Origin of the sequence: Corynebacterium occultum (genome assembly GCF_009734425.1) — a bacterium.
GTDB lineage: Bacteria > Actinomycetota > Actinomycetes > Mycobacteriales > Mycobacteriaceae > Corynebacterium > Corynebacterium occultum.
In genome coordinates this window covers 1369645-1600330 of the sequence record NZ_CP046455.1, presented here as the reverse complement: position 1 = coordinate 1600330, position 230686 = coordinate 1369645, and the positions used below count along the sequence as shown (strand labels likewise).

Sequence of the window (230686 nt, the reverse complement as noted above, 5' to 3'; positions counted from 1 at the left end):
TGAGGAACTGCTTCGCGACGCCCCGCCCGCCCGGCTGGGTACGCACACCCTCTCCGGCTGCACCGTCAACGGTGCCCCCTGTGCACCAGGCTGCTGTCAGGTTCAGCGGCCGAAGTCCGCCACCGCGTAGGAGACCCCGGCCATCCGGGCCTGCCGGATATGGCGCCACAGCCCCAATAGATGCGGATCCAGGGAATGCTCGGACATCCGCTCCTTCACGGTCTCGATGATGGCCGCCACCCGATCCGCCCGGGCGAAGAGTTTCGCCGCCCGCGGCGGGGTGGCACCCGGTAACCCCGGCATGTCATAAAAGTCCGCCAGAGTACCCACCGTCAACCGCGGATTATTCAGGGTGTTGCTGCGATAGCCGGCGGACTCGATCAGGTGTGCCGCCTGTGCGGTGGCCTGTGCCAGCAGCTGATCGGCTTCACCGGGGGAGAGATGGGCTGGGGCCGGCAGAAGGCCGGTCTCCCGGAACCATTCCCACCTCGTGCCGATTTCACTCTCCTGGGGTACCAGCACATGGTGGGTCAGTGGATCCTGCGTCCGGAGGATGATGGCACCCATCCCATTGGCGGCGGCTGCCCGGGCGGATGCCGAAGCAGCTGGCAGTCCCGGGGCTTCCCCCGGCCCGGACAACATCAGGCGCAGTACCGGTTCCTCATCGACCCCGAGTACCGGCTCGGTGGCCGTCCTGATGCCGGCCAGGAAGTCGGGGAAACCGCGGCCGTCGCTAAGGGACTGCTCACCGCCCAGGGATTTCAGGGCGGTGATGAGCTCATCGGTGGATTCCAGACCATATAGCCAGGCGGCGAGCCAGACGGCCGTGTTCTGGAGTGGGGAATAGACATTGGCGCGAATATCCATGGTGGGAGGAGTCTAGCCGATAAGGTGGATGACCATGAGCTCCAAGGATCCTTATTCCGGTGATATTCTCGCCGGCCATTCACGCAACGCCCGCCCCACCTACCCGAAGATCCCGGCGGAACCGGGACTGGTGGTGGAGGTGAAGGCCACCGGTTATGTGGGCGCGGTGGTCGGTTTCGAACGCACCTATGACGGTGATTTTCTCCGCCTGGAGGACCGGCGGGGTGCCCAGCATCTCTTCAAGATGCGGGAAGGTGCCTTCCTCCTCGAGGGTAAGACGGTGACCCTGACCCGTTATGTGCCCAAGCAGGAGCCGCAGCGCTCCAATTCTGGTTCCCGCCGGGTGGCCAATGTGCAGGCGAAGGTCGCCGCGCCTTCCCGGATCTGGGTGGAGGGCATCCATGATGCCGCGATCGTGGAGAAGGTCTGGGGCCATGACCTGCGGGTTGAAGGGGTGGTCGTGGAGTATCTGGAAGGTCTGGATAACCTGCCGGAACGCCTGGCCGAGTTCCAGCCCGGGGTGGGGCGTCGGGTTGGGGTGCTGGCCGACCACCTGGTGGCAGGCTCCAAGGAAACCCGGCTGGTGCAGGGGGTGGGGGAACATGTGCTGGTCACCGGTCACCCCTATATCGATATCTGGGCGGCGGTGAAGCCGGAGCGGCTGGGGATCCGGGCCTGGCCGGAGGTCCCGCGTGGAGAGGACTGGAAAACCGGTATCTGTCGTCGCCTGGGCTGGTCGGATCCCAAAGAGGGTTGGCACCGCGTCTATAACGCCGTGAACTCCTTCCGGGATCTGGATGCCACCCTGATCGGGGCAGTGGAGCGGCTGGTTGATTTTGTGACCACACCGGAGATTTCCAAGTCCGACCTCCTCTAGTCACATTCTGCGGTAGCGTGGCCCTGTGGGAGCAATAGTCTGGTTCATAGCGGCACTGGTGCTCGCTGGCCTGGAATTAATGGTCGGGGAGTTCACCCTTCTCATGCTCGGTGGCGGGGCGCTGGCAGCAGCCGGGGTGTCATTGCTCGGGGCTCCACTCTGGGGTGCCACCCTGACCTTCGCCCTGATGTCGATCGGCCTGATGTTCTTCCTGCGTCCGGCCCTGAAGCGGCATTTTCACAGCCCCCTGATGTTGGACACCTCCACCAGGGCCCTGGTGGGTAACCAGGCGGAGGTGTTGGAGCTGGTCGACGGTCATTCCGGACAGGTCCGCCTGGACGGTTCCATCTGGTCGGCCCGCAGCATGGATCCCTCCCATTCGTTCGCCGTGGGCGAGCGAGTCACTGTCATCAGCATCGACGGCGCGACTGCTGTCGTATGGAAGGAAGATTAAATGGTAGGCACAATCCTGCTACTGGTGGTGCTCATCTTTGTCGCCATCGTCGTCGTTAAATCCATTGCACTCATCCCGCAGGGTGAGGCCGCCGTCATTGAGCGCCTCGGCCGTTATACCCGCACCGTTTCCGGTGGCCTGACCTTCCTGGTCCCCTTCATCGACCGGGTCCGTACCAGAATCGACACCCGTGAGCGCGTGGTGTCCTTCCCCCCGCAGGCCGTGATCACCCAGGACAACCTGACGGTGGCCATCGATATTGTGGTCACCTACCAGATCAATGAGCCGGAAAAGGCCATCTATGGTGTGGACAACTACATCATCGGCGTGGAGCAGATCTCCGTGGCCACCCTGCGAGACGTGGTCGGTGGCATGACGTTGGAGGAGACCCTGACCTCGCGTGAGGTCATCAACCGTCGGCTGCGTGGCGAGCTGGATGCCGCCACCACCAAGTGGGGTCTGCGCATCAGTCGCGTGGAGCTCAAGGCCATTGACCCGCCGGCCTCCATCCAGCAGTCGATGGAAATGCAGATGAAGGCGGACCGTGAAAAGCGGGCGACCATCCTGACCGCCGAGGGCAGGCGGGAGTCCGACATCAAGACCGCCGAAGGCGAGAAGCAGGCCCGGATCCTGTCTGCCGAAGGCGAGAAGCACGCGACCATCCTCCGGGCGGAGGCGGAGCGGCATGCCACCATCCTCAAGGCTGAGGGTGAGCGGGCCGCAAAATACCTCCAGGCCCAGGGTGAAGCCCGCGCCATTCAAAAGGTCAATGCCGCAATCAAGGCCTCGGGCCTGACTCCGGAGGTGCTGGCCTTCCAATACCTGGATAAGCTCCCCAAGATGGCCGAGGGCCAGGCCTCCACCATGTGGATGATTCCCAGCCAGTTCGGTGACTCCCTGGAGCAGTTCGCCAAGGCCATGGCCAAGAAGGATGACGAAGGTGTCTTCCGTTATGAGGCCAGTGAGGTTTCCTCGGAAACCAAGGAATGGGCCGAGGCGGATGACCCGGCGGACTGGTTCAACACCAAGTCTGACCCGGCGATTGCCGCCGCCGTGGCTGCCGCCAATGCGGTGGCCCAGAAGCCGGTGGATCCGGAGCCTGGTGAGATGATCAACCCGCGCCGCAAGAACCGCCGCCGCGAGGAAGACCCGGAGGGCAGCACCCCCGCGTTGGGCGCCGCGCAGCAGCCGGAAACCGATTATGGCCAGAGTGATTTCGGCCAGGCCGGCCTCACTCCGGAAGCCGGGGCAGGCTCTCCTGCTGCTGGGACCCAGAACGGCCCCTATTCGAATCCGGCTCCGACTAATGAGTCTCCCCAGTCGGAATGGGGCGTCAACCCCGATCAACAGCCGCCACGGTTGTAGTACTCAAGACACGGGCAGATCCCCGTCTGCCCAGCCGCCAGATACTGGCGGGGGAGGCGGGGATCTGTGGTGTCCGGGGGGGACCTGGCTCAGGCGACGGCTGCGGCGGGACGGTTCGCCCAGTCAATCAGATGGACCGCCAACCGCCAGCCGGAGTTCTCCGCCTGCCAACCGGCGGCCTGCAGCCGCTGGGACATCGCCTGCTTGGAGATGCCCAGCTCCTCGGCGGCCTCATTCTGATTCAGTCCGCGGCGCATCAGCGAGGTGGCCTCCCGGCCCTCCAGGGAACGTTTGGACAGCACCTGGCCCAGCAGTTGGAAGGTGGCTGCGATGTCGAAAGCTGAGGTGTCACTGACCTGAGAGGAGTTGAGTACCTTGACCTTCACGGAACCGGCCCGCACGCTCCGGCCAACTGGCCCGAGTGCGGAGGAGGCAATCTTGCGGACCCGCTCCGGGGCGGATTCATCCCCGCTGTCAAGGCTGGGGTCGATACCCAGCCCCACGGCCCACTCTCCATCAGAGAGCAGGGCCATCACCACATCACAGGCGGGCTGGGCCGAATCAATGACGGCACAAATATCCTCCACACCGAGGACCTCGAATTTTCCGACCCCCTTCAGGGTGGACAAGGCTTCGGCGGAACGTTTGACCAGATCGGCCCGGCGGACCGCCTTGCCACGGTAACGGGCGTGCACTGCCAACACGGTACTGCCTCCTTAAACTTTAAGCGGTGTCGGCCTACTGCCCGGGGACGTGAGCGGGGAATGGGGACTCGACCTGGACAGAAATCCGCACACCGCGGAACCATTCGAATTCAGTCTACCCTTAAGGCTTGACGGGCAGGCGGGTATCCAACGCGAGTCCGATGATTCCCAGAATCGCCAAGGCAATGGTCAACCCCAGCAGGAGGGGATCTGCCTCCCCGGTGAAGGTATTACCTAGCAGCACCGTCAGGACCGTACCCGGCGCGGAACCGATCAGGGTGGCCAGGGCGAAGGGAAGCAACGGCACCGAGGTCAGGGCGGCGACATAGTTGAGGATGGAGAAGGGGACTCCCGCGATCATCCGTAATGAGGTGACGGCCAGCCAGCCGCGCTGGCGGAGGCGGGCATCGATCCCGACGACCGCCGGGTGGGTGAGCCGGGGGCGGATCCATTCGCCGAGTAGTCCGCGCACCACGCTCAGGGAGATGGCGGCGGAGAGGGTGGTGGCGCTCAGCGCCAGAATGATGCCCACCCAGGGGCCGAAGAGTACCCCGGCGGAGAGGGTGAGGATGGTGCGGGGTACGGGGAACTGGGTGATCAGGACATAACCGAACCAGAAGAGGATGGGGAACCAGTTGCCGGCCCCATCCGCCCACTCCCGCAGGGTGGTCAGGGGTGGAACATCGACGAGGAGGGTCAGCAGCAGGAAAACCACCAGGCCGGTGATCACCGCGATCCGGCGCAGCCAGGACCATTCCAGGAAGGCGGTGACGGCATCGCTGAAGAGGACGGCGAGAAATTGCCGGAGGCTTCTCAACCAGGTACTGATGCGGAGGGATTTCACGAGGATCCAGCTTAATCCGCCCGTTGTCCGGAACCCGAGTCGGGTTTATCCGGGGTGGATCTTTCCGACCCGCAGGGTGATCGGCCAGCGCACCTTGTGGATGCCTTCCCAGGCCTCCCGGAGGGGTTGCTGGCGGCGGCGTACCTCGGCATCCCCGAGGGCGGTGCGCATTGCGGTGGTGGCGGACCAGGTGTCGGTGTATGCCAGGAATTGCCCGGCGTCCCATTCCCGGGTGATCTCGAATGCCGGTTGCCTCAGTTCCGAAAAGGGAAAGTCGAGGTCGGCATAACCGTTTTCCACATGGGCTCTTTCGGCGGGCCAGTATGCCGCCAGTTCGGGACCGTAGAAGTGTTGGACAGCGGGGTTGGCGGGGCCGTCGATGCGCATTCTGCCGTAGCTGATTAACGCGATGAGGGCATCAGGGGCGCCGACCCGGCGAACCTCCCGGTAGAAGGGGGCCAGATCGAACCAGTGGGCGGCCTGGGCGACGGTGACCAGGCTGACGCTTCCGTCCTCTAGTCCACTGTCCTCGGCGGGGCGCACCCGGTAGATGATCCTGGGGTGGGGCATGGCCGCAGCGATCTGGGCGGCACTGGCGTCGGTGGCGATGACCCGGTCGAAGTGCTCCGCCAGGAGGAGGGAAAGCTGCCCGTTACCGCAGCCGACATCCAGGGCGTGGCGGGTGTCGGGGGAGAGCTCCACTAATTTCTCGAGGAGTTCACCGGGGTAGGTGGGACGGTGCTGGGCGTAGTCGGCGGCCACACCGGTGAAGTGGTCCCGGAACTTGGGGGAGGTGTTCATGATCTGAAGTATCCCAGGCCGGGCGGCCCCACAGTGGGTGAATCAACCCCCCGATTCATCCCCGGGGGAGCGGAAAGCAGAAAACTCCGGCTCCTGATCATCTTCACGATCAGGAACCGGAGTTTTAATTCTGTGCCCGGAGGGGGACTTGAACCCCCACGTCCGTTAATAGGACACTAGCACCTCAAGCTAGCGCGTCTGCCATTCCGCCACCCGGGCTGGGTGTTTGTGTTCTCAACCTCTCGGCTGGGCACATGGAATACTGTAGCCTTAAGCCGCATTTCTTTACAAATCGGCAGCTAGAGGATGGTTTCGGCAAGATTTAATGACATCTTTGTAAGCATTGCTAAGCCCAGACTTCCCACCACCCCGCGGGAGATCCACATTTCCCTTTCCCTGGCCCAGGACTGTGACTGGGGTAACTTTAAGAGCTATGGCCCCGCGTTTCAGGCGCATGCCCACCTGGTCCTGGTTCGTGCCCGAATCCCCACCCGACGACCGAGCGCTTCTCGACGCCACCCTGTCTGCCGGAACCTCACTGTCGCGACGTACCTGGGCCCTGCTCTGGGCCCACCCCATCGCCGCCGCCGGCATCCTGCTGAGCATGCTGGTGTCCAATCTGCTGGGCGCGATGATATCCCTCCTCATCGGACGCGGCACCGACGTGGCCTTCGGCGGGGAAGACCCGGGAGCGGTGATCTGGATCGGGGTGGTGATCATCGGCCTGCTTTTCTCCAGCTTCATCCTGGGGGCCACCGGGGACGCCCTGGGCGATCTGGGTGCGGCCCGAACCGTGCACACCCTGCGCCTGGAATTAAGCGCCAGGGTGCTGGCCGCTCCTGACCCCCGGATCGCGCCGGGCACCGTCCTCAACACCGTCGACCAGGACTCGATGCAGATCGGGGAACTCAAACAGGTGCTGGGTTTCCCGGTGATGATGATCGGTTTCCTGCTTGGCTCCACCATCGCGCTCCTCCCGATCTCCGGGATCATCGCGGTGCTCCTCCCGGTCGGTGGTCTGCTCACCGCCCTGGCAACCTGGATCAGTGCCAAACCCCTGACCCGGATCTCGGCCCGCCGCCGCGCCGCGGAAGCCACCTCCATCTCCGTCGCCACCGACCTGGCTCAGGGTTCCCGGGTGCTCAAGGGTCTCGGGGCGACCGAGCAGAGCGAGAAACGTTTCGCCCGGACCGCCGAGCAGGCCCTGATGCTGATGCTGGTGGAAGCCCGACTCCAGGCCTGGCTGACCTTTCTGCGCCAACTGGTGCCCACCCTGTGCACCATCGGCCTGCTCAGTTATGCCGGCCTGCTGGCTTTCACCCAGGTCATCACCCCGGGTGAGATGATCAGTGTCACCCTGCTGGTGCCACCTGCCCTGACGGTGATGGGCTACTCCTTCGGCATGTTCAGCGAAGTCTGGGCCCGGGGCGCGGCCTCCACCCAGAGGGTCAGTGGTCTCCTCACGGACCTTGACAGGGCAGCGCCAGAGCAGAACCGGAAGCCGCCGCCACATCCCGCGGAATTACCCACCGGCTTAAGCATCTGGCACCCACATGACGCCACCCAACAGCAGAACATGCTCGAGCAACTGACCCGCCTGGCCTCCCACCACCCTCCAGAACAGGTGCTGCTCGCACCACACCGAATCCACGTCTTCGAGGGCACCCTGGCAGACAACCTCAACCCCGAGGGGAACATCCCACCCCAGAAGCTGGTGGCCGCCCTGACTGCCGCAGCCTGCGGGGACATCCTCCGCCGCCTGGGTGGCCAGCTGCCCCAGACAGGCCAGCAGCTCCAGCTGCCCGACACCCCGATCGGGGAGGCCGGACTCAACCTCTCCGGGGGCCAACGTCAACGCGTGGCCCTGGCCCGGGTCCTGGCCCGCGACCCCGAGGTCCTCATCCTCGACGATCCCACCACCGGTCTGGATGCCGTCACCCTCGACCAGGTTGCCCGGGCCATCAGGCAGTTACGCGCCGGGAAGGTCACCATCGTGATCACCACCAACCCCACCTGGCGTTCCCTGGCTGATCAGGTGTTCCGCGGAGAGGTCGGGCGGTGAATTCCGCCGGGCGGCAGGCAGATGCCCTCCCGCCGACGACCCTGGCCATTTCCCTGCGGCACCTGGGCACCCTGCCCGCACGTCCGGGGCCCGGCTGGTACCTGTTGGCCACCCCGATCTTTCTGCTCACCCTGCTCTGCATGGTCGGCACCTCCACCCTGCTGGGCTTCTCGGTGGATCTGATCGACGGCGGGGGAGCGTTGCCCGTGCTCGGGGGTGGTGCTGCAGGTTTCGGTCTTCTGCTCGGGGTGGTGGCTGCTTTGTTGCTGCTGGAGACCATCGGTCGGGCATCAGGTGGCTACCTGATCATCTCCCGGGTCCGCCGGCTCTCGGTCGACCTGCGCAAAGATGCCCTCGCCGCGGCTCTGCGCGCCCCGGTGCCGGAGGTGATGGCCCTGGGTACCGGCAATCTGATCACGCGTATCACCCAGGACATCGACACTACCGTCCGCATCACCTCATTCATCGGGGTTCGCCTGGTGATCACCACCCTGATGTTTCCGGCGACCATTCTCTCCCTGGGACTGATCCACTGGTCCTACCTCCTGGTCTTCCTCAGCGTCACCCTCATCCTCATCCCCGGGGTCCGTACCGTCTTGCGGTACATTCCGCAGGCCAGCAATATCGTCTCCAGTGCTGAGGCCCGAAGAAATAACCTCCTGCTCGACACCATCCGCGGTGCGCAGACCCTCCGCATCCTGGGGCTTGACCGGTGGGCGCACACCCGCATGGCCAGTTCCTCCTGGGTGGCGGTCCAGGCCCGGGCAGACCGTGCCCCCATCTTCACCCGCATCCTCGGTCTGGGTTTCTTCGCCTATGGTCTGCTGCTGCTGTTGACCTTCCTGCTGGGCACCTGGCTTGTCCAACAGGAGCTCCTGAGCCCCGGGGCAGCCACCGCTGCGGTGGTGCTGATCGTGCGCATGGAGGTGCACCTTTTCAATGTGATGCTTTTCGCCGGGGAAATCCAGACCGCGATCACCGGGTTGGGGCGGGCGGTGTCCCTGGCCCGGATCGGAGGTGGGGTCACCCACCGGGAAGAGCCTGAAAATCTGGAAAAACCCCCAGAAGTCAAGATCAAGAACTTGTCTTATGCTTATCCGGGTGGTGCCGGGCTGATTCAGGAACTGAGCCTGGTGCTGGATCCGGGTAGCACCACCGCGCTGGTGGGCACCTCCGGAGCAGGAAAATCAACCCTGGCGGCATTGCTCGCCGGGTTGCTGCGGCCAGATGGTGGGAAGGTGTGGATCGGGGGTGTCGATACGCAGCAGGTCAGTGACAACTGGATCGCACGCCAGGTCACCCTGCTGAGTCAGGAGGTGCATCTTTTTGCCGGGCCCTTAAGGCAGGACCTGCAGATGGCGGCTCCCGGGGCCGGTGATGAACTGCTTATCGACGCCCTGACCAGGGTCGGCCTGCCGCCGGGTGGGGCGCACTTTTCCCGCTGGTTCCCCCAGGATCTGGACACCCCGGTCGGGGCCGGGGCGGAGGAACTCGCCCCGGAGGTGGCCCAACAGGTCGCCCTGGCCCGGATCCTGCTGCGTAACCCGCCGGTGCTGATCCTGGATGAGGCGACCAGTGAAGCCGGCAGTGACAGTTCCCGGTTATTGGAACAGGCCGCTGCAGTTGCGGCGCAGGGCCGAACCGCCCTGGTGGTGGCGCACCGTCTGGATCAGGCGGTCAGCGCTGACCGGGTCATCCTGATGGAGGAGGGTGAGCTTCTCGAAGACGGCACCCATGAGCAGCTGCTGGCCGCCGGGGGCCGCTATGCCGGGCTCTACCAGCGGTGGCGGCAGGGAGGTGGGGAGGTGGGGCAGGTGTGAAAAATCTGCGGAAGGCGGTGAGTTCAGGTACAAACAGGGTCATGAACACTTATGCTGATGACAGCCGTTTTCCCGGCCCCGATCCCTATGCCCCGCTGAAGGATCTGCCCTCCTTTCCGCTGAGCTCGACTGATCTGGCCGATGGTGCCCAACTGGCGGAGGCACAGACCGCCGCGCAGAGTATTTCCCCGCAGCTGGCCTGGTCTGATCTGCCCGAGGGAACCAAATCCCTCGCGGTGACCTGCTTCGATCCGGATGCCCCCACCGCTGCCGGTTTTTGGCACTGGGCGGCCTTCAATATCCCGGTGGACACCACCGAACTTCCCACCGGTGCCGGTTCCGCGGCGGATCTGGGCCTGGAGGGGGTCATCTCCCTGAAGAATGACTCCGGCCAGGCCACCTACTACGGGGCCAACCCCCCGGGCGGTCATGCCCCGCACCGTTACCTCTTCGCCGTGCATGCGGTGGATGTGGAGAAGCTGGACATTCCGGCCGATGCCACCCCGACGGTGTTGGGTTTCAACCTCTATTTCCACTCCCTCGGTCGGGCCATCCTCTGGGGCTGGTACGAGAACAGTTAAGCTGGGTCACATTATGGCTAAAAACTCATCGGCCCCTGAGGGCTTCCGCGTTCCGCTTCCACTCCGAGTCGGCGGGGCCTTCATGGCACTGGCGATGGTGCTGTTCATCTTCCTCTTCATTGAGTACCTCAGTGCCGGCTTCTTGGTGCCCTTCGCGGTGACCCCACGCTTTTTGGCCATCGTGGTGGCAGCCCTCATCCTCGGTGCCTTCGCCACGATGAGTCGTAACCAGGAGTCCAGCCGAACCCAGGTCATCGCCCTGGCGGTTGCCATGGTGCTGGTGATCGCCAGCCGTTTCCTGCCCACTGAGGCGCTGACCCACATCACCCAGCCCTGGTTGCTGGGCTATGGCATCCTGGCGCTGATCTGTGCACTGGTGATCCGTCGTTCGATGACCCCGAAGAAGTAGTGCGCCCCCCGGGCCGCACACAGATGAGTTGGGAAGGCCCCCTGGGGGGAGGAATATATTTTCCTCCCCCCAGGGGGCCTTCCCTCTTTGCTTTAGGTCACCGAACTTCTAGTTCTCTCGCCAGGGCTTGCCGCAGCCGATGGCCTCGGCGATATTTTCGTAACCGTGTCGCTTGAGCTGCTCGGCGATGCCGCGGTGGATGTCACGGATCCAGTCCGGGCCGCCGTAGATGAAGGGGGTGTAGCCCTGCAGCAGGGTGGCACCGGAGGCGATGCGTTCCCAGGCCTGCTCCGGGGTGACGATACCGCCGACGGAGATCAGCACCAGCTGGTCACCGACCCGGGCGTAGAGACGTTTGAGCACCTCCAGGGAACGTGCCGCCACCGGTGGGCCGGAGATACCGCCGGCACCCATGTCCGCGACCTCCCGGGCCGGGGTCTGCAGCCCCTCCCGGGAGATGGTGGTGTTGGTGGCGACAATGCCCGCCAGTTCCAGCTCGAGAGCCAGGTCGGCCACGGCGTCGACATCCTCATCGGAGAGATCCGGGGCGATCTTGACCAGCACCGGGGTGTCCCCGGTGGCTTCCTGCACCGCCGCCAGGATGGGGCGCAGGGATTCCACGGCCTGCAGGTCACGCAACCCCGGGGTGTTGGGGGAGGAGACGTTGACCACCAGGTAGTCAGCCAGGTGGCCGAGCAAGGAAGCGGAACGACGGTAGTCATCCACGGCTTCCTCCGCCGGAACCACCTTGGTTTTGCCGATGTTGATGCCGATGACATCCCGGGAACGCCGACGACGCAGATTGGCGGCCACCTCGGCCGCCCCCTCATTGTTGAATCCCATCCGGTTCAGGATCGCCTGGTCTGCCTTGAGGCGGAAGAGCCGCGGGGTGGGGTTACCCGGCTGCGGGGAGGCGGTGACGGTGCCCAGTTCGGCATAACCGAACCCCAGGGGTGCCCACACATCAGGGGAGTTGGCGTTCTTGTCGAAACCGGCGGCCAGACCCAGGGGGCGCGGGAAGGTCACCCCGAACACCTCCTGGGAGAGGGTGGGGTCCTTCACCGGCAGGACCTGGCCCATGGCCCGGTTGACCGGGCCCAGTGTCTGTGCGGCACCCAGGGTGGTGTTGATGTGACCGTGGATCCGCTCGGGGCGGATCTGGAACATCAGCTTCAGGGCGACGTGGTAGAGCTTCTTGCGGATGGGGGCCGCTGTGGTCATGGTTTCTCCCGGTCGAGGTGGATCAGGGGTGGTGGCGGGGTGATTCAGCTGAGCGGCTGCTCGATGACCTGGAGGCCATCCCCAGACTCGGAGGCGGCCAGCAGGGTGCCGTCCTGGAGAACCAGGATATTTTTCGCATCGGCCACGGAGTTCAGCTTGGCCTGCTCGGTGGGCACCCCCTCGGAAATATCATAGGCGCTCAGGGTGTTCTCGGCGGTGGAGGCGATCCAGGCCAGCTCGTTGGCTGGATCCCAGGCAAGGCCCCAGGGGCTTTCATCCACCGGGGCGGTCTGGTGCAGGCGGATGATATCGGTGGCGGAGTAGACCGCGATCTGGGGGGCGAGGTTATCGGAGACCAGGACCAGGCCATCCGGGCCGCCAGCCATCTGTCCCAGGCCGATCCCCACCCGCAGGGTCGCCCCCTGGCGGTCATTGGTCCAGTCCACATCCTGGATCAGGGTCTCGGGGTTCCAGGTGCGCACCACCGCGTCCGGTTGGCCTTTCACCGGCACCGAGATCAACTGGGTGTTGGCGCCTTCCACCGCGAAGGTCGTGGCTTCCTCCCCGGCGCGGTAGATCGTCAGGGAATCCTCCACGTCATTACCCACCAGCACCTCCCCGGTGGAGGTCTGGGTGGCCACCGTGGCCGGCGCCTGGAGTTCCAGCACCTCATCCAGGTTCGGGTTCAGGGCGTCGATCAGGTAGAGGGTGTTGCCGCAGGGCAGGGTGAAGGTGTCCCCGGCACCACTGACAGCCAGATCCCCGCAGGTGGAGTCGATGGCCAGCACCTCGGCTGCACCGGACTCCTGGGCGCTCAGCTCCCCGATGCTCAGGGTGTTCTCGGAGCGCAGGGCGATGATCTCGCCCGCCAGTTCCATGTCGGTGATCCCGGCGCGCTCGGCGGGAATGTCGATGATCCTCCCCGCCGGGTCAGTGGCGGCGGGGGAGACCACCGCCGCGGCATTTCCCATGTCCGGCCCCGGTTCCGGCACACTGCCGGTGGTGCAGCCACTTAAGACGACGGTGGCCGTTACGGCCAGGGAGCCCAGGATCAGTCCACGCTTTTTCACAACTGTTGAGCCTAGCAGCAGCCCTCAGGTGGAGACATCGTCGAGCGCTTTAGCGATCGCGCGGGGCAGCATCTTGTCTGCGGCGTCGAGAAGCTCCATGAGCTGGGTGGGGGTTCGCGCCCCGACCACCGCGCTGGACACTCCGGGGCGGTCCCGGACCCAGGCCAGGGCGGCCACCGAGGGGGAGATGCCCAACCCGGCGGCTGCGGTGCTCAAGGCCTCGACGATGGTGCGGGTGTGTTCCACCAGGTAGGCGTGCACCTCGGCATCCCGTTCCGAGTTGCCTGCCGGGGTGGGCAACCCATCCCGGTATTTACCGCTGAGCACCCCCTGGCCCAGGGGGGCAGCCGCGATGAGACCGACACCTAAGTGGCGGGCGGCGGGGATCAGCTCCTCCTCGATGTCTCGCACCAGCAGGGAGTATTCATTCTGGGTAGCCACGATCCGGCCTCGGGCGGCGGCCCCGGTGACCGCCAGCTGCCAACCGGCATAACCCCGGACCCCGGCGTAGCGGACCCGGCCACTGCGTACCGCGTAGTCGAGGGTGTCAGCCACCTCCGCCGGTGGGGTGCGGTCATCCCAGTGCCCCACACTCCACAGGTCGAGATGGTCAGTGCCCAGGGTACGCAGGGTGGTGTCCAGCTGGGAGAGCAGGCGACGGCGGGAACTGTCGACCCGGCTGCCGACCGGTGACCTGGGGTCCACTCCGCCGGCGGCGGAGATCACCAGCTCCTCCCGGGACACCCCACCCCGCAGTTGCTCGGCGAGGATCTCCTCCGCCTGACCCGGCCCGGAGACCGGGGAGCAGTCAATCAGGCTGCCACCCCGGTCGAGGAAGGTGCGGAGGATCTTCCCCGCCTCCCCGGGCTTCGTGCCGGCACCCCAGGTTGAGGTACCCAGGCCAATCTCTGAGACCCGTAGGCCGCTGACACCGAGCAATCTTTGTTCCACGACTCCAGACTAGTAGTACGGTTGTCCGCGTGAATGATCTGACAACGCTGGCGCAGTCCACCACGGACGCCGCCAGCGCCGGGGAAATGACCTGGCTCCAAACCATTGTCCTGTCCATCGTCCAAGGCCTCACCGAATTTCTGCCTGTCAGCTCCTCCGGGCATCTCCGGATAGTCTCGGAGCTCTTCTGGGGGGTTGATGCCGGGGCCTCCTTCACCGCAGTGGTCCAGCTCGGCACCGAATTAGCGGTGCTGGTGTTCTTCGCCAAGGACATCTGGCGGATCATGACGGCCTGGTTCCGGGGGCTGTTCAACAAGCAAGCCCGCAACTTCGACTACCGCATGGGTTGGATGGTCATCGTCGGCTCCATTCCGATCGGTGTCATCGGCCTGCTCTTCCAGGACATGATCCGGGACGGGTTGCGCAACCTGTGGATCACCGCCAGTGTGCTGGTGCTCTTCTCCTTCGTGTTCATCATCGCCGAGAAGGTGGGCAAGAAGGAACGCGACTTCGAGGACCTGACCATGAAGGATGCGCTGATCATGGGCTTCGCGCAGTGTCTGGCGCTGATCCCGGGTGTCTCCCGTTCCGGCGGCACCATCTCCGCCGGCCTGTTCACCGGCCTCAACCGCGAAGTCGCCACCCGCTTCAGCTTCCTGCTGGCCATCCCGGCGGTGCTGGCCTCGGGTCTTTATTCGCTTCCCGACGCCCTCTCCGGGGAGGCCGGCGGGCAGATGGCCTCCATCCCGATGCTGCTTGTGGGCATCCTGATCTGCTTCGTCCTGGGTTATGCCTGCATCGCCTGGCTGCTGAAGTTCGTCTCCAACCACTCCTTCGCCTGGTTCGCCGCCTACCGCATCCCGGTGGGCCTGCTGGTGATGTTGCTGCTGGCCACCGGGGTACTTTCCCCCATGTGATCGCCGTGGTGATCCCCACGTCGGGGTGAAACGTTAGAGTGTGTGTCATGCATTCTTGGCCCACCCCTAAGGTTCCCGACGTGGCTGGCTCGCCCGTCCCACTCCAACTCCATGACACCGCGGACCAAGAAGTCCGCCCGGTGAGCCCGGGGGAGACCGCTGGCATGTACGTCTGCGGCATCACCCCCTATGACTCCACCCACCTGGGTCATGCCGCCACCTACCTGACCTTCGACCTGATCTACCGTCAGCTCCTCGACAACGGTCACCAGGTGCACTACGTCCAGAACATCACCGATGTCGACGACCCCCTCTTCGAACGCGCCGAGCGCGACGGCGTGGACTGGCGGGACCTGGGAACCAGCCAGATCAACCTCTTCCGCTCCGATATGGAGACCCTCCGGGTGATCCCCCCGCGTGACTACATCGGCGCGATCGAATCCATCGACGAGGTCATCGACCTGGTCCAGCGACTGCTGGACTCCGGTGCCGCCTATGTCGTCGATGACGAGGCATACCCGGATGTCTACGCCTCCATCGAGGCCACCGAGAACTTCGGCTACGAATCCAACTATGACCGCGACACCATGGCGGAGCTCTTCGCCGAACGCGGCGGGGACCCGGAGCGGGCCGGCAAACGCCACCCTCTGGATGCCCTGCTCTGGCGCGCCCGGCGTGATGGGGAACCCAGCTGGGAATCCCCCTTCGGCCCCGGCCGCCCCGGCTGGCACATCGAATGCTCCGCCATCGCCACGAAGCGACTGGGCGCCAACTTCGACATCCAGGGCGGCGGCTCCGACCTGGTGTTCCCGCACCATGAGTTCTCCGCCGCCCATGCCGAAGCCGGCTACGGGGTGGAGCGCATGGCCGACCACTATGTCCACGCTGGCATGATCGCCCTCAACGGGGTGAAGATGTCGAAGTCCCTGGGCAACCTGGTGCTGGTCTCCCAACTGACTGCGGCGGGGCATGATCCTGCGGCCATCCGCCTGGGGGTCTTCGCCGCGCACTACCGCAGCGACCGGGACTGGTCGGATGAGGTTCTGGCAGCAGGGGAGCAGCGTCTGGCCACCTGGCGGGAAGCCGTCGCACATGCCACGGACGTGAAGGCCGCAGCTGAGGTCGTGCAACAGCTGCGCACCCACCTGGCCGATGACCTGGACACCCCCGGCGCGCTGGCCGCCCTTGATACCTGGGCTGCCGGAGTAGACACCGACACCCCGGCTGGTGAGGGACTGGCCCGGGCCGGGCAGTGCCTCAACGCCGCCGTTGACGCCCTGCTGGGCATCAGGTTGCACTAATCCCGGGGTGGGGGATCCGCTGTGGTGTAGAAAAAGTTTCCCCACCCAGTCCTGCAGGACCTGCCAAATCCGGTATGAATAGAGCCATGAGCATTCGCGCCACCTTCCAGCCGACGGTTGATGAGTTCATCGACAACCTCGATTCCTTCGCCACCGGTAATTACCTCAAGCCCGACGAGAAAGAGTTCTGGGAGGAGCCTTTCGACGCGGCCGTGCTCCCCGAGCTGCGGAACATCCTGGAGAAGTTCCTCGACGCACTGGACCTGCTGGCCGGGGAGGTGCCCCCAGAAACCCTGGTCAAGGTCGTGCAGACCACCATCGATGACCTCGACGCCTTCAACACCCGCAATGCTGACGCGGTGATCGAGCCTGAAGAAAAGGAAGAGCTGACCCAGCTGCTGCACCAGGCCTGCGCCGCGACCGGTGCTGATGAGGCGACACTGTCGGAACTGCCCGACATGGACTGATCCTCCCCGCACCCCACCCGCCCTGACCGGTCCGGAACCACTGAAGAGGTGGTTTCGGACCGGTTTTTCCGCACCACGGGGGTGGGCTATGTGAAGGGGACATGCGGGGTCTGGGTGGGGCCGCGGGCTAAAAGATAGGTATTTCCTTTAGGGGGGTGATAGGAATTTCTGATTTCCCAGGTGGGGAAGTGGAAATAGCATCACTTAAGTCACAACTGTGTAGTTCCTGTGATCCTGAATGCTCATTTCCTTTGTCGATTCCCCGCAGGAGGATCCTTGATGAAATCGACCCGAACAATAACCACCGCACTGCTTATGGTGCCGCTCTTCCTGAGCGCCTGCACCTCGGCGGAACCCGCCGCCAGTGATGACGGGGGGCGTGAGCAGGTCACTCTGACCCTTGCCTCCAGCTTCAACCGCTCCCACTCCAATAATGACGGACTGTGGCTGTTCGTGGAGAACCTGGAGGCAAACGCCCCCTGGATCACCGTCGACTACAAGGGTGGACCTGAGGTCATGGCCCCGAACCTGCTCATTGAGGGGGTGTCCGCCGGAGTCTTCGACATGGGCTCCATGCCGGGTGACTACTACGTGGATCAGATGCCGGCGATGAACATCCCGCGCTATACCCCTTATTCTCCGATGGAGGAGCGGGAGCGTGGCATCACCGACATCTACGACGAGATGCACCGCGATCAGCTCGGCATCACCTACCTGGGGCATTCCGTGGCCGGAATGGCCCAGGTGATCCTGGTGGACACCCCGCTGACCGAAGCCAACCTCCGCGGCAAATCCATCCGTACCTCCTCCGCCACTTCCGGCATCGTTGATGCGCTCGGGGGAGTGCCCGTGGACCTGCCCGGCGGTGAGGTCTACACCGCCCTGGAACGTGGCGTGGTCGACGGTGCCAGCTGGGCTGCGGTCGGCCCCTCGAGCCTCGGCCTGCAGGAGGTGGTCGGCCACCACCTGGCACCCCGCTTCTATGAGTCGGTGGCCAACCTCGTGATGAATGAACGGACCTGGGAAAACCTCGATGCGGAAACCCAGCAGGCGATCACCGACACCATCACCGCCACCGAACCCCAGATCTTCGAGCACTTCCTGAAGAAGTCGGTGGCCGAAACCCGGGAATGGGAGGAGGCCGGGGTAGGGGAAACCCTCCTCCCGGAAGAGGAGGCCGCCAAGATCTTCGAACTGGCCTACCGCGATGAATGGGAACTCCTGCCCTGGGAGGACATCCTCGCCACCACCCCGGACGCCGAAAAACTCAAAGCCGCCTATGAAGAAGGCCTCCAGGGTGATCTTTCGGAGGCGGTCCCTGGTGGCTCCACCATCGACCGCACCCTCGCCCTCATTGAAGAGCTCGAGCAGGAGGACAACTCATGACCCACCCAGAGGACTCCACCGGGGTCATTGACCTCGGCGATGAAGCCGACACCCCCCACGACATCAGCCAGCTGAAATCACCCATCTACCTTCCGCAGCGCATCCTCCAGGCCATCGGCGCCGCCATGCTGGTCTTCCTCGCCATCTTCATCACCATCGCCGTGCTGCTGCGCTACACCGGCAACGGCATCATCGGCGCCGTGGAGATCGCCGCCATGCTGATGGTGGTCACCACCGTCCTGGTTATCCCCGCTGCCACCGCAGCCGATGAGAACTTCCGGGTCGAGGTCGCCGACTTCTTCCTCAAGGAAAAGGGACTCCGCATCCTGGACATCCTCAGCCTGGTGGTACAGCTGCTGGTCGCCCTCTTCCTGGCCGCAGCCGCCATCGACCTGCTCCTCCACGACATCGCCACCCGCACCACCATGGGTGGCGAGTTGGAATGGCCACGCTGGTTGCTCTCCCTGCCGGTGGCCGCCGGATTCCTCGGCATCGTCTATTCGACGCTGATCGTCATCTTCAAGTTCCGATCCAACCGGGTCGAGCGACACATCTACCCGGAGGCCTGAGCCATGGAATGGTATACCTTTCTCCCGCTGTTCATCTGCGCCCTCGTGGTTGTGCTGCTGCTGCGCATCCCCGTCGCCTTCGGCATGCTCGGCATCGGCATCGTCTCCAGCTTCCTGATCTTCGAGAGTTTCTCCGCCGCCTCCAAACTCGTCGGCCTCAGCGTGATCAGCTCCGTCAACAGCTTCACCTTCTCCGCCATCCCACTGTTCATCCTCATGGGCGAAGTCCTTTTCCGCTCCCGCATCGCCCAAGATGCCCTCGCCGAAATCTCCATCCTGATGCGTGGCGTACCCGGGCGACTGCCCATGGTCTCCGTCGCCGGCGGCGGTGCCTTCGGCCTGCTCTCCGGCTCATCCCTGGCCAACACCGCACTCTTCAGCCGCACCCTGCTGCCGCAGATGCGCGACGCCGGTTACAACCGCGACCTCGCCGCGGGTTCCATCCTCGCCTCCGGTGGCCTGGCCATGGTGCTGCCACCCAGTGCACTGGGCATCCTCTGGGGCGGCATCGCACAGGTTCCGATCGGACCGCTGATGATGGCCGGCATCATCCCCGGCATCCTCATGGCACTGGGTTACGTCATCATCGTGCTCTGGCGCAGCCGCGGCGACCGGGATGTCAAGGTTCCCGGTACCAGCCGACGTTCCCCTGCCGAGGTCTGGCGCGGCTTCTTCAAAAACCTGCTGATCCCCGGCATCCTTGCCCTGATCATCCTGGGTCTGATCTTCTTCGGTGTGGCCACCCCCACCGAATCCGCCGCCCTCGGCGCCACCGCCAGCGTGATCATCGCCGCCATCATCGGCCGCCTCCGGCCCCGCGAACTCTGGGAAGCCGCCGTCGCCTCGGTCCGCACCACCACCACCATCTTCTTCCTCGTGATGGCCTCCACCCTTTACTCCCAGATCATGGCCTACATGGGAGCCACCCAGGGTCTGGTCGCCTGGCTGACCGAATCCGTCTCCAACGGCATCATCATGATGGCGATCATCATCATCTTGCTGGTCATCCTCAGTGCCTTCATCGACCAGGCCTCCATCATGATGATCACCGCACCCCTGCTGATGCCCATCGCCCTTCAATTCGGCTGGAACGGCATCTGGTTCTCCATCCTGGTCCTGGTGACCCTCCAGATCGGCAACATCTCCCCGCCGTTCGGCATGGGACTGTTCGTCATGAAGTCCACCGCCCCCTGGATCCCCATGTCCGCCCTCTACAAGGCCTCCATCCCCTGGATCATCTCCGACCTCATCGTCGTGGTCATCCTGGCCATCTTCCCCTGGCTGGTCATGGTCATCCCCAACCTCATGAGCTAGTTGATCCACCCCCATCCGGACCCCACACCTCCAGCGGTACTGTCGGGGTCCGGATATTTCCCAACCTGACACACTCACCTCCACCCCTCCTGGCACACTCACCCGACGAACCCCCACTGAGCTGCTAAAATATCCGCCATGCTCAAAGCGATCTTCTGGGACATGGACGGCACGATGGTGGACTCCGAACCACTGTGGGGGGTGGCAACCTACGAACTCAGCGAAGCCCTGGGCAGACGGCTGACCCCCGAACTGAGGGAATCCACCATCGGTGGCAGCTTTCCCAACACCCTCTCCATCTGCGCCCTCCACGCCGGTATATCCCTCAGCGAAGAGGACTACCCCCGCTACCGTCGCCGCATGTTCGACCGCATGGCTGAACTCTTCTCCGGCGACCTCACCCCCAACCCCGGGGTCAGGGAACTGCTCACCGAACTCAAGGCCCAGAACCTCCCCATGCTGGTGACCACCAACACCGAACGTGAACTCGCCGACAACTGCATCGACGCCGTCGGCCGGGACTTCTTCATCGGCTCCGTCACCGGCGACGAGGTCCCCGCCCCCAAACCCGCCCCCGACATGTACCTGGAGGCAGCGCGCCGGGTCGGGGCGAACCCCTCTGACTGCCTGGTCTTTGAGGACTCCTTTGCCGGCATGTCCGGTGCGATCGCTGCGGGTTGCCGGGTGATCGGGTTGCCGGAGGATCCGGATTCCCCGGTCCCGGAAGGGGTGGTTTTGCTGCGTTCCCTGCAGGGAAGCAACTCATTCCAGGGGGTCACGGCCGAGAAAGTCCACGAATGGTTCGACCGGATCCCGCAATAATTTCAGTGGCGTGGAATAATGCAACATGTGAAAAACTTCGACTCGCTCTTTGCTGAACTGACGGACCGCGCCACCAACCGACCGGAGGGCTCCGCCACAGTCGCCGCCCTGGACGCGGGTGTGCATAATATCGGCAAGAAGATCATCGAGGAGGCCGGTGAGGTGTGGATCGCCGCCGAGTACCAGAGCGATGAGGAGCTGGCTGAGGAGATGTCCCAGCTCATCTACTGGACCCAGGTCATGATGGTCTCCCGCGGACTGACCCCCGAAGACATCTACAAGAACCTCTAGGAGCACACCCCCGATGATCAAGATCGCTGTTCCCAACAAGGGTTCCCTCTCTGAAGCAGCCATGGAGATCCTCTCTGAGGCCGGTTATGCCGGTCGTGGGGACTCCAAGGAGCTCAATGTCTTCGACAAGAAGAATGATGTGGAGTTCTTCTTCCTGCGCCCCAAGGACATCGCCATCTATGTCGCCAGCGGTCAGCTGGACCTGGGCATCACCGGCCGTGACCTGGCGGCCGATTCCCGTGCTCAGGTTGATGAGGTGCTCACCCTCGGTTTCGGTGGCTCCACCTTCCGTTACGCCGCCCCCGCGGACCAGTCCTGGACCGTGGAGAAGCTGCAGGACAAGCGCATCGCCACCTCCTACCCGAACCTGGTCCGCGATGACCTGGCGGCCCGTGGGGTCACGGCCGAGGTCATCCGCCTTGATGGTGCGGTGGAGATCTCCATCCGCCTGGGTGTGGCTGATGCCATCGCCGATGTGGTCTCCACCGGCCGTACCCTGCGCAAGCAGGGGCTGACCCCCTTCGGCCCGGTGATCTGCGACTCTGAGGCTGTGGTCATCGGTCGGAAGGGCATTGAGCTCACCACGGAGGAGGCCCGTCTGCTGCGTCGCATCGAGGGTATCCTGCATGCGCAGAACTACCTCATGCTCGACTACAACATCCACCGCGAAAATCTGGAGGCTGCTGCGGCGATCACCCCGGGTCTGAAGGGTCCCACCGTCTCCCCGCTGGCCCTGGATGACTGGGTGGCTGTGCGTGCCATGGTCCCGAAGTCCAGCGCCAACAATGTCATGGATCAGATCGCCGACCTCGGTGGGCAGGCCATCCTGGCTTCGGAGCTACGCATCGCCCGGATCTGAGACACCCCCCTTTTCAAGAACCCACCTGTGAGGCCATGGCCTCACAGGTGGGTTCCGTCGTTCCCCGCCCACACCCCCGGAATCGGGGGGTGCGCGGCGTCGATAAGCTGGGTGTCGTGGGGGGTGACGCTGGGCCTGGGGATGCCGGAAAAGGGCAGGAAGTGCCCACCTGGTGCCTGAAGAGGAGGCCACGTGCTCAGGCAAGGTCCACCCCTTGCCCCCATTAAGGGTCTACCATGGGGCGGCAGCACGTGATATATCTAACAGTTTTCGAGGGAAAGGTTTCTTCATCATGACTCAGGGACAACAGCCGAAGAACGTCGACAGTGGAGCCCGCTCGGCTGCGAAGAAACCTGCCACCAAGCCTGAAGAAACCCCGGAAAACGGCGCAACCGACACCGGGAACCCTGAGACCGCTGCTGAGCACAAGATGCCGGAGAAGGATGCCTCCGCCGGCCAGAGTGCCGCGGACACCGTCGCCGCCAGCCGGAAGGACAATCAGAAGGCGGAGGCCCAGAGCGGGCAGGAACCGGCCCCGAAGCCGCGGCCGGGCTACCGCATGGAGGAGGATCTCCTGGGTTACAAGGAGGTTCCGGAGGATGCCTACTACGGCATCCACACCCTGCGGGCGATGGAGAACTTCCGGATCTCACGCACGACCATCAACGATGTCCCGGAGTTCATCCAGGGCATGGTGCAGGTCAAGAAGGCTGCGGCCATGGCCAACCGTCGCCTCCACACCCTGCCGAAGCTGAAGGCGGAGGCCATCGTCTGGGCGTGTGACCAGATCCTGGAACAGGGGCGATGCATGGACCAGTTCCCGATTGACGTGTTCCAGGGTGGGGCCGGCACCAGTCTGAACATGAACACCAATGAGGTGCTCGCGAACCTGGCGCTGGAGTACCTGGGGGAGGAGAAGGGCAGCTATGAGGTCCTCAACCCCAATGATGACGTCAACATGAGCCAGTCCACCAATGACGCCTACCCGACGGGTTTCCGGCTGGGTGTGTTCTCCGCCATGTCGAAGTTGATCATCCAGATGGATCTGCTGCAGTCCTCTTTCCAGGAGAAGGGCAAGGAATTCATCGACATCCTCAAGATGGGTCGCACCCAGCTTCAGGATGCGGTGCCGATGACCTTAGGGGATGAATTCGAAGCCTGGGCGCATAACCTGGCTGAGGAGCAGGCCACGCTGCGCCATGCCGCGGACCGTCTGCTGGAGGTCAACCTGGGTGCCACCGCCATCGGCACGGGTGTGAACACCCCGGCAGGGTACCGACACCAGGTCACCGCCTCCCTGTCGGAGGCCACCGGCCTGGACGTGAAGTCCTCCCGCGACCTGATCGAGGCGACCTCCGACACCGGTGCCTATGTGCTGGCGCACTCAGCGGTCAAACGCACCGCGATGAAGCTGTCCAAGATCTGTAATGACCTGCGACTGCTCTCCTCCGGGCCGCGGGCCGGGCTCAATGAGATCAACCTGCCGCCCCGTCAGGCCGGTTCCTCGATCATGCCGGCCAAGGTCAACCCGGTGATCCCGGAGGTGGTCAACCAGGTCTGCTTCAAAGTCTTCGGCAATGACATGACCGTCACCATGGCCGCGGAGGCCGGCCAGCTCCAGCTCAACGTCATGGAGCCGGTGATCGGGGAGTGCATCTTCCAGTCCATCCGGATGCTCGGCAACGCCGCTGACACGCTTCGCACCAAGTGTGTGGACGGCATCACCGCCAACCCGGAGGTCTGCCGTTCCTACGTGGACAACTCCATCGGCATCATCACCTACCTCAACCCCTTCATCGGCCACCACAATGGTGACCTGATCGGTAAGGAGGCGGCCGCCACGGGGCGGTCGGTGCGCGAGCTGGTCCTGGAGCGGGAACTGATGGATGAGGCCACCCTGGACCAGGTGCTGTCCAAGGAGAACCTGATGCACCCCACCTTCCGGGGCAAGCTCTACCTCGAGTTCTAGGGCCGGGCCTGGAACATTCCCGCACGGTGACTTCCCCCGGGTGCCCTGGGTGCGGGGGTCGGGGATGCCACCGGGCCTGATTTCGCCCTTCCTGAGGATCTTTGCTGACTAAGCTGAAAGTCATGACTGACAACAGCATTAATCTGGAACAGGATCCCAATAACCCCCTCTCCGATGTGGAGATCGCACAGGCCCACACCCTGGAGCCGATCGGGGACATCGCCAGCCGTGCCGGTGTTCCGGCGGCGGCTCTGATCCCCTACGGCAGCAACAAGGCCAAGGTGGATCTGAGCCAGCTGGACCGAGCTGAGCACGGCAAGTTGGTGCTGGTCACCGGCATCTCACCCACCCCGGCGGGGGAGGGCAAGTCCACCACCCTCATCGGTCTGGCGGATGCGCTGCGGGTGGCAGGAAAGAACGCCATCGCCGCAATCCGGGAACCCTCCCAGGGCCCGGTCATGGGCATCAAGGGTGGTGCCGCTGGTGGGGGTTACTCCCAGATCGTTCCCATGGAGGAGATCAACCTCCACTTCACCGGTGACTTCCACGCCATCACCTCCGCCACCAACACCCTGGCTGCGATCATCGACAACCACATTCAGCAGGGCAATGAGCTGGGCATCGACCCCCGCCGGGTGACCTGGCAGCGGTGCATGGATGTCAATGACCGGGCGCTGCGCGGTGTGGTCACCGGTCTGGGTGGACCCGCCCATGGGGTGCCCCGGGAAACCGGTTTCACCATCACCGCAGCCAGTGAGATCATGGCCATCCTCGGTCTGGCCACCGACCTGCCGGACCTCAAACGCCGGATCGGGGCCATCACCATCGGCCAGTCCCATGACCGCCAGCCCGTCACGGTTGATGATCTCGGGGTGGCAGGTGCCCTCAGTGCCCTGCTCAAGGAGGCCATCAACCCGAACCTGGTGCAGACCCTGGGGGGTACCCCCACCTTCGTGCACGGGGGGCCCTTCGCCAACATCGCCCACGGCTGCAACACCCTCCTGGCCACCCGCACCGCCCTGGAACTGGGTGATGTGGTGGTCACCGAAGCTGGTTTCGGTTCTGACCTGGGGGCGGAGAAATTCTTCGACATCAAGGCCCGGGCCGGTGGACTCAATGTCGACGGTGCCGTCATCGTCGCCACCATCCGCTCCCTGAAGTATAACGGTGGGGTGGCCCGGGAGAGTCTCAACGAAGAAAACCTTGAGGCGCTCGCCGCCGGTGTGGTCAACCTGGAACGCCACGTGGAAAATATCCGCAAGTTCAATGTGGAGCCGGTTGTCGCCCTCAACCTCTTCACCCTGGATTCCGAGGCGGAACGCGAGTGGATGACCACCTGGGCGAAGGACTTCGGGGTGGCCCTGGCAGAGGCTGAGGTGTGGGCCAAGGGTGGCCGGGGTGCCGCCAAGCTCGCGGAACTGGTGCTGGCGAACCTGGCGGCTGACTCCCGCCAGATCTACGACCCGGCGCAGGGTGTGGAGGCCTCCATCCGCACCATCGCCCGGGAGATCTACCGTGCTGATGACGTGGAGTTCTCCCCCCAGGCCGAGCGGGATCTGGCCACCATCCAGGAACACGGTTGGGATCAGCTGCCGGTCTGTATCTCCAAGACCCAGTACTCCTTCAGTGATGACCCCAAGGCGTTGGGCGCTGCGAGCGGACATACCCTGCACGTGCGGGAACTTCTGCCGCGCACCGGGGCCGGCTTCATCGTCGCCCTCACCGGTGATGTGATGACCATGCCGGGGCTGCCGAAGAAACCTTCCGCGCTCAACATCGACATCGACGAGCAGGCCCAGATCTCCGGCCTGTTCTGATACCTGCTTCTCAGGGCAACAGCCCAGCGGAACCTCGGTGGGGTTCCCGCTGGGCTGTTCTTCTGCCCGGGATCCGCCTCAGGGGCGTGGGGTTGTCCGCCGGAATCTGGCGGCAGCAGTGGCGAGCAGGATCAGCAGGGCTGCGGCTGCCGCCGACCAGGTCAGCACGGCCGCCTCGTACTGTCCCTCCGTCCGGGCCACGGCAATCCACCCCAGGCCCCAGGCGGTGGCCAGGGCAGGTGCCACACGCCCACCATCGAGTACCGCGATGAGGATACCCAGCACACCGGCCACGATGATGCCGACGACCCCGAGGGATACCTGCCGGAACAGGTCCACCTCCAGGGCGGCCAACCAGGCCCAGATGTTGGCGAAGGTGGCGACCAGTACCCAGCCGAAATACAGGCCGAAGGTGCCGTCAGTCAGGATCAGCTCCACCCAACCGGCGGTGCGGGGAGCCCCCAGGAGGTACATGATCTTGATGAGCACCGCCAACAGCAGGACAATCACCACCACCGAGGCAAAGAGCAGGCCGAGCTGAACCATCCAGATCCAGGCGGCGTTGAGCAGGACGGACAATAATGCCCAGGGTCTTAAACTGTGCTCCCGGGCGGAGCGACGGGCTGTGCCGGACAACTGCCAGAAGGCGTAGCCGGCCAACCCCAGGTAGATCACGCTCCAGATGCGGAAGGCCGGTCCGGCAGGTGCGAGCGGAGTGGAATCCGCGGACAGGGCACCACCGGCCGCCTGATTGATCGGGGTGCCGACGATCGCGCCGCTGCCGAGGAAGGCAGCCACGATCGCAACGGCGACACCGATGAGGACGATGAGCGGAAGGATCCAGCCTTGGCTGGGGGTGGATGTCTGGGTTGAGTTGTTCGCTGTGGGGTTTTTCATTCAGGGACACCTCCTGCACACCATGGTAGAGAGAATCCTCCTGACTGTGGGGCACCTCACGCTGCCTGGAGTCAGAGGAGGGGACGCAAGGATGATCACACCGCGGTGGTGCCCGAAGACTGTCAGGGCAGTCCCCAGCAGCCACTGTCCCCAACAGATCCGATTAAGTTGGAGCCATGAACCAGACACCAGCCCTCACCCGGATCCTGGCTGCACTCTCCACCCACCCACCCACACCCCCGGCACTCATGTGGTTCCGCGATGATCTGCGTCTCCGGGACAATGCGGCCCTTGCCGCAGCAGCAGAACAGGGGCCGGTGATCGCGGTATACATTCTCGAAACCCAGGAGAGGGAACATGTCCGCCCTCTGGGAAGAGCCACGAAATGGTGGCTCCACCACAGCCTGAGCCACCTCATCGACGACCTCGCAGCACACCAGATCCCCCTGGTCATCCTCCACGGCGACCCCCGCACCCTCATACCCGAACTGGTGGCACACACCGGGGCCGGCACCGTCACCTGGCACCGCCGCTACCATCACCCCCAACGCGAGGTCGACGCCGAGATCAAGGACACCCTGCGCTCCACCGGCATCACCGCGCAGAGCTTTCCCGGCCATCTGCTGGCGGAACCCTGGACCATTGAAACCGGACAGGGCGGGCCCTACAAGGTCTACACCCCCTTCGCCAAGAAACTCCGGACCAGTGTGCAGCACCCCGGGCCGGAACCGACGCAGCTTCACGGCCCCGGCGCGCACCCCGCACTGAGCACCACCGACCTGGCGGAGCTGGGCCTGCTACCCACCCACCCCTCACGCCAGGAACCAGACTGGGCGAAGGGCCTGCACCAGGCCTGGACCCCAGGGGAACACGGTGCCCAACGACGCCTGGACATCTTCCTGGAGACCCTGACCCGGCGCCCCGGAAAGAAGGGCTACGCCGAGGGTCGCGACTTTCCCGGCAGGGCCGTGACCAGCCGGCTCTCCCCACACCTGCGCTTCGGTGAAATCAGTGTCCACACCGTCTGGGAGGCCGTCACCAACCACACCGCCGAGACACCGGACACCACCGTCTTCCAGAATGAACTGATGTGGCGCGACTTCGCCTGGCACCGCCTCTACCACCGACCGGACCTGGCCACCGTTAACGTCCGCCCCGAATTCAACACCTTCCCCTGGGCCTGGGATCCCACCGAATTCGCCCACACCACAGCCGAGGGAAGAGATGGCCGACGCCACCCCGACATCCCACACCCTGGCCCATCCCCGCAGGAAGACACCACCATCCAGGATTTCCGCGCGGACCTCAGCGACTGGCGCAGCGGCACCACCGGCATCCCACTGGTCGACGCCGGCATGCGTGAACTCTGGGAAACCGGCCACATGCACAACCGGGTGCGCATGGTCGTCGCCTCCTTCCTCACCAAAAACCTCGGCATCCACTGGCGCCACGGTGAAGAATGGTTCTGGGACACCCTCGTCGATGCCGATCCCGCCAGCAACCCCTTCAACTGGCAATGGGCCGCCGGCTGCGGCGATGACGCCTCACCCTACTTCCGCATCTTCAACCCCCTGACCCAGGCCACCCGTTTCGACCCCCGGGCCACCTACATCAACACCTGGATCCCGGAACACGGCAGCCCCGACTACCCGGCACCCGTGGTCGACCTGAAAGAATCCCGGGCCATGGCGCTGGCCGCCTACCAGGACACCAGACATTAGAAAGACCTCAGCCTCCGAGCCCGGAGGGGGCGCGCCGGGGAGGTCAGGAGGATCCGCCGCTGGGGGAGTCAAGACCATCAATCTGCGTTGAATTCCCCGGATACCCAGCACAACCGTTCCGGGGTGTTTAGTCTTAGTCCATGTCTACCTCGTTGCCTGCCACCCTGGATTTCACCGCCCATCATCCGGCGCGGACTGTGCTGGTGACCGGAGCCTCCGGTTATGTCGGGGGCCGGCTGGTCACCGAGTTGCTCGCCGCCGGTTTCCAGGTTCGTGCCTCCTCGCGGAAAGCTGCGAGTCTGCGGCGTTTTGAGTGGAGTGATCAGGTGGAGCTGGTGCAGGCAGATCTTGGTGATGCCGAGGATGTCGCCCGGATCATGGCGGGGGTGGATGTGGTTTTCTACCTGGTGCATTCCATGGGGGATAAGGACCAGGACTTCGAGGAGGTCGAGGAGCGCACCGCCCGGACGGTGGCTGAGGTGGCTGATGCGGCGGGGGTGCGGCAGCTGGTCTATCTCTCCGGTCTTCATCCCAGGGACAAGAAGCTGGCGGAGTTGTCCAAGCACATGCGCTCCCGGGAACGGGTGGCCCAGATCCTCCTGGCCGCCAAGACTCCGACTCTGGTGTTCCGGGCGGCCACCCTCATCGGTTCCGGCTCGGCCTCCTTTGAGATCATCCGGCACCTGAGTGAGCGACTGCCCGTGATGGTGGCACCGCAGTGGATCAGTAATCGGATTGAGCCCCTGGCGATCCGGGATGCGCTCTATTACCTGGTGGCGGCGGCTGATCTGGGGGAGACGGTGAACCGGCAGTTCGATATCGGGTGCGGGCAGAGCTATGAGTTCGCTGACCTGCTCCGGATTTATGGTCGCCTGAACGGGTTGACCCGCCGGGTGTTCTCGTTGCCGTTGCCGCTGCCCATGGACAAGCTTTCGGGTGGGTGGATCGGTCTGGTCACCCCGGTGCCGGCTGGTCTGGCGGTGCCTCTGGCGCAGTCCATGGCTGAGGATGCGGTCACCGAGGAGCATGATATCGCCGAGATCATCCCGGATCCCCCGGGTGGTCTCATTGATTATCCCGCTGCGGTGGAGTTGGCGGCCAAGGCGGCTAAGGGGCGGGGAGTGCCCACCTCCTGGGACCGGAGCTGGACCAATGTCAGCGATGCGGCCGATAGTCTTCCCACTGACCCGGAATGGTCGGGGGATTCGGTGTATGAGGATGTGCGTTCGGGGGAGTCCGATCTGCCTGCGGTGAAGGTGTGGGAGGTGATCGAGGGGATCGGTGGGGTAAACGGCTGGTATTCCGCTCCTTCGCTGTGGCGCATCCGGGGGATCATGGACCGGCTTTTCGGTGGTCCCGGACTGGGTGGCAGGCGTGATCCCCGGCATCTGAGGGTCGGCGACCGGGTCGACTGGTGGCGGGTGGTGGAACTGGATCCGCCGCGCCGTCTGGTGCTGGCTGCGGAGATGAAGATCGACGGCCGGGCCTGGTTGATCATGGAGATTAAGGATCGCGGTGAGGGCTGCACCTACACCCAGCGGGCACTGTATGCACCCAACGGTGTGGTCGGCCGGCTCTACTGGTGGGCGGTGGCGCCTTTCCATTTCTTCATTTTTCCCATCATGTTGCGCAAGATTCTGAGTGCTGCAGAACGCAGGAACCCTTAAAACCCCCACCCTGCCACCCCTTGGTGTGAGCTGCGGGTTTTCCCGGGGCTTGAGTTCATCGGGAAAAACCCGGGGGGGGAGAGGTTTAAGATGTTGTACAGTATTGCTACACCAAGGTTAATATTTGAATTACGTTTAGTAATTCTCTGATTGAAAGGCTTCACCATGCGCCGTCTCCTCACCTCCCTGGGCACCATCGCTCTCGCCGCCACCCTCCTGACCCCGGTCGCCGGGGCCCAGGACCTCTTCGACGGTGGTCGCCTCGGTGGCGGTTCCTCCCAGCTCATCCCCAGCGGTTCCTCCACCGGCAGCCAGCTTGCCGAGATCGAGGAAGCGGTGGATCTGGAGCGTTATGCCGGCACGTGGTACCAGGTGGCCGCCCTTCCGCAGCCCTACACCCTGCAGTGCGCCCGTGACACCACCGCCGAGTACGCGGTGATCGACGAAGACACCATCTCGGTCCGCAACTCCTGCGGCACCCTCTTCGGCCAGGATTCCGTTATCGAGGGCACCGCCACCACCCGCTCCGACGCCTCCCTGCGCGTCAACTTCCCCGATGTTCCCTTCCAGGACCCGAATGGCCCGACCAACTACCGGGTGACCTACCTCGCGGAGGACTACTCCCTGGCAGTGGTCGGTGACCCCAACCGCACCTCCGGTTTCGTCCTCTCCCGGACCCCGGACCTGAGTCCCCAGCAGTGGTCCCAGGTTCGTGAGACCGTCGAGTCCCGCGGTTTCTGGTCCTGCTCCTTCCTCACCGTCCCGATGGCAGAGGGCCGCGGTGACATTGCCCCGCTGTGCACCCAATAAGAAGATCGCACCTGGACAACGTCTGACCCCCGCACACCCCAGACCTGAGGATGACTCCGGCGACAGGGGATGAGGGGACAGGCATGTCTCGTACTTCCTGAGTTTGGCCTTCCTGAGTTTGGCGCTGAGGTGGCCAACTCTGCAGTGAGCGCGGAAACAGTGCAGTAGTGTTGTCCCACCACCAGCCAACCCCGACCTTTTTAAATAGGACCCCCCGCCCATGTGGCCCTTGAGTTTAAGAGACACCGATGAATGAACCTCTCACCCCAGCTGAGCCCCGCCGCATCAGCGTGATCATCCCCTGCCTCAACGATGCGGAGCTGCTGGAGCGTTGCCTGCACAGCTTCCAGACACAGCTGCTCCCCGCCGATGAGATCATCGTGGTGGACAACGGTTCCACCGACAACTCCGCAGCCATCGCCCACCAGGCGGGGGCCCGGGTGGTCACCGAACCCCGCCGGGGCATCACCTGGGCCACCCAGACCGGTTTTGATGCCGCCACCGGGGACATCCTCCTACGGGTTGACGCTGACACCAGGGCTGAGGAGGACTTCATCCTCCGGCTGCACCACGCCTGGGAAGCCGCCGAAAAGTCACCCGGCCGCACCGTGGTCGGGGTGACCGGTTCCGCCCGGTTCGAAATCCCCGGGGCCCTCGGCACCATCGCCACCTCCCTCTACCTCGGTGCTTACCGCACCAGCGTGGGATCCGCCCTGGGACACCATCCCTTCTTCGGCACCAACTACTCCATCCGGGCACAGTGGTGGCACCAGATCCGGGACGCAGTGGACTTCAGTGACACCTATGTCCATGAAGACATGCACCTGTCCTTCGCGGTACGTGAGAATGAAACCGTCTGGTACCAGCCCGACCTGCTCCTGAGCATGGATGACCGTGCCCTGCACGGGTTCCGGCAGGTACTGGTCCGTTTCCACCGTGGTTTCTACACCATGCTGCGGAACTGGCGGACCCACCCCCCACATCTCCGGCTGGCCCAACGCGGTGTCCTCGGACCCCGACTGAAAGAGGTGCTCAAACCATGAGTGTTGATGTGGAGGCCCGGGTGACCGCCTCCCTGGCACTGCTGGAGGACTTCCTGAACCAGGGTCGGAAATCGGTGGCCAGTGACGCACGCCTGCTGAACATGGCCTATGAAGGTGTCGCGGTCTTCGCCCTGGGAGGCAAACATCTGCGCTCCCGACTGGTGCACATCTCCGCCGGTGAAGTCAGCGGACAGGGACTGTATGCGGCGACCGTTTTCGGAGCATGTGTGGACCTGCTCCACGGCGCCTTCCTGATCCAGGACGACATCATCGACCGGGATGACACCCGGCGCGGCAAACCCACGATCCATGCCGCGGTCCGTGATGAGTTCGGCGATGCCCACATGGGGATCTCCCTGGCGATCGTGGCCGGGGATCTGGGCATCAACGGGGCCCTGCAACTGCTGCTGAACTCCCACCTTGAAGACGCCCTCGTCCGCCACGGCATGCGCCTGCTCTCCGCCGCCGCACAGGAAACCATCACCGGTGAAATCCTCGACATCGCCCACCTGACGGAACCCAAACCGGATCTGGAGCAGGTACGCCTGAGCAACCATCTCAAAACCAGCGAATACAGCTTCGGGACCCCACTGAAACTCGGTGCCCTGGCAGCCGGCCGGGACCCCGCCCCCATGAAACCGATCGCCCACGCCCTGGGCTGCGCCTACCAGGCCGCCGATGACATCGCCGGCGCGATCGGGGACAGCGCCGTGACCGGAAAAACAACCGGGGGAGATGTGATCAACGGTCGCGCCACCCTGATGACCACCCGGATGGAGGGGCAATTCCCCACCGACCCAGCCCAGCTGGACGCCATCATCCAGGCCGTGATCAAGGAAGGCGACACCCACCTCGCCCAGGCCCGCCGCATCATCGACGACACCGACCTGGCCGAAGGGGTGCGGGAAGGACTCCACCACGTCACCGACACCATCGAAGGGATGCTGCGCACCCATGCCTGAACACCTGCCCCCACCGGGAGGATCCCTCACCGACTTCCTCACCCGCTACGACCACATGGCGATCAGGTCCGCCCATGAGGTCATCGCCTGCTATTCCACCAGTTTCTCCCTGGCCACCCGCCTGCTGGGCAAACAGGTGCGGGCCGATATCCGCAATCTCTACGCCATGGTGCGCATCGCCGATGAAATCGTCGACGGCACCGCCGCCGCCGCAGGTATGAACCCCACCGAGATCACCGACACCCTGGATCGGTACGAACAGGCCGTACTCGCATCCGTCGACACCCGTTTCCACGTCGACCCCGTCCTGCACGCCTACGCACTCAGCGCCCGACGCTGCGACTTCAACCCCGACCAGGTCCGCGCCTTCTTCGCCTCCATGCGCCGCGACCTGCACCAGTCCACCCATGACGCCCACAGCTTCGAGGACTACGTCTACGGCTCCGCCGAGGTCATCGGTCTGCTGTGCCTGTCCGCCTTCCTGGTTGACCACCCCGCCACCCCGACGGAACGAAACCGGATGGAAGCCGGCGCCCGCTCCCTGGGGGCAGCCTTCCAGAAAATCAACTTCCTCCGGGACCTCGCCGAGGACTCACAGACCCTGGGACGGGCCTATTTCCCCGGCCTGGAAACCCGGGAACTCAGCGACGAACACAAGAAGGAACTGATCCGGGATATCCGCCAGGACCTTTCCGACGCCCACACCGCCATTCCCCTGCTGCCGCTCTCCGCGCGCGCCGGGGTGCTGGCCGCCACCGAGTTGTTCACCGAGCTGACCAACCGACTTGATGTTCTCCCCGCGGCAGAGCTGGCCCGCCGGCGGGTGAGTGTGCCCCGCCGCACCAAGGCCGCGATCCTGGCGCGTGCCCTGACCGCCGCACCCCGTGCCCACCGTAGGAAAGAGAAGTAGAACATGAACAACCCCGCACCCCGCACGGCTGTGGTCATCGGAGCTGGTGTCGCCGGCCTGGCCACGGCAGCTCTGTTGGCACGTGATGGCGTGGCCGTCACCGTCGTGGAGCGCACCGAGACTGTCGGTGGCCGCGCCGGTGATCTGGTCCTGGACAACCACGATGGGTTCCGTTGGGACACCGGTCCTTCCTGGTATCTCATGCCGGATGCCTTCGACCACTTCTTCCGCCTGTTGGGCACCACCACCGAGGAGCAGATCGAGCTGGTGGATCTGACCCCGGCCTACCGTCTGTTCCCCGAGGGCGGGGCATCCCTGGACGTGCCCAGCGGTATCGAGGCCGCGGCCTCGTTCTTCGAGTCCCTGGAGCCCGGGGCGGGGCAGAAGCTGCGGGACTACCTCGACAGTGCGGGGGACACCTACCGGGTGGCCGTCGAACGTTTCCTCTACACGACTTTCTCCACCCCTGGCCCCCTGCTGCACCGCGATGTGCGCGAGCGCCTGGGCAAGCTCGCGAGGTTGCTCACCCAGCCGTTGGAGAGCTATGTCAACGAGCGTTTCTCCGACCATCGTCTCCGTCAGATCCTGACCTACCCGGCGGTGTTCCTGTCCTCCCGGCCGGAGAACACACCCTCGATGTATCACCTGATGAGCCACACCGACCTGGTGCAGGGGGTGCGTTATCCGGTGGGTGGTTTCGCCTCCGTGATCCGGGCGATCCACCGCCTGGCGCTCGAGCACGGGGTGAAGGTACAGCTGAACACCGAGGTCACCGCCATCACCACCACCGGTCAGGGCCGCAAGGTGAAGGCCACCGGGGTGCGGGTGCGTGATGCGGCGGGCAAGGTCGGCGAGCTCACGGCCGATATCGTCGTCTCCGGTGCGGACCTGCATCACACCGAGAACCATCTGCTGCCGGCCCCGCTGCGCACCTACCCGGAGAAGTACTTTGCCTCCCGGGACCCGGGTCTGGGCACGGTGCTGGTCATGGTGGGGGTGAAGGGTAAGCTGCCGCAGTTGGCCCACCACAACCTGCTGTTCAGCCGGGAGTGGTCCACCGACTTCTCCGTGGTCTTCGACGGGCCCAACGCCGAGCGCCCCCTGGACGCCTCCCGCTCGATCTACGTCTCCATGCCTTCAGCCACCGACCCTGGGGTGGCGCCGGCTGATCATGAGAACCTCTTCATTCTGGTGCCGGTCCCCGCCTCAGAGCAGATCGGCCACGGGGACACCTACCGCGACGGTGCCTCCGCCTCGGTGGCGGCCATTGCCGATGCCGCGATTGAGCAGCTCGCCCAGTGGGCTGGTGTGCCTGATCTGGCGGAGCGCATCGTGGTGCGCAAGACCATGGGCCCGGCGGATTTCGCGGAGCGTTTCAACGCCTGGCGGGGTGGGTCCATCGGGCCCGGTCACTCGCTGCGTCAGTCCGCCTTCCTGCGGGGAAAGAATGTCTCCGCCAAGGTCGACGGCCTCTACTACGCCGGTGCCACCACGGTGCCGGGGGTGGGTGTGCCGATGTGCCTGATTTCCGCGGAGAATGTGGTCAAGCGGCTGAAGGGGGACACCACACCCGGCCCGATGCCGGAGCCGATCCCCGGGGGAGGGGCAGTGTAGATGGAGACCCTCCTGCCCTTTGCCTACCTGACGATCCTCCTGGTCACCCTGGGCTGCATGGTGTTGTGTGACTGGCGGTGGAAGCTGGCGTTTTTCCTTGATGCCCGCCGCGCCACGATCCTCAGCATCGTGGTGGTGGTGGCCTTCCTGGTCTGGGATGGCCTCGGGATCGCCACCGGTTCCTTCTTCCGGGGTGGTTCGGACTACATGACCGGGATCATTCTTGCCCCGGAGATGCCGGTGGAGGAACCCCTCTTCCTCTTCTTCCTGACCTACCTGACCATCAACCTCACCTCCGGTGCGCGCCTGCTGCTGAATGCGGCCACACGGAAGGAGCAGAACGCATGACCTACCTGTTGATCAGCCTGCCTTTTCTCCTCATCAGTGTGGTGGTGTGGGTGGCCAGGCGTAAGAGTGCGCCCCGACAGGTGGCGGTGACCGCACTTGTCATGGCGGTGCTGCTGGTGCTCACGGCGATCTTCGACAACCTGATGATCTGGGGTGAGCTGGTCGGCTATGGCGACGCCCAACGACTTGGTCTGCAGATCGGCCTGGTTCCCATCGAAGACTTCTTCTACCCCGTCTTCGTCGCCCTGATTGTCCCGGCCCTGTGGCCGGGAAGGAAGAAGTCCGCCCGATGAGTGTCCTGAACATAGTCGGCGGAATCTTATCCGCCTCCCGCCCGGTCAGCTGGGTCAACACCGCCTTCCCCTACGGCCTGGCCTACCTGCTGGCCGGTGGGGGACTGGACTGGCTGTTCTGGGCCGGTGTGGTGTTCTTCCTGATCCCCTACAACATCGCCATGTACGGCATCAATGATGTCTTCGACTATGAGTCCGATATCCGCAACCCCCGCAAGGGCGGAATTGAGGGTGCGGTCCTGCCCCGGTCGATGCATGCCCCACTGCTGTGGGCCTCAGCATTGAGCACGATCCCCTTCCTCATCGCCCTCTATGCGGCCGGCACCTGGGTGTCTGCGATCTGGTTGAGTATCGCGATGTTGGCGGTGGTGGCCTATTCCGCGCCACCCATGCGGTTCAAGGAACGCCCCGTGCTGGATTCGCTGACCTCGTCAGCACATTTCACCACCCCGGCCCTGGTCGGTGCCACCATCCTGGGGACCTCCATCAGCGGCTACTTCTGGTTCGCGGTCCTGGCTTTCTTCCTCTGGGGGATGGCCAGCCACGCCCTGGGTGCGGTACAGGATGTCAAGGCGGACCGTGAGGGTGGTCTGAGCTCAATAGCCACCGCCTTCGGTGCCCGACTGACCACCCGCCTGGCGGCCGCAGCTTATCTGATTGCAGCCCTGCTGATCTTCGCGATGCCCGGCCCAGCCTGGATCGTCGGCATCGCCGGGCTGGGTTATGTCGCCAACACCCTCCGCTTCTGGAATATCAGCGATGAGACCTGTGAAGACGTCAACCAGGCATGGCGGGTATTCCTCTGGCTCAACTATCTGGTGGGTGCCGTGGTCACCATCACGATCGCCTGGGTGTTCCTGGGCTAGGTGCCGAGCTCCAAGAAATTTCATAACTTCAACAGGAAGATATATTAGTTATCAGGTTAATATATCCATTTTCTACAGATAAAGAAGTACTATTCCACCATGTCGGACACCAGTGATAAAAGAGATCGGGACTCGATCTCCCAACACCTGTATGACGTCAACTCCAGTGACCCGGACAGCAAGCTGGTGGACCGCTCCCACCTCACCCCGGAACACATCGCCCAGATCGGCCAGATCATGCAGTCCCTGTCCCGGCTCCGGGAAGCCGAACGCGCGGTAGCATCCGCCTCCGAAAAATACATGAAACTCAGCTCCCAGGACATGCGAGCCCTCCACTACCTGATCGTGGCAAATAACCGACAGGAACTGGTGACCCCAGGCATGCTCGCCACCCATCTGGACATCTCAGCCGCCTCAACCACCAAACTGCTCAACCGCCTGGAACGCGGGGACCACATCATCCGCAATGTGCACCCCCTGGACCGCCGCGCCTTCGCCATCGAGGTCACACCCGACACCAAGGCCTCAGCCACCGACACCGTGGGCCGCCTCCACTCACGACGCTTCCATGCCGCAGCCCGCCTCAGCCCCGAGGAAAGAAACGTGGTCATCACCTTCCTCGAAGACATGATCCGCGAAATATCCCTCGACAACGCCAACTGGGCAAAAGAACCAGAAGACGGGAACTAAACACCCCCCACACTTATCGACGGCCCGTGCCCAACCCCACCTGCCAGACCCCACCCAGCCAGACAGAAACCCCGGGCCGTCGACAAGCACCCCCCTGCGGCCAACCTACTTATCAGCAGTCGAACCCGGCCACCCCGGATACTCCGGCGGAGTGCCATCAAAAGCAGGACACAACTCCTGGAAAGAACACCAGTCACACAACTTCGAGGTCTTCGGCCGGAAATCACCACTCCTGCCATCCCCCTCAATTTTGGCCCAGAGCTCACCCAGATCCCGCTCGAAATACTCCAACTCCTCCCTCGAAGGAGCCAAAAACATCGAATCCATCACCTTCAGATACATCAACCGCAACTGCGCCGGAATAGTCTCAAACAACCGCCAGTACACCAGCGCATAAAACTTCATCTGAAAAGTCGCCGAATGACTATAACGCGGCAACGGCTTCTTACCCGTCTTATAATCCACCACCCGCACCTCACCAGTGGGAGCGATATCCACCCGGTCAATGAAACCACGCACCGGCACCCCATTCGGCAACACCGTATCCACATACATCTCCACCTTGTGGGCATCAAAACCCTGCGGATTCTCCATCTGAAAATAACCCCGCAACAAGGAACGACAATCCACCAGGAAATCATGGAGCTCCGCCTCCGGAACCAACTCCAACAACTCCCCATCCTTGGCACACATCTGCTCCCACAACGGCTTCAGACGCTTCACCGCACCGGGATACTCCCGCTCCGTCCGAGGCCTCTCATGCATCTCCTCCAACACCGCATGCACCAGATTGCCCTTCACCTGCGGCACCGTCTTCGGCTCCGGAAGACGATCAATCGAACGCAAACGATAAAGCAGCGGACACTGCTGGTAATCAGAAGCCCGGGAAGGCGACAACGCCAACGGCCTCGGCTTCCTCGGCTTAACAACCGGCTCAGGAGAAGGAACATCAGCAGCTTCAAAAAGATCACTCATAATGACCATGACCTTAACGCACGAAGCCGCCCACCCAAGAGACCGAACAGACAAAACTTCCCCCACCCCTCAAGGTTTACCCATAGCCCATCTATCCCACCCCCAGGGGAGCGCGCCGGGCCAGAGTCGGGATCGGAGGGGCTGGTTCACCTTGGCGGGATCCCCGCGGCCCGCTGAATCTGCTTAGGGTGGGTGTATGAATGAAACCCGTGATTTCCTCGACTTTCTGGCCGCCTCACCCAGCTCCCACCATGCGGCAGCGGAAGTTGCCTCCCGCCTGATCGTCGCTGGCTTTCAGACCCAGGACCCCACCAGCCCCTGGGATGCCACCCCGGGTGGGCATGTGATGGTCCGTGGTGGGGCAGTGATGGCCTGGTGGGTTCCGGAGGACGCCACCCCGGATTCTGGCTTCCGGATCCTCGGTTCCCACACCGACTCACCTGGTTTCACGCTCAAGCCCACCCCGGAATTCAATTCCGCCGGCTGGCAGCAGGCCGGCGTGGAGGTCTACGGCGGGCCGATCCTGGCCTCTTGGCTGGATCGTGAACTGAGCCTGGCTGGTCGCGTGGTGTTGGCGGACGGATCCCACCGCCTGGTGGATACCGGGCCGATCCTGAGGATCCCGCACCTGGCGGTCCACCTGGACCGCAGCACCGAACTCAAGCTCGACCGTCAGCAGCACATGCAACCGGTTTATGCGGTGGGTTCCCCGGAGCTTTCCCTGATGGATGCCATCGCCACCGCCGCCGGGGTGGCCGCCGATGACATCATGGCCCATAACCTGATCACCGTGGACACCCAGCCGGGTGCCGTTTTCGGGGTCGGGGGAGACTTCCTGGCTGCCGGTCGCCTGGACAACCTCAGTTCCGTCTATACCACCCTGCAGGCGCTGCTCCGGGCCATCCGCTCCGGGGACACTGGAAACGATGTGCTGGTTCTGGCCGCCTTCGACCATGAGGAGGTGGGTTCCGCCTCCACCACCGGTGCCGCCGGACCCATCCTGGAGGATGTGCTGGTGCGTACCGCCACCGCCCTGGGGGCAGGTCCGGAGGAGCTGCGCCAGATGTATGCCCGTTCCTCCTGTGTGTCGGCGGATGCCGCGCATTCGGTGCACCCCAACCATGTGGGTAAGCATGATCCGAACCACCACCCGCTGTTGGGTGGGGGCCCGGTGCTCAAGGTCAACGGCAATCAGCGCTACGCCTCCGATGCCGCCACCTCCGGCATGTGGCAGCTGGCCTGCCAGGCCGCCGGGGTGCCTTCCCAGACCTTTGTGGGCAATAATTCTGTGCCCTGTGGTTCGACCATCGGTCCGGTCACCGCCACCCGCCTCGGTATCGATACCGTCGATGTCGGTGTGCCACTGCTGTCCATGCATTCGGCCCGTGAATTAGCCGGGGTACAGGACCTGCTGTGGTTCTCGCAGGCTCTTGAGGCATACTTGATCAATCATTAACCGACCCTTTTCGAAAGGATCCCATGGCATACTCCGGCCCCTTCCAACCCGGTGACCGAGTCCAGTTGACCGACGCCAAGCGCCGACACTTCACCATCGTCTTGGAGGAGGGCGGGCAGTACCACACCCATAAGGGCGGGATCCTGCACGATGACATCATCGGCAAGGACGAAGGCACCGTGGTTCGCTCCTCCGGGGCGGGCGACTATCTCTGTTTCCGTCACCTGATGGTCGACCATGTGCTGTCCATGCCGCGTGGCGCCGCGGTGATCTACCCCAAGGACACCGCCCAGATCCTCATCGAAGGCGATATCTTCCCCGGCGCCCGCGTCCTGGAGGCCGGGGCTGGTTCCGGCGCCCTGTCCATGGCGCTGCTGCGCGCGGTGGGGGAGAAGGGCGAACTGATCTCCTATGAGATCCGCGAGGATCACCTGGAGTACGCCGAAGCCAATGTCGATGAGTTCTTCGGTGGCCGCCCCCCGAACTGGACCCCCCGACTGGGTGACCTCAAGGAGGTGACCAGCGAGGACACCGATGGGCCGGTGGACCGTATCATCCTCGACATGCTCGAGCCCTGGGAATGTCTGCCGGTGGTCCGTGATCTGCTGATTCCGGGTGGTGTTTTCATGACCTACGTGGCCACCGTGCCACAGCTGATGAAGGTCATGGAAGGTATTCGTGAGCTGCAGTGTTTCACCGAGCCCAAAGCCTGGGAATCACTGGTGCGGGAATGGAAGGTGGAGGGCCTGGCCACCCGCCCGGAGCACCGCATGAATGCCCACACCGCCTTCCTGATCTGGACCCGTCGTCTGGCCGATGGGGTTACCCCGCCCCGCCCGCAGCGGCGCGCACGCAAGTAGGGGCGCTAGATTGGGCTCATGAAGCCCACCGAGACATTTTCGCCTGAGCCCGCTGACCTTCAGCGGGAGCTGAAGACCCTGACCGCACGCAACGCCAAGCTGGCACAGCTGCTTACCGCCTCGAAGAAGAAGCTCCAGGAGCTCAATGCCCAGATTGATGCCCTGGCGGAGCCAGCCTCCACCTACGGTATCTTCCTGAAGAGCTCCGGTTTCGGCAATGATGCCGAGGTCTTCGCCAATGGCCGACAGATGCGGCTGAAGGTCTCCCCGAACATGGACCGTTCCCAACTGAGTCCCGGTTCCCTGGTCCGGTTGGGAGACGGCTCCCTGGTGGTGGAGGCCTGTGGTTATCCGGACACCGGAAATATCGCCACCCTGACTGAGCGGATCGGTACCCAGCGTGCTCTGGTTGCCGACCACAACGGGGAGGAACGCCTGGTGCACCTGGCAGCCCCCATCGCCGCGGTGGCCCGGGCAGGGGACACCCTGCTGGTTGAACCCCGGGCCGGCATGGCCCTGGAACGTGTCCCCAAAACCGAGATCTCCAGTCTCTCGCTGGAGGAGGTCCCGGACATCACCTACTCCGATATCGGCGGACTGGACAACCAGATCGAGCAGATCCACGATGCGGTGGAGCTGCCTTTCGCCCATCCGGAGCTCTATGCGGCCTATGAACTCTCCCCGCCGAAGGGTGTGCTTCTTTATGGCCCTCCCGGTTGCGGTAAGACCTTGATCGCCAAGGCGGTGGCCAACTCCCTGGCCACCCGTGTCGGTGATGGTTCCCCCTCCTGGTTCCTCAACGTCAAGGGCCCGGAGCTGCTGAATAAATTTGTCGGCGAAACCGAACGCCGCATCCGTCTGATCTTCGAACGTGCCCGGGAGCTGGCTTCCGCGGGCCGCCCGGTGATCATCTTCTTCGATGAGATGGAGTCCATCTTCCGCACCCGTGGCTCCGGGGTCAGCTCCGACATGGAGACCACCGTGGTGCCGCAGCTGTTAACCGAGATGGATGGTGTGGAGGGGCTGCGCAACGTCATCATCATCGGTGCCACCAACCGTGAGGAACTGATTGATCCGGCGCTGCTGCGCCCGGGTCGACTGGATGTGAAGATCCGGGTGGAACGCCCGGATCGGGCAGGCTCGAGGGATATCTTCACCCGTTATCTGACATCTTCGATCCCCCTGGCCACCCCCGCCGAGGAGCTCATCGACGCGGCCGTCGAGAAGCTTTTCACCCCCCGACCCTATGTGGAGCTGGACCTGGCGGACGGCACCCGGCAGGTGCTGCACTACTCGGACTTCGTCTCCGGTGCGATGATCGCAAATGTCGTGGACAGAGCGAAAAAGCTCGCCATCAAAGACCAGATCGCAGGGGTCTCCGATGCTGGTGTGAGCATCCGGCACATCGAGGAGGCCATCGAGATGGAGCAGTCCGAATCCGAGGATCTGCCCAACACCGCCAACCCGGATGAGTGGAGCCGCATCTCCGGACGACAGGGGCAGATGGTGATCGCAGCTCGCGTTCTTCGCTAAGGTGTGGCCCATGGCACGATTTATGGGCACTGAGACTGAGTACGGAATATCCACCCCCGAGGACCCCTACCTCAGTCAGATCATCACCTCCACTCACGCAGTGGTGGCCTTCGCGGCGGTCAACACCGGGGCACGCACCCGCTGGGACTTCGAGAATGAGGCACCCCTGAAGGACACCCGTGGTTTCGACCTGCGTCGCTACCGCACCGTCCCCGTCGTCGACCCCAACGCGATGGGGGTGGCCAATGTCGTCATCGACAATGGCGCACGCTTCTACGTCGACCACGCCCACCCAGAGTACGCCTCCCCGGAGTGCGACAACGCCTGGGACGCGATGATCTGGGACGCTGCCGGCGATGTGGTCATGAACCAGGCCGTCGCCGATGTCGCAGAGCTGACCCAGCAGGGGATCTCCATCCTGGACAAGCATGATCCCTGCCCGCCGCTGAAGATCTACAAGAACAACGTCGACGGCAAGGGTGCCTCCTACGGCTCCCATGAGAACTACCAGTACAGCCGCAAAACCGACTTCGAGGTCATGTCCCAGGGGCTGATCCCCTTCTTCGTCACTCGTCAGGTGATCATTGGGGCCGGCCGCATCGGACTGGGGGAGGCCGGTGACACCCCGGGTTTCCAGATCTCCCAACGCGCCGACTACTTCTACCAGGAGCTCTCCCTGGAGACCACCCTCAATCGTGGCATCATCAACACCCGCGATGAGCCGCACGCCAATGCCGTCCATTTCCGCCGCATGCACACCATCATCGGTGATGCGAACATGTCCCAGACCGCCAACTTCCTCAAGCTGGGCATGACCAAACTGGTCATGGACGCCATCGAGAAGGGCGTGGACTTCTCCGACCTGAAACTCTCGACTCCGGTGGAGGACCTGCGGACCATCTCCCGGGACCTCAGCCTGAACGTCAAGATCAAGCTTGTCGACGGCCGGGAACTCAGTGCTCTGGAGATCCTCGGCATCTACCGGGAGCGCGTCAGCGCCACCGATGAGGTCGACGAGAAGGTCATCGCCCTGTGGGGCGAGGTTCTGGACCTGCTCGCCGAGGACCCGCTGAAGACCGCCCACCTGCTGGACTGGACCGCCAAGTGGTCCCTGATCAAGTCCTACCTGGACCGCGGTGCGGACATCTCCGACCCCAAGCTGGCCCTGATCGACCTGCAGTACAGCGATATCGATCCGGCCAAGAGTCTCTACCACGCCCTGGTGCGCAAGGGCCGCATGAAGACCCTGGTCTCCCAGGAGGAGATCGACTTCGCCGCGAAGAATCCGCCGAAAAATTCCCGCGCCTACTTCCGTGGTCGGGTGGTCTCCCGCTTCGGTGAGTCCATCACCGCCGTCAGCTGGCAGACCATGGTGCTCAACCTCGGTGAAGCCTCAGCCAAGATCTCCCTCAGCGAGGTCGACGGCATGAACCGCGAGGTGGCCGGGGATCTGGTGGAAAACGCCGAAACCGTGGCGGAGCTGGTGGCAGGCCTCAGCGAACACGGTGTTCACGTGGAGGGGATCCGCACCCAGCACAATTTGCAGGGTGAGATCAACAAGCCTCACCTGCACTAGCTCTATCCTTGAGTTATACCCGGGGAGCTCCCTGAATCTTCGTGCCCCCCCCGGGAGGGGCAGCCTGTCCTGAAGGCCTGCTGCCCCCAAGCCCGGTCTCAACACCTAATAAACTGAAAATCCCTTGAAAGGACATGATTTCCCATGGCAGCAAATCCCCAGGCCCAGGTCAACAGCGGTGGCTCCGGCGAGGATGACAACGAAGACTTCAACCTCTCCGGCGGTCAGGCCCAGATCGACAACACCGGCACCGATGATCTCCTCGATGAAATCGACAGCCTGCTCGAGTCCAACGCCGAAGAGTTCGTCCGCTCTTACGTTCAGAAGGGTGGACAGTAGACCCCATGACCGCACCCGAGGTGTTCACCCGCCGCATCGTCGGTCTGGAAACCGAGTACGGCATCACCTGTACCTCCCAGGACGGCTCCCGTCGGCTGGGGCCGGAAGAGATCGCCCGCTACCTCTTCCGACCGGTGGTGGAGAAACATTCCAGCTCCAATATCTTCCTGCCGAACTCCTCGAGGCTCTACCTCGACGTCGGTGCCCACCCGGAGTACGCCACCGCGGAGTGCGATAACCTCCTGCAGCTGCTGGCTGCAGACCGGTCCGGGGACCGCATCTTCGATGACCTGGCCCAGAAAGCGGAGCGAGCCCTCGTCGACGAGGGGATCGGCGGCAGGGTCTATCTCTTCCGCAACAACGTCGACTCCGCCGGCAACTCCTATGGCTGCCATGAGAACTACCTGGTGGGCCGTTCCGTGGTCCTGAAGAAGCTGGGCACCCAGCTGTTGCCCTTCCTGATCACCCGCCAGCTGATCTGCGGTGCCGGTACCATCGCCCGTGCCGCCAGTGGTTACAAGGGTGGCTGGGTGGTTTCCCAGCGGGCTGATCACGTCTGGGAGGGGGTGTCCTCAGCAACCACCCGGGCCCGGCCGATGATCAACACCCGTGATGAACCCCACGCGGACTCCGAACGCTACCGCCGCATGCACGTCATTGTCGGTGACTCCAACATGTCCGAGGCCAGCACCGCCCTCAAGGTCGGTTCCATGTTGCTGGTGCTGGAGATGTTCGAGGCAGGTTTCGACCTGCCGGACATGCAGTTGCGCAATCCCAGCGCCCATGTCCGCGATATCGCCCGCGACCAGACCGGAAATACCCTGCTGGAGAAGGTCGACGGCTCCACCGTCACCGCCCTGGAGGTTCAGCAGACCTTCTGCGAGGCCGCTGAGTTCTGGCTCAAGGAACGCCCCGACACCGGTACCCCAAATGAGGTGCTGCAACAGGTCATTGACCTGTGGAAGCGGATGCTGCGGGCCATCCACACCCAGGACTTCTCCGAGGTCGACCAGGAAATTGACTGGGTGATCAAGCGCAAGCTGCTGCAGCGCTACCAGGACAAGCTGGGACTTTCCCTCGATGACCCCAAACTCGCCCAGATCGACCTGACCTACCATGACATCCGGCCCGGCCGGGGTCTCTTCCCGGTGCTGGAGGCCAAGGGCCTGGCCAAGCGATGGACCACCGAAGCTGCGGTCGAGGAGGCCAGGACCCTGGCCCCGCAGACCACCAGGGCCGCGCTGCGAGGAAAATTCCTCACCCGCGCCGATGAACTGGGTGCCCCCGTGGTGGTGGACTGGATGCGGTTGAAGATTGAGCAGCCGGAAGCTCGCTCGATTCAACTTGACGATCCCTTCAACACGGTCGATGATCGCGTGGACGAACTGATCGCCTACATGGAAGAAAACCAGGGTTCCTACCGGAAACACTGACTATTTGGAAGGTTGCAGCAGGTGACTGAGGAAGACCCGCAGATTGAGAGATTGACCAACCTCACCTTCGCGTTCCTCGACGCGGATCGGGCGGGTAGGGGCTTCCTCAGCAATGACTGGATCCGGGAACATGTCAAGGGCTATGCCCGGGGTGGCCGGGATGCCACGGCGAAGCTGCTGCGTCGTGACCTGGCGCTGTTGATCCGGGCCGGGGTACCCATTGAGACCATCGCCGCTGAGGAGGGCAACCGCTACCGCCTCCAGACGGATGATTACGCCCTGCCGGAGGTCAGCTTCACCTTGGAGGAGGCGACCATGCTCGGCCTAGCCGGGGAAATCGGCCAGCGTGGTGAGCTGGCCGCCTTCGCCCGTTCCGGCTGGACCAAGCTGGCCGCCTCCGGGGCCACCCGCACCCTGGAACAGATTCCGGCCTTCAACTCATTCAATGATCTTGCCCGGTTGAGTGCGGAGCAGCTCGATACCCTCCTGGTCGCCTGCCGGGAACATCACCGGATCAGTTTCAGCTACCGCGCCGACCGGGTCTCTGAACCGGTGCTGCGCACCATGGATCCCTGGGGGATCGTCAACCACCGCAACCGGCTCTATCTGGTCGGCCATGACCTGGACCGGGGGACCCACCGTAGTTTCCGGATCTTCCGGGCCACCGATATCAAGGAACTCGGTCCTGCCACCCACCGCCAGGAAGACCGCAACCTCCAGGAACTGGTGGAAGAGGGGCTACGCAACCAGAAGATCATGGTTGATGCACTGATTTCGGTGCCCGGGAAAGGTGCCCAGGTGCTCAAGGATCAGGGCGAGGAGGAAAGCCCCGGTAAGTGGCGTCTGGTGGATGTGGACCGGGACTGGCTGGTACGTACCGTCACAGGTTATGCCCCGGAGGTGGTGCTGCTGGAACCGGCGGAGGTCCGGGAAGATGTCAGGGCACTGCTGATCCAGGGGGGAGAAATTTAAATGAAGAAGAGTGAGAGACTGGCGGACCTGGTCCGCATGCTCAGCCTGCTGCCTTATTTCCAGGCGCACCCCCAGCGCAGCATCATGGAGGCTGCCCGGGATCTGGGCAGGAAGCCCGGGGAAATCAAGGATGACCTGAACCGGCTGTGGTGTTGTGGCCTGCCCGGACTTGGCCCCGGTGACCTGGTGGATCTGGATGCGGATTATCAGCAGGTCACCGTCCTCGACCACCAGGGGATGGACCGCCCCCTCAGGTTGACCCAGACCGAGGCGGGGGCGCTCCTGCTGACCCTGGAATCCCTGGAAAATGCCCCCGGTCTCTTCAACCGGGAAGCGGTGGTGTCCGCCGCCGCCAAGATCCGCCAGATCATGGGGGAGGAGACCGCCGCGGTCTTCGACTCCATCGGTCAGGAGCGGGAGGATGAATCCCAGGCGCTGAGTCAGGTGAGGGAGGCGATGCGCTCCGGAAAGCAGATCAGCTTCGACTATTATTCCGCCTCCCGGGATGTCACTGCCCGCCGGACTGTTTCCCCGGCCAGGCTCTTCACCCATGAGGAAGAGATCTACCTCAGTGCCTGGGATCCCACGGCTGAGGGGGAGGGCGCACACCGTCATTTCCGGGCGGATCGGATGCACAATGCCCGGATCGAGGCGGAAAAATCTGAGCCCAGGATCAAGCAGCTGGAGTTCGACGTGGAGGATCCCTTCAACTACCGGGCGGTGGAACTCAAGGCCGAACTGCTCATTCGCCCCGACGCCACCTGGCTCGCGGACTACTATCCCATCGAGCTGGGGGAGAGCACAGAATCGGGGATGGTGCGGGCCACCATGACCGTCCCCTCGGTGGAGTGGTTTCTGCGACTTGCCCTCGGGCAGTCCGATCGGATGACAGTCAGCGGCCCTGAGCAGCTGAGAGCTGCATTACTTCAACGCGCACAATCAGGGGTTGCAGCGTATGATCAACCGACAGACCACTACCCTGGGGTCTGATTCTGCTCATTAAAAACTGAAAGGTGACCATGCCTACTCCCGGAATTTGGGAAATCCTGATCATCGCGGTCGTCGTGATCCTGCTCTTCGGCGCGAAGAAGCTCCCGGATGCAGCCCGTTCCATCGGCCGCTCCATGCGCATCTTCAAGTCCGAGGTCAAGGAGATGAACAACGATACTGAGCAGCCCCAGCAGCAGGTGCAGCTTCCCCAGGCCCAGCCGGAGCAGGATTTCTGGGATCGCCCCGAAAACCAGCCGAATGCCCAGCCGAATTTCCAGCAGCCGCCGGTCCAGCAGCCGCAGCAGCCGAATCAGCAGAACCCCAACCCGCAGAACTAGTACGCACCGTCGTACATCTGTGATTGCACATGACTAATTCTGCCGCGCCCCATAACCCGGTGCCCGAGACCGTGCCCAAGAAGGCGAAGAGGCAGTTGTGGCCCCGGAAAACCAAGCCGGCACCCGATGGAACGATGTCCCTGGTGGATCATCTGCGGGAGCTGCGCCGTCGTCTCATCTACGCAGTGATCGCTCTGGTCATCGGTAGCATCATCGGTTTCATCTGGTACCAGCTGAGGATCACCACTCCCTGGTTCAGTATCTCTTCACTGGGTGATATTCTCCGCGGGCCCTACTGTTCACTGCCGGAGGAGAGCCGGGCTGACTTCTCCTTCGACGGGGAATGTCGACTGCTGGCAACCAGCCCCTTTGAGATGTTCCTGCTCCGGATGAAGGTGGGTGCCCTAGCGGGCATCGTCCTGTCCTCCCCGGTCTGGCTCTATCAGATCTGGGCCTTCATCACCCCGGGGCTGCACAAGACCGAGCGTCGTTCGACCTTCACCTTCGTCAGCCTCGCAGTCCTGCTCTTCGTCTCCGGTGCCGTGATGGCCTATTTCGTCGTCGACTACGGACTGGCTTTCCTGATGGGCATCGGTGATGAATTCCAGACCGCGGCGCTCACCGGTGAGAAGTACTTCAACTTCGTGCTGGCCCTGCTGCTGATCTTCGGTGTCAGCTTTGAGGTGCCCCTGATCATCGGCATGCTCAATGTGGTGGGCATCTTGACCTATGAGTCCATCAAGGACAAGCGTCGGGTCATCGTCATCGCGCTCTTCGTCTTCGCGGCACTGATGACCCCGGGTCAGGATCCTTTCTCCATGCTCATCCTGGCCTTCGCACTGAATGTCCTGGTGGAGCTTTCCCTGCAGTTCTGCCGGTGGAACGATAAGCGCCGTAACAGGCAGCGTCCGGACTGGCTCGACCAGGACGATGACTCCGCCTCCGCCCTGGACTACCGCCCGGAGCCGATCGCCCCGGCACCCACCAACACCCAGGTTCAGACCCACCCCGTCAACCCGACCTCTGCTCCGCAGCGACCGACCGGAAGTTTCGGTGGGGGAGGAAACTTCGATGATGTTCTCTAGGAACTAGATCGAGGGGACCCTGCCCCCGGTCTTCGAGCAAAGACGTAGAACCCCCTTCCCTGCGGTGATGTAGTCAATCACCGCAGGGAAGGGGGTTCTGTTGTGTTGGGAAACCATGACCGACCCCACACCAGTTCCGGCATAGCCGGTAGCGTGGAAGCTATGAACGATTCTCACTTCGACAGCTTTTCCGCTGCTCTGGGGTTCCCCCTCGATGACTTTCAGATCGAGGGCTGCCATGCCGTCGAGGCCGATCATGGGGTGCTGGTCTGCGCCCCCACGGGTGCCGGCAAGACCATCGTCGGTGAGTTCGCGGTCTCCCTCGCGCTTTCCCGGGGAACCAAGTGTTTCTACACCACCCCGATCAAGGCGCTGAGCAACCAGAAGTACCACGACCTGGTGACGGCCCATGGTGAGGATGTGGTGGGTCTGCTCACCGGTGATGTCTCCATCAATGCTTCCGCCGAGATCGTGGTGATGACCACCGAGGTGCTGCGCAACATGATCTATGCGCAATCCGGTGCTTTAGACCGCCTCAGCCATGTGGTGATGGATGAGATCCACTTCCTGGCTGACGCCTCCCGCGGTTCAGTCTGGGAGGAGGTCATCCTCAACCTGGATGAGTCCATCAACATCATCGGGCTTTCCGCCACGGTCTCGAACTCCGAGGAATTCGGCGAATGGCTCTCCACCGTCCGGGGTGACACCCAGGTGATTGTCTCGGAGCACCGCCCGGTCCCCCTGGACCAGTGGATGATGGTGGGCAAGAAGGTCTTCCCGCTCTTTGAACCGGGCAGCCATGAGGTCAACCGCGAACTGCAGCGCACCATTGAGCGCCTGGAGTCCGGGGATGCGGAGGAGGGGCGGGAGGACTACCGTTCCGGGCAGGGTTTCCGGGCCAGATCCCGCGGTGGCCGGGATGAGCGGCCCCCGTTGCGTTCGGGGCGTCCCCGCACCGGGGACCGCCACCGCGCGATGGGTCGACCCGAGGTGCTGCAGGTGCTCAAGGGTCGCAATATGCTGCCGGCGATCGTCTTTATTTTCTCCCGGGCGGGCTGTGACGGCGCCCTGTACCAGTGTCTGCGTTCCCAGCTGATCCTCACCGATCAGACGGAAGCCGATGAGATCGGGCGGATCATCGATGCCGGTGTGGAAGGCATCCCGGAGGAGGACCTGGAGGTGCTGAACTTCCGGCAGTGGAAGGCGGCGCTGCAGCGTGGTTTCGCCGCCCACCACGCGGGCATGCTCCCCGCCTTTCGTCATATCGTGGAGGAACTCTTCGTCAAGGGTCTGGTCCGCACGGTCTTCGCCACCGAGACCCTGGCCATGGGCATCAATATGCCGGCTCGTTCGGTGGTGCTGGAGAAGTTGGTCAAGTTCAATGGTGAGGCCCATGTGGAACTGAGTCCCGGCCAGTACACCCAGCTGACCGGCAGGGCCGGGCGTCGTGGCATTGACGTACTGGGTAATGCGGTGGTGCAGTGGGCACCCGCCATGGACCCCCGCTCGGTGGCTGGCCTGGCTTCGGCACGTACCTACCCCTTGATCTCCACCTTCCAGCCGGGTTACAACATGTCCATCAACCTGCTGGGAACCATCGGCTATGAACCTTCCTTCCGGCTGCTGGAGAAGTCCTTCGCCCAGTTCCAGGCGGATGGTTCAGTGGTGGATGAGGTCCGGGAGATCGAGCGTGCCGAGCACCGCGTGAAACAGCTGCGCGATCAGCTCGATGAGGCGGTCGCCGCGGTCAACCCGCCACGCCGGGATGATGAAGCGGATGTGGCGGAGCAGCTGGTGGATTATATCCGCCTGCGTCGCCAGCTCAGTGATGAGGAGAAACAGGCCCGCCGCTACGGCCTGGAGCAGCGCTCCCAGGAGACCCTGCATCTGCTGGGCAAGCTGCAGCTGGGCGAAGTCATCGCCATGCCGGGCCGCAAACGTCCCGTTCTCGCGGTCGTCGTCACGCCGGCCAGCCAGCAGCGGGATCCACGCCCCCTGGTGATCACCGAGACCGGTTGGTCGGGGCGGATCGACGTCTCTGATTTTGCGAACCCCCCGATGGTGCTGGGGCATATGCGCCTGCCGCGCAATGTCACCCATCATCCGCGGAAGAACAGCAAGTTCATCATCGATGCTTTCCGTCGCAATAACTATGGTCGGCCGAACAAGTTGAAGCTGGAGGCCCGCGTCAAGGACACCGCCGAGGTGGTGGAGCTGCGGAAGTCGATTCGCGAGCACCCCGTGCACCATTGGCCCGCCACCGACCGGGAGCAGCTGGCCCGCATTGCGGAGCGGCTGACACGTCGGGAACGGGATCTGGAAAGGCTGGAGGGCAAGGTCAGCAAGGCCACGGACACCCTCGGTCGGACCTTCGAACGCATCATCAACCTGCTCGCCGAGATGGACTATGTGGACAAATCCGGGGATGAGCCCCGGATCACGGAGGAGGGGGAGCGCCTGGCTCGGATCCACAATGGTTCCGACCTGCTGGTCGCCCAATGCCTCAAGCGCGGGATCTGGGATGAGCTGGATCCGGCAGAACTTTCCGGTGCGGTCAGCCTGTGCACCTTTGAAAACCGTAAGGAGGGCCGCGGTGAGCCGGAAGCCGCCACCGACCGGATGGCGGATGCCATGAATGCGACGGTACGGGTGTGGACCGAGCTCAGTGCTGATGAGCAGCGCCACCGCCTGCCCATCACCCGCTACCCGGAGGCCGGTTTCGCCCTCGCGGTGCACCAATGGGCGGCTGGCGCCCCGCTGGGTTATTGCCTGGCTGCAGCAGCGGAGTCAGGTGCTGAGCTGACCCCGGGTGATTTCGTGCGCTGGTGTCTCCAGGTTATTGACCTGCTGGAACAGGTGGCCAAAACCGGTTACACCAAGGACCTGCAGCGCACCGCCCGCCAGGCGATTGAGGCGATCCGTCGTGGTGTGGTGGCCATCGGCGCTTAAAAACCTGTGGACTCAGTGGCACCCCCTGGCGACCCGATCCAAGGTGCCGGGTAGTGGGGGTGCCCCCTTGGCGGCCCGCGTAACGAATTTCAAACGGGTGACAATAAGTCCCCATGAGAAGGTAATTTCTCAAGGAAATATCACGGCCCCCAGGGGCGCGGTAGAGAGTGCCCCTGCCTTGGTGCTGATATTCTCGAAAGAAACTAGCCCCGCTCTTCCCACGCCGCGCTCATGGCACGGTTAAGGTGAGAGCGGGAAAACCCCGGAAAATCTTAAGGAAAGAGGACCGATGAGCCTGCTTCGTCGCATCGCCGCGCCGGCCGCCGCCCTGACCCTGGCCGCCACCTGCATCAGTGGAGGTGTCATCGCCCCCATCGCTGGTGCTGCCGAGCTCACTCCGGCAGATGTGATCGGTGATGCCCAGCCGGCCACCCTGGAGGAGAAGAGCGGGACCGTCTCCGACACCGCCCCTTATTGGCGGCGCCTGGCGCGCAATGACGACAGTGACCGTCTCATCGAGCTGACCGCGACCTCCCCGGCCATGAATGGCCGTAAGGTGCCGCTGGCGGTTCTCAAGGCAGAGTCCGAGAACGCTCCGACCATCTACATGCTCAATGGTGCCGATGGCGGCGAGCAAGGTGGCGCGAACTGGATCCAGCAGACCGACATCATCGACTTCTACATGGACAAAGATGTCAACCTGGTTATCCCCATGGCCGGCATGTTCTCCTACTACACTGACTGGGAGTCTGAGAATGCCGACCTGGGTGGTGTCCAGAAGTGGGAGACCTTCCTGACCAAGGAGCTGCCCGGACCGCTGGAGGACTATCTCGGTGCCGATAACCGTCGTGCCATCGCCGGCATGTCGATGACCGCCACCACCTCACTGCTCTTCGCCCAGCACAACCCGGGCTTCTACGACGCCGCCGGTTCCTACTCCGGTTGTGCCGCCACCAACGACCTCGTCGGCTACGAGTCCATCAAGCTGACCCTGGACCGTGGCAAGGCCACCCCGGAGCAGATGTGGGGCCCCCGTGGCAATGGCACCTGGATCTACAATGATGCGCTGATCAACTCTGAGAAGCTGCGCGGCACCGAGCTCTACATCTCCAATGGTTCCGGCCTGGTCGGCTCCTGGGATCTGCCCTCCAGCCCGCGTCTGGAAGGTTTCTCCGAGATTGAGAAGCAGGCCGCCCTGCTGGTCACCGGCATTGAGGGCGGCGCCATTGAAGGTGCCACCAACTGGTGCACCCATAACCTGAAGACCAAGCTGGATGCCCAGGGCATCCCCGCTGACTGGAACCTGCGTTCCACCGGCACCCACTCCTGGGGCTACTGGCAGGATGACATCCACGAGTCCTGGGCCACCTTCGCCCGGGCCTTCGACATGGAGCCCTAGTTTCCTCCAGTAAAGCTCTGGGCCATCAGGGGTTTCTCTCACCTGCACAGCCGGAATGTCTGGTGGCTTCCCCTGATGAGCCCGCGCATCTTCGTCTGACATGGCAGGGGGTCTTCGTCTGACATGGCAGGGGGTCATCGTCTGAGGAGCCGCCCCGGGGGTCAATAAAACATCCGCAGTCACTCGAACGGCCAGTAACCCGTTCGAGTGACTGCGGATGTTTTATTGGATTACCTGCTCGGCGTGAGTCTTTCCGGGCCCCGGGCCCCAGGCAGCTCACAGCCCAGTCAGGCTGAAACGGCGGGACCATCAAGCACTTCAGGGAGGATCGAAAACTGTTCACGCCCTCTGATCCAGGGTGGCCTGCATGCTGGCGAGCAGGATCTGCAGAGCCATGGGGTAGGTATCCAGCCCTTCGAGCTGTGCGATCAGCCCGGCGGTGGCGGCGATGTTGGGATACTTCTCGGGGGATGCTCGGGCATATATGTTTTGCCAGCGGGCGATGTCTGCTTCCCGTTCCTTCTGGGGCATGAGTGTCTTGGCACCGTCCCAGGCGGCATAGGACAACATCTGGGTGATGAAACACTGGTAGTAGGTCACTGCCTGGAGATCAGAGAAACCGGCGGTGCGCAGGGTGGCGAGAATTGCTTCTACTCCCGCCATTTCAGCCGGCCGGCCCGAAATGCGGGTGGCAGCGATCTTGGCCGCCTGGGGGTGTTTCATGTACTCCTCATGAGCACTCAAACCCCAGCGTCGGAGGTCTGCCTTCCAGTCACCCGTGGGGTGCCAGTCTTTTGTCACCTGGGTGATCAGCTCATCGGTGATGGCCAGTTCCAGATCGTCCATGTTGAGGAAATAGCGGTAGAGGGCGGTGTGATCAGCCCCCAGCGCACGACCCAGACGACGGGTCGACAAGCCAGCTGGCCCATACTCCTCCAGCATGCGCATGGCTGTGATGACGATTTTCTTCTCGTCGAGTACAACCCCTGTTTTGGTGGGCTTATGTCGCCGCCGACGTTCCTCTGGTGTCATTCTCCCGGTCATCGGACCCTCCTTATGTCAACACCGTTGACTTGCTTGGTGTCGCTCAGGTTATATGAATCGCACCACATCGCACCACATCGGAAAAGTGATGAAGTGTGGTTCATGTTTGGTTCAGCTCGAGAAGGTGGCGCAATGGCGAAGACAGATCCGATCCTCGGTTCCCGTACCCGGAGTAACGAAGTGGGAGAGGAGCAGTTGTGGCAGTGGACCGCCACCGAGATGGCATCCGCGGTGGCCACCGGCGTAGTTTCCAGCCGGGAGATCGTCGAAAGTTGCCTGGAGCGCATCGATGAGGTCAACCCGCATCTCAACGCCCTGGTGGAGGTCCGCCCCGAGGAGGCACTGTCCCTGGCTGATGACGCGGACCGTCGTCGGGTAGCCGGTGAGCAGCTCGGACCGCTGCACGGGGTTCCGGTGTCGATCAAGATCAACTCGGATCAGGCCGGGTATGCCACCACCCAGGGCGTGGTCGCCTTCAAGGATGCGGTGGCAACGGAGGATAGTCCGCATGTGGCCAGCCTGCGTCGTGCCGGTGCTGTGCTGATGGGGCGCAGCAACTCCCCGGCGTTCGCCTACCGGTGGTTCACCAACAACGACCTGCACGGGCGAACGCTCAACCCGTGGGATGATTCCCGCACCCCGGGCGGTTCCAGTGGTGGTGCCAGCTCTGCGGTGGCGTCGGGCATGGTGCCCATCGCCGGTGGCAACGACATCGGCGGGTCGGTGCGCTACCCGGCCTATGCCTGTGGTGTGGTGGGACTGCGACCCACCGCCGGCCGGGTCGCCCAGACCTATCACCCCGATGATGTCGATGCCAGCCTGTCGGTGCAGACCATGCTCGTCCAGGGACCCCTGGCCCGGAGTGTGGCCGATGTGCGGCTGACGATGAGTGCACTTAATGATTTCAGCCCCCGAGACCCTGCCTTCGTCCCCGGTGCCCGGGTGGCTGCGAAGCCGCGACACCCCCTGCGGGTCGGGCTCGTGCGAGACCTCGGCGTGGCGGAATCCACCGACGCGGTCAATGCCGCGTTGGACCAGGCGGCCTACTGGCTGCAGGATCTTGGCTATATCGTCGAGGAGATCGAACTGCCGGTGCTCCGTGAGGCCTACAAGCTGTGGTATCTGCTGGCCATGGAGGAATTCCGTCTCGCCATGCCCCTGGTGGAAGAAGTTGGTGATGAGGGCATGCAGAAAGCAGCCGCCCACTACTATGCGGTTGCGGCGGAGTGGTGGGGGGATAAGCCTGACCTTGAGACCTTCATCAAGGGGTACTCCCGCCGGGGGACCTTGATCAGGGAACTGGCCATGATCCTCGAGACCTACCCGATCATCATCCTGCCGGTTTCTGCGGAGCAGGCCTTCGAGCAGGATGCGGACATCGAGAGCGTGGAGAGCATGCGCCGGTTGATGAACGCCCAGGCTTCTATGATGGCGATCCCGGTTCTGGGGTTCCCCGCCATGTCGGTGCCCACCGGCATTGTCGATGGTCTGCCCACCGGTGTGCAGCTGTTGGGTCGTCGGTTTGATGAGGACACCCTTCTGGATGCCGCGACCATCATCGAAGCCCGGGCTGGCACCTTCACTCCCATCAACCCTCAGTAAGGGGCACCGTTTAATTTTCCTGGCGGCCTCACGTTCCGGCACCATCAGCACCTGTCGGCAGGAGCGGGGAGTGCACTTCTGAACTCTCGATGCCGACCCCTTTCTGTGCTAGACGCAGAAAGGCTCACTTAGCGTGCGCTCTCAGCCGTGATGCGCCACGGGAGCGGGTCTGCGATTGAGGTAGGGGAGAACAGTCGCGCCATTCCCTGATGGGAACATATTTTGTCTACATTGTTTTTAGTTAGAAAGTATTTCAATGTCCACAGCACTATATTTTGATCAGCAGCGGGGCGTCCCGGTGTGGCAGGGACCGGCTGCCCAGGTCATCAGGAGGGAACCTGCCCGCACCCCCGGAACCGCGAAGACCCTGACACCGGAGGGGTGGGTTGCCCACGGCAGGTGTCGTGACAATGATCCTGATGCGTTGTTTGTCCGGGGTGCGCAGCAGCGCAGTGCTGCCAGTGTGTGCCGGCCCTGTCCGGTGCGCCAGCGGTGTCTGGCCACCGCCCTGGACAACCGGGAGGAGTTCGGGGTGTGGGGTGGATTAACCGAGCGGGAGCGCCGCGCCCTGCTGCGCACCCATACCGATATTGACAGCTGGGAAGATCACCTTGCTGCCGGTGGCAGTCTCAGCGGCATCTGACCCTGGCCGCCCCGATCCCTCGGCGGCACCACCATGGTGGTGGGGGGTGCGCGAGAAGAACCTTGTTGCTTAGAAATAAAGAAAAGAATACATGTACAAAACTGATCTCAATCCCGATCCGTTTGATTCCCCGGAGGGACAGGAACTTTTTCGTTGCATTAAAGTTCTTGCGCAGCAGAATTTTCCCCTGAGCTGGAAAGAAACGTCCTATATCACCCAGGCGACCGGTTTCATTCTCGAGAACGGATGGACCACCTTGGCGCAGGCCCACGCTATGTGTCCTGGGGGTGTGCAGCGCATCCTCAGTGAGAACGGCATCATCCGGTGAGGAGCCGACGGCCCCTCTGGCATTGCGGGGGCATCGGTTTCTTCGCTTATCGACGCCCCCCCTTGCTCCTCAGCTTTTCAGCTGCGCCACCGCCTGGCGGATGGCGGGCAGGTGTGGGGCCAGCTGGGATACGGTGGCTATCTTCAGGTTCCGGCCGAAGGGATCCAGGATCAGGGACTGTAGGCCGATGAGTTGGCCGTGGTTGATCACCGGGCCACCGGAGTCGCCGCGGATTGCTGCCGGGGTGTTGTAGAGCACCGCCCCGGAGCGGACGAAGGTTCCCAGGTCCCGGGACAGGGAGAGTGGTATCCGGGCGATCACCCGGCCCTGCTTTTGATTGGGGGTGGCGGGACTGCCGCCGAAGCCGGTGGTGGTGACCTGGCTCAGCCATTCCGCCCGGCGCTGGGACACTGCTGGTAGATCTTGCACCGGGCAGTCCTTGGCCAGTCGCACCACCGCGATATCGCTCCAGGGGATCTTGATGACTTCTTCCACCGTGGTGTGGAAGGCCCTGCCCCGCACTGCAACCCCCACGCGGTCCCGGTGGAAGTAATGTGCGCAGCTCAAGGCCAGATTGCTGCGTGTTTTCGGGGCGGCACCCAGGTGCGGGGCGATCAGCACTCCGGAGCAGTATCCTGCATTGCCGCCGATGCGGATGGCGGGAGGGGTGTTCATGTCTGCCCAGCCTAGCTCCGCGGCGTCGATAAGCACCCCGGGCCAGCGGGGGAGGGGCGGCGGCTCCTACACTTGGGGGCATGCCAGAATTATTTGAATCCAAGGTTTATGCCCGCCGGATCGCTGCCGCTGTCGAACAGGCTGCAGCAGCTGGTCTGGACGGGTTGATCATCGGCCCCGGGCCGGAGCTGGCCTATCTGAGCGGTTCCTGGATCAGCTCCCATGAGCGACTGACGGCGCTGGTGATCCCGGTTTCGGGTCGCCCACTCCTGGTGGCCCCGGAGGTTGATGCCGCTGATCTGGGTGCTTCCGCGGTGCCGGAACTCGACATCGACGTTCGGGGTTGGCGGGACGGGGAATCCGCCCATCAACTCGCTGTGGCAGCCCTGCAGGGTCAGGGCCCGGTGGCATTGGGAAGTTCACTGACCGCTGATCATGTCCTCGCCCTGCAGGAACTGCTGGGAGAGCGCCGGACTGTGCTGGCCACCGCCGCACTGAAGGAACTCTTCATGCGCAAGGATGCCGCAGAAATTGAGCAGCTGAGGGAGGCCAGCCACGCCATTGACCGGGTTCATGCCCAGGTGCCGGGACTGCTGCGACCCGGTCGTACCGAGGCTGAGGTGGCGGCTGATCTGGAGCAGCTGATCCTGGCTGAACATGAGGTGGTGGATTTCATCATCGTCGGTTCGGGTCCCAATGGTGCGAACCCCCACCATTCCTTCTCTGAGCGTGTGCTGGAGGCGGGGGATCCGGTGGTCCTCGACATCGGCGGCACCTATGGGGTGGGCTATCACTCCGACTCCACCCGCACCTATGTGACAGGGGGTGAGGTGGATGCGGCACCGGAGGAGTTCCGGAGGCTTTATGAGGTGCTCTTCCGTGCCCAGGAGGCGGCTGTCGCGGCGGTGCGCCCCGGGGTCACCGCCGAGTCCATCGATCTGGTGGCCCGGGACATCATCACCGAGGCCGGCTACGGGGAGTACTTCAGCCACCGCACCGGTCACGGGATCGGACTGTCCACCCATGAGGAGCCCTTCATCATGGCGGGAAATCAGCTGGTTCTGGAGGAGGGGATGGCTTTCTCGGTGGAGCCGGGGATCTATCTGTCCGGTAGGTTCGGTGCCCGGATCGAGGATATTGTGGCCGTGACCGCCGAGGGCCGCGAATGCTTGACACAGCAACAAAGGGTGCTAAAGTAGTTGACATGAACACCAAGGCACTCTTCGTCGGCCACGGCACCCCCATGAACGCCATCGAGGACAACCAGTACACCAACACCTGGAAGTCCCTGGGGGAGAAGATCTCAGACAGCGCCCCCCGCGCCATCCTTTCCGTCTCCGCCCACTGGTACACCCGGGGCACCGGCGTCACCGCCATGACCAACCCCAAGACCATCCACGACTTCTGGGGCTTCCCCCCGGAGCTCAACGCCGTCCACTACGACGCTCCCGGCGACCCCGAAATCGCCGAGCTGGTCAAGGACATCGCCAAACCCACCCTCGTCCAGGAGGACTACAACTGGGGCCTGGACCACGGCACCTGGTCCGTGCTCAAGCACATGTTCCCCGAGGCAAAAATCCCGGTGGTGCAGCTGAGCATCGACGGCACCAAGGGTTTCGCCGAACACGTCTTGCTGGGCAACCGACTGGCACGTCTGGCCGAGGAGCACAATGTGCTCATCGTCGGTTCCGGCAATGTCGTCCACAACCTCTCCATGGTGCAGTGGAAAGCCGGCAACACCGGCTTCGACTGGGCAGACCGTTTCGACGCCGCCGCCAAGGAAATCATGCTCGGCGACCCGGACCGCGCGGAGTCCCTGCTGCACCACGAAAACTTCCGCCAGGCAGTCCCCACCCCAGACCACTTCCTGCCCCTGGCCTATATCGCCGGCGCCACCGCAGCCCTGGAAAAGTCCGAAGTCTCCGTCTTCAATGATGAACGCACCATGGGCTCACTCTCCATGACCGGATACCAGGTGAACGCTTAACCCCCTGGGGTCCCTGCCGACCAAACCGGACTGAACTGCTCCACAGCACAGTTCAGGCCGGTTTTTCCTGTGCCGGAGGAGCAATGTGGCTGGAGAGACGCCGGAAAAGACACCCCCGCCCTTCAGATCGTCGACCTTAAAGCGTGTTCTCACCCGCTCCCCGCCAGATTCCCCTTCCGAACAAGCTCCCCACCCCGAGGACGGGTCACCCGGTACCAACCCAAAAAGAGCAGCACAATCAGGGCAACATCAACAACATCCCCGCCGTAGTACATCAACTGCGCCCCAACCTCCCCATCCCTGACCGCTATCCCGGCCGGCGGGTAGGCATAGAGCCATTTCGCCAGAATCTGATGAGCGGCGATGAAGAAGACCAACACCACCGAACGCGTCCGCATCGAAGCCCGATGTGGATCAGGATCCACCCCAACCAGGGAAGCCGTGAAGATATAACCCGCCAGAAAAATATGGAGATGGACCAGGACATAGATCAGCACCGAGGAATGCATCAGATGGAAAAGATCCGTGGTGTAGAGAAGCCAGAGCCCACCGGCATTGAGCAGTCCCACGATCACCGGATGGGTGAATACACGCACCCCGGGAGTGCGAAGAAAACCACTGACCCGACGCGCGGCAGACACCGGTAGAGCACGCAATACCAGTGAGACGGGCCCAGCCAACACAAGCAGGAGCGGGGCAACCATCCCCAGGAGCAGATGCCCGACCATGTGGAAGGTGAAACTGGAATGCGCAGCCTCAGCCACCGGCCCCACCAGAGCGAAACCAGCGCAGACAACCCCCGCATACCACAGCACAGTACGGCGAAACGGCCACGGACTACGCTCACGCGAGACATACAGTGCCAGGGCATAACCTGCCGAGGCGATAAACAGAAGGAAAAGGGCGAGTGACTCAAAAACCACCCACACCACCCAGCCCTGACCGTGGGGCACTGAAGACACATGCTCATGATGGGTACGCATTTCCCATCACCCCGAAGAAGTTTTGGCTGGGCGAGTGCGCCACAGAATAAAAAGTCCCACCAGCGCAATCAGGATGGCCGAACCAATCCACACCACGTCATAAAGCAGAAGATTATCCACCCCATAGCGAATCTGATGGATACGCAGCACCTTATGGTTAATGGTCCCATCCAAGAGCTGAAAGAACCCTATCCCGGCGATCACCGCCCCAACCCACCGCCACCAGGGAACTCCCCGACGCCGACGGATATCCGCCAACAGGAACAATCCCCAGACCGTGATGAACCAACTGAAGGCATGGAAGAAGCCATCCGTGGTCAATGCGACCGCATGGGTGGATAAATCATAGAAATGATGCCACTGCAGACCCAGATGAAAGATGAACAAGTCAATCATCGCGGCGGCGATCCCAGCACCGAAGAACAACCCGGACCACACTATCCGCCGATCAAGATAAACAACGGATTCCGCACCCTGGCCGACATTGGTTTCTGAGGTGGACATGGTTCTCCCCGTAGATGGAAGTAGTTACACGCCGCCCACACCCCTTTGTGAGATGCATCATGGCCCTCATGCCTCTTGAGAATAGCGCACACACCCCCACCAAGCGACGCTGCACCGGAAAGAATCAAGGAAGGCGAAAAATTCCAGAGCGGAAACCGGCTGCCTTCCCGGCCCGAAGAACGGAAAGACATCTGCCAACCCTCCCCGCGCCGGGATGATTCCGAGAAACCTTAGCCTGCGGCCCAAAGACCAGATAGAGTTCATCAACCCAGGGCACCCATTCACGGATCGGCAGACACAGCTCGCGCACCGAAGCGGAAATCCCTTTTCATGTCCCTCCTGCCTTCTCCTCACATTTCCTGGATGCTGGCACCAGCACGAAACCCGGCTGGGGAACCAGGTATCCTCATGATCCATGAACTCAGGATCGGTACTTCTGCTCGGCGGTAACAGCGACATCGGCGGGGAACTGGCTGCCCGACTCTGTGCCGGGAGGGAGGTCCACCTGGCAGCACGTCGCCCAGCCGAGCTGGAAGGGGTGGAGAAGCGCCTGCGTCAGGCGGGAGCCACCGCAGTACACCGCCACCATTTCGACGCCACTGAATTCACCTCCCACCGCAGCCTGGTGGAGGAAGTGCGCGCCCAGGGAGAGATCGCGGTAGCCATCGTGGCTTTCGGCATCCTCGGAGACCAGGAACATGCCGAAAAAGATGAACAGCACGCCCTGGAGATCACCACCGTGGACTACAGCGCCCAGATCACCATGCTCACCGTGCTGGCCGATGTGATGAAGACACAGACAGGACATTCAAGCCTGGTGGCCTTCTCCTCCATCGCCGGCTGGCGGGGGAGACGTGCCAACTATGTCTACGGTTCCACCAAGGCCGGCCTTGACACCTTCTGCCAGGGGCTGACTGACGCCCTGCACGGCACCCGGGTTTCGGTGGTGACCGCGCGCCCCGGTTTCGTCATTGGAGCAATGACCGAAGGAATGAAACCCGCCCCCATGTCGGTGACCCCGGAACAGGTGGCGGAAGCGGTGGCAGCGCAGGTCAGGAAGAAGCGCAGCGCCACCCTCTGGATTCCCGCCCGCTTACAACCGCTGGCCTGGATCATGAAGCTCGTACCCCGGCCGCTATGGCGTAACATGCCCAGGTAGAGGAGGATTGATGCGCGCACTAATTCTGGGGGGCACTGAAGTTGCCCACCACCTGGCCGCTGAGCTTGATGACCGCGGCTGGCGTATCACCACATCCATGCCTGAAGGTTCCACCTATCCACCCGGGATGGTGCGGATCGGTGGTTTCGGCGGCGCCGCAGGACTGGCAGCCTACCTGATCCAGAACCGGATCCAGATCATCATCGATACCTCACACCCCTTCAATGAGGAAGCCACCGAAGATGCGGCTGAAGCTTCCCGGGCCACCGGCATCCCCGTACTGGCAATCACCCAGGAGCCCTGGGAGAAGCAGCCGGAGGACCAGTGGACCGAAGTGACGGACACCCGGGAAGCAGCCTCTCATGCGGCCCGCAATTTCCGACATATCCTGCTGGATCTGGGAAAAGCCCCCACTCTTGACTTTGCTTCAGATTCACAAAATCTCTATGTGATCCGTGGCCCTCGCCCCGCGCGCACCCCACGCCGTTACCGAATGTTGAACGGCTCCCGTCCCACCACGGTCGAGGAAGAAAAGAAAATGCTACGAGATAACCAGATCGACGGCATCGTCATCCGCCATGTCGGAGACCAAGTCGGCAAACTCACCCTGGAGGCAGCCCGGGAACTGCGGATCCCGGTAGCGATGATCGCCCGACCCCGCCAACCAAGGGCCTGGGGGCGAGTTCATTCAGTGGAAGAAGCGATCTCCGTTTTAATCGCCCGCCGCCGCCCAGATCCGGATAACTAATCCAACTGGCAGAGGATGAATCCGATGAAGAATCTACCTGCCCGGATTTCCGCCTGGCTCTGCCTGGCAATGATCATGCTCGCCTGGACCTACACTTTCGGGCTCATTTCCCCCATGACGCTCTCCCTGACGCTCCGCTGCATCTTACTGTTCGCAAGCGCGACACTTTTCAGCGTCTTAATCTTCCGGGCCCCAGCTTGGCTGCTGGCAACCCTCATACTCCTCGGCGTTTTCGCTGTCGTGGCGGGCAGTTATTTCCTGATTGAAGAACCCGAGGGAATTCTCACCCCAGCGCTCATACCGCTCGGGGCAGGGATGATCCTGGCAGTGGGAACCATCCAGCTTTATCGCCGCGCCTCAAAAACCAGATAAACAGAAAAAAGCTCTAACCCTCAATAACCTCATATTCGCCCTCACCAGTTGCCTGGTAGAGGGTGTGAGGGCCCTTGGGTCGACCGCAATTGCGGGAGCAACCGACGAAATGGAGACGCGCCGGGATTCCGGAGGCGGCGGCCTGTGCCGCATCGCTACGTACCTCAGAGAGTGCATGGCGGCAGCCGGGGGCGGCGATGCAGGCGGAAACCCGTAGCCAGGGGGACTCGGCATTGAAGATCAGGCCCAGCGGAGCCAGCACGCGGAGTACCTGATCGGCGATTGATTCGCTGAGGCCGTGGATCAGCAACCCCTGCCACGGGGTTACCGTGGTGTCGGCCTCAATCACATCAAGCATCTGCGCCACTCTCGCTTCGAGTACCCCGAACTTGAGACCGGCGGCCAGGGTGACGCTGCCATCTGTTTCCGGGATCCAACCGACCAGCGGTTCCGGGGTCCAGCCAGAAGGTGGTTTCGGGGTCCAGCCGACCGGTGGTTCCGGGAGGCTTCCCGCCGTGGTGGGAAGCTGTCGCCCATCCACTTCACCGCAGGCATTCCGCAAGGCCACCAAGGCCTGTGCCAAGGGAAGTGACACTTCCGAGACCTCACCCTGGCGGATCAACCGGGCATTCTCGCGAGGCTGATCAAGTTGCAGTCCCAGATCAGGACGCTGGGAGAGAATGTCACCGCCACCATCATCAATGCCGAGCAGTATCCCAGCCAGGGCGGCGGTGGTGGCGATCTCTTCGACCTGTCCGATGACATTCTGCAGGCGGGCCAGGGGAGAGGCGATCAGGGAAGCACCAGAGCGGAAACCCGCTGCCTGGGCGGCAGTGTTGAAGGCCTCGGGGTTCCGGATCCCACGGACCCGGAGGTTGCCTCGGGTGGTGAGGTGTATCCGGCCGTCGCCAAGCTCAGCGAGTTCGGCAATACGTGCCCAGGTGCCGGGTGCCACCTGGCCCCCGGCCAGCCGGAGCCGTCCGACATGGCCATCAGCCGCCTGGTAGGTGAGGTCTGCGGGGGTATTCAAGGCATGTTCCTGCATGTGAGGACATGTTATCGGAAGGTCCTCAAGTTCCCGAAAATCACAGAGTCATGAAGGTTTCAAAGCTCTCCGCGAACAGGCTGCGGGAAGATTATCCGCTGGCCAGGGGCACCGGTAGGCTGGGGGTGTGCCATTACTGATAGCTCTTCCGTACTTCATCCTCGAGATTCTCACTTTCTGGGCCCTGGCCTCCTGGCTCGGTCTCGGCTGGGCGATCCTGGCGATCATTGTCGCTTTCTTCGGTGGTCTGTGGTTGGCTGCCGCTCAAATGCGCAGTATCAGCCAGGCTGCCGCCACCCAGAAGATCGATCCCGGCCAGGCTGCCGGCGACACCGGCCTGCTGGCTGCCGGCGCCGTTTTGGTGGCCCTGCCGGGTATCGCCACCACCCTGCTGGGCCTGTTGCTGATCATTCCGCCGACCCGGATGGTGATCCGTAAGATTCTGGCCCGTAAGCTCCGCACCTCCATCGAGAACTTAGGGGTGCGTAGTTTCGAGGCCACCAACATGTACCGTGAGCGCGCCAGCTACGGAAATTTCCGGGATCCGAATACCCAGGCATCCCAGGCGGGGCATCCCTCCCAGGGGCAGCCGAACCATGAGGTCATCGATGAGGCGGAGATCCAGGAATGGACCTCCAACCTTGATCCTGAGGACTTCCTGCGTGATGAGGGAGATTCGGGCAAGGGGAAGCCGGAGAAGTGATCAAGAATCTTCGGGTCCTGGGTGCGGCCGCCTCAGGACTGCTTGTTTTCGCAAGCTTTGAACCGCTGGGCTGGTGGATCTCCGGGATCCTCGGCCTGGCGTTGCTCTATCTGAGTCTCAGCCCCCACAGAGGCCATGAGATCACATTGCGCTGGGGCACCCTGATCGGGTTCATCCATGCCCTCACGCTCTATCTGCTGCTCTTGCCGTGGATCGGGGAGTTTGTGGGCAATATGCCCTATATCGCCCTGGCGGGGGTGCTCTCCCTCTACGCCCTGGCCACCGGCTGCGGCGGAGCAGCGATCGCCCGTTGGCGCTATGGTTTCCTCGCCTTCCCCTTTTTCTACGTCTCAGTCGAGTTCCTCCGCAGTTCCTGGCCCTTCGGTGGCTTCGCCTGGGTCCGCCTGGCCTGGGGCCAGATCAACGGCCCTCTGGCCAATCTGGCACATCTCGGGGGCCCGGCACTGGTCTCCCTGGCTGCGGCCCTGACCGGCACTAGCCTGGCTGCCCTGGTGATCTATCTTTCACAGAAGCAGCGGGCGCCCCTGGCCTGGATTCCGGGCACCGCCACCGCTGTGGTGATGCTGATGGCGGGCCTGTTGGCGGGCATCCCGGTCAATGATCCGCTCAAGACCACTGACACGGTCGAGGTTGCCGCGATCCAGGGCAATGTGCCGCGCATGGGTCTGGATTTCAACGCCCAGCGCCGTGCCGTCCTGGCGAATCACGTTCGGGAGACCCAGGCACTCGATGATGAGGTGGACCTGATTTTCTGGCCGGAGAACTCCTCCGACGTCAACCCCTTCAATGACCCGCAGGCCGGGGCGCTTATCGACGCCGCGGTCCAGTCCGCACAGGCACCCATTCTGGTGGGCACCATCACCCGCGATGATGTCGGTGACCGCAACACCATGGTTGTGTTCGACCCGGAAACCGGGGCGGGGGAGTACCACCACAAGATCTACCTGCAGCCCTTCGGGGAGTACATGCCCTACCGCGAATTCTTCCGGAATTTCTCCCCCTGGGTGGATGCCGCCGGAGATTTCAAGCCCGGTGAGGGCAGCGGGGTGGTGAACATGGACGGCATCACCGTCGGAATTGCCACCTGCTACGAGGTTGCTTTCGACGCGGCAGCCCGGGATGCCGTCCTCAATGGGGCGCAGATCCTGACCACGCCGACCAATAACGCCACCTTCGGTTTCACCGACATGACCTACCAGCAGTTGGCGATGAGCCGGATGCGGGCCATTGAGCTGGACCGCGCTGTGGTTGTCCCCGCCACTTCGGGGGTGTCCGCGATCGTCCATCCGGATGGTTCCATCAGCCAGCAAACCAGGATCTTCACCGCCGATACGCTGGTGGAGGAGCTGCCGTTGCGAAATTCCCTGACCCTTTCCGCACGTTATGGTTCGGCGGTTCAAATCTTCTTGGTTATTATCGGAGTCGTCTGTGTGATCGTGGCATTGTGGACCCAGCGAAAGTCCTCTTTCCAACCGGTCAGGTCTGCATCCCGGGGTTCCGGCCCCGGAAAGCAGAACACTGCCAGGACCAAGGCATCCGCCAAGGCTCGGAAGGGCAACGGCAAGTCCACCTCCAACAAGACCCCTGTCCGAACTGGGCGTAACCCGCGCCGCTGATAAGATGCAGCGCCTGCCCCAGAACAAGTACCGACTACAAGGAGCCCACCTGATGGATAAACCCAGCGACAGAACTCTGGTGATCATCCCCACCTACAACGAGCTGGAGAACCTGCCCCTGATCGTCGGTCGGGTACGCAAGGCCACCCCGCAGGTCGACATCCTCATCGTCGACGACAACAGCCCGGACGGCACCGGCAAGCGTGCCGATGAACTGGCTGCCGAGGATAAGCAGATCAATGTTCTGCACCGTAAGGGCAAGGAGGGGCTCTGCGCCGCCTATGTCGCAGGTTTCGAGTGGGGCCTGGAGCGTGCCTATGGTGTGCTCTGCGAGATGGATGCTGATGGTTCCCACGCCCCGGAGCAGCTGCACCTGCTGCTCGAGCAGATCGACCAGGGCGCGGATGTGGTCATCGGTTCCCGCTACGTCGAGGGTGGCCGTGTGGTCAACTGGCCGAAGGAACGCTTGGTGCTGTCCAAGGGCGGTAATGTCTACATCTCCATGGCACTGGGTGCCGGTCTGACCGACATGACTGCCGGTTACCGCGCCTACCGTCGCAACTTCCTCAAGGAGCTCGATTTCCGCGAGCTCTCCAAGGCCGGCTATATCTTCCAGGTCGACCTGGCCTGGCGTGCGGTCCGCAGCGGTTATGACGTCCGGGAGGTTCCGATCACCTTCACCGAGCGTGAGATCGGTGAATCCAAGCTGGACGGCAGCTTCGTGAAGGACTCCCTGATGGAGGTCACCCGCTGGGGACTGAAGCACCGCGGCAAGCAGGTCAAGGATCTGTCCGTGGAGATGGGCAAACTGGTCGGCTATGAGCTGAACAAGAAGCGCCGTAAGTACAACTTCTAACGGTTCCAGGTTTCCCCGGGGTGGCCGGAAAACACCTCCCCCGGGAAGGACTATGGCCCTCACCCCGTTTCGGGGTGAGGGCCATAGGTTTTCTTTGAGCTGATATGAGGAAACCTCAGGCGCTTTAGGCCTGCTGGTCCGCCTCTTCCTCGCGCTGCTGCTTCAGCAGGCGAGCGGCGTTACGACGGCGCTTACGAAGATGCTCGACACGCTCCTCAAGGAGGACATCAAGTTCCTCCAGGGAACGACGTTCACGCAGCATGTCCCAGTGGGTACGTGCAGGCTTAACGGGCTTAGCCTCAACACCCTCACCCTCCATCAGGGTGCCGAGCTGGCCGTTCTTACACATCCAGGTGCCGGGGATCTCAGCGTCCTCGGCAAAGGGAACCTCGTAGATCTCACCGGCATCGGTCCGGTACTTCACCATCTGGCGGGGAGCCAGATCGTGGTCACGGTCGGTTTCATAGCTCACAGCACCCATTCGGCTGCCGCGGAGAACGCGATCTGCCATTCCGAAATCAGTCCTTTCCCTGGTCAGTGCCACCAAGATAGATGGCTCTGTAGTCAACTAATCAGTATAACGGACAAGTCAGCTACTTTGTTCCCATGGGATGGACTAATGTTGATCAGGTGACTCCGAACCGCCCAACGCCGCCCGCAACCTGCGCCTGGTGTGGCAAGGATATCCATAATCATCCCCGGGGGAGACCCCGGAAGTACTGCCGACAATCCTGTAAACAGCGGGCCTATGAGCAGCGCAATAAGGTTTCGGGTACCGGAATTCCAGCTGAAGCGGTTATTATTCAGCCAGAGCGCCTCGCAGTCCTTAAGGATTCCCTCTTCGAACTGAGGTGCGCCGCAGAGGACATCGCCACCGCTGCGGAAGAAGGTGCTGAGTCCGCTGAGATCCGGGAATTATGCCGTGAACTTGTCGGATTGGCGCGAACAATTGAGAAGTTAAGGTAGAAATGCTCAAACGTCAGAAGACCATTGTCTCTATCGTCGTGGTGCTCGTTTTGCTCCTCAGTGTGGTCGTCGTGGGACCGGTGATCTACGGGCTCATCATGGGGCCGGGTGTGAAGACTGAGGGGCTCAACACCTCGTCTGCGGAACCTGCCACTGTGGAGGTGAATGGCGATTGGGAGGTCGTCCGGGGCGACCAGAATAACCTGACCTCCGTGGGCTACACTTTCGCCGAGATCCTGCCGGTCGAGCATCGCATCACCTCAGGCTCCACCCAGGCAGTCGAGGGCACGGTCAATATCAGCAATGACACCCTGAATGCCGGTGAGATCACCGTGGACATGCGTGAGCTGAGCAGTGACAATGAGCGTCGCGACATCAATGTGCGGATGAGTATTTTCCACACCGATGATTACCCGACCTCGACCTTCACCATCACCGAGCCGGTTGATCTTTCAACCGTCCCTGATGACGGCACCCCCGGCCAGGTCGAACTGGTCGGCGACCTGGAGATCCACGGCGCCACCAATGAAGTCAGCGGTACCTTCGATGTGCTCCGTGATGAGGACAAGGTCGTCATCGCCGGGAATCTTCCCGTCAACCGTATTGACTTCGGTCTTGAATCGCCGGAGTTCGTTGCCGCAAAGATCGCCGAAGAGGGAGAACTGAACATTCGTATCTCCCTGGGTAAGGAACAGTAGATGCTGGCATCACGCATGATCCCGATGATCTGGTTCCGCCTGGCTGTTCTGATTGCCTTCGCCATCTTTGTTGGCTGGCAGGGAACCTGGTGGGTTCTCGGCATTGCGGTCGTACTGATGCTGATCACCATCTGGCAACTGGTCCGGGGATATCAGGAAAAGAATAGTTTAGAATCCTGATCCGATATTGATGAGCAGAGCAGCACCCCTGATTAACGTCACCGTTACGTTAGCTAGGGGTGTTGTTATTTATGTGTCCAGGTGGATAGGGGACTTGGATCTTGGGTAGTTTTGGGAAGCCCTCCTGGGCAGCCCCTGAACCAGGCGGTTGGTATGTTCGCTAAGTAGTGGGAGGAAATGCACATAAGCTCCCAAGCTTGATTTTTTGGATTGCCCGATCCAGCGTGGACTGGGTAAGGAAATGTTGGGGGGTTTGTATCTCAGTTATGCGAATTGCCCGGACCCAAGAAGTTCGGACGGATGAACATCAACCCTCGGGCAACATTATTAAAAACGTCACTGTGACGAAATATAATGAGGTTCAGGGGTTGGGGTTCAGACAGGGCCTCGGGACTTTTCTGGGGATTTTCCTCCCAGATAGCTGCCTCGGACCCCGTGCAGGGTTCATGAAGCCCTGGGGCCGCAACATTATCCTGGCCCCACATCGTGACACCATAAACCTGCATCCGAGGCCGACCTGGGGGCTTTACTTGGCGCGAGGAATCCCGCGGGACCGATCCCTGGAGGCTGGCACGCCCTGAGCATTGCTGGGGGCGATGATAAAGATGTGAAGACGGGTCAGCAGGAAAGGTTGGGGGCGCCGGAGTTGGACGGCCGGGCAGGCTTGAGGGTTCAGCGCTAAAGTCCTGGGGCGTCTGTGTGGGATGCTGGTGAACGCCGGCCGGGCCACAAAAGCTGGCCAGGTGGACATGATCCAGTTTTCAGCCAGATATCCCCAATTGTCCGATAATGTACATTATGTCATTTTAACGGGATGGGGTCATCCCCCTCTGGTGCTGCTGGTGTCCGTTGACATGAAAGTTGGCCAATGAAAATTGGACCAGAACGCGATCACACCTATCCAGAGGTACCAGGCCACCGCGACCACCTCCATGCGGACCACACCCACACAGCTTCGTCTGGCAGCTTTGTATTGTCGCCACTTCACAGAACGGCCGGGATGATTCTTGGACCACCACACCCAATCTCACCGCCTTCTCAAGTCAGATTCCACCGGTAGTATCAACCAACGTGGGATTTCTCCCGACCTATTGTCCTCTTCGTTCCGGCCGAGCTGCCCTACAGCCTGAATGATCCCGCGTACACCGACTTTTTGAAGAGGAACTTCCAGTTCGGTATGCAGCTGTATATGCAGATCTATGACATCGACCGCTACTCCCCTGCATCGAACCGTATCCCTTGCGCTGCTCGACGCGTTTACACCGCCCACCGCTTTGGAGACCGGAGTTCGCTGTGCCGATGAGGTGAGCACCGCATGAAATCCGTCCGGTTATTCGACTCTCTCGACGACACGACCTGGGAAAAGGCCCTCTGACGGTATCGCCGTATCTACGAGATCGTGGACGGAACTCCCCCCTCACCACTTACCTGGCCAGGCCACATTTCCTCTCCACTGCAGGGGAATTGGATGCGTCCGATTTTCTACGCCTACCTCTTGTTTCAGTCACTTCCGCGGGAGTACGATCAGCATATGGTCGCTGACGATCCGACACTGACGAACCCCGATCACTACCGCACGCTCTGGGAAAATGAATTCGTTCGCGTCCTTGAGTACGTCGACAAGCCGGGCGATCGAACCACTCCTCACGATCACCCGAACAGCGTGATGGTCACGCTGAGCTCCTTTTCACGCAAGCTCTCAGCGGGCGATCGCGTATTCGATACGAGGCTCGAGGCTGGGCAGGCGGTGTGGATACCCGCGCAACGTCACTCCGGCGAGAACACCGGTGATACACCGACCCACTCGATCCTCATTGAACTCAAGGGAGCAGCAGGCGGGCAGGCGGACGGAGCACTCGGCCCCGCGGCATAAAACCACTCGGAACACTCCGACCGGGCCCGGCCGTTCCGCACTGTGAGGTTGACTATCGTGAGAATAAGGGTGTTGTCGCAAACTCCGGGCCGGGGGCCATGAAGACTCAGTCTTTCTGACTCTGATGCTCGCTGCGTGCGGGCGTTATCAGGAGGTCTCGAAGACCCGGTTGATAACACTGGTATTGCGCACTCATCAGACGGTGAGAACCTGAGTCCCTCTCGACTGCTCACTCAACTTTGCACCAACACCCACATCATCTGCACCTCCTTATAACTTCCACCCACGGCGTAGAGGCTAAAAACCACCTCACGGAAGGCTGGCACCATGCGGACACTGATCTATGGCATGAACGTGACCCTGGACGGTTACATCGCCGCGGCCGGCGACGACATTAGCTGGAGCGCGCCCAGTGACGAGCTGTTCCAATGGTGGCTCGACCAGGAACGAGCGAGCAGCCTGACCTTATATGGACGCAAACTCTGGGAGACAATGAGTTCCTACTGGCCCACCGGTGATCAGCAGCCCGATGCCACCCCGGCGGAGATCGAGTTCGCCCGACACTGGCGGGACACACCGAAGGTGGTGTTCTCCTCGACGATCGACAAGGTCGACTGGAACACCCGCCTGGTCACCGGCGACGCGATCGCCGAGATCACCCGGCTCAAGGCTGACGGCGGCGGGCCGATGAGTATCGGCGGTGCCACGCTCGCCGCGGCGGCCATGCGGGCCGGGTTGATCGACGAGTATGTGCTGGCCACCCATCCGGTCCTGGTGGGTGGTGGCACACCGTTTTTCACCGCGCTAGATAGCTGGGTGAACCTGAACCTCGTGGAGACACGGACGTTTCCCGGTGGCGTGGTTCTGGCCAGGTACGAGACAAGGCATTGAGCGGGATTCTGCGTACGGTGGGAAAATAAGCCCACCGGGCAACTGCGCCACCTGTACCCCCAGGCGGCAGCACTCAGCTCGCTTGCTGCGCTGTAACCTTCAGCGGTTGCACCTCGGACTCTGAAGATGGGATTACCCGTGCTGTTCATGAGCGAGCGGCGTTGAGTCTGGCCGCGGTGGTCGACGAGCCGATCAAAGATCGGCCTATGTGTTCTGCCAATACACCAATCCTGCGGGAGGTGGAAACACGGGGCTTTGATGCATGGGAAACGAATACCGGAATTGGATTAATATTCGCGGATGGAACGGATTCACGGGTTGAATGGTTCCAGCCTAAGGATCTTAATGCTTGTCCTGAATCCGAGTACTTTCTCTGCCAGCTTGATCCTGATCAGAACATTATGGTCAGTGACATTCCTACAGACTTTGGAGGGGCCGACGATAACGTGATGGTCAAAACGCTCTCCTATCACTGACCTGTAGCTGATGGAGGGCCGCTGTGCAGGTGACACCGTCACATCCACCGCGGCCGCTACTTAGGCAACAGGCCTAGAGTTCCATGGCCTCGGAGCCGCCGCCGGTGCGATCGCCAGAGACACGCGACTTCACGATGCGGGCCAGTGCGGATATCTTCCCTCCCGGCAGACCCCAGAACTGAGCGGACTCAGAAGTAGCCTTGATCAGACCGATCGTAGGGTCGTCCTTGCCCTTAAACCAGCCCTCCACATCCTTGTTCCACAGCTCGTCAATCTTCGCGCGGTTTTCGATGAATTCGATGTCTGCGGCCACCGATAGCCAGGAGCCAGCTTCAGCCACGGATAGGTTCACCTCCGGGCTGGCCTTGAGCGCCTCAGCGTGCCCGCCTGTGAGTGAGACGAAGAACCATACGTCTGCGTCATCAGTGACCTGTTGCGGAACCATCGGGTGGGACACCAGCTTGCCGTCCGCACCTGCCGTGGTCATCATGACCCAGTTCGCATCGCGCAGTTTGCTTACGATATCTTCCTTGGTGATTTCCTCAGCCATGTCAATTTCCTCCTATGCCAGAGAAGCCGCAGCACGCTGCTGCGTCTGGTTGCGGCCCAGCATAGACATCATCAACGCGACTGGCCACGTCCGGATATCCTTCCGCCCTCGCAGTCCCGATCATCCCGTTCAAAATCCCCGGCCCACCGGACAGATGGGCAGCGATAAGCTTCGCCGTGCCCTGGAGCAGAGTCTGCACCACCGCCCGCTCCAGTACCTGACAGCTGAGCGGATTCTCTCCGCCAGCCGTCCGGACCAATCTCCCGCTGAAACGGGCAACCCACCTGTGTGGCAGGGAGATTTAATCACCCGGCCATGTTCAACGGGAGAAGCGAAGTCTGATTCGAGAGCTCTCTAGGAAAGCGACGTGTCGAACCTAAGCGCGGTAGTGCTCTATCTGGTGGGGATAGTAGGAGCTGAAGTCGATCTCTTCCACGTTCCCGCCGGCCAAGGAAGCTCGGAGCCGATCGAGATAGTACTCCCAACCCGGGCCCACCTCTGTTGCCGCCATCTCGAAGCCTCTCAGTGGCTGCCGGAAGGTCAACCTGGTTCCTTCTTTCTCGACACTCAGGTTGAGTTCGATCTGCCACTCACCCTCGGAATCCGAGATACTCACTGCAAGCAGGTGGGGCGCTTCGCATTGGTGGATGTGACACTCCCTTGGAGAGTCTGGGTCCTCAATCATGGTGAGCCAGACTTTTCCTGTTATAGGATCACCCGCCCAAGTGCCGTACCACTGCGCGAGGCGATCAGATTCGACCACATGAGCCCAAACCTCCTTGATGTTCTCCGTGAAGTCCCGAGAGATCAGCAACTCCGGCCCTTCTGCACCGGCGATGATAGTGCCGGTGGGTTCAACTGCACCCATGTGCACCTTCTTTCAACCCCATTGCATGGTTTAGGTCCATATCCCAGGATAGCCCTAAAATTGGTGATCCACATCACTTCAGGCGTGCCGACGGTGGCGTTGAGGTTTCCTTCCGCCACTTAATCTATGGCTGTTGAATCGGTCGAGAATAGAGCTCGATGCCTGAGTTTCGGTGAATGGACGGGCCGGTGCTGGGCCAATGGGAATGAGTGTTTCAAAATAAAGTTGCACAGTCGGGGCGGGATGGAGATCGTCGTGGAATGATCCCCGCGAGGGAAATGATGCCCCAAGAAGAGTCGCAAAGTTTGATTGCCTCATTCCCATACCATCAGAACCCACGGCATCAAATAGTCCACCCCACCGGACGCGACCCCGAGATTGCAGATCCGCCCCCCCGAATTCACTGCGCCCAGCAGCATCCAGCCAGGCGCAATGTCCATCAGCGCTACCAGGGCGGCCACTCGACGAGACTCCCCCACCTCACCCGGCGCGATTGTGGTGGTTTTCGGTGCGGGTGGGTGTGTTTATCTCATGGTGTGGGAATGGGTCTCGAAATTTTCGGGGGAACACTTTTCTTTTTTGTCTTATAATCTCACGTGGTGGAATATCTTATTATATGAGATTTTGCATCCCATCTAGTGAGAAGATATTCTTTTTGGGTAATGTTTATTGGCCATGAGAAAGGTGGTGTCTTATGTCGACGACAGTCGATCAGGCATCCTCAGTCAAACCGGAGCTGACGCCCAAGGAGCGACGCCGGGTGGCGTTCGCCTCCACCATCGGAACCACGATCGAGTTCTATGATTTCTATGCTTATGCCACTGCGGCGGTCGCGGTCTTCCCCTTCCTGTTCTTCCCGGAATCGGATAATCCCACCGTCGCGTTGCTGGCTTCTTTCGCCACCTTTGGTCTTGCTTTCGTGGCTCGTCCGCTCGGTTCTGTCATTTTCGGCCATTTCGGTGACCGTATCGGGCGTAAGGCCACCCTGGTTGGTGCGCTGTTGACCATGGGTATCGCCACTTTCATCATTGGTTTGCTGCCCACCTACAGTCAGATCGGTATTATTGCGCCGGCGTTGCTGGCGTTGATGCGTTTCTGTCAGGGGCTGGGCCTGGGTGGTGAGTGGTCTGGTGCCGCTCTGTTGGCTTCTGAGACCGCGGTGGAGGGTAAGCGGGCCAGGGCTGCCATGTGGCCGCAGTTTGGTGCTCCTTTCGGTTTTTTCCTCGCCAATGGTTTCTTCCTGATTCTGGTCACCTTCCTCGGGCACGATAATGGTGATGTGGAGGGTGCCTTCATGTCCTGGGGTTGGCGCCTGCCCTTCCTGGCTTCTGCGGTCATGGTGATCATCGGGTTGTATGTTCGGCTGCGCCTGGAGGAGACCCCGGTCTTTCGGCAGGCGGTGGATGCCGGTAAGAAGGTTGATTCCCCGCTCAAGGAGGTCTTCCGCACCGCGAAGGGGCCGATGCTGGCGGGTACCTTCATCATGGTCGGTTGCTACACCATCTTTTACCTGGTCACCACCTGGATCCTTTCCTATGGCATCGGTGATAAGGAGGCCGGTATCGGTCTGGGTATCCCCTACACCGACTTCCTGGTGATTCAGCTGGTTTCCATCTTCGCTTTCATCGTCGGCATCCCGATCGCCGGTCGTCTGGCAGATACCCGGGGGCGTAAGCCGACGTTGTTCTGGACGACCATCGCGATTATCGCCTTCGGCTTCAGCTTCAAGTTCTTCCTGGATCCGGCGACCGCCACCGAGGGTTCTGTCCTGGCCTTCTTGACCATCGGTATGTTCCTGATGGGTCTGATCTTCGGCCCCATGTCTTCGGTCCTGCCGGAGCTCTTCCCCACCAATGTTCGTTACACCGGTTCGGGGATCTCCTATAATGTCTCCTCCATCCTGGGTGCCGCCATCGCACCTTTCATCGCCACTGCCCTCAACGCGAAGTTCGGTGTGCAGTCGGTGGGCTTCTACCTGATCGTCGTGGCCTGCATTTCGCTGATCGCGATCGTGACCATGAAGGAGACGAGGGATCAGGACCTGAGCACCATCTAGTTCCAGCACCCCGTCCCGCCCCTCACCTGATCACCAGGTGGTGTGGGCGGGTTTTTTGTTGCCTCGGGGGAATTGGAACCTGGCGGAAAATGTGACCTGCGTCTATTCTGGCGGCCAGTCCCCCGGCAATTCAGCACGGACCCGGCCCGGAACGCCCCTCAGGAGGCAACCCATGGAACATGTCATCACCCTGCGGATAGATGGCCGGGAGCGGGAGGTGTATGTGGACACCCGCACCACGCTGCTGGATGCGCTACGTGAAAGATTGGGCAACACCTCGCCGAAGAAGGGGTGTGATCATGGGCAGTGTGGTTCCTGCACGGTGCTTCTTGACGGCCGTCGTCAGTTAAGCTGTCTCTGCCTCGCGGTGGCCCATGAGAGTTCGGAGGTCATCACCGCCGCGGGCCTTGTTGAGGGAGAGGATCTTCATCCCGTGCAGCAGGCTTTCATTGATCATGACGGGTTTCAGTGTGGTTATTGCACTCCCGGGCAGGTCTGTTCCACCATCGGGATGTTGCAGGAAGTCGCCGATGGTCATCCCAGTCATGTCACTGAGGACCTGGCGGCAACAGAGGTGCAGTTCAGTGATGCGGAGATCCGGGAGCGGATGAGCGGGAATCTCTGCCGGTGTGGTGCCTACCTGGGTATTCTTGCGGCGATCAGGGAGGTGGCTGGGCGATGAAGCCACTGCACTACCACTCCCCTTCCACCCTGGAGGAGGCCATCACGGCAGTCCAGGCCAACCCCCAGGCTTGTTTCCTGGGTGGGGGCACGAACGTGATTGACCATCTCAAACTCGGTGTCCGCACCCCGGAGCACCTGGTGGATGTTCGTCGGCTCCCCCTCAATGACATCGAGCACACCGGGCGGGGCTTAAGAATCGGGGCGAATGTCCGCAACAGTGACTTAGCCGCCCACCCTGTGGTGCGGGCAGGCTGGCCGGTGATCAGTCGTGCCCTGCTCTCGGGTGCCAGTGGCCAGATCCGGAACATGGCCACCACCGCAGGTAACCTTCTGCAGCGCACCCGCTGCCTGTACTTCCAGGACATCACAACCCCCTGTAATAAACGTGAACCCGGTAGTGGCTGTTCCGCGGTGGAGGGCTATGGCCACTACAACGCGATTCTGGGGGCCAGTGAGCAGTGTGTGGCCACCCACCCCTCTGATCTGGCCGTGGCACTGACCGCCCTGGACGCGGAGATACTGACCCTTGGCCCGGAGGGTGAACGCCGCATCCCCATCCAGGATCTGCACACCCTGCCCGGCGCGCACCCTGAGGTCGATCATGTGTTGGCTCCTGGTGAGTTGATCACCGCGGTGGAGGTGCCGGCCAGTGGGTTGGCGCGGTCTTCTACCTATGTCAAGACCCGGGATCGGGCGTCTTTTGCTTTTGCGTTGGTGTCTGTGGCTGCGGCGCTTCAGGTGAAGGATGGGGTGGTTGCTGAGGTGGCGATCGCCTGGGGTGGGGTGGCGCATAAGCCGTGGCGGGCGAGTGTGGTGGAGGATGCTCTGTTGGGGCGGGGTCTTGATGAGGCGATGGTGGGTGGGGCCGTCGATAAGCAGCTTGAGGTGGCGAGTTTTGGTGCGGAGACCGCGTATAAGCGTCCTTTGTTGCGGGGTGCGATGATGCATGCCCTGAATCAGCTGATCGCGGAGGAGCAGCGATGAATGCCACCCCGATTCGGGCGGTGTCGATGGGTACCGGCCTGGTGCGTGTCGACGGTCGTGAGAAGGTCACCGGTTTGGCGTCCTATGCCGTGGAGGTTGACCATGAGTTGGTGCAGTCGCCCCTGTATGCCTGGTTGGTGACCTCCACCATTGCCAGGGGTGAGGTGGTGAAGGTGGATGCGGTGGTTGCCTCGGCGCATCCTGGGGTGGTGATTGTGCTGGATCATGATAGTGCTCCGAGGTTGGTGGGTACCGGGGATCGTGAGTTGGGGGTGCTGCAGGATGCGCGGGTGGGTTTCCGGGGGCAGATTGTGGCGCTGGTGTTGGCTGAAAGCAGCGAGGCTGCCCGGGAGGGGGCGCGTCTGGTGAAGGTTTCCTACCGGGAGGATGAGGCTGTCTTGTCGATGGCGGAGGGGGTGAGTTATCTGCCGTCGAAGAAGGCGGTGGGATCCGAGCCGGAGCTGGTGCAGGGTGATGTGGAGTCGGCGTTGGCGGTGGCTGAGGTGGTGGTGGAGCAGACCTATTCCACCCCGAATGAGCAGAATGCTGCGATGGAACCTCATGCGGCGACGGCGGTCTGGCGAAACGGTGTTTTGCGGATGTGGGACTCCACCCAGGGGGTGCATCCCGTGGCGGAGACCCTTGCCCCTTTGTTGGGGTTGGAGAAGGAGCAGGTTCGGGTTCAGGCGCCCTATGTTGGTGGGGGTTTCGGTAGCAAGGGTCTGCCTCATGGCCCGGAGGTGGCGGTCGCCCTGGCTGCCAGATGGGCGGAGGGGCGGGCGGTGAAGCTTGCGGTGAGCAGGCAGCAGCTCTTTGCACTCGCCGGTTACCGGCCCCAGACCCACTCGCGTATCCGGTTGGGTGCGGACCGGGCGGGTCGGATTAGTGCTTTCTCCCATGAGGTGACCGTCCAGTCCTCGGTGGTGAAGGAATTCGTGGAGCATGCCGCAGTCCCGGGGAGGGTCATGTATGCCGGGAAGAACCGTCTCAGCAGTCACCGTGTGGTTCCGTTGGATGTGGCTGTGCCCTCCTGGATGCGGGCACCCGGGGAGATGCCCGGCATGTTCGCCATTGAGGTGGCCATGGATGAACTCGCCGAGGCCAGCGGGGTGGATCCGGTGGAGTTGCGTATCCGCAATGAGCCGGAGGTGGAGCCGCACAGTGCTAAACCCTTCAGTGGCCGCCGCCTGGTGGACTGTCTCCAGCGGGGTGCGGAGCGTTTTGGTTGGGCGCAGCGGCCACCGGCGCCTCGCTCCACCCTGGAGGGTGAGTGGTGGGTGGGTACCGGGGTGGCGGCGGCCACCTACCCGGCTAATTTCATGCCCGGCAACGCCGCCCGGATCCGGGTGCTGGCGGATGGCCGGCTGAGTGTGGCCATTGGTGCCGTCGACATCGGCACCGGATCTCGGACCGCGTTGCTGCAGATCGCAGCCGATGCTTTAGGGGTGCCGGTGTCCCGGGTGAAGCTGGAGATCGCTGACACCGACCTGCCGAAGGCCACGGTGGCAGGTGGTTCCGCCGGCACCGGGTCCTGGGGTACCGCCATCGTCCAGGCGGCACAGCAGTTCCGCGCCGAACACGGGGCACATCCTGCCCCCGGCGCGGAAACCACCGCTACCTCGAAGGCGTATCCGGAGAAGAAGAAGTTCGCCTTCCATTCCTTTGGTGCGGTGTTTGCTGAAACCAGGGTGCACCGTCTCACCGGTGAGGTGCGGGTGCCGCGGATGCTGGGGGTGTATTCGGTGGGCCGGGTGATCAATCCGCTCACGGCGCGTTCCCAGTTCCTGGGTGGGTTGATCATGGGCCAGTCGGCTGCCTTGTTGGAGGAGGCGGTCCGGGATTCCCGTCATGGGCATTTCATCACCCAGGATCTGGCTTCCTATCATGTTCCCACCCATGCCGATGTGGGGAATCTGCAGGTGGAGTGGCTTGATGATGTGGATGAGCGGGCCACCCCGATGGGTTCCCGGGGGATCGGTGAGATCGGGATTGTGGGTACCTCCGCGGCGATCATCAACGCCGCCTATCACGCCACCGGTATCCGGGTTCGGGATCTGCCGGCCACCCCGGCGAAGTTCCTCCGGCCATGAGCGCCACTCCCCTGGTGGGGGTGTTGTTGGCCGCAGGTTCCGGGAGCCGCCTGGGGCTGGGGCCCAAGGCACTGCTGCAGCTTGGCGACGCCCCCGAGCCCCAGGTGGTGCGCCTGGCCCGGGTCCTGCGGGAGGGTGGGTGTACGGAGGTGATTGTGGTGCTCGGAGCCGCGGCCGGGGAAGTACGTCGCGTATTGGGCCCTGGTGAGCATCAGGTGGTGGTCAACCAGGACTGGGCGGAAGGGATGGGTTCCTCCTTCGCCCTGGGCATGGGGAGAGCTGCCAGGATTCTGCCCGCAACGTCCGCAGGGATGGTGATGGTGGCCCTGGTGGATCAGCCTGACCTCAGTGCCGGGGTGGTCTCCTTCCTGCGGTCTCAGGCCACCTCCCACCGGGTCACCGCAGCCGCCTACCCCGATAAAACCGGTGGACTCCGGCGGGGGCATCCCATCATCTTCCCCCGTGACCTGGGGGTGCAGGCCGCTGCCCTGGCAGCCGGGGACAGCGCCGGGCGGGCCTGGTTGGGCACCCACCCGGAACTGGTTGACCTGGTCGATGTCAGCCACCTGGCTGATGGGCGGGACCTGGACACCCCCGAGGATCTGCGGGCCTGGCAGGAAAGGAGGGGAACCTTCCATGGCAGATGATGATGATTTCTGGGCGGAGATGACCCCTGCCCTGATGGCCGGCCAGAGTTTTGTGCTGGCCACGGTGGTGGCCACCTCCTCCAGCGCACCCCGACCACCCGGTGCCCACATGGCCGTCCTCGGGGATGGCCTGGTCATCGGCAGCCTATCCGGGGGATGTGTGGAAGCGGATGTGGTGGCCTGCGCGGAAGAGGTCGCCGCCACCGGGGAGTCCCTGCTCCGGGACTATGGCTACAGCGAGGACACCGCCTTCGGGGTCGGCCTGACCTGTGGTGGGTCCATCCGGGTACTGCTGGAACAGATCAGGGAAAATGAACTGGGGTTCTACCGGGACCTGGCGGCCTACGTGGGGGCAGGTATCCCGGTGGCCACCATCACCGCACTGGGTGGCCCGCAGCGTGGTCAGCGCGAACTACTGAGCCCCCACCCCGGGCAGGTTTTCGGGGAAACCCTCCAGCAACAGGCCAGAGACATGCTGGGGCGCCAACACTCCGCCCTGAGCGGAGCACACTTCATCCGCAGCTACAGCGGGCCCGAACACCTGGTCATCTTCGGGTCCAACGCCTTCGCCGCTGCACTGTGCCGCCTGGCCAAGATCACCGGCTACAGGGTCACCATCTGTGATGCCCGGGCAACATTCACCACCCCGGAACGTTTTCCCGATGCCGATGACATCGTGGTGCAACAACCCCATAAATACCTCGCCGAACTTGAGGTTAATCAACGCACCATACTCTGTGCCCTGACCCATGACCCGAAATTCGATGATCCGCTCCTGAGTGCGGCGCTGCAAACCCCGGCCCAGTTCATCGGCGCCATGGGATCACGCCACACCAGCCAACAGCGCTTCACCCGCCTGCGACACCTGGGTGTCAGCGAGGCGGACCTGGCCAGACTTCACGCACCCCTCGGCCTGGACCTAGGTGCCCACACCCCCACGGAAACCGCGGTGTCCATGCTCGCGGAGATCATCTCCGCGCGCCGGGGTGGGTCAAACCGGCCGCTGAACCAGACGAAGGGGCGTATTCATGATTCCGGATGAGCGGGAAACCCCCCGGTGGTGGTTACTTCTCCCCCGTGGCATGCGGCCAGCTCCACCCACTGATCTCCGGATCATCCTCCCCATGCTGGCGGGTGTATGCCCGGGCCCGCAATCGGTTATCCTCCATCTCCTGGCGCAGCGAGACCACCGCCCCCTGCAGGCCGGGAACCCGGTCGATGACCTCCATCACCAGGCTGAAACGATCCAGCTCATTGAGCATCACCATGTCGAAGGGGGTGGTGGTGGTCCCCTCCTCCCGGAAACCCCGGACATGGATATTGGCGTGGTTGCGACGCCGGTAGGTCAGCCGGTGGATCAGGCTGGGATAACCGTGATAGGCGAAGACCACCGGCCGATCCGGGGTGAAGATCGCATCAAACCCGGCGTCGGACAGACCGTGGGGATGCTCCTTCTCGGACTGCAATCGCATCAGGTCAACCACATTGACCACCCGAACCTTCAGTGTCGGCAGATGCTGACGCAACAGATCAGCCGCAGCCAGGGTCTCAAGCGTGGGGATGTCCCCCGCACAGGCCAGCACGACGTCGGGAAGCGTCGCCTCCTCCCCACGTTCGAGGGCGAGCCTTTCAGTTCCCGCCCAGTCCCAGATCCCGATGCCACGGGTCGCATGCCGCACCGCCTCCTCCATGGAGAGGTAGGACAGACCCGGTTGTTTACCCGCCACGATCAGGTTGATGTAGTCCCGGCTGCGCAGACAATGATCAGCCACCGAGAGCAGGGTATTGGCATCCGCCGGCAGGTACACCCGCACGATCTCCGCCTTCTTGTTCACCAGATGATCAATGAACCCCGGATCCTGGTGGGAGAAACCGTTGTGGTCCTGCCGCCAGACATGGGAGGTCAGCAGATAGTTCAGGGAGGCGACAGGGGCCCGCCAGGAAATTCCGCGGCTGACCTTGAGCCATTTCGCATGCTGGTTGACCATGGAATCGACAATGTAGATGAAGGCCTCATAAGAGGAGAAGAGCCCGTGCCGACCAGTCAGCAGATAACCCTCCAACCATCCCTGGCACAGATGCTCGGAAAGCACCTCCATGACCCGGCCCGTCGGTGCCAGATCCTCATCGGAGGAAAAGATCTCACCCTGCCACACCCGGTCGGTGTCCTCAAAAACCGCACTCAACCGGTTGCTGGCCGTCTCATCCGGGCCCATCAGCCGGAAATTATCCGGATTGGCCCTGATCACATCCCGCAGGTAGGAACCCAACACCCGGGTCGCCTCATGGGAGGTGGTGGCCGGGGAGCTGACCGGAACTGCGTAGTCCCGGAAATCAGGCAGGTCCAGCGGAATCAGGATGCTCCCACCGTTGGTGGCGGGGTGCGCGCTCATCCGCTGCTCCCCGACCGGTGCCAACGCCGCAATCTCAGGGTTGAGGGCACCGTGCTCATCAAAAAGTTCCCCGGGGCGGTAGGAGCGCAGCCACCGCTCCAGCTGAAGTAGATGCTCCGGGTTGTCGTGGACACCGGAAAGCGGGACCTGGTGGGAACGCCAGGTACCCTCCACCGCCACCCCATCCACCTCCCCGGGGCCGGTCCAGCCTTTGGGGGTGCGCAACACGATCATCGGCCACTTCCCCCGCCGGGTTTCCCCACCCTCCCGGGCAGCGTCCTGGATCCGCCTGATTTCAGCCACCACCTCATCCAGCACCCCGGCCAGGTCCTGGTGCACCTGCTCCGGATCATCCCCGCCGACGAAATAAGGGGTGTGCCCATAGCCCTCCATCAGGCTGCGCAGCTCATCTTCCGGTATCCGGGCCAGAATCGTGGGGTTGGCGATCTTATAGCCGTTGAGATGCAGGATCGGCAGGACCGCACCATCATGCACCGGGTCCAGGAATTTATTGGAGTGCCAGCTGGCGGCCAACGGACCACTCTCTGCCTCCCCGTCACCGATCACACAGGCCACCAGCAGATCAGGGTTGTCGAAGGCCGCACCATAGGCGTGCATCAGGGAATAACCCAGCTCACCGCCCTCATTGATCGACCCCGGGGTTTCCGGGGCCACATGGCTGGGGATCCCACCGGGGAAGGAGAACTGACGGAACAACCGCCGTAACCCCTCCTCATCCCGCCCGACCCGGGGATACACCTCGCTATAGGTGCCCTCCAGGTAGGTGTTCGCCACGATTCCCGGACCACCGTGACCCGGCCCGGTGACATAGATCGCCGACAGCTCCCCCTGCCTGATCACCCGATTCAGGTGTGCGTAGATGAGATTGAGACCCGGGGTGGTACCCCAGTGCCCCAGCAACCGCGGCTTGATGTCCTCTGGTTGCAGGGGCCGCCGGAGCAGGGGGTTGTCCAACAGGTAGATCTGGCCCACCGACAGATAATTGGCGGCACGCCACCAGGCATCAATGAGGGCAAGTTCCTCCGGGTCAAGCGGAGAGGTGGTCTTGGTCGGGAAGGTCATCAGGGGGTCGCTCTCTTTCGGTTGAGGTCCCTCAGGGGGGACGGTCACGATGGCCCCGGAAGATACCGGAAATCAGGTTTTCTCCTGCCAGGGCGCCGTCCCACCCGGGGTGATCTGCCCACCCAACTCCGCCGGAGCCAACGTCCCGGCGCGGGAAGCGGCAGCCACCTCACGGGCCTTGGGCACGCTGCGCCAGGTGTTCCACAGCAGTACACCGGTGACCTTGTCGTCCTCCAGGTACCAGATCACCGCAGCTGACTTTGCCTCATCCCAGACCTCGATCAGCTCGAAGTGGGTGGAGAGCCTGCCGAGGGCCTCATAGCCGTCCTCGAAAAGATCGGAGTAGAACAGCGGGGTGTAGTGGAAGTCTTCTTTCCCACCTGCCATGTTGCGTCCCGCGGTGCGCCCGGAACGTTCCGCCATGTCCATGTGCTCGATATGGCGTGGCCCGAAGATCGGGTCCTCGAAATGTGCGATGTCACCGGCGGCGAAGATATCTTCCGCACTGGTGCGCAACCGTGCGTCCACGGCCACCGCCCCGGCGCGCAGTTCCAGGCCGGCAGCTTCGGCAAGTCGGGTGTTGAGTACCGCCCCCAGGCCGAGGACCACCACATCCGCGGTGGCCTGTTGACCGGTTTTATCGTGGAGGGTGATCTGCTCACCGAGTTCCAGGGAGTCCAGTTGGAAGCCGGGGAAGAGTCTGATGCCGTGTGCTGCAAACACCTTCTCCAGGTGGGTGGTGATGGAGGGTGGGAACATGTTGTCCAGCAGTGTCTCATTCATGAAATAGGTGCTGACCTCAGCGCCGGTGGTGGATAACCCGGCGGCGATCTCGGAGCCGATATAACCTCCCCCGACCACGGCGATCTTCTTGCCGGGCCGCGCCAGTTCCCGTAGGCGGCGGTAGTCGGACACCCCGCGCAGGTAGATCAGGCGTTCATCCTCGAAGGCCCCGAAACGTCGGGCGGTGGAACCTGTCGCCAGCAGCAGCTGGCCGTAGCTCACGGTGTGCCCCTGGGTGGTGGTGACGGTGTGCGCGGCCGGATCAAGGGCTGTGACCTCCACCCCGGTGAAAAGTTCCGCACCGGTGTCAGCCACGGTGTGCAGGTCCTGGGAGGCGGGGTCCTCGTCCTCCCCGTGCCAGAGGTCCTTGGTCAGGGCCGGGCGGTAGACCGGACCGTCCCCATCGGCTGAGAGGATGCCGATGCTGGTCTCCGGATCAGCCTTGCGGATGGCCCGGGCTGCCTTGTCCGCGGCCACCCCACCCCCGATGATCAGATGGTGATAGCTGTCTCTGGGTGTCGACATGGCCACGGTCCCTTCACTGGATGACACTCCCGAATGGCTCTTTACCCCAGCTTAGGCCCTTCCTGTGAGACAGGCCATAGTGGAGGCTGTGGGCTGTCCATTCGCGCCGGGTAGGTTGGGTGGTGTCTACCCCGCGAGAAGAAGGAGACTCGGCCATGCAGGCTGATCTGACCCCCTACCGCCACTTCCCCGGCACCGCCCAAGCAGCCATGGAGTTCTACCGGGATCTTTTCGACGGTGATCTCCAGCTCACCCCGTTCAGCTCCGTCCACCCACCTGAGGAAGTAGGCGAGATGTCCGAGGAGGTCATGCACGCCGCCCTCACCGTGGACGGCCGCACCCTGCTCTTTGCCTCGGATATCCCGCCGGGCATGGAACCCATCAAGGGCGAGGACACCCCCTTATCCCTGACCGGTGGCGGGGACATCGAGGCGGAACTGCGCGGCTACTGGGAGAAACTCGCCGAAGGTGGGGAGGTGTCGATGCCTCTCCAGGAAGTTCCCTGGGGTGGGTTCTACGGCTCGCTCAAAGACCGCTTCGGCACTCATTGGCTGATCAATATCGGCGGCTGAGCCACCAAGGTCATCAGCGTTGGCCCCGACGATTCCTCGAGGTCAGGGTGAACTGCACCGCATCCAGATGGCCCAGCTCAAAGAGTGCCTCCCGCAGGGCGTACTGGAACTGCCACATGCGGCGGAAGACCACGTCGAAACCATCGGCCGCCGCCTCCCGCTGCTGACCCTGGAACAACAGACTCTGCAGCTCCAGGGTCTTCGCATAGTGGGAACCCACATGCGTCTGCCCGATGATCCGCAACCCAGAATGCCGGTCAAAGAGTTGATGTACCTCCGTCACCGTGGGATATGCCAGGCCCGGCCAGATATAGGCACGCAGCAGTCCCAGCGACTCCCGGATCGCCGGGGTCATGGAGTCCCTGGCCACCACCGTCTGCATCGCCACCCGGCCCCCGGGCACCAGTAGTCGATCCAGGGCCGCGGCGAACGCAGGGCGTTGCTTCGCACTGAGCCCCTCCAGGCGTTCCACACTGATGATCGCGTCATAACGACCCCGCCAGTCCTTTGGTCCCGGCACCGCGCCGGGGATCTCGGCGGCATGGACGAAATCATCTACTCCGGCCAGGGTGAGTCGTTCTCCCAGCGCCGCGAAATGATCGGGGTCCGCAGTCAGCGTATCGACGGTGGCGCGACGGTGCGCCGCCGCGATCGGTACCGCCCCACCCGCGCTGGGCACCTCCAGCAGGTGGGTGCCGGGGCCGACCTCCGCGGCGTCGAGAAGCATCTCCACCGCCCGTTCCTGTGCCCCACCGAGGTCTTCACGTTCCACCAGGGTGGGATCCGCCAGGGTGGTGACGTCCACGAAGTGGCTGCCTGGTTCCCGGTTGCGACCGGCTCCCGGGACATGGGAGATCACCGCGGTGCGTTCTGTGGTGGCCGGGGCGGAGAACACCGCCCCGAAGATCGACATCCCGTCCGCGGAGTTCAGACGCACCAGTTCGGGTGGTAACTCCCCGCCCTCATAGTCATCGAACTCCGGTTTCCGGGCTCGACGGCCAGCCTTGTAGTCGGCCCCTAAGAGCTTGACCAGGACCTCATGCAGCTCCCAGGCCCGCCACTCGCCGGCCAGGTAGCTTTCCGCCAGTCCCAGCCAGCCGGAATCTGCCAGGCGGGGAAAAAGTTCCTCATGGTCGACGATCAGATCCGGATCATGCCCCGGGTCCAGGCTCAGTTCCGCTTTTTCACAGAGCTTGGCGAAATCCGCCTCCGCTTTCCGCGCCCTGACCCGCATGAGGGGGCCGGCGGGGACCTGGACGACGCCGGGCCAGCGTTGCGCATCAATCCCCTGTAGATGGGATGAGTTCACTCCCGACACCGCCCTTCCCCACCGGATTACACACTGCGGGTGAAATTCTAACCCTTTTAGGCGCCAGAACTGATCAACCCGGCCGAATGGAATCATGATTTCCGGGGGGACTGAAGCAAAATGCCCATTCCCCAGCCTGATTTGGTTTGCCTACCCGTCTACTATTGAGTCCTAGCGCATTCAATTCCAATCACAGGAGATCAACTCACCCATGTCCGATGCTCCCATCCGTCCCGAGGGCGGCCGCCATCACGTAGTCATCATCGGTTCCGGGTTCGGCGGCCTCTTCGCCGCCAAAGACCTGAAGAACGCTGATGTCGACATCACGCTCATCGACCGCACCAACCACCACCTCTTCCAGCCGCTGCTGTACCAGGTGGCCACCGGCATTCTCTCCGCCGGTGAGATCGCCCCCTCCATTCGCCAGGTGCTCTCCGGCCAGGACAACCTGAACGTGGTCAAGGGTGAGGTCGTCGACATCAACATCGACACCAAGCGGGTCACCACCCAGCTCGATGACATCAGCCGCAACTACGAGTACGACTCCCTGATCATCGCCGCCGGCGCCAGCCAGTCCTACTTCGGCAATGACCACTTCGCCCAGCACGCCCCCGGAATGAAGAGCATCGACGATGCCCTGGGCCTGCGGGCACGTATCGTCGAGGCTTTCGAACGTGCCGAGATCACCGAGGACCCGGCGGAGCGGGAACGCCTGCTGACGTTCGTTGTCGTCGGCGCCGGCCCCACCGGTGTGGAGCTGGCCGGCCAGCTGGCTGAGATGGCCCACCGCACCCTCGCCGGGGAGTACACCAACTTCAATCCCTCCGCCGCCAAGATCATCCTGCTCGACGGTGCCCCGCAGGTGCTGCCGCCCTTCGGCAAGCGCCTGGGTCGCAATGCCCAGCGCCAGCTGGAGAAGCTGGGGGTGACCGTCAAGCTCAACGCACTGGTCACCAACGTCGATGAGAACGCCGTGACCTACAAGTCCACCCTGGATGACTCCGAGCACACCATCGAGGCCTTCTGCAAGATCTGGTCCGCCGGTGTCCAGGCATCCCCGCTGGGCAAGATGGTCGCCGACCAGGCCGGTGTCGAGGTTGACCGCGCCGGCCGCGTCCTGGTCAACAATGACCTCTCCCTGGGTGAGCACCGCAATATCTTCGTCCTCGGTGACATGATCGCCCTGAAGGGCCTGCCGGGTGTCGCCCAGACCGCCATCCAGGGTGGCGAATACGTCGCCGAGCTCATCGCCGAGGAGGTTGAGGGCCGCAGCATCGAGGAGCGCGAGGACTTCGACTACTTCGACAAGGGCTCCATGGCCACCGTCTCCCGCTTCTCCGCCGTGGTGAAGATGGGCAATGTCGAGGTCACCGGTTTCATCGGCTGGATCCTCTGGCTCGGTGTCCACGTGATGTTCCTGGTCGGTTTCCGTAACCGCCTGATCTCAGCCCTCAACTGGGGTCTCAACGCGCTCTCCCCGAAGCGCTACAACCTGGCCACCACCCGCGAGCAGCTGTTGGCCCGCACCGCACTGGCCCGGGTGGCAGAGGTCGACCAGATCGCCGCGGATGCCCCGATCGACATCGCCCGCCAGCTCAAGGCCAAGGTCGCCAAAAAGAAGTAGTCACCCCACTTCCACGGGTCTTGCAAAGCCGCGCCTCCCCCCCATCCCCGGGATGATCCGGAAAAGGGCAGGTGCGGTTTTTCTGTGCCCGTTTCGGGAAATATGATGGCCGCCCTTTCAGACCCCCCATCCCCCTGGGTCATCGGTACCGTCGGGTGCCGGAGAGCATCGACGGTTCCGCGGGATGGGGCCCGAGGGAGCACTCCGACCCGCCGAGCATCACCGCAGGTGGATCCCACCCACTGAGCTGCTGTTCCTCCAGCACGAGAGATGAGGCGCGTCGTGAGGTCGCCCGCTGGATTGAGACCTCCTACAACCGGCGGCGCCGACATTCCTCGATCGAACATCGACAAAACATGGCTGGTTTCTGGGTTGAAAAAGCTTGGGTTCAAACAGATCCCCATAATGAACCCCTTGATCTTGTCTATATTTTTTAGAGTCCGCAGACGGCTGCGTCAGCGTCCAGATAGAGGCCGTTGTTGTCACAGCATCATGCTGGTTTCAAGGCGTCCACCGAGCTGGGGACACCGGCGGTGGGGATCCCGAGGATAAGGATCCAGGTCAGAGCAATGGGAACGAAATAATGCTTCACAAATTTAGACAGGCCCGTGAGAGTCCAACCGATGCCGGTGACCAATGCGAAGGTGCCGAACAGAAGCAGTGCGGATTTCCCGCTCGCGGGGATCACCTGCTGCCACACCGCGATCAGGTAGGTGATCACTGCGGTAAATGCCCCGATCAGGGCAATTGCGGCCTGCTTCCGCCGGAAGGACCATGCCCCGAGCTGTAATAAAATGATCGCGGACACCATCCCTGTGATGGCGATGGGCAGTGCATAGAAGAAAACACCGGTTCCCATGGCGTCACCGGGAGCGTGCACCAGGATGTCGCGTACCGGCAGGTTGAGCGTTTCGGGAAGGAACTGCGAGAGGTAGTTCGCTCTCATGGTGTTCGCCGCAGAGGCCACGAAGGTTTCCGGGTTCTCCCCCGCGGGAACTGCCGCAGCAATCTCATTAGCGATGACCGCTTCCCGAGAGCTGCCTGCGGCGAGCGGTTGAACCTCGAACCCGCCTGCCTGCGCCTCATCAAGCTGGCTCTGAAGTCGCTCGGCCGCGAGTAAATCGCCTTCTATCCGGATGGCCATTCCCTGCGGTGCGGGGTTGGCAAGAGTCGCCACGAACAAGAGGGACATGGCGGTCGCGAGAAAAAATGGAAACCAGATCACTGAGATGACCTGACGCAGAGACAGGGTTGGGGTGGGATGCATCGAAGTCCTCAAGATTGAAAAAGGAAATATAACCTATCAATTCTCCCTATATTGAATGATCCCGCCAATTAAGGGGGGTAGGCGGTTTTCCCGGGAGACGGTGGCTGCGGGAGTGAAGATGAGCGGTGCTCCTGATGGTGTGAACAGGAGATAACAGGCCCATGGGGCATGCAGCAAGGCTGGTTGTCCTCATCGGGGTGCTTCGTGATCACTGGCTCAGTTCTATCCGGGAGCAGGGAAGAGTGATGATGAAGACCGGCCTGGCGCCGGCCCCCGGTGAGGTGGCGGTGAGTGCTCCACCGTGGTTGCGGTTTCGAGCGGAATCCCCGCGGTAGAACCGCTCGAAGACATGCCTGGGTTTCACAGTCGCCAGGACGTCCCTGGTATCGACGGCCTGGCGTGCCCAGGTCGACAAGATCAAGAACCGTTAGCATCCCCGCGGATCAACGATCCGGGACCTCACAGCCCCCTGCCGCAACCTGAATTAGGGCTCTGCTAGTTTGGGGGCAAGAGACACGGGGTGCCGGAAGAGGGCTGAGAGTAAACCCGTTGAACCTGCTCTAGGTCGTACTAGCGAAGGGATGTCCCCACGTGGCATATCCATATTTTCAGGCCGTGGAGCTGCTGCGGCAGCACACTCCCCTGGTCCAGTGCCTGACCAATTCCGTGGTCATGCAGTTCACCGCCAATGTCCTTCTCGCCGCCGGGGCCTCACCCGCGATGTGCGACACCCCGGAGGAATCGGCTGACTTCGCCGCGGTGGCCAATGGTGTGCTCATCAATGCCGGCACCCCCAGCTCCGAGCAGTACCGTGGCATGGCCGAAGCCATCCGGGGTGCGACTGCCGCCGGCACCCCCTGGGTGCTGGACCCGGTGGCGGTGGGTGGGTTGAAGATGCGCACCGACTTCGCCCGCGGGGTCGTCGATAAGCGACCCACCGCGATCCGCGGTAATGCCTCCGAGGTCACCGCCCTGGCCGGGCTGGGTGCCGGAGGGCGTGGGGTGGATGCCACCGATTCGGTGGACTCCGCCCTTGAGGCCGCCCGCCGGTTGGCTTCACGTACCGGCGGGGTGGTTGCGGTATCCGGGCCGGAGGATCTGATTGTCTCCCCTGATCGGGTGACCAGGCTGCATTCCGGGGACCCGATGCTGCAGCTGGTGATCGGCACCGGCTGTTCCCTGGGAGCATTGACCGCCGCTTACCTGGGGGCCTGCCGGGGCAGCGGTCTCTCGCTTCACGACGCCGTGCTCGCTGCCCACGCCCACATGGGTGTCGCCGGCCAAATCGCCGCCGACCGCAGCCAGGGCCCGGGTACTTTCGCGGTGGCTCTGATCGACGCCCTCCACGGGGTCGATGTCGAGGACATCCGGACACTCAGCACCATTCAGGAGGATCTGGGATGATCGACTACTCTCTCTACCTGGTCACCGACCCGCAGCTGGGTGGTGGCCCGGGCAAAGTCGCCGACATCGTCGAACGTGCCATTGCCGGTGGGGTCAGCGTGGTACAGCTGCGGGATAAGGAAGCTACTGCCGCTGAGTTCCTGGAGCGTGCCCTGGAACTGAAGGCCGTGACCGACGCCCAGGGGGTTCCGCTCTTTGTCAATGACCGCGTGGAGGTTGCCGTGGAACTGGGGCTGCATCTCCACATCGGGCAGGGTGACATGTCTTATCCCGAGGCCCGTCGACTGCTGCCGGAACCGCTGAAACTTGGGTTGACCATTGAAAACGGTCAGCAATTGGAGGAGTGCATCCGGCAGTGCCGGGAGCAGGGGGTACGACTGCCGGACGTGGTTGGTCTCGGCCCGGTACTTGATACCCCCACCAAGCCGAATGCCCCGGCTGCAGTCGGGGTGGAAGGTGTGGCTGAGCTGGCCCCGATCGCAGCCGCTCAGGGCATGGCATCGGTGGCCATCGGTGGCGTGGGAGCGCATAATGCCATCGAGCTGGCGGCCACCGCCACCGACGGGCTCTGTGTTGTCTCTGCCGTGATGGCCGTCGAAAACCCCCGTGCTGCGGCCGCAGAGCTGCGCGCCACCTGGGAAAAGCACCATCAGCGCCCCGCACCTTCCTGCCCGAGGGTGCTCTCCATCGCCGGCACCGACCCCTCCGGTGGGGCCGGCCTGCAGGCAGACCTGAAATCCTTCACCGCGGCTGGCGGTTACGGCATGGCGGTGGTCACCTCCCTGGTCGCCCAGAACACCCGCGGGGTGCGCAGCATCCACACCCCGCCCCTGGATTTTTTGGAAGAGCAACTGGCCGCTGTCTTCGAGGACGTTGAGGTTGACGCGATCAAGATCGGCATGCTGGGTTCCGCCGACATCACCGCGGTGGTCAGTCGCTGGCTGGAGGAACAGCCCCATGGGCCTGTGGTCCTGGACCCGGTGATGATCGCCACCAGCGGTGACCGCCTGCTGGATGCCGATGCTGAATCCGCGATCCGGGAATTGGCCGCCAAGGTGGACGTGGTCACCCCGAACTTGCCCGAGCTGGCCGTGCTCTGTGAGCAGCCCGAGGCCGAGGATCTGACCGCCGCAATTGAACAGGCCCAGGTCTTTGCCGCCGCGACTAATACGGTCGTAATAGTCAAGGGTGGCCACCTCAGGGGCCCGGCAGCCGATAATGCCGTGGTGCATCCCCATGGTTTTGTCCACCATGTGCCCAACCCCCGGGTGAACACCTCAAACACCCACGGCACGGGTTGTTCCCTCTCCGCCGCACTGGCGACCCGGATCGCTGCCGGTCAGAGTGTGGAGGATGCCCTGGAATGGTCCACCGCCTGGCTCAATGAGTCCCTGCGCGGGGCGGATGCCCTCCAGGTGGGTAAGGGAAATGGTCCCGTCGATCACTCCCATCTCTCCCGACGCCTGGCACGGGCCGGGGACCCCACCCCCTGGGCACACCTCCAGGCCGAGCCCTTGAATGGGGCGGATGCCAATCAGCTGTTACCCGCTACCGCGGTGGCACCCCTGCCCCGGATCGCACCTGCCGGCCCCTACACTCAGGCGCTCTGGGAGGGTTGTGCCGAGATCATCGCCGAGATCACCGCCTCTCCCTTCATCCGCGGCCTGGGTGACGGCACCCTCTCCCCCACCCAGTTCCTCACCTACCTGAGCCAGGATGCCCACTACCTGCGGGAATATTCCCGCTCCCTGGCGCTGTTGGGGGCCAAGGCACCTGATGCCGTTGACCAGGTGGCTTGGGCGGAAAGTGCCGCCGAATGCCTGGTGGCGGAAGCGGAACTGCACCGCACCCATCTGGGTACGGCAGGCCTGGCGGTAAAGACCATCGCCGCCCCCTCCCCCGCCACCGCCGCCTACACCGATTTCCTGCTGGCCCGGACCGCAGTCGATGACTATGTGGTCGGGGCTGCCGCGGTACTGCCCTGCTACTGGCTCTACGCCGAAGTCGGATTGATGCTGGCGGAGCAGAACCATCCCGACCATCCTTTCCATGACTGGTTGGCCACCTACGCCGGGGAGGACTTCCTGGCCGGGACCCGGGTGGCGATCCAGCGGGTGGAAAAGGCTCTGGAATCGGCTGCCCCGCAGCAGCGGGTGCGGGCCGCCCGGGCTTTCCTGAGCGCTTCGGTGCATGAGCGGGAGTTTTTCGATCAGGCCAGCCGCATGGGGCTCGCCCGAGGTATCTGACAAAGCGTGGCGGATCCTTAATCTCCCCGTTCCCAGGGGGCCCGCGAGCAGAAAAGCTGAACAGTTCAGCAACTGCTGTACTATTCAGCATATGCTGACCATCAATTCACGTCTTGAGGTGATGAACCGACTGGGCCGGGCTCTGGCTGATCCCACCCGGTCCCGAATTCTACTGACTCTCCTGGATGCCCCCGCCTACCCCGGTGACCTGGCCCGTGACCTGGAGTTGAGCAGGTCGAATGTGTCGAACCATCTGGCTTGTCTCCGGGACTGCGGGATCGTGACAGCCCACCTCGAGGGGCGCAAAACCCGCTACGAAATCTCCGACCCCCACCTGGCTCAGTCCCTGACCGCCCTGGTGGACATCACCCTCGCCATTGACGAGGACGCCCCCTGCCTGGATCCCCAATGTCCGGCCGAGGGCTGCGGCACCCATGAAAAGAACCACCCGTGACCGCCTCCTCCTGCGGTTGCGCCGTCCCCGAACCTGTGACGGCAGAACAGCCGACACCCTGGTGGCGTGACAGGGAGATGATGATGCCCGTCTTCTCCGGGGTGGCACTATTGGTCGGTCTAGCCAGCGAATGGTCCGGTGCGGAGACTTTTGCCCAGGTGCTGTTCTGGATCGGCCTGCTGGTGGGCGGATCCACATTTATCCCTGATGCCCTGCGTGGATTATTCACCTCCGGCCGCCTGGGGATCAGCCTGCTCATGACGATCAGTGCCGTCGGTGCGGTAATCCTGGGCTATATGGAGGAAGCCGCCGCCCTGGCATTCCTCTACTCGCTTGCCGAGGCCCTGGAGGACAAAGCCATGAACCGGGCCCGCAGCGGGCTACGTGCCCTGCTCAAGCTCGTCCCCCAGACCGCGAGAATTCAACACGATGACACCACCACAGAGATCCCGGTGACAGAACTCCAGGTCGGGGCTCTACTGGTGATCCGCCCCGGTGAGCGGGTGGCCACCGATGGCATCGTAAGGAAGGGGCGCAGCAGCCTGGACACTTCCGCAATCACGGGTGAATCCATTCCGGTGGAGGTCACCGGTGGCGATGAGGTCACTGCCGGCTCGATCAACACCTCCGGTGTGCTGCTCATCGAGACGACAGCCACCGGTACCGACAACTCCCTGACCACGATCGTGGAATTGGTTGAAAAAGCCCAGGCCAAGAAAGGGCAACGCGCGCGGCTGGCGGACCAGATCGCCCGCCCCCTGGTACCCGGAGTCCTCATCCTGGCCGTAGCCGTCGCACTGATCGGCTCCCTGCTCGGGGATCCGGAACTGTGGATCACCCGCGCTCTGGTCGTCCTGGTGGCGGCCTCCCCCTGCGCCCTGGCAATTTCCGTGCCGGTCACCGTGGTCTCGGGGATCGGAGCTGCCAGTAGATTCGGGGTGATCATCAAGTCTGGGGCGGCCTTCGAACGATTCGGGGATATCCGACATGTAGCGGTGGACAAAACCGGCACCCTGACCCGCAATCAGCCCACCGTGGTCCAGGTTCTCACCACCGAGGGGATCACCCGGCAGCAGGTGCTCAGCTATGCAGCCAGCCTGGAGCAGCACAGCACCCACCCACTGGCCGCGGCGATCACCACCGCCGCCCCGGAACCCCGCCCGGCAGAGAACCTGAAGGAAAGTGCTGGCCAGGGCATCACCGGACTGGTCGACGGTGTGCGCATCACCCTGGGCAGTCCCCGCTGGCTGGCGCCGGACATCCTCACCGATGAGGTGACTGCCCTGGAACGCGAGGGTGTCACGATGGTCATCGTCCACCGTGACCACCTTCCCATCGGGGCGGTCGGGGTTCGCGATGAGCTGCGTCCGGAGACCCCCGCAACAATCGCCGCCCTCGCTGACCGGGACATCGCCGTCACCATGCTGACCGGGGATAATATTCGGACCGCCTGGGCCATTGCGGTCCAGGCCGGCATCAGGGATGTTCGCGCCGGGCTTCGCCCGGAGGACAAGTCCGCTGCCGTCATGGAGCTCTCCCGCTCCTATCCCACCGCCATGATCGGTGACGGAATCAACGATGCCCCGGCACTTGCAGCCGCCGATATCGGCATCGCAATGGGGGCCGCCGGCTCGGATGCAGCCATCGAGTCCGCGGACATCGCCTTCACCGGCCATGATCTGCGGCTGATTCCCCAGGCCCTGGATCATGCCCGGCGGGGCCGGGCGATCATCAACCAGAACATCATCTTATCTCTGCTGATCATCATCGTCCTGCTGCCCCTGTCGATCACTGGTGTGCTCGGCCTGGCAACCGTGGTCCTGGTTCATGAGGTGGCCGAGGTGATCGTCATCCTCAATGGTCTTCGTGCTGCCAGGGTGAGAGCAGATACCCCGGTGGCCTGAATATCGAGGGGAAGCCGCCTCCTGTGTTAGTGTGCGCGCCGCGGCATGGTCGCTGCCGCCAACCCCAGGAAAGCGGCGACGAAGCCCAGACAGATCAGGGTTTTGGTGAGCACCTCTGCGGTGGCCCCCTCCCGGGAGGAGACCAGTGCCGCATCCACCGAATAGGACAGCGGCATGAGGTCGGAGATCCCCTGCAGGACCTGGTGCATTTCTTCCCGGGGCACCAGGAGTCCGCAGAGCAGCACCTGCGGGATGATCAACAGGGAGAGGGACTGCACGGCCTGGAATTCGGTGCGGGCGAAGGCGGAGCTGAGCAGGCCGAGTGCCACTCCGATCAATCCGGTAGCCACCGAGATCAGCAGGGTGATCCACCAGGGGGCTTCGCTGTCCACATCCAGGATGTGGCGGGAGAGGATGAACAGAGGGATGGCCTGTGCCACCACCATCAGGCCAAAGGCCAGGGCGTAGCCCAGGATCAGGTCGATGCGGTGGATCCGGGTGGTCCAGAGCCGCTCCAGGGTTCCTCCGGCTCTTTCGCGTTGCATCGTCACCGAGGTGATGGAGAACATCAGGGTCAGCGGGAAGACAGCGACCATGACGGTGGCGATCATGTGGAAGAGCTGCTCTCGGCCGGGGTCCCCGGAGTAGAGGTAGTAGAGCAACACCATCAGCCCCAGGGGCACCAGCAGGATCAGTGCCACGGAGCGTGGGTCTGCGCGTAACTGGGCCAGGACGCGGCGCATGGTGGCGATGGTCAATCCCGGATTCATGCTGGCTCTCCCTTCCTGCTGATGATCACCAGGAAGGCCTCATCGAAGTTTGAGGTCTCGGTCTCCTCCAGCAGCTGGGTGGGGCTGCCCCGCCAGATGATGTGGCCCTCCCGCAACAGCAGGAGATGATCACAGCGGGCCGCCTCATCCAGGACATGACTGCTCAAGATCAGGCTGGTGCCTTGACGACTGAGCTTGTGGAACTGTTCCCAGAGTGCAATCCGGGTCAGGGGGTCCAAGCCGACGGTGGGTTCATCCATCACCAGCAGTTTCGGTTCCCCGACCAGGGCACAACCCAAGGAGGCGCGGCTGCGCTGTCCCCCGGAGAGGTCTGCGACGCGGTGATCAGCCAGCTCGCCGATCTCGAGTTCGGCCATGATCTCAGCCGGGTCCCGGCCTGTTCCGGCGATCGCATGGAAGTACTCCAGGTTCCGGCGGATACTCAAGTCCGGGTAGACGGCCGCGGACTGGGTGACATAGCCGATGTGACCGCGGAGGATGGTTGCCCCGGCAGTGTGGCCGAGTACCTTCAGTTCTCCCTCGAAACGCTGCACCCCGACGATCGCCCTCATCAAGGTGGTTTTCCCACTTCCCGAGGGGCCGAGCAGGCCGGTGATCCGACCCGCCGGGATCTCGAAGTTGAGGTCGCGGAGAATGCGCTGGCGGTGGCGACCCCGCCCCAGAGAGATATGCAGACCCCGGGCCCGGAGCACCATGGTTTCTTCGCTCATGTCTCGAGCATGCTTCAGGAAGCTGGTCGGCACAACGGGGGCAACGATATTTGGGTGCCGGATCAGTCCCATCTGGCAGGCCAGTTCCTGGCGGGTGGATGAAACCTACCTCCGAATCAGGGGGAAGTGGGGTTGTCGAATCTGCCCACCTACTGTCGAGCATCGTCAGGTGAAATGCCTGAATAACCGGGCCTTGAAGGGGGTGGAAGCGGTGCACTCGTTATGGACGGCAGATGCCCCCGACGTTGCAACAGCATCTCAACGTTTAACTCTCCCGCAGGGAAAAGCCCAGCCTTTTCTCGGAGAAGAGCATGATCAATACGACACCGAGGGTGCCCGCCGCAGCGGTGAGCCACCAGGAGGTGTGCCAGCCCTGCGCCTGGGAGGCCAACCACGCCAACAGGATGGGGCCTAGGAAATTGCCGGTGTTCTGCATCTGCTGCATCAGCCCGACCACACCGGGCGGCGAACCCCCGGGCGGAGCCAGGTCCACGGCAATCCGAAACATGGAGGTCGGGATCAGGGCACCGACCATCGAAAAGACACAGACCAGAACAAACTGCGGGATGAAGGTGCCGGGCAGGACAGACCAGTCCACGGCGTAGACCCCAAAGGAGGTGATCCCCATGACCGCAAAGGCGGTGATGACCAGCGCGCGAACAGAAAATCCGCGCTGCAACAGGAACCCCGCCATGACCGCGCCCACGGCATTGACGCCGCCAGCGACCGACGAGAGGGCTCCACCCAGCACAAGGCCAACTCCGTACTCCTGGTAGACGGTGGGCAGAAACCCGATCACAGCGGTCCATTGGATGGTGTAGCAGGAAAACACTGCACCCGCGACCCAGGGCTTCCAGCTACGCACAGTCACCCAGACGCGGTGGAAGGCGGCTCCGACTCCGCCCTTCCGCCGGGGATCTGGGGCCGCGTACTTCAGCAACAGTGGAATTCCGACGGCGGTCACGGCAGCCATGATCCAGTACCACATGCGCCAATCAGTGACCTGCAGAAGCAGCGAGCTGCCCAGCACCGCAATGAAGGTCGCCATCCCCTGAAACCCTGCCCAGGCTCCCATCGCCCTGGTCAACCGGCCAGTCGGGGTGTCGCGACGGATCAACGCCGGGGCCATCACGGTGACTGCGAGGTACCCGATGCCTTCCAGGATGCGGGCGGACATCATCACCTCTGAGGTGGTCGCCAAAGCACTGATCACGGTGCCCCCTACCAGCAGAGCCAGGCCGAGGACCATGGTTCGGCGCAGCCCCACGCGCTCCCCCAGGATGGACGCCGGAATTCCGCCCAGCATCCCCGCCAGCTGCACCAGCCCCAGGAGGAGGCCGGCCTGGACCAGGTTGATGGTGAGATCGGCCTGGACCTCGGTGAGTGCACTGGGCAGTTTCCATACGTGCATCGCTGCGATGACGCCACAGATCACCACGACGATCCAGGTCGCGTTCCCCGTATGTTGACGAGCGGGGATGGACGGCTGTGAAACCGTGGTCATGCCGTGAATCTCCTAGCCTGGGAAGTTGCTCTAGGTAGGTGACCCTAGTCCAGTTCCACTGGCTTCATCGGCGTTTTCCCCAAGATCGGATTAGCGGTACCCCTCCGGGATCATTCACCGGTCAAGGTCTTTCAACCGGATCTCCGGCAGAGGGTGTACCGCCAGCAGCTCCTCCAGAGTCCTCTTCTGTTGCTCGGCTAGTTCCGGGTCCCCGATCAGAAGACCTTCACGCCCAGGTGTGATCTCCTTTTCGAAGGCCAGGATCCCCAGGGACTCCGGGTCCGCCGTCTCATCGAAGAGTGGGGTGTAGCCCAGATGGCGGTACATCTGCTGGGCCTCGGGTTGACGGGCCCCGGTGGTCAGATAGATGCGGCGGTAGCCCCGGGCTCCGATCTCCGCCTCCAGGGCACTGACCAGTGTGCGGGCCAGGCCCTGACGGCGGTGGTCAGGGGAGGTCCACATCCTCTTGATCTCTGCGGTCTCTTCATCGAGGTACATGAAGCCACCCCCGGCGATGGTCTCCCCTGCTTGACGGATCAGGAGGAAATCCCCGTGGGGAGGAGTGAAGAGCAGCGGTGGATAAAGGGCCATCTCCTCGGCGACGTTGAAGGCGGAGTCATCCGGGTAGCGCCGGGAGTATTCGCTGATCAATGCCTCGATCATGGGTGTGGTCTCGGGGGCGTCGAGACGCGCGTGGATCAGTGTGGGGGAAGACATGAATTCAGACGCGGGAGAAGAAGGCCACCAGGAACTGGGAACCCTCCCGGAAGGGTTTGAGGTCCCAGGACTCAAAGACGTTCTCCAGTTCCATGCCCACCGTTCGGGCGGTGGCGATGAAGTCATCGAAACCCCAGCCGCGGCCCGCACCGAAACCGATGACCACGCGGCCTTCCTCCCCCAGGGCACGCTGGATATTGGCCAGCGCCGATTCCCGGTCCTCTTCGGCGAGGAAACCCATCACATTTCCGGCGGAGACGATCATGTCGAAGTTGCCCTCCGGCAGTTCATCCCGGCCCAGGTCCCCAACCTCCCACCGGGCTTCGGGATAATCGTTCCGGGCGTGTCTGATCAGGATCGGGTCCAGGTCGGTGCCGATGACGGTGTGTCCCTGGCGTGCCAGGTAACCCCCGAGGCGGCCGGTGCCGCAGCCGGCGTCGAGGATGCGTGCCCCCCGGTCGACCATGGCGTCGATAAGCCGGGCCTCGCCGTTGATGTCCATGCCTTCGGCTGCCATCCGCTTCCAGCGGGCGGCGTAGTTCTCCGAGTGTGAGGGGTCGGTCGCGACAATTTCTCTCCAGGTAGCCATGGCTTCGAGTATAGGTTCAGCTCAGCCCCGCCCGGTTCGGGCTCGGGGTCTAAGATGGCTGGATGGTCAGCGGCACTCTTTCCGGGGTCCCGTCAATTTTTTCCAGGTAGTTCCCACCCTCCCCTCATCAAGTCAGAAGGAGCGCGATCATATGCCCTACGGAAGTGAGCGTTTCCTCGCCGGAAATAATGGCCGGGGGCGTCCTGGTAACTCAGCTGGCCATCCCTCTCGGGGGCGGCTGCGGGTGCCGGTGGAAAGGGTCATCGAGCAGTGCCGGGTCTATCTGGACGGGGTGCAGCGTAAGGGACAGTACAGCTACTCCTCCGCACTGCGTGAGGTGGAGCAGCATGAGGGCCGGGGTTTTGTCTGGCTCAGTCTCAATGAGCCCAGTGAGGAGCACATGCTCAAGATCGCTGAGGTCTTCGACATTGATGAGTTGATCGTCGAGGATGCGGTGACCGCCCACCAGCGCCCCAAGCTGGAACGTTATGAACGGCAACTGTTCATGGTGATCCGTTCGGTGCAGTACTCCGACCGGAATAAGGTCGCTGACCGCCGCGAGATCATCGACACCGCAGAAGTTCAGCTGTTGATGGGACAGAATTTCATCATCACCATCCGTCATGACACCGAGCTTCCGGATCCCCAACCCAAGATCGAGGAAGACCCGGACATCAGGGGGGAGGGTCCGGCGGCGATCGCTTGGGCCACCGCTGACCACCTGGTCGATGAATATGTGCGCATCGCCGCGCTGCTCGAGATGGAGGTCGACCGTCTGGAGGAGGAGGTCTTCACCCCGGGCTCCAAATTCGACATCGAGCAGATCTACACCCTCAAAAGGGAGATCCTGGAGATGCGGCATGCCGTGGATCCGCTGATCCCGGCTCTGCGCGCCCTGATCCAGGACAATAAGGACCTGGTGCGCAAGGAGGCACGATCCTATTTCCGAGATGTGCTCGACCACGCCATCATCGCAGCCGATCAGGTCGACTCCTATGATGAGCGACTTTCCGCCCTGATCAACGCCGGTGTGGCGATGGTGTCGCTCCGGCAGAACCGGGACATGCGCACCATTTCAGCGGTGGTTGGCATGGCGGCGGTGCCCACTCTGATCGCCGGTATCTACGGCATGAACTTCGACTACATGCCGGAGCTGCACTACCGCTACGCGTACTTCATCACCCTGGCCTTCATCGTGTTGGCGGTGCTGGTGATGTGGTGGTGGTTCCGCCGCAACGACTGGCTTTAAGTCCCTCGCTCACCCCGTGTCATCTACCGCCTCATCCTGGCATTAGCGGCGCAGCACCATGGTCCGCAACGTGGTCCGGGCCACCAGCGTGTCTTCATGATGCATGTTGATCTGCAGAAGCTGGGTGTTGCGCCCCAGCTGGATGGGTTCAGCTACGGCGGTGATCACCCCACTGCGCACCGAGGAGATCAGGTCGGTGTTGTTGTTGACCCCCACCACCGGGTTTCCTCCGGCGTGAACCAGGCCCGCCAGGGAGCCGAGGGATTCCGCCAGGGCGGCGTACATCCCGCCGTGGACCAGGCCGACCGGCTGCAGGAGATGCCCACCGACCCGGAGTTCCGCTGCCACACCTTCTGGGCCAACCCGGGTGTAGTGGATTCCCAGTGCTGCGTCCGCCCCCGAACGGTGCCCATTGAGCTTCGTCAGTTCTTCGCTGTCCAGATCTCTTGTGGCCGCCAACGCCGCTAATTCCAGCAATTTCATGGGTTCCAGCCTAGCCCCGGAATCCCCCACCATAATTGGTGCTATCTTTTTGGGTGCTTTTGCCGCGTTCCGATCAGGATATGAGTTATTGTTATGCCCATGAGCACTGAGACTTCCCTCGCCCAGATCGGCGTCGTCGGACTTGCCGTCATGGGTTCCAACCTGGCCCGTAACTTCGCCCGCAATGGCAACACCGTCGCCGTCTACAACCGCAGCACCGATAAAACGGACAAGCTGATCAGCGACTACGCCACCGACGGCAATTTCATTCCCTCGAAGACCATCGAGGACTTCGTCGCCTCTCTGGAGAAGCCCCGCCGCGCGATCATCATGGTCCAGGCAGGTCACGCCACCGACGCGGTGATCAACCAGCTCGCGGAGGTCATGGAGGAAGGTGACATCATCATCGACGGCGGCAACGCCCTCTACACCGACACCGTCCGCCGTGAGAGGGAGATCGCCGCCCGCGGTCTGCACTTCGTCGGTGCCGGTATCTCCGGTGGTGAGGAAGGTGCCCTCAACGGCCCCTCCATCATGCCGGGTGGCCCCAAGGAGTCCTGGGATGCCCTGGGCCCGCTGCTCGAATCCATCGCCGCCGTCGTCGACGGCACCCCCTGTGTCACCCACATCGGCCCGGACGGCGCCGGCCACTTCGTCAAGATGGTCCACAACGGCATCGAGTACGCCGACATGCAGGTCATCGGCGAGGCCTACCAGCTGCTGCGCTTCGGTGCGGACATGAGCCCGGCCGAGATCGCGGATGTCTTCGCCGAATGGAACAAGGGCGATCTGGACTCCTACCTCATCGAGATCACCGCCGAGGTGCTGCGCCAGGTGGATGCCGAGACCGGCAAGCCGCTGGTCGACGTCATCCTGGACGCCGCCGGGCAGAAGGGCACCGGCCGCTGGACCGTCAAGGAGGCCCTGGATCTGGGCGTGCCCACCACCGCCATAGGCGAGGCGGTCTTCGCCCGTGCACTCTCCTCCTCCCTCGGCCAGCGCGCCGCCGCCCAGGGCAACCTGCCGACCGGTTCGCTGAAGACCTTCGGGGAGCTCGGCCTGGACAAGGCAGAGTTCATCGAGGATGTCCGCCGTGCCCTCTACGCCTCCAAGCTGGTCGCCTACTCCCAGGGCTTCGACGAGATCAAGGCCGGCTCCGATGAGCACCAGTGGGATGTGGATCCCCGCGACCTGGCCACCATCTGGCGGGGTGGCTGCATCATCCGCGCGAAGTTCCTCAACCGCATCGTCGAGGCCTACGACAACAACGCCGAGCTGCCCTCCCTGCTGCTGGACCCCTACTTCAAGGGTGAGCTCGAAGGCCTGATCGACCCATGGCGCAAGGTTGTCATCTACGCCACCCAGCTGGGCCTTCCGGCACCGGTGTTCACTTCCTCACTGTCCTACTACGATTCCCTGCGCGCCGAGCGCCTCCCGGCCGCCATCATCCAGGGGCAGCGTGACTTCTTCGGTGCCCACACCTATCAGCGCATCGACAAGGAAGGCACCTTCCACACCCTGTGGTCCGGTGACCGCTCCGAGATCGAGTCCTAAACCTCCCCGGCTTCTCGACGCCCCCTCTGCCCACGTGGGCAGAGGGGGCGTTCAGCTGTCTTCGTCTTCGGCGATGGTGCGTCCCGCCCAGATGTGCTCGGCCATGCGGATTCCCTCGGACCAGGCGACGGGCCCGATCTCGGCCGGGTCGAGACGGGTGCCCTCGGCGAGAAAATACAACCGGCCGAGGTCAGCCGGCGTCTGCGGGCCGTGGCCGAAGAGGTCGAGATGGGCAGTCACCGTGTGGCCTCCCTCCGCCACCTTCAACGAGATGCCGTCGGAGGTGTAGGTGCAGCCGAAGTCCCTGGCGCGGTTCCTCAGGTACCCACCCGATTCATAATGCCCGGACCGGTAGGTGTCCAGTGCCCGCTGCCGTTCCTGCGGATCCCCAGGTTTCTCGGTCGTGTGGCGGTAGAGCTGATCCAATCCCTGATGCACACCCAGTTCGACGGCGAACTCCCGCCAGTCCGCCAGATCGGACATCAGCGCGGGGTGCGGGAGTGTTATCGTGGCTGCCCCCGTCCGCGGGATTATCACGCTCTCCCCCTCCAGATCGACCAGATGCAGCCCCGACTCGTCGGCGCCGCGGAGCAACCCGCCCACTGTGCCGTCGGTGACCACCAGGTCCTGCAGTGTCCGACGCCAGGCATCGTCACGCCACACCCCGCAGACCACCGTCACGGGCACCGACCGGCCGGTGAGAAACCAGTTCTCCACGGTCCCCCGGCAGGTCGCTTCGTGCTGGATGAAAAAGTTACGCAGGGCCTCAAGTTGCTCGAAAGCTTCGTGTTTCTTCACCTTCGCCGGTACTGACTTGAGCACCCGTCCCTTTACGTTGCGGGCGATGATCTGGTTGCCGTCCAGACGCAGGTGATAGTCGCCGGCCTCACGCCAGGTGGTTCCTGTCTGTTCCACAGCGGTGGTCATGACGGGAGTGGTCCCCTTATCTCTGAGAATTGTGGTGTGTTGTGCTCATCACCGGCGAAATCAGGTCCGGTTGATGCTGCGCCGTAGCGTCGCCTGGCTGACGCTGAGCTGATGAACCGCCGACAGCAGCGGGGCGAGGATCTCGGGCAGGCCGTGGGGGTGACCGTCACCTAATTGACTGGCCGCCAGGTCACGGTCATGGTCTCGGGTCGCTGTCCCCTCGATGAGGTGGCTGCTGTCCAGCAGTGCCTGCGCCTGCGCAGCGGTGTAGGCACGTGCCTGCGCCCCGGAGAGCCCGGAGGTCGGTGCGCGGATCACCTCCGTCAATACCACCGCCGGTTCCAGATCCATCATCACCGCCACCTCCTCGGGGAAATAGTCGACCACGTGCCGGCCACCCACCCGGGCGGTCTCACGGATGAGGCGGACCACTCTCCGAATGTCATCGGGGTCGTTGAATGTTTTCGGGATGGTGATCCGCTGCCGGAAGAGATTCTTCAGGGCCTGGTAGTCCGGGTCGGTGCCGGGCGGGCCGCTGAAGAAGGACACCGGAAGGTAATCGACCATCCGCGCACCAAGCTCTGGATCCTGGGCCAGGAAACGCAACGGCCGACGGGAATCCCTGGTCCGGGCCCATTCCTCCCAGCCGATTTTGAACGTCCGGGGGGACCAGGGTGTTGGATCTTTGAGCTGGACACCGAACTCCAGGAGGGCGTCAAGCACGTTCAGGGAGAAAGTGGCCAAGTTGAGCTGCAGCTCAGCGCCCCTGAGGCGCTCCCCGGCCGCCACAATCTCCTGGAGGAGCAGGCCCTGGCCCCGAGGCCCCTGCTGGAGACCGACGAGGAAGTTGAGTAACCACGCAGCCCATCTCTGAGGGTCCTCCCGCACCCGGTCCAGTGCCCCGGCGTCGGCAAGCAGCGCCAGACTGTAATCTGCAGGCACTGCCTGGAGTGGTGTGGCCAGCAGAATGTCCTGGGTGGCCGGTCTCGTACGGCAGTGGCGCACCAGAGAGGGTCTCAGTTCCTCCAGCGTCCCACGCGGCGTGTGGTGGAATCCGTGGGTACCCAGCACCGCTTCGAAGACGCGGTCATCTGCCTCCGGGGCACTCAGACCCGCCATCTTTCCTGCTCTGCGCAGGTCTTTGAGCAGGTTAAGGTAGGGTTCGGCACCCCCGCGGCACCGCTCAGCGTTGATGCCCACCACATGATCGAAAGCATCGGCGGGATCCGCGTAACGGTCCATGGCGGACTTGGCCTCCGCGGTTAATTCCTTGTTTCCGACCACTCCCATCGCCCCGAACTCCTCGAAGGCGGCGCGGTGGCGTTCGGCGTCGATTTCCAGGCCATGGGTTTTCTCGGCTTCTCTGGCTTTGCCGAAAAGCTGCTTGGCATAGCTGTCCACCTCCTCGCGGGCGAAGATGCGTGCCCCTTCCTCCAGGAAGGAGGGCAGAAAATGCGGGACCGACTCCGCCAACTCAATGGCCAGCTCATCGAACCGGTCCTTGACCTGTTTCTTCTTTTTTCCGGCACGGCGGCGGGCCCACTCCAGCTCTTCAACCAGGCTCAGGGCACGAGCCGCGTTGTCCGGGTCGGTCATGATGACCCAGGCGGGGAAACCGATTGCCCGGGAGGTGGTGATCCCCACCGGTGTCCGGTCGCGGGGCAGAACACCCAATTCCGTCAGCATGAGGTTTTCCGCCTCGACAAGTGTTTCCGGCACCAGGCGGACGATGGTACGCCCTGCAGCGTCGTATTCGACGGCGTGCAGGGTCTGGGTCTTCGGAGGACGTTCGTCGTCCAGGGTGGTGATCATGTGGGCGTGTTCCTCTCCTCTTGTGCTGGTCGGACACTGGCGTAAGTCTGTTCCGCTGACGATAACCCACCCTGACTTCAGCGGCAGGTCTTCAACGACGGCGACGCGGGTATGGGGTGGTGTCCAGCTCCTCATAGCCCGGCGCGTCGTCATCATTGATGCGGTGCCAGACGTCGGTGAAGACCTGCCGGTGGGTGGACAGCAATGGATTGAAGGGGAGAACCGGTCGTGCCTTGGCGTCCTGCCAGAGCAGGTACAGCGGGGCCTTCCACGCCTCCATGGCTTTGGTGCCTGAGGCGGCGGGGAGCCATCCGCCGGGGAGGAAACGGGTGCGGCCGGCTCCCGGCCGTGTGGCCTCCAGCAGCAGTCCTCGGTCCACCAGTGGTGTGGCGGCGGTGTCGATGTCTTTCTTGCGCCACCTGTTCCAGGTGCGGATATTGCGGTCCGTGGGTTCGGCCAGTGCCAGGATCTGGAGGTAGTAGGCGGCCGCGTCCTCAGGCAGCTCGTGTTGCTTGGCGACGGCCCGGACAGTATCCGGGGCACTGTTTCGGGGGTCCCAGGGGCAGCCGGTGCTGGGCTGTTCCTGCTGCAGGTCCTCGATGAGTCCGTCGAGGTGTCCTTCCAGCAGCACGCGGATACCTTGCTTGTTGGGCTCGGTTGCGCCGGTGAGTCGGGGATCTGTGTACGGGGCTCCGAGCTCTGCGTCCGAGAGGTGGTGGTGGGCGTCGGGTCGGTGTTCCACCTGGTTTTTCAGCCACCGCAGTTTGGTGGCCAGGAAGATGCGTTCCGTGGTCCCCCAGGTTTTCAGTTGGGTGATCTGCAGCAGGGTCGACAGATAGAATGCCAGGGTTTCCCAGCGCCAGGTGTCAGGCAGGGTGGACTGTTCCACCGGGGTGAGGACGTCGATGATCAGGTGTGGTGAGTCGTTCCATCTGGTTTTGAGGCAGGCGTGGTCCTCGGCGGTCATTCTCAGGGTGGGCGTACCGAATTCCTGGCGCCACCAGGTGATGAGCGCATCGGCGTCGATGGCGCCGTGGAGGAAGGTCACCGGATCACCGGCGGGCACCGCGGCGGAGACGATGTCTTCCCAGTGGCCACGTAGTTCGGTCACCTGTTCGTGGACCGCCTTGGCCTGGGTGGTGGTGAAACCACAGAGTTCGCGGGTGGTCTTGTCCAGCGGTTCATGGGCGTGATAGCCGGGGGTGCGGCTCAACAGGTACAGCAGGGTCTCCGGCAGTAGTCCGGTGTGTTCCGCCACTTTCGCCACGGCTGCCATGTCCACCTCCTCGACTGCGGTGTCTATCGGGTCAGCCATGGTATCGAGGGCGTCGAGTACTTTCCTGAGCTCCGGCCCGGATAAGGGGGTCCGTCGTGGATGTCTCAGCTCCACTCCCTCCAGCTGTGCGCGGTTGTCCCGGAGGAGGACGGGATAATTCTGGATATTGCCGGCGGACCAGTATCCGTGCCAGCCGAAGGTGAGCGCTCCGTCGACCACCGCTGATGTGGGTGCAGTGGATGCCCGATTGTACCGGCGGGGGTCGATGAGGAAGGCGGTCCGCCATTCACCACAGAGTAGGCCGATGTCGATCAGGCGACGGATGAGGTCCGTGAGCTCGTGGAGCGCGGTGGTGTCCCAGAACCGGCGGGTCAGGGGGCCGAAGGTCCGGGCGACCAGGAGCGTTTCATCTCCGACGATCCGGATCCAGCCGTTGACGTCGAGCCCGTGCGGGCCGTCGCTGAGCGAGTCCGGGTTCTGCAGGAGCTGGATAATTCCGGCGATTCCCTCTGCCACCTGCTGATTAACCTGATCGGTGGTCTCGACATCGGCATGGGGGTTGATCATCTGGGCGAGGGCAGCGGAGAGAGCATATTCCGGGCCAGCCGGAGCCTCGGGGGCGGTGTCCAGTCCTGCGGTCATGCGCAGCTCCGCGTACTCATCGGCGAGCGTGGCCACGGCACGGGCCAGTACGAGGATCGCGTCAATGAGCTCGGGTTCCCTGGTGTCCAGGTGGTCGGTCAGCAGCTGTGCGGCGGTGTCATCGTCTGCGTTGACGGCATCCAGCAGCACCGCTGCTTGCTCCCGGCTGTAGGAACGCATCCGGAGGCTGGCGGACTCATCCCGGGGTCTCGTTTGGTGCAGGCCGGCCACCGGGAGGTGTTCAACCATGCGCATCGGGGTGGCATTGCGGCCGGTGAGGTCGAGATCCCGGCCGGTCGCGGAGTCAATGAGCCGGTGGTGATCACGCAGCCAGAAGCCACCGCCGGGGCGGCGCACTACCGCCAGACACTCCCGGGCACCGAAGGTGCCGAAGGGGGTGGTGATCTTCTGCTCCCCGTCACGGGTGAGGTGGATCTGGGCGTGCATGCCGTTGACCATGCCCAGGGGGCTGTTCTCGGTGCCGGGTTGGCAGGGCACGAAAGTGGAGTGCTCGCTTTTCACCTGGGTCCGCGGATCACCCTCCGGGATATCCAGCCCCAGCGTGTGCCACCCCAGTTCCTTGATCAGTTGAGCAGAGATATTGCCCCGGTCTGCGAACAGTTCCGTGTCCCCCACGGCCAGGTGGCCTTGCGCGGTCAGACGACCGCCTGGGACAGGCAGGGAGTAGCTGACGTTGCCGTGGCCGCCACCCCAGTCCTGGACCTGGGAGGTTTCCCCCTGGGGCAACCAGTGGGCGAAGTAGCCCCCGGTCTGACCACGGAAATAGATCACCGCGGCCTCGCCGACCTGGCGGATCCCGAAGACCCAGTCGACTCCTCCTGGTATTTCACCGGCGAGCACCACCCGGTCACCGTCGATGATCTCCACATGCTCACCCGCCAGGACGGCCACCGCCGGGTAGGACTCAAACAGTCGGTAGGTTCCGGTCTCGGCCTTCGCACACAACCGCCTGATCGATTCCTCCAGGGCGGGCCAGGCAAGCTCCGCCAGCACTCCACCCCGCACACTTCGCTGCAGCAGCTCTGGGGCATCAAAGCTTAAGATCGGGCGGAGCAGATCCGGCACCTGCCGGGCTAACTCGGGCTGGGCCAGGGCGCGGGCGGTGAAGAGAAACTCCCGCAGCCCAGCCACGCTCTGCGCTTCCCCGTCCCGCTGGGTCAGATACTCTTCGAGCTGGGCCGCGACGATCCGGCGGGCCCCCGAAGCTGCGAGCAGGGTCCCCGCGTGTTCTTTGATGAGGTCAACACTTAGTGTCTGCCTCGCCTGCTCCGCCAGGAGGGGGTTTGCGGCCACGTGCTCCAGCGGACGCGCAGGAGCACCCTCGGGCCGGTCCAACCACCTTCTCCAGTTGAAGAGGTCCCGCCAGCTTCCACCGGCAGCCGCGGTCACGGTTACACCCGCTTCAGTCAGGGCATCAATCACATCCGGGTTCAGGTAGCCCAGGTAGATCTCGACCTGGCGGCCGGCGAGAGTGTCCTTGGCGGTGAGGATCTCCGGCACCAGCAACTGCTGTCGATCGGCCCGGGTGGGCGCCTTCGCGATCAGATCAAGCAACCAGTCACCCCAGGCCGCGGGGTTCAACCGGAGTTCCGGGAGCGCACCGCAGTCCTCGAGCAGGGAAAGGTAATCATCGGTGTTCAGCTCTGTCGGCGCCGCCGACAGGAGGAGACGCCGCGCCCCGGGCCGTTCACCTGCGTAGCGCACCAGGGATCCACGTAGCGTCTTGAACACCACCGCCGACACATGAAGGAAACCTGGGGAGTCCAACACCGCGTCGAAGAACCTGTCGTCAGCTTCTGCGGCGCTGAGTCCGACCGCGGCACCGACGGTCCGTAGATCCTTGAGCAGCCCGTTATAGGGCTCCTCACCCGCCCGGAGCCGGATGGCGTTGATCTCCAGCAGATAGGTGAAAGCCTCAACCCGGTCATGGAAACGGGAGGACACGGCTTTGGCCTCAGCACGCAGCTCCTTGATTCCGACGATGCCGAGGGAGGTGAACTCCTCGAACATGGCGCGGTGGCGGTCGATGTCCACCGGCAGGTTATGGGAGCGTTCCGTCTCCCGCGCCTTGTTGAACATCTGCCTGGCGAAGGTGGGGTTGTCCACCGCTGCGAAAATCCGGGCGGCCTCCTCCAGCAGCGTGGGCACAAAGTGCGGGGCAGCGGAACTCAGGTCGGCGGCCAACTGGTCGAAACGGTCCTTGACCTTCTTCTTCTCGCTGCCAGCCCGCCGACGGGCCCACTCCAGATCGCTGACCAGGTTCAGGGCGTGCCGGGCGTTGGCCGGGTCCGAAATGATTGGCCAAGCAGGGAAACCGATCGCCCGCTGCGCGGTGACCCCGACAGTGGTGCGATAGGCAGGTTCCGCCCCGATCGTGGCCAGGCTGAGATCCTCAGCCGCCACGAGGGGCTCCGGCACCAGCCGGACGATCCTTCTCCCCCCGAGGAGATAACCGGCGGCGGTCAGCGGCTGGGAACGCTCCCCTGGCTGCATGCTCAGGGGTTCAATGCCGCCGAGTTCAAGGACGCGTGTCACTGGTTCTCCTCCTGGACGGTGCGACCGGCCCAGACAAAGTCGGCCATGCGGATACCCTCGGACCAGGCGATGGGACCGATATCCGCCGGATCAAGGTGGGCGCCGTCCACGGTGAAGGACAGTGCCCCCAGCTCAGCGGGTTCCTCCGGAAGATAGGCAGTGACCGCAAGTTCCACACTGACGCTGCGCCCGGCTTCCTCCACCCGGAGACTGACACCGGTGAAGGAAGCGGCAAATCCGGCACCCCGGGCCCGCCCGATGAGGTGCCCGGCGCGCTCATAGGATCCCTTGCGGTAGGTGTTCAGTGCATCTTTTCTTGCTTGCTCATCGGCGGGTTTGGCCACGGTATGGCGGAAGAGTTGGTCCAGGTTCTGGTGGATCCCGAGTTGGACGGCGAATTCCCGCCAGTCCACCAGGTCATCCAGGGTCACCGGGTGTGGGATGTTGATGGTCGCTTCATCGGTGCGGATGATCTGGATGCTTTCCCCATCGAGGTCGATCAGGTGCAGGGCGTGGTCGTCGGCATCCCGCAGTAAACCGGTGATGGTGCCGTCGGTGATGACCAGGTCGGTGAGCACCGTCCGCCAGGTTTCATCGGGCCATACGGCGGTGAGCACGCTGACGGGCACGGGCAGGCCGGTGAGGAACCAGGTGCGGGTGGTGGTCCGGCAGGTGTCGGCATGCTGGGCGAGGAAGCTGCGTTGGGCGTCGAGTTGTTCGTAGGCCTGGTGTTTTTTCACCGTGGTTGGGACTGTGGTGAGCAGGGCGCCTTGGGCGTTGCGGGCGATGATGTCGGTGCCCTCCAGCCGGAGGAGGTGGTCACCGGCCTGGATCCAGGGGTCGTCGAGGCGGGTTGTCACCGAGGGGTCTTCCTTTTCTTCCGTGGTCTGTGTCCCGGGGCTGGGAGCACTTGTTCGAGGATAGTTCTCCGGCCGGGGTGGCGCCGGATGAATGCTGTGGTGTTGTCAGCTGGGGTGTTCCATTGCCGTGAGGTAGATACCCAGCGACAGGAGGGTGTCCAGTTGTTGAGGGGTGTGGCCGAGGTTGTCCAGAAGGGTGGCGCCGGTGGGTGCGGCTAGCTTCCATAGGGTTGTCACGTCGTGGGCCAGCTCTGCGGACCGTCTCTGAATCGAGGGTGCGCCCTGGGAAGCGGAGCGTTCCAACCAGGGCCACAACCGTTCTGCCACGGAGTTGTCGGGGATGCTCAGCGGTTGGTTTTCCCCCGCCGGACAATCCGGGTGGGGTTCAGGCCGTCGGGTGGGGGTGATCTGGTCCAGGCCGGGCAGGATCCGGCGGGTGGGATCAAGCTGGTGGCCCTGGGCCCACATCACCATCACGTGGTCGTTGCGCAGCATGAGGGTCAATGTCACGGTTCCGTGGGACAGAGCGGTGCGCAGCGCACCTGCCAGGCCCCTGACCCCGAGTTTGCGGGCGGCGGGTAGGAAGCTGAAGTGGTGCCCTCCGGTGGTCTCGACTCCTGCGCCGTGAACGGCGGCCAGGGTGGTGTCGATGAACCGCAGTTCGGTGGGCAGGTTCAACCTTCGAAGCATGTCCTGGGTGACGTCCTGGCCCTGGGCGGCACGGGTCTGGCGGCCACTGCCTAATCGGCCGTCTTCGGAGGAGGTGCCTCCGGTGATCAGGAGGGTTCGGTGGCTGAGGTCCGCGTGGCTGCAGCGGATGTCCCCCAACTTCACCGGGGAGTGCCATACCCGGCGGGCGTCGGCCACCTCACCGGGTGGGGTCCGGCTGATCTGGAAGAGCTCTCCCCTTCCGCTGAGCAGGGTGATGCTGACACCGGCGAAACCGGAGTCGCTGATGACGGGTTCGGCGAAGAGGGGGGTAAATGATCCTGCGCCGGGGCCGGATTCGGTGTCCAGTTCCCGGTAGACGCGCCGGGTGGTGCCCACCGCCTGGGGATCTTCTGGGGTGCGGGCCAGCAGGTGGCGGGTGAGCAGGACAGCATGGACCTGGCGGGCGAGGGCGCGACGGCCCACCGGTTGTCCGCGGCGCAGCGCCTGGGATGAGGTGGCCAGTGCCGTTAAGGCACGTTCCAGACGTGGCAGTCCGGAGGTGCGGGTGGCCTGTACCGCGGCCAGGAGGCGGGTGTGGCCGGCCACGCTTAATCCGCCCAGGCCATGGGCGGTGATTTCGGTGAGGACCGGTTCCACCCCGGTGAGGATGGCGGTGATGCGTTCGGTGGTTGCCGCTGAGGCTGGTCGGGGTTCGTCCTCGGTTGGCTCCGGGGTGCCATCGTGTGGTTGGGCCATGATGGGGTTGCTTTCCCCGGCGGCGGGTGCGGCGAGGCAGACCGCCGCGAGGTGCGCGCATTTCGGGGCGAGCAGGCAACCGCAGTTGGGGTGGCCGTCTGTTTCCACGGTGACGGTGGTGGTGCCGATCTCTATGGTGGTGGTCTCCCCCGGGGTGATCCGCCACTGTTGCGCCCCAGCGGCGAGCTGTTCCGCCCGACGCCGTAGGCGGGGTGCCGTTCCGGTCAGGATCGCTGAGGTGAGGGCCGGGTCGAGTGCGGGCAGGGTACTCATGTGAGCACCTCCCCCACCCAGCGGGCCAGCTGCATCGGGCTCAGGCTGGCCACCCGCATGCCGGCATCGGCGACGGCACGCGAGATCCCCACGTTGAAGGCTGCCTGCCCGGTGTCATTCAGGGCAGCACAGCCGATCAGGTGTACCCCGGAATCCGCCAACCTCCGGATCCCGGCGAGTAGTTCCCCGACGGATCCCCCTTCCTCGAAGTCGCTGATCACTATCAGTGCGGTGCGGGCCGGGACGGTTACCAGGGTGGCGGCGTAGGTCACGGCACCTGCGATATTGGTGCCCCCGCCGATGCGGATCTCCAGGAGCAGTTTCAGCGGGTCGGTGGCGTGCTCGGACAGGTCGACGATGCCGGAGTTGAAGGTGATGAAGCTGACCCGGAAGGTGGACACCCCGGCCAGGATCGCGGCGGTCAGGGCGGCGTAGACGGTGGAGGCCTCCATGGATCCGGAGACGTCGACGAGCACGATGATGTGCCAGGGTGACTCCCGTCGTTGGGCCGCATCGTAGACGGGGTGGACGGGTACGATCTGAGGTCGCCCGTCGTGCTCCACGACGTGCCGGAGGTTGCGGCGGATCGTCCCCGGTAGGTTCATCCGCCCGGTGCGCCGCAGGGTCGGCCTGCGGGCGGTGGCGCCGGTGAGCACGGGACGCAGCTGGCTTGCGAGCTGGTCGGACAGTTCCCGCACGATGCGTGCTACCAGGGGGCGCAGCTGCCGTAGGCGTGCTTCCGGCAGCCCGCCGACCAGGGAGAGGACGGTGGTCAGGGTCTCGATATTGGGATGTATGGATTCCGGGGTGAGAGTGGTGACCACGTCCGTGCGGCCACGTTCGGCGGCCTCACCGAAGATCTCCTGGAGGTGATCCTCACCGAATAATGCGGTGATCTCCTGCGACCATTCACGCACCCCCAGCTTGTCGTGGCTGCCATCGGCGCCCCGCACCCGGCCGTCGGCCTCTCCGGTGGGGTCGTTGCGCGCCTCGCCATAAAGCTCGTCGAGGGTTCTGGCCATCCGACGGCCGACGGTGCCGAGCCGCTCCGGTTCCGCACCCAGGATCAGGCGCCAGCGGGTGGCCGGGGTGAAGGAGATATCGGCCAACCCCAGCGCCACCAGCCTTTCGTGGGCGGCCTGGTCGCTGCGGGCATTGGCGGCCAGGGTCTCGGGAGGGACGGTCAACAGGGCGTCGATGTGCCCCAGTCGCCCGGCCAGCCGGTCAAGGAAGCGTTCGCGTTCCGCGGCGGGCACCTGGTCGAAAGCACCACGCAGGGGTGGCAGAGCGTCCACGAAGGAGGCATCACTGAGTGCCTCCACCCGTTCGATCACCCCGTCGAGGGCAGGATCATCGCACCAGGCACCCCGGGAGGCACACAGATATCCCACCAGTCGGCGCTGCAACCGACGGCGGGAATCAGACTCGGAATGCTGGTCGATCCAGCTGCCCAGGAAGACACCCGCCGCTTCAATGTCAACGGTCCCGCCCGCGGCGGAGACCGCATAAGCCGCCCCCTGCATCAACGGTGAACCAGAGGTACGTACCCGGCGCAGGGCCTGAACCAACCCGACGGGGTGTCGTTCCTGCAGGCCGGTGACCTGGCCCAGCAACCGGGCATGTGCGGGATCCTCGGAACCGGCCACCCCCTCGATCTCCCGGATGATGACAGCACCGAGCTCACCGGCCAGCCGATCACAGTCCGCCAGCACGGCGGCGTCGAACAACTGCGCGGCAGGCTCGCGTCCCCCGGCAATGCCGGTGAGTGCCTCGGTGGCCGATACCGCCGCCTCGAAGCTCAACCGGGTGAGCACCCCGGACTCGAACAGGCCCAGGGCATCACTGAGCACCCCAGCCGAAAATGTTGCCGCCGCCGAGGAGATCAGCTCCAGGACAACCTGCGGGTCAGGATCCTCGGCCTGCCGGGCCAACCGGGCAGAAAGCTCCGTGGCCACAGCCTGCGCCAGGGTCACGCCCCGGGGTGCGAGCAGGCCCAGGCCTGCGGCGGTACGCGACTCGAAACGGATAGTGACCGTGTAACTGCGGTTCTCCAGACCTCGGGTGCTGCCCCCGGTCCGCCCGATCTCATAGGCAACACCAACAGCCGCGAGCCGGGCCAGCAGAAGATGACGCTCAAGATTGCGGCCACGCTTGAACGGCTCGACGCGCACACTCACCGATTCATCACCCTCGGCGGCCGGCAACGCAAGCCGGGCCATCTCCTTCCGGACATGGGCCTCCAGGACGGGCACCGGGGCATCATCGGGAAGTTCACCAATGACATCCCCGACCAGCACCTGCTGCATCGCCAGAGCAACCATCCGCCCCCGCCCGAGAACGGAACCCTGGGCAAAAACCGAGGTGACCGCCTCAACAACCTCCCGCCGACCCGGTGCCGGAAGCCCCCGGAGACGCGCCAGATCCACCGCGAAACGACGCGCCTCGACGACCTCACCCGTCCCGATCGGCTCCCCACCGGAACGACAGGTCCGGGCCAGATCAGTGAGCACCTCAGTGACCAGCCTTTCGACATCCTCAGGTGTCCGCGCCAGAAGCACCCCCTGCTGCCACCGGGGATCCCGGATGCCCGAGGCATAACCGGAACGCGAATCCAGCTGATCGAAACTATAACGAACCAGAGAGGTCACCACCGCTTCCACCGGCACCGGGCTATCGACCTCGGAGACCACCTGAAGACCCCCACAGTGAAACGCACCGACAACAACCAGGGTGCGCCCCTTGATCCCGGCGAGTGCCCCCGACATATATTCCTCGCGAGCACGCGTCAAAACATCAATCCCGTACCCGGCGCGCCGGGCGGCAAGCCCCACCGACAGGCCGGCGCGGCGGACCTGGCGCCAGGTGGCGCCGATGCTGCGGGCCTCGATCTGACGGTCCCAGGATTCCTGGCTGAGAAATTCAGGGAAGGCCGCGACCCTGGAGTGTCCGGTTCCGGGAACGTCCTCGGCGGCAGGGATCCGGTGGCGGGACCCGACGGGAAGGTCGATGCAGTGCACCGGGATCCCGTTACGGCCCGCCCACCGGATGATCGCCAACTCCGGGGAGAAATCGGCGAAGGGATACAGTCCGGCGGCCGTGGCCCCCTCCCCGGCGGTGGTGGCGGCGGCGACCGCCACCGGCGCCCGGGTGTCGGCGTGCCACAGCCACGGCACCAGGTGGGCGAGGTCGGCGGGCAGTTCCACGGCGACCTGTCGGGGGCACAGTTCCTCGGCGGCGGCCACCACGGCGCGGGCACAGGCCGGCGAGTGGTGCCGGATGCCGAAGAGGATCTGCTCTCCGACCATGTCCAGTTCCTCGAGGGCGTCGATTAGCGGTGCCGGGCCGGGAACCTCAGAAGACATGGTCCCGGGCCTCCCACAACTGCCGCCAGGGCCCCTGTCCCCCGACCTCGGCGCGGCGTCGGATCACCGCATCCCAGTAGGCGCGCAGGCGGGTGGCGTCGGCCTCATCGTCCTTGCGCACCGCCCCGAGCAGGTGCCCGGCGATCTGCCCGACCCCGCCCTGCCCCGGGAAGTAGGCGCCGGACAGGGCAATGGATGAGGAGATGGCCACGGCCTCGGCGGTGGAGAGCACCGAACCGGGTTTCTCCACCGCCCAACCCTCCGTAGTCATCCCGACGCGCAGATCCCGGAAGATCGTGACCAACGCATCGACCACGGCGGTGTCGACCGCCGATGGCAGCTGTGCCCTGTCGAGCGCCTGCCGCGTCTTCGACTCGACGAGGTCCACCTCGGCCGCGTAGTCGGCGATGGGGTCAACCTGCTCGAAGTTGAAGCGGCGTTTGAGTGCCGCGGACATCTCGGTGACCCCCTTATCACGCAGGTTGGCGGTGGCGATGATGCTGAAACCCGGGCGGGCGGCCACGGAATGCTCCCCCAGCTCGGGAATGGCCAGGCGCCGTTCCGAGAGCACCGGCACCAGGGCATCCTGCACCTCCGGCAGGCAGCGGGTGACCTCCTCGATCCGGGCGATTCTGCCGCTATGCATGGCCTGCAACACCGGGGAGGGCACGAGCGCCTTCTCGGAAGGGCCCTCAGCCAGCAGGAGTGCATAGTTCCAGCCGTAGCGCAGCTGATCCTCGGTGGTACCGGCACTGCCCTGCACCGTCAGCTCCGAGGAACCACAGATGGCGGCCGCCAACAACTCAGAGAGCATGGACTTCGCCGTACCAGGCTCGCCGACAAGCATCAGGGCACGCGCCCCCGCCAAGGTGATCACACAGCGTTCCACCAGGCCACGATCCCCGATGAACTTCACCGGGATGTCCATCCGCGCCGGGAGCCCGGCAGGAGCATTCTCACACCTCAGGCCCTGGGCACCACAGATGAAGCTGACCACGGCGGCCGGGGTCAGCCGCCAGCCGGGTGGGCGTGGCCCCCGGTCGTAGGCTTCGAGGAAGGCGAGCTGTGGGGCGAAACGCTGCTCGGGAAGCTCGATCTGCGCGTTCAAGGGGGCCTGGGTCATGTGTTCCAACTTAATGGGAGGGTATCCGGCGCCGCGCGGCATCCGACACTGTTTCGGGGGGCTTTCACCCCTACCGGGCGGGGCGTAAGTTCGCAGATATCCAAGAGAACCGGCTTCTCCTGGCCAGCATCACCTATCGCAAGGGAACTGGGACCATGAAAGACGAAGATGATCAGACCGTGGGGAAAGCCGCGGTAACCGAGGCCGTACAGCAGCTGCGCACCCATCTCGAGGGAACGTTGATCGAGCCCGGCGATCCGGATTATGAGGAGGCCCGGGCGGTGTGGAACGGAATGATTGATCGCCGACCGCGGGCGATTGTCCGGGCCACCGCGCTCTCTGACATAGATGCCGTGCTGCAGACCGCCCGGGCCACCGGACTGCCCCTGGCGGTGCGCGGCGGCGGGCACAATATCGCCGGTCACAGCACCGTCGCGGCGGGTATCGTGCTTGACCTCGGTGCCCTCAACCAGGTGAGTGTCGACACCGCGAATGGGTTACTCACCGTCGGGCCTGGTGCGACCCTGGCGGATGTGGATCGGGTGAGCACGGAACACGGTCTGGTTGTCCCGCTCGGGGTGATCAGCCAGACCGGGGTGGCCGGGTTGACGCTCGGTGGTGGGGTGGGATAGTTGACCCGCACTGCCGGGTTGAGCCTGGACCAGTTACTTGCCGCTGACCTGGTCACCGCCTCCGGGGAACATCTCCACGCCAGTGCGGAGGAGAACGCTGAGCTGTTCTGGGGGATCCGGGGCTGTGGCGGAAACTTCGGGGTGATCACCTCCTTCACCTTCCGTAGCCTGCCCATTCCGGCGGGCCTGTTGGGGGCGAATTTCCTGTATCGGCCGGAGAACTGGCGTTCGGCGCTGGATGCTTTTGAGCAGTGGGGCCGGGAGCTGCCGGATGAGATCAACCCGATCATCTCGATCCTGGTGATGCCCCCGGAGATGGAGATGGGCGATGCCCCCTGGTTGATCATCGGATGCAACTGCTTCGGCGAGGATGAGCGTATCGGGAGAGAGCAGCTGGCCCGCCTGCGGGAGGCGGCCCCACCCGATGTGGAGGATCTCAGGGCTCTTCCCTGGACCGAGTGGCAGAGCGCGATGGATGACCTCTTCCCCACCGGCTCCCGGGGCTATTGGAAGAACGTCTCCTTCTCCCGCCTGGATGCGGAAGTCGTGGACGTGCTCCTCGACTTCGCCTCCGAGCTCACCTGGCAGGGAACCGGGATCGACATCCACCTGATGGGCGGCTACTTCGGCAGGGTGGATGAGGATGCCACCGCCTTCCCCAACCGCTCCGCCCGCTTCTGGTTGAATGTCTACGGCTTCTGGCATGATCCCGCCGAGGATGAGCGCCTGAGCGCCTATGCCCGCAAGGTCTACGCCGCGATGCAGCCCTTTGCTGAGCACGGGGAATACATCAACTTCCTCGGGGCGGAAACAGAGCATGACCTCGTGGCTGCCACCCGCCGGGCCTATGGGCCGGAGAAGTATCAGCGTCTGGTGGCGCTCAAGGACCGCTATGACCCGGAAAATCTCTTCCGCCTCAACCACAACATCGCACCCACGCCTGCCTGAACACCCCCCCTGTTAATGAGTGGAGCCCTTTAAGGTGAAGGCATGCCAGCGGACCGCAGCAACCCCGTTGCCTCCCGCCGGATCAGCTACCCGACCTGGAATCTTCTGGGTGTCTTTACTTATTCAGGGTTCGCTTTCACTGAGATCGCGCCGGTGTCGGGGGCTCACCCCAGGCATCCCCTGCCCCGGTTCCATCTCCTGGTGACGGTCCCGGCCTGGCTTCTGCTCACCCTGGCGGATGACATGATCTCCTTCTGGTTGCATGCCTCTGGTTGCTGATCATCCCCGCTCTGCTCAGTGGTGTCTGGGTTGATCGTCTCTTCGTCGCAGCCCGCCGGGAAGACTCCCGTACTGGATCAGCAAGCTAGTCGCAACCGTCCTGCACCCTCCCGAGCGTGGTATATCGACCTGAAGCGACTACACTTTCCCCAATGACAACATTCAAGGACCTCGGTCTGCCGCTCCCCATCGTGCGTGAGCTGCAGCGCGAGGGCATTACCGCGCCTTTTCCGATTCAGGCTGCCGCCATCCCCGACGCACTCGCCGGCCGCGACGTGCTCGGCCGTGGCCCCACCGGCTCCGGCAAGACCTTCACCTTCGGCCTGCCGATGCTCGCCAGCCTGTCCAACTCCGGTTCCTCCAAGCCCGGCCATCCCCGTGGCCTGGTGCTGGTGCCCACCCGCGAGCTGGCCGCCCAGATCCGGGAACGCCTCGATCCCGCCGCCGCTGCCATGGGACTGCGCACCCTCGACGTCGTCGGTGGTGTGGCAATTTCCCGCCACATCCGCTCCCTGGCTTCCCCGGTGGACCTGCTGGTGGCCACCCCGGGCCGCGCCCAGGACCTGCTCGACCAGGGCAAGCTCTTCTTCGACCGGGTGGAGATCACCGCCCTCGATGAGGCCGACCATATGGCTGACATGGGCTTTCTCCCCCAGGTCCGCCGACTGCTGGACAAGACCCCCAAGGGTGGCCAGCGACTGCTGTTTTCCGCCACCCTCGACGGCGATGTGCAGAAGATCATTGACCGCTACATGAATAACCCGGTCACCCACTCCACCGCCCCGGTCGAGGCCTCGGTCAACACCATGACCCACTACCGCCTGCTGGTCGGTGGCCGTGATGCACGCAATGACGTGGTCACCCAGATCGCCGCCCGCCAGGGCAAGACCATCATGTTCATGCGCACCAAGCACGGTGTAGACCGTCAGGTCAAGAAGCTGCGCCGGATGGGTGTCAACGCCGCCGGTCTGCACGGCGACAAGGGGCAGAACACCCGCGCCAACGCCCTGGCCGGTTTCGCCGATGGTTCCGTGCCGGTACTGGTGGCCACCGACATCGCCGCCCGCGGCATCGACGTCGATGATGTCTCCCTGGTTGTGCACGTCGATCCCCCGGCCGAGCACAAGGCCTACCTGCACCGTGCGGGCCGCACCGCCCGTGCCGGCACCTCCGGCACCGTGGTCACCCTGGTGATGGATGAGCAGATCAAGGAAGTTGATCAGCTGATGAAGAAGGCCGGGGTGTCTGCGAAGGAAATCAAGGTCACCGCGGAGGCTGATTCTTTGGCTAAGATTACCGGTGCGCGCCGTCCCTCGGGCAAGCCGATCGAGGAACCCAAGCAGCAGGCACGGCCGCAGGGCAACCGGCCCCGTTCCCGCGGCAACCAGAACCCCGCCGGGAATCGCAGCAACTCCCGACGTCCGAACGCCGGACGCCGACGCACACGGAAAGATGGTCCCACGGCCTAACCACGGTCGACGCTAATGGACATACTCATAAGCATCCTCTCACTGCTGGCCTTCGTGGCGCTCACGGCAAGCACCGGCCTCTTCGTGGCGATTGAATTCGCCCTGACCGGTATGGAACGCTCCACCGTGGAGAACCACCTCAAGGAAAAGGGCGATAGGAGCGCCCGCGCAGTGCAGAGGGACTATAAGAACCTCTCCTTCGTGTTGTCGGGTGCCCAACTGGGCATCACGGTAACCACCCTGGCCACCGGCTTCCTCGCCGAGCCCATCCTGGCCCAGTACTTCACCCCGCTCCTGAAGCTGATCGGACTCTCCGAATCCAGCACCAGCGCAGTCGCCCTGGTCCTGGCCCTGATCGTGGCGACCTTCCTGTCCATGGTCTTCGGTGAGCTGGTGCCCAAGAACCTGGCGATCACCAAGCCCATGGAAACCGCCCGCGTGGTGGTGCACCCCGTGCACTGGTTCAACATCGCCTTCAAGTGGTTCATCAAATCGATGAATGTCTCCGCCAACTTCCTGGTGCGCAAGCTGGGCATTGAACCCGCCGATGAACTCGCTTCGGCCCGTTCCGCCCAGGAACTGGGCGCCCTGGTCCGAAACTCCGCCGAAAGCGGTGGACTGGACGCCACCACCGCCCAGGTGCTGGACCGTTCTCTGCGCTTCGGTGACTCCATCGCGGAGGAGTTCATGACCCCCCGATCCACCATCGCCTCCCTCGACAGAGGTGACACCGTCCAGGATCTGATCGAGCTGGCACAGGAAACCGGACACTCCAAGTTCCCGGTGGTCAAGGGAGATCTTGATGACACCATCGGCATGGTCCACATCAAGGACGCCTTCTCCGTCCCCCGCGAACAGCGCCGGACCACCACCGTGAGTTCCCTCGCACGTCGCGTGACGACGGTCCCCGCCAGCCTGGACGGCGATGCGGTACTCAACGCGGTCCGCACCTCCGGCGCCCAGATGGTGCTCGTCGCCGATGAGTACGGCGGCACCTCCGGACTGGTCACCATCGAAGATGTCGTCGAGGAGATCCTCGGTGACGTCTATGACGAACATGATGATGCCGAAGCCGAACGCGACTTCCAGAAATTCGGCATCAGCTGGGAGGTATCCGGACTGGTGCGCATCGACGAGCTGTCCCACAAGGTCGGTTACGCCGCCCCGGACGGCCCCTATGAAACCCTCGGTGGTCTGATCATGGCAAGCCTGGGGGCCATCCCCAGCGTCGGCACCCAGGTGCTGTTGCCTGTCACGGACACCCCCAGGCGCGATGAATTCGAATCCGGCCTGAGCGGCCGTTGGCTGGCCCGGGTCACCGTCATGGAGGAGCGTCGCGTGGACCGCGCGATCCTCACCCCCATCAGCCATGAGGAAGCGGAGGCACTCTAAGTGAACATCTTCACCACCACCCTCATGATCGTCGGACTGCTGGGGCTCAACGCCTTCTTCGTGGCCGCCGAATTCGCCCTGATCTCCTCCCGCCGGGACCGCATCTCCTCCCTGATCGACCAGGGAAAACCCGGCGCCCACAAGGTTCTCTACGCCACCGAACACCTGTCGATCATGCTGGCCGGCTGTCAGTTCGGCATCACCATCTGCTCCCTGATCCTGGGTAAGGTCGCGGAACCTGCGGTGGCACACTTCATCGAGGTGCCCTTCATCAGCCTGGGGGTGCCGGAGAACCTGATCCACCCCATCTCCTTCATCATCGCCCTGTCCTTGATCACCTTCCTGCACATCCTCTTCGGTGAGATGGTTCCCAAGAACATCGCGATCGCCGGCCCAGAGACCCTGGCCATGTGGTTGACCCCGCTCCTGATCGCCTGGGTCAAGCTCACCCGCCCCCTGATCGAGTTCATGAACTGGATCGCACGCATCAGCCTCCGGCTCTTCGGTGTGGAGCAGAAGGATGAACTGGATTCCACCGTCGACCAGGCTCAGCTGGCCACCATGATCGCCGAATCCCGCTCCGAGGGTCTGCTGGACGCTGAAGAATCCACCCGACTACACAAGGCGCTCTACTCCGAGAACCGCAACCTCCAGGAGGTGCTGATCCCCCTGGAGCAGGTCCGCACCCTCGATTTCGGACGCAGTGGCCCCTCCATGGGGGATCTGGAGAAGGCAGTGACCGAAACCGGTTTCTCCCGCTTCCCGGTCACCGGCAAGGACCAGTCCTTCCTCGGCTATATCCACGTCAAGGATGTCCTCGACCGCCTCGACAGTGCCCCGGCTGAGGAGATCATCCCCCGGGATGAGATCCGCCCCCTGATCATCGTCGACGGGGCCGGAAACCTCGATGAGGCACTGCATGTGATGCGTGCCCGTTCCGCCCACATGGCCCAGGTCCGCGACAAGGGCGAACTGCTCGGCGTGATCACCCTGGAAGACCTCATTGAGGAATATGTGGGCACCGTCTCTGATTGGACCCACGAAGACACCTTCTGATGAACATTCTTTCCCAAGACACCTGGCAGCACCTGCAGGAAGAGCACCGGGAGCGCTGCGACCGGCTGGTCAATGATCACCTGGACCGCCGCTTCCGCGGGAAAAAGCACCCCGTCTTCGATTTCCTCTTCGAGTACTATCCGGTCCGTCCTGCCCACCTGCGACGCTGGCATCCCGGTGCCGGGGTCTGGTTGGCAGGCGAGCCGGAGCACTCCGGGTGGCGGGACTACCACCGCCGGGAGGGTCTGATCGGGTTGGATCTTGTCGGATTCCTGGAACGACGGGGCTCAGCGGTGGACTATATTCGGGACCTGCTGGAGCGCACCCACACCAACCCAGCCCACTTCGACTGCTTCGGGTTGCATGAGTGGGCGATGGTCTACCGGAGCGACTCCCACCGCCATGACCTGCCACTGCGCCTGGGCGCGGCGGGCACGGACGCGGTCGTCGAGAAGCACCGCATCAGATGCACCCATTATGATGCCTACCGATTCTTCACCGAACCCGCCCGACCCCTGAACCTGAAGGTGCTGCAGCGGGAGGATCAGCCGGAGAATGATCAGGCCGGCTGCGTGCACGCCACCATGGACCTGTACAAATGGGCTGCGAAACTGGGCCCCCTGGTGCCCGGCGAGCTTTTCCTCGATACCTTTGAACTGGCCCGGGATGCCCGGATCCTGGACATGGAAGCCTCCCCCTATGATGTGCGCGGCCATGGTTTCGGGGTGGTGGCAATTGAAACCGCCGCCGGTAAATCTGAGTATGTCGAGCGGCAGCGGAAGCTGTCTCAGCGTGCCCAACCTATCCGGATACGGCTTGCCTCTCTCATAAGTGCCGCCCAAAGCACTAGACTTCTGGGGTAGCTACGAAGGAAGGACATGCCCGTGGGTCGCCACTCCGATGGCAAATCTAATTTTGCCCTCTCCAAGGGCGCGATCACCACACTTGTGGTGGTCATTGCGCTCATCGCTGCGCTGACCTGGTGGCTCTGGCCCAGCGGAGACACACCCGGCCAGAACACCGCGGAAGGTGAATGTACAGAGGGCGATGTGACGCTGCCCGTCGCAGAGGAGGAACCCGGGCTTGCCGACGCCCTCCTCAAGGAGTTCCGTGCCACCAACCCCGTGATCCGCGACCATTGCGTCACGCCTGAGGTCACCTCTGATCTGAGCACCGCCGCCTTCTACATCTCCGCCTCTGATCCGACGGCCGCCCTCGAAGAGGCAGGCCGTAGTGCCTCCGCTGAATCCGACACCATCCAGGTGCCGCTCGGCCTGGCCGTCGCCGCCGACACCCCGGGTGAAGGGACCCCGGCTGCTGAGCAGGTCGCCTACCCGGTGGCCAGCCATGAGGATGCTGCCGTGGTGGCAGCCACCGCACTGTCCCCCAGCCCGGCAGATGCCGCCGCACTCCTGCAGCGCGACAAGGAACTCACCTTGGAGCAGGCACTGGCCGATGGGGCCCCACTGATCGCGGTACCCGCCGATGACACCCCCGAGGGTTATGAGTACCGTGAGCTTGATGTGGCCCGGGAATACCAGGTCACCGGGATCGCCACCACCGACGGGGTTTCCGAGGAACAGGTCCACGCCGCCGATGCGCTGGTCCGCTTCGCCGCCGAGCAGAATCCGGACACCGGGTCCATGGCGATCAACCGGGAACAGGTCCTGGCGGTGCGTGAAGCCTTCACCACCACCCCGGAAACCACCGAGGAAACCCCCGAGCCAGAGGAAGAGGCGATGGAACCGGTAGCCGGAACCCCGGTGGACACCCTCTTCCTGCTGGACACCTCCGCCCAGATGAACTCTGATTTCGGGGATCGCAGCCGCTTCGAGGCAGGGGCCGCCACCATCGCCGATATCGCACCCCGCCTGGGTGCCACCGGACGGGCCTCCTCGCTGTGGAACTACTCCTCCCCCATCAACCCCGGTGTGACTAAGGGGTACCGCACCAACTTGGGCTTCGGTCGCGGCACCACTGTGGCGAACTCGGTGCAGCTGCTGGGGACCGCCGGTGTGCCCCAGACCCGTGACGCCCTGGCCGCCGCCCTCCAGGTGGCTGGGGACCGCGCCAGGGAAACCAACGCTCCGGCCAAAGTCATGCTGTTCACCTCCGGCACCGCCGATGACATGAGTGATGAGCAGTTCCAGTCCCTATTGGACAGCCTGCCGGGCAATGTTGAACTGGCGGCCTTCCATCTCGGCCCCGGTGAGATCGATCCAGTGCTCAATGCCACCCCGGTCAACTCCTATCAGGAGCTGCTGGATCTGGCGAACCAGTCACTGGGACTCTGAGAGCTCCCAGAGGGGGTGACTTCAACCAGTTCATAAAAAAATCCTGAAACAGCTCCCATCTTTAAGCCACACCCCCTTTTCCACCCGGCCCATGCCCCTTTGTCCAGGTATCCTCATATGGTGCACGCATCCAAGGGGGAAAAATCCGGCCTGATGGAAAACCATGGGGAAAACAACAGCACCTATCACCGCTGGGTCATCTCGGTGGCCAAGCAAAAACCTCAGGCCAGGGTGCTTGAGGTCGGTTGCGGTGAGGGCTTCCTGGTGCAGCAGCTCGCCTCGGCGGTGGCTGAAATCAGTGGTCTCGAACCGAACCCGGACACTTTCTCATCCGCCCGGGATCGAGTCATCGATCTCCCGAACGCCCATGTCCTCCCCCTGGCCTTCGCTGATTTGCAGCCGGACCCCGGTGCATTTGACCTGATCATATTCATGGACAGCATCCATCACATGAACCTTGCCCCAGCCCTGGCCAAGGCAAGAATAATGCTACGTCCCGGTGGAGATCTGCTCATCGTCGGGGTGTCCGCCAACCTCACCTTTAGAGACCGGATCATTTCCGGGCTCCAATTCCTCCTGCCCAGGATCGGGCCTCCCCCCACCGAAGCCGCAGAGTCGCTGCAGCAAATCCGGGATATTGCCCGGGAGATCATGCCGGGTGTGTGGGTGCGGCGGGTACGCCACCACCGTTATCTGCTGCGTTGGACCAAACCGGCACCATGAACTTTGCTGCCTTGAGATAGCAGAAACGACCCCTCCAGCTCGTGAGCGTGGCGTGGCGGGGTCGTCTTGGCAGCTCGAAGCTGCATGGTCACACCCATGAAATTACATGGGGGTGTAAAAAGAAAAGGGCTCAGGAGCTTTTGCGGCGGCGTCTTTCCGCAAGCTCGTCCATGCCGATGACCATGTTGTCGCGGTCGATGCGCTCCGAGGGGAAGTTCGAGATGGTACCGGTCAGTTCCTTGACGATACCCGGAACCGCGATACCGAAGACTCCCTGGCCACCGCCGAGCAGATCAATGACCTCCTCATTGGAGCGGCACTCATAAACGGTGGTGCCATCAGAGACCAGGGTGATCTCTGCCAGATCATTGACACCGTGGTCGCGGAGCTTATCCACGGCCAAGCGGATGTTCTGCAGGGAAATGCCGGTGTCCAGCAGACGCTTGACGATCTTCAGCACGAGAATGTCACGGAAAGAGTAGAGACGCTGGGATCCGGAGCCACGGGCACCACGGATCGAGGGCACCACAAGCTTGGTGCGTGCCCAATAGTCGAGCTGTCGGTAGGTTATCCCTGCCACCTGGCAGGCGATCGGCACACGATAGCCGACCTCGTCATCGGGACTCAGGTCGAAGAGTGATTCCTGGGTCCCACTGCGGTAATCGCTCACGAGCTTAAACTCCAATGGGTATGGGTGGTTGACACCTTAACTATATAACTTAGCCAAGGTTAAACCACGGTCAAGCCTTTTAGGCACGACACGCCCAAAAATCAGGTGTCAAGCCTTGAGTTTAGGCCTTTTTATCCTGACTGTCATCCCCATCGTCTGCTTCTTCCTCTTTCTTCTCCTCAGGTTCCTCTCCATGTCCGAAAAGTTCCGACTCGGAAAAGCCCAAAGATTCCATGAGCTGCGAAAAGTCGGCGTCCGCCTGGGCATCACCGGAAGCGGAAATAGCTTCCGCCACTTCCTTTTCATCCTCGAATTCGCCCCCGAAATCCACGCCGAAGTACTGGGTGAGATCCTCATCGGAGGCAAAAAAAGAATTTTGGGTCAGAACATCCTCATCCACGTGAATATCAAGCTCCAGCAGTCGGGAAAGGGCGATGGCATCGGAAGCCCGGGCATCCAGTTCCTCCCCGTCAGTGAAGATGATGGAGCCGATGAAGGTGCCCTCAAAGGCGGAGGTGATGTTGATGGCGCTCACCCCAGGGGTCAACCGGGTCAGGGTATCGGAGAGCAGTTCCACGGTGCTGGGGCGGCGTGGGGAGAAGCCGGCGTCACGGGCCTCCAACTCGGCCGCGGCGACCTGGCTGATCCAGATCGGCAGGATCCGGTTCTGCTCGGCCCACCGCAGGAGAACGCAGGAGAATTCCTCGGGCCCGGCACTGTGTACGCCGTGGTACTCAACGGTGATCAGGGTCATGGGTGCTAGGAGTCCAGTTCTTCCCGCAGTGAGGTCTTCACCAGGGAGGCGTGCAGGGAGACGACCAGGGCGGTCATCTGCTGGGAGAGTTCCTCGGCACGCTGCCGGGCCCCCTCCCCCTTGGATTTGGCCACCGGTGCCGCGACCTGGGCGATCAGCCCGGCCTGGCGGGAGGCGGTGTTGCGCAGGGAGCGTAAGTGCCGGATGTCGAAACCGAAGTCCTTCAGGGCCAAGGCGGTGCCCACCACCTGGACATCATCGGCGGTGAAGTAGCCGGCCCCATCCGGATGGATGAGGTTGGCATCGACGAGTTCGGTGATGGTCTCCAGGTCACAGCTGGCCTGCTCGGCGACATCGGTGTCGGTCAGCCGGGTGATCAGGGGCGCCCGGAAGTTCTCCGGGGAGATCATCGGGGTGGTCTTGCCTGCGGAGAGGATGGAGGTGACCGCACCGGAGTCCATCGCCTCAAGTTGTTCCCTGATGACCTTCAGGGGAAGGTAGTTGTCCCGCTGCGTGACCAGAATGTAGCGCAGTCGTTCCACGTCTGCGTCGGTGAAACGGCGATAACCCGAAGCGGTGCGCTTCGGTGTGATCAAACCTTCCGATTCCAGGAAGCGGATCTTGGAGACGGTGACATCGGGAAATTCCTCCCGCAACCGTTCCAGAACAACACCGATCGACATGGTCTTGACAGTTGACCGGGTCGTTTTACGTACTGCGCTCACGATGACTTTCTCGGGGTGGTCGGGACAGGGGACGAGGCAGGCACCGCCGGTCCCGGAAGCTGTTCCAGCTCCAGGGGGGGGCGGTGAGCTGGCTCCTACTTGGCGGTGAGGAATACCAGACGGAACTTACCGATCTGGATCTCATCCCCACTCTGCAGCACCTGGCTGTTCCGCGGCTCGCGGTTGACGTAGGTGCCGTTGAGAGATCCGACATCGACAACCTCGAACTCGCCGTCGTTGATGCGGAATTCAGCATGACGACGGGAGACGGTGACATCATCAAGGAAAATGTCGGACTCCGGGTGGCGTCCTGCGCTGGTGGCCTGCTGGTCGAGCAGGAATCGGGCGCCAGCGTTCGGGCCACGCTTGACCACGAGCAGTGCGGCACCCTCAGGAAGGTTGTCCGCTCCGGTTGCTGCCGGAGTACTGGTGGCTCCCGACTCCATGTCCTTAAGCAGGTCGGCACGGAAAACGGAAGTGGTTTCCACCTGGGCCTCAGGCGTACCGGTGTTCTCGCTCATTATCTAACCTCCGGATTGATGGTTGGGTTCAATGTTGATAATCATAGCGGTATCCTGTTGACCGCGAGGGGCACAGCCACGGTTTCTGGGGGTGACCGGGGGAAAGCCGCCCCTTAATGGAAAATATTACCTATTCCGGAGATAACCGAGTTGCCACGCCCGGCCAGTGGGTTATCGGAAACCATATAGGTCCAGGTGGCCGAGGGACGTGCCAGGCCGAGGTTGCCCAGGTGGGCACCGGCGGCGTCGATAAGCACCGTCTCGAAGGTGTCCACGGACTTGTCGACGGCCCGCTGGGCCAACTCCTTGAATTCGCGCACCGCGATGCGGTGATACTCGTCAATGGGGGTTTCCCGGGCGATGGCGCGCAGGTGAATGGACTCACGGACATCATCCATCAGTCCCAGATGCTCACTCCATTCCTGGTCCAGGTGGAAGAGCATGATCTCCCTGGCCGCCCCCACCTTCGCCGCATGCTCGAGGTCTGCCAGTTCGGCGGCGCGCCCCGGGGCCAGTTCGGCCAGCTGCTCCCAGGCGCGTTCACTGTCGAGCAGATTGTCGCGGCGCTCATCTATGATCACCCGCTGATCTGCCAACAGCTTGTTGTATTTCCAGGTCTGGGCGTGGATCTCCAGCAGCTGCCCCTCGGTGACCCGCTGGCAGTGGTTGATGAACTCGGTGACCCGCCCGGTCTGGATCAGTCCCTGCTCATCGGGGTGCGCGGTGATCTCCTCACCGGAACCACCGGAGACCACCACATCATCTTCCAGGGAGACGAAGAAGAGCGCGAGTCCGGGATCCCCCTGGCGGCCGGCACGGCCACGCAGCTGGTTATCCAACCGGGAACTGCGGTGCCGGGCGGTGCCGATCACCGCCAGACCACCAAGCTCCACCACGGCCTCGTGATCCGCCTCATCGGCACCCCCCAGGCGGATGTCGGTGCCGCGGCCGGCCATCTGGGTGGACACCGTCACCCGACCCAGGTCACCGGCCTCGGCGATGATCCGGGCCTCCTCCGCATCATTCTTGGCGTTGAGGACACTGACCTCGATCCCCTCCAATGCCTCGGCCAGCGCCTCGGACTCGGCGACATCCTGGGTGCCCACCAGCACCGGCTGCCCGGTGGCGTGGATCGCCTTGATCTCCTCGATGATCGCCCGGTTCTTCTCCTTCATGGTGGCGTAGATGCGGTCCGCCTCATCGAAACGCTGCAGGGGGCGGTTCCGCTCAATCACGGAAATCCCCAGGTCATAGAATTGACGCAGCTGATCGGTGGCCTCCACTGCGGTGCCGGTCATGCCGCAGACCATCGGATAGCGGGTCATCAGCGCCTGCAGGGTGATGGAATCCAGGATCTTGCCACCCTCGGTGACATCCAGGCCCTCCTTGGCCTCCACCGCGGACTGGAGACCATCCGGCCAGCGCTGCAGGTCCGCGACCCGGCCGCGGGAGGCGTCAATGAGCTGCACCTTGCCGTCGCGCACCAGGTAGTGCACATCCCGGATCAGCAGGGCCTTGGCGTGCAGCGCCAGGTTGACCTGAACCAGGGTGGAGCCGACATGCTCCTCGTCATAGAGGGCGGTGATGCCCAGTTGCCCGGCAACCCGATCCGCCCCCTTGGGGGTGAGGAAGACATTGCGGCGGTCATCATCCATTTCATAGTGTTCCTTCTCCCGCAGGTGGCGTACGATATCGGTGATCTGCCCCGCGGGGGCCGCGCCCGGTTGGCTACCGGCCAGCACCAGGGGCACCAGGGCCTCATCCACCAGAACCGAGTCCGCCTCATCGACCAGGGCGACATCGGCGTGCTGCTGCACCATCAGGGAACGGTCGGTGACCTGACGATCCCGCAGCAGGTCGAAACCGATCTCATTGACCGGGGCGTAGATGATGTCTGCGGCATAGGCCTCCCGGCGTTGCGCCTCATCCAGTTCTTCATGTACCGCAGCGACCTTGAGCCCGAAGAACTCCACCAGGGGGCGCATCCACTCGGCATCACGACGTGCCAGGTAGTCATTGACGGTGATGGAGTGCACCCGCTTGCCCATCAGGCCAAAACCGGTGGCGGCCATGGCACCCACCAGGGTCTTGCCCTCACCGGTGGCCATCTGGATCACATCCCCCTCAATCAAACGCAGCACCGCCTGGGACTGCACTGGAAAGGGGGTGAGGCCGAGGGTGCGGGTGGAGGCCACACCGAGCGCCGCCAGGAAGGTGGCCGGATCCTTGACCTCCCCACCCTCGACCAGGTCCCGGGCGCGCTGTGCCAACGCGGCGTCGTCAAGCGTGCTCAGCTGCTCCTGTTGCTCCCGGGCCTGGTCGACGATCGCCTTGCTGCGCTTCTGGTTGCGGCCCGCCTTTCCCCCCAGTGCCTTCCAGAACCAGTCCATTGCAGCCACGATTAACCCCTTGCGCTTGTCGGTGTTTTCTTCCCCTAGACCATAGTGGAAGGTAAAGGCAGACTAGTGTGTCTGTCAGTGTCCATCCGTGTCAGGGCCAATCTTGCGATGGCCCCGAAAGGCGAATCCCCGTGCATTCTGTTTCCGTGAAATTGCCCTCCAGTCAGGGTCTCAAGATGGCCGGCACCATTGATATGCCGGATACCCCGCCAGTGGCTTATGCGATCTTCGCCCACTGTTTCACCGGCTCCAGATTCACCCCCGCCGCCGCGCGCGTGTCAAAGCAGCTGACGGCCTCCGGTATCGCCACCCTGCGTTTCGACTTCCCCGGCCTGGGGCAGTCAGAGGGTGAGTTCGCCAACACCTCCTTCAGCAGCAATGTGGAGGACATCAAATCCGCCTATGAGTGGATGAGCCAGAACTACGCTGCCCCGCAGCTGCTCATCGGGCATTCCCTGGGTGGTGCCGCCTCGTTGAAGGCCGCCACCGAACTACCCCGACTCAAGGCGGTGGCCACCATCGGCGCCCCCTTCGACCCGGCACACGCCGTCCTCCACTTCGCGGACCGCATCAAGGATGTCGATGACCACGGTGCCGTCACCGTTGTCCTCGGGGGGCGTGACATCGTCATCTCCCGGGCTTTCCTGGAGGACCTGGCCGATACCAACCCGGAGATCTACCTTCCCAAGCTGCGCAAACCGCTGCTGTTGGTGCACTCCCCGATCGATGAAACCGTCGGTGTGGACAACGCCCAGCTCATCTTCCGCGTCACCCGCTACCCCAAGTCCCTGGTCTCCCTGGACAAGGCTGACCACCTGGCCACCCGGGAAGGTGTCGCACAGCGCGCCGCCGACCTCATCGGCGCCTGGGTGGAGCCCTACCTGGTACCCGACTACTCCCCCGAAACGGTGGAGGCCGGTGCTGTTTCCCGCTCCGCCAAGGGCACCCGCTTCGCAGATACCGTCCGCACCCCCGTCGGCGAACTGCGCACCGACCGCGCCAAGAAGGACGGGGGCAAGGACCTCGGCCACACCCCCGCCGACCTGATCGCCGCCGCACTGGCCGCCGATGCCTCCCAGGCCATCCGCGACGCCGCACGCCGTGACCGCATAAAACTCGAGGATGTTGCCGTCACCGTCACCCCCGAAGGCTTCGGCTTCTCCCGCCAGATCGAGCTCACCGGAGACATCACCGATGATCAGCGTCGCCGCCTCCTGCAGGCCGTACGCCCCCTGACCGTCAGCGTCCGAGACATCCGCTGATGGCGCTTGACGACGCCCCGGGCTACGACACCACCAAACGCTGCCCCTGCGGCACCGGCCTGAGCTACGGGGAATGCTGCGGTAAATACCACGCCGGGGCGGTGGCCCCGACTGCGGAAACCCTGATGCGTTCCCGCTTCACCGCCTTCGCGGTGGCCGATGCCGACTACCTGATGCGCACCTGGGCCCCGGAGGACCGTCCCTCCTCCCTCAACCTCAGGGATAGTGGGCTGCACTTCTACCGCCTCGACATCCTCAAGGTCATTGGGGGTGGCCCGCTGGATGAAACCGGCATCGTGGAGTTCAAGGCTTTCTACAAGGGTGCGGAAACCGGTTCCCAGCATGAAAGATCAGCTTTCCGCCGGATCGACGGCAGATGGGTCTACGCCGCCGAATTGGAGTGAATGGGAAGGGGTGCGCGACGGGGTTCCCGAGCAGATTCTCGGACCTCCTCCCCCGGGTTCCTCCCCCGCTCCCACCTGCGGATTAGGAGCTCCAACTCACAATGTTGTAACCTAATTCTCGTTGCACAGACAAGTGCTACGACGGACTGTGGCGCAGCTTGGTAGCGCACTACACTGGGGGTGTAGGGGTCGCAGGTTCAAATCCTGTCAGTCCGACAAATTAAAGCCAGAGAACATAAGTTCTCTGGCTTATTTTTGTTTTCTGCTTAAACTCGGTGAGGTGGGGGCGGGGAAGTTGTATCAGGTCCGGCGCATCCTGCCAAGCCCCTATTTCCCTTGGCCCCGATGTCTTTAGCCCCCGTCCACACTCAGCTACCGGGTTACCATGTCAGTAACTACCATCCCGGATGAGACCTCCCCCAGGATCGGACTGCCTCCGCACGCCTTCCAATTCCCGGCAGAACCAACACCTGCCTCGACGCTCCACCACAGCGGGCGCGGGGAACGGTTCTTTCACCAGAGAGTTTCCAACGGACCCTCTTCAACCCCTTATCAACGCTGCCTCCTCGCCGCCCCACACATATTTAAGGATCTCCCCTATGGCACTACCCCGCTTCCGCATCCTGATCCCCACAATCATCTCAACCCTCACCCTGGCGCTTCTTCCCGGCCTGGCCACCGAGGCCCAGGCAAATACCCTTGGGGCAGGTTTTCAGGCCTCCAATGGATTCGGTGGGGCTTATCACCTGAGCAACGACCACATCGACCCCTCCCGTCCGGTGGGACTGATCGTCCAGTTGCATGGCGATGGCGCAGGAGAATTCCAGAACTATTTCAGTGGAACCGGGAAACTGACCCGCATCCAAGCAGTGGCAGAGAAGCATAATATGGTGCTTCTGGCGGCCCGCACCCCCTCCTATGAGGAAGGCGATGCCACCTGGTGGCGGGGTAATGGGGTGGCTAAATCTGATTATCTGGCGGAACTCATCCATGCGGTCGGCTTTGGCGGGAACCCCATCGACCGTTCCCGTGTCTGGTTCAGCGGATATTCCGGTGGAGCAGAACAGCTGGGTTACTATTTCCTGCCCCGCCACCTGAACATGATCAAAGATGGTGGCGCCCTCCTTACCGGTGGTGGTGGAGGTCGAGCTGCGGCTAACGCCTCTCCCTACCTCCGCAACAATTTCCGAATCCAATGGCTGACCGGGTCAGCAGATGTCTCCAACGGATTCTGTGGTTATTGTGCCGCAGCTCAGGGGCAGGTTCACTACCTCACCCAGGGTTTCTGGCGCTCCAACACCAATGTCATGTGGGGCCTGAGCCACACTGACCTGCAGGGCCAGGAGGCAGCGGTACTCGACCAGATGATCAGCACTCCCGAATTCGTCGTCTCGGCTCCCATCCCAGGATTCAATTAAAAACTGTTGTTGATTCATTCCAGGGCCAGGGAAGTCGGTTTAATCCGCTCCCCTGGCCTTTCTTTATGCACCGCACTCCGAACAAGAATGCGTGTGGGACTTCTGAACGGGTGCCCCCACTGTTTCATGGCATGAGCTGGGACGATGTTATTGCGATACCCCCAGGGTGGTGGGCATGTCCGGGCCATGCCCCAGCTTCGATATCGAACACACATTCCATGCACGAGCCTGCCCAGGAACACCTATGCACACCACCCCACACCCCTACTACCGCCCCACCGACCCCGCCGCACACTGGACCACCCACCGCAACCGCCAGGACCTCACCTTCTGGACAAGTGTCACCCCAGACGACGACGCCGATATCGACACCACCACCTCCCACCTCGCCGCCCGCACCTCCTTGAGCACAACCACCACACTGACCTGGCTGTCGATTGTCCAACTCCTGCGCCACTACCCGGTGCTGGCTGCCCCCAACCACAACCTCGGCCTGCTCGACTACCCCAGGCTGCGCGCCATCGAACACGCCCTTGATCGCCGTGGACGACCCCGACATCATCACCGAGATCGATAAGCACCTCACCACCTTCCTCACCCCCACCCGGCCAGCGGAAGCCCCCCCGGGGCCGACAACCATCCGCCGGTTCCTTACGCCACCTCCTCACCGAACTCGACCCCCCGGCCGCCGAACACGACACCCACCCAAGAGCCCTGGGCATCCACTTCCGCACCACCGGCACCGGACACACCCAGATCCAGGCGGTGCTCGCCGCCGATGACGCCCTGGACATCCACACCATCCTCAAAACCACCGCCACCGCCGAGGACACCACCCTGCATGACGCCCTGCTGGGGCTGCTCCGCGGGACGATGCACAGCCCGAAGGTGGTGTACAACCTCTACGGACCAGACGGTGACACCCCGACCTATCTCGCAGGAGCCGGCTACCTCGATGACCGCCAGGCCCGACGCTGGGCCGAACGGATCACCCACACCCGCACCATGGACACCCCCCGCCCACACCACCACCCTGGCCTACCGACCCACCGAGGAAATCATCCGGGCCGTGAAAAGCAGGGACGGGACCTGTCGGGGACCGGAGGACTGCGGGATCGATGCCGAGGCCTGCGATGTCGATCATGTGCTCAACCACACCGACGGGGGTCCCACCACCCCCAGTAACCTGCAGTGTCTGTGTCGCAGGCATCATCTGAGGAAAACCCGTGGGGATCTGAACCTGGTGATGGATGCGCAGGGGGTGTGGAGCTGGACCTATCCGGATGGTGATGTCGTGGTCACCCACCCGCGGGGGCCCTTGTCTCGGCCGAGCAAACTGTTTGCGCAGTCGTTTATGCAGCGTCGTGCCCAACGGGTCAACAAACGCCGTACCGCCCCGACCCAGGAGGAGACAACCCGGGAGGAGGAACCACCCTTCTAAACCAGAGCGGATATGCTGAAGCACCAAATGGCTTGGCAGGAGCATACTTTTGCCCCGCCGGTCTTTAGCAACCCTTAAAGTCGCTTAAGCAATTCCTCGTGATGATGCCCTGGTAGACACTGAGCTTCCACCACCCGGCGGGCAGCTTCCTTATTGCCCATCTTCGCGCGAAAAGCCATGCCCATGGTGATCCCGTGTTCCGGGTTGTCCACAGCTGTCATGAGGTCCCCGGGGGAAATCCGTCCAGGTTCGATGACCCGAAAGTAGGTGCCGCATTGTTCCCGCTGGGTGAAGGTCTTCATCCAGCCCTGTTGTTCCAGCCAGGCACCGAAGGTACGGCAGGGCCGGCGTGCCACCGAGATTTCAAGAAGTGCGGTGCCAACCTGGAAGCGTTGGTTGATCAGCACTTCTGCGAGATTAAGACCGGTGGTGGTGAGGTTTTCACCGAAGCTTCCTGAGGGCAGCTCTCGGCCGAGTTCGGCTTGCCAGTGGTTCAGCTCCTCACGGGCGAATGCGTAGATCGCCTTATGCTCGCCACCGTGATGGAGGCTGTCTCCGATCACGTCGCCCCGGACTCCGGAGCCATCTCCGTAGTTGGGACCGGGTGCGAATACTTCGATTCCTGTTGTGGGGCGTTTGTCGATACCGCTGATCCGGTCGGCGCCACCGGGGTCGGGTTGGGGGTGGCCGATATTGGTGGAGAGCACGACTGCTGTCATGCTCCCAGAGTTTAGTCGCAGCCTTCCCGATGTGATGGGGGCTTCGATGAGCGTGGGTGTCTAGGCCTTGGCGATACCGAAGAAGCGGAGGATCTGTTCCGTGGCGTAGTCCTTGGGGACGTAGCCGTAGGTGTCTTCTTCTGCTCCGGGCCAGACGTGGCCGCCACCGCCGACGCGGATATGGGAGAGGGGGTGGCTGCAGATGGTCCAGTCCTGGCGGAGTGCCCAGGCGTTGATGCGGCTGGTGCTGATCGCACCCTCGCAGGAATTGCGGGTGGAGGCCGCTTCGAGCACATCCGGGACCGGGGCGTAGGTTGCCCCGTGGCGGGTGCCGCCGTAGTAGTCGACAACCGGGTCGGTGGTGCCGTGGATGTCGAGCAGTGCCAGGGGGGTGTCGGCGCAGTCCTTGAAGATGGTGGCGTAGTAGGCCGCCGATACGGAGGCCACTCCCGCGAACTCATCATTCATCCGGCAGCCGAGTAGCGCGGAGAAACCACCACCATTGGAGAAGCCAGTGGCGAAGATCCGGGAATCGTCCACAGAGTAGGTCGAACGCAGGGAGGCGAGGATATCCGTGACAAAACCGAGGTCCTCACCGTCCTTGACCTTGGCGTAGGGGGCGCCTTCCCAGGCATCGTCGATTCCCTGCGGGTATACGACGATGGCGCGGGAGTTGTCGAAATTGGAGTAGGAGTGGATCATCTTCGCGTTCTCACCCCAGCCGTGGAAGGCAAATATGACCGGCCAGCGCTCCCCTTCACGGTAAGCGGCCGGGACGGAGAGGATGAAATTTCGGTCCCGGTTGGAGGACTTCAGTTTTACCTCGGCGGAGTCCCCTGGCGCGGGGCCGGTGATCTGCGGTGCGTTTGAGGGCACCCGATCCGGGAGGGTGACTGTGGTGGGTGCCTCCACCTCTTCGATGTGGTCAGACTCGCTGCTTGCGCAAGCGACCAACATGCCACTGCCGAGGAGTAGGCAGGAGAACATTCCGGCCGCCTTCATCAACGCTGTCCGCATCGGGTCCTTTCATGGGTGTTTTCACTCTTTTCCCCCTGGGTGCCACCACAACATCATGGCGCCGCCTTCATCAACCGCAGAATACTCCCTTGAACAGGGAAAATATACTTACCTGGAGTCAGGTTCGCCGCAGGGTGACCGGCATTCCTCAGAGTGAGGGTATTTTAGCCTCCGAAGATCCCCACAGATTCCGTGACCTTCCGACATGTGGGTCACCCACAGGCATGATTTCGGTCACTCAGGCACCTATGCCCCGCTACCTGGGCTGGGAAATGACTTTTCCCCAGTCACCCCTTCCCACCTGCCCCAACGTCATCAATTCTAGCCCCACACGCACCTTTCCAATCCAGGCATCAGTTCCCAGGGGTTTTGTCCAGACCTCTGAAATAGGGGTGGTCCGCGGGCGTGGGGAATGCTTGACTCTTCTCGCACACCTCTTCACCCAAAAGGAATGATCATCATGTTTGTGCGGAAGATCGGCGTTTTCTCCCTGGCTGTGGCCACCGCCGTCTCCACAATGTCCATCGCCACCGTCTCACCTCAAGAGGAGGAAAACATACCTCCGAGCATGGTGGCGGAGCTCGATCCCCCTGTTCTGGATGACCCCGCCTTCGCGCTGCGGGTCTCAGACACTTTCACCTCTTCGGATGGACAGAGCGGCCAATATCACCTGATCAACGATCATGTCGACCCACTCGAGCCGGCCGGTATGATCGTTCAGCTCCATGGCGACGGGGCAGCTGAATTTGGGAACTTCACCCAGGGTGTGGAGGGTAAATTAAGCCGGGTGCAGGCGGTGGCCAGAGAGCAGAATATGGTGCTCTTGGCGGCCCGCACCCCTTCCCATGATGAGGGGGACCCCACCTGGTGGCGTGGGGGTGGTCTGGCCAAGTCCAACTATCTGGCGGAGCTGATCAACGCCGTGGGCTATGGCGGCAACAACATCGACCGTTCCCAGGTCTGGTTCACCGGCTACTCCGGTGGGGCGGAGCAGCTGAGCTACCATTTCCTCGCCCAGCACCTGGATCTGGTTGATGGGGGCGGTGCCCTGCTCGTCGGGGGTGGAGGCAACGGCGTCGTCTCCAACGCTTCCTCTCATCTACCCGAGAACTTCCGGCTCCATTGGCTGACCGGTTCAGAGGATGTCACCGGGGAGTTCTGCGGTTATTGTGCCGCGGAGCGGGGCCAGCTCCACTATCTCAACCAGGGTTTCGCCGGGACCAGCATCGAAATCCTTCCCGGCTATGACCACTATGAGCTGCAGCTGGTTGAGGCGGATTACCTGAGCTACCTGATCAGCCAGAGCCGAACCGTCTAACGGCCGATGGACCAGGCAGCCCAGAGCCGTTCATAGCGGCCACCCAGCTCCAGCAGCTCCGCGTGGGTGCCGGACTCCACGATCTCTCCCGCCTCCATCACGAGTACCTGATCGGCACGGGAAGCCTGGTCCAGGCGGTGTGCCACCACCAGGGCAGCGCGGCCCTGGGCAACCTCATCGGCGGCGGCCTCCAGCTCACCGGCACCAGCGGAACCGGCTTCGGCGGTGGCCTCATCCATCACCACCACTTTCGGATCCAGCAGGAGGATGCGGGCCAGGGCCAGTTGTTGGGCCGCGATGGGGTCGAGCACCACGCCACGGGCACCGACCTCGGTGTCCAGCCCTTCGGGAAGATCCTTGACCCAGCTGGCCTGCACCTGCTTCAGGGCCTGCTCAATCTCTGCATCGCTGGCATCAGGTTTGGCCAGGGTGAGGTCCTCGCGCAAGGTGCCGGAGAAGACGTGCACCTCCTGGGAGACCATGGCCAGGCGTGCCACACGATCCGCATCAGAGAGCTCTGAGACCTCTACCCCATCAATGGTCACCGATCCCTCATCGGGGATTCGGAGGCCTGCCAGAAGGGCCGCGACAGTGGTTTTACCGGCACCGGAGGCGCCGACCAGGGCGATGGTCTGACCGGGTTCCATCTGGAGGTTCACATTGCGTACCGCCCAGCCACCGCCGTAGCTGAAGCTGACATTGTCCATGCGGACCTGGCCGGCTCGGGCCGGGGCCCCGGAATCCGGGATCGGCTGCGGGGGATCCACCACCACACCGATGATGCGGGAGAGGGAGGCATAACCGGACTGGATGGTGTCGATCACCCGCATCATGCCCATCACCGGGCCACGCACGCGGATCAGCATCAGGGCTGCCGCCGTGACTGCACCGACACTCAAAGAACCCTGGTTGACCAACATGGCGCCGATGAAGAGCGCGGAGGCGAGCATGAGGAATTCACCGAAGGTGACCCACATCTGCAGCACCAGCATGGTCAGGCGGGCGCGCAGACCATTTTCCACCACCGCGGAGGAGGAGGCATTGACCCGGCGGTGCATCTGCGGTTCCATCTGGAAGGCGCGCACAGTCTCGCGACCACGGATGGCCTCGAGCACGCGGCGGGCACGTTCAGCCATGGAGGCACGCTCAGCGGCATAACGCTGTGGTGCCCGGTTGAGGTACTGGCGGGCGGCGAAGAAATACACCGGGCCCACCAGAACGGGGATGAGCAGGAACTGCCAGTCCAGGGTGAAAAGCGCGATGATGGTGGCGATGATGGAAAACACCGAGCTGGACAGGGCCGGGACGGTTTCGGTGACCGCGGAGGAAAGTTCCGCGACATCATCGGTGGAGCGGCTGACCAGGTCGCCACTGCCGGCATCCTCCACCTGATGCACCGGCAGACCCAGGGCGGTGCCCACCATTTCCTCACGCAGATTGGCGATCACCCGCTCGCTCAGGCGCGCCAGCAGATAGAAACCGGCGGCACCGAGAACAGCTGAGGTGGCAGCCACCGCCACCAGACTCAGCCCCAGGCTCCAGATACTGCGGTCATTATTACCGGCCACCAGGTCAACGATCTGGCCGAGGAAACGCGGAATGCTGACATTGGCGGCCGCACCCAGGGCCAACAGCAGGATCGCCAGGAAAAACTGGCGGCCAGCACCCGGGATGGAGCGGATATGTCGCCAGAGTTCGCGGCGGGTCTGAGGCCAGGAGGCAATGGGGAAACGCAGGTGCGCATCCGTCGCTTCTGGCACGGCTGTGTTAGAAGGAGACTGCTTTCTCATAGCGTGACCTCCACGGAATCAGCGACCGCTATCCAGGCGGGCGCATTGGTGAACACCAGGGTGCGGGTGTCTTCCCTGCCCCGGCGATGATCAGCGACCCGCTGGGCGATGGTCTGCTCGGTGACGGAGTCCACCGCGGTGGTCGGGTCCTGGAGAATCAGCACCTCCGGATCGGCGGCAATCGCCCGTGCCAGGGCCACACGCTGACGTTGCCCTCCGGAAAGGTTACGGCCGGACTCCCCCACTTCACGGTCCACACCACCGGGGATGTCATCGCAGGAGGCGATGAACAACGCCCGGTCGGCAAGCTCCGGGTCGGGGTGGACATTGACCCGCACCGACCCTTCAAAGAGGTCCGCGGCGTGCGGGGCGACAACCGCGCGGTGGCGCGGCAGCAGTTCCAACTCCTCCGGCATGGTGCCGCGGATGACGGTGACCCCTACCGGCAGGACCTTGATCGCGGCGTCGCTAAGCGAGCTGGCATGCGCCGGTTCCGCATTGAGTACCTCGGAGATGCGCTGTGCGGAAGCAGCGGCCGAGGCCCAGCGAGAGGCGAGGTTCTTACCCAGCATGGTCATCGGGTGGATGATGAACTGGGTCAGGCCGATCGCGGTGATCAGCTCCCCGATGCTCAGCTCCCCGTTCAGGGCCATGAACCCGGCGACCACGGCGATGGCGATGACATAGATCGCGCCCACCGATTCGGTGGTGGCGTTCAGTCGTGCCTCGGCGGCATTGGCGTTGATGGTCTTCTCATAGGCGGCATCGGAGACCGTGGCGTAGCGGCCCTTGACGGTGCCGACCGCACCCAGGCCCTTGAGGATGCGCAACCCCTGCACCACATCCGTGGCGGTGGAGGCGGCGCGGGCCAGGGCACGCTGGCGGGCGCCGGAACGCTTGCGCAGCGGGGTGGCGGCCTTCAGCGCGATCCACACCACCAGCGGGCCACCCACCAGCACGGCGATGCCCAGGGGGATGGAGATGGTCAGCATCATCACGCCGACATAGAGGACGGCGACGATCTCCGCCACCGGGAAGACCGTCATCATCACCGCGTCCGCCACCCGCTGGGTATCGGAACTGGCGATGGAGAGCAGGCCGCCGGCGGTGCGTTTCTGCCCCGCCATGCCACGGGGATCCTGGATACGGTCGGTGACCGACATCCGCAGATCATGGCCCACCAGCAGCGTGGAGCGCATCAGCAGGTAGCGGGACACCCAACCACAGGAGGCGTTGATGGCGAAAAGCAGGGCGAGCAACCCGATCCACAGCCAGACCAGATCCAGATTATCGATTGCCCGGCCGATGAGCACCGGGGTGGTGGCATTACAGACGAAGACCGCCGCCATCAGGATCGCGGAGATGATGGTCCAGGGCCGCTGGGAGAATACCGTCTTGATCAACCATCTGGGATCATCTGGCTGAGGGAGTTTGGAGACCGGTCGACCGGAGCCTAGTTGCATGATTGCTGATTCTAGCCAGGATATCCTTAGAAGCGATGACCACCTACGCTCCCCGTTCCAACCGGGACCTTCCCCACTTCCCCGATGAGGCCGAGAAAATCCGTGCCGCCCGGGCCTTCGACAGCGGTGCCGAGATCTATGACACCGTCCGCCCCGGCTACCCGCATGAGGTGCTTGATCTCCTATCTGCTTATCCCCGGATCGCCGATATCGGGGCCGGCACCGGAAAACTCACCGCCGCCCTGGCTGCGGCCGGGCATGAGATGTACGCCCTGGACCCCAGCCCTGACATGGCTCGGGTGCTGCGCGAACGGGTCAAGGTCCCGGTCTGGCGGGCCACGGCCGAGGCCACCGCGCTTGATGACGCCGCGGTCGATGCCCTGGCCTGCGCCCAGACCTGGCACTGGGTGGACCAAAAAGCCGCCAGCGCCGAATTTGATCGGGTGGTCCGTCCCGATGGTGCGGTCCTGCTGGTGTGGAATAGCCTGGATGTCTCCCACCCCTGGGTGCTGCGCCTGACGCGCATCATGCACGCCGGTGACATCCACAAGGAGGGTTTCATCCCGGAGGTCTCCACCCCCTGGACGGTGGCCCAGACCCTGCGCACCACCTGGACGCAGTACCTGACCCCGGAGCAGCTCTACCTGCTGACCCAGACCCGTTCCTACTGGTTGAAATCCGATGAGAAGATCCGCCAGCGGGTGACCGAGAATCTACGCTGGTACCTCTATGAACGCCTGGAGTTCCAGCCCGGGCAGCTGCTGGCCATCCCCTACCGCTGCGATGCTTTTCTGCTTCGGCGGGGATGATGCTGAGCCCCCTGCTGCCCCATGTGGTGATGGGGCTCCGAGATCCTGAGTCGCGGGGACTACCATCATGACTATCCCTGACCATATTTCCGCGAAGGATCCCATGACCACCACGAAGACCCGCAGACTACGCCAACCGATGCAGGACCGCCCCTATGGGATCCTCATGGTCATCCTCGGTGTGATCGGCCTGATCATGTCCACGGTGCTGCTGATGGAGAAATTCATCATGGCGGAGGACCCCACCCACATCCCCTCCTGCACCTTCAACTCCGTGCTGGCCTGCGGTTCCATCCTGAACTCCGCCCAGGCCGCCGTCTTCTACATTCCCAACCCGGTGCTCGGTATCTTCGGTTTCGCCTGCGTCATCGTGGTCGGCATGGCGGTGCTCGCCGGGGCGCGTTTCGCCGCCTGGTTCTGGGCCTGCTTCCTGGCCGGCACCACCCTGGCAATGATCTTCATTCACTGGCTCGCATTCGAAAGCCTCTGGTCCATCAACGCCCTCTGCCCCTGGTGCATGGTGGTCTGGGCGGTGACCATCCCGATCTTCTGGTTCTCCCTGCTGCACATCATCGCCCCGGAGGATCCGGCGGAAGCCCACAGCGGTGCCGAGAAGTTCTGGGTCTTCTGCGTCAAGTACCGGGAGCTCATTCTCGTGGTCTGGTACCTGCTCTTCTTCATCTTCATCTGGGCGCGTTTCGGCAACGCCCTCTTCGGCCTCTAGGCCTTTTCCGGCAGGTTGATAAGCGTGGCAGTTCATGCCACGCTTTTTTCGTTATTGTGCACTTCCTGGACAACTCCCCGGCCGTCCTCATCCACTGGTTCATCCTGGGTACCCTGGTCGGGTATGTGGCCGGGTTTTATTCTCTCGCTCTGTCTCAATGTCGCAGCCTGGCTCTATGCCATCTACTCCGTGGCGGTCATGCCCGAGGACGACCCCCGGCTTCAGGGACACACCTCCGTGAACTATCGTTCTGCAAGATCTCCCTCTGGGGCATCGATTTCTGGAAGAAACCACGAAAAGACGCTTATCGACGCGCGTCTGACTAGGATGCTGGGCGTGTTCCTTGCCGCCGCGCGTCTCGACGTCCCGCCCGATGCCCTGGGCTCCTATCTGTCCGGGTTGCCGGTGGTCAGTGCCTTGGCGAAGGCCCCGCTGCGTTTCGAGAAAGCCATCACGGTGGTCACCGGTGAAAATGGTGCCGGCAAGTCCACCCTGATCGAGTCCCTGGCGGCCGGCATGAGACTGAACCCTGAGGGAGGTTCCCGCCACGCCAACTTCGCCAGCCTGGACGAGAAGGAATCCCTTTCACCCCTGTACCGTTGGCTGACGCTGAGCAGGCCCCGTAATCCCCGGGATGCCTTCTTCCTGCGTGGGGAATCCTTCTATAATCTCGCGGGTTACTACGCCGGGCTGGAACCGGTTCCAAAAGGCCCCCGGATGGATGATCTGCTGGAGATGAGTCACGGGCAGTCCCTGATGGCATTGATTGAACGGCGTTTCCACAGTGAGGGTCTTTTCCTCCTGGATGAGCCGGAGGCCGGGTTGTCGATGCTGCGTCAGCTGGAGCTGATGGGCAGACTCCACCACCTGGCGGCCCAAGGATCCCAGATCATCCTGGCCACCCACTCCCCGATCCTCATGGCGATTCCCGGTGCCCAGCTCCTGGAAATCACTGAGGAAGGGATCAGCTACCCGAAGTTTGAGGAGACCCAGGCGGTGCAGGCTGCCCGGGAGTTCATCGGGGATCCGGAGGGCACCGTCGCCTTCCTGACGGAGGAAGCATGAGCGCCCCTCGGGGATTCTTCATCCACGGCTACCACGACTGGAATACCCCGGCATCAGGGTGGGTGGGGGAAGTCCCTGCCTTCCGGGCGTTGCGACGCTTAGGCCATCTTGATCTGGCGTGCCCGATCACCCTGATCGCGGGAGAAAACGGGGTGGGAAAGTCCACCCTGTTGGAGGGTATCGCCGTCAGCTGCGGTTTCAATGATGGTGGTGGTCCCTTCGGGGCGGAGGCGCGCAGCCGGAATAATCCGCTGCGCGATATTGCCGGTGTCACCCGGGGTGGCCGGGCGATGGAGGGTTATTTCCTGCGGGCGGAGTCCCACTTCAATGTGGCCACCGAGTTCGGGGAGCACGGGCCCGGGGTGAGCAATCTGCACCGCATGTCCCATGGGGAGTCCGTGCTGCAGGTGGTGCAGGAGTCCTTCCACAGCGGTGGGCTCTACCTGCTGGATGAGCCGGAGTCCGGGCTCTCGATGATCCGCCAGATGACCTTGCTGGCGGAGTTGCACCACCTGGCGCAGTCCGGTGCCCAGATCATCATGGCCACCCATTCCCCGGTGCTGCTAGCCCTTCCTGGGGCCCGGATCTGGGAGTTCAGTGCTGAGGGTGGGGTCCGGCGGGATATCGGGCTGAGGGAGACAACCGCATTTCGGGCGTTGCAGGATTTCCTGGCGGATCCCGAAGGGATCGCTGAATTCATGGTTGAGGTCACGGCCGGGGATGCAGAATAGAAAGAACCCGCCACACCTCCCTGATTCTTGACAGGAGACACGGCGGGTTTCATTCAGCGCTTAATTACTTGCGCTGGCGGCGTTCGCGGACACGCACGGCAATCTTGACCGGCGAACCCTCGAAACCGAATTCCTCACGGAACTTGCGCTCCAGGTAGCGGCGGTAACCGGCATCCAGGAAACCGGTGGTGAAGAGCACGATCACCGGGGGGCGGGAGGAGGCCTGGGTGGCGAAGAGCACCTTCGGCAGACGGCCGGCCTGCATGGGCGGCGGGTTCTGGGCAATGGTGGCACGCAACCAGTTGTTGAGTTGGCCGGTGGAGACACGCTTGTCCCAGCTCTCCAGGGCAGCCAGCATGGCCGGCTCGAGGCGCTGGAGGGCGCGCCCGGTCTTGGCGGAGATGTTGACGCGGCTCACCCAGGGGATGTGCGCCAGCTGCTGGTCGAACTCGCGGTCGAGGTCATCGCGACGATCCTCGTTCATCAGGTCCCACTTGTTGAAGGCGAGCACCAGGGCCTTGCCGGATTCCAGGATCATGGCGAGCACGCGCTGATCCTGCTCCGAGACCGGCTCTGAGGCGTCGATCAGCATGATGCAGACCTCGGCGGCGTCGATGGCACTGCGGGTACGCAGGGAGGCGTAGTACTCGTGGCCGGAGGCAGTCTTGACCTTCTTGCGCAGCCCGGCGGTGTCGACGAACTTCCACATCTTCTGGTCCAGCTGGACCATGGAGTCCACCGGATCGACGGTGGTGCCGGCAACATGGTCCACCACGGAGCGTTCCTCACCGGCGAACTTGTTCAGCAGGGAGGACTTGCCCACATTGGGCTTGCCGACGAGCGCGACACGACGCGGGCCCTCGGTGATCGAGGTGTTGCGGGGTTCCTCGGGGAACTTCTCCAGGATCTCATCGAGAACATCGGCGCCGCCGCGGCCGTGCTGGGCGGAAACCGGCCAGGGGTCACCGAGACCGAGGGCGTAGAACTCGGTCATGTCGGCGAGCTGGGCATCGGAGTCGAACTTATTGGCCACCAGGATCACCGGGATGTCGGCACGCTGGAGCTTGCGCGCCATGACCTCATCAGTTTCGGTGATGCCGACCTTGGTGTCCACGACGAAGACGATGACATCAGCGGTGGACATGGCCACCTCAGCCTGGCGGGCGATGGCACCGTGGATACCCTTGACATTCGGGTCCCAGCCACCGGTGTCCTGCACCCAGAAGCGTTGACCACCCCAGTCGGAGAGGTAGGAGACACGGTCACGGGTTACACCGGGGAAGTCCTCCACCACAGCTTCGCGGCGGCCGATGAAGCGGTTGACCAGGGAGGACTTGCCCACGTTGGGGCGGCCGACGATGGCGACGGTGCACAGTGCCTCCTCGACCACGTCGGGACGTTGCACGCCGAAGGCGCGCTCAACCTCTTCCCAGTCCTGGTCACTGAAGTCATCGCCGTAGTCGGCTTCGCCGAACTCTTCTTCCTTGAAGTCGGCCTCACCGGTTTCCTCGAAATCGAAGTTGAAGTCCTCCTCCTCGAAATCGGAGCTGGCGTAGCCACCGCCCGGGGCGAGTTCCTCTTCGTCCCGGAAGACTCCCTCGGCATTCATCTCGCCATCAGGGGTGTGGTAGACGAACATGGTCTCCGGCTCTTCAGCCTGACCGTTGTTCTTGGTGTTCTCGCTCACGACTATTTTCCTTCCTTTTCAGCAGCAAATTTCTGTGCTGAAACCCGAACCAGTTCAACGAGCTGGTCGAGGACTTCTTCAATGCCCAGTTCTGAGGTGTCGATGATGACGGCATCCTCGGCGGGGCGCAGCGGGGAGGTCTTGCGGGAGGAGTCGAACTCATCCCGACGGATGACATCGGCCAGCACAGCGTCGAAATCGACTGTGCGGCCAGCGGCGGCGTCCTGGTCGAAGCGTCGCTGGGCGCGCACCTCCGGGGAGGCCATCAGGTATGCCTTGACGGGGGCGTCGACAAGCACGGTGGTGCCGATGTCACGACCCTCGACGATGGCACGGTGTGCCTGGGCCGCCAGTTCACGCTGCAGGTTGACCATGTTGACCCGGACCTCCGGAATAGCGGAGACCGCGGAGACATGGAGGGTGACCTCGGGGCCGCGGATCTCGGTGGAGACATCCTCGCCTGCCAGGAGCACCTCGGTGGAGTCGGGGTCATCATTGACGGCCAGGGGAAGGTCCCGGGTGACCTCAATGACCGCGGCGGTGTCGCCCGGATCCACTGCGGCACGCAGGACCGCGAGGGTGGCCACGCGGTACATGGCGCCGGTATCGACGTAGCGGGCATTCAGGCGCTTTGCCAGTGCGCGGCAGGTGGTGGACTTGCCGGTGCCGGAGGGTCCGTCGACGGCCAGGATCAGACCCTGTTCGGGCTGGTTGCTCAGCTGAGCCTGGCTCACATTCCCACCGCCTTGTAGAGACTGGAGAGTTCGGAGGTGTTCAGGGAACGCATGGAACCGGGCTTCTGCTCACCCAGCTGCAGGGTGTGCAGCTTGGTGCGCACCAGGTACTGCACGGGGTAGCCCATTTCCTTGAGCATGCGGCGCACGATGTGCTTGCGACCCTCATGCAGCTCCACACGGATCAGGGACTTGCCGTTGTGGGTGTCGATGATCTGGGCGAAGTCCGCCTTGGCGGGACCGTCCTCCAGCTCGATGCCATCACGCAGGGCGTTGATCAGGGCGCGGTCGGCCTCACCGAGCACGGTGGCCAGGTAGGTCTTGGTGATTTTGTAGCGGGGGTGCATCAGGCGGTTGGCAAGCTCGCCGTCATTGGTCAGCAGCAGAAGCCCTTCAGTGTCGGCGTCGAGACGGCCGACGTGGAAGAGACGCTGGCCGGAGAAGGTCTTCTCCGAGAGCAGGTCGCCGACACACGGGCGGCCGAGCTCATCATCCATGGTGGACTGCATGCCACGCGGCTTGTTGAGGATGAAGTACTCGAGTTCCTCATTGACCTTGATGCGGACACCGTCCACACGGATGACATCCACGTTGGGATTGACACGCATGCCCTGGATGGTGACGATCTTGTCGTTGACCTCGACACGACCGGCATCAATGAGAATCTCAGCGTGACGACGCGAGGCGACACCAGCCTGGGCCAGCACCTTCTGCAGGCGCGTGCCCTCGCCCTGGCCTTCGCCGGACTGGCGACGCTGGGAGATGTTGACGTTCTGACGCTTGGCAGGCTTGGCGTGGGAGACGATGTCTTCGCGGGGCTTGCGCGGCGGGGTGGGTTGACCGGAGTTCGGGTTACTACGACGGCCATTGGCGGCACCGCGGGCGTTGCCGCGGAAGCCCTTCTTGTCCGGTGTGCCGTCTCGGCGAGCGGGTGGGGTCACGAGATGTGTCCTAACTTGAGTATGAAATTGAAACTACTGCCGCCAGCCTACTCCACCACCACCCCCAGATGGAATTTCCGGTACCCGGCAATACTCACCGGGCCACTGTTAGCAGGGAGCTGATCGGGGTGAATGTGCTGGCCAAGGCTTCGATGATAATGACGGCATCCAGGAGAGTGCCCTCGTCAAGCCGATGTCCCAGCAACTGCACCCCGGCAGGTACCGACATTGCGAGAGACCGAGAACCGGGATGGCGATCATGGAGGCCTATGCATTCATGAGTCGGCACATCCCCTCCACACTGGCGATAGCTCGTGGCCAGCAGATACCTCGTTTGCCTCCCCCGGCAGTCCCCTATTCTTTGCCGCACTCGATGAGGAAATAGCGCTCCTTGTCCTAGAGGAGGAGCGGATGAAGGTCAGTCCTGAGCTCATGCAGATGAGGTCGGCACCGGTGGGCCGGGAGGCCCCGAACTGGGGGATTTCCTGGATCGGGCACCCCACCAGGCGCTGCGGCAGAGAGGACTTTCTCCTTGTCACCCGCGTTGAGCGGTTACGATACCCAACTACCGCACCAGTGGGCAGCCCCCCCTTTGCAACAGCACCCTCTAGGGTGGGCCTATGCTGCTTAATTTTTTCTCCCGCCGCGATCCCAAGCCAGAACCCCTACCTGTCCTTTTGCCGGATCCGCTAGGGACAGAGGTTGACGGACTTTTGGCAGATGACCACTTTGTCCCCGCAGTAAAACTCGTTCGGGAACGCACCGAGCTTGGACTCGTGGTTGCCACGCGAGCGGTCCGCCACCGTCAGGATGCGTCTTGACGTGTGACCTATGGATTCGTTTGGGCTCTTCCATGCCTGTCCGGCCGCATTTTTCGCAGTTGGTGAAATAATGCGCCTTCGGTAACCACAGGCCTGACCCACGGGTGGTGGACAGTCCTCCTACACCGAAACCATCCCTTGCCGAGGTGAACAAAATCATTGTTCGACTCGGCCTGCAACCTCAGGGTGAAATCTTCTCCACCAAGTCATCCCTGCCCTGTCACGTCCTCTTCAATGGGCAGCCGGCCTTTCTGAAAGTGACCAATGAGATAGAAGAACTCACCGGTGCTCATGCACTGGAGAAAGGGGAGGGAAAAGGAGCGGAAATGCGGTGGTGCTGGAACGTGTCGGCCGCACGCTACGCGCATCAACGACGAAGGATGCCACAGCAACGCGGGTGGTATGCACTGTAGCTGACACACTCCATGCCCAAAGTCTCGGAGGAACCGAGGATTTTCCAACTTTACAACGCTGGTTCTCCTCTTTATTTTCTGACACCACACCCAGGTTCAACCAGGTCAGAGAGATCGCTGATTAACTTCTTCATCGACCCACCCCGCAGATTCTCCTCCATGGCGATCTCCATCATGAGAATGTGCTTGCCAGTCCAGATCGGGGCTGGTTGGCCATTGACCCCAAAGGCATCGTAGGTCCCCGGGAATTCGATTATTGCAATATTTTCACCAATGGCACTCTCGAGCAGGCGCACCAGAATTTTGACTCCCGTCTGTACATTGTCTCCACAACGGCACATATTGATCCTGTGGATCTCCTGGGTTGGATCGCAGCGTGGTCAGCATTGTCCGGCCTCTGGCATCTCGAGGACGGTGAGGACATGCTGGCCCAGTTTTCGCATTCGATCACCGCTCTGGCACTCCACAGACTTGATATGCGCATCAGAGCAGGTTCAGGTTAAGAAACCTTCCACGGGAAAATTTCACAGAAATAGATGAGACGCCCTGTCTATCCGGGGATCAACGAACCGGTCATGCTGCCGCAGAACCTCACACAGAACATCTCCCCGACCTGCCCGGTCGTATTATCAGCATCACCCACAATCCGCCAACTGAAGTTCCGGAAAAACCACCAGGGAAAGCTACGTGTCCCAGTTCAGCGGAATCTCACCCCTGAGAAAATACCCCTCTGACCATCCAAAATTCTGATGAACATCGATGAGATCAATCCGGCGTGAAGATTTTTGTGAATTAAGCTACATTTCCACCTCAGATGGTACTAACATCTGATCATGGCTAACGTAACGAGAACTGACCGACTGATCCTGCTGCCCCTCTCCGCGGATCACGAGGAAGAAGCATATAAGGTTTACAGCGATGACCGCGTCTGGGGACACCGTCCACAGGCCCGTCATGAAACGGTGCGCGAGACCCAGAAGATCATCCAGCGCACCCGGCACAGCTGGGAAGTCAAGGACCTTGGCCCGTGGGGTGTCTACCTGCGGGATCGGCCCTCCGAGTTCGTCGGTGTCGGTGGCCTGGAACTGGTAGAAGACAAGGTCTGGGACTTGAAGTACCGTCTGCGCCCCGAGAAGTGGGGTGCCGGTTATGCCACCGAAATCTCGGAGGCGGCCCTGAAGGCAGTCAAGCGCACCGATCCCGACACCCCCATCACCGCCCGCGTGACCACCAACCACCCCGCATCCTTCCGGGTGCTGGAGAAGCTGGGCCTGCACCCTGTGTGGGAGGGGCGCCGCGTAGGTACCGAGGACAATCCCGCGGAACCGGACGTGCGGATCTACGCCGACCGCGAACTTCCCCAGGACATCCTCGAGATGCTGATCAACCGAGCCTAATCCCCCATGACCCCCGGGGCGGCAGTCTTCCCTGCCGCCCCGGTTTCCCTATTTACCCACAGGTACCGAAAGCGAGGTGAAAAATCATGCCCGGTTCCCTGACCACTTTCCTCTACAACCTGGCCACCTGGGCGGTGCTCGGCGTCTTCGGCGGAATCGTCACCGGCCAGATCCTGGACCCCACCTACCTGGCATTGCTCTCCAGCGCCTGGGCGGACATGTCCAGCTCCCCCTACTAACCACTACCCCGGCAGGGTAATCAACTCCCCTGCCAGCTGACCGAAGGCAGCGGGTGAAAGTCCCCGCCCCCTCCGGCGGCACAGCCGCACACCCTCGGTTCTGTATTGCAGCGCCACCTTGAAGTCCGGCCGCCTAAACCTCTTCCGAGGTGCGCTCCAGTACCTCCAGGGCAAGATCACGGTATTGTTCGGCCCCCTGGGATTTGGGCGCCCAGGTGATGATCGGCTCCCCGGCCACCGAGGTTTCCGGGAATCTGACGGTGCGGGTGATCACGGTATCGAAGACACGCTCCCCGAACACCTCGATCACCCGGGACATCACTTCCCTGGCATGGGAGGTTCGCCGATCAAACATCGTGACCAGGATGCCGATGACCTCCAGGTCAAAGTTGAGGCGGTCACGCACCTTCTCCACGGTGTCAGTCAACAGTGCCAGGCCGCGCAGGGCGAAGAACTCGCACTCCATCGGGATAATCACGCCATGCGCACAGGCCAGGGCGTTCACGGTGAGCAGGCCGAGTGAGGGTTGACAGTCCAGGATAATGAAGTCATATTCCTTCATCACGGGGCGCAATGCGCGGGCGAGGGCCTGTTCGCGGCCGACCTCGTTGACCAGTTGGATCTCAGCGGCCGAGAGGTCGATATTGGCCGGCACCAGATCCAGCCCCGGGACGGCGGTCTCCTGGATGGCCTCGCGGATGTCTGCGTCGCGGTCCACCAGGAGGTTGTAGACGGTCACATCGATCTCGTTGTGTGGAATATCCAGGCCGGCAGAAAGTGCACCCTGGGGATCCAGATCAACCAGGAGAACCTTACGGCCGATCTCAGCGAGGCAGGCGCCCAAGTTGATGGTTGAGGTGGTTTTTCCCACCCCACCCTTCTGGTTGGCCATCGCGATGATCCTGGCCGGTCCATGCTTGGCCAGCGGCTCGGGGATGGGCAACTCCCGCACCGGCCGGCCCGTCAGACCCAGCCCGGACCCCGGAGTGCCGGAAATTCCCGAATCGCTCACAGTCAAACCTTCTTCCTTGACTCCTTGGGAGATCGGCGCCTTACGCCCTTACCATTGCCAAGATTACATGTCTCTTCCGAAGCATTCGGTCATTGACGGCCCCTCGCCTACTCTGTTCTCAATTTTAACCCCTACATCCTGCCCACAGACTTGACTAAGGCTATTTCCTAGACACCTCCCGGATGGCCTCGCCTCCGCACAGTCCAGCCGGGCCGGTCGCCTCGCACTTGACCCGCACGGCGTCTCCTGCCTAACCTGTGCCCCATGCATCTTTACTTCCTCTAATCACATGTGCGATTCCCCTGACCCCTCCGGCACCGCCGTCGGGTCGATATCGTCACGTTTTGTTTAGAGGAAGTTTTTTCATGCCCAGCTCCACTCATTCCTTTGCCCACCTTTCCGTTCGACACCTCAGCCTCAACCGAGGCGCCAGAACCCTGGTCCATGACCTGAGCTTCACCGCCAATCCGGGTGAGGTGATTGCGATCCTCGGTGAGAACGGTCGCGGCAAAACCTCCCTCCTGCACGCCTTGGCCGGGAAACTGGCACCCACGGCCGGCGAGATCACCCGACATGGCAGTTTGGCCATTGCCGAGCAACAGCTGGATCTCACGGATACCCGCACGGTCGGCGAAACCGTCAGCCTGGCCATTCGCCCTTCCCTGGAGGCACTGGAGGCATTTGAACGCGCCACCACCGCGCTGAGCGCCGGCGCACCCCATTCCGCAGAGGACTTCGCCACCGCACTCGATCTCGTCGAAAAGCTCGATGCCTGGGATGCTGAGCGCCGGGTCCGCATCGCCCTGGAGGCGCTTGGAGCCGAACAGGACTTCACCACTGAGATGGCACAGCTCTCCGTCGGGCAGCGCTATCGGGTTCGCCTGGCCTGCCTGCTCGGGGGCAGTGATGACCTGCTGCTGCTTGATGAACCGAGCAATCATCTGGACCACAGTGGACTGGAATTTCTCACGGCGTCATTACGCCAGCGCGGTGGCGCAGTACTACTGGTCAGCCATGACCGCGCTCTGCTCGCGGACGTCGCCGACACCATCATCGATCTGGATCCAACCCCCGACGGCCTGCCCCGGATCTATGGCGACGGTTATGCCGGTTATCGCGCGGGACGCACCGCAATGCTGGCCCGCTGGGAGCAGGACCATGCGGCTGAAAAGTCCCGGAAGGTCGAACTCGAACAATCCCTGGCCAAGGCCCAGTCAAAGTTGCAGGCAGGATGGCGCCCGCCCAAGGGAACAGGTAAACACACCCGCGCCACCCGCTCCGATGGGGTGGTGCAGATGGTCCACCGGCGACAGGAGGAGTTGGCTGCCCACGCAGTGAAGGTTCCGGAGCCGCCGCTGGAACTGGCATTCCCGGAGCTTCCGGCACGCCCCGGCGCGAAGCTCCTCAGCGCTACGCACATCACCGTCGCGGGCCGCCTTGACACCCCGGTGTCACTGACTGTCCGGAGTGGGGAGAAATGGGTGATCACCGGCCCTAACGGCGCCGGAAAAACTACCCTGCTCAAGGTGCTGGCCGGGGAACTTGAGCCGGATCAGGGGCAGGTCTCACGTTCCGGGAAGCTCGGCGTTCTCAGCCAGGAATCGGCACACCACTCCGGGGAGGCGCTCCGCGCAGCCAGGAGATTTGGCCTGCTCAGCCGCGAGGAGTCCCAGCGCCCACTCCGCGAACTTTCCATGGGTCAACTTCGACGTCTTGACCTGGCGGACGCTCTTGCTGGGGACCCCGGGGTGCTGCTTCTCGATGAACCTACGAATCATCTCTCGGCGCGGCTGGTTGATGAGCTGACCACAGCCCTGCAACATACCCGGGCCGCGGTGGTTGTGGTCAGTCATGACCGTCAGCTGCTGCGGGACACCGCAGGTTGGCGACGGGTGGAACTCTGACTCAGTGCTGGAGTGGGCCTACTCCCCACCTGTCGACCGGAAGAAGCCGGGGGTCTTGCCGGTGACCCGCCGGAAGGCGGCGCCGAAGGCACTGGCCGAATGGTAACCGGTGCGGAAGGCCACGTCCTCGATCTCCATGCCGGCGGCCAGCAGTACCACGGCATGCTGGGCGCGGACCGTGGCCCGCCAGCGGGAGAAGCTCAGACCGGTCTCCGCACGGAAGGAGCGGGTGACGGTTTTCGTACTGACCTCAAGCTGCTCCGCCCACTGTTCCAGGCTGAACCGGTTTCCGGGTTCCTGTCGTAGCGCCTCGACAATGGGCTGCAGCAGTTCGGAGGCGGGGATACGCACCCTCAGGTCCCGCTCGGCAGGCTGGAGCACATCGACGATCATGGCCTCACTGAGGGAGCGGGAGCGTTCATCCAGACCGGGCACCTGCAGTCGTTTGAGCAGCAGTTGCAGGAGCGGGGTGATCTCAACCGGCACGGGCCGGTCTGAGAACTGCGGGGTACCGCCGATGCTGAAGAGTGCCACCCGCTGGCAGGTGCCCAGCGGGGTGAAGCCGGAGTGGCAGGCCCCGGCGGGAAGCCAAAGCCCCAGCTGTGGGGTGACCGTATAGGTTTCTTCGCCGATGGTGACGGTTCCGGCACCGCTGGCGGTCCAGAGCAGTTCATGGGTGGCGCGGGAGTTGGACTCCCAGGCGATCTCGCGTTCCACCAGTTCCCCCATCGATCCCATCATGCCGGGAAGGTCACCCGGTGCGAACTCCAGATGCGGCAGCGCCTGGACATCCATATCTGTTCCGATTCTGTTCATGCCCACCGCCTTCCGATCCGAGGTAGCCTTTTACTCATGACCAGAGATCTTAGGACAAGCTAACCTAAAGATATTCAATGGGGGTAGTTTCAGTCACACCTGGACCAGTGTGGAGATGCCGTCCTCAGGCACGGGGGTGGGAACTGGCCCAGACCTGACGGAGGTTCTCGGCGGTGACATGGGTGTAGATCTGGGTGGTGGTGACTGAGGAATGGCCCAGGAGTTCCTGCACCACCCGCACATCGGCCCCGCCTTCCAACAGGTGGGTGGCGTAGCTGTGGCGCAGGGTGTGGGGGGAGATGGACTTTTTCATTCCCGCCCTTGTGGCACGGTCCTTCAGTACCGCCCAGGCGCTCTGGCGGGAAAGTTGCCCGCCGCGGGTGTTCAGGAGTGCGGCGTGGGACTTTCCCTTAGCAAATACCGCCCGGCCGCGCACCAGGTAGGCCTGGGTGGCGGACAGGGCGGCTGATCCCACCGGCACCAGGCGTTGTTTATTGCCCTTGCCGGTGATCCGGAGCAGACCCTCACAGCCAGTCAGCTGGTCCACGCTCAGGGAGGTGACTTCAGAGATGCGGGCCCCGGTGCCGTAGAGCAGTTCCAGCAGGGCACGGTCACGCAGGTCGAGTGCGGTGGCGGTGTCCCCGGTGGGCACCGACTCCAGGAGGTGTTCCACCTCGGCGATGCTCAGGGTGTCCGGGAGGGTACGACCGGTGGCGGGTGGGGAGACTTCCGCCGCGACATCCACAGCCACCTCATCCTCCCGCACCGCGAATTTGTGCAACCCGCGTGCCACCACCAGAGCCCGTCCGCTAGACGACGCCGCGAGCGGAACCCTCCCGCGTTCAGGGTCACCGCGGCGCAGGTCGGCGACATAAGCTTCAATGTCGGTGGCCTTGACCGCCCCCAGGTCTCTGATGCCGGCGGCTTCCAGCCAGCCGGTGTAGCGCGCCAGGTCACGACGGTAGTTGCTCAGGGTGTTCTTTGACAGCCCCCGTTCGACGGCCAGGTGGTTGAGCCAGGTGGCCGCCAGCTGCTTGGGGTCACTCACAGCTTCTTCATGTCCGGGACCCGACCCGCGGCGATGCGGCGTTGTGCCAGGGCCTCGGGCCGCTGTGGGAAGGAGGTGTCGGCGGGGCGTGCCACAGCTCGCCCGGCAAGCACCTCGGCAGCGGTCATTATGCCGGTGATGGCGATGGCGTTGTTGATCTCCCCGGACATGACCATGGCCCGGGCCTTCTCGATCGGCACCCAGTTGAAGATCAGATCCGCCTCCTCATGCTCGGCCGGGGGGCGGGGCACCTCGCGCAGTTCGCGGGCCAGGTAGATGCGCACCGCCTCATCGCAGATGCCGGGGCTGGTGAAGAGGTCACTGAGCAGTTCCCAGTGTTGCGCGGCCAGCCCTGCCTCTTCCTCAAGTTCACGACGGGCACAGGTCAACGGGTCCTCCTCCGCGATATCGAGCAGGCCGGCGGGCAGTTCCCAGAGACGCTGGTTCACACTGCGGCGGTACTGGTTGACCATGGCGATCTCCCCTTCCCGTTCCGCGACGACGGCAACCGCACCGAAGTGCTCGACAATCTCGCGGTGGGCACTGCCCCCGCCAGGCATGCTCACCTCATCACGGCGCAGGCCGATGATCGGGGCGTCGACAAGCAGTTCTGAGTTCAGGACAGTGAAATCATGGGTGGTCATGGGTAGATATTCTAGGCCAGTCCGGCCGCAATCAGCCCGAGGAAGAGGGGGTGGGCGTGGGCGGGTCGGGAGCAGTACTCGGGGTGTGCCTGGGTGGCAACCAGGTAGGGGTGGATGTGGCGCGGGTACTCCACGAACTCCACCAGACCACCTTCCGGGGAGGCGCCGGAGAAACATAGGTCGGAGCCTGCGGTGATGGCGTCGCGGTAGGCGTTATTGACCTCGTAGCGGTGTCGGTGCCGCTCACTGACCTCCAGCGCGCCATAGAGTTCAGCGACCAGGGAACCGGGTGCCAGGCGTGCGGGGTAGGCCCCCAGGCGCATACTTCCGCCCAGGTCCGCCTCCCCCGCCACCACATCACGTTGCTCCGCCATCGTGGCGATCACCGGTGCAGGTGTCTCCGGATTAAATTCCGTGGAGGAGGCATCTTTGATACCGGCCGCCCGGGCCGCCTCAATCACGGTGCACTGCAGGCCCAGACACAGACCCAGCATGGGCAGCAGATTTTCCCGGCAGTGGCGTACAGCGCCGATCTTGCCCTCGATGCCACGGATACCGAAACCACCCGGGATCACCACCGCCTGCACCCCCTTCAAGGCCGCGGCGGCGCCTTCCGGGGTCTCGCATTCATCGGCTGCCACCCAGCGGATGATGGCCTTCACACGGTGGGCGAAAGCCGCCGCCCGGATGGCTTCCACCACCGAGAGGTAGGAGTCGGGCAGGTCGATGTACTTGCCCACCAGTGCCACCGAGATCTCCCCTTCCGGGTGGTGGACACGCTCCAGCAGATCACACCACTCCCCCCAGTCCACCTCGCCCACCGGCAGATTGAGTTGTCGGGCCACGAAAGTGTCCAACCCCTCGCGGTGGAGCACCTCGGGGATCTCGTAGATGGAGGGCGCATCCGCGCAGGAGACCACCCCGGCAAGGGGAACATCACACATGGCGGCGATCTTCTCCTTGACGACGTCCGGAATCTCCCGCTCGCAGCGCAGCACCAGGGCATCCGGGAGGATGCCGATGGAACGCAGGGTGGCCACCGAATGCTGGGTGGGCTTACTCTTCAGCTCACCCGAGGGAGCGAGATAGGGCACCAGGGAGCAGTGAATGAAGAAGGTGCGTTCCCGGCCGATCTCACGGCGGACCTGGCGCACCGCCTCCAGGAAAGGCTGGGACTCGATATCACCGACGGTGCCGCCGATCTCCACGATCACCACATCCGGCCGCTCCCCGTGTGCATCCGGCTCCCCCAGGGCCTGGATCCGGGACTTGATCTCATCGGTGATATGCGGAATGACCTGTACCGTTTTACCCAGATAGCCGCCGCGGCGTTCCCTGGCGATCACGGCCGAGTAAACCTGCCCGGTGGTGACATTGGAGTTTGCGCCCAATTCACGGTTCAGGAACCTTTCATAGTGGCCCAGATCAAGATCAGTTTCGGTGCCGTCAGCGGTGACGAATACCTCGCCGTGTTCGAAGGGGTTCATCGTGCCGGGGTCCACATTCAGATAAGGGTCCAGCTTCTGCATGGTGACCTTCAGGCCGCGGGCGATCAACAACTGGCCGAGGCTGGCGGCCGTCAGCCCCTTGCCGAGGGAGGAGACCACACCCCCGGTGACGAAGAGATAGCTGCAATGAGTGATGCACATGAGGGGTTCCTCCCGTGGGGAATGTCAAGGGGGCAGCGGGGATGCGTGCTGCGGGGGTTTTCCACGGAACTTCAGCCTAACAGCCCCGGACCCATATTCCTATAGGTTGACCGAAAGGTGGCTTTGAGGGCACAAAAAAGCCCCCTTCACATCCCGCAAAGGGGTGAAGGGAGCTATTTAAAGCATGGTTAATCCGCGGGGACCTCCGGGGCGGCACCATCGGTGGCGGAGGCGGCCGAACCATAGGAACCAGAACCACCATCCAGCTGTTCCCGGACCGCCAGCACCGTAGCCATCCGACCATAGGTGCGGCTGAGCGAATCCACCGTAGACACCCGATCAGCAGCCCATTCCCGGGTCAGGGCGATCGCACCGGTGTCACTGGCTGCGGTGATCCGACCCGCCAACACCGCACCATTGCCAGCCTCATCCAGACTGATGGCGAAATTCGCCAGGTTCTGGGCCGCGAAAGCACCCTCCCCGCTGCCATCATTGCCACCGGTGATCAGGACGATCGTCTGGGCGGGCAGGATCGTGCCCTGCTCATAATCGAGGTAACCGGAACCCTTGAGGGACTCCAGCAGCAAGGCCCGCTCCTCAGGGGTCGCCATCGGCTCAGCAGTACCGGGATCCAGCAGGAGTGCCGCGCCCAGGGCATTGCCGGCATGGGTACCCGGATCCAGGGCATCCTCGGAAAGCTGAGCCCCGGCCGGCAGGGTATTCGCCACAATCGACTTCAGCTGATCCGCCCCATCCTGGGAGAAGAACTGCGCATTGAGCTTGATTCGGCCCGCATCGACCGCACCCGCCTTATGCAGCAGCCAGATCACATTCCCCAGATCCTCCTCATCGGCATCCGCATCATGCATCACCAGCACGGGACGCTGAGCCAAACTGCCTGCCACCAGCTCCTCCGCCTGCTCGGCGATGAAGGCATCAGCCGTATCAGCCTGGGCGGCATTGATCTCAGCCACCAGCGGGTCAACCTCGCCCACCTGCTGCGAGTCCGCCTGATCCGGCATATTCGGCGCAATGACCAGGGTTCCCAGGGTTACCCCACCGGCCAGCCCGAAAGTCAGTCCCGCCAGGATGATCCCGGCCAGACCGGGACGTTTATTCTTCGCCATCTCTACCTCCCGGCCCGAATCAGTTGAACCAGCCCTGGAACTTCAGGGCGATGTTGTTCCAGGTCTCGATCAGATTGTCCACAAAGCTGCCGTCTCCACCAGTGCCCACGATCAACACGATCACCGCCAGGGCCACCAGGATACCGAGCAGCGCCCACAGCCAGGCCAGACCGGCACCACTACGCACCGTATAAAGATTGGCGATCACATTGGCATCCACCAGCTTCTTGCCCAGCTTCGCACGCGTCAGCAGTGCCGCCGGATTAGCCTGCGGGGCATCGGCGAACATCGCATCCAAATCCAGCACCGGACCTGCATTGATGATCATTTCCGCCTCATGATAATCCGCCAGCAGCAGTGCCAGATCAGTGGCTGACTCCGTGGCTGCCGGGAAGGTCATGGCACCGATCCCCAGGTCCTGGATCCGTTCCAGACCGGCAGCATGGCCATCCGGCTCCGCGGGGAGGATCACCCGGGCACCGCTGCGCAAGGTATCCGCGGCAATGGATTTCGGGTTACCGACGATCAGATCCGGGGTATGCCCCAGCTCCACGAGGGTGTCAGCCGCCTCATCCACACCGATGATCACCGGCTCATACTCACGGATGAAGTTACGCAGCAGCTTGATCTGGTTGCGGTGGTTATTTCCCGGGGAAGCCACCAGCACCTTCCGGCCGGCGATCTGCGCGCCGGTCTCCGGGATGCCGAGACCGTCAATCAACAGCGGCGCCTCGGAGTGGATGAACTGGATGGTGTTGCCGAAGTAGGCCTCCATATGATCAACCAGTCCCTGCTGGGCCTCACCGAAACGAGCCTCCGCGGGTGCCCGTTCCAGGACATGGCCGGAGCCGATGGCCTTCTCGGCCTGGAAGATGGTGCCCTCTTCGTCGATCCGGCCCTTCTTTCCGTCCCGCAGCCCCAGCTTGAGTTCATCACCGACCCCCTCCACCAGGTAGATATCGGCATCCAGCAGCATCAGGGGACCGAAGTTGGGCACCGCCCCAGTGGTGAAGCGGGCCAGGTTAACCACCGCAGCTGGTTTGGCCTCGATGAGTTTCTGGGCGAACTGGCGCGTGATATCAGCGGCGTTGACCACCGCAATATCACCGGCACGCAGGCGTTTCATTCCCTTTTCAGAGATGCAGTCACGCAGGGTCCCCTGGAGACCGGGGGCTTCGACGTTGCGGGAGAACAGGCTCATGGGCGATATTGTCCTGCAAAGCTTCAGGGAATGGTGGAGGCGCGCCCTAATTTCCGGCCCACCAGCTGAGGTTTCACCTCCAGTTCACCCCGCGCCTACCCAAGCCCCCCCTCAGGCGGCCTGCCGGGTCTGTGCGAATTCAGCACATTCCCGCTGGGCGCGGGACAGCAGCTCCGCAGCATGGGCCCGGCCAGTGTCCGTGTCATCCAGACCGGCGAGCATACGTGCCAGCTCCGCCACCCGACGTTCCTCAGTGAGCGTCTCCACCCCGGAGGTCACCGCAAGATCGCCGACATTCTTGGCCACATGCAGGTGGGTGTCCGCATATGCGGCAACCTGCGGAAGGTGGGTGACTACGATGACCTGGTTTCCCACCGCCAACCGGGCCAGGCGACGGCCGATCTCCACCGCGGCGCGGCCACCCACGCCAGCATCCACTTCATCGAAAACCAGGGTGGCACCGCTGGAACCACTGGCCAGGATCACCTCGAGGGCGAGCATCACCCGGGAAAGTTCACCACCGGATGCCGAAGACGCCAGCGGCCGCGGTTCCGCCTTGGCATTGGCGGCCAACAACAGTTCCACCTCATCGATACCATCCCGGCCGGGAGCGACCTCACGGACCGCCACCTCCAGCCGGGTCTTGGGCATCGCCAGACCATGGAGCTCCTCGGTAACCTGGGCACCCAGGACCCCAGCCGCCTTCAACCGGGCCCTGCGCAGCTTCCGGGCCGCGGTCATCATCGTTTTCCGGGCCGATTCCACCTGTTTCTTCAGTTCCTCAATCGCCTCGGATGAGATATCAATCTTGCCCAGGCGTAGTTCGGCTTTCTGCCGCCAGGCCAGCACCCCATCGATCTCAGGGGCATATTTACGGGTCAGCCGCTTGAGCTCCTGCTGCCGTTGCAGGGACTGCTCCAGCTGCTCCGGGTCGGTGGGCAGCGCAGAGAGGAAGCTGCCGAGCTCACCGGAAACCTCAGCCAACAACCCAGTCACCTCCGCAAGTTTGGAACCCAGCTCCTTGAGCCTGGGGTCCTCACTGCCGCTGAGCGCGGACTCCGCCCGACCCAGCAGGCTCGCCGCAGCCTCCGACTCATCCCCACCGTAGTTTCCCAATGCCTCGGGACCATCGATGGCGGAAAGAGCAACCACCGCATCCTCGCGGAGGGTGTCCACATCCTGGAGGCGACGGATCATATCCACCAGCTCACGATCCTCCCCCGGTTCCGGGTCGACCTCATCAATCTCATTGATGGCAAACTGCAGCCGATCAACCTCCTGGGCCAGCTCACGTCGGGATTCGCTGCGTTTTTGCAGATCCCGGGCCAGCTCACGCCAGGAACGGAACTTCCTGCGGTAGTCATCACCCAGCGGCCCCAGGGTCGGATCGAAACGGTCCAGGGCCTCCAGCTGCTTCTCCGGGGAAAGCAATCGCAGCTGATCATTCTGACCGTGGATGGTCAGCAGCTCAGAGGCAAACTCCTGCAGAATGGCGGCGGGCACCGAGCGCCCACCCAGATGTGCGCGGGAACGACCGGTAGCATTGACCACGCGGTTGGCAAGGAACTCACCGTTCTCATCAGCAGCTCCCCCGGCACACTCCACTGATTCGCGCACCCGTTCGACCAGCTCAGCGGGCAAACCCTCAGTGGTGAAAGTTCCCTCCACCACAGCTTGGCCAGATCCCGTTCGAACACGCGAGGCGTCTGCCCGCCCACCACAGAGGAGGCGAAGGCCAGTGACAACCATGGTCTTACCGGCACCAGTCTCACCCGTGAGCACGGTCAGGCCGGGACTCAACTGGGCGGAGGCCTTCGGGATGATTCCGAGATTCTCGATGGCGATGTCTGCAAGCATGACGTCAGTCTAACGCAGCTTTATCGAACAGTCCGAACAGGCGTGCTAGATTTTCCGGAAAATTAACCGGGAAATTTCCGGACCCCGGAAAGGCGCTGGCCGAATGGCCATTCGAAGCTCTGAAAGAGGATGAAAAAATTCCGGAGACGAGATTCGCCGGGGTGGAAAACTGTGTGGGATACGCGACCCCTGAGGGGTGGCCAGGATGCTGGACTTCTGCAAGACTGAAGGGCAAACCATCAACCAACCTCCTGAGGTGATTTCATGGTCAACGATCCCCGCACAATCTTTCCCAAGGTGGATCCCCCACAACAGATTCAGGCCGAACCTGGGCTGGACATCAAGCTGGAACCACTGGCCGATATCGGGCTGGACAGCTACCAGGGCCATAACCGACTTGCTGGCCGGAAGGCTCTCATCACCGGTGGAGACTCCGGAATCGGTGCCGCAGTCGCCATCGCCTACGCCCGGGAAGGCGCCGATGTGGCCATTTCCTATCTTCCCGAGGAACAACCCGATGCAGATCGGGTGATCGCAGCCATCGAGGAAGCTGGGCGCACCGCCTTCGCCTATCCGGGTGATCTGAAGGACGCAGATTATTGTCGTGAACTGGTGGAAAAATCAGTGGCAGCCCTCGGCGGGCTGGATATCCTGGTCAATAATGCTTCCCGCCAGATCTGGGCAGAGGGACTGACTGAGATCTCCGATGAGCAATTCGACCTCACGATGAGAACCAACCTCCACGGCAGTTTCCGGGTGACCAAGGCAGCCCTGGCGCATCTCAAGCCCGGTGCCTCCATCATCTTCACCTCATCCATCCAAGCCTACGAGCCCTCCCCCACGCTGCTGGATTATGCGATGACCAAGGCAGCCATGAACAACCTCTCCAAGGGGCTGGCCGCCGAATTGACGCCCAAAGGAATCCGAGTCAACTCCGTGGCCCCCGGCCCCATCTGGACCCCGCTGCAGCCCAGCCACGGCCAACCCCAGGAAAAAGTCGCCGGCTTCGGACAGCAGGCCCCATTGGGCAGAGCCGGGCATCCTGTGGAATTGGCCGGTGCCTATGTTTTTCTGGCCTCGGATGAAGCAAGTTATGTTTCCGGGGAAACCCTCGGGGCCACCGGGGGCAGCCCCACCCCCTGAGTCAGCCCCGCCCTGGCTGGGGCCCTACCGCGTATTCTCTTCTTCCGCGGGGCCCCGCCAGCCCTCCACCGGGAGGCGGAACTTGGTGACCAGGCGGTCAGTGAAAGTGGAATCGTCCAGGCGTACCCACCGCACCGGACGGTGGCCGCGAACCACCTCAACCCGGGATCCCGGGGGCATCGGAATCGGCCTGAAACCATCCATCACCGCCATCGCCGGATAAGCATCCGGGTTGGACTCCACAGCCACGGTGGAATGGGGGCTGACCACCAGGGGTTTGGTGAACAAGGCGTGCGCGTTATTCGGCACCACCAGGATGGCATCGAGTTCGGGCCAGAGCACGGGACCGCCGGCGGAGAAAGCGTAGGCGGTGGAACCGGTGGGGGTTGAGATCAGTACCCCGTCGCAACCGAAGGAGCTGACCGGGCGGGAATCAACCTCCAATATCGCATCGAGTACGCCCCGGCGATTGAGGTTCTCCACACTGACCTCATTAAGCGCCCATCCTCGTCCGATGACCTCATGTCCCTGGTCGCGGACGGTGACATCAATGGTCATCCGATCCTCGACCCGATAGTCACGGTCGATCACCCGCTGGATGGCCTCATCCAGTGACTCGGCCTCCCATTCGGCGAGGAAGCCGACATGGCCGAGATTGATGCCGAGCACCGGCACATCCACGGAGCGTGCCAGGTCAGCGGCGCGCAGGAAAGTGCCGTCACCACCCAGCACAAGCACCAGCTCCACGCCCTCCGCGGCCTCCCGGGAATGCTGGTAGCGGTCAAGCCTGGCAAGAACGGGATTAGCCGACACCGGTACTTCATCGGCGGGCATCAGGGCACGCACGTTGATTCCGGAATCAACCATGAGTTCCGCAGCCCGGGCCGCGGACTCGATATTGCTGCTCCGGCCGGTGTGCGGCACGAGCAGGATCTCGCGCGCTTTTTCGCTCATCTCAGTCACTGTGGTCCCTCTTTTACTGCCGTCGAGATCATCTCGTGGAGCTGCTCCGGGTCCGGAGCACTGGCCCCGTCATCCTTGACCAGCCATAAGAAGTATTCTACGTTGCCGCTGGGTCCGGGAAGCGGGGAAGCCACGACTGCCTTGAGACTCAGCCCCAGAGTGAGGGCAAATTCGGCAATATCGCAGGTGACTTCAGTCCTTAATTCGGGACTGCGCACCACTCCGCCGGAGCCGAGCCGTTCCTTACCCACTTCAAATTGCGGCTTGACCATGGGAAGCAGATCAGCGCCCTGCTTCATGCAGGCAGCGATCGCCGGCAGGGTCAGCTTCAGGGAAATGAAGGAGAGATCACCGACCATCAGGTCGCAAGGGCCCTCAGTCATCTCCGGGGTGAGGTTGCGGATATTGGTACGGTCCATCACCTTCACCCGATCATCATTCTGCAGGCGCCAGATGAGCAGACCATAACCGACATCGACGGCGAGCACCTCACGGGCGTCGTGACGCAACAGCACATCGGTGAACCCACCGGTGGAAGCACCAGCATCCAGCGCCTTGCGGCCAGCGACCTGCAATCCGAGGGGCTCGAAAGCGTTCAGGGCACCGAGTAGTTTGTGGGCACCTCGGGAAGCCCAGTCATCATCCGCGGACTTCTCCACGCGTATCGACGCCTCGGGCTCGACGATGCTCGCAGGTTTGGCCGCCTTCATACCATTGACGTAGACCCGACCATCCTTGATCATCTCCACGGCCTGTTCCCGAGAGCGGGCGATCTTTCTGCGGACCAGTTCGGCGTCCAAACGCCTACGTGCCACCATCTGGGTATTTACCTAGCCTTTCCTGCAGGGCATCATTGAATACTTCATGAATACGACGGAGCTGCTCAACTTCTTCAAGCAAGATCCGCCGAGGGTTCGCTGAACATGCGGCGGGGTTTCACCACCAGGTGGAGACGACCTTCTCAGCCGACTCACCCTCCCCACGGAAAGTTGCGAAACCCTCATGTTCCCAGGCCACCGACAAAGCTGTGCGCAATCCTTCCACCGGATCGCGGCTGTCCGCCCCACCGGAGAGCACCAACTCAGCACCCTCCACGCGGGCATGAAAACCACCCTGGGCACCGGGACGCAGTTCATCGGCCTCGCAATGCAGATCTCTCAGGGAAGCGGCGATGAAAGTCGGTCGCTGATGTGCCGGGGCACGAAGCAGCTCCTTGGGTCCACTGACACCTGTGAGCACCTGGAAAGTATCCATTCCGGCGGCATTACCACCCTCGATATCGGTGTTGAGGCGATCCCCGACCGCCAGGGGACGACTGACTCCCAGGTGTCGGGCCGCAGACCGGAACATCGCCGGCCCGGGTTTTCCCGCGGATTCCGGAGTGACACCGGTGGCACTGACCAGCGCGGCCACCATGGAACCATTTCCCACCATCAGACCCCGCTCGGTAGGCAGGGAGGAATCGAGATTGGAGGCGAAATAGCGGGCCCCGGCATGGATGGCCAGCGCACCCTCGGAAAGCTGGGCCCAATTCGTTTCAGGGTTGTGGCCATGCAGCACAGCCACCGGCTGATCGTCGGCAGAGTCCACCACACGGTAGCCCGCGGCAGTTGCCAGCGCACGGAAAGAATCAGTGCCCAGGATGAGCACCTTATCCCCCGGCTGCAGATGCTGCGAGGCAAGCTCAATGGCAGCCTGCGCCGAAGTGAGCACATCGGTGGTCCGCACCGAATCCAGGCCGATTGCCCGGAGTTTCTCGGCGACCACCTCAGGTGCCCGGGAGGCGTTATTGGTCACGTAGATACCGGGAACGGGTGAGCCGTTGATGGTTTCCACCGCCCCCGAGATGGCCCGGCCTCCTTCCCAGACAGTTCCGTCCAGGTCAAGTAATAGCGCGTCGTACTCACTCAACAGACTCATGGGCACAATCCTAGTTCACCGCTCGGACTAACCCAGCTCTGCCAGGCGCTCCTTGGAGTCGGTCAGCTCGAACTCATCAATCGCGATGGCATGCTCGAACCACTTCTTGGACTCTTCCCCGCGACCTGCCAGCACCAGCGCATTGGCATAAGCGTAGGAAAGTCGCAGGGCGGTCACACCAGTGGTGTTGACATCCGGATTCTCCCGCTGCAGCACCACCACGGCGGAGTCAAACTGCTCCAGATCCTGTCGAGCACCAGCCATGACAATCGCCAGCTCAACTTTGGACTCGTGATCCAACTGATCAACTTCATCGGAATTGCCGAGTTCCAGAGCCTTTTCCGGACGGCCCAGGCCACGCTCAGAATCGGCCATGACGGCCAGAAGACCGGGTCCACCACTCATCCGGCGGGCGGCACGGAGCTCAGAAAGAGCTTCCTTCCATTCCCCGGCGTGATAAGCGGCGATGCCACAGGTTTCACGGGCGACAGCCACGCGGCCAGCACGGTCTTTGGCGGCCCGGGCGTGACGAAGCGCAAGCTGCGGATCATCATCCATCAGTACGGCTGCCATGATCATGTGCTTGGCCACAGCATCCGCGTTATCACGGGAAAGGACACGCAGATCCTGCAGCACCATCGGATCAAGTTCCTTGATATCGATGCCACTGGGCAAATCTGGTTCCGCCATACGCTTACTCAGGCGTTCCTCGCGGAAACCGGAGCGCTGCGGACGCAGATCCCGCTCATCGCGGTCCGTACCGCCACGCTGTGCATGTTGACGCTCGGGGCCACGACCGCCACGATCATCACGGCGGTCATTATCACGGTGGGGACGTCCACCGCGGTTGCCCTGCGGAGCACCACGACGATCATCACTGCCACCGCGGTGCGGACGACCGGCACGATCTCCCTGCGGAGCACCACGACGATCATCACGGGAATCACGATTCCCCTGATAACCACCACGATCATCACGACGCTGACCCTGGGGACGGTCCTGACTGCCACCCTCGCGGCGAGGGCGACCCCCGCCGTAGTTCGATCCACCGGAGGGACTGCGCCGAGGAGCGCCATCGCCCCGACGGTCATCGGATCGGTGTTCGCGAGATTGGCCTTCAGACATTCAGTTAACTCTTTCTCATGAGGGACAGGAGACGCAGGAATGAACCTGTATATATCTCCATAATTCTACCCACTTCCAGGGCATGGTAGATAATTCCCCGGAAGTGGCCGCCGGCGCCGTTTATCCGGGGCCGGGCCAGCGGCATCACCCCGCTGTTATGAGCCCCTTTCTCATGGCCGGGTTTAACGGTCTGAAAGGGGCATAAAAAAAGGGGAAGGGCCTGTCTGTCACGAACATTGTCCGTGAAAGAAAGACCCTTCCCCACATGAAGTTAAAGGTTGGCAGCGACCTACTCTCCCACACCCTCCCAGGTGCAGTACCATCAGCGCGAACGGGCTTAGCTTCCGGGTTCGGAAAGGGACCGGGCGTGACCCCGCCGCAATAAACCACCAACACACTCAAACAACACGAACCAACCACACCCCACGGTGGGGTGCGTGTCGTGTCAGACACTGCACAGTGGACGCGAAGCAACCCTCAAGATCACTCGTTACAAGTTACGCACAACCACCAACCCCAAGGGCCAGCAGATATATGTGTGTTATCGGTAAATTAGTACCGGTCACCTCCACACCTTACGATGCGTCCAGATCCGGCCTATCAACCCCATAATCTATAGGGAACCTCAAAAGAAACCTCATCTCAAAACAGGCTTCCCGCTTAGATGCTTTCAGCGGTTATCCCTCCCGTACGTAGCCAACCAGCCCTGCCCCTGGCGGAACAACTGGCACACTAGAGGTACGTCCGTCCCGGTCCTCTCGTACTAGGGACAGCCTTCTTCAAGTTTCAACGCGCACGGCGGATAGAGACCGAACTGTCTCACGACGTTCTAAACCCAGCTCGCGTGCCGCTTTAATGGGCGAACAGCCCAACCCTTGGGACCTACTCCAGCCCCAGGATGCGACGAGCCGACATCGAGGTGCCAAACCATCCCGTCGATATGGACTCTTGGGGAAGATCAGCCTGTTATCCCCGGGGTACCTTTTATCCGTTGAGCGACACCACATCCACAAGTAGGTGCCGGATCACTAGTCCCGACTTTCGTCCCTGTTCGAGCTGTCACTCTCACAGTCAAGCTCCCTTGTGCACTTACACTCACCACCTGATTACCAACCAGGCTGAGGAAACCTTTGGGCGCCTCCGTTACCATTTAGGAGGCAACCGCCCCAGTTAAACTACCCACCAGGCACTGTCCCCAACCCAGATCATGGGCCAAAGTTAGATGTTCAATCCGATCAGAGTGGTATTTCAACAACGACTCCCACACAACTAGCGTCATGTGATCTAAGTCTCCCACCTATCCTACACAAACCGAACCGAACACCAATACCAAGCTATAGTGAAGGTCCCGGGGTCTTTTCGTCCTGCCGCGCGTAACGAGCATCTTTACTCGTACTGCAATTTCACCGGGCCTGTGGTTGAGACAGCAGGGAAGTCGTTACGCCATTCGTGCAGGTCGGAACTTACCCGACAAGGAATTTCGCTACCTTAGGATGGTTATAGTTACCACCGCCGTTTACTGGGGCTTAAATTCTCAGCTTCGCCCATAAATGAGCTAACCGGTCCTCTTAACCTTCCAGCACCGGGCAGGCGTCAGTCCGTATACCTCAACTTAAACGTTTTCGCACGGACCTGTGTTTTTAATAAACAGTCGCTTCCCTCTATTCTCTGCGACCACAACCAGCTCAAGGTGTAAAACCCGTCACCAGCCATGGCCCCCCTTCTCCCGAAGTTACGGGGGCATTTTGCCGAGTTCCTTAACCACAGTTCACCCGAACGCCTTAGTATTCTCTACCTGACTACCTGTGTCGGTTTAGGGTACGGGCCGAATGTGCACTCGCTAGAGGCTTTTCTCGACAGTACAGGATCACCAACATCACCCCGAAGGGCTACGCATCACGCCTCACACACCTGGGCCGGCGGATTTACCTACCAACCCGTGCTACACGCTTACACCACAATCCAATAAGTGGCTCGGCTACCTCACTGCGTCACCCCATCACTTAGCTACTACCAGCTCAGGCTCCACGCACGCCCCGACAGACACCATCAAAGATGACATCCGAAGGATTATGGGTGGTTAGTATCACTGATTCACCATGGGCGCACACACTCGGGTACGGGAATATCAACCCGTTATCCATCGACTACGCCTGACGGCCTCGCCTTAGGCCCCGACTCACCCTGGGAAGACGAACTTGACCCAGGAACCCTTAGTCATCCGGCGGATGAGATTCTCACTCATCAATTCGTTACTCATGCCTGCATTCTCACTCGCACACAGTCCACACCCGGTCACCCAAGCGCTTCACCCCGTGCACGACGCTCCCCTACCCAATAATATAAATATCATTGCCGCGGCTTCGGCGGTGTACTTGAGCCCCACTACATTGTCGGCGCAGAACCACTCGACCAGTGAGCTATTACGCACTCTTTCAAGGATGGCTGCTTCTAAGCCAACCTCCTGGCTGTCTTCGCGATCCCACATCCTTTTCCACTTAGTACACCCTTAGGGGCCTTAACCGGCGATCTGGGCTGTTTCCCTCTCGACTATGAAGCTTATCCCCCACAGTCTCACTGCTGCGCTAACTTAAACCGGCATTCGGAGTTTGGCTGACATTGCTAAGATTGTAGTCCCGCTCAACCAACCAGTAGCTCTACCTCCGGCAAGCACCACACAACGCTGCACCTAAATGCATTTCGGGGAGAACCAGCTATCACGGAGTTTGATTGGCCTTTCACCCCTACCCACAACTCATCCCCTCAGTTTTCAACCTAAGTGGGTTCGCGCCTCCACGACGTCTTACCATCGCTTCACACTGGCCATGGGTAGATCACCCCGCTTCGGGTCCAGGACATGCCACTAAAACACACTAGTTAGTATTCGCTTTCGCTACGACTACCCCACTCAACGGGTTAACCTCGCGACATGCCGCTGACTCGCAGGCTCATTCTTCAAAAGGCACGCCATCACCTATTACAGCTCTGACGGATTGTAAGCACACGGTTTCAGGTACTATTTCACTCCCCTCCCGGGGTACTTTTCACCATTCCCTCACGGTACTAATCCGCTATCGGTCATACTGAGTATTCAGGCTTACCGGGTGGTCCCGGCAGATTCACAGCAGATTCCACGAGCCCGCTGCTACTCGGGACATAAACAACAAGAAACACAGTGTCTTCACGTACGGGACTCTCACCCTCTCCGGCAGGTCATCCCAAACCACTTCCGCTAACACCGTGCACCCTGCGCCCGGCTGGTAGACCAGACACGCTTAAATCCCACAACCCCCACAATGCAACCCCTACCAGGTATCACACATCACAGGTTTAGCCACTAATCCATTTTCGCTCGCCGCTACTCACGGAATCACTATTGTTTTCTTTTCCTGCGGGTACTGAGATGTTTCACTTCCCCGCGTAACCCCCACAACCACTATGAATTCATGGAAGGGTGACCGCCCATAACGACAGCCGGGTTTCCCCATTCGGACATCCTCGGATCAACGCTTAGTTGGCAACTCCCCGAGGCATAACGCAGCCTCTCACGTCCTTCATCGGCTCAGTATGCCAAGGCATCCACCGTGTGCCCTTAAAAAACACACACAAAACTTCTATCACGACAAGGTCGCGATGAAATTGCTTACTTACAACAAGAATAAAGATGCTCGCGTCCACTATACAGTTCTCACACAACACACCACCCACCACCACACACCCCACCCGAAGACGAGACACCTGATACGTAGATGATCAGTCACGGAACAAAAATGTTGTCCCAGACACCCAACAGCATGCCACCCCACCACCGTCAGACAGTGAGTTATCTTTTGCTCATCGACCACGCATCCAAGCGTGGGGAATCATATCCACCCGATTAAAATGCCGGCGGGCCAACAAACGTGACCACCAACCGGTGTACCCCACCCACACAGTGGATGAAAGGATTTTCTAAAGCTCCTTAGAAAGGAGGTGATCCAGCCGCACCTTCCGGTACGGCTACCTTGTTACGACTTCGTCCCAATCGCCGATCCCACCTTCGACAGCTCCCCCCTTACGGTTGGGCCACTGGCTTCGGGTGTTACCAACTTTCATGACGTGACGGGCGGTGTGTACAAGGCCCGGGAACGTATTCACCGCAGCGTTGCTGATCTGCGATTACTAGCGACTCCGACTTCATGGGGTCGAGTTGCAGACCCCAATCCGAACTGAGGCCGGCTTTGAAGGATTAGCTTACCCTCACGGGTTCGCGACCTGCTGTACCGACCATTGTAGCATGTGTGAAGCCCTGGACATAAGGGGCATGATGATTTGACGTCATCCCCACCTTCCTCCGAGTTGACCCCGGCAGTTTCTCATGAGTCCCCACCATAACGTGCTGGCAACATAAGACAAGGGTTGCGCTCGTTGCGGGACTTAACCCAACATCTCACGACACGAGCTGACGACAACCATGCACCACCTGTGAACCAGCCACAAGGGAAGACGTATCTCTACGCCGATCTGGTCCATGTCAAGCCCAGGTAAGGTTCTTCGCGTTGCATCGAATTAATCCACATGCTCCGCCGCTTGTGCGGGCCCCCGTCAATTCCTTTGAGTTTTAGCCTTGCGGCCGTACTCCCCAGGCGGGGCGCTTAATGCGTTAGCTACGGCACAGAAGACGTGGAAGTCCCCTACACCTAGCGCCCACCGTTTACGGCATGGACTACCAGGGTATCTAATCCTGTTCGCTACCCATGCTTTCGCTCCTCAGCGTCAGTTACTGCCCAGAGACCTGCCTTCGCCATTGGTGTTCCTCCTGATATCTGCGCATATCACCGCTACACCAGGAATTCCAGTCTCCCCTACAGCACTCAAGTTATGCCCGTATCGCCTGCACGCCCGGAGTTAAGCCCCGGAATTTCACAGACGACGCGACAAACCACCTACGAGCTCTTTACGCCCAGTAATTCCGGACAACGCTCGCACCCTACGTATTACCGCGGCTGCTGGCACGTAGTTAGCCGGTGCTTCTTATCCAGGTACCGTCACCTTGCGGCTTCGTCCCTGGCGAAAGGAGTTTACAACCCGAAGGCCTTCATCCCCCACGCGGCGTCGCTGCATCAGGCTTCCGCCCATTGTGCAATATTCCCCACTGCTGCCTCCCGTAGGAGTCTGGGCCGTATCTCAGTCCCAATGTGGCCGTCCACCCTCTCAGGCCGGCTACCCGTCGACGCCTTGGTAGGCCATTACCCCACCAACAAGCTGATAGGCCGCGAGCTCATCCCACACCGAAAAATCTTTCCACCACACCTCCACGATGCGGTCCTATCCGGTATTAGACCCAGTTTCCCAGGCTTATCCCGAAGTGCGGGGCAGATCACCCACGTGTTACTCACCCGTTCGCCACTCGAGTACCCCCGAAGGGGCCTTTCCGTTCGACTTGCATGTGTTAAGCACGCCGCCAGCGTTCGTCCTGAGCCAGGATCAAACTCTCCATAAAAGACAACCAACACCCCGAAGGACGCCGATCAATCAGACTGAAAAGCCCGACAACCTGACAAACAAACCACGACCCACCCCCCAGAAAGAGGAACAGGCCACTGGCAATTCATCCAAAAAATTACTGATCAACCATCAGACCCCCCCTTCCCTGACGGGGAAAAACAAACGGGGATCCGACATAAAAACTTAGTCAACCATACCGACTGACCCCACCCCGAAAGATGCGGCCCATGATTTACAGTGCAAGCAACGATCTCTCACACCCGGTATGACCCGACCCACCACACCCAAACCGGATGCAGGCAGGCCACGACAAACAAAAAATAAAATGGCACACTATTGAGTTCTCACACAACATTCACACACAGCACTCACACCCATTATCATGGGGCAGGTGTTTCTGCGGCTGAATTGCAACCCTACTCCCGACATTCAGAGAATGTCAACTTCGGGTTCATCTTCGCTTCAACTCGGTGTAACACCTCGTTGCGGCGACAGGGCATTAATCTACATACCTTCCCGATTTCCCACAAATCACCAGGTCAAAGCATTAATCCCCCGAACACCTGGTGGTGTCCGGGGGATTAATGCCGGGATGGGCACAAACTCCAGCGTTTAAAAGAGCTTCATTTCAGTGGAGCCACTTCCCTATTTGTCTTTAATTTCTGGGAGATAGCTCGGGAGACAGCTCTTTCAGCCGTTAACCTTCACGCCGGCGAAGTTCTTCTTGCCTCGGCGCAGCACCAGCCACTTGTCATGCAGAAGGTCTGATGCCGCCGGCTCCCAGGACTCATCCTCAATGCGGGCGTTATTGACGTAGGCGCCACCTTCCTTAACGGCGCGGCGTGCCTCACCCTTGGACTTGCTCAGCCCAGCAGCCACCAGCAGGTCAACGATGCTGCGCTCATCGCCGCTGTTGAGCTCGACGATCTCAGTCTCGGAAACAGCGGAAGCCAGGGTCGCTTCATCCAGGTCTGCCAGCTCGGCCCGACCGAAGAGTGCCTGGGAGGCGAGTTCAACTGCCTGGGTGGCATCTTCACCATGAACCAGGTTGGTCATCTCGCGGGCCAGTCGCTTCTGGGCCTCCCGCTTGAAGGGACGCTCGGCGACCTCGACCTCCAGCTCGGCGAGTTCTTCGCGGGAAAGGAAGGTGAACCAGCGCAGGTAACGGATGACATCGGCATCACCGGTGTTGATGAAGTACTGGTACCAGGTGTACGGGCTGGTCATCTCAGGATCCAGCCAGAGGCTGCCCCCACCGGTGGACTTGCCGAACTTCTTGCCCTCGGAGTCAGTGACCAGCGGAACGGTCAGCGCGTGGACGGATTCACCACGGACGCGACGGACCAGGTCGACACCGGCAACCAGGTTGCCCCACTGGTCACCCCCGCCGACCTGCAGCACGCAGTTGTAGTTGTCGTGCAGCTGCACATAATCGTTGGCCTGCAGCAGCATGTAGGAGAACTCGGTGTAGGAGATGCCGTCATTCTCGAGGCGACGTTTGACGGTGTCACGGCCGAGCATGGTGTTCAGGGGGAAGTGCTTGCCGATGTCACGCAGGAAGGTGATCACCGAGAGATCCTTGGTCCAGTCATTGTTGTTGACCAGTTCGGCGGAGTTCTCACCCTTGAAGGAAACGAAGCGCTGCAGCTGCCCGGAGATACGGCCAGCCCAGTCCTTCACGGTGTCGGCGTCATTCATGCTGCGCTCCCCGACATCACGGGGATCACCGATCATGCCGGTGGCGCCACCCGCCAGAACCAGGGGCCGGTGGCCAGCCTGCTGGAAACGGGCCAGCATCAGCAGCGGAACCAGGTGGCCGGCGTGGAGGGAGGGGCCGGTCGGGTCAAAACCGCAGTAGAGGGTGATCGTTCCTTCCTCGGTGGCCTTGCGTAGTGCTTCGAGGTCGGTGGACTGGTTGATCAGGCCGCGCCACTGGAGTTCTTCAATGATGTTCATGGTGGGGATGTTCCTTATGGGAATGATGGGGTCTTCGAGGGAAATGTGGATCTTCACCGCATCCCCGGGGAGGGGTGGGCGTCGATAAGCGCGCTTAGGGCTTGGGCCAGGGGGTGGCTTCGTCGATGAGCAGCACCGGGATCCCATCGTCGATGCGATAGGCGAGCTTCAGTCGCTTATTCACCAGGACCTGCTCATCTTCCAGATACTCCAGCGGGCCCTTGTCCTTGGGACAGGCGAGGACATCCAGCAATTTCGGATCAAGACTCATGGTGGCTCATCTTACCTGGCGGCCGGAACCCGGCTGATCGAGACCCTGTCCCGGCCAGGAAGTCAGGCGGAGCATGTCACGGTGGTTCGCCAGGGCGCGGACATTGTTCTCCCCGATGGCGGTGCGGATTTCCTCGCTTTCACTGTGTGGCAGCTTCAGCGAATCAATGGTCGGCCGGAGCCGAAGAGGGGAAGACCAGGACTGAGAGCCCCGCAACAGGAGAAAACCGGGGGTGGATCGTGCTCGCCACCCCCGGTTCTCATGCTTCAGTTCTGATTAGTTGGCGCGCACCGGGGTGTTCGCCCACTCCTTGGCTGCAGCCGAAGCTGCCGCCACCCGTTCCCGCTGCTCGGTCACCCGCACACCGGCGGTGCCGCCCTTGGTGGAACGGGATGCCACGGCACCATCAATGGTCAGGACATCACGTACCTCCGGGGTCAGTCGCTTATCGACGCCCGCGAGCTCCTCATCGCTGAGGTCCACCAGGCCCACGCCGCGCTGCTCGGCGATGCGCACGCAGGCACCCGAGGCCTCATGGGCCTCGCGGAAGGGCACTCCCTGCCGGACCATCCACTCCGCCAGATCAGTGGCCAGGGTGAAACCGGCCGGGGCCAGCTCCCGCATCCGCGTTTCATTGAAGCGCAGGGTGGAGACCAGTCCGGTCATCGCCGGCAGCAGCAGCCGCAGCTGGGCCACCGAATCGACGATGGGCTCCTTATCCTCCTGCAGGTCACGGTTATAGGCCAGCGGCAGCGCCTTGAGCGTGGCCATGAGGCCAGCCAGGTTGCCGATCAGTCGGCCGGTCTTGCCACGGGTCAGCTCCGGGATGTCCGGGTTCTTCTTCTGCGGCATGATCGAGCTGCCGGTCGACCACTGGTCGGCCAGGGTGACGTAGTTGAACTCCGGGGTGCACCAGGCGATGACTTCCTCGGAGAGCCGCGACATGTCGACCGCGATCTGGGCCAGCACGAAAGCAGCCTCAGAGGCGAAGTCCCGCGATGAGGTGGCGTCGAGGGAGTTGTCGGCCGCGGCATCGAAGCCGAGCTCCTCGGCAATGGCCTCCGGGTTCAGAGCCAGCGAGGAACCGGCCAGGGCACCGGAGCCATAGGGTGAGATCGCCAGTCGCTTATCCAGGTCCTTCAGACGGTCGATATCACGCAGCAGGGGGTGTGCGTGGGCCAGCAGCTGGTGTGCCAGCAGCACCGGCTGGGCCGCCTGGAAGTGGGTCTTGCCCGGCATGATCGCATCCGGGTGGGCCTCCGCCTGTGCGACGAGGGCGTCGACAAGCTCACTGACACCGAGTGCGGTGTCTCGGATGGCATCGCGCACCCACATGCGGAAGAGGGTGGCCACCTGGTCATTGCGGGAACGTCCCGCGCGCAGACGGCCGCCGACCTCAGGGCCGACGACGTCGATCAGACCACGTTCCATTGCACCGTGGACATCCTCATCGCTGGGCAGGGGGCGGAACTCCCCGCTGGCGACCTTGGCACCCAGCTCATCCAGACCATTGAGCATGGTCTCCAGATCGGCGTCGCTGAGCAGCTGGGCTGAGTGCAGGACCTTGGCGTGCGCCTTGGAGGCCAGCACATCATAGGGGGCGAGCACCCAGTCGAAGTGGGTGGACACACTCAGTGCGAACATCGCCTCCGAAGGGCCACCGGAGAATCGGCCACCCCACAGGGCACCTTCATTGGTTCCGTGCTTTTCCATCTGGGTACTCCCCTTCCTATCTCTACGAAGTGCTTAGTTGGCGTCGCGGTCGCGCTTGTTGGCGATCTTGGAGGACAGCCCGTGCAGTTCGACGAAGCCCTTGGCCAGGGTCTGGTCGAAGGTGTCACCGGTGTCGTAGGTGGCCAGGTTGAAGTCGTAGAGGGAGTGGCTGGAACGACGTCCGTTGACGGTGATCGCACCGGCGTGCAGCACCAGGCGGATATCACCGGTGACATGCTCCTGGGTGGAGTCGATGAAGGCATCCAGGGAGCGCTTCAGCGGGCCGAACCACAGACCGTCGTAGACCTCCTCGGACCAGCGGGCGTCGATGCCGCGCTTGTAGCGCGCCAGCTCACGCTCGATGGTGACATCCTCCAGGGCCTCGTGGGCCTTGATCAGGGTCAGCGCACCCGGTGCCTCGTAGATCTCGCGGGACTTGATGCCCACCAGGCGGTCCTCGACCATGTCCAGGCGGCCCACACCCTGGGCGCCGGCGCGACGGTTGAGCTCCTCGATGGCCTGCAGGACGGTGACGGGACGGCCGTCGATGGCGACCGGCTTACCGGCCTCGAAGGAGATGATCAGCTCATCGGGGGCGTTGCCCAGGGCCGGATCCTCGGTGTAGGCGTAGATGTCCTTGGTCGGGGCGTTCCACAGGTCCTCGAGGTAACCGGTCTCGATGGCGCGGCCCCAGACGTTCTGGTCGATGGAGAAGGGGGACTTGACGGACTGCTCGATCGGAACGTTGTTCTCCTCAGCGAAGGCGATGGCCTTGTCCCGGGTCCAGGCGAAGTCACGTGCCGGGGCGATGATCTTCAGGTCCGGGTCGGTGTCCATGAAACCGACCTCGAAGCGGACCTGGTCATTGCCCTTGCCGGTGCAGCCGTGGGCGACGTGGGTGCCGCCGAACTGCTTGCCGGCCTCCACGAGGTGCTTGACGATCAGCGGCCGGGAGATGGCGGAGACCAGGGGGTACTGCTTCATGTACATGCCGTTGGCCTTGATGGTCGGCAGGCAGTACTCCTCGGCGAACTCATCCTTGGCGTCAATGACGATGGACTCGGCGGCGCCGGCATCGATGGCGCGCTGGCGCACGGACTCCATGTCCTCGCCACCCTGGCCCAGGTCCAGGGAGACGGCGATAACTTCGCCCTCGATCATCTTCTTCAGGTACGGGATGGCGACGGTGGTGTCGAGGCCGCCGGAGTATGCGAGCACGATGCGGTTGGTCATGTAGGTCTCCTATCAGGTGTGGTGATTCCACGGCAGCGGGAATCCCAGTCTTGTTCAATGTTTCAGTCTAGCGGGGGCCTAGCGTTTGCTGAGCAGTTCCCCCAGCTCCCGGCCGGTCATCGGGTGACGGGCCAGGACGAAGATGGTGTCATCGCCGGCGATACAGCCGACGATCTCGTTCATTCCGACCCGGTCGATGAAGCTGGCCAGGTATTGTGCGGCCCCCGGTGGGGTTCGCAGCACCGCGATGCTCCCGGAGTGATCCACCGAGACCACCAGGTCGTCGAGCATGCGGCGGAGCTTCTCCCGGGGCCCACTCAACTGCTCCGCCAGGGCCTGCTCGACGGGGCCGACCGCATAGAAGGCCCGGCCCCCGTCCTCGGGACGGATCTTCTTCGCACCCAGCTCATCCAGGTCCCGGGAGAGGGTGGCCTGGGTGATGTCGATTCCCTCATCCAGCAACAGCTCCGAGAGCTGTACCTGGGAGTAGACCCGGGTCTTCTCCAGGACGGAGAGGATGCGGGCCTGCCGCGCGGTGCGGGTGACCTGTGCAGTGGCACCGTGGTTCTTATCACCGCTCATGGGGGGCAAAGTATTCCTTTCCTCTGTCTGCGGCACTTCAGGCCTGGGTGGTGGGCTGGTTCTCCAGCAGCCACACCAGCAGTGCCTTCTGTGCGTGGAGGCGGTTCTCCGCCTCATCAAAGACCCGGGAACGCGGGCCGTCGATGACCTCGGCGGTGACTTCATTGCCCCGGTAGGCCGGCAGGCAGTGCAGGAAGATGGCCTCCTCCCCCGCCCTTGCCATGACCTCCTCAGTGACCTGGTAGGGCAGGAAGGGGGTGCGACGGTCCAGTCCGTCATTCTCCATGCCCATGGACACCCAGGTGTCGGTGATGACCACTGCGGCACCTGCGACCTCATCGAGGGAATCGCTGACGGTGACGGTGACACCGGTTTCCAGGGCGCGGCGCCGGGCGCGTTCCACGAACTCCGGCTTCGGCTGGAAACCTTCCGGGGCGATGATGGAGATGTCCATGCCGGCGGTGGCGAAACCGATCATGTAGCTGTTGGCCATGTTGTTGTCGCCGTCACCGAGGTAGACCGCCTTCTTGCCGCGCAGGCCGGCCGGGCCCTGCTCCGGGCAGATATTTTCCACACAGGTCTGCAGATCCGCCAGGATCTGGCAGGGGTGGAGATCATCGGTCAGGGCGTTGACGATCGGCACGGTGGCGGTCTCCGCCATGTCCGTGAGGTTGGACTGGGCATAGGTGCGCCAGACGATGGCCTCCACGAAGCGGGAGAGCACCGCACCGGTGTCCTGGTAGGACTCGCCCTTACCCATCTGGCTGCTGCCGGAGTCCACCACGATGGCATGTCCACCGAGGTGGGCGATACCGGCGTCGAAGGAGAAGCGGGTGCGGGTGGAGGTCTTGTCGAAGAGCACCGCCACCGAGAGCGGTCCCTCCAGTGGACGGCGGGACAGCGGTGCCTGCTTCAGTTCCGCTGCCAGCTGCAGCACCTCCGCCTGCTCGGCGGGGCTCAGATCATCATCGGCGAGAAAATGCCGTACTGGGGGTGTGCTCATTATTCCTCTGTTTCTGGGAGGGGTGGGGGTTATTCCGGGGAAGGTACAGCGGTGCGGCTCAGGAGAGCTCGGTGATCAGTGACTTCAGTCCCTGGAGAGCCTGGGCGATCTCGGAATCATTGATCACCAGCGGCGGGGTGAGTCGGATGACATCATCGGCCGGTGCGTTGAGGATCAGGCCCTTCTCCAGTCCCTGAGTCACCGCCTGCTTGGCCACCGGCTGGTGCAGCAGAACACCGAGCATCAGGCCGCGGCCCCGCACCTCCTTGACCTGCTCGAGCTGGCTGAGCTCATCGATGAAGTGCTGGCCCTTGGCCTTGACCTCAGCGCAGAACTGCTCATCAACGACATCGAGCACCGCATTGGCGGCGGCACAGGCCACCGGGTTACCGCCGAAGGTGGTGCCGTGGGAACCGGGAGCGAAGAGACCGGCCGCGGCACCGGTGGCCAGGCAGGCCCCGATCGGCAGACCGCCACCCAGGCCCTTGGCCATGGTGACCACATCCGGGATGACACCATCGTGCTGGTGGGCGAAGAAGTCACCGGTGCGGCCGACACCGGTCTGCACCTCATCGACGATCATGAGGATGCCGTACTCATCACAGAGTCCACGGACCGCCTGGAGGAAGCCCTCCGGGGCGGGGATGACACCCGTTTCACCCTGGATGGGTTCCAGAATTATCGAGGCGGTGTCCGTCGGGGCCTGCTCCACCAGGGCACGCAGGTTGTCGATGTCGCCGTAGGTGTAGAACTCCACACCGGCGGGCATCGGTTCGAAGGGGGCGCGCTTGTCCGGCTGGCCGGTCATGGCCAGTGAACCCATGGTGCGGCCGTGGAAACCGTGGACCGCAGCCAGGATTCGGGAGCGCCCCGTTAAACGGGAGAGCTTGAAGGCTGCCTCATTGGCCTCGGCCCCGGAGTTGCAGAAGAATACCCGGGTGGATTCCCCCGCCCCGAGCTGCGCTTTCAGGCGGGCACCGAGTTTGACCACCTGGGGGTGAGCGAAGAGGTTGGAGGTGTGGCCGAGCTGTTTGATCTGCTCGCTGACAGCTTCCACGATGGCGGGGTGACCATGTCCGAGGGCGTTGACGGCGATACCGGCGAGCATGTCGATGAAGTGGCGTCCCTGACCATCAGTGACGGTGGCACCGGTGCCGGAGACCAGCTCCAGCGGTGGGGTGCCGTAGTTGTTCATCAGCACCTCGGGCCATTGTTCGAGGGTGTCACTCATTTTCCATCGTCCTTTCGCAGCACGGTGCCTTCGGGGTAGTCATTGCGGTCATAGTTGTCGGGCAGCACCATGGTGCCGATACCTCCCATGGTCAGCAGTTCCAGCAGCACCGAGTGGGCGATCCGACCGTCGATGACATGGGAAGCGGCGACTCCTGCCTGAACCGCCCGGAGGCAGGACTCCATCTTGGGGATCATGCCGGAATCCAGGGCCGGCAGCAGGTTTTCCAACTGACTGGCGGTGATCTTGGAGACCAGGGAATCCTGGTTCGGCCAGTCGGTGTAGAGCCCGGCGACATTGGTCAGCACCAGCAGACGCTCCGCCTTGAGGGCAGCGGCCAGGGCCCCGGCGGCGGTGTCGGCGTTGATGTTGTAGACATTGCCGTCCTCACCGGGAGCGATGGTGGAGACCACCGGGATGCGGCCTGCCTCGATGATGTCCATGACCGCATCCGGGTTGACGTCGACGATATCGCCGACCAGCCCGATGTCGGTGGGCACGCCATCCACATCGACATAGCGCTTGGTGGCGGTGAAAAGGTTGGCGTCCTCGCCGGAGGTGCCCACGGCGTAGGGGCCGTGAGAGTTGATCAGGCCGACGAGGTCCCGGCCGACCTGTCCGAAGAGCACCATCCGGACGATCTCCATGACCTCCGGGGTGGTGACGCGGAAGCCACCCTTGAACTCCCCTTCCAGACCCACTCGGCGCAGCATGTCGGAAATCTGCGGGCCGCCGCCGTGCACGACGACGGGCTTGGCCCCGACGGTGCGCAGGAAGACCATGTCAGCGGCGAAGGCTGCCTTGAGCTTCTCGTCGACCATCGCATTGCCGCCGTACTTGACCACGACGATGCGGTCCCGGAAGTGCTGGAGCCAGGGCAGGGCCTCGGCCAGGATGGCTGCCTTGACCTCCGGTTTCAGCTGCTTGAGTGAGTCATCCATGAGGGAATCCTTGGGTTGTGGGGGTTCGGGGTTGAGCGGGAATGCCGGGAGAGGTTCCTAGGTGCTGTAGGCGGAGTTGATCTCTACATAGGCGTGGGAGAGATCCGTGGTGCGCACCGTTGCGGTGCCCTCACCGGAGGTTCCCAGGTCGATGCGGACCGCGATATCGGCACCACTGAGGTCGACGTCACGGGCACCGGGAGCTCCGGTGGAGTCGAGGCAGACCGGCTGCTCATTGAAGTGGACGGAAATGCGTTCCGGGTCCATCTCGGCATCAGCCATGCCGACCGCGGCGAGGACGCGGCCCCAGTTCGGGTCGGAACCGAACATGGCGCACTTGAAGAGGTTGTCCCGGCCGACGGTGCGGGCGGCATTGAGCGCCTGCTCATTGTCGGCGGTGCCGGTGACGGTGATGCTCACCCGCTTGGTCACGCCCTCGGCATCTGCCTGCAGCTGGGCTGCCAGGTCGACGCAGGCTTCCTTGACCGCGGCGTTGAGCTCCTCCTGGGTGGGCTCCACACCGGAGGCCCCGGAGGCCAGCAGCAACACAGTGTCATTGGTGGAGGTGGAACCGTCGATGTCGAGGGTGTCGAAGGTCAGCGCGGTGGCGGCCCGCAGTGCGGTGTCCGCCATCTCGGCGCTGACCTTGGCGTCGGTGGTCAGGCAGACCAGCATCGTGGCCAAGGAGGGGGCCATCATGCCCACGCCCTTGCCCATGCCGCCGATGACCCAGCCTTCACGGTTGACCACGGTCTCCTTGGCGACGGTGTCGGTGGTCATGATGGATTCGGCGGCGGCCCTGCCGTTATCGCCGAGGCGGTTCGGGAGGGTGTCCACGCCGGTGCGCATGATGTCCATGGGTAGCAGTTCACCGATCAGGCCGGTGGAGCAGATGCCGATCTCGTGGGCCTCCACACCCAGCTTCCCGGCCAGGTGTGTCACCAGTTCCTTCGCGTCCTCATCACCCTGGGTGCCGTTACAGGCATTGGCATTGCCGGCATTGTAGAGCACCGCCTTGAGGCTCTGTCCCTGCTGCAGGGCGGCGCGGGTGATCTTGACCGGGGAGGCGACAACCCGGTTGCGGGTGAACACCCCCACCGCGACATTCTCGGGGCCGTCATTGACCACCAGGGCCATGTCCGGATTGCCGGAGGCCTTGATGCCTGCGGTGATCGCGGCGGCCCGGAAGCCGGCCGGGGCGGTGATGCCGATACTGCTCATATGCTGTGTCTTTCTTCGGGAAGGTGGCGGAAAGGGACCTTTACTCAGGGGGCGACTGCGGCGCGCGGCAGACCTGCGGTCTCCGGCAGGCCCAGGGCGATGTTCATGCACTGGACCGCGGCGCCACCGGTGCCCTTGGTGAGGTTGTCGATCGCGGAGGTCACCAGCAGCTTGTGGGAGAAGGGATCCACCTCGACCTGGATGTGGCACATATTGGAGCCGAGCACATTCTGGGTCTGGGGCTGCTGACCGGCGGGGAGCACATAGACGAAGGGCTCATCCTGATAGAACTCCTCGTAGGTGGTGCGGGCCTGTTCCTCGGTGACACCCTCCTGCAGGGCTGCGGTGGCAGTGGTGAGGATGCCACGTGGCAGGGGTGCCAGCACCGGGGTGAAACTGACGGTGACCTTCTCCTCGCTGAACTCGCTGAGATTCTGGGAGATCTCCGGGGTGTGGCGATGCGTACCGGCGGTGCCGTAGGCCTTGAGCGAGCCCATGACCTCGGAGCCGAGCAGCGGCACCGAAGCCTTCTTGCCGGCACCGGAAGCACCGGTGATGGAGGTGATGGTGACATCCGGCTGAACCAGCTTCTCGGCCACGGCCGGCAGCAGTGCCAAGGTGGCACCGGTGGGGAAACAACCCGGCACGGCGACCCGCTTGGAACCCTGGATCTGCTCACGGTGGCCGGGCATCTCGGGGATGCCATAGGGCCAGGAACCGGCGTACTCGCCACCGTAGTAGTGGCCCCAGGCGGCTTCGTCGGTGAGACGGAAGTCGGCGGCACAGTCGATGACCAGGACCTCCTCCCCCAGCTGGCGGCCAATCTCGGCGGAGTGGCCATGCGGCAGGGCCAGGAATACGACATCATGTCCGGCGAGGGTCTCCGGACTGGTTTCCTCCACGACGCGATCGGCCAGCTGCGGCAGATGGGGCATCAGTTCCCCGAGCAGCTTACCGGCGGTGGAATTGGCGGTGAGGGCTCCGATCTGGAGCTCCCCGGATTCATGGGCCGGGTGGCTCAGGAGCAGGCGCAGGATCTCCCCGCCCGCGTAGCCCGAGGCACCGGCAACTGCAACCTTGATTGTCATGCACCCGACTATAGCAATTATGCACTCCAATGGAAAGTATGCAGCAAATTATCGCTTAAGCCACAGTGGGCCTGCCCCTCACTCACCCAGACGAGATATACGGAGCAATGCCCCACCACCCTAGGAGACACAGGAGTCAAATAACCGGTACTTCAGGTGGCCACCGATCTCATGAATCATCTGAGTGGGAAAAGCAGCCCAATCCACTCCCTTGATATGGATCACCTCAGAATCAAGGTCAGTACACTCCCGGAACATCATCCGCACCCGGCGGGTATGGGGACGGTTGGTCACCACCGCCACCGATGACCACCCTTGCTCAGCGGCCAACTGGCCGAAGGTCAGGGCTTCCCCGATGGTGGTCACGGGGTCCGGATTCATGCACCAAGTCCCCGCCGCCTCGACAGGGGCCCGCTTACCACGGCAGTAGGAACTGCCCACCACGTCCTCGGTGCCCGCAGGATTGGAAATCACCAGGTTCTCTGCCACACCGGCCTTGACCAGCTCCGCACCCAGCGCGTGACGGCCATCATCAACTCCCGCCAGCACCACCACCACATCCACCCGAACCGGGCGTGACTGGCCGGGAAAGAGGTACCAGGCCATCATGCAACCCAGAAGCAGCAGCATGACCAGACAACCCAGCAGCAACCGTTTCAGAGCAGGAACTTTCACTGATCCCACGCTCCCCCACCAATTCCGTGACCTATTTTCCTGCGGGATCCCTTGACCCCGCAGCAGTATCACCTGCGCAGGAACTGTATGCCCGACATCCGAACCCTACCCGACTCTGACGGCCGCAACCTGTCGGCGTCGACCCCCGGTCAGGAGCCGCCGCAGGGAATCAATCACCCGCTCGATATCACTCTCACTGAGACCAGCACCGCTGGGCAGGGTGACGGAACGGGCGAAAAGATCCTCTGAGACACCGTTGAGGAAACCCAGGGAACCCGCATGCAGGGGCTGCAGGTGCATGGGTTTCCAGATATGACGTGCCTCGATATTCTCCTGTTCCAGGGCCTTGATCACCTCGCTCGGGGTCACTGGGCTGGCTTCATCGAGAACGATGGTGCTCAACCAGGCGTTCTCGCGGTGTTCGGCGGTCTCCGGAACATCCCCGAGGAGCCGGTAGCCCAGCTCCCCGCCAGCTTCGGCGTAGCGGTCCCGGATTTCGGTGCGTCGCTGAATCAGCTGATCAAGTCTGCCAAGCTGAGCTCGGCCGAGCGCCGCAAGGATATTGGAGAGCCGGTAGTTATAACCGATTTCGGTGTGCTGATACCAGGGGGCAGGCTGGCGGGCCTGGGTGGAAAGGTAGCGGGCGGTGTCGATCAGTTCAGCATCATTGCTGAGCAACATGCCACCACCGGAGGTGGTCATGATTTTGTTTCCGTTGAAGGAGATGGCCGCAGCCTTGCCGAAAGAACCGGCGGCCCTGCCATTGAGAGTGGCACCGAGAGATTCCGCGGCGTCGGCAAGCAGTTCAACCCCCCGCTCCTGGAGCGGGGCCTCGATCTCCTGGTAGTTGGCGCAGCGTCCCATCAGGTCGACGGTGATGGCCACGGGAACCCGATGCCCTGCGGCCTGGAGGGTGTCGATGCTGTGGAGGAGAAGAACGGGGTCGATATTTCCATCAGGCAGGCAGTCGACGAACACCGGGGTGGCACCCGTATAAGCGATGGCGTTGGTGGTTGCGACAAAGGTCAGGGTGGGAACCGGGATGCGGTCACCGGGGCCCACTCCCATGCGGAGCAGTGCGAGGTGGAGTGCCGCGGTCCCAGAGGAAAGCGCTAAAGCATGGCTGACACCGGTACGTTCAGCCATCTCCTTTTCAAAGGCCTCAAGTTCGGGTCCGACGGGGGCGACCCAACCTGAGCGGAGAGCACGGAGGACGGCGTTTTCCTCTGTTTCAGTGACGGTGGCCTGGGAGAGCAGAATTCGGGAGTTCATGAGAGGACGTACCTTTCTTCAGATTCGGGAAGAGTTCGCTGCGCCCGGGAAGAGAGCTCATCACCGGATAAGGCAGATCGGGCTTCCCTGGCATGTTCCAGGGGGTCGCGGTTCTTCCCGGCGCGGGAGACATCGGCGGGGAACTTAACTGAGGACGAGATCCGCGAGACGTTCATAAGTCACCTCCCGATCGAAGTGGCGCTCTGCCAGACGGCGGGAACCCTCACCCATGTTCTGGCGGAGTTCAGGGTCGGCGATCAGTTGCTTGAGTGCGGTGGCCACGGCTCCGGGATTCGGGGGGCAACTGATGCCTGCCTGGAATTCCTGCAGCAGGTGGCGGTACTCTTCACATTCCTGGGTGCTGACCACTGGCAGACCGGCGGCGGCGTAGTCACAGACCTTGTTCACGATGCTCTGCGCGGCGCCTGGCATGATCGGGTTCAGGGCGATATCGCAGGAGTTCAGCAGGGACACCATCTCCGGGTATGCCAATAAACCGTGGAAGATCACTTCTTTCGACAGGTCCTTGGTGTCTGCCCGCCATTTTTCTTCCAGGGGTCCGCTTCCCATCACGTGCAGTTCTACGTTTTGCTTCTCCCGGGTCAGATTCCGGATGGCGTCGAAGACCACCGGGAGGTCGTAGCTGTGTCCCAGGGTGCCGACATAGGCCAGTCGGATCGGCGCCTCAGGATGCTCAGACTTTTCCTCGCTGCGGGGGGACGCGGCAAAAGTGTCGAAGGCTTTTAGGTTGGTTCCCAGGTAGGTGGTGGAGACCTTCCCGCCCCGGGCTTCTCTCACCCGATCGGAATAGGTGTCGGAAACGGTGACCACCCCGTCGGCTTTCCGGTAGATCTGATTGGCGCGGATTCTTAAGGGGGTCAGTGCCCACCGGGCCAGCGGTCTGGGCTTGAGGACCATTTCGAAGGCTTCCGGCCAGAGGTCCTGAACATCAAGGATCAGACGCACTCCCCGGCGTTCGGCATACTCATTGGCGACGGAGGCCACCGCATCAGAGGGCATGGCGCAGTAGATGACATCGGGGGTTGCCCGGGTGTCCAGGTATTCGGCGAGGTTGCGGGCCATCACCACGTGACTGCGGATCCGCCCCAGCGAGATATTCGCGGAGTAGGTCGGTTCCTGGATATGGGTGATGCTGAATGGTGTCGTCTCCTCCGACTCTAGATCCCGCTGGGTTTTACTCTGGTGATCGAAAGATGAGGTGACCAGTTCAACAGCGGCACCACGTCGGCTGAGGACATGTGCCAGTTCACGGAAACGGTTGTTGGAGCCCCGGGAGGGGTCGGTGAAATGGGCGATGATCAGGATGTCGGTGTTACGCATGGTTTTCTTCACTTTCTTTCTTTAAGGGGGTCACTGGCCAGGGAAGTCCTTGGCAGGGGTGCGGATTCTTGAGACGGTTGTTCTTCTGGGGTGGGGCGCTTGAGCCCGGTGATCAACACCCAGGCGGTGATGGCGCAGGCCAGGTAACCGAGGATGGAGCCATAGGCGGCGCCGAGCATGCCGAAGGCCGGGATGAGAAGGACATAGGCGGCGATGGCGACCAGTGCGCCGACAATCTCGATCACGGCGACCCTGGCCTCCGCACCGAAGGCGATGAGGATTCCCTCCTGCACCCGGGTCATCCCGTAGATGACTGAGGCAACGGCCAAGGGCAGGATCACTGCCTTCGCCGCCTGGTAAGAGTCCGGGAGGAAGGTCTCGACCATCACCCAGGCCGCCACTCCGAGCAGGGCAGAGAGCAGAGTCAACAACAGGAAGGAACGAAACATCAGGTGTCGGATGAATTTCGTGGGCATTCCGGGGCTTTGGGCCCACTGCCGTAGGGAGGCATCCACCCACTGCTGCACCGGCCAGGTCGCCATCTCCATGACCGTCGCAACGGTCACGTACAGTCCCAGCTGCGCCGATGAGCTCAATACCGGCAGGAGCAGGCGGTCAGCCCGGAGCATCGCCATATTGCTGAAGGTGGAGGGCAACAGGATCCAACCCCGCCGGCGGAGCAGTTTCTGCTCAATGAGTGTGGGGGAATTAATCACCGGGCCGGTCCGCCATGCCATCCAGAGCAGGAACAGCGCAGGGAGCCCGGACAGGGCATAGATGCCCATCCACAGGATGGGATCCCGCACCTCGAGGAAAGTCAGGACACCCGCCCCGAGAACAATGATCAGCTGAGCGGCAATCGCGTTCAGGGCGAACTGTTTCCAATTCCGGCTGCTGACGTAGGCAACCCGAACCGCCAGGGTCAGGGAATTCAGCACCACATAAGCGGTGAGAACCGCAGCCCCCAGCCATAACCAGCTGAAACTAAAAGGAGAAACCGCGGTGACCAGGAAAATCAAGGGAATAACCGCGATCGTTCCGGGCAGCACCATGCGGGCGAAACTGCGGTACTCCGAATTGAAGGAACCTGCCCGGGTAGCCATATAGGGCCGCTCCAGACCCATTACCGCCAATACCGAGAAAAAGTAGGAGAGCTGCAGCGCAAAAGCCAGATCACCACGAGGTGCCGGATCCAGCACCCTGGCAGCGAGCAGGTTGACCAGGAACGCGGCGGCCGCAGCCAGGACCTGACCTGCGACCAGGGTGATGGCCGCCATCCGGGAACTTCCCACAGAGCCACCGCTTTCCTCCATGTCACTGGGCACTGCAACGCACCTCCAGCCCCTGATCCTCGGCAAGGTAGTTCCACAATCCACCGGTGTGCCAAAAGGCGACCGAGGAATCCAACAGCCCGCGACGCGACCAGTCCAGGAGGGCGGTGAAGGCTTTACCCGTGTAGGTGTGGTCCAGTGGCAGGCCATGTTCCCAACCGATCCGCACCGCCTCTTCCACCGCTGCATCACTTTTCCCGTAACCCCCGGCGCGGTAGCCGTCCAGGAACACCACGTGACGGTTCTGGGCACCTGCCCAGCGGGCGGCTTCCCGAACCGGGGGAACACCCCGTTCCCGGGGCTCGGCCACCGATACCCCGATGATTTCGGTGCTATCCCCTTCGGCCTGGGCCGCTGCGATCAGCCCACCTTGGGTAGCTCCGGTACCGGAGGCCACGAACAGCTGGGTGAAGGCTCTTCTCTTGAGGATTTCGGTCCCGGCGGCCCGGAAAGCATGCGCCCCAGCCACGGTGTGGCCTCCACTGGAGACCACATGAACCCGCAACCCCTGAGCTTCATAACCAGCCCGGAGCTGCTTAATCTGCTCCGCGATGCTCCCCGGTTCAGCCACCTCGAAATTCGCGCCCAGCTGTCGGAGCATGCGCAGGCCGACGCTGTCCTCATCTACTGTGTTGCCGTGCAACACCAGGTGAGCCTTGATTCCCTGCTGGGCGGCAAACATTGCCAAGGTGCGGCAGTGGTTGGAGTCGACCTCCCCACTGCTGATGAGCACCTCAACCGGGAAGTTCAGGGAAGCCAGTTCCGCAGCGATCTTCCGGACCTTATTTCCCGGGAGTGGGAAAGGCAGCAGATCATCCCTGATAACCCAGAACTTGGCCCCCAGGAGGTCATCGAGGCTGTCCCAGCGTTGCAGGATGGGGGCGCAGTTGAGGCAGGTTTCCTGTTTCACCACCTGATTTCCCACCTCTCCACGTCGGCCGGGTCTTCCCCGGCCGGCTGGAATCCATGTCTGCGATAAAGCTCCGCTGCTTCTCGACGCCCGGTGCTGCCGCGCCGGGTGCCGTCCACTTCTGCGGTGGCTCCGGTGCTGTTCTCCTGTTTTCTGAGGTATTTCAGGAGTAGACCCAGGATGGTGTCAGCCAAGTTCGGGTCCTCCTGCCCTGCTTCGGGGAGCAGGAAGATCTGGGGCAGGCTTCCTGGTGTCGGGGTGTGGTATCCGGTGATCCCGCGCAGTACCCGGGCCTGGTGGTCATAAACCGCCAGCGTGCGGCAATCAGGATCTTGTCGGTTGTCCCGGAGCCAGTCCCCGATACCTACCGTGGTGGTGTCGGACAGCCTCATTGCTGCCGGGACCTTGGTGTGCTGCAGCCAACCGGCCAGGGTGTCCACATCGCGGGGTTCAAAACGCCGCAGGGCGTGGGTATCGGTGACTGGGTAGCTGCGGTAGTCATCGAAGTCCTCGAAGTGCTCCCAGGAGTCCGCCACGGTGCCCTCACTGCGGAGCACGCTGGTGAAGGTCTGCCAGAGGATTTTAAGGTCCTGCCCCAGCCCAGCTGTTTGGGCGTAGTGGGCGTCGAGGAGGAGCCGCCCCTCCCAGTCGAGGTTATTTCTGCCGTTTACCTGGGCCGCACCGGTGATACCCGGCCGGACGGAGTGGCGGGCACGTTCTGCGGACCGGTAGTACGGGAGATAGTTGAGCAGCAGGGGTCGCGGCCCGACCAGTGACATCTCTCCGCGCAGCACATTGAGGAGCTGGGGCAGCTCATCCATGCTTGAGCTGCGCAGCAGTCTGCCGAAGGTGGTGATCCTTTCGCCCTCGCTGAGGGAGTTTCCCTCGGTGTCTTTCTCCGGCAGCATGGAGCGGAATTTCAGCAGCTCGAAGGTCTGCTCGTCCAGGCCTACCCGCTGCTGGCGGAAGAGCACCGGGGAGCCCATGTTCCAGCGGACCATGACCGCGGTCAGGGTGGCGGCCGGAAGGGTGATCGGGGCGCTGGCCAGCACGAGGGTCGTATCGAATATTCGCTTCAGCGCCAGGTGACGGCGTCGGGTGGGCAGCTGCCTCGCGGTGTTCTGTTTCAGGGCCGTACTCATGAAATCCTCACCGCCTCAACCATCTTTCCGCCGACTACGCCGTGGTTACTCTCGAGGCACCTTGCCGGGGGTTCTAATCCGGCGGCCCAGGCGACATAGGCATCCGGGATGCGGGCCCCGGCGAGGTGGGAGAAGGGGTAGCCTCCGCCGAAGCGGGGATTGATGTCGATGACGTGGCACTGCCCAGCGGCATCCACAATGACGTCCACGTCCATGGTTCCGGGATGGGGCACTGCTTCCGCGAGTTGTCGTGCCAGCGCCTCGAATTGGATACCGTCCACGGATTCCGCCCGGTCGGTCTCCCCTGCCCGCATCGCGATCTTGCGTCGTGCCAGTACTCCGGAGAATTCACCTTGCAGGTCACAGACCACATCTAGGCCGTATTCCACCCCGTGGATCATTTCCTGCACTATCACCAGGCTGCGGGGTTCTTCCTTCCGCTGGCCCAGGGCCGGTTTTCCCTGCCGTGTGGTCACTTCTCCAGTGGCGGAGGTGATGGCCTCATATAAATCGGTTGCCGAGGTGAACCTCAGGCCCCGGGAGGCACTGCCGAAGCGGCCCTTGGTGACGTATTCCCCGTTTTCCCACCCCAGCGCCGGGGGTTGATTCCCCAGCCAGGTGAGGGGGTTGAGGATCCCATGCTGGTCGAGGACCGCAGCCATGGCGTATTTGTCCTCGATGAGGTTCTGGGTGTCGGAGTTGAAGCGGACCAGGGACCGCCATTGTTCAGCGTTGGGCAGACGTGCCCATTCGGAGAGTTCAAAGTCATTGATGGAAACCGCCAGATCCACCTCCCATTCCTGCAGAACCCGGTTCAACCAGCCCGGGTATGCCGGATCATCAACACGCGGGGCCACCAGGAAGTCCGCGGTGAATGCGCTTGCGGGAGAGAGTGGGTCCAGGTCAGCGGCAATGACCCGGCCTTCGAGACCATTGGCCAGGAGGGCCTCCTGGAACCAACGGACCAGGTAGGGGCGGCGCCCCACGGAAGAGAGGAGGATATTCACTGTGTCACCCGACTTTCGATCTGCGGTTCCTGAACCAGAGAGTCCAGGAATTCACTTTCATTCAGGTCCATCGGAGAGAGGATCTCGGCAGAGGTGTGGGAGATCTTCGGATGGTAGGGGCGGTCCTCGGTTTCACCTTCGCCCACCAGCTCCTCATGGAGCTTCTCGCCTTCTCGCAGCCCGGTGTAGATGATCTCGACATCCTTTCCGGAAAGTTCGATCATCCTTTCCGCGATGCCGAGGATGCTGACCGGTTCACCCATGTCCAGGATGAGCACCTCGCCGGCCCCGCCGATTCCACCCGCCTGCAGCACCAGCTGGCAGGCCTCCGGGATGGTCATGAAGTAGCGGGTGACCTTGGGGTGGGTCACCGTCAGCGGTCTGCCCTCTTCAATCAGTCGCATGAAGGTGGGGAGCATGGAACCACGGCTGCCGATCACATTGCCGAAGCGGACGGAGAGATAGGTTTTCCCGGTGCTGGCACCGAACCAGGCGGTGAGTTTCTCCGCCAGACGCTTGGAGTGACCCAAGGCGCTGGTGGGGTTCGCCGCCTTATCGGTGGAGATATTGATGAAGGTGTCCACATCCGCGGCCTCGGCCGCCATCAGGACATTGTGGGTGCCGATGACATTGGTCTTCCAGGCTTCCTCCGGATACTGCTGCAGCATCGGCAGGTGCTTGAGGGCTGCGGCATGGAACACCACCTCCGGTCGGCGTCGACGGAAAATCCGCTCCAATTCCACCCCGTCCCGGATGTCGGCGAGTACGACGGCATCAGTGTCCAGGAGACCATTGCCGGCCACATTGATCAGGGCGGTCTGCAGTCCGGTTTCATCCCGGTCCAGCATGATCAGTTCACTGGGTTCATACTTATTGATTTCCACACAGAGCTGGGCGCCAATGGAACCACCTGCCCCGGTGACCAGGACTCTTTTCCCCGCCAGGTATTCGGCGATCTCAGAAACATTGGTTTGGACCGGTTTCCGGCCGAGGAGATCTTCAATGGACAGATCGCGCAGATCATTTTCCCGCAGGCCCCGATTGACCACTTCCCCGATATCAGGCATGACCTTCACACTCAGGCCGAGCTGGCTGGCCTGATCCTGAATACGGTGCAGCAACTCTGGCTGTGCCTGATTGACCGCGAGGATCAGGGTCTTGGCCCAGGTTGCTTCCACCGCCGACTGAATATCATCCATAGTCCCCAGAACAGGGACGTTCAGAACCCGCAGCTTCGATAGTTCGGGGTCATCATCAAGCACCCCCACCGGGCGGTATTCAGAATTGGGATCCGACATCATCCAGCGGATCAGGTTGCTGCCCACATAACCGCCACCCAGGATGAGAACCGGGGTGGAACCAGGGCGGGGCCGAAGAGCGCGCTCCTCCCGGGTTCGGGCGATATAACGGACTACCAGCATCAGGATCAGTGCCAGTGGCGTAATGATCAGTATCTTGCCGCGGGAGACTCCCCAGTCGGTGCCGAAGATCAGGGTGAAGATGAGGAGAGGCACCCCTGTTATGGTGACCACCAGTCCGAGGGTGAAGGCCTCCTCGAAGGTGCCCGTCCAGGAGCGGAGCCCACGTCGGTAGAGCTGCAGGGATGAGCCGATCAGCAGCTGGAGCAGTATGGCCAGCAGAGCTAATGCCAGGCAGAAGCCCAGGTGAATCTGGCTGGGTTGAAATTCGTAGCGGACGGCCGTGCCCAGGAAGATACTGAGCAGCCAGATCATCGCATCCATGTGGTACAGGCGGCTGCTGAAACTAAGCAGCGGGCTTCTTTTGGCGGGTCTGGTTTCCGTTCTCAAAGACATGTCTAATCTCCATCGGAATCAGGTGGCTGGCGCGGGGACCGCTGATTCAGGGAAAGATGAATCAGGCCCCGCGGCAGAGTTGTGGAAAAAAGGGGGGGTCTACCCCAGGGTTTCTCACGAAACCTGGGGCTCATTTACTGGTGGCGTAGAGCAGTCCCTGTGCCATTGCGGAAAGGATGAGCATGAGGGCAACGGGTTGCCACTGGGGTGTGTTTTTTCCGGCGGTGTCCACCGACTGGCTGGGTATGGTGATCAACCCCACCAAAGCGCAACCGAGGAGGATCGCCGTGGCGTCCACTGCACTGAGAATCTGCTGCGCGGAACGGTGGTAGGCCTCGTAGCTGCGCCGATAAGGATCAGTGACCTCATCGTGGGCGATATTGTCGGGGGGAAGACTTTCACCGCGGGCATAGGTCACCGCCTGGATGGCGGCCCGCAGCCTCTCCAGCGGTTGCTCATCACACCCCGCGATCTCAATGGCCAACCCACCTTCCAGGGCTTTCTCAGCCAGGCGCGCAAATTCCCTCAAGGTGAATACCCGCTTCACCACCTGTGGGTTCAGCTGAGCGACGATTCTGCGTTGTTCCCGGGACATCGTCAGGATGAGGTCGGCTTCCGCCAGCATCTCGCTGGTCAGGGAACGCCCACGGTGTAATTCGGGTTGTTCCACACCCATTTTTCGGGCGATGTCCCGGCCGTAGGCAGGGGTCGGGTGGTCTTCCAGGGCGTGGGTGCCCGCGGAGGAGACGGTGATTTCCGGGAAGTTCGCCACCCGCTGGCTCAAGAGCTGCTGTGCCAGCGGAGAGCGGCAGATATTGCCCGTGCAGACCATGAGGATGTGGAAGTTAGACGACATGGTGGGCTCCCCTTCGACTCTTCCTGCTCAGAGCAGATGTTTTAGAGTCCTCCGCAAATTCAAGCGTCGGGGGAGGGATGGGCTGGCTGGAGGTGTAACTGTAGGTGCGCGTCCCCTTGAGGGGCAGCATGGTCAGGACCAGCCCGAGCACATTGGAACCAGCGGTGTCGAGCAGTCGAAGCGCTTCACGCAGGGAGGGTCGGGAGGTGGATCCGGCGGCGGCAACCAACAACACCCCGGTGGCATGCTTGGCGACGACCGCGGCATCGGTCACCGCCAGAACCGGGGGTGCGTCGATGATGACATAGTCAAACTCTTCCCTGAGCTGTGCCAGGGTCTTCTCCATCTCATCGGAACCAAGCAGCTCACTCGGATTCGGTGGAATTTGGCCGGCCGGCAGGACATGGAGCCCCTGCCTCCCCCACTTCTGGATGACATCCGGAAGCTCAGCACTACCGATGAGTACATCTGTCAGCCCGACACCGGACTCCATGCCCAGGTACTCACAGATCTTGGGTCGTCGAAGATCGCATTCCAGCAGTGCCACCCGCGCGTTGTTCTGGGCCAGCGCGATCGCCAGGTTGATCGCCGTGGTGGTCTTGCCCTCATCCGGGTTGGCCGAGGTCAGGACGAAAATGCGGCTGGCGGAGTCAACGTTGAGGAATTGCAGATTGGTTCGGAGAACCCGGAAGGCCTCCGCCCGGGGGTTTTGCCATTCTCCCCCGAAGAGAACCGGGGACTTGGCGGCATTGGGGTCATTGAAGATCTCACCGATGACCGGGGTATCGCTGATCTGCTCTATGTCCTCGGTGGAATGAAGGCGGTTATCGAGGACGCTACGCAGCAGTGCGATGCCAAAGCCCAGTAGGAAGCCCAGCAGCAACCCCATGATCAGGTTATTCCGCAGGTTAGGGCTGATGGGCTTCTCCGCTACCTCCGCGGTATGGGTGGTGGTCAGATTCACCAGGCTGCCCCCGGACACCCCATCAGTTTCCAATTCGGTCTGGACGAATTTGATGAAGCTGGCACGGACCGCATCGGCGATTGCCACCGCCCGGTCCGGGTTGGGGTTGGTGGCGGAGATATTGATCAGCACTGTCTCCGGGGGTGAATCGGCCTCGATGTGCCGGGCCAGTTCACTACCCGACATATCGAGTCCCAGTTCCTCCACAACCGGGTCTAATACCCCGCCGTTTTCAATGATATCGACATAGCTATTCACAATCTGCTGGGCGAATGTGGCCCCTTGTACAAGGTCCCCCGTGCTTCCCTCATTCGTCCCCACAGAAACATATAACTGGGTATGGGATTCATATTTAGGCGGCAGTAGATAAGTGACTCCCGCACCCATTCCGAGCCCAATAATGGCCATGGCCATTATGAGCACCCAGTATTTCTGAGCGATTCTCAGATACTCGTGAAATTCCAACTTCATCACCCTTTATCTATGAGGACCCTCAATTGGTCGCACCAATAATTTCCGCGTGGAGGGGAAAATCACCCACTGTTCAGGCAATTTAGATACACCTACCCTCCTGGTGCCTATTTGAACACGAGGCCAACCTGAAAGAAAGCTTATAGATACCTCAGGATGGACAAAGGGGGTAGTCGCTCATCAAACGTGGTGCTAGAAGCTTTGCGGCGCGAAAAAGAATATCCCCCCGTTATACTTTTGCGCCAATAAGGAAGTGCCTTTTTCTTATTTCAGGGCTCAGATCAACGCCTATAAAGCCGCAATTAGCAGCCAATTAAACGCCCAATTAAGTGCCATAAAGACTAATACCACCAGAAATAGCGACCCCTGTTTCTAGCCCATTAATAAAGTCGACACCAGATTAAGTGCCCCTAGTTAAGATGTCCCCCGGTAGATCAGTGAGGGGTGGTTGCCACCAGGGGTCGAGAGAATCCCGACGGGGGTGCTGGTGCCGGGAAAACCAGGTTTCAAGATCCTTGAAGTAGCAAGTAATGTGGACTGTGCACTGACAAAAGGGCGGGTCAACGTGGGCCCAAGAGTCGAGTCATGGACCTCAACCGTGACAAGCCATGTCCCAGCGACTCACGGTGTACCGGACCACGACACCGGTGATCGATAACATCCCGGGCGCTTAAGATTTTTGGTTGCCGGTTGAAAGTGGCAGCGTGGCGGTGGCAATCAATCCGGTTCAGCTGATCAGGTTCATTGCCAGCACTGCCGAATACACACACGTTGGGCATGCTGCTCCACTACATTGAGCGGGACGAACCAAGAAAGACCCCGCAAAGTTCGTGGATGTGATCTTTGAGGAACGAAAAGCCCAGACCGTCACGGTGTCAGGCACTGGCCTAGCAGAGATCGTCATCCTGCAACTGGAACCAACATCAAGGCAGTGATCGAGCAGCGCCAAACCATTGCTGAGCAGGTGGAAGAGCTGTCGGCGGATTTCCCTCTTATCCTCAGGTCTTGTTGCCGCCCCCGGCGACACGAAGATCTGGCACGTCTATCAAGGGTGAGTTCCCTGCCCGATCAGGTAACCAAAGAAGCAAGAATGCGTTGTTCCACTAAGGTAAGCAAGCGGCACAGTGCCGCGATCAGGTGCCTGGTATGTGGCCCATTTCCGGCTAAAAGCATAGGGAAATCCCCGAATATTCCTGCTGCTGCCCCAAACCCCGATAGCCAAACGGCCCTCGAGGATGCCAAAGTGCATCCTCGAGGGCCGTTCCGCTTGCCAGGGTTGGGAACTGATAAGAACCTAGGCGCGCATCTCCGCACCGAATTTCTCGCTGGCCAGTTCAGCAGCCTTGAGCCGAGCCTCGCTGGCCTCCTCATCGGTCAGGGTGCGGTCAGCCGCACGGAAGAGCAGCTTGAAGGCCAGGGATTTGCGGCCCTCCCTCAACTGCTCTGAACGATAGATATCGAAGAGTTCGACGGACTCCAGGAGCGGGCCGGCACCCTCCTCAACCACCTTGCGGACCTTCTCCGCTGGGATCTCCTCCTCCACAACCAGGGCGATGTCCTGATGCAGGGCAGGGAAGGCGGAGAGCACCGGGGCGGGCAGGGATTCCCGGACCGGCAGAGCGGAGATGTTGAGCTCCATGGCGCAGGTGCGGGCCGGCAGCTCCAGGGCCTCAAGCACCTTGGGATGGAGTTCACCGGCGTGGCCGACAACCTGGCCGTCGACAAGCAGTGCCGCACAGCGACCGGGGTGCCAGGGCAGTTCCTCTGTGTTGATGACCTCAAGATCCACATCGGCGGCACGGGCCACGATGCGGGCAGACTCGATGGCATCGGCGAAGGTGTAGGCCCTGCCCTCACCCCAGGGTCCCTCGAGATCCAGCAGGCCAGTACCGACGGTGGCCACATAGAGCGGCTGATCCGGCAGAGTCTCCAGGAGCTCGGTGACCGTCGCCGCATCGGGGCGCTGCGCCACCGAGGGCATCGGGGACTTCGCCCCACGGGCGAAGGAGACCTGCTGCAGACCGAAGAGGGTGACATCCCTGGTGCCACGGGCGACATTACGTCCCAGGGAATCCAGCATGGAGGGCAGCAGGCTGCTGCCCAGGATGGCACGGTCCGATTCCAGGGGGTTCTGCACCTTCACCACATTGCGGCGCGGATCATCAGCCTCCAGGCCCCAGACATCGAAAGTGTCATTGGCGATGAAAGGAGTGGGCAGAATCTCGGCATAACCGTTGTAGGCCAAGGCATGGCCGACCGCACGGCGACGCTTCTGTACCGGGGTGAGGCCACGGCCACCGACCGGGGTCGGCAGGATGGTCGGAATGGCCTCCAGGCCCTCCAGACGCAGGACCTCCTCCACCAGGTCAGCGGGCATGCTGATGTCATTGCGCCAGGTCGGCGGGGTCACCGACAGGGTGCCCTGACCATCGGTGTCCACGGTGCAGCCAACTTCTCGGAGACGGGCGATGACAGTGTCCTCGGAGTACTCCACACCTGCCAACTTTGAGGGATGGGAGGTCGCCATGGTGATGGTCGGCATGGCCGGAACCTCACCGACCAGGGTGCGACCCGCCTCGATGGTGCCGCCGGCGATCTCCACCAGCAGCGTGACCGCCAGATCGAGGGAGACCTCGACGATGGCCGGATCCACACCGCGCTCGAAACGACGGGAAGCCTCGGAGCTGAGCTTATGGCGGCGGGAAGTCCGGGCCACGGTGATCGGATCCCAGATCGCGGCCTCGAAGTAGACCTCAGTGGTCTCATCAGAGATCTCGGACCTGGTGCCACCCATGACACCTGCCATGGACTGGATGCCGCTCTCATCACAGATGACGACATCTTCGGCACCCAGTTCACGCTTGACATGGTCGAGGGTCTCGAACTTCTCCCCCGCTGCAGCGTTGCGGACCGTCAGGTTGCCCTGGATCTTGGCGGCGTCGAAGGCGTGCATCGGCTGACCAAGCAGCAGCATGACGTAGTTGGTCACGTCAGTGGCGGCATTGACGGGTCGCTGCCCGGAAAGCATGAGCTCACGCTGCAGCCAATAAGGGGACTCTGCCTTCGGGTCGATACCACTGACCTTGCGCAGACCGAAGCGGATGGCCTTGGTCTCCTCGCGCAGATCCACCTCGATGAGAGTGCCCTCGACTGCCGGTGCCGCCAGCTCGATCCCGGCGACACTGGTGTCCTGGGCCGGGTCAGCGAAGGTGAGGTTGAAGGCGGAGGCCAATTCACGGCTCAAGCCACGGGCGGAGAGGGCGTAACCGCGGTCCGGGGTGACATTGACGTCGAAGACAGTGTCATCCAGTCCGATGAGCTGGCGCACCTCATCCCCGGGCTGGCCGTAGTCAGCGGGCAGGGTGATGATGCCGGAATTCTGCTTCTCGGTCAGACCCAGTTCCGAAGCAGAGCAGATCATACCGGCAGAGGTGCGGCCATAGGTCTCGCGGGCGGAAATGGCGAAATTACCGGGCAGAACCGCACCGGGCAGACAGACCACAACCAGGTCGCCCTCAGCGAAGTTGCGGGCACCACAGACAATGGACTGCAGCTCGCCGGTGCCGTTGGCATCACCGACGTTGACATGGCAGTGGCGGATCGGCTTCTTGAATTCGGTGAGTTCTTCGATGGTCTCAACCCGGCCGATCACCAGCGGGCCGGTGGTCTCCGGGATGGTCTCATAACCCTCGGTCTCGAAACCGACGCGGACATAACCGGCATCGAGTTCCTCGGAGGTCACGGACCAGCCGGGGTTGGAGTGGCCGAGCAGCCCCGTCACCCAGTTCTGTGCGATGAGCATGGTGAATCTTCTCCCTAGTTAAAGAGTTGTGGGTGGACGGGGTGCTAGGCGCGGACGCCGAAGGGCAGGGTGAAGCGGACATCGCCCTCCACCATGTCGCGCATATCGGAAAGACCGTTGCGGAATTGGAGGGTGCGCTCCAGGCCCATGCCGAAGGCGAAACCGGTGTAGACCTCGGGGTCGACACCGACGGCGGTGAGCACATTCGGGTTGATCATGCCGCAGCCACCCCACTCGATCCAGCCGGCACCGCCCTGCTTGTTCGGGAACCAGACATCCACCTCAGCGGAGGGCTCAGTGAAGGGGAAGTAGTTGGCACGCATCCGGGTTTTAGTTTCCGGGCCGAACAGTGTCTTGGCCAGGTGATCCAGGGTGCCACGCAGGTGAGCCATGGTCAGCCCCTTGTCCACGGCCAGGCCCTCGATCTGGTGGAAGACCGGGGTGTGGGTGGCATCCAGCTCATCGGTGCGGAACACTCGTCCCGGGCAGGCGATGTAGAGGGGGACATCACGGTCGAGCATGGAACGGATCTGCACCGGGGAGGTGTGGGTGCGCAGCACCTGGCTGGACCCCTCCTCACCGACGTGGAAGGTGTCCTGCAGGGTACGCGCGGGGTGATCCGGCAGGAAGTTCAAGGCGTCAAAGTTGAAGTACTCGGCCTCAACCTCAGGGCCCTCCTCGATCTCCCAGCCCATGCCGAGGAAAATATCGGCGATCCGCTCACTCAGGGTGGTGATGGGATGCAGCGCACCAGTCTGACGGCGGGTGGTGGCCACGGTGACGTCGATCTTCTCCGCCCGCAGCGACTCCTCCAGGTGCTTGGCCTCCAGGACCACCTTCACCTCGGCGAAGTGCTTCTCGACGCGGCCCCGTGCCATATTCACCAGGCGTCCGGCATCCTTACGCTGATCCTTGGGCAGGGTTCCCAGAGCACGTCGGGCCTGCGGGATCGGCGAAGCCTCACCGAGGTGAGCCCGGCGGGCCTCCTCCAGCTCATCCAGATTCTGGGCCGCATCAAAAGCGGCCAGGGCCTGCTCGGCGGCGCCGTTGAGCCCCTCCTCGGTCAATTCGATTCCGGGGTTCTCAGACTTGTTCTCAGACACCGTGTCTTTTCCGACCCTTCACTACTCGTTGATTCCCACTGTTGACCCGATCATCATACCCACCACCCCGGACCCGGCATTTTATCGCCACCCAGGGGCATGCTTTGCGACGCCCAGACCGCGGGGGCGGGGTCCTACTGCTGCTGTGCGGCGGCCGCACTCTGGATGCGGGCCGACTCATAGAGACAGATGGAGGCAGCGGTGGCCAGGTTCAGCGACTCGGCACGCCCCCGAATCGGGATGCGTACGCGGTGATCTGCTTTGGCCAGCAGCTCCTCCCCCAGCCCGTGGGCTTCATTGCCGAAGAGCCAGGCGGTGGGCTGGGCCAGCAGTTCATCTGCATCATCAAGCTCCACCTCACCATCAGCGGTGGTGGCCAAGATATTCAGGCCCTTGGCACGCAGCTGACCGAGCACATCATCAATATTGCTCTGCCGGGCCACCGGGATATGGAAGAGGGAACCTGCCGATGCCCGGGACACCTTCCCGCCGAGCGGATCGACGGTCTCACCGGCGAAGACCACGGCATCGGCCCCCATGGCATCGGAAACACGGATCAGGGTTCCCGCATTACCCGGCTCAGCGGTGGCCACCGGCACGCTGACCAGCTTCGGGCGACCCTGCAGCGCCTTGCCCACGGTCCACAACACCGGCTTGCAGGTGGCGAAAAGCCCGGTGGTGGTGACGGTGTCGCTGAGATGGTCAGCAGCACGCTCAGTGATCGGGTGGACATAGACACCCATGTGGCCGGCGGTGATCAGGATCTCGCGGAAGCGTTCCGCAGCTGGCTCAGTGACAAAGACATCCCGGGCAGCACCGGTGGCCACCGCAGCCTCCACGCTGTTCTCCCCCTCCACCAGGAAAATCCCGGCCTTCTTGCGGGCGGCGGCGCGGTGCAGCTTGGCGGCGTTGACGATACGCGGGGTGCGCTCGGTGAATGCTTCGGTGAAATCCAGGTTCATGCCCTCCAGAATAGCCTTCACCCCACCCCGACTGAGGTGTCAGGGCGGGGCGAGGTGATTGAAGAGGATGAGTGGGTCAGGCGAGCGGCACGCCAGTGGCATCCGTGGCATAGCGACCATGACGCACCAGGATCATGATGAACTCGACGAAGGCCCAGACCCCCACCGCAAAAATGAAGATGATACCGATGCCCACAATGCTCAGGACAATACCGATCAGGTAAAGGGCCAGCTGGGTGGCGCCGCGCTTCATGTAGCCCAAATAGAAGTTGTGGACACCGAAAGGGCCAAGGAAGAAAGCCAGCACTGCGGCAATGATCATCGACTTCTGCCCGTACTGTGCGGGGCTATAGGACTGCTGGGGCTGCATCTGGCCGTAGTTCTGCTGTGGAGCCTGCGCGAAGTTCTGGAAACCAGGGTTCTGCAGGGGCTGTTGATAAGCCTGCTGATAGCCCTGATTCTGGGGGTTATAACCCGGCTGGGCGAAGGGAGTCGGACCCTGAGGGTTGATGGGCAGACCGTCCTTGTCGTACATCGGTCCGCCATTGGGATTCGTCATCGGTATCTCCTTATTTTGTGCGGTTTCTTTTTGTGCGGTTTCAGATTTCCACCGACGTGCTCCTGCGTCGGGTTAATAGTCTCGCTTAATAGCAAGCATAACCGGCTCTTTACTGGGTGAGACTGCAAGTGGAGTAGCGAATTGAAAAGGTTTAAATTTTCCTCTCCTGATAATTAGCTCTAAAGGGTGTCTCGGCATCACGTTTGCAGGTTGCGGGATCACCCCTCACAGAGCGAGGAGTTGACCACTGCTCTGATCAGCCTCCATTCCAGTGGGCTGAGGAAAAAATAAGGTGCCTCACTGGTACCTATTTCCCCCACTGTGCGATGACATGAAAAAGGGGCGGCTGTGCCATATGAGACGCTCAGGATGAACGAATAAGGCGCACCCCTCACATGTTGGAGGAGGTGCGCCTTTCACGGCCTTCGCTACGTTTAGTCAACAGGGCCGATTTCCCCTATTTAAGCGGAATCCTACGTGAATCGGTGGAGAATGCCCCGCCCCGAACCACGATCATGATGAAGTCCACCAACACCCAGACCCCGAGGACAGCCACCATTGGGATGCCGATGATAGCTCCGAAGAAAGTCGCCGTCAGACCCCAACCGACGATGGCCAGGATCAGCTGACCGATGCCCCTCCCGGTGTAACCGAGATAAAAGTTGTGGATGCCGAGAGTGCCCAGGAAGAAACACAACAGGAGGGTAACCAACCAGGACTTCTGCTCCTGGTAAACGGGGGCATAACCCACCTGGGGCTGCATCTGGGCAAATCCCTGCTGCTGGCCATAGCCGGGCTGCTGCATCGGGTAGGGCTGCTGACCGTAGCCCTGATTGAACCTCTGTGCCGGGTCATGGGGGAACCCGTCTTGGCCATAGGGCTGATTGTCGAAAGAATTACTCATGTTCTTTTCCTCTCGCGCCGGGGTTTCCCGAGCGGGATGCACCCTGAGGGCAGGTATGTCCGTCCAGCGAGACTCATCACCTGCTGGACATCAGTTTCAGTATGTTAAGAAACTGTGCCTTAGCTGAGCATGTTCCACAACTTCATGTGATTAAACCCACCCGCGACCCCTAGCAGGACCGGGACTGCTTCACCCTCCTTGCAGCTGGGTAGGCGCGGTCACGGATCGAACTCCCCTGCCGACCAGAACCTCAGAACCGACGTGGCTCTCCCCCTGCGTTCCACCGGTGCGGTTAGAGATCACCCCCGCCCGACGAGAATGTCCATACAAGGCCCGCCGACTTCCCGGCCCCACATCTCCACCTTGAAACTGAAACTGCTTTCCAAAATTGGGAAAACTGTTAAATGAAGCTGGGAGCCACATCCCAGCCATACTTCCCCTCAGGCGATCCAAACTGGCAGCTCATGAGAAGTGGGGGCGGGGGCCATCATCACCGATGGCGTCTTGAGGAAAAGGTAAATTATCGCGTTTTAGATAATTTATCCCTACTTAGATTAAAACTACTATTTTTCTACGCAAAATTAAGTGGAGGTTTCAGGATGATTCTTTAAACTTAAAACATGAACAGGCATTACGTGGTAACTCAGGTCCAAGACTCGGAGTAGTGCATTCTCGGTGTCTTCGATCATCTGCGAGAAGCCCAGAGACTGGTGGAGAAAACATCTATCAGTGTTCACGGGATCCCCGCGATCGAGGTATGGGAGGACGATCGGGTGCTTTATGATGAAGTGCCAGAAATGGTCGTGTACACCGTTTACCTGCATGAAGACGGGGAGATCAGGCTGTACCAGCATGTGCAGCGGACTCCTCCGATACGTGCCACAGTCGTGGTCAACCACAGCTCCATCAGAGCCGTCGGCACCGACCGGGATGAGGTACTCCAGAAGGTTGCCGAAGCTACCCCGGGGAAATAGCAGACCAGAGGTGGCACCATTGCAACAGCGCCGTGCGGGCCCCACGGTGTTCGTCGAGACTCTGAACCTGATCCCACTTCCGGTCCATCTTCAGCCCGTGCGCAATGTAGACCACGGTGGGTTTCTGGTCAGCGAACATGCGCACCTGGCTGGCAACGTACTCGGCGTACAGTATAGGGAAGGCCGGTAGGTGGTAGCCAAAGTTGATGCCCTCGGCATCCAGGAAGTCACTGTGCAACGTGTTGGCTGCTTCCAGTTGGTCAGTGTGCACCTGATCCACTGCCAGGTTGCCATTTCATGCAGCCCCCAACGTCTTCTGACTCTGACAGTTGCTTAGGCTGGTGTCACTACACCCCGTCGGTCACGACTGAAAACCTGGGGCAGCGGGTTGAGTTTTCATGGCGCACTCACCGAACTCCAGACCGTGGTCATCCAGCTCTGGGGGTGTTGTCAGCACTACGGACGAGTCTCAACCTAATATAAAATATCCCTAGCAGTTTATTCTCGGACGATGCCGTTCTCAGTGAGGATCTGCTCCAGGAGGGCTGGGTGGTCGTCGCGGGCCTGCTCGAGAGTGAGCCATCCATTAGCGATGATTACCCCGGCAGCATTGGCGGCACAGGAGTTTTCCCTCAGCCCGATATCGGGGAAGTTTTCCGCTGCGAGGACTCGAAGGCGGCGCAGCAGTTCGTGGCCGCTGGGCCAGTCGAAGGGGTCAGTCTCGGTGTCGTACACGAGCTATAGCTCTCTCAATTCAAAAGCTTTTGAGTTTGACGCCGGAAACTCGTTCTACCTGCAAATATTGGAAATGGCTCCTAAGCTTTTGTTTTGGGAGAGCTATAGTTTCCTCCTGTGTGATGGCGGCTTCCGAATACCCACACCACGGTGTGCGCCGAGAATCCCCCCCCCCCCCCCCGGGCACCTCTTCAAGATGAGGAACTCGAGAACGAAGCTCGGGGGAAGCGCAGGAGCATCGGGGTTCAATGAACGGAATTTAGATGCCGATAATCTCGCCGTCGGCGGCAAGGTGGTCTGCCCAGTTATCGATGTGGGGGTTTTTTCGCAGCAGGGCACGGCGTTGACGTTCAGTCAACCCACCCCACACCCCAAAGTCCTCCCGGTTGTCCAATGCGGTGGCCAGGCACGGCTGCCGCACAGGGCAAGGCCGGCAAAGTGCGGCCGCCCTGCGTTGCTCCGCACCCTGGACAAACAGTGCATCAGGATCATTTTGACGACACCGGGCCTGGGCGATCCATTCCTCCGACTCCGGGGAGATCTCCTGACTACCTGTCCTGACAGGTTCCTGCCACATAGGAACAGTGCGCTGCTGGCCAAGGTAAAGCGATGCGGTCATCGTGAATTTTTCCTCCGTGGAAAACCTGGATTAAATATACTTTTTCCTGAGAAACCGAATCATATTAGCTAAACCTGAGAGTGTCGACCCATAGGACTTAAGAGGGTGGCGCTGGATGCGCATACGCAGCCCCCGGCGCCACCACGAATTAGTCGGCCATGCTTGAACTGCCCACTATCGGATGGTTGACGATTCAAGATTACTTCTGGTGGATATCCCGGGAACGCAAAAAACACCACATGAACAGGGTTTATCCTGTGCATGTGGTGTTCAAGCAAAGACTGTTGACGCCCTGGGACGCAATAGCTGAGTTTAGGCAGCCTTCGGAGCGTTGACATCCTCCGGCAGGGCAGCCTTGGCAGCCTCGCAGATTGCGGAGAAGGTTGCGAAATCGTTGACCGCCAGCTCGGCGAGGATCTTGCGGTCGACATCGATCCCAGCAAGGCGCAGGCCCTGGATGAGACGGTTGTAGGTGATGTCGTTCATGCGAGCTGCAGCGTTGATACGCTGGATCCAAAGCTTACGGAACTCGGACTTACGCTTACGGCGATCGCGGTAAGCGTAAGTCATGGAGTGCAACCACTGCTCCTTGGCCTTACGGTAAAGACGGGAGCGCTGGCCACGGTAGCCCTTGGCGGACTTCAGGATTTCGCGACGCTTCTTCTGGGCGTTAACTGACCGCTTGACACGTGCCACGGTGATACTTCCTTAAAACGTTTGGTGGGGGGTGGGTGGGGCAGGTGACTTAATTAAGCCTTGCCCAGAAGACGCTTCATACGCTTGACATCGGCCGGAGCGACGTCAACGGTGCCCTTAAGGCGACGGGTGCGGGTGGAGGGCTTGCCCTCGAGCAGGTGGCGACGGCCGGCCTGCTCGCGACGCAGCTTGCCGGAGCCGGTGATCTTCACGCGCTTGGCGGTACCCTTGTGGGTCTTCTGCTTCATGAGAATTAAGTCCTTAATCCCTGTAGTAGTTAGTTATTAGTTCTTGCCTTTGCGCAGCGGACCGATAACCATGGTCATGTTGCGCCCATCCTGCTTCGCGCGGGTCTCAACGGTGCCGAACTCGGCAACATCTTCAGCCAGACGCTCGAGGAGGCGGTAGCCCAGCTCCGGACGCGACTGCTCGCGGCCACGGAACATGATGGTCACCTTGACCTTGGATCCCTTTTCCAGGAATCGGATCACGTTACCCTTTTTCGTCTCATAATCGTGAATATCGATCTTGGGACGGAATTTTTGCTCTTTGACGACAGTCTGCTGCTGGTTCTTGCGGGACTCGCGGGCCTTCTGGCCCTCCTCGTACTTGAACTTTCCGTAGTCCATAATTTTGGCGACCGGCGGCTTGGCAGTAGGTGCGACCTCAACCAAGTCGAGATCGGCGTCGTATGCGAGCTTGCGGGCATCTTCGGTGCGGACGATGCCAACCTGCTCACCACTCGGTCCAACAAGACGGACCTCGGGAACTCGGATTCGCTCATTAATGCGAGCTTCAGCGCTGATGTGTACTCCTCAAGTAGCTGGGTAGAATTCACGTACCTCGCCACAAGTGGAGAGCTTCATCTAAAAAATCCCGTACACCTCAGAGGTGTACGGGAGATCTTATTGTGCCTGGTAGTTGAAAACCGGGGAGCCAAATGACTCCCGAGTGTAAACTACTGGCTTGAACCTGTGTCCAACCGAATCACTCCGGCGGCTTAAGGTGGGAAGATCTCCTCTTGCGACCCAGGCCATGAAATGCTGCCCGGGCGGTAGTGACCCATACTTTAACATCACCATCTGCGATACGCAAATTCAGCCGTTCAATAACCCGGGCGGAGATCATGACGGTGTTCCAGCACCACCTGCGCCCCTGCCCCACCTTCACAGACGAAGGATCCTTGACCAGCTGGTTGGCAGTCAACCAGGTACTCCTTGCCGGTCACCGGACTGGCGACCCGCAGCTGCTGCGCAGCTTTGGTGCCGGCACTTCCCTTCATGGCGATCGCAACATTCTCAGCGAAGGGGCAGCTGGTGGCCTCGGTGGCGCTGAAGATCCGCCAGTTCACATTTGCAGCACACTGCTTCGCTGCGGCTGGGGCCCTGTATAACGGGGCGCTGGATTCAGCTGCGCTTGTTGCCGGGGCACTCTTTGCCACCGTTTTTTCCTCGGTGACCGGAGTGTCGGCAGACACCTCGGCCACCACCGGTGTGGGTTCCGCAGGGGCACTGGAGACGATGACCACCGTGGAGGTTTCCACGATGATGCTGGTTTCCGCGGACGGGGGCGCCGGAGCTTCACTGGGTGCCGGGGGCGCGGGAGGCGCGGGCGTCGTCAAGCTGGGTGGGGAGGCCTGGTCGGCGCTGCTGACCTGCTGGGCGTAGAGCATCGCCGAGCCCAGGATGAAGAGGCCGAAAATCAGGATCAGCAGGGCGAGGATACGACTGTGGTTGCGTTTGCGCGCGACCTTATAACGGCGGCCATCCCAGGGATTCGTCGGGGAAGGCGCCGCATATCGGAACCGGACTTCGGAAGCAGGGTCAGAAAACCCGGAGCCTCCCGACTCTTCCGGATGATGCGGGTTCGACGGCATGCCCTGATTCTAATGAATAGGATCTCAATCCTGAAAAGATATCCCTTTCCCTGCCCCACTGACCGGGATTCGCGCTAGCGTCCTCAGATATGAGTGAGCACAGGATCAGCGGACTCGAGCTGAGGACCGCATTAGCGCGCTTGAATGCGGCCGAGGATGCCATCGCAGAGGTGAAGGCATCCCTGGCAGCACTCACCGAAGAGAGCTTATCGACGCCCACCGTCCACCTGACCCCGGTTGCACCACAGCAGGCCCCGATGCCTGCACTGGCCGGACCCCGGCCTTATCCCACGGTCCGCCAGGGACCACCGCCACCCAGACAGGCTCCCCCACCCCCGACAAAACCGCGGAAGCCGCCGCTGACGCTGGAGCAGAAGGTCATGCGCGGCATCGCCATCGGTGGCGCGGTGATCACCCTGATCGGTGTGGCCCTCCTGATTGCCCTGGCCATCCAGCTGGGGTTGCTCGGCCCCCTGGCCAGGGTGATCGGCACCGCTCTTCTCGCCACCATTCTGCTGGGCATCGGTATCCGCCAGATCATGCTGGAGAAGCCCAATACCACCGGTGCCAATGCGCTGATCATCACCTCCTATCTGATCTACTCGCTGCTGACCGTCACGTTGGTCCACTGGCTGGAGTGGTGGCCGGAACTGCTCGGTGCTGTCGTGCTCATCATCATTCACAGCGCCTACCTGGGCATGGCCCGCTACTTCCACATGGAGTGGCTCTCCTATGTGGTGGCCGCGATCGGCGGAATCCTGGCCCTGACATACTTCGACGCGGCGCCCGATACCTGGGCGATCGCCAGCCTGCCGCTGATCACCCTGGCCTCCACCTACCGTTCCAACTGGGGTTGGACCCGCATGATCGCCGCCCTCGCCATGGTGCTGCTGCATCTGTCCCTGCTCGGCACCTGGCAGGACAACCTCAACACCTTCGGCGCCATCCTGGCCACCGTCTCCGCCCTCGCCCTGCTGTGGGTCAACCTCCAGGATCCGCTACCCGAGGAAGGGGAACAGTTGCCCCGGCCGCGGCAGAGCACCAATGAGTGGATCTCCCAGCAGGAGCCACTCACTTTGTCCCACCGCCTGATTCAACTGGGTCTGGCTGCTGCGCTGTTGCCACTGATCTCCCTCAACGCCGATGACACCTACTGGGTGTGGCTCTCCCCCATCGCCGCCTTCGGTTTCCTCCTGATGGCGCTGAAGTACGGGGAGCGAGCCAGCACCGTCCTCTCCCTCAGTGCCCTGCCCTTGACCTTCCTCCCGCTGTGGTGGCTGACCCAGCACAGTCCCCTCCCCCTGCAGGAGTGGGAGGGCCCCTCAGTCATCATGGTCTTCCTCGGCGTGGGGATCCTCATGGTGTGGTGGTTGTCCCGGCAGGAGAGTTTCGGCCGTTCCCCCTGGGTCTGCTGGCTGGCCGCCACCTTACTGATCACCGCTTCCCTGGGCTACGGGGCGGCCTTCCGGGAGCCGCTGGTCATCTCCGGGTACCAGAGCATCATTCTGGCGCTGTTGCTGGCGGCCTTCATCACCAGGGTGCTGCTCAGCGCCCGGGTCTTCAGTATCTTCGACACCTGGGAGCAGGTGTCGGGTGGCATCGCGACGCTCTATCTCTCCATGCTGGTGGTCGTCACCTTGAGCACCAATGTCGACTTCTACCTCGGCGGTGATGTTCAGCCCTGGACCGGCTACTACTTCGGTCATGCCCTGGTCTCCATCATCTGGATGGTCCTGGCAGCCTGGGTGCTGCTGGCCCGGAACCCGCTGAACAATGACACTGCCCTGGGCATCGGGTTGATTCTGGCGGTGTCCGCCACCGTGAAGCTGGTGTTCTTCGACCTGAGCGCTCTGAGTGGGGTGCCCCGGGTCTTTGCTTTCCTGGTCTGTGGTGTGGTGCTGCTCGCGATCGCCACCATCCGCAGCCGCCGTAGCACTGAACCTGAGCAGCCGAAGGGGGCGGCCGAGGTGTCTTCCCCGAGCAACTGAACAGACGTAGAGTGAATTCATGAGCACTGCCGCACGAGGCAAGCGCCCCACCCTGCCGGAGGCTCAGAAGTGGGCCGTCCGGCGGGGCACCCTACTGGCCTGGTGGACCCTCGCCTACCTCGCAGTGGACACCGCCGTCCTGTTCCTGATCAAGGGCAACTCACAGGCCATGCAGGCCGCCTGGATCCAGGACCTGCTGGGCATGATCCCACCCCTGGCCTTTCTCATCGGTATGCGGATAGCGCGGAAAAGAGCCACCGCAGACCACCCCTATGGCTTCGCCCAAGCCATGGACATCGCCCACCTGATCTCCGGAACCGCACTCCTGGGCTTCGGTGGTTTTCTCCTCTATCAGTCAGCCATGACGCTGCTGCAGGGCGAGCGCCCCGATATCGGCATGTTCTCCCTCCTCAGCTTCGATATCTGGCAGGGCTGGGTCATGATCGCCTTCATGTTCATCACCCTCTTCCCGCCCCTGATTCTGGGCCGGTTGAAGATGAAACCGGCGAAACTGCTGCACAATAAGGCCCTTTTTGCCGACGCCCAGATGAACAAGGCCGACTGGATGGCCGGGCTGGCCACGATCATGGGGATCACCGGCATCGGCCTGGGGTTCTGGTGGGCTGATGCGATCGCCGCGGCCATCATCTCCCTGGACATCCTGGCGGATGGCTTCAAAAATCTCCGGGGCTCGCTGACCTCCATGGTGGAAGCCGTCCCCAAGAGCCTGGGAACCACAGAGCCCCACCCCGTGCCGGCCCTGGTCAATATGCGTCTGGCCGAGCTGCCCTGGGTTCGTGAGGTGGGCAACCGGACCCGCGAAGAAGGACAGTACTTCCATGTCGATGCCTATGTGGTTCCCCATCACCCCGAGCAGATCACCGCCACAGAACTGATGAAGGCACGGGAGATCTGTCGCAACCTGCATTGGAAGATCAAGGATGTTTCCCTCATCCCGGTCACGGAACTATCCCCCCTGCTGCGGGTGGACAGGGCCACTCGTGAGGATGCGGAGCATTCCGAGCTCTGAGCACCACCCCCTGCCGGCGAGGGGAGCACCTGGCTCAGCGAGCGAGCATCTCCTTGAGGAAGCTACCGGTGTAGGAGCCCTCCACCTCGGCGACCTGCTCCGGGGTGCCCTCCGCGACGACGGTGCCACCACCGGAACCACCCTCCGGCCCCATATCCACGACCCAGTCAGCGGACTTGATCACGTCCAGGTTGTGCTCGATGACCAGGACGGAGTTGCCCTTGTCCACCAGTCCCTGGATGACCAGCATCAGTTTACGGATGTCCTCGAAGTGCAGGCCGGTGGTCGGTTCATCAAGGATGTAGATGGTGCGGCCATTGGAACGCTTCTGCAGTTCAGCTGCGAGCTTGACGCGCTGCGCCTCACCGCCGGAGAGCGTGGTGGCCGCCTGCCCCAGGCGGACATAGCCCAAACCGACGTCGACAAGCGTGGCCAGGTAGCGGTGGATGGAGCTGATCGGTTCGAAGAACCCGGCAGCTTCAGAGATGGGCATGTCGAGGACTTCGGCGATGCTCTTGCCCTTGTAACGGACCTCGAGGGTTTCGCGGTTGTAGCGGGCACCGTTGCAGACCTCGCAGGGGACGTAGACGTCCGGCAGGAAGTTCATCTCGATCTTGATGGTGCCGTCACCCCGGCAGGCCTCACAGCGCCCACCCTTGATGTTGAAGGAGAAACGCCCCGCCTTGTAGCCACGCACCTTGGCTTCGCTGGTTTCGGCGAAGAGGTTGCGGATCTTGTCGAAGACACCGGTGTAGGTGGCGGGGTTGGAACGCGGGGTGCGCCCGATCGGTGACTGGTCCACCTGCACCAGTTTGTCCAGGTGGTCCAGGCCCTCGACCCGCTTGGCGCGTCCGGGGACCTGGCGGGCCCGGTTGAGGGTGTTGGCCAGCTGCTTGGCCAGGATCTGATTGATCAGGGTGGACTTGCCGGAGCCGGAGACACCGGTGACACAGGTCAACACACCCAGGGGCAGAGTGACATCGATGTCGCGGAGGTTATTCTCGCGGGCACCCACTACCTTGAGCACCCGTTCGGGGTCGATCTCACGGCGGTTCTCCGGCACACCGAGAGTGCGGCGCCCGGAAAGGTAGGCGCCGGTCAGGGAGTTTTCTGCCGTGAGAATGCCCTTGGGTTCACCCTGGTAGACCACCTCGCCACCGTACTCACCGGCCCGGGGTCCGATATCGACCAGCCAGTCGGCGGACTTGATGGTGTCCTCATCATGTTCCACCACAACGAGGGTGTTGCCCAGGTCGCGCAGCTTCTTCAGGGTGGCGATCAACCGCTGGTTATCACGCTGGTGCAGACCGATGGAGGGCTCATCAAGGACATAGAGCACGCCCGCCAGGCCGGAACCGATCTGGGTGGCCAGGCGGATGCGCTGCGCCTCACCACCGGAAAGCGTGCCGGCCGCCCGGTTGAGGGTGAGGTAGGACAGGCCCACATCGTTGAGGAAGCGCAGGCGGGCCTGGATCTCCTTGAGCACGGCACCGGCGATGATCTTCTCCCGCTTCCCCAGATCCAGGGTGTCCAGGAAATGGGCGGCGCGTTCGATGGACAGTGCGGTCAGCCCGGCGATGGAGAGCTCACCCTCGGAGGTCGACGCCAGGCGTACCGCCAGGATCTCCGGCTTGAGGCGGGTGCCCTCACAGGTGGGGCAGGCGATCTCACGGGTGTAGGCCAGGAAACGTTCCTTGGCCTTCTCGGATTCCGCCTCCTCCAGCTTGCGGCTGATCCAGCCCATCACACCCTCGAAGGGGGCGGTCCAGCTGCGGACCCGGCCATAGCGGTTCTTGTAGCGGACACTGACCTCCTTCTTGGTGCCATAAACCAGCGCCTTTTTCTGGGCGGCACTCAGGGAGGAGTAGGGGGTGTCCGGCTCGAAGTCCATGGCCTTGGCCAGACCCTCGATCAGCTTGGCGAAGTAGCTGTGGTTGGGACTGGAGTTCCAAGGCTGCACCGAGTCGGTGACCGGGGCATCCGGGTCCGGGATGATCAATTCGATGTCGACCTCGGTGCGGGTGCCCAGGCCATCACAGTCCGGGCAGGCGCCGTAAGGCGAGTTGAAGGAGAAGGCCCGCGGTTCCAGCTCATCCAGGGCCAGGGCATGGCCGTTGGGGCAGGAGATCTTCTCCGAGAAACGACGGACCCGCTGCGGATCATCCTCAGCCAGGTCGATGAATTCAAGCACCACCACACCATCGGCGATGCCGAGGGCGGTTTCCACCGATTCGGTGAGGCGCTGCTTCTGGGATTCCTTGACCTGGAGACGGTCGACCACCACGTCGATATCGTGCTTGATCTGCTTCTCCAGCTTCGGCGGATCAGAAAGCTGGTGCACCTGTCCGTCCACCCGGACACGAGAGTAACCCTGGGACGCCAGGTCGGCGAAGAGGTCGACGAACTCACCCTTGCGGGTACGCACCACCGGCGCCAGGACCTGGAACTTCAGGCCCGGCTCCAGGGCCAGGACCTGGTCGACGATCTGCTGCGGGGTCTGGCGTTCCACCTTGGCATCACAGACCGGACAGTGCGCGCTACCGGCGCGGGAGAAGAGCAGCCGCAGGTAGTCATAGACCTCGGTGATGGTGCCCACCGTGGAACGCGGGTTGCGGTTGGTCGACTTCTGGTCGATCGCCACCGCCGGGGAAAGACCCTCGATGAGGTCCACATCGGGTTTGTCCATCTGCCCCAGGAAGAGACGGGCGTAACTGGACAGGGACTCCACATAACGGCGCTGCCCCTCAGCGAAGATCGTGTCGAAGGCAAGCGAGGATTTACCGGAACCCGAGAGCCCGGTGAACACCACCATGGCGTCACGGGGAAGGTCGACATCGACATTCTTCAGGTTGTGTTCACGTGCTCCTCGCACGATGAGACGCTCAGCCACGGCAGTATCCAACCCTTCATTTCTGCGGAAAATGTCTTTCGAACATACCAACGATCAGGCGGTTTTCGCCATTCACTGAAGTCTATCTGTGCAAGCCCGCACCAGTTGCCCGGGACCTCGGTACGCTGGGCCGTATGAGCAATGAACTCTCCCTGCACCGTGTCTCCGTGTCCGAGATGGACAATAACTGCTACCTCCTCGCCGCCGGCGAAGAAGGACTGCTTATCGACGCCGCGGACAACGCCCCCGCGCTCCTCAAACTCGCCGAGGAGGCCGGGGTCAAGATCACCGCGGTGCTGACCACCCACCGTCACGCTGACCACACCCGGGCCCTGAAGGAGGTGCTCGAGGCCACCGGCGCCACCCACTACGGCTCTTTCCTGGATGCCCCCGCCCTGCCTGTCGCCCCGGATGTGGAGCTGCAGGAAGGCGATGTACTGCCGTTTGCCGGCCATGAATTCCCGGTGAGCATCCTGCGGGGCCACACCCCGGGCGGTGCAGCCATCACCGCCGAGATCAAGGGCACCACCCATCTCTTCGTCGGTGACAGTCTCTTCCCCGGTGGCCTGGGTAAAACCTCCAGCGAAGGTGACTTCGTTCGTCTCTTCAATGATGTCAAGACCCATCTCTTCGAGCCCCACCCCGATGATGCGGTGGTCCACCCCGGCCACGGCAAGGACACCACGCTAGGTGCGGAACGTCCGCACCTGGACGAGTGGTACGCCCGACGCTGGTAAGGGGCGGGGTGGTGGAATCCCACCCTCCCTCATCGCTGAGAGCGAACATTGACCCCCATCCCAGCTGCTCAGTCCGCGAACTTCCCCGATCACCCCTCGCGGCGGGTGCAAAGTCGTTAAAATCGACTGCAACGATAGGCAGCTATTTCATCTAAGGAGCAAAATTCATGATCCGTAAAATCGCCCGTCCGATGCTCGCCTCCGTCTACGTCCTCGATGGTGCAGACACCCTGCTCAACACCGATGCCCATGTCGAGGGCACTGAAACCCTCCTCAAGCGGGTTCGCTCCGTTCTCCCCCGCCGCTATGCCAAGAAGCTTCCCCGGGATCCGGAGCTGGTGACCCGCGTGGTTGGTGGCACCAAGGTCGGCGCCGGCTCCCTGCTGGCCCTGGGCAAGGCACCGCGTTTCTCAGCCGCCACCCTGGCACTGCTGACCGCCCCGACCATCCTGGCCCGCCATGCTTTCTGGGAGACCCAGGACAAGGAGGAGAAGCAGGCCCGCCGCAACGGTTTCATCACCAATATCGCCCTGCTGGGCGGCCTGGCCATCACCAGTGTGGACACCGCCGGCAAGCCCGGTCTGAAGTGGCGTGCCACCAAGGCCGCCGAGGTGGCCAACAAGAAGGTCCATGCTGCCCTGCCGACCAAGTCTGAGACGGAGAAGACCACCGAGCAGCTCACCGGCACCGCCCAGGAATGGCTCGATGATGCCTCCACCAAGGTTGGGGAGTACGCCCACAAGGCCCAGGACTACTACGAGGACAACAAGGAAGACTGGCTGACCACCGCGCAGGTCGGTGCCGCCAAGGTTGGGGAGTACGCCCACCTGGCCCAGGATTATTGGAAGGGCAACAAGGACGATTGGCTGACCGCCGCCCAGGACAACGCCAAGACCGCCCGTTCCGGTGCCGTGAAGGCCGCCACCAAGGCCCAGGAGCGTGCCAACACGGCACTGGCTCGCGCCGAGGATGCCAGCGGTCGCGCGAAGAAGCGCGCTGATAAGGAGGCCGGCAAGTTCCAGGAACGTGCCGACCAGGCCATCGCCCGCGCCCAGCGCAAGATCGGTGACCTGCAGGGCTGATCCCCCACTTCTTTCCGAACCCCCTCCGCCTGGGTTTCAGGTGGAGGGGGTTCCTTGCCGTCCTGAGCTTTGTGCAGGGCCTGGCAGCACCCCCCACCCCGGGGAATCTGCCGCAGCATTAAATCGTTGTAGACTTATACCCCACTTTCGGGAGAGCATCCCGGATCTTTTCTTTGAGGAGGACGACCCTTTGGCCGCGGAGGATGAACTGAAGGTCGAGCAAGAATATATCGATGACCTTTTCGCCCGACTCGATGATGAGGTGACCCAGGCGAACGCCCGCCTGCAGGAAGTGATGCTGCGGGTCGACCCCTCCAACCCGGACCCTGAGGCGCTGGTTCAGCGCGAGACCGAATACCACGGACTGAACGCCCGCCTGGACCGTCTCAATATCGCCCAGCTGGGACTGGTCTTCGGCCGCATCGATGTGGCAACCGATGATATGGAGAACCCGGTACCTGGCAGTCCTGGCCTGGATCGTCGTTATATCGGCCGCATGGGGCTGCTGGACCGGGAGGACGGTTACCGCACTCTCCTGCTGGACTGGCGTGCCGATCAGGCCCGCCCCTTCTACCTGGCGACCACCGCGAACCCGGAAGGTGTGCATGTCCGCCGCCATATCCGCACCCAGGGCCGCAAGGTGCTCGGGGTCGATGATGAGTTCCTCGCCGGTGAGTCCGCCGGGGTGGAACGCACCGGGGTGGGTTCGGAGTCCGCGCTCTACCGCGCCATGCAGCAGGCTCGTTCGGGGCATATGCGCAATATCGTGGAGACCATCCAGCGTGAGCAGGACCAGATCATCCGTGACGCCACCCGCGGCGTGATGGTGGTTCAGGGTGGCCCAGGCACCGGTAAAACGGCGGTTGCTCTGCATCGTGTGGCTTACCTGCTCTACACCCACCGCGATCAGCTGGCCAAGACCGGTGTGCTGATCATCGGCCCGAACCGTACTTTCCTGGACTACATCTCCCGGGTCCTGCCGGAACTCGGTGAAACCGGCGTGGTGCTCTCCACCCTCGGCGAGTTCTACCCCGGGGTGTCCGGTACCGCCCCGGAATCCCTGCTGGCCCGGGAAATCAAGGGTTCAGCGGAGATGGTGGAGATCCTGCGTGAGGCGGTGAAGGACCGTCAGGTGCTCCCCGATTCCCCGGTGGAGCTGCGGGTGGATTCCCTCACCCTGCTGGTCGACGTCGCGATGGTCAAGGCCGCACGCACCCGTGCGCGCCGTTCCCGCCAGCCCCACAATGACGCCCGGAAGATCTTCCGGGAACACCTCCTGGAGCAGCTGGCCCAGCAGCTGGCCCAGAAGATCGGCGCGGATCCCCTGGGCGGGAAGAACCTGCTCAGCCGGGCTGATATCGATCAGCTCCACGATGACCTCGCCGAGGAGTACGCCGTGGCCGACCTGCTCGATGAGTTCTGGCCTGAGCTGGAACCCACCGAGGTGCTGCGCGGACTGCTGGAGGATCAGGAGGCGATCGCCCGGGCCGCCCACGACTATGACGAGGAGACCCAGGCGGCACTCTACCGGGAACCCGGTTCCAGATGGACCCCCTCGGATGCCGCTCTCCTGGATGAACTGGCGGTGCTGATCGGCATCCCCGACCCGGAGCAGGCCCGGGCCGCCGCCGAGGCGGCACACCGTGAACTGATCGAGGATGCCCAGGATGCCCTGGATATCCTGAGCAGTTCAGACTCCACCGATAATGATGATGATCAATATGAGGCTGAGATTCTTTCCGCCCATGACGTCATCGATGCCGAGACCCTGGCCCAGCGTCAGGAGGTGCGCGATATTCGTTCCACCGCGGACCGCGCCCGGTTGGATCACACCTGGGCTTATGGCCATGTGATCATCGATGAAGCCCAGGAGCTCAGCCCCATGGACTGGCGGATGGTGATGCGTCGCAGCCCCTCCCGCTGGATGACACTGGTGGGCGACACCGCCCAGACCGGCTCCCCCGCCGGGGTTGATTCCTGGGAGGAGGCGCTGGAACCTTATGTGAAGACCCGTTTCCGCCATCATGAGCTGAGCGTGAACTACCGCACCCCCGCTGAGATCATGGTCGTGGCAAACCAGATCCTGGCCCGGATCGACCCAACAGCCCAGCCGGCCACCGCGATCCGGGAGTCCGGTGTCCAGCCGGAACAGCTGCCTGCCGACCATGATCCCTGGGAGGTGGCCGCCCGTCGTCTGGCCGAGGATGCAGAGCGACTGGTGGCGATCATCCTGCCCCAGGACCACAACCATGCCCGGTCTAAGGGGGCGGACCCTGCGATCCAGGTACTCGGGGTCAATGACATCAAGGGCCTGGAGTTCGACCATGTCATCGTGGTGGATCCCCTGGGCATCATCGAGCAGAGCCCCCAGGGTTGGCAGGACCTCTATGTCGCGGTCACCCGTGCCACCCAGACCTTGAGCCTGATCGGGGAGATCCCCCAACCCGCGGAATAGCCTGTCCTGCGCGGCCACGGTCGACCATGTGGACAGAACTAGAGATAAAGGAGCGGGTTAGCGCATTAATCTCCTCCCCGGTACCTACCTGCCAGAAGTGGGTAGTACATCCGCGATGGCGGATTGGGCGGTGTCATGGGCGAATTGGAAACCGGAGTTTCGCAGCACCTCCGGCTGCACCCTCGCATCAGAGAGCAGCAGCGCATCGGCGGCCGAACGTCCAATCCCGAGACGCAGTGCCCACTTGGGGGCCGGAAGCAGGAAGGGACGCCGCATCCGCCGCGCGAGGTCTTTGCCGATCTCATTGGCACTTGCCGGAGTCGGACCGCTGAGATTGACGGGGCCGACGATGCCCTCATCGATGATGTGCCGGATCGCCCGGACCTCATCCTCCAGGGAGAACCAGGGCCAGATCTGCCTGCCCCCACCGAGGGGACCACTCACTCCGAACCTGGTGAGCAGGATCAGCGGTTTGAGCACCGCCTCGGGGTGCAGCAGGGATGCGGTGCGCAGCAGCGCCACCCGGGCCTGCGGACCAGCCTGCAGCGCCGCCGCCTCCCAGTCCACACAGAGCTGGGCCAGGAAGGAATCCCCCGGGGTGCTCTCTTCGGTCAGGGTTTCCCCGGGGCGATGCCCGTAGAATCCGGTTGCGGAACCGGAGAGGAACATCGGGGCATCCCCACCCAGCTGGCGGATGGCTTCGGCAAGAGTGCGGGTCGGCAGCAGACGCGATGTCCGAAGCGCCTCCCGGTAGCTACGGGTCCAGGGAAGCTTCCCGATGCTGGCCCCATTGAGATTGACCACCGCGTCAGCACCTGCCAGGAGACCTGGGTCGAGTTCCCGGCGGCCGGGATCCCAGAACACTTCATCGGCTTCGCGGGGCTGCCGACGAACCAGCCTGATGGCCTCAATGCCATCAGCCCGTAGGGAACGTACGAGCGCGGATCCGATCAGTCCGGAAGAACCGGAAATGATGATCTTGGTGGGGGCCATTGTGCTGCCTTCTTTTAGCTCCGGTGGAGAGGTTCCAGCCTGTGAAGCCGATGTTATACCTCAGCCCGCAATCCCGGGGCGGCTGGAATAGCGGTGCCCACAAAGAGTGCGGCCGGCTCAGCGGAAAATAGGGAAAGAGGATGGTTTCAAGCTTCCACACTTGAAACTCCCCGATTCCTTTATTTCTTGGGGGCCTTCTGCTTCCACAACACCCCACCCTGATGATCTCGGATGACCACCCGCGGCTGGCCCTTGCCGGGCTTGAGGTTGATGGAGACGTCGAGTACCTCAGAACTGTCCGTGCCCACCACCTGGTAGCGGCAGGTGGTGTTGCTCAGGTCGTGCATTTTCAGCATGGAGTCATGGAGCCAGGAGTTGCGGCGGCGCAGCCCGATCAGTTCCTTGTGCGCCCGGAAAATATCAGCCCCCAGTTCACTCAGCTCCGAGGGATGCTCGGGGAAGGCTGGGCGCACCTCATCATCCCCACCGACCTGCTCACGTTTGATGCCCGTGTAGCCCTGTTCGTCCCCGGCGTAGATGGAGGGCACCCCACCGATGGTCATCAGGATGGCCAGTGCGGTCACCGCGCCCTCCACCCCGAGGGTGCTGGTGATCCGGGTGACGTCATGATTGCCGATGAAGGTCTGCGGCACGAAGGACTCCAGGAACTCGTCATGGCGCTGCAGGGTGTGGTCCAGTTCGTAGAGGTTATTCTCCTTGATCGAGGACCAGATCCCCTTCCACAGCTCATATTGGGTGATGGAATCCATCTTGGCGTCCCAACTGAACGCGGAGTAGTCCCCGTGGATGACCTCACCGAGGAACCAGACATCTGGATGTTCCGCACGCACCCTGGGCAGCACCTCATCCCAGAATCCGGGATCCACCGAGTAGGCGGCATCCAGCCGCCAACCGTCAATTCCACGTTCCAGCCAATAATTGAGAACCTCAACCGCATGGTCACGGGTGCCGGGGTCAGCATGGTTGAGGCGTACCAGGCCCTCATGTCCCTCAAAGACCCGCGGCTTCGGCCCACCTTCAGCTTTCCAGTCAATGTCGAAGCGGGCGGCTTTTTCACTGTCGGGCCCTTCGGCAAGGGCCTGCAGCAGGTCGGGGTGCTGGTCACCGACATGGCTGAAAACCCCGTCCATCACGATGCGCAGTCCACGCTGTTTGGCTTCGCGGAGCAGTTCATCAAAGTCCTCCACACCGCCCAGACGGGGGTCGATCTTGAGCTGGTCGAGCACATCATAACCGTGGGTCTGGGAGTGACAGACCGGCCCTAACAGCAGCCCATTGATGCCCAGTTCCACGGCATAGTCGAGCCAGTTCAGCAGAGTGCGCAACCGCGGCTGGGGCTGGGCATCGGGTTCACGGATGGGTGCGCCACAAAAGCCGAGCGGGTAGATGTGCCAGAAAATTGCGTGCTCGCTCCAGTCCACGGAAGCCTCCAGATTAAATCTCGGGTACAGATACCCCCGAGACTAGTTCACCTGTGCCAGTCAGCGCCCCTGGCGTCACCGAGATGCTCATCGATGTCCACCCCCGGGCCGGGGAGACAAAAACTCCCGTGCCCCAAGGGGTCACGGGAGTCTCGTTAAAGCCTGAGTGCTTTAGTTGACGGTGTGGACGATCATCACGTCACAGTCAGACTGGCGGGCGACATCAGCCGGGACAGAGCCCAACAGACGGCCGGTCAGGGAGTTGATGCCACGGTTGCCCACCACGAGAAGATCAGCATTGTTGTCGGTGACGATGGACATCAGTGCCTGGACGGGAGTACCGGGGCGAACCGCAGTCTCGATCTTGCTCACGCCGAACTGCTTGGCGTGAGCTGCAGCGGCCGCCAGGTTCTCCTTGGCCACCTCATCGCCGAGGACGGTGACCGAGTCCTGACGCAGAGTCTTGGAGGCATCCTCCTTGGACTCGTAGAATGCCACGCCAACGATGAGGGTTGCGTCAAAAGCGGCGGCAATCTTGGCGGCGCGCTCTACCGCCAGCAGGGAGGACTTGGAGCCGTCGGTACCGACAACAATCTTTTCGTAAGTCTCGCTCATGGGACCCTTTCCCTCGTGAAATTCTGGTGGGTGTTACTAGCTGAACACTCTACCAAGCAGACTGAGAAACGACTTGGGATTTGAGCTAATTAACGCCCCCCTGAAGTGTTGACCAGCATCACGTCGATGTGTGCCTTACGGGACACTTCGGTGGGAATGCTGCCGAAGACACGTCCGCTCAGGGTGTTCACACCCTTATTTCCCACGACCACCAGATCCGCGCCCACCTCTGCCAGGGTGCGGACCAGTACATCCGCCGGGGAACCCTCCGCCAAATGGAGGGAAATCGCCTTCGCACCTTCGGCCTGCGCCACCTCTCGAGCTGCGGCTAAATGCTCCTGAGCATCATCTTCGCTGATCACAGCGATGGAGCTGATATCCGATTGGCGGGCACCCAACAAGGAGCCGGTGTTGCTGTAGTGGGCGCAGATGACCACCAGTTCGGCCTGGTAGAGGCCAGCCAGGCTGGCCGCGGTTTTCACGGCCTCCATGGCGGATTCGGAACCATCAGTTCCCACGGCAATGGTGTGGTACTTCTTCACGTTTGAGCTGCCCTTCCTTCGGGGTACGGGGTTAGGGGGTGACAATGTCCCATGCTAGCGCCGCAGCGACATGGGAATCAGATACCCGCATCCTTGATGCCCCGCAGTTCCTTCTTCAGCTCGGCGATCTCATCACGTAATCGGCCCGCCAGTTCGAACTTGAGCTCCCTGGCCGCGGCACCCATCTGGGCGCTCAGGTCGTCGATAAGCTTCTGGACCTGTGCCGCGGGCATGTTGGAGATGTCCGGCTTCTCGATGACCGCAGCGTCGCCACCCGCGGAGCTCTCCCCCGCCTCAGCATTGTTCTCATAGACCTGGTCGAGGATGTCGGCGATCTTCTTGCGCAGAGGCTGCGGGTCGATGCCATGCTCCTTGTTGTAGGCGACCTGCTTCTCACGGCGTCGATCCGTCTCCTCGATGGCGTTGCTCATGGAGTCGGTGATCTTGTCGGCGTACATGATCACCTCACCGGAGACATTTCGGGCGGCACGGCCAATCGTCTGGATCAGGGAGGTCGTGGAACGCAGGAACCCCTCCTTATCTGCATCGAGGATGGCCACGAGCGACACCTCAGGCAGGTCAAGGCCTTCACGCAGCAGGTTGATGCCCACCAGCACGTCATACTCCCCCAGCCGCAGCTGACGCAGCAGCTCCACGCGTTGCAAGGTATCGATATCAGAGTGGAGGTAACGCACCCGGATGCCATTCTCCATGAGGTACTCGGTGAGGTCCTCCGACATCTTCTTGGTCAAGGTGGTCACCAGGACACGCTCCTGCTTGGCGGTGCGCTCCCGGATCTCGTGGATCAGATCATCGATCTGGCCCTTGGTCGGTTTGACGGTGATCTTCGGGTCAACCAGGCCGGTGGGTCGAATCACCTGCTCCACGAACTCACCACCGGAGGCGGCCATCTCATACTTGCCCGGTGTCGCGGACATGTACACGCACTGACCCTTGCGTTCCTCAAACTCCTCCCAGGTCAAAGGGCGGTTATCCAGGGCGGAGGGTAGGCGGAAACCGAAGTCCACCAGGTTGCGTTTACGGGACATATCGCCCTCGAACATGCCGCCGACCTGCGGGACAGTCACATGGGACTCATCGATGATGGTGAGGAAATCCTCCGGGAAATAATCCATCAATGTAGCCGGGGAAGTCCCTGCCGGGCGGCCGTCGATATGTCGGGAGTAGTTCTCGATGCCAGAGCAGAAACCCACCTGCTCAATCATCTCCAGGTCATATTCGGTGCGCATCCGCAGCCGCTGCGCCTCCAGCAGCTTGCCGCGGTTCTCCAGGCTGGCCAGGCGATCCGCCAGCTCCGCCTTGATGTCAGCCACGGCCTTCTCCATGCGCTCCGGGCCGGCCACATAGTGGGTGGCGGGGAAGATGCGGATCTCCTGCACCTGGCGGATCACGTCACCGGTCAGGGGGTGGATGTAGTACAGGGCGTCCACTTCATCACCGAAGAATTCCACCCGCACCGCCAGCTCCTCATAGGCCGGGATGATGTCCACCGTGTCCCCCTTGACACGGAAAGCGCCACGGGTGAAGGAAATGTCGTTGCGGTCATATTGGATGTCCACCAGCAGACGCAGGAAACGATCACGTTCCACCTCCTCCCCCACCTTCAGCACCACGGAACGATCCAGGTAGGACTGCGGGGTACCCAGACCGTAGATGCAGGACACCGAGGAGACCACCACGACATCCCTCCTTGACAGCAGGGATGATGTCGCGGAGTGCCGCAGACGCTCCACATCCTCATTGATCGAGGAGTCCTTCTCAATGTAGGTGTCCGTCTGCGCGATATACGCCTCAGGCTGGTAGTAGTCGTAATAGGAGACGAAGTACTCCACCGCGTTATTGGGCAGCAGCTGGCGCAGCTCATTGGCCAGCTGGGCGGCCAGGGTCTTATTCGGTGCCATCACCAGGGTGGGGCGCTGCTGCTTCTCGATCAGCCAGGCGGCCGTCGCCGACTTACCGGTACCGGTGGCACCGAGCAGGACAATGTCCTCCTCACCACGGCGCAGACGCTCATCGAGCTCCTTGATGGCGGCCGGCTGATCACCGGCCGGCTGAAATTCCGAGATGACCTCGAACTTCGCATCGGAACGTTCGATCTCGCCGACCGGGCGGTGCTCGGAATGGGACAGGACGGGATGTTCAGCAGCGAAAGCCATAACCCACAGGATACTCCGTTCGGGGGTGCTTATCGACGGCCCCGTGGTGGGGAAGGTCCGCATTCGAGCCGAGCGAGGATATCCGGCTGGTGAGGACTGTTGAACCGGACTTACCCACCAGTTAGTTCACCTTCCCCGGGCCGCCATCGCGAGCGCCGCTACGTTCCCGTCTCTCGATCCGGGGTGAGGAGAAGTCTCCCCGCGGTACGTTCAGTACTCCACCAACGATGGGCATGTGTCATCCCTCTGCAAATTGCGGCCCTGCCGAAGAATCACCCCCCGCTTTTCGCGTTGACGACTTGGTGACAGAAGCATCTCAATTAGACATATAAGGTTTCCACATCGCTTTTAGCAATCTAGGCTTTCCACGCAAGGAGCGTGATCAAAGTGAAGCAATGCACCCCAAACTTCCGAACCAGCACGACCTTGGCAGCTCTTCTCCTGGGAGCCACCGCCCTCATGAGCTGTGCCAGCGAAGAGGCACCGGCAGACAGCACGACCGCGGTGGCAACCACCGCAACAGTCACGGAAAGCCTCCCACCAGCCCCGGCCCCCACGACGGTCACGGAAACCACTCCGGAGATGACGTCGGAAAGTAGCCCGGCGGAAACCTCCGATCCCTGGGTGGGGATCCCCGGCAGTCGTTTTGTCGAGGAGATAGCCGACGTCCCCGAAATTGACTCTTCCCCCTTCGTCTCCTCCCTGATCTTCCCGTCGCAACCAGGTCTACAGTTCCAGGGCCCGGACGGCACCTACTGTGAAATGTATGCCGAGGAGGATCCCACCGCCATGTGTTCCCACGAGGGTGAGGGGGATATCAATGCGGTCTCTGTTCACCAGGGTGAGCCGGCGACCACTCACAATGTCAACCGGATCTTCTTTCCCCATGAGCAGACCCAGGTGCTCCAGCCCGGATCCCGGGTTGTTCACGGACCCGTCAGCTGCGCTATCCCAGAAGGCGATGTCCGCGTGATGTGCGCCATCGACTTCTACAGCTTCGCGGTCAGCCAGGAAGGTGTGGAGCTGAGTTAGCGGAGAAATGTCACCCCCCCAGCCGGGAAGTTTGTCCCGGCGCGGGTATCAGAGCCATCCGCGGCGTTTGAAGGTCACGTACAGCCCCACGCTGAGGGTCACCATGAGTCCTACTGCGAGTGGATAGCCCAGGAGCCAGCCCAGTTCGGGCATGGAGTGGAAGTTCATTCCGTAGACGGTACCGACGACGGTGGGAGCGAAGAGGATGGCTGCCCAGGAAGAGATCTTCTTGACGTCTTCATTCTGGGCCAGGCTGGATTCGCTCAGGCGCCGCATTTCCTCGTTCTGTCGTTGGGCTACCAGGGTGGCATGGACGCTGAGGGCATTCTGGAGCAGTAGCCGGAATGCGTCTCCGCGTTCAACCACCCGGATGATGCGGTTGTGGATGTTGTGCAGCCGATCCTGAAGTTCGGTGTCCACTACGTATTTCCCTGATCCCTGTTGCAGGGTCTCCACGATGGTGCCCAAGGGGTGGGTGGCGCGTTGGAATTCGATGACTTCGCGAGAGAGTTCGTAGATTCGCCGGGCCACATCTGCGCTGGCACCGAAGAGGTCGTCCTCGATTTCATCGATGTCATTCTCGAGGCCGGAGACCACTGGGGTGTACCCGTCTACGACTTCGTTGAGGATTCCATAGAGCACCGCGAGTGGGCCCAGTGCCAGTATTTTCGGGGCTGCCTCCAGCTTTTTACGGGCCTGATCCAGGTGTGGGGACTGGGTCTGTTCAATGGTGACCACGAAGTCCGGGCCGATGAACACGTGCAGCTCACCGAACTCCACCTTTTCAGTTTCATCCCGGTATCGGGCCGGGCGCAGCACGGTGAAGATGATGTCCCCGTAGTGCTCCAGCTTTGCGCGCTGGTGGCCGTGGAGTGTGTCCCTGACGGCGAGGTCATGCAGGCCGAATTCTGCTGTGATCGACTGGATTTCTGCTTCATCGGGGTGATCCAGGTCGATCCATGCCAGGCCTGCGTGGGTCCGCATCATCTCATAGGTCTGGTCTAGATTCTGCGGATCATCGGTCCGGTATCCGTTCACGTACACGGCATTGTCCACGATGGTCATGAATTCACCTTTCCTGGGCTGAATGAGATCCGGCACTGCTGTGGAATTGCCCCTGGTCTGGTCCAGATTACTTATCCACTGGGCCGGTGGCTGTCGGGGAACCTGGAAACCTTCCCCTGGGTTCAGGAGAGTCCCTGGGATCTGGTTTACCCCTTTACCCCAAACCAAGAGACTGATAGAATTAGTATTTGAATATGATAAGGAAATTCAATTGAAATGGTGTTGAATAGTGCACACCAGCCCCGACTCATCATTCAATTTCAGTAACTCTCCCCTCCAGAGGAACCATCATGGATGCAGATCCGACATATCCGATCAGTCCACATCCCTCATCCACCGAAGAACCTCCACGTATGAAACCGCTGAACTGGGTCCTGCTCGTAGTGGGGGTTCTCCTCACCTCAATGGGTTTGAGTCTGACCATCATAGGGGCGGTGCTCATGAGTGCCGAGTCAGCCCAGCAGGATGGGCGATATATCTCCAGCAGTTCCGAAGAACTCCAGAGCGCCGGGTATGCGATCGCCACCGCATCCGCGGTGTTTGCCCCCGACGATGCGGGGCTTTCCGGTGTCCCACCACTTGAGGAACTGGCCAGCATCCAGGTCAGGGTGACGTCCATCATCCCCGGCCAGGAAATTTTCCTCGGTATCGCTGACTCCGAGGACACCTCCTCCTATCTTGAGGGTGTTGGTTACTCCGTTCTCGAAGACCTGCCCTGGTCAGGTATGGGACCGGATCCGGCACAATGGTCCTGGTCGTCGGATAAGCGGGAGGCACTCCGGGAGGTGTCGGGGATTCAACCTGCAACACCGCCGGGTGAACAAGATTTCTGGGCGATTTCAGCATCAGGTACCGACACCCAGGAGATCACTTTCGACCTGCAGCCGGGCCAGTGGACTCTGGTGGTGATGAATGCGGACGGCACCCGGCCGGTGTGGGCAGATCTACAGGTTGGCGCCCGCACGGAACTGCTTGGACTCGCTAACCCCGGAACGTTGATCGCCGGATTGGTGGGGCTGCTCCTTGGCATTCCCCTGCTCCTCTTCGGCACCGCCGGGCTGGGCCGCGACGTCGATAAGCGCACCCAGCGAGGAACAGATCTGCCAGGCCCCTGTCCCCTGGCCTTCAGCGGTCATCTGGACCCTGCGCTTTCCCGGGGATTGTGGTTGATCAAGTGGCTGCTGGCGATCCCGCACTACTTCATTCTGGGTCTGTTGTGGTTTGCCCTGATGATCACCACCATTGCCGCCGGACTGGCGATACTGTTCACCGGCCGCTATCCCCGTTCCTGGTTCTCCTTCAGCGTCGGGGTGCTGCGCTGGAGCTGGCGGGTGGGATTCTATGCCTACTCAGCCCTGGGTACCGACCGGTATCCCCCCTTCACCCTAGCGGCGGCCGACTACCCCGCGGAGCTGGATGTGGACTATCCCGAACGACTCTCCCGGGGCCTGGTGCTGGTGAAGTGGTGGCTGCTGGCCATCCCACACCTGCTCATCGTGGGGATCCTCACCGGTAGCGGCGGGGCTGTCGGAATCGGTTCGGTCCGCGACAACACCGGCTGGGGTATGTCCCTGCTAGGAATTCTGGTGCTCATCGCGGCAGTGGTACTGCTGTTCACCGGGACTTACCGCCGAGGGATCTTTGATCTGGTCATGGGGCTGAACCGATGGGTCTACCGGGTTTCCACCTACGTACTGCTGCTCCGGGATGATTACCCACCCTTCCGGCTGGATCAGGGGCCCACTGAAATGCCCGCACCGCCGGAACCCCGGAGAAGCTCAGTAACCGAGGAGAGCTGAACCCCCTCAGGCAGTCAGCTCTGCCACACTTCCGTGTTGGGCGACAAGGCTGAGGGATGCCAGTGACGCCTCGTGGGCTGCTTCCTCAGCTGCCGAAGAGGCGTCCGTCAAGACCACCGTGTGGTAGCCGAGGTCCGCGGCCTGGCGGGCAGCCCCTTCCACGGAAGCATTGGTGGCCACCCCGCAGACCAGCACATTCTCAATTCCCCTCTCCTGCAGCACCTGGTGAAGGTCAGTGTCGGTGAAGGGACCTGGCCGCTGATGGGTGATAACCAGATCACCAGGTTCCACCGAGATATCGTCGACCAGGGCAGCGCCTCGGCTACCGTCCTTGAGGCAGCCGGCCTGCTCCACCATCTGTAGCAGGGGGAGGGAGGGATTGAGGTTCGAGTAGTCCTCCCGGAAGGCGATTTGCAGCGGGACCACCAGCCCACCGGCCTCGCGCACCGCCTTCATTGCCTTATCGCACTGGGCCAGGATGTTTCGGGCCTCCACCTGCGTATGGAAAAGAGAACCGAATGCGGTGCCCGGGGAGACGATATCGTGCTGCAGGTGAACAACAAGCAGCGCGGTGCGCTCTGAAAGCAACGTGGTCATGGTGGATTACCTTCCTTCGAGAGAAATTCTTCGGAGCAGGATCTTATCCTGCATCACCCAGGTTGCATCTCACTGTCCCATGATGGAGGAAACCCGGAGCAGGAGTGTTCCACCCCTCAGAACAGGGTCGCCGATTTCACCCCCAGCACTCAATGCCAGGAGCTATATCCCTCTGGCCAGACCTGGCAGTGGACTCATGCACCCCAAAAGGCTGTCTACCGCAGGGGAGTTATTGCTGAGTGAAGTCAGAGCAACGGGGCTGTCCGAGTGGCAGCGAAGCATCCGAAGGAAACCAGCAGCCATTCTGATCGAAAGACAAGGTCAGGTGCTGTCCTTCCAGGTCAAAGCCGATGGCATTGGAGGTGTGCGGGGTATGTGATCCGATCAGGACCATGGATGCCTCCCGCTCCTGCAGGGCTCCGCGGTCACCCGAAGCTTTAGCGGTGAACGCCGTGGGGGAATCGAAGATGAACATGGCGAAACGATGTTCGGGCCCCTCACCGTTGGGGGTCTGAGCATGCCCCTGGAGCTGAGCCAGTTCCGGTGCGGTCAACACCCGAACAGTACCTGCCGCAGTATTTCCGGTGCTGGCCGAAGGTGCGAGGGTGGGGCTGGGGGCACCTGCATTCGCCTCCACTCCGCTGCTGGCATTTCCCGTGCCAGCGCCAGATGTCATGGTCTCCAGCGGGCCCCGGTTATTGAGTGGGTGGAAGGTGATGGTGGCCAA

The 230686-nt window shown here is 62.6% G+C and carries 208 protein-coding genes, 2 tRNA genes, 3 rRNA genes, 1 pseudogene and 1 riboswitch (2 of these 215 running past the window's edge); of the genes and pseudogenes, 108 read left to right on the top strand and 106 right to left on the bottom strand.

What is annotated here, in order from left to right:
- A protein-coding gene (locus tag COCCU_RS07500; RefSeq protein WP_156230936.1) for a ferrochelatase crosses the window boundary here: on the top strand, nucleotides 1-130 show its 3' portion. The gene continues 953 nt to the left of window position 1, outside the view; 130 of the gene's 1083 nt are visible here — the last part of the coding sequence; its start codon lies off the left edge, out of view; its stop codon occupies nucleotides 128-130.
- Here COCCU_RS07500 and COCCU_RS07495 read toward each other — a convergent pair.
- Nucleotides 103-867 carry a hypothetical protein gene (locus tag COCCU_RS07495; protein WP_156230935.1) on the bottom strand — a complete coding sequence of 255 codons (765 nt, stop codon included), beginning with the start codon at nucleotides 865-867 and terminating at the stop codon, nucleotides 103-105. The two genes, COCCU_RS07500 and COCCU_RS07495, sit on opposite strands and share 28 nt — an antisense overlap.
- A 34-nt stretch (nucleotides 868-901) precedes the next feature.
- On the opposite strand from COCCU_RS07495, the gene COCCU_RS07490 reads away from it, so the two are divergent.
- The 3 genes from COCCU_RS07490 to COCCU_RS07480 are packed head-to-tail and all read left to right on the top strand — an operon-like array spanning nucleotide 902 to nucleotide 3563.
- Nucleotides 902-1744 carry a DUF3097 domain-containing protein gene (locus COCCU_RS07490; protein WP_156230934.1) on the top strand — a complete coding sequence of 281 codons (843 nt, stop codon included), beginning with the start codon at nucleotides 902-904 and terminating at the stop codon, nucleotides 1742-1744.
- Nucleotides 1745-1769: 25 nt separating this feature from the next.
- Nucleotides 1770-2198, top strand: a complete 429-nt coding sequence (locus COCCU_RS07485; RefSeq protein WP_156230933.1) for an NfeD family protein — start codon at nucleotides 1770-1772, stop codon at nucleotides 2196-2198.
- Nucleotides 2199-3563, top strand: a complete 1365-nt coding sequence (locus tag COCCU_RS07480; RefSeq protein WP_156230932.1) for an SPFH domain-containing protein — start codon at nucleotides 2199-2201, stop codon at nucleotides 3561-3563.
- 89 nt (nucleotides 3564-3652) lie between these two features.
- Here COCCU_RS07480 and COCCU_RS07475 read toward each other — a convergent pair whose 3' ends face one another.
- From COCCU_RS07475 to COCCU_RS07460, 4 genes are all read right to left on the bottom strand, one after another.
- Nucleotides 3653-4267: a MarR family transcriptional regulator gene (locus tag COCCU_RS07475; RefSeq protein WP_156230931.1), complete on the bottom strand. Its 615-nt coding sequence runs from the start codon at nucleotides 4265-4267 to the stop codon at nucleotides 3653-3655.
- A 121-nt stretch (nucleotides 4268-4388) separates the two neighbouring features.
- Complete coding sequence (locus COCCU_RS07470; RefSeq protein WP_197088499.1) at nucleotides 4389-5084, bottom strand: TVP38/TMEM64 family protein; 696 nt, start codon at nucleotides 5082-5084, stop codon at nucleotides 4389-4391.
- Nucleotides 5085-5156: 72 nt separating this feature from the next.
- On the bottom strand, nucleotides 5157-5912 hold the full coding sequence (locus tag COCCU_RS07465; protein ID WP_156230929.1) for a class I SAM-dependent methyltransferase: 756 nt from the start codon (nucleotides 5910-5912) through the stop codon (nucleotides 5157-5159).
- Nucleotides 5913-6045: 133 nt separating this feature from the next.
- Nucleotides 6046-6131: transfer RNA gene (locus COCCU_RS07460), tRNA-Leu, on the bottom strand.
- Nucleotides 6132-6345: 214 nt separating this feature from the next.
- Between COCCU_RS07460 and COCCU_RS07455 the strand changes: the two genes are divergently transcribed.
- The 4 genes from COCCU_RS07455 (at nucleotide 6346) to COCCU_RS07440 (ending at nucleotide 10784) form a co-directional block, all read left to right on the top strand.
- Nucleotides 6346-7974 carry an ABC transporter transmembrane domain-containing protein gene (locus COCCU_RS07455; protein ID WP_231598698.1) on the top strand — a complete coding sequence of 543 codons (1629 nt, stop codon included), beginning with the start codon at nucleotides 6346-6348 and terminating at the stop codon, nucleotides 7972-7974.
- 140 nt (nucleotides 7975-8114) lie between these two features.
- Nucleotides 8115-9794 carry an ABC transporter ATP-binding protein gene (locus tag COCCU_RS07450; protein WP_197088498.1) on the top strand — a complete coding sequence of 560 codons (1680 nt, stop codon included), beginning with the start codon at nucleotides 8115-8117 and terminating at the stop codon, nucleotides 9792-9794.
- 41 nt (nucleotides 9795-9835) lie between these two features.
- Nucleotides 9836-10375 (top strand): YbhB/YbcL family Raf kinase inhibitor-like protein, encoded by a 540-nt coding sequence (locus tag COCCU_RS07445; RefSeq protein ID WP_156230927.1) that lies wholly within the window; start codon nucleotides 9836-9838, stop codon nucleotides 10373-10375.
- A gap of 13 nt (nucleotides 10376-10388) precedes the next feature.
- Nucleotides 10389-10784 carry a hypothetical protein gene (locus COCCU_RS07440; RefSeq protein ID WP_156230926.1) on the top strand — a complete coding sequence of 132 codons (396 nt, stop codon included), beginning with the start codon at nucleotides 10389-10391 and terminating at the stop codon, nucleotides 10782-10784.
- A gap of 108 nt (nucleotides 10785-10892) precedes the next feature.
- On the opposite strand, the gene COCCU_RS07435 is transcribed toward COCCU_RS07440, so the two are convergent.
- Genes COCCU_RS07435 through COCCU_RS07425 form a run of 3 tightly spaced genes read right to left on the bottom strand, consistent with a single transcriptional unit; the run spans nucleotide 10893 to nucleotide 14026 of the window.
- A complete protein-coding gene (locus tag COCCU_RS07435; protein ID WP_156230925.1) occupies nucleotides 10893-12005 on the bottom strand; it encodes a quinone-dependent dihydroorotate dehydrogenase in 1113 nt (370 codons plus the stop codon).
- Between the two features lie 44 nt (nucleotides 12006-12049).
- Nucleotides 12050-13075, bottom strand: a complete 1026-nt coding sequence (locus COCCU_RS07430) for a YncE family protein (protein ID WP_231598697.1) — start codon at nucleotides 13073-13075, stop codon at nucleotides 12050-12052.
- Nucleotides 13076-13099: 24 nt separating this feature from the next.
- Nucleotides 13100-14026: an aldo/keto reductase gene (locus tag COCCU_RS07425; RefSeq protein WP_156230924.1), complete on the bottom strand. Its 927-nt coding sequence runs from the start codon at nucleotides 14024-14026 to the stop codon at nucleotides 13100-13102.
- Between the two features lie 86 nt (nucleotides 14027-14112).
- On the opposite strand from COCCU_RS07425, the gene COCCU_RS07420 reads away from it, so the two are divergent.
- The 11 genes from COCCU_RS07420 (at nucleotide 14113) to COCCU_RS07370 (ending at nucleotide 25738) form a co-directional block, all read left to right on the top strand.
- Nucleotides 14113-14943, top strand: a complete 831-nt coding sequence (locus tag COCCU_RS07420) for an undecaprenyl-diphosphate phosphatase (RefSeq protein ID WP_156232685.1) — start codon at nucleotides 14113-14115, stop codon at nucleotides 14941-14943.
- 47 nt (nucleotides 14944-14990) lie between these two features.
- Complete coding sequence (gene mshC, locus COCCU_RS07415; RefSeq protein WP_156230923.1) at nucleotides 14991-16244, top strand: cysteine--1-D-myo-inosityl 2-amino-2-deoxy-alpha-D-glucopyranoside ligase; 1254 nt, start codon at nucleotides 14991-14993, stop codon at nucleotides 16242-16244.
- 86 nt (nucleotides 16245-16330) lie between these two features.
- On the top strand, nucleotides 16331-16711 hold the full coding sequence (locus COCCU_RS07410; RefSeq protein WP_156230922.1) for a hypothetical protein: 381 nt from the start codon (nucleotides 16331-16333) through the stop codon (nucleotides 16709-16711).
- Between the two features lie 279 nt (nucleotides 16712-16990).
- Nucleotides 16991-18097, top strand: a complete 1107-nt coding sequence (dctP, locus tag COCCU_RS07405) for a TRAP transporter substrate-binding protein DctP (protein WP_156230921.1) — start codon at nucleotides 16991-16993, stop codon at nucleotides 18095-18097.
- Nucleotides 18094-18666 carry a TRAP transporter small permease gene (locus tag COCCU_RS07400; RefSeq protein WP_156230920.1) on the top strand — a complete coding sequence of 191 codons (573 nt, stop codon included), beginning with the start codon at nucleotides 18094-18096 and terminating at the stop codon, nucleotides 18664-18666. The genes dctP and COCCU_RS07400 overlap by 4 nt, the downstream gene beginning before the upstream one ends.
- A gap of 3 nt (nucleotides 18667-18669) precedes the next feature.
- Nucleotides 18670-19980, top strand: coding sequence for a TRAP transporter large permease (locus tag COCCU_RS07395; RefSeq protein WP_156230919.1), 1311 nt, complete (start codon nucleotides 18670-18672; stop codon nucleotides 19978-19980).
- A 138-nt stretch (nucleotides 19981-20118) separates the two neighbouring features.
- The gene (locus COCCU_RS07390; protein ID WP_156230918.1) at nucleotides 20119-20802 is read left to right on the top strand and encodes an HAD family hydrolase; all 684 of its coding nucleotides are present in this window, start codon (nucleotides 20119-20121) and stop codon (nucleotides 20800-20802) included.
- 15 nt (nucleotides 20803-20817) lie between these two features.
- Nucleotides 20818-21093: a phosphoribosyl-ATP diphosphatase gene (locus COCCU_RS07385; RefSeq protein ID WP_197088495.1), complete on the top strand. Its 276-nt coding sequence runs from the start codon at nucleotides 20818-20820 to the stop codon at nucleotides 21091-21093.
- Between the two features lie 13 nt (nucleotides 21094-21106).
- Nucleotides 21107-21952, top strand: coding sequence for an ATP phosphoribosyltransferase (gene hisG, locus COCCU_RS07380; RefSeq protein WP_156230916.1), 846 nt, complete (start codon nucleotides 21107-21109; stop codon nucleotides 21950-21952).
- Between the two features lie 559 nt (nucleotides 21953-22511).
- The gene (gene aspA / locus COCCU_RS07375; protein ID WP_231598926.1) at nucleotides 22512-23921 is read left to right on the top strand and encodes an aspartate ammonia-lyase; all 1410 of its coding nucleotides are present in this window, start codon (nucleotides 22512-22514) and stop codon (nucleotides 23919-23921) included.
- A gap of 122 nt (nucleotides 23922-24043) precedes the next feature.
- Nucleotides 24044-25738, top strand: coding sequence for a formate--tetrahydrofolate ligase (locus COCCU_RS07370; protein WP_156230915.1), 1695 nt, complete (start codon nucleotides 24044-24046; stop codon nucleotides 25736-25738).
- A gap of 78 nt (nucleotides 25739-25816) precedes the next feature.
- Here the strand turns inward: COCCU_RS07370 and COCCU_RS07365 are convergent, their stop codons facing one another.
- Complete coding sequence (locus tag COCCU_RS07365; protein WP_156230914.1) at nucleotides 25817-26635, bottom strand: tryptophan-rich sensory protein; 819 nt, start codon at nucleotides 26633-26635, stop codon at nucleotides 25817-25819.
- Nucleotides 26636-26811: 176 nt separating this feature from the next.
- Between COCCU_RS07365 and COCCU_RS07360 the strand changes: the two genes are divergently transcribed.
- The 11 genes from COCCU_RS07360 to COCCU_RS07310 all read left to right on the top strand — a co-directional run bounded on the left by COCCU_RS07360 (nucleotide 26812) and on the right by COCCU_RS07310 (nucleotide 37559).
- Nucleotides 26812-28356: a cryptochrome/photolyase family protein gene (locus COCCU_RS07360; RefSeq protein WP_156230913.1), complete on the top strand. Its 1545-nt coding sequence runs from the start codon at nucleotides 26812-26814 to the stop codon at nucleotides 28354-28356.
- 140 nt (nucleotides 28357-28496) lie between these two features.
- Nucleotides 28497-30023, top strand: coding sequence for an SDR family oxidoreductase (locus tag COCCU_RS07355; protein WP_156230912.1), 1527 nt, complete (start codon nucleotides 28497-28499; stop codon nucleotides 30021-30023).
- Between the two features lie 165 nt (nucleotides 30024-30188).
- On the top strand, nucleotides 30189-30833 hold the full coding sequence (locus COCCU_RS07350; RefSeq protein WP_156230911.1) for a lipocalin family protein: 645 nt from the start codon (nucleotides 30189-30191) through the stop codon (nucleotides 30831-30833).
- Nucleotides 30834-31081: 248 nt separating this feature from the next.
- Nucleotides 31082-31876: a glycosyltransferase gene (locus COCCU_RS07345; RefSeq protein WP_156230910.1), complete on the top strand. Its 795-nt coding sequence runs from the start codon at nucleotides 31082-31084 to the stop codon at nucleotides 31874-31876.
- Nucleotides 31873-32838, top strand: coding sequence for a polyprenyl synthetase family protein (locus COCCU_RS07340; protein ID WP_156230909.1), 966 nt, complete (start codon nucleotides 31873-31875; stop codon nucleotides 32836-32838). Before COCCU_RS07345 ends, COCCU_RS07340 begins: the two co-directional genes overlap by 4 nt.
- Complete coding sequence (locus tag COCCU_RS07335) at nucleotides 32831-33748, top strand: phytoene/squalene synthase family protein (protein WP_156230908.1); 918 nt, start codon at nucleotides 32831-32833, stop codon at nucleotides 33746-33748. The genes COCCU_RS07340 and COCCU_RS07335 overlap by 8 nt, the downstream gene beginning before the upstream one ends.
- 3 nt (nucleotides 33749-33751) lie before the next feature.
- Nucleotides 33752-35362, top strand: a complete 1611-nt coding sequence (crtI, locus tag COCCU_RS07330; RefSeq protein WP_156230907.1) for a phytoene desaturase family protein — start codon at nucleotides 33752-33754, stop codon at nucleotides 35360-35362.
- On the top strand, nucleotides 35363-35710 hold the full coding sequence (locus tag COCCU_RS07325; protein ID WP_156230906.1) for a lycopene cyclase domain-containing protein: 348 nt from the start codon (nucleotides 35363-35365) through the stop codon (nucleotides 35708-35710).
- Nucleotides 35707-36003 (top strand): lycopene cyclase domain-containing protein, encoded by a 297-nt coding sequence (locus COCCU_RS07320; protein ID WP_156230905.1) that lies wholly within the window; start codon nucleotides 35707-35709, stop codon nucleotides 36001-36003. Before COCCU_RS07325 ends, COCCU_RS07320 begins: the two co-directional genes overlap by 4 nt.
- Complete coding sequence (locus tag COCCU_RS07315) at nucleotides 36000-36869, top strand: prenyltransferase (RefSeq protein ID WP_156230904.1); 870 nt, start codon at nucleotides 36000-36002, stop codon at nucleotides 36867-36869. Before COCCU_RS07320 ends, COCCU_RS07315 begins: the two co-directional genes overlap by 4 nt.
- Before the next feature lie 99 nt (nucleotides 36870-36968).
- Nucleotides 36969-37559 (top strand): MarR family winged helix-turn-helix transcriptional regulator, encoded by a 591-nt coding sequence (locus COCCU_RS07310; RefSeq protein WP_156230903.1) that lies wholly within the window; start codon nucleotides 36969-36971, stop codon nucleotides 37557-37559.
- Between the two features lie 105 nt (nucleotides 37560-37664).
- Here the strand turns inward: COCCU_RS07310 and COCCU_RS07305 are convergent, their stop codons facing one another.
- On the bottom strand, nucleotides 37665-38534 hold the full coding sequence (locus tag COCCU_RS07305) for a RecB family exonuclease (RefSeq protein WP_156230902.1): 870 nt from the start codon (nucleotides 38532-38534) through the stop codon (nucleotides 37665-37667).
- Nucleotides 38535-38730: 196 nt separating this feature from the next.
- On the opposite strand from COCCU_RS07305, the gene COCCU_RS07300 reads away from it, so the two are divergent.
- The 12 genes from COCCU_RS07300 (at nucleotide 38731) to COCCU_RS07245 (ending at nucleotide 53464) form a co-directional block, all read left to right on the top strand.
- Nucleotides 38731-39990 (top strand): M18 family aminopeptidase, encoded by a 1260-nt coding sequence (locus tag COCCU_RS07300; protein ID WP_156230901.1) that lies wholly within the window; start codon nucleotides 38731-38733, stop codon nucleotides 39988-39990.
- 23 nt (nucleotides 39991-40013) lie between these two features.
- On the top strand, nucleotides 40014-40850 hold the full coding sequence (locus tag COCCU_RS07295; protein ID WP_156230900.1) for a tRNA (adenine-N1)-methyltransferase: 837 nt from the start codon (nucleotides 40014-40016) through the stop codon (nucleotides 40848-40850).
- 18 nt (nucleotides 40851-40868) lie between these two features.
- Entirely contained in the window at nucleotides 40869-42383 is a 1515-nt protein-coding gene (gene arc / locus COCCU_RS07290) for a proteasome ATPase (RefSeq protein ID WP_156230899.1), read from the top strand.
- Between the two features lie 10 nt (nucleotides 42384-42393).
- Nucleotides 42394-43959: a depupylase/deamidase Dop gene (gene dop, locus COCCU_RS07285; protein WP_156230898.1), complete on the top strand. Its 1566-nt coding sequence runs from the start codon at nucleotides 42394-42396 to the stop codon at nucleotides 43957-43959.
- A gap of 144 nt (nucleotides 43960-44103) precedes the next feature.
- Complete coding sequence (locus COCCU_RS07280; protein WP_156230897.1) at nucleotides 44104-44298, top strand: ubiquitin-like protein Pup; 195 nt, start codon at nucleotides 44104-44106, stop codon at nucleotides 44296-44298.
- A 5-nt stretch (nucleotides 44299-44303) separates the two neighbouring features.
- Entirely contained in the window at nucleotides 44304-45731 is a 1428-nt protein-coding gene (pafA, locus tag COCCU_RS07275) for a Pup--protein ligase (RefSeq protein WP_156230896.1), read from the top strand.
- A gap of 21 nt (nucleotides 45732-45752) precedes the next feature.
- Nucleotides 45753-46703 (top strand): helix-turn-helix transcriptional regulator, encoded by a 951-nt coding sequence (locus tag COCCU_RS07270; protein ID WP_156230895.1) that lies wholly within the window; start codon nucleotides 45753-45755, stop codon nucleotides 46701-46703.
- Nucleotides 46704-47693: a helix-turn-helix transcriptional regulator gene (locus COCCU_RS07265; protein WP_156230894.1), complete on the top strand. Its 990-nt coding sequence runs from the start codon at nucleotides 46704-46706 to the stop codon at nucleotides 47691-47693.
- A 29-nt stretch (nucleotides 47694-47722) separates the two neighbouring features.
- Entirely contained in the window at nucleotides 47723-48031 is a 309-nt protein-coding gene (tatA, locus tag COCCU_RS07260; RefSeq protein ID WP_156230893.1) for a Sec-independent protein translocase subunit TatA, read from the top strand.
- Nucleotides 48032-48165: 134 nt separating this feature from the next.
- Nucleotides 48166-49116: a twin-arginine translocase subunit TatC gene (tatC, locus tag COCCU_RS07255; protein WP_156232681.1), complete on the top strand. Its 951-nt coding sequence runs from the start codon at nucleotides 48166-48168 to the stop codon at nucleotides 49114-49116.
- 162 nt (nucleotides 49117-49278) lie between these two features.
- Nucleotides 49279-52065 carry a DEAD/DEAH box helicase gene (locus tag COCCU_RS07250; protein ID WP_156230892.1) on the top strand — a complete coding sequence of 929 codons (2787 nt, stop codon included), beginning with the start codon at nucleotides 49279-49281 and terminating at the stop codon, nucleotides 52063-52065.
- A 289-nt stretch (nucleotides 52066-52354) separates the two neighbouring features.
- Nucleotides 52355-53464, top strand: coding sequence for an alpha/beta hydrolase (locus COCCU_RS07245; RefSeq protein ID WP_156230891.1), 1110 nt, complete (start codon nucleotides 52355-52357; stop codon nucleotides 53462-53464).
- 339 nt (nucleotides 53465-53803) lie between these two features.
- Here COCCU_RS07245 and COCCU_RS07240 read toward each other — a convergent pair whose 3' ends face one another.
- Nucleotides 53804-54508 carry a TetR/AcrR family transcriptional regulator gene (locus COCCU_RS07240; RefSeq protein ID WP_156230890.1) on the bottom strand — a complete coding sequence of 235 codons (705 nt, stop codon included), beginning with the start codon at nucleotides 54506-54508 and terminating at the stop codon, nucleotides 53804-53806.
- A 132-nt stretch (nucleotides 54509-54640) separates the two neighbouring features.
- On the opposite strand from COCCU_RS07240, the gene COCCU_RS07235 reads away from it, so the two are divergent.
- The 3 genes from COCCU_RS07235 to COCCU_RS07225 all read left to right on the top strand — a co-directional run bounded on the left by COCCU_RS07235 (nucleotide 54641) and on the right by COCCU_RS07225 (nucleotide 57081).
- The gene (locus tag COCCU_RS07235) at nucleotides 54641-56110 is read left to right on the top strand and encodes an amidase family protein (protein ID WP_156230889.1); all 1470 of its coding nucleotides are present in this window, start codon (nucleotides 54641-54643) and stop codon (nucleotides 56108-56110) included.
- A gap of 256 nt (nucleotides 56111-56366) precedes the next feature.
- Nucleotides 56367-56753 (top strand): WhiB family transcriptional regulator, encoded by a 387-nt coding sequence (locus COCCU_RS07230; protein ID WP_156230888.1) that lies wholly within the window; start codon nucleotides 56367-56369, stop codon nucleotides 56751-56753.
- A 91-nt stretch (nucleotides 56754-56844) separates the two neighbouring features.
- Nucleotides 56845-57081 (top strand): hypothetical protein, encoded by a 237-nt coding sequence (locus COCCU_RS07225; protein ID WP_156230887.1) that lies wholly within the window; start codon nucleotides 56845-56847, stop codon nucleotides 57079-57081.
- Between the two features lie 69 nt (nucleotides 57082-57150).
- Here the strand turns inward: COCCU_RS07225 and COCCU_RS07220 are convergent, their stop codons facing one another.
- Nucleotides 57151-57756 (bottom strand): S1 family peptidase, encoded by a 606-nt coding sequence (locus tag COCCU_RS07220; protein ID WP_156230886.1) that lies wholly within the window; start codon nucleotides 57754-57756, stop codon nucleotides 57151-57153.
- A gap of 80 nt (nucleotides 57757-57836) precedes the next feature.
- On the opposite strand from COCCU_RS07220, the gene COCCU_RS07215 reads away from it, so the two are divergent.
- Both COCCU_RS07215 and ygiD read left to right on the top strand, forming a co-directional pair.
- The gene (locus tag COCCU_RS07215) at nucleotides 57837-58955 is read left to right on the top strand and encodes a M24 family metallopeptidase (protein ID WP_156230885.1); all 1119 of its coding nucleotides are present in this window, start codon (nucleotides 57837-57839) and stop codon (nucleotides 58953-58955) included.
- Between the two features lie 5 nt (nucleotides 58956-58960).
- Nucleotides 58961-59743 carry a 4,5-DOPA-extradiol-dioxygenase gene (gene ygiD, locus COCCU_RS07210; protein WP_156230884.1) on the top strand — a complete coding sequence of 261 codons (783 nt, stop codon included), beginning with the start codon at nucleotides 58961-58963 and terminating at the stop codon, nucleotides 59741-59743.
- A 149-nt stretch (nucleotides 59744-59892) separates the two neighbouring features.
- Here ygiD and COCCU_RS07205 read toward each other — a convergent pair whose 3' ends face one another.
- On the bottom strand, nucleotides 59893-60726 hold the full coding sequence (locus COCCU_RS07205) for a cytochrome c oxidase assembly protein (RefSeq protein ID WP_156230883.1): 834 nt from the start codon (nucleotides 60724-60726) through the stop codon (nucleotides 59893-59895).
- 6 nt (nucleotides 60727-60732) lie between these two features.
- The gene (locus COCCU_RS07200) at nucleotides 60733-61230 is read right to left on the bottom strand and encodes a DUF2243 domain-containing protein (protein WP_156230882.1); all 498 of its coding nucleotides are present in this window, start codon (nucleotides 61228-61230) and stop codon (nucleotides 60733-60735) included.
- Nucleotides 61231-61645: 415 nt separating this feature from the next.
- Between COCCU_RS07200 and COCCU_RS07195 the strand changes: the two genes are divergently transcribed.
- Genes COCCU_RS07195 through COCCU_RS07185 form a run of 3 tightly spaced genes read left to right on the top strand, consistent with a single transcriptional unit; the run spans nucleotide 61646 to nucleotide 63509 of the window.
- On the top strand, nucleotides 61646-62389 hold the full coding sequence (locus COCCU_RS07195) for an SDR family oxidoreductase (RefSeq protein WP_156230881.1): 744 nt from the start codon (nucleotides 61646-61648) through the stop codon (nucleotides 62387-62389).
- A 10-nt stretch (nucleotides 62390-62399) separates the two neighbouring features.
- Nucleotides 62400-63137, top strand: coding sequence for a precorrin-6A/cobalt-precorrin-6A reductase (locus COCCU_RS07190; RefSeq protein WP_156230880.1), 738 nt, complete (start codon nucleotides 62400-62402; stop codon nucleotides 63135-63137).
- 24 nt (nucleotides 63138-63161) lie between these two features.
- A complete protein-coding gene (locus COCCU_RS07185; protein ID WP_156230879.1) occupies nucleotides 63162-63509 on the top strand; it encodes a hypothetical protein in 348 nt (115 codons plus the stop codon).
- A gap of 13 nt (nucleotides 63510-63522) precedes the next feature.
- Here COCCU_RS07185 and COCCU_RS07180 read toward each other — a convergent pair whose 3' ends face one another.
- A complete protein-coding gene (locus COCCU_RS07180) occupies nucleotides 63523-64539 on the bottom strand; it encodes a precorrin-3B synthase (RefSeq protein ID WP_197088463.1) in 1017 nt (338 codons plus the stop codon).
- A gap of 142 nt (nucleotides 64540-64681) precedes the next feature.
- Between COCCU_RS07180 and COCCU_RS07175 the strand changes: the two genes are divergently transcribed.
- The 3 genes from COCCU_RS07175 to COCCU_RS07165 are packed head-to-tail and all read left to right on the top strand — an operon-like array spanning nucleotide 64682 to nucleotide 67750.
- On the top strand, nucleotides 64682-65257 hold the full coding sequence (locus COCCU_RS07175) for an FxsA family protein (RefSeq protein WP_156230877.1): 576 nt from the start codon (nucleotides 64682-64684) through the stop codon (nucleotides 65255-65257).
- Complete coding sequence (gene lnt / locus COCCU_RS07170) at nucleotides 65254-66894, top strand: apolipoprotein N-acyltransferase (RefSeq protein ID WP_156230876.1); 1641 nt, start codon at nucleotides 65254-65256, stop codon at nucleotides 66892-66894. The genes COCCU_RS07175 and lnt overlap by 4 nt, the downstream gene beginning before the upstream one ends.
- A gap of 52 nt (nucleotides 66895-66946) precedes the next feature.
- A complete protein-coding gene (locus tag COCCU_RS07165) occupies nucleotides 66947-67750 on the top strand; it encodes a polyprenol monophosphomannose synthase (RefSeq protein ID WP_156230875.1) in 804 nt (267 codons plus the stop codon).
- Between the two features lie 124 nt (nucleotides 67751-67874).
- On the opposite strand, the gene COCCU_RS07160 is transcribed toward COCCU_RS07165, so the two are convergent.
- Nucleotides 67875-68261 (bottom strand): RNA polymerase-binding protein RbpA, encoded by a 387-nt coding sequence (locus COCCU_RS07160; protein ID WP_156230874.1) that lies wholly within the window; start codon nucleotides 68259-68261, stop codon nucleotides 67875-67877.
- 95 nt (nucleotides 68262-68356) lie between these two features.
- Here COCCU_RS07160 and COCCU_RS14675 point away from each other — a divergent pair, with 95 nt between their 5' ends.
- From COCCU_RS14675 to COCCU_RS07135, 6 genes are all read left to right on the top strand, one after another.
- Nucleotides 68357-68716 carry a hypothetical protein gene (locus COCCU_RS14675; protein WP_231598905.1) on the top strand — a complete coding sequence of 120 codons (360 nt, stop codon included), beginning with the start codon at nucleotides 68357-68359 and terminating at the stop codon, nucleotides 68714-68716.
- A 2-nt stretch (nucleotides 68717-68718) separates the two neighbouring features.
- Nucleotides 68719-69414, top strand: coding sequence for a YceI family protein (locus COCCU_RS07155; protein ID WP_156230873.1), 696 nt, complete (start codon nucleotides 68719-68721; stop codon nucleotides 69412-69414).
- A complete protein-coding gene (locus tag COCCU_RS07150; RefSeq protein ID WP_156230872.1) occupies nucleotides 69415-69594 on the top strand; it encodes a hypothetical protein in 180 nt (59 codons plus the stop codon).
- A gap of 1468 nt (nucleotides 69595-71062) precedes the next feature.
- A complete protein-coding gene (locus COCCU_RS07145) occupies nucleotides 71063-71467 on the top strand; it encodes a cupin domain-containing protein (RefSeq protein WP_197088462.1) in 405 nt (134 codons plus the stop codon).
- Between the two features lie 327 nt (nucleotides 71468-71794).
- The gene (locus COCCU_RS07140; RefSeq protein WP_156230871.1) at nucleotides 71795-72358 is read left to right on the top strand and encodes a dihydrofolate reductase family protein; all 564 of its coding nucleotides are present in this window, start codon (nucleotides 71795-71797) and stop codon (nucleotides 72356-72358) included.
- 161 nt (nucleotides 72359-72519) lie between these two features.
- The gene (locus COCCU_RS07135; protein WP_156230870.1) at nucleotides 72520-72834 is read left to right on the top strand and encodes a hypothetical protein; all 315 of its coding nucleotides are present in this window, start codon (nucleotides 72520-72522) and stop codon (nucleotides 72832-72834) included.
- Between the two features lie 73 nt (nucleotides 72835-72907).
- Here the strand turns inward: COCCU_RS07135 and COCCU_RS07130 are convergent, their stop codons facing one another.
- A complete protein-coding gene (locus COCCU_RS07130; protein ID WP_197088461.1) occupies nucleotides 72908-73384 on the bottom strand; it encodes a pyridoxamine 5'-phosphate oxidase family protein in 477 nt (158 codons plus the stop codon).
- Nucleotides 73385-73760: 376 nt separating this feature from the next.
- On the bottom strand, nucleotides 73761-74252 hold the full coding sequence (locus COCCU_RS07125) for an SRPBCC domain-containing protein (protein WP_156230868.1): 492 nt from the start codon (nucleotides 74250-74252) through the stop codon (nucleotides 73761-73763).
- A 694-nt stretch (nucleotides 74253-74946) separates the two neighbouring features.
- On the opposite strand from COCCU_RS07125, the gene COCCU_RS07120 reads away from it, so the two are divergent.
- From COCCU_RS07120 to COCCU_RS07095, 6 genes are all read left to right on the top strand, one after another.
- Nucleotides 74947-76308, top strand: coding sequence for an MFS transporter (locus tag COCCU_RS07120; protein ID WP_156230867.1), 1362 nt, complete (start codon nucleotides 74947-74949; stop codon nucleotides 76306-76308).
- 172 nt (nucleotides 76309-76480) lie between these two features.
- Nucleotides 76481-76990 (top strand): 2Fe-2S iron-sulfur cluster-binding protein, encoded by a 510-nt coding sequence (locus COCCU_RS07115; protein ID WP_156230866.1) that lies wholly within the window; start codon nucleotides 76481-76483, stop codon nucleotides 76988-76990.
- Entirely contained in the window at nucleotides 76987-77976 is a 990-nt protein-coding gene (locus COCCU_RS07110; protein WP_156230865.1) for an FAD binding domain-containing protein, read from the top strand. The genes COCCU_RS07115 and COCCU_RS07110 overlap by 4 nt, the downstream gene beginning before the upstream one ends.
- Nucleotides 77973-80066, top strand: a complete 2094-nt coding sequence (locus COCCU_RS07105) for a xanthine dehydrogenase family protein molybdopterin-binding subunit (RefSeq protein WP_156230864.1) — start codon at nucleotides 77973-77975, stop codon at nucleotides 80064-80066. Before COCCU_RS07110 ends, COCCU_RS07105 begins: the two co-directional genes overlap by 4 nt.
- Complete coding sequence (locus COCCU_RS07100) at nucleotides 80063-80713, top strand: nucleotidyltransferase family protein (protein WP_156230863.1); 651 nt, start codon at nucleotides 80063-80065, stop codon at nucleotides 80711-80713. Before COCCU_RS07105 ends, COCCU_RS07100 begins: the two co-directional genes overlap by 4 nt.
- The gene (locus COCCU_RS07095) at nucleotides 80703-81755 is read left to right on the top strand and encodes an XdhC family protein (RefSeq protein ID WP_231598904.1); all 1053 of its coding nucleotides are present in this window, start codon (nucleotides 80703-80705) and stop codon (nucleotides 81753-81755) included. Before COCCU_RS07100 ends, COCCU_RS07095 begins: the two co-directional genes overlap by 11 nt.
- A gap of 22 nt (nucleotides 81756-81777) precedes the next feature.
- Here the strand turns inward: COCCU_RS07095 and COCCU_RS07090 are convergent, their stop codons facing one another.
- Entirely contained in the window at nucleotides 81778-84189 is a 2412-nt protein-coding gene (locus COCCU_RS07090) for a phosphoketolase family protein (RefSeq protein WP_156230862.1), read from the bottom strand.
- 72 nt (nucleotides 84190-84261) lie between these two features.
- Complete coding sequence (locus COCCU_RS07085; RefSeq protein WP_156230861.1) at nucleotides 84262-85497, bottom strand: NAD(P)/FAD-dependent oxidoreductase; 1236 nt, start codon at nucleotides 85495-85497, stop codon at nucleotides 84262-84264.
- A gap of 155 nt (nucleotides 85498-85652) precedes the next feature.
- On the opposite strand from COCCU_RS07085, the gene COCCU_RS07080 reads away from it, so the two are divergent.
- Nucleotides 85653-86069 carry a VOC family protein gene (locus COCCU_RS07080; protein WP_156230860.1) on the top strand — a complete coding sequence of 139 codons (417 nt, stop codon included), beginning with the start codon at nucleotides 85653-85655 and terminating at the stop codon, nucleotides 86067-86069.
- 13 nt (nucleotides 86070-86082) lie between these two features.
- On the opposite strand, the gene COCCU_RS07075 is transcribed toward COCCU_RS07080, so the two are convergent.
- Nucleotides 86083-87387: a class I SAM-dependent methyltransferase gene (locus COCCU_RS07075; protein WP_407924158.1), complete on the bottom strand. Its 1305-nt coding sequence runs from the start codon at nucleotides 87385-87387 to the stop codon at nucleotides 86083-86085.
- Nucleotides 87388-87589: 202 nt separating this feature from the next.
- Between COCCU_RS07075 and COCCU_RS07070 the strand changes: the two genes are divergently transcribed.
- A complete protein-coding gene (locus COCCU_RS07070; protein WP_156230858.1) occupies nucleotides 87590-89002 on the top strand; it encodes an NAD(P)/FAD-dependent oxidoreductase in 1413 nt (470 codons plus the stop codon).
- Nucleotides 89003-89492: 490 nt separating this feature from the next.
- On the opposite strand, the gene COCCU_RS07065 is transcribed toward COCCU_RS07070, so the two are convergent.
- Together COCCU_RS07065 and COCCU_RS07060 are read right to left on the bottom strand one after the other, a co-directional pair.
- Complete coding sequence (locus COCCU_RS07065) at nucleotides 89493-90269, bottom strand: hypothetical protein (protein WP_156230857.1); 777 nt, start codon at nucleotides 90267-90269, stop codon at nucleotides 89493-89495.
- Between the two features lie 208 nt (nucleotides 90270-90477).
- Entirely contained in the window at nucleotides 90478-90690 is a 213-nt protein-coding gene (locus tag COCCU_RS07060) for a cell wall metabolism sensor histidine kinase WalK (RefSeq protein ID WP_231598902.1), read from the bottom strand.
- A gap of 85 nt (nucleotides 90691-90775) precedes the next feature.
- A riboswitch (TPP riboswitch) is annotated at nucleotides 90776-90868 on the top strand.
- Here COCCU_RS07060 and thiM point away from each other — a divergent pair.
- From thiM to COCCU_RS07040, 4 genes are all read left to right on the top strand, one after another.
- A complete protein-coding gene (gene thiM / locus COCCU_RS07055; protein WP_156230856.1) occupies nucleotides 90861-91673 on the top strand; it encodes a hydroxyethylthiazole kinase in 813 nt (270 codons plus the stop codon). (Overlaps the previous riboswitch by 8 nt.)
- Nucleotides 91670-93919 carry a bifunctional hydroxymethylpyrimidine kinase/phosphomethylpyrimidine kinase gene (locus COCCU_RS07050; RefSeq protein WP_156230855.1) on the top strand — a complete coding sequence of 750 codons (2250 nt, stop codon included), beginning with the start codon at nucleotides 91670-91672 and terminating at the stop codon, nucleotides 93917-93919. Before thiM ends, COCCU_RS07050 begins: the two co-directional genes overlap by 4 nt.
- Before the next feature lie 91 nt (nucleotides 93920-94010).
- Entirely contained in the window at nucleotides 94011-94373 is a 363-nt protein-coding gene (gene cmtR, locus COCCU_RS07045; protein WP_156230854.1) for a Cd(II)/Pb(II)-sensing metalloregulatory transcriptional regulator CmtR, read from the top strand.
- A 77-nt stretch (nucleotides 94374-94450) separates the two neighbouring features.
- The gene (locus COCCU_RS07040) at nucleotides 94451-96277 is read left to right on the top strand and encodes a heavy metal translocating P-type ATPase (RefSeq protein ID WP_156232675.1); all 1827 of its coding nucleotides are present in this window, start codon (nucleotides 94451-94453) and stop codon (nucleotides 96275-96277) included.
- A gap of 26 nt (nucleotides 96278-96303) precedes the next feature.
- On the opposite strand, the gene COCCU_RS07035 is transcribed toward COCCU_RS07040, so the two are convergent.
- The 5 genes from COCCU_RS07035 to COCCU_RS07015 form a co-directional block, all read right to left on the bottom strand.
- The gene (locus COCCU_RS07035; protein WP_156230853.1) at nucleotides 96304-97047 is read right to left on the bottom strand and encodes an ABC transporter permease; all 744 of its coding nucleotides are present in this window, start codon (nucleotides 97045-97047) and stop codon (nucleotides 96304-96306) included.
- Complete coding sequence (locus tag COCCU_RS07030; RefSeq protein ID WP_156230852.1) at nucleotides 97044-97778, bottom strand: ABC transporter ATP-binding protein; 735 nt, start codon at nucleotides 97776-97778, stop codon at nucleotides 97044-97046. The genes COCCU_RS07035 and COCCU_RS07030 overlap by 4 nt, the downstream gene beginning before the upstream one ends.
- Nucleotides 97779-98043: 265 nt before the next feature.
- Nucleotides 98044-99282 carry an MFS transporter gene (locus COCCU_RS07025; protein WP_156230851.1) on the bottom strand — a complete coding sequence of 413 codons (1239 nt, stop codon included), beginning with the start codon at nucleotides 99280-99282 and terminating at the stop codon, nucleotides 98044-98046.
- Nucleotides 99283-99396: 114 nt separating this feature from the next.
- Nucleotides 99397-99999 carry a GNAT family N-acetyltransferase gene (locus COCCU_RS07020; RefSeq protein ID WP_156230850.1) on the bottom strand — a complete coding sequence of 201 codons (603 nt, stop codon included), beginning with the start codon at nucleotides 99997-99999 and terminating at the stop codon, nucleotides 99397-99399.
- A gap of 4 nt (nucleotides 100000-100003) precedes the next feature.
- Nucleotides 100004-100588: a class I SAM-dependent methyltransferase gene (locus COCCU_RS07015; protein ID WP_156230849.1), complete on the bottom strand. Its 585-nt coding sequence runs from the start codon at nucleotides 100586-100588 to the stop codon at nucleotides 100004-100006.
- 151 nt (nucleotides 100589-100739) lie between these two features.
- Here COCCU_RS07015 and corA point away from each other — a divergent pair, with 151 nt between their 5' ends.
- Nucleotides 100740-101837, top strand: a complete 1098-nt coding sequence (corA, locus tag COCCU_RS07010) for a magnesium/cobalt transporter CorA (protein ID WP_156230848.1) — start codon at nucleotides 100740-100742, stop codon at nucleotides 101835-101837.
- A 42-nt stretch (nucleotides 101838-101879) separates the two neighbouring features.
- Here the strand turns inward: corA and COCCU_RS07005 are convergent, their stop codons facing one another.
- Entirely contained in the window at nucleotides 101880-102320 is a 441-nt protein-coding gene (locus COCCU_RS07005) for a PaaI family thioesterase (RefSeq protein ID WP_156230847.1), read from the bottom strand.
- A gap of 99 nt (nucleotides 102321-102419) precedes the next feature.
- Between COCCU_RS07005 and gndA the strand changes: the two genes are divergently transcribed.
- Nucleotides 102420-103874 carry an NADP-dependent phosphogluconate dehydrogenase gene (gene gndA / locus COCCU_RS07000; RefSeq protein ID WP_156230846.1) on the top strand — a complete coding sequence of 485 codons (1455 nt, stop codon included), beginning with the start codon at nucleotides 102420-102422 and terminating at the stop codon, nucleotides 103872-103874.
- Between the two features lie 51 nt (nucleotides 103875-103925).
- Here the strand turns inward: gndA and COCCU_RS06995 are convergent, their stop codons facing one another.
- The 7 genes from COCCU_RS06995 to COCCU_RS06965 form a co-directional block, all read right to left on the bottom strand.
- Entirely contained in the window at nucleotides 103926-104801 is an 876-nt protein-coding gene (locus tag COCCU_RS06995) for a DUF4132 domain-containing protein (RefSeq protein ID WP_156230845.1), read from the bottom strand.
- 60 nt (nucleotides 104802-104861) lie between these two features.
- A complete protein-coding gene (locus COCCU_RS06990) occupies nucleotides 104862-106613 on the bottom strand; it encodes a hypothetical protein (protein WP_156230844.1) in 1752 nt (583 codons plus the stop codon).
- Between the two features lie 91 nt (nucleotides 106614-106704).
- Entirely contained in the window at nucleotides 106705-111087 is a 4383-nt protein-coding gene (locus COCCU_RS06985) for a hypothetical protein (protein ID WP_156230843.1), read from the bottom strand.
- A complete protein-coding gene (locus COCCU_RS06980) occupies nucleotides 111084-111947 on the bottom strand; it encodes a DUF4132 domain-containing protein (protein ID WP_156230842.1) in 864 nt (287 codons plus the stop codon). Before COCCU_RS06980 ends, COCCU_RS06985 begins: the two co-directional genes overlap by 4 nt.
- A gap of 105 nt (nucleotides 111948-112052) precedes the next feature.
- Nucleotides 112053-113627: a hypothetical protein gene (locus COCCU_RS06975; RefSeq protein WP_156230841.1), complete on the bottom strand. Its 1575-nt coding sequence runs from the start codon at nucleotides 113625-113627 to the stop codon at nucleotides 112053-112055.
- The gene (locus COCCU_RS06970; RefSeq protein ID WP_156230840.1) at nucleotides 113624-116989 is read right to left on the bottom strand and encodes a DUF5682 family protein; all 3366 of its coding nucleotides are present in this window, start codon (nucleotides 116987-116989) and stop codon (nucleotides 113624-113626) included. The genes COCCU_RS06975 and COCCU_RS06970 overlap by 4 nt, the downstream gene beginning before the upstream one ends.
- Nucleotides 116979-118112 carry an ATP-binding protein gene (locus COCCU_RS06965; RefSeq protein ID WP_156230839.1) on the bottom strand — a complete coding sequence of 378 codons (1134 nt, stop codon included), beginning with the start codon at nucleotides 118110-118112 and terminating at the stop codon, nucleotides 116979-116981. The genes COCCU_RS06970 and COCCU_RS06965 overlap by 11 nt, the downstream gene beginning before the upstream one ends.
- Nucleotides 118113-118267: 155 nt before the next feature.
- Here COCCU_RS06965 and COCCU_RS14535 point away from each other — a divergent pair, with 155 nt between their 5' ends.
- The 9 genes from COCCU_RS14535 to COCCU_RS06925 all read left to right on the top strand — a co-directional run bounded on the left by COCCU_RS14535 (nucleotide 118268) and on the right by COCCU_RS06925 (nucleotide 126905).
- Nucleotides 118268-118744 (top strand): FAD-binding oxidoreductase, encoded by a 477-nt coding sequence (locus tag COCCU_RS14535; RefSeq protein ID WP_197088460.1) that lies wholly within the window; start codon nucleotides 118268-118270, stop codon nucleotides 118742-118744.
- Nucleotides 118745-119692 carry an FAD-binding oxidoreductase gene (locus tag COCCU_RS06960; protein WP_197088459.1) on the top strand — a complete coding sequence of 316 codons (948 nt, stop codon included), beginning with the start codon at nucleotides 118745-118747 and terminating at the stop codon, nucleotides 119690-119692.
- Nucleotides 119693-119734: 42 nt separating this feature from the next.
- On the top strand, nucleotides 119735-119971 hold the full coding sequence (locus COCCU_RS06955) for a hypothetical protein (RefSeq protein WP_156230838.1): 237 nt from the start codon (nucleotides 119735-119737) through the stop codon (nucleotides 119969-119971).
- A 152-nt stretch (nucleotides 119972-120123) separates the two neighbouring features.
- Nucleotides 120124-121440: a DEAD/DEAH box helicase gene (locus tag COCCU_RS06950; protein WP_156230837.1), complete on the top strand. Its 1317-nt coding sequence runs from the start codon at nucleotides 120124-120126 to the stop codon at nucleotides 121438-121440.
- A gap of 15 nt (nucleotides 121441-121455) precedes the next feature.
- Nucleotides 121456-122832, top strand: coding sequence for a hemolysin family protein (locus COCCU_RS06945; protein ID WP_156230836.1), 1377 nt, complete (start codon nucleotides 121456-121458; stop codon nucleotides 122830-122832).
- 24 nt (nucleotides 122833-122856) lie between these two features.
- Nucleotides 122857-123888, top strand: a complete 1032-nt coding sequence (locus COCCU_RS06940) for a hemolysin family protein (protein WP_407924168.1) — start codon at nucleotides 122857-122859, stop codon at nucleotides 123886-123888.
- Nucleotides 123888-124751 carry a 3-methyladenine DNA glycosylase gene (locus tag COCCU_RS06935; protein WP_156230834.1) on the top strand — a complete coding sequence of 288 codons (864 nt, stop codon included), beginning with the start codon at nucleotides 123888-123890 and terminating at the stop codon, nucleotides 124749-124751. The genes COCCU_RS06940 and COCCU_RS06935 overlap by 1 nt, the downstream gene beginning before the upstream one ends.
- Before the next feature lie 15 nt (nucleotides 124752-124766).
- The gene (locus tag COCCU_RS06930; RefSeq protein ID WP_156230833.1) at nucleotides 124767-126182 is read left to right on the top strand and encodes a vWA domain-containing protein; all 1416 of its coding nucleotides are present in this window, start codon (nucleotides 124767-124769) and stop codon (nucleotides 126180-126182) included.
- 117 nt (nucleotides 126183-126299) lie between these two features.
- Nucleotides 126300-126905 carry a class I SAM-dependent methyltransferase gene (locus COCCU_RS06925; protein WP_156230832.1) on the top strand — a complete coding sequence of 202 codons (606 nt, stop codon included), beginning with the start codon at nucleotides 126300-126302 and terminating at the stop codon, nucleotides 126903-126905.
- 130 nt (nucleotides 126906-127035) lie between these two features.
- Here COCCU_RS06925 and COCCU_RS06920 read toward each other — a convergent pair whose 3' ends face one another.
- From COCCU_RS06920 to secA2, 5 genes are all read right to left on the bottom strand, one after another.
- On the bottom strand, nucleotides 127036-127575 hold the full coding sequence (locus COCCU_RS06920; RefSeq protein WP_231598901.1) for a MerR family transcriptional regulator: 540 nt from the start codon (nucleotides 127573-127575) through the stop codon (nucleotides 127036-127038).
- Nucleotides 127576-127696: 121 nt separating this feature from the next.
- Nucleotides 127697-128329 (bottom strand): bifunctional nuclease family protein, encoded by a 633-nt coding sequence (locus COCCU_RS06915; protein ID WP_156230830.1) that lies wholly within the window; start codon nucleotides 128327-128329, stop codon nucleotides 127697-127699.
- A gap of 5 nt (nucleotides 128330-128334) precedes the next feature.
- Nucleotides 128335-129012: a transcriptional regulator FtsR gene (ftsR, locus tag COCCU_RS06910; protein WP_156232673.1), complete on the bottom strand. Its 678-nt coding sequence runs from the start codon at nucleotides 129010-129012 to the stop codon at nucleotides 128335-128337.
- Nucleotides 129013-129149: 137 nt separating this feature from the next.
- Nucleotides 129150-129575 carry an oxoglutarate dehydrogenase inhibitor Odhl gene (gene odhI / locus COCCU_RS06905; protein ID WP_156230829.1) on the bottom strand — a complete coding sequence of 142 codons (426 nt, stop codon included), beginning with the start codon at nucleotides 129573-129575 and terminating at the stop codon, nucleotides 129150-129152.
- A gap of 113 nt (nucleotides 129576-129688) precedes the next feature.
- Complete coding sequence (gene secA2 / locus COCCU_RS06900; protein ID WP_156230828.1) at nucleotides 129689-131974, bottom strand: accessory Sec system translocase SecA2; 2286 nt, start codon at nucleotides 131972-131974, stop codon at nucleotides 129689-129691.
- Between the two features lie 131 nt (nucleotides 131975-132105).
- On the opposite strand from secA2, the gene COCCU_RS06895 reads away from it, so the two are divergent.
- From COCCU_RS06895 to COCCU_RS06875, 5 genes are all read left to right on the top strand, one after another.
- Nucleotides 132106-133236, top strand: a complete 1131-nt coding sequence (locus COCCU_RS06895) for an alpha/beta fold hydrolase (RefSeq protein WP_156230827.1) — start codon at nucleotides 132106-132108, stop codon at nucleotides 133234-133236.
- On the top strand, nucleotides 133236-133640 hold the full coding sequence (locus tag COCCU_RS06890; protein ID WP_156230826.1) for a YchJ family protein: 405 nt from the start codon (nucleotides 133236-133238) through the stop codon (nucleotides 133638-133640). Before COCCU_RS06895 ends, COCCU_RS06890 begins: the two co-directional genes overlap by 1 nt.
- Before the next feature lie 142 nt (nucleotides 133641-133782).
- Nucleotides 133783-133856, top strand: a tRNA-Pro gene (locus tag COCCU_RS06885).
- A 383-nt stretch (nucleotides 133857-134239) separates the two neighbouring features.
- Nucleotides 134240-135058 carry a hypothetical protein gene (locus COCCU_RS06880; protein ID WP_156230825.1) on the top strand — a complete coding sequence of 273 codons (819 nt, stop codon included), beginning with the start codon at nucleotides 134240-134242 and terminating at the stop codon, nucleotides 135056-135058.
- Nucleotides 135059-135302: 244 nt separating this feature from the next.
- Nucleotides 135303-135635, top strand: coding sequence for a hypothetical protein (locus COCCU_RS06875; RefSeq protein WP_156230824.1), 333 nt, complete (start codon nucleotides 135303-135305; stop codon nucleotides 135633-135635).
- Between the two features lie 74 nt (nucleotides 135636-135709).
- Here the strand turns inward: COCCU_RS06875 and COCCU_RS14670 are convergent, their stop codons facing one another.
- Entirely contained in the window at nucleotides 135710-136054 is a 345-nt protein-coding gene (locus tag COCCU_RS14670; RefSeq protein WP_231598751.1) for a hypothetical protein, read from the bottom strand.
- Nucleotides 136055-136127: 73 nt separating this feature from the next.
- On the opposite strand from COCCU_RS14670, the gene COCCU_RS14665 reads away from it, so the two are divergent.
- Nucleotides 136128-136499, top strand: coding sequence for an HNH endonuclease signature motif containing protein (locus COCCU_RS14665; RefSeq protein ID WP_231598900.1), 372 nt, complete (start codon nucleotides 136128-136130; stop codon nucleotides 136497-136499).
- A 74-nt stretch (nucleotides 136500-136573) separates the two neighbouring features.
- Here COCCU_RS14665 and COCCU_RS06860 read toward each other — a convergent pair whose 3' ends face one another.
- Nucleotides 136574-137218, bottom strand: coding sequence for an MOSC domain-containing protein (locus tag COCCU_RS06860; RefSeq protein WP_156230821.1), 645 nt, complete (start codon nucleotides 137216-137218; stop codon nucleotides 136574-136576).
- A 60-nt stretch (nucleotides 137219-137278) separates the two neighbouring features.
- Nucleotides 137279-138235: an alpha/beta hydrolase family esterase gene (locus COCCU_RS06855; RefSeq protein ID WP_231598899.1), complete on the bottom strand. Its 957-nt coding sequence runs from the start codon at nucleotides 138233-138235 to the stop codon at nucleotides 137279-137281.
- A 460-nt stretch (nucleotides 138236-138695) separates the two neighbouring features.
- Between COCCU_RS06855 and COCCU_RS06850 the strand changes: the two genes are divergently transcribed.
- Nucleotides 138696-139553 (top strand): hypothetical protein, encoded by an 858-nt coding sequence (locus COCCU_RS06850; protein ID WP_156230820.1) that lies wholly within the window; start codon nucleotides 138696-138698, stop codon nucleotides 139551-139553.
- On the opposite strand, the gene COCCU_RS06845 is transcribed toward COCCU_RS06850, so the two are convergent.
- Together COCCU_RS06845 and COCCU_RS06840 are read right to left on the bottom strand one after the other, a co-directional pair.
- Nucleotides 139550-141289 carry an ABC transporter ATP-binding protein gene (locus COCCU_RS06845; RefSeq protein WP_197088492.1) on the bottom strand — a complete coding sequence of 580 codons (1740 nt, stop codon included), beginning with the start codon at nucleotides 141287-141289 and terminating at the stop codon, nucleotides 139550-139552. The genes COCCU_RS06850 and COCCU_RS06845 overlap by 4 nt on opposite strands.
- Nucleotides 141290-141339: 50 nt before the next feature.
- The gene (locus COCCU_RS06840) at nucleotides 141340-142806 is read right to left on the bottom strand and encodes an ABC transporter transmembrane domain-containing protein (RefSeq protein ID WP_156230818.1); all 1467 of its coding nucleotides are present in this window, start codon (nucleotides 142804-142806) and stop codon (nucleotides 141340-141342) included.
- A gap of 35 nt (nucleotides 142807-142841) precedes the next feature.
- Here COCCU_RS06840 and COCCU_RS06835 point away from each other — a divergent pair, with 35 nt between their 5' ends.
- From COCCU_RS06835 to COCCU_RS06820, 4 genes are all read left to right on the top strand, one after another.
- Nucleotides 142842-143615, top strand: coding sequence for a class I SAM-dependent methyltransferase (locus COCCU_RS06835; RefSeq protein WP_156230817.1), 774 nt, complete (start codon nucleotides 142842-142844; stop codon nucleotides 143613-143615).
- Between the two features lie 67 nt (nucleotides 143616-143682).
- Nucleotides 143683-144339 carry a vitamin K epoxide reductase family protein gene (locus tag COCCU_RS06830; RefSeq protein WP_231598898.1) on the top strand — a complete coding sequence of 219 codons (657 nt, stop codon included), beginning with the start codon at nucleotides 143683-143685 and terminating at the stop codon, nucleotides 144337-144339.
- A gap of 336 nt (nucleotides 144340-144675) precedes the next feature.
- Entirely contained in the window at nucleotides 144676-145404 is a 729-nt protein-coding gene (locus COCCU_RS06825) for an AAA family ATPase (RefSeq protein ID WP_156232667.1), read from the top strand.
- Nucleotides 145401-146135: an AAA family ATPase gene (locus tag COCCU_RS06820; protein WP_156230816.1), complete on the top strand. Its 735-nt coding sequence runs from the start codon at nucleotides 145401-145403 to the stop codon at nucleotides 146133-146135. Before COCCU_RS06825 ends, COCCU_RS06820 begins: the two co-directional genes overlap by 4 nt.
- Nucleotides 146136-146199: 64 nt before the next feature.
- On the opposite strand, the gene der is transcribed toward COCCU_RS06820, so the two are convergent.
- The 3 genes from der to COCCU_RS06805 are packed head-to-tail and all read right to left on the bottom strand — an operon-like array spanning nucleotide 146200 to nucleotide 149497.
- Nucleotides 146200-147774, bottom strand: coding sequence for a ribosome biogenesis GTPase Der (gene der, locus COCCU_RS06815; RefSeq protein WP_156232665.1), 1575 nt, complete (start codon nucleotides 147772-147774; stop codon nucleotides 146200-146202).
- Nucleotides 147775-147824: 50 nt separating this feature from the next.
- Nucleotides 147825-148556: a (d)CMP kinase gene (cmk, locus tag COCCU_RS06810; RefSeq protein WP_156230815.1), complete on the bottom strand. Its 732-nt coding sequence runs from the start codon at nucleotides 148554-148556 to the stop codon at nucleotides 147825-147827.
- Nucleotides 148553-149497, bottom strand: coding sequence for a pseudouridine synthase (locus tag COCCU_RS06805; RefSeq protein ID WP_156230814.1), 945 nt, complete (start codon nucleotides 149495-149497; stop codon nucleotides 148553-148555). Before COCCU_RS06805 ends, cmk begins: the two co-directional genes overlap by 4 nt.
- A 967-nt stretch (nucleotides 149498-150464) precedes the next feature.
- On the opposite strand from COCCU_RS06805, the gene COCCU_RS14890 reads away from it, so the two are divergent.
- From COCCU_RS14890 to COCCU_RS06780, 4 genes are all read left to right on the top strand, one after another.
- Nucleotides 150465-150731 carry an aminoglycoside phosphotransferase family protein gene (locus COCCU_RS14890; protein WP_197088457.1) on the top strand — a complete coding sequence of 89 codons (267 nt, stop codon included), beginning with the start codon at nucleotides 150465-150467 and terminating at the stop codon, nucleotides 150729-150731.
- A gap of 182 nt (nucleotides 150732-150913) precedes the next feature.
- Nucleotides 150914-151234 carry an aminoglycoside phosphotransferase family protein gene (locus tag COCCU_RS14885; RefSeq protein ID WP_331457800.1) on the top strand — a complete coding sequence of 107 codons (321 nt, stop codon included), beginning with the start codon at nucleotides 150914-150916 and terminating at the stop codon, nucleotides 151232-151234.
- 330 nt (nucleotides 151235-151564) lie between these two features.
- Nucleotides 151565-152128 (top strand): GNAT family N-acetyltransferase, encoded by a 564-nt coding sequence (locus COCCU_RS06785; RefSeq protein WP_156230810.1) that lies wholly within the window; start codon nucleotides 151565-151567, stop codon nucleotides 152126-152128.
- 86 nt (nucleotides 152129-152214) lie between these two features.
- Nucleotides 152215-152367: a hypothetical protein gene (locus tag COCCU_RS06780; protein WP_156230809.1), complete on the top strand. Its 153-nt coding sequence runs from the start codon at nucleotides 152215-152217 to the stop codon at nucleotides 152365-152367.
- A gap of 133 nt (nucleotides 152368-152500) precedes the next feature.
- On the opposite strand, the gene COCCU_RS06775 is transcribed toward COCCU_RS06780, so the two are convergent.
- Complete coding sequence (locus COCCU_RS06775; protein ID WP_156232663.1) at nucleotides 152501-153379, bottom strand: ParA family protein; 879 nt, start codon at nucleotides 153377-153379, stop codon at nucleotides 152501-152503.
- 365 nt (nucleotides 153380-153744) lie between these two features.
- On the opposite strand from COCCU_RS06775, the gene COCCU_RS06770 reads away from it, so the two are divergent.
- Entirely contained in the window at nucleotides 153745-155283 is a 1539-nt protein-coding gene (locus tag COCCU_RS06770) for an ABC-F family ATP-binding cassette domain-containing protein (RefSeq protein WP_156230808.1), read from the top strand.
- Nucleotides 155284-155301: 18 nt separating this feature from the next.
- On the opposite strand, the gene COCCU_RS06765 is transcribed toward COCCU_RS06770, so the two are convergent.
- The 7 genes from COCCU_RS06765 to recN all read right to left on the bottom strand — a co-directional run bounded on the left by COCCU_RS06765 (nucleotide 155302) and on the right by recN (nucleotide 163625).
- Complete coding sequence (locus COCCU_RS06765; RefSeq protein WP_231598897.1) at nucleotides 155302-156099, bottom strand: AraC family transcriptional regulator; 798 nt, start codon at nucleotides 156097-156099, stop codon at nucleotides 155302-155304.
- A gap of 124 nt (nucleotides 156100-156223) precedes the next feature.
- Complete coding sequence (gene xerD, locus COCCU_RS06760; RefSeq protein WP_156230807.1) at nucleotides 156224-157147, bottom strand: site-specific tyrosine recombinase XerD; 924 nt, start codon at nucleotides 157145-157147, stop codon at nucleotides 156224-156226.
- On the bottom strand, nucleotides 157144-157791 hold the full coding sequence (locus COCCU_RS06755) for an NUDIX domain-containing protein (protein ID WP_156230806.1): 648 nt from the start codon (nucleotides 157789-157791) through the stop codon (nucleotides 157144-157146). Before COCCU_RS06755 ends, xerD begins: the two co-directional genes overlap by 4 nt.
- An 11-nt stretch (nucleotides 157792-157802) precedes the next feature.
- Nucleotides 157803-159440 (bottom strand): CTP synthase, encoded by a 1638-nt coding sequence (locus tag COCCU_RS06750; protein WP_156230805.1) that lies wholly within the window; start codon nucleotides 159438-159440, stop codon nucleotides 157803-157805.
- Nucleotides 159441-159628: 188 nt separating this feature from the next.
- Nucleotides 159629-160567 (bottom strand): copper transporter, encoded by a 939-nt coding sequence (locus COCCU_RS06745; RefSeq protein ID WP_156230804.1) that lies wholly within the window; start codon nucleotides 160565-160567, stop codon nucleotides 159629-159631.
- A 19-nt stretch (nucleotides 160568-160586) separates the two neighbouring features.
- The gene (gene steA / locus COCCU_RS06740) at nucleotides 160587-161777 is read right to left on the bottom strand and encodes a putative cytokinetic ring protein SteA (protein ID WP_197088490.1); all 1191 of its coding nucleotides are present in this window, start codon (nucleotides 161775-161777) and stop codon (nucleotides 160587-160589) included.
- A 102-nt stretch (nucleotides 161778-161879) separates the two neighbouring features.
- Nucleotides 161880-163625 carry a DNA repair protein RecN gene (gene recN, locus COCCU_RS06735; RefSeq protein WP_156230802.1) on the bottom strand — a complete coding sequence of 582 codons (1746 nt, stop codon included), beginning with the start codon at nucleotides 163623-163625 and terminating at the stop codon, nucleotides 161880-161882.
- Between the two features lie 264 nt (nucleotides 163626-163889).
- Between recN and COCCU_RS06730 the strand changes: the two genes are divergently transcribed.
- A complete protein-coding gene (locus COCCU_RS06730; RefSeq protein ID WP_156230801.1) occupies nucleotides 163890-164768 on the top strand; it encodes an SDR family oxidoreductase in 879 nt (292 codons plus the stop codon).
- A 24-nt stretch (nucleotides 164769-164792) separates the two neighbouring features.
- Here the strand turns inward: COCCU_RS06730 and COCCU_RS06725 are convergent, their stop codons facing one another.
- From COCCU_RS06725 to COCCU_RS06590, 28 genes are all read right to left on the bottom strand, one after another.
- The gene (locus COCCU_RS06725; protein ID WP_197088456.1) at nucleotides 164793-165731 is read right to left on the bottom strand and encodes an NAD kinase; all 939 of its coding nucleotides are present in this window, start codon (nucleotides 165729-165731) and stop codon (nucleotides 164793-164795) included.
- Nucleotides 165728-166549 carry a TlyA family RNA methyltransferase gene (locus COCCU_RS06720; RefSeq protein WP_156230799.1) on the bottom strand — a complete coding sequence of 274 codons (822 nt, stop codon included), beginning with the start codon at nucleotides 166547-166549 and terminating at the stop codon, nucleotides 165728-165730. Before COCCU_RS06720 ends, COCCU_RS06725 begins: the two co-directional genes overlap by 4 nt.
- A 118-nt stretch (nucleotides 166550-166667) precedes the next feature.
- The gene (locus tag COCCU_RS06715; protein WP_156230798.1) at nucleotides 166668-167651 is read right to left on the bottom strand and encodes an HAD-IIA family hydrolase; all 984 of its coding nucleotides are present in this window, start codon (nucleotides 167649-167651) and stop codon (nucleotides 166668-166670) included.
- Between the two features lie 27 nt (nucleotides 167652-167678).
- Nucleotides 167679-168776 carry a tetratricopeptide repeat protein gene (locus COCCU_RS06710; protein WP_156230797.1) on the bottom strand — a complete coding sequence of 366 codons (1098 nt, stop codon included), beginning with the start codon at nucleotides 168774-168776 and terminating at the stop codon, nucleotides 167679-167681.
- A gap of 276 nt (nucleotides 168777-169052) precedes the next feature.
- Nucleotides 169053-169170: ribosomal RNA gene (rrf, locus tag COCCU_RS06705) — 5S ribosomal RNA — on the bottom strand.
- A 137-nt stretch (nucleotides 169171-169307) separates the two neighbouring features.
- Nucleotides 169308-172382, bottom strand: a 23S ribosomal RNA gene (locus COCCU_RS06700).
- Nucleotides 172383-172741: 359 nt separating this feature from the next.
- Nucleotides 172742-174258: ribosomal RNA gene (locus tag COCCU_RS06695) — 16S ribosomal RNA — on the bottom strand.
- Together the 16S, 23S and 5S rRNA genes form the textbook arrangement of a ribosomal RNA operon.
- Nucleotides 174259-174953: 695 nt before the next feature.
- Nucleotides 174954-176219, bottom strand: coding sequence for a tyrosine--tRNA ligase (gene tyrS / locus COCCU_RS06690; RefSeq protein ID WP_156230796.1), 1266 nt, complete (start codon nucleotides 176217-176219; stop codon nucleotides 174954-174956).
- A gap of 94 nt (nucleotides 176220-176313) precedes the next feature.
- The gene (locus COCCU_RS06685) at nucleotides 176314-176490 is read right to left on the bottom strand and encodes a Trm112 family protein (RefSeq protein ID WP_156230795.1); all 177 of its coding nucleotides are present in this window, start codon (nucleotides 176488-176490) and stop codon (nucleotides 176314-176316) included.
- 6 nt (nucleotides 176491-176496) lie between these two features.
- Entirely contained in the window at nucleotides 176497-176706 is a 210-nt protein-coding gene (locus tag COCCU_RS06680; protein WP_156230794.1) for a hypothetical protein, read from the bottom strand.
- A 60-nt stretch (nucleotides 176707-176766) separates the two neighbouring features.
- Nucleotides 176767-178203, bottom strand: coding sequence for an argininosuccinate lyase (argH, locus tag COCCU_RS06675; RefSeq protein ID WP_156230793.1), 1437 nt, complete (start codon nucleotides 178201-178203; stop codon nucleotides 176767-176769).
- Nucleotides 178204-178236: 33 nt separating this feature from the next.
- A complete protein-coding gene (locus COCCU_RS06670) occupies nucleotides 178237-179436 on the bottom strand; it encodes an argininosuccinate synthase (RefSeq protein WP_156230792.1) in 1200 nt (399 codons plus the stop codon).
- Between the two features lie 78 nt (nucleotides 179437-179514).
- Nucleotides 179515-180018: an arginine repressor gene (locus COCCU_RS06665; RefSeq protein WP_156230791.1), complete on the bottom strand. Its 504-nt coding sequence runs from the start codon at nucleotides 180016-180018 to the stop codon at nucleotides 179515-179517.
- A gap of 37 nt (nucleotides 180019-180055) precedes the next feature.
- Nucleotides 180056-181021, bottom strand: coding sequence for an ornithine carbamoyltransferase (argF, locus tag COCCU_RS06660; RefSeq protein WP_197088455.1), 966 nt, complete (start codon nucleotides 181019-181021; stop codon nucleotides 180056-180058).
- A 58-nt stretch (nucleotides 181022-181079) separates the two neighbouring features.
- Nucleotides 181080-182252: an acetylornithine transaminase gene (locus COCCU_RS06655; RefSeq protein WP_156230789.1), complete on the bottom strand. Its 1173-nt coding sequence runs from the start codon at nucleotides 182250-182252 to the stop codon at nucleotides 181080-181082.
- Nucleotides 182249-183193, bottom strand: coding sequence for an acetylglutamate kinase (gene argB / locus COCCU_RS06650; RefSeq protein WP_156230788.1), 945 nt, complete (start codon nucleotides 183191-183193; stop codon nucleotides 182249-182251). Before argB ends, COCCU_RS06655 begins: the two co-directional genes overlap by 4 nt.
- Before the next feature lie 57 nt (nucleotides 183194-183250).
- Complete coding sequence (gene argJ, locus COCCU_RS06645) at nucleotides 183251-184414, bottom strand: bifunctional glutamate N-acetyltransferase/amino-acid acetyltransferase ArgJ (RefSeq protein ID WP_156230787.1); 1164 nt, start codon at nucleotides 184412-184414, stop codon at nucleotides 183251-183253.
- A gap of 44 nt (nucleotides 184415-184458) precedes the next feature.
- Complete coding sequence (argC, locus tag COCCU_RS06640; RefSeq protein ID WP_156230786.1) at nucleotides 184459-185502, bottom strand: N-acetyl-gamma-glutamyl-phosphate reductase; 1044 nt, start codon at nucleotides 185500-185502, stop codon at nucleotides 184459-184461.
- Nucleotides 185503-185622: 120 nt separating this feature from the next.
- Entirely contained in the window at nucleotides 185623-186177 is a 555-nt protein-coding gene (locus tag COCCU_RS06635; RefSeq protein ID WP_156230785.1) for a YdcF family protein, read from the bottom strand.
- Between the two features lie 105 nt (nucleotides 186178-186282).
- The gene (locus COCCU_RS06630) at nucleotides 186283-187449 is read right to left on the bottom strand and encodes a DegT/DnrJ/EryC1/StrS family aminotransferase (protein ID WP_156230784.1); all 1167 of its coding nucleotides are present in this window, start codon (nucleotides 187447-187449) and stop codon (nucleotides 186283-186285) included.
- Between the two features lie 144 nt (nucleotides 187450-187593).
- Entirely contained in the window at nucleotides 187594-188790 is a 1197-nt protein-coding gene (locus COCCU_RS06625; protein WP_156230783.1) for a glycosyltransferase family 4 protein, read from the bottom strand.
- Between the two features lie 8 nt (nucleotides 188791-188798).
- Nucleotides 188799-190115 (bottom strand): lipopolysaccharide biosynthesis protein, encoded by a 1317-nt coding sequence (locus tag COCCU_RS06620; protein WP_197088454.1) that lies wholly within the window; start codon nucleotides 190113-190115, stop codon nucleotides 188799-188801.
- On the bottom strand, nucleotides 190105-191034 hold the full coding sequence (locus COCCU_RS06615; RefSeq protein ID WP_197088453.1) for a 1-aminocyclopropane-1-carboxylate deaminase/D-cysteine desulfhydrase: 930 nt from the start codon (nucleotides 191032-191034) through the stop codon (nucleotides 190105-190107). The genes COCCU_RS06620 and COCCU_RS06615 overlap by 11 nt, the downstream gene beginning before the upstream one ends.
- The gene (locus COCCU_RS06610; RefSeq protein WP_156230780.1) at nucleotides 191028-192173 is read right to left on the bottom strand and encodes a sugar transferase; all 1146 of its coding nucleotides are present in this window, start codon (nucleotides 192171-192173) and stop codon (nucleotides 191028-191030) included. The genes COCCU_RS06615 and COCCU_RS06610 overlap by 7 nt, the downstream gene beginning before the upstream one ends.
- Nucleotides 192170-193180, bottom strand: coding sequence for an ATP-grasp domain-containing protein (locus COCCU_RS06605; protein WP_156230779.1), 1011 nt, complete (start codon nucleotides 193178-193180; stop codon nucleotides 192170-192172). Before COCCU_RS06605 ends, COCCU_RS06610 begins: the two co-directional genes overlap by 4 nt.
- Nucleotides 193177-194994 (bottom strand): polysaccharide biosynthesis protein, encoded by a 1818-nt coding sequence (locus COCCU_RS06600; protein ID WP_156230778.1) that lies wholly within the window; start codon nucleotides 194992-194994, stop codon nucleotides 193177-193179. Before COCCU_RS06600 ends, COCCU_RS06605 begins: the two co-directional genes overlap by 4 nt.
- A 130-nt stretch (nucleotides 194995-195124) precedes the next feature.
- A complete protein-coding gene (locus COCCU_RS06595) occupies nucleotides 195125-195850 on the bottom strand; it encodes an arsenate reductase/protein-tyrosine-phosphatase family protein (RefSeq protein WP_156230777.1) in 726 nt (241 codons plus the stop codon).
- Nucleotides 195840-197285, bottom strand: a complete 1446-nt coding sequence (locus COCCU_RS06590; RefSeq protein ID WP_156230776.1) for a polysaccharide biosynthesis tyrosine autokinase — start codon at nucleotides 197283-197285, stop codon at nucleotides 195840-195842. The genes COCCU_RS06595 and COCCU_RS06590 overlap by 11 nt, the downstream gene beginning before the upstream one ends.
- Before the next feature lie 803 nt (nucleotides 197286-198088).
- Here COCCU_RS06590 and COCCU_RS14975 point away from each other — a divergent pair.
- Nucleotides 198089-198389 (top strand): annotated as a pseudogene (locus COCCU_RS14975) (IS110 family transposase); the annotation flags it as partial.
- A 190-nt stretch (nucleotides 198390-198579) separates the two neighbouring features.
- On the opposite strand, the gene pheT reads toward COCCU_RS14975, so the two are convergent.
- The 5 genes from pheT to COCCU_RS06565 all read right to left on the bottom strand — a co-directional run bounded on the left by pheT (nucleotide 198580) and on the right by COCCU_RS06565 (nucleotide 204615).
- Nucleotides 198580-201087 carry a phenylalanine--tRNA ligase subunit beta gene (gene pheT, locus COCCU_RS06585; RefSeq protein WP_156230775.1) on the bottom strand — a complete coding sequence of 836 codons (2508 nt, stop codon included), beginning with the start codon at nucleotides 201085-201087 and terminating at the stop codon, nucleotides 198580-198582.
- 44 nt (nucleotides 201088-201131) lie between these two features.
- Complete coding sequence (gene pheS / locus COCCU_RS06580) at nucleotides 201132-202190, bottom strand: phenylalanine--tRNA ligase subunit alpha (protein ID WP_156230774.1); 1059 nt, start codon at nucleotides 202188-202190, stop codon at nucleotides 201132-201134.
- A 134-nt stretch (nucleotides 202191-202324) separates the two neighbouring features.
- A complete protein-coding gene (locus tag COCCU_RS06575; protein ID WP_156230773.1) occupies nucleotides 202325-203152 on the bottom strand; it encodes a TrmH family RNA methyltransferase in 828 nt (275 codons plus the stop codon).
- Between the two features lie 76 nt (nucleotides 203153-203228).
- Entirely contained in the window at nucleotides 203229-203711 is a 483-nt protein-coding gene (locus COCCU_RS06570) for a TM2 domain-containing protein (RefSeq protein ID WP_156230772.1), read from the bottom strand.
- 457 nt (nucleotides 203712-204168) lie between these two features.
- The gene (locus COCCU_RS06565; RefSeq protein WP_156230771.1) at nucleotides 204169-204615 is read right to left on the bottom strand and encodes a TM2 domain-containing protein; all 447 of its coding nucleotides are present in this window, start codon (nucleotides 204613-204615) and stop codon (nucleotides 204169-204171) included.
- Between the two features lie 710 nt (nucleotides 204616-205325).
- Here COCCU_RS06565 and COCCU_RS06560 point away from each other — a divergent pair.
- Nucleotides 205326-205589: a hypothetical protein gene (locus tag COCCU_RS06560; protein ID WP_156230770.1), complete on the top strand. Its 264-nt coding sequence runs from the start codon at nucleotides 205326-205328 to the stop codon at nucleotides 205587-205589.
- On the opposite strand, the gene COCCU_RS06555 is transcribed toward COCCU_RS06560, so the two are convergent.
- The 7 genes from COCCU_RS06555 to COCCU_RS06525 all read right to left on the bottom strand — a co-directional run bounded on the left by COCCU_RS06555 (nucleotide 205573) and on the right by COCCU_RS06525 (nucleotide 209515).
- On the bottom strand, nucleotides 205573-205860 hold the full coding sequence (locus COCCU_RS06555; RefSeq protein ID WP_156230769.1) for a hypothetical protein: 288 nt from the start codon (nucleotides 205858-205860) through the stop codon (nucleotides 205573-205575). The two genes, COCCU_RS06560 and COCCU_RS06555, sit on opposite strands and share 17 nt — an antisense overlap.
- 227 nt (nucleotides 205861-206087) lie before the next feature.
- The gene (locus COCCU_RS06550) at nucleotides 206088-206324 is read right to left on the bottom strand and encodes a hypothetical protein (protein WP_156230768.1); all 237 of its coding nucleotides are present in this window, start codon (nucleotides 206322-206324) and stop codon (nucleotides 206088-206090) included.
- Nucleotides 206325-206583: 259 nt separating this feature from the next.
- Nucleotides 206584-206901 carry a WhiB family transcriptional regulator gene (locus tag COCCU_RS06545; protein WP_231598924.1) on the bottom strand — a complete coding sequence of 106 codons (318 nt, stop codon included), beginning with the start codon at nucleotides 206899-206901 and terminating at the stop codon, nucleotides 206584-206586.
- 354 nt (nucleotides 206902-207255) lie between these two features.
- Complete coding sequence (rplT, locus tag COCCU_RS06540) at nucleotides 207256-207639, bottom strand: 50S ribosomal protein L20 (protein ID WP_156230766.1); 384 nt, start codon at nucleotides 207637-207639, stop codon at nucleotides 207256-207258.
- 53 nt (nucleotides 207640-207692) lie between these two features.
- Nucleotides 207693-207887 carry a 50S ribosomal protein L35 gene (gene rpmI, locus COCCU_RS06535; RefSeq protein ID WP_040085755.1) on the bottom strand — a complete coding sequence of 65 codons (195 nt, stop codon included), beginning with the start codon at nucleotides 207885-207887 and terminating at the stop codon, nucleotides 207693-207695.
- 36 nt (nucleotides 207888-207923) lie between these two features.
- Nucleotides 207924-208445 carry a translation initiation factor IF-3 gene (gene infC, locus COCCU_RS06530; RefSeq protein ID WP_156230765.1) on the bottom strand — a complete coding sequence of 174 codons (522 nt, stop codon included), beginning with the start codon at nucleotides 208443-208445 and terminating at the stop codon, nucleotides 207924-207926.
- A 299-nt stretch (nucleotides 208446-208744) separates the two neighbouring features.
- Nucleotides 208745-209515, bottom strand: coding sequence for a hypothetical protein (locus COCCU_RS06525; protein ID WP_156230764.1), 771 nt, complete (start codon nucleotides 209513-209515; stop codon nucleotides 208745-208747).
- An 89-nt stretch (nucleotides 209516-209604) separates the two neighbouring features.
- Here COCCU_RS06525 and COCCU_RS06520 point away from each other — a divergent pair, with 89 nt between their 5' ends.
- Nucleotides 209605-211503 carry a DUF2339 domain-containing protein gene (locus tag COCCU_RS06520; protein ID WP_156230763.1) on the top strand — a complete coding sequence of 633 codons (1899 nt, stop codon included), beginning with the start codon at nucleotides 209605-209607 and terminating at the stop codon, nucleotides 211501-211503.
- A 19-nt stretch (nucleotides 211504-211522) separates the two neighbouring features.
- Nucleotides 211523-212533 carry a cation diffusion facilitator family transporter gene (locus COCCU_RS06515; protein WP_156230762.1) on the top strand — a complete coding sequence of 337 codons (1011 nt, stop codon included), beginning with the start codon at nucleotides 211523-211525 and terminating at the stop codon, nucleotides 212531-212533.
- A 34-nt stretch (nucleotides 212534-212567) separates the two neighbouring features.
- On the opposite strand, the gene uvrA is transcribed toward COCCU_RS06515, so the two are convergent.
- A complete protein-coding gene (uvrA, locus tag COCCU_RS06510) occupies nucleotides 212568-215423 on the bottom strand; it encodes an excinuclease ABC subunit UvrA (protein WP_156230761.1) in 2856 nt (951 codons plus the stop codon).
- Between the two features lie 134 nt (nucleotides 215424-215557).
- On the opposite strand from uvrA, the gene COCCU_RS06505 reads away from it, so the two are divergent.
- The 3 genes from COCCU_RS06505 (at nucleotide 215558) to COCCU_RS06495 (ending at nucleotide 219697) form a co-directional block, all read left to right on the top strand.
- Entirely contained in the window at nucleotides 215558-216160 is a 603-nt protein-coding gene (locus COCCU_RS06505; RefSeq protein WP_156230760.1) for an MBL fold metallo-hydrolase, read from the top strand.
- Nucleotides 216161-216327: 167 nt separating this feature from the next.
- The gene (locus COCCU_RS06500) at nucleotides 216328-217242 is read left to right on the top strand and encodes a DoxX family protein (RefSeq protein WP_156230759.1); all 915 of its coding nucleotides are present in this window, start codon (nucleotides 216328-216330) and stop codon (nucleotides 217240-217242) included.
- A gap of 190 nt (nucleotides 217243-217432) precedes the next feature.
- Nucleotides 217433-219697 (top strand): HelD family protein, encoded by a 2265-nt coding sequence (locus tag COCCU_RS06495; RefSeq protein ID WP_231598895.1) that lies wholly within the window; start codon nucleotides 217433-217435, stop codon nucleotides 219695-219697.
- 84 nt (nucleotides 219698-219781) lie between these two features.
- Here the strand turns inward: COCCU_RS06495 and COCCU_RS06490 are convergent, their stop codons facing one another.
- The 5 genes from COCCU_RS06490 to uvrB all read right to left on the bottom strand — a co-directional run bounded on the left by COCCU_RS06490 (nucleotide 219782) and on the right by uvrB (nucleotide 225466).
- Nucleotides 219782-220690 carry a TIGR01777 family oxidoreductase gene (locus COCCU_RS06490; protein WP_156230757.1) on the bottom strand — a complete coding sequence of 303 codons (909 nt, stop codon included), beginning with the start codon at nucleotides 220688-220690 and terminating at the stop codon, nucleotides 219782-219784.
- Between the two features lie 179 nt (nucleotides 220691-220869).
- The gene (locus COCCU_RS06485) at nucleotides 220870-222132 is read right to left on the bottom strand and encodes an alpha-amylase family protein (protein ID WP_156230756.1); all 1263 of its coding nucleotides are present in this window, start codon (nucleotides 222130-222132) and stop codon (nucleotides 220870-220872) included.
- 171 nt (nucleotides 222133-222303) lie between these two features.
- A complete protein-coding gene (locus tag COCCU_RS06480) occupies nucleotides 222304-222747 on the bottom strand; it encodes a universal stress protein (RefSeq protein ID WP_156230755.1) in 444 nt (147 codons plus the stop codon).
- A gap of 89 nt (nucleotides 222748-222836) precedes the next feature.
- Complete coding sequence (locus COCCU_RS06475) at nucleotides 222837-223289, bottom strand: universal stress protein (protein ID WP_156230754.1); 453 nt, start codon at nucleotides 223287-223289, stop codon at nucleotides 222837-222839.
- Between the two features lie 77 nt (nucleotides 223290-223366).
- Nucleotides 223367-225466, bottom strand: coding sequence for an excinuclease ABC subunit UvrB (uvrB, locus tag COCCU_RS06470; RefSeq protein WP_156230753.1), 2100 nt, complete (start codon nucleotides 225464-225466; stop codon nucleotides 223367-223369).
- A gap of 426 nt (nucleotides 225467-225892) precedes the next feature.
- Here uvrB and COCCU_RS06465 point away from each other — a divergent pair, with 426 nt between their 5' ends.
- Nucleotides 225893-226498: a hypothetical protein gene (locus COCCU_RS06465; protein ID WP_156230752.1), complete on the top strand. Its 606-nt coding sequence runs from the start codon at nucleotides 225893-225895 to the stop codon at nucleotides 226496-226498.
- 48 nt (nucleotides 226499-226546) lie between these two features.
- On the opposite strand, the gene COCCU_RS06460 is transcribed toward COCCU_RS06465, so the two are convergent.
- Nucleotides 226547-227563, bottom strand: a complete 1017-nt coding sequence (locus COCCU_RS06460; RefSeq protein WP_156230751.1) for a magnesium and cobalt transport protein CorA — start codon at nucleotides 227561-227563, stop codon at nucleotides 226547-226549.
- A 440-nt stretch (nucleotides 227564-228003) separates the two neighbouring features.
- On the opposite strand from COCCU_RS06460, the gene COCCU_RS06455 reads away from it, so the two are divergent.
- Nucleotides 228004-229362 carry a DUF4389 domain-containing protein gene (locus COCCU_RS06455; RefSeq protein ID WP_231598894.1) on the top strand — a complete coding sequence of 453 codons (1359 nt, stop codon included), beginning with the start codon at nucleotides 228004-228006 and terminating at the stop codon, nucleotides 229360-229362.
- Nucleotides 229363-229368: 6 nt separating this feature from the next.
- Here the strand turns inward: COCCU_RS06455 and COCCU_RS06450 are convergent, their stop codons facing one another.
- Nucleotides 229369-229959, bottom strand: a complete 591-nt coding sequence (locus tag COCCU_RS06450) for a cysteine hydrolase family protein (RefSeq protein ID WP_156230749.1) — start codon at nucleotides 229957-229959, stop codon at nucleotides 229369-229371.
- Between the two features lie 229 nt (nucleotides 229960-230188).
- Nucleotides 230189-230686, bottom strand: partial view of a hypothetical protein gene (locus COCCU_RS06445; RefSeq protein WP_156230748.1) — the 3' end only. Its footprint extends 621 nt past the window's final position; 498 of the gene's 1119 nt are visible here — the last part of the coding sequence; the start codon falls outside the window, past its right edge — the gene reads right to left on this strand; the stop codon is at nucleotides 230189-230191.

What these genes read in the sequence shown, in the direction of transcription:
- COCCU_RS07495 (WP_156230935.1), bottom strand. Translation starts at nt 867, where the DNA reads ATGGATATTCGCGCCAATGTCTATTCCCCACTCCAGAACACGGCCGTC.
- COCCU_RS07490 (WP_156230934.1), top strand. Translation starts at nt 902, where the DNA reads ATGAGCTCCAAGGATCCTTATTCCGGTGATATTCTCGCCGGCCATTCA.
- COCCU_RS07480 (WP_156230932.1), top strand. Translation starts at nt 2,199, where the DNA reads ATGGTAGGCACAATCCTGCTACTGGTGGTGCTCATCTTTGTCGCCATC.
- COCCU_RS07465 (WP_156230929.1), bottom strand. Translation starts at nt 5,912, where the DNA reads ATGAACACCTCCCCCAAGTTCCGGGACCACTTCACCGGTGTGGCCGCC.
- COCCU_RS07455 (WP_231598698.1), top strand. Translation starts at nt 6,346, where the DNA reads ATGGCCCCGCGTTTCAGGCGCATGCCCACCTGGTCCTGGTTCGTGCCC.
- COCCU_RS07450 (WP_197088498.1), top strand. Translation starts at nt 8,115, where the DNA reads ATGGTCGGCACCTCCACCCTGCTGGGCTTCTCGGTGGATCTGATCGAC.
- COCCU_RS07445 (WP_156230927.1), top strand. Translation starts at nt 9,836, where the DNA reads ATGAACACTTATGCTGATGACAGCCGTTTTCCCGGCCCCGATCCCTAT.
- COCCU_RS07440 (WP_156230926.1), top strand. Translation starts at nt 10,389, where the DNA reads ATGGCTAAAAACTCATCGGCCCCTGAGGGCTTCCGCGTTCCGCTTCCA.
- COCCU_RS07435 (WP_156230925.1), bottom strand. Translation starts at nt 12,005, where the DNA reads ATGACCACAGCGGCCCCCATCCGCAAGAAGCTCTACCACGTCGCCCTG.
- COCCU_RS07420 (WP_156232685.1), top strand. Translation starts at nt 14,113, where the DNA reads ATGACCTGGCTCCAAACCATTGTCCTGTCCATCGTCCAAGGCCTCACC.
- mshC (WP_156230923.1), top strand. Translation starts at nt 14,991, where the DNA reads ATGCATTCTTGGCCCACCCCTAAGGTTCCCGACGTGGCTGGCTCGCCC.
- COCCU_RS07410 (WP_156230922.1), top strand. Translation starts at nt 16,331, where the DNA reads ATGAGCATTCGCGCCACCTTCCAGCCGACGGTTGATGAGTTCATCGAC.
- dctP (WP_156230921.1), top strand. Translation starts at nt 16,991, where the DNA reads ATGAAATCGACCCGAACAATAACCACCGCACTGCTTATGGTGCCGCTC.
- COCCU_RS07400 (WP_156230920.1), top strand. Translation starts at nt 18,094, where the DNA reads ATGACCCACCCAGAGGACTCCACCGGGGTCATTGACCTCGGCGATGAA.
- COCCU_RS07395 (WP_156230919.1), top strand. Translation starts at nt 18,670, where the DNA reads ATGGAATGGTATACCTTTCTCCCGCTGTTCATCTGCGCCCTCGTGGTT.
- COCCU_RS07390 (WP_156230918.1), top strand. Translation starts at nt 20,119, where the DNA reads ATGCTCAAAGCGATCTTCTGGGACATGGACGGCACGATGGTGGACTCC.
- hisG (WP_156230916.1), top strand. Translation starts at nt 21,107, where the DNA reads ATGATCAAGATCGCTGTTCCCAACAAGGGTTCCCTCTCTGAAGCAGCC.
- aspA (WP_231598926.1), top strand. Translation starts at nt 22,512, where the DNA reads ATGGAGGAGGATCTCCTGGGTTACAAGGAGGTTCCGGAGGATGCCTAC.
- COCCU_RS07370 (WP_156230915.1), top strand. Translation starts at nt 24,044, where the DNA reads ATGACTGACAACAGCATTAATCTGGAACAGGATCCCAATAACCCCCTC.
- COCCU_RS07365 (WP_156230914.1), bottom strand. Translation starts at nt 26,635, where the DNA reads ATGAAAAACCCCACAGCGAACAACTCAACCCAGACATCCACCCCCAGC.
- COCCU_RS07360 (WP_156230913.1), top strand. Translation starts at nt 26,812, where the DNA reads ATGAACCAGACACCAGCCCTCACCCGGATCCTGGCTGCACTCTCCACC.
- COCCU_RS07355 (WP_156230912.1), top strand. Translation starts at nt 28,497, where the DNA reads ATGTCTACCTCGTTGCCTGCCACCCTGGATTTCACCGCCCATCATCCG.
- COCCU_RS07350 (WP_156230911.1), top strand. Translation starts at nt 30,189, where the DNA reads ATGCGCCGTCTCCTCACCTCCCTGGGCACCATCGCTCTCGCCGCCACC.
- COCCU_RS07345 (WP_156230910.1), top strand. Translation starts at nt 31,082, where the DNA reads ATGAATGAACCTCTCACCCCAGCTGAGCCCCGCCGCATCAGCGTGATC.
- COCCU_RS07340 (WP_156230909.1), top strand. Translation starts at nt 31,873, where the DNA reads ATGAGTGTTGATGTGGAGGCCCGGGTGACCGCCTCCCTGGCACTGCTG.
- COCCU_RS07335 (WP_156230908.1), top strand. Translation starts at nt 32,831, where the DNA reads ATGCCTGAACACCTGCCCCCACCGGGAGGATCCCTCACCGACTTCCTC.
- crtI (WP_156230907.1), top strand. Translation starts at nt 33,752, where the DNA reads ATGAACAACCCCGCACCCCGCACGGCTGTGGTCATCGGAGCTGGTGTC.
- COCCU_RS07325 (WP_156230906.1), top strand. Translation starts at nt 35,363, where the DNA reads ATGGAGACCCTCCTGCCCTTTGCCTACCTGACGATCCTCCTGGTCACC.
- COCCU_RS07320 (WP_156230905.1), top strand. Translation starts at nt 35,707, where the DNA reads ATGACCTACCTGTTGATCAGCCTGCCTTTTCTCCTCATCAGTGTGGTG.
- COCCU_RS07315 (WP_156230904.1), top strand. Translation starts at nt 36,000, where the DNA reads ATGAGTGTCCTGAACATAGTCGGCGGAATCTTATCCGCCTCCCGCCCG.
- COCCU_RS07310 (WP_156230903.1), top strand. Translation starts at nt 36,969, where the DNA reads ATGTCGGACACCAGTGATAAAAGAGATCGGGACTCGATCTCCCAACAC.
- COCCU_RS07305 (WP_156230902.1), bottom strand. Translation starts at nt 38,534, where the DNA reads ATGAGTGATCTTTTTGAAGCTGCTGATGTTCCTTCTCCTGAGCCGGTT.
- COCCU_RS07300 (WP_156230901.1), top strand. Translation starts at nt 38,731, where the DNA reads ATGAATGAAACCCGTGATTTCCTCGACTTTCTGGCCGCCTCACCCAGC.
- COCCU_RS07295 (WP_156230900.1), top strand. Translation starts at nt 40,014, where the DNA reads ATGGCATACTCCGGCCCCTTCCAACCCGGTGACCGAGTCCAGTTGACC.
- arc (WP_156230899.1), top strand. Translation starts at nt 40,869, where the DNA reads ATGAAGCCCACCGAGACATTTTCGCCTGAGCCCGCTGACCTTCAGCGG.
- dop (WP_156230898.1), top strand. Translation starts at nt 42,394, where the DNA reads ATGGCACGATTTATGGGCACTGAGACTGAGTACGGAATATCCACCCCC.
- COCCU_RS07280 (WP_156230897.1), top strand. Translation starts at nt 44,104, where the DNA reads ATGGCAGCAAATCCCCAGGCCCAGGTCAACAGCGGTGGCTCCGGCGAG.
- pafA (WP_156230896.1), top strand. Translation starts at nt 44,304, where the DNA reads ATGACCGCACCCGAGGTGTTCACCCGCCGCATCGTCGGTCTGGAAACC.
- COCCU_RS07265 (WP_156230894.1), top strand. Translation starts at nt 46,704, where the DNA reads ATGAAGAAGAGTGAGAGACTGGCGGACCTGGTCCGCATGCTCAGCCTG.
- tatA (WP_156230893.1), top strand. Translation starts at nt 47,723, where the DNA reads ATGCCTACTCCCGGAATTTGGGAAATCCTGATCATCGCGGTCGTCGTG.
- tatC (WP_156232681.1), top strand. Translation starts at nt 48,166, where the DNA reads ATGTCCCTGGTGGATCATCTGCGGGAGCTGCGCCGTCGTCTCATCTAC.
- COCCU_RS07250 (WP_156230892.1), top strand. Translation starts at nt 49,279, where the DNA reads ATGAACGATTCTCACTTCGACAGCTTTTCCGCTGCTCTGGGGTTCCCC.
- COCCU_RS07245 (WP_156230891.1), top strand. Translation starts at nt 52,355, where the DNA reads ATGAGCCTGCTTCGTCGCATCGCCGCGCCGGCCGCCGCCCTGACCCTG.
- COCCU_RS07240 (WP_156230890.1), bottom strand. Translation starts at nt 54,508, where the DNA reads ATGACCGGGAGAATGACACCAGAGGAACGTCGGCGGCGACATAAGCCC.
- COCCU_RS07235 (WP_156230889.1), top strand. Translation starts at nt 54,641, where the DNA reads ATGGCGAAGACAGATCCGATCCTCGGTTCCCGTACCCGGAGTAACGAA.
- COCCU_RS07230 (WP_156230888.1), top strand. Translation starts at nt 56,367, where the DNA reads ATGTCCACAGCACTATATTTTGATCAGCAGCGGGGCGTCCCGGTGTGG.
- COCCU_RS07225 (WP_156230887.1), top strand. Translation starts at nt 56,845, where the DNA reads ATGTACAAAACTGATCTCAATCCCGATCCGTTTGATTCCCCGGAGGGA.
- COCCU_RS07220 (WP_156230886.1), bottom strand. Translation starts at nt 57,756, where the DNA reads ATGAACACCCCTCCCGCCATCCGCATCGGCGGCAATGCAGGATACTGC.
- COCCU_RS07215 (WP_156230885.1), top strand. Translation starts at nt 57,837, where the DNA reads ATGCCAGAATTATTTGAATCCAAGGTTTATGCCCGCCGGATCGCTGCC.
- ygiD (WP_156230884.1), top strand. Translation starts at nt 58,961, where the DNA reads ATGAACACCAAGGCACTCTTCGTCGGCCACGGCACCCCCATGAACGCC.
- COCCU_RS07205 (WP_156230883.1), bottom strand. Translation starts at nt 60,726, where the DNA reads ATGCGTACCCATCATGAGCATGTGTCTTCAGTGCCCCACGGTCAGGGC.
- COCCU_RS07200 (WP_156230882.1), bottom strand. Translation starts at nt 61,230, where the DNA reads ATGTCCACCTCAGAAACCAATGTCGGCCAGGGTGCGGAATCCGTTGTT.
- COCCU_RS07195 (WP_156230881.1), top strand. Translation starts at nt 61,646, where the DNA reads ATGAACTCAGGATCGGTACTTCTGCTCGGCGGTAACAGCGACATCGGC.
- COCCU_RS07190 (WP_156230880.1), top strand. Translation starts at nt 62,400, where the DNA reads ATGCGCGCACTAATTCTGGGGGGCACTGAAGTTGCCCACCACCTGGCC.
- COCCU_RS07185 (WP_156230879.1), top strand. Translation starts at nt 63,162, where the DNA reads ATGAAGAATCTACCTGCCCGGATTTCCGCCTGGCTCTGCCTGGCAATG.
- COCCU_RS07165 (WP_156230875.1), top strand. Translation starts at nt 66,947, where the DNA reads ATGGATAAACCCAGCGACAGAACTCTGGTGATCATCCCCACCTACAAC.
- COCCU_RS07160 (WP_156230874.1), bottom strand. Translation starts at nt 68,261, where the DNA reads ATGGCAGATCGCGTTCTCCGCGGCAGCCGAATGGGTGCTGTGAGCTAT.
- COCCU_RS14675 (WP_231598905.1), top strand. Translation starts at nt 68,357, where the DNA reads ATGGGATGGACTAATGTTGATCAGGTGACTCCGAACCGCCCAACGCCG.
- COCCU_RS07155 (WP_156230873.1), top strand. Translation starts at nt 68,719, where the DNA reads ATGCTCAAACGTCAGAAGACCATTGTCTCTATCGTCGTGGTGCTCGTT.
- COCCU_RS07150 (WP_156230872.1), top strand. Translation starts at nt 69,415, where the DNA reads ATGCTGGCATCACGCATGATCCCGATGATCTGGTTCCGCCTGGCTGTT.
- COCCU_RS07145 (WP_197088462.1), top strand. Translation starts at nt 71,063, where the DNA reads ATGCGTCCGATTTTCTACGCCTACCTCTTGTTTCAGTCACTTCCGCGG.
- COCCU_RS07140 (WP_156230871.1), top strand. Translation starts at nt 71,795, where the DNA reads ATGCGGACACTGATCTATGGCATGAACGTGACCCTGGACGGTTACATC.
- COCCU_RS07130 (WP_197088461.1), bottom strand. Translation starts at nt 73,384, where the DNA reads ATGGCTGAGGAAATCACCAAGGAAGATATCGTAAGCAAACTGCGCGAT.
- COCCU_RS07125 (WP_156230868.1), bottom strand. Translation starts at nt 74,252, where the DNA reads ATGGGTGCAGTTGAACCCACCGGCACTATCATCGCCGGTGCAGAAGGG.
- COCCU_RS07120 (WP_156230867.1), top strand. Translation starts at nt 74,947, where the DNA reads ATGTCGACGACAGTCGATCAGGCATCCTCAGTCAAACCGGAGCTGACG.
- COCCU_RS07115 (WP_156230866.1), top strand. Translation starts at nt 76,481, where the DNA reads ATGGAACATGTCATCACCCTGCGGATAGATGGCCGGGAGCGGGAGGTG.
- COCCU_RS07110 (WP_156230865.1), top strand. Translation starts at nt 76,987, where the DNA reads ATGAAGCCACTGCACTACCACTCCCCTTCCACCCTGGAGGAGGCCATC.
- COCCU_RS07105 (WP_156230864.1), top strand. Translation starts at nt 77,973, where the DNA reads ATGAATGCCACCCCGATTCGGGCGGTGTCGATGGGTACCGGCCTGGTG.
- COCCU_RS07100 (WP_156230863.1), top strand. Translation starts at nt 80,063, where the DNA reads ATGAGCGCCACTCCCCTGGTGGGGGTGTTGTTGGCCGCAGGTTCCGGG.
- COCCU_RS07095 (WP_231598904.1), top strand. Translation starts at nt 80,703, where the DNA reads ATGGCAGATGATGATGATTTCTGGGCGGAGATGACCCCTGCCCTGATG.
- COCCU_RS07090 (WP_156230862.1), bottom strand. Translation starts at nt 84,189, where the DNA reads ATGACCTTCCCGACCAAGACCACCTCTCCGCTTGACCCGGAGGAACTT.
- COCCU_RS07085 (WP_156230861.1), bottom strand. Translation starts at nt 85,497, where the DNA reads ATGTCGACACCCAGAGACAGCTATCACCATCTGATCATCGGGGGTGGG.
- COCCU_RS07080 (WP_156230860.1), top strand. Translation starts at nt 85,653, where the DNA reads ATGCAGGCTGATCTGACCCCCTACCGCCACTTCCCCGGCACCGCCCAA.
- COCCU_RS07070 (WP_156230858.1), top strand. Translation starts at nt 87,590, where the DNA reads ATGTCCGATGCTCCCATCCGTCCCGAGGGCGGCCGCCATCACGTAGTC.
- COCCU_RS07065 (WP_156230857.1), bottom strand. Translation starts at nt 90,269, where the DNA reads ATGCATCCCACCCCAACCCTGTCTCTGCGTCAGGTCATCTCAGTGATC.
- COCCU_RS07050 (WP_156230855.1), top strand. Translation starts at nt 91,670, where the DNA reads ATGATCGACTACTCTCTCTACCTGGTCACCGACCCGCAGCTGGGTGGT.
- cmtR (WP_156230854.1), top strand. Translation starts at nt 94,011, where the DNA reads ATGCTGACCATCAATTCACGTCTTGAGGTGATGAACCGACTGGGCCGG.
- COCCU_RS07040 (WP_156232675.1), top strand. Translation starts at nt 94,451, where the DNA reads ATGATGATGCCCGTCTTCTCCGGGGTGGCACTATTGGTCGGTCTAGCC.
- COCCU_RS07035 (WP_156230853.1), bottom strand. Translation starts at nt 97,047, where the DNA reads ATGAATCCGGGATTGACCATCGCCACCATGCGCCGCGTCCTGGCCCAG.
- COCCU_RS07030 (WP_156230852.1), bottom strand. Translation starts at nt 97,778, where the DNA reads ATGAGCGAAGAAACCATGGTGCTCCGGGCCCGGGGTCTGCATATCTCT.
- COCCU_RS07025 (WP_156230851.1), bottom strand. Translation starts at nt 99,282, where the DNA reads ATGACCACGGTTTCACAGCCGTCCATCCCCGCTCGTCAACATACGGGG.
- COCCU_RS07020 (WP_156230850.1), bottom strand. Translation starts at nt 99,999, where the DNA reads ATGTCTTCCCCCACACTGATCCACGCGCGTCTCGACGCCCCCGAGACC.
- COCCU_RS07015 (WP_156230849.1), bottom strand. Translation starts at nt 100,588, where the DNA reads ATGGCTACCTGGAGAGAAATTGTCGCGACCGACCCCTCACACTCGGAG.
- corA (WP_156230848.1), top strand. Translation starts at nt 100,740, where the DNA reads ATGCCCTACGGAAGTGAGCGTTTCCTCGCCGGAAATAATGGCCGGGGG.
- COCCU_RS07005 (WP_156230847.1), bottom strand. Translation starts at nt 102,320, where the DNA reads ATGAAATTGCTGGAATTAGCGGCGTTGGCGGCCACAAGAGATCTGGAC.
- gndA (WP_156230846.1), top strand. Translation starts at nt 102,420, where the DNA reads ATGAGCACTGAGACTTCCCTCGCCCAGATCGGCGTCGTCGGACTTGCC.
- COCCU_RS06995 (WP_156230845.1), bottom strand. Translation starts at nt 104,801, where the DNA reads ATGACCACCGCTGTGGAACAGACAGGAACCACCTGGCGTGAGGCCGGC.
- COCCU_RS06990 (WP_156230844.1), bottom strand. Translation starts at nt 106,613, where the DNA reads ATGATCACCACCCTGGACGACGAACGTCCTCCGAAGACCCAGACCCTG.
- COCCU_RS06975 (WP_156230841.1), bottom strand. Translation starts at nt 113,627, where the DNA reads ATGAGTACCCTGCCCGCACTCGACCCGGCCCTCACCTCAGCGATCCTG.
- COCCU_RS06970 (WP_156230840.1), bottom strand. Translation starts at nt 116,989, where the DNA reads ATGTCTTCTGAGGTTCCCGGCCCGGCACCGCTAATCGACGCCCTCGAG.
- COCCU_RS06965 (WP_156230839.1), bottom strand. Translation starts at nt 118,112, where the DNA reads ATGACCCAGGCCCCCTTGAACGCGCAGATCGAGCTTCCCGAGCAGCGT.
- COCCU_RS14535 (WP_197088460.1), top strand. Translation starts at nt 118,268, where the DNA reads ATGAAAGACGAAGATGATCAGACCGTGGGGAAAGCCGCGGTAACCGAG.
- COCCU_RS06955 (WP_156230838.1), top strand. Translation starts at nt 119,735, where the DNA reads ATGCCAGCGGACCGCAGCAACCCCGTTGCCTCCCGCCGGATCAGCTAC.
- COCCU_RS06950 (WP_156230837.1), top strand. Translation starts at nt 120,124, where the DNA reads ATGACAACATTCAAGGACCTCGGTCTGCCGCTCCCCATCGTGCGTGAG.
- COCCU_RS06945 (WP_156230836.1), top strand. Translation starts at nt 121,456, where the DNA reads ATGGACATACTCATAAGCATCCTCTCACTGCTGGCCTTCGTGGCGCTC.
- COCCU_RS06940 (WP_407924168.1), top strand. Translation starts at nt 122,857, where the DNA reads ATGATCGTCGGACTGCTGGGGCTCAACGCCTTCTTCGTGGCCGCCGAA.
- COCCU_RS06935 (WP_156230834.1), top strand. Translation starts at nt 123,888, where the DNA reads ATGAACATTCTTTCCCAAGACACCTGGCAGCACCTGCAGGAAGAGCAC.
- COCCU_RS06930 (WP_156230833.1), top strand. Translation starts at nt 124,767, where the DNA reads ATGCCCGTGGGTCGCCACTCCGATGGCAAATCTAATTTTGCCCTCTCC.
- COCCU_RS06925 (WP_156230832.1), top strand. Translation starts at nt 126,300, where the DNA reads ATGGTGCACGCATCCAAGGGGGAAAAATCCGGCCTGATGGAAAACCAT.
- COCCU_RS06915 (WP_156230830.1), bottom strand. Translation starts at nt 128,329, where the DNA reads ATGACCCTGATCACCGTTGAGTACCACGGCGTACACAGTGCCGGGCCC.
- ftsR (WP_156232673.1), bottom strand. Translation starts at nt 129,012, where the DNA reads ATGTCGATCGGTGTTGTTCTGGAACGGTTGCGGGAGGAATTTCCCGAT.
- odhI (WP_156230829.1), bottom strand. Translation starts at nt 129,575, where the DNA reads ATGAGCGAGAACACCGGTACGCCTGAGGCCCAGGTGGAAACCACTTCC.
- COCCU_RS06890 (WP_156230826.1), top strand. Translation starts at nt 133,236, where the DNA reads ATGGCGCTTGACGACGCCCCGGGCTACGACACCACCAAACGCTGCCCC.
- COCCU_RS06880 (WP_156230825.1), top strand. Translation starts at nt 134,240, where the DNA reads ATGGCACTACCCCGCTTCCGCATCCTGATCCCCACAATCATCTCAACC.
- COCCU_RS06875 (WP_156230824.1), top strand. Translation starts at nt 135,303, where the DNA reads ATGCACACCACCCCACACCCCTACTACCGCCCCACCGACCCCGCCGCA.
- COCCU_RS06860 (WP_156230821.1), bottom strand. Translation starts at nt 137,218, where the DNA reads ATGACAGCAGTCGTGCTCTCCACCAATATCGGCCACCCCCAACCCGAC.
- COCCU_RS06855 (WP_231598899.1), bottom strand. Translation starts at nt 138,235, where the DNA reads ATGCGGACAGCGTTGATGAAGGCGGCCGGAATGTTCTCCTGCCTACTC.
- COCCU_RS06850 (WP_156230820.1), top strand. Translation starts at nt 138,696, where the DNA reads ATGTTTGTGCGGAAGATCGGCGTTTTCTCCCTGGCTGTGGCCACCGCC.
- COCCU_RS06840 (WP_156230818.1), bottom strand. Translation starts at nt 142,806, where the DNA reads ATGCAACTAGGCTCCGGTCGACCGGTCTCCAAACTCCCTCAGCCAGAT.
- COCCU_RS06835 (WP_156230817.1), top strand. Translation starts at nt 142,842, where the DNA reads ATGACCACCTACGCTCCCCGTTCCAACCGGGACCTTCCCCACTTCCCC.
- COCCU_RS06830 (WP_231598898.1), top strand. Translation starts at nt 143,683, where the DNA reads ATGACTATCCCTGACCATATTTCCGCGAAGGATCCCATGACCACCACG.
- COCCU_RS06820 (WP_156230816.1), top strand. Translation starts at nt 145,401, where the DNA reads ATGAGCGCCCCTCGGGGATTCTTCATCCACGGCTACCACGACTGGAAT.
- der (WP_156232665.1), bottom strand. Translation starts at nt 147,774, where the DNA reads ATGTTCGTCTACCACACCCCTGATGGCGAGATGAATGCCGAGGGAGTC.
- COCCU_RS06785 (WP_156230810.1), top strand. Translation starts at nt 151,565, where the DNA reads ATGGCTAACGTAACGAGAACTGACCGACTGATCCTGCTGCCCCTCTCC.
- COCCU_RS06780 (WP_156230809.1), top strand. Translation starts at nt 152,215, where the DNA reads ATGCCCGGTTCCCTGACCACTTTCCTCTACAACCTGGCCACCTGGGCG.
- COCCU_RS06770 (WP_156230808.1), top strand. Translation starts at nt 153,745, where the DNA reads ATGCCCAGCTCCACTCATTCCTTTGCCCACCTTTCCGTTCGACACCTC.
- COCCU_RS06765 (WP_231598897.1), bottom strand. Translation starts at nt 156,099, where the DNA reads ATGAACAGAATCGGAACAGATATGGATGTCCAGGCGCTGCCGCATCTG.
- COCCU_RS06755 (WP_156230806.1), bottom strand. Translation starts at nt 157,791, where the DNA reads ATGACCACCCATGATTTCACTGTCCTGAACTCAGAACTGCTTGTCGAC.
- COCCU_RS06750 (WP_156230805.1), bottom strand. Translation starts at nt 159,440, where the DNA reads ATGTGCATCACTCATTGCAGCTATCTCTTCGTCACCGGGGGTGTGGTC.
- COCCU_RS06745 (WP_156230804.1), bottom strand. Translation starts at nt 160,567, where the DNA reads ATGGCGAAGAATAAACGTCCCGGTCTGGCCGGGATCATCCTGGCGGGA.
- recN (WP_156230802.1), bottom strand. Translation starts at nt 163,625, where the DNA reads ATGCTTGCAGACATCGCCATCGAGAATCTCGGAATCATCCCGAAGGCC.
- COCCU_RS06730 (WP_156230801.1), top strand. Translation starts at nt 163,890, where the DNA reads ATGGTCAACGATCCCCGCACAATCTTTCCCAAGGTGGATCCCCCACAA.
- COCCU_RS06720 (WP_156230799.1), bottom strand. Translation starts at nt 166,549, where the DNA reads ATGGTGGCACGTAGGCGTTTGGACGCCGAACTGGTCCGCAGAAAGATC.
- COCCU_RS06715 (WP_156230798.1), bottom strand. Translation starts at nt 167,651, where the DNA reads ATGAGTCTGTTGAGTGAGTACGACGCGCTATTACTTGACCTGGACGGA.
- COCCU_RS06710 (WP_156230797.1), bottom strand. Translation starts at nt 168,776, where the DNA reads ATGTCTGAAGGCCAATCTCGCGAACACCGATCCGATGACCGTCGGGGC.
- tyrS (WP_156230796.1), bottom strand. Translation starts at nt 176,219, where the DNA reads ATGAACATCATTGAAGAACTCCAGTGGCGCGGCCTGATCAACCAGTCC.
- COCCU_RS06685 (WP_156230795.1), bottom strand. Translation starts at nt 176,490, where the DNA reads ATGAGTCTTGATCCGAAATTGCTGGATGTCCTCGCCTGTCCCAAGGAC.
- argH (WP_156230793.1), bottom strand. Translation starts at nt 178,203, where the DNA reads ATGGAAAAGCACGGAACCAATGAAGGTGCCCTGTGGGGTGGCCGATTC.
- COCCU_RS06670 (WP_156230792.1), bottom strand. Translation starts at nt 179,436, where the DNA reads ATGACCAACCGCATCGTGCTCGCATACTCCGGCGGCCTCGACACCACC.
- COCCU_RS06665 (WP_156230791.1), bottom strand. Translation starts at nt 180,018, where the DNA reads ATGAGCGGTGATAAGAACCACGGTGCCACTGCACAGGTCACCCGCACC.
- argF (WP_197088455.1), bottom strand. Translation starts at nt 181,021, where the DNA reads ATGAGCACACCCCCAGTACGGCATTTTCTCGCCGATGATGATCTGAGC.
- COCCU_RS06655 (WP_156230789.1), bottom strand. Translation starts at nt 182,252, where the DNA reads ATGAGTGACACCCTCGAACAATGGCCCGAGGTGCTGATGAACAACTAC.
- argB (WP_156230788.1), bottom strand. Translation starts at nt 183,193, where the DNA reads ATGGATGACTCACTCAAGCAGCTGAAACCGGAGGTCAAGGCAGCCATC.
- argJ (WP_156230787.1), bottom strand. Translation starts at nt 184,414, where the DNA reads ATGAGCAGTATCGGCATCACCGCCCCGGCCGGCTTCCGGGCCGCCGCG.
- argC (WP_156230786.1), bottom strand. Translation starts at nt 185,502, where the DNA reads ATGACAATCAAGGTTGCAGTTGCCGGTGCCTCGGGCTACGCGGGCGGG.
- COCCU_RS06630 (WP_156230784.1), bottom strand. Translation starts at nt 187,449, where the DNA reads ATGAACTCCCGAATTCTGCTCTCCCAGGCCACCGTCACTGAAACAGAG.
- COCCU_RS06625 (WP_156230783.1), bottom strand. Translation starts at nt 188,790, where the DNA reads ATGCGTAACACCGACATCCTGATCATCGCCCATTTCACCGACCCCTCC.
- COCCU_RS06610 (WP_156230780.1), bottom strand. Translation starts at nt 192,173, where the DNA reads ATGAGTACGGCCCTGAAACAGAACACCGCGAGGCAGCTGCCCACCCGA.
- COCCU_RS06600 (WP_156230778.1), bottom strand. Translation starts at nt 194,994, where the DNA reads ATGTCTTTGAGAACGGAAACCAGACCCGCCAAAAGAAGCCCGCTGCTT.
- COCCU_RS06595 (WP_156230777.1), bottom strand. Translation starts at nt 195,850, where the DNA reads ATGTCGTCTAACTTCCACATCCTCATGGTCTGCACGGGCAATATCTGC.
- COCCU_RS06590 (WP_156230776.1), bottom strand. Translation starts at nt 197,285, where the DNA reads ATGAAGTTGGAATTTCACGAGTATCTGAGAATCGCTCAGAAATACTGG.
- pheT (WP_156230775.1), bottom strand. Translation starts at nt 201,087, where the DNA reads ATGCTCATCGCACAGAACTGGGTGACGGGGCTGCTCGGCCACTCCAAC.
- COCCU_RS06575 (WP_156230773.1), bottom strand. Translation starts at nt 203,152, where the DNA reads ATGAACCTGGATTTCACCGAAGCATTCACCGAGCGCACCCCGCGTATC.
- COCCU_RS06570 (WP_156230772.1), bottom strand. Translation starts at nt 203,711, where the DNA reads ATGACGAATCCCAATGGCGGACCGATGTACGACAAGGACGGTCTGCCC.
- COCCU_RS06565 (WP_156230771.1), bottom strand. Translation starts at nt 204,615, where the DNA reads ATGAGTAATTCTTTCGACAATCAGCCCTATGGCCAAGACGGGTTCCCC.
- COCCU_RS06545 (WP_231598924.1), bottom strand. Translation starts at nt 206,901, where the DNA reads ATGTGGCAGGAACCTGTCAGGACAGGTAGTCAGGAGATCTCCCCGGAG.
- rpmI (WP_040085755.1), bottom strand. Translation starts at nt 207,887, where the DNA reads ATGAAGCAGAAGACCCACAAGGGTACCGCCAAGCGCGTGAAGATCACC.
- COCCU_RS06525 (WP_156230764.1), bottom strand. Translation starts at nt 209,515, where the DNA reads ATGCCGTCGAACCCGCATCATCCGGAAGAGTCGGGAGGCTCCGGGTTT.
- COCCU_RS06520 (WP_156230763.1), top strand. Translation starts at nt 209,605, where the DNA reads ATGAGTGAGCACAGGATCAGCGGACTCGAGCTGAGGACCGCATTAGCG.
- COCCU_RS06515 (WP_156230762.1), top strand. Translation starts at nt 211,523, where the DNA reads ATGAGCACTGCCGCACGAGGCAAGCGCCCCACCCTGCCGGAGGCTCAG.
- COCCU_RS06505 (WP_156230760.1), top strand. Translation starts at nt 215,558, where the DNA reads ATGAGCAATGAACTCTCCCTGCACCGTGTCTCCGTGTCCGAGATGGAC.
- COCCU_RS06500 (WP_156230759.1), top strand. Translation starts at nt 216,328, where the DNA reads ATGATCCGTAAAATCGCCCGTCCGATGCTCGCCTCCGTCTACGTCCTC.
- COCCU_RS06490 (WP_156230757.1), bottom strand. Translation starts at nt 220,690, where the DNA reads ATGGCCCCCACCAAGATCATCATTTCCGGTTCTTCCGGACTGATCGGA.
- COCCU_RS06480 (WP_156230755.1), bottom strand. Translation starts at nt 222,747, where the DNA reads ATGAGCGAGACTTACGAAAAGATTGTTGTCGGTACCGACGGCTCCAAG.
- uvrB (WP_156230753.1), bottom strand. Translation starts at nt 225,466, where the DNA reads ATGGCTTTCGCTGCTGAACATCCCGTCCTGTCCCATTCCGAGCACCGC.
- COCCU_RS06460 (WP_156230751.1), bottom strand. Translation starts at nt 227,563, where the DNA reads ATGACCATCGTGGACAATGCCGTGTACGTGAACGGATACCGGACCGAT.
- COCCU_RS06455 (WP_231598894.1), top strand. Translation starts at nt 228,004, where the DNA reads ATGAGTGCCGAGTCAGCCCAGCAGGATGGGCGATATATCTCCAGCAGT.
- COCCU_RS06450 (WP_156230749.1), bottom strand. Translation starts at nt 229,959, where the DNA reads ATGACCACGTTGCTTTCAGAGCGCACCGCGCTGCTTGTTGTTCACCTG.